The organism is Flavobacterium sp. CBA20B-1, from assembly GCF_028473145.1.
GTDB lineage: Bacteria > Bacteroidota > Bacteroidia > Flavobacteriales > Flavobacteriaceae > Flavobacterium.
In genome coordinates this window covers 1,265,682-1,496,367 of sequence record NZ_CP092370.1, presented here as the reverse complement: position 1 = coordinate 1,496,367, position 230,686 = coordinate 1,265,682, and the positions used below count along the sequence as shown (strand labels likewise).

Genomic DNA, 230,686 nt, shown 5'->3' with positions numbered 1-230,686 from the left:
GCGTCAGCGTTATTGGGGCGAGCCTTTCCCGGTTTATTACGTGAACGGATTGCCTAAAATGATCGATCCAAAATATTTGCCGATTGAATTACCTGAAGTGGAGAAATACTTACCCACCGAAGACGGACAGCCTCCATTAGGTAACGCGACGAATTGGGCTTGGGATACCGAAAATAATAAAGTTGTAGCAACAACCAAAATCAATAATGAAACGATATTTCCTTTAGAATTAAACACTATGCCGGGTTGGGCAGGTTCTTCGTGGTATTGGTTGCGCTATATGGATGCTGATAATGATAACGAAATGGCATCGAAAGAAGCGATTGATTACTGGCAAAATGTAGATTTATACATTGGCGGAAGCGAACACGCAACCGGACATTTATTGTATGCACGTTTTTGGAATAAGTTTTTAAAAGACAGAGGCTTGGTTCCAACTGAAGAACCGTTCCAAAAATTAATCAACCAAGGAATGATTTTGGGAATGAGTGCAATTGTTTACAGAGTTTCTGGCACAAATAAATACGTTACTAAAAATCTTAAAAACGATTATGAGGTTGAAGAAATACGAGTTGATGTAAATTTAGTAAATGCTTCGGATGAAATTGATATTGAAGGATTAAGGAATTGGATTCCTGAGTTCAAAGAAGCAGAGTTTATATTAGAGAACGGAAAGTACTATGTTGGGCGTGAAGTTGAAAAAATGTCTAAGCGTTGGTACAACGTAGTAAACCCAGACGATATTTGCGAAGAATACGGTGCAGATACCTTGCGTTTGTACGAAATGTTTTTAGGTCCGTTAGAACAGTCAAAACCTTGGAATACCGCAGGAATTACAGGTGTATTTGGTTTCCTTAAAAAATTATGGCGTTTGTATGCAGACGATAACGGATTGATCGTCACCAACGACGAACCAACGGCTGAAATGTACAAATCGTTACACAAAACCATTAAAAAAGTAACCGAAGACATCGAGAACTTCTCTTTCAATACATCGGTTTCTCAGTTTATGATTTGTGTAAACGAACTGCAACAGCAAAAATGCCACCATCGAGCTATTTTAGAACCTTTGGCAATCGTGATTTCACCTTATGCACCGCACATTGCGGAAGAATTATGGAATATGTTGGGGCACACCGAATCGATTTCGCAACAAGCATTTCCTAAATTCGAAGAGAAATATTTGATAGAAAGTTCAAAAGAATATCCGGTTTCGTTCAACGGAAAAATGCGTTTTAAAATAGAATTACCTTTAGATTTAACCGCAGCACAAATCGAAGAAATCATTATGAACGATGAACGCACACAAGCGCAATTACAAGGTAAAACGCCTAAAAAAGTAATTATCGTTCCTGGGAAAATTATTAACTTAGTAGGATAATTTATTATTATGAAAGGAATTCAAGATACCTCTAACAAAACTTATCGCCAATTGATGGGTAATGGGTTGCGATATGAAATTCCCAAATTTCAAAGAGATTATTCATGGGAAACAGAACAATGGGATGATTTGTGGTTTGACTTAATGTCGTTAATTGAAAATGAAGAGATTGAGCATTACATGGGGTATTTGGTTTTACAAACATCAAATAATAAAAATTTTTCTATAATTGATGGGCAACAACGTTTGACTACGATGAGTTTGTTGATTCTCTCAGTATTAAAATGCTTAGATGATTTAGTCAATCAAGATATAGATAGAGATGATAATTTAATAAGAAAGGAAACTTTACTAAATAGTTATATCGGTTATGTAAATCCCGTAACATTAATCTCTGATAATAAGATTAAACTTAATAGAAATAGTGATGATTATTATAGACAGCATTTAGTCTTGTTAAAAGACTTGCCAATAAGAAACACTAATTCTTCAGAAAAGCAGATGAGAAGTTGCTTTGAATGGTTTTATGATAAGGTAAGAAAGCAGTTTAAAAATGGTGTTGAATTGGCTAGTTTTATTGATACAATAGTTGATAAGATATCATTTACAGTAATTGAAGTTACAGATCAATTAAATGCCTTTAAGGTCTTCGAAACATTGAATGCTCGTGGTGTTCAATTATCATCTTCTGATTTATTAAAGAATCATTTGTTTTCGCTTGTGGATGAAACGAATCCTCATGTGTCTGAAATTGAGGAGTTAGAGAAATTATGGAGTAAAGTGATAGGGAAATTAAGTTCGAATAAATTTGAAGATTATTTAAGATATTATTGGAATAGTAGAAATAAAATTGTAAGAAAAAATAATTTATTTAAAACCATAAAAAAAACAATAATAAATAAAGCCCAAGCTTTTGAATTAATAAGAGAATTGGATAAAAATGCGGATGTATTTATTGCTATTCAAAACCCAAATGATGTATTGTGGGAAAATAAAAATGAATTGATAAAAGCACTTGAAGAGTTGAAATTATTTCAAGTCAGACAAACATTTTCTCTTTTCTTGATAGGTTATCAAAATTTAGCTATCGAAAATTTTATAAAACTAGTTAAATATTGCTCTGTTATTTCTTTTAGATACAATGTCATAAGTGGTTTGAATCCTAATGAGTTAGAGGATGTTTATAATAAATTGGCTTTAGAAATCAAAGAAAAGCATAATTTTAGTTTGGATTTACTAAAATCAATTTATGTTTCTGATAATGACTTTGAGCAATCATTCTCTTCCAAGTCATTCAAAAGAACTACAAGAAATCATAAAATTGTTAAATACATTTTTGGTAGTATAGAAAGGAAAATTTTTGCAAATGATATTCCTTATGATAGTGATATTTATACTATAGAGCATATACTGCCTGAGAATCCAAACAATGATTGGTATCAATTTTCTGACGAGGAGATTAATCGATCAATATTTAGGATAGGAAATTTAACATTGCTTGAAAAGAGCTTGAATAAAGATGTTGAAAATTCAAGTTTTGAATTAAAAAAACAATATCTTATTAAAAGCAACTCTAAATTGACACAAAAGCTTTGTCAAGAAAATGAGACATGGACAGAGAGTAAAATAATTTCAAGGCAAAAAGAGTTAGCTAGATATGCAAAAAGTGTATGGAGGATTCAGCAGTTAGAATAAATAGTAGTTTAAGCCTTTAGATTTAACCGCAGCACAAATCGAAGAAATCATTATGAATGATGAACGTACTATTGCACAATTAGACGGTAAAACGCCTAAGAAAGTAATTATCGTTCCTGGGAAAATCATCAATTTGGCTGGGTTTTAATTGATTGCCACAGATTCACAGATTATTTTTATACAAAACCGCTCAATAAACCGAGCGGTTTTCTTTTTGGCTTACTTTTTGTGTTGGCAGAAGAAAATCTAGCATTATGAAACATTTACTACTTTTAGCAGCCTTTTTATTTGGACAAATAACGTTTGCGCAATCACAACAAAACGATTTGGCGTTTACTGCCAAGGCAACTGTTTTACCGGTTTTTAACAACTACCGTTTAGGAGCCGAAGTCGGTTTAAGATATTATCTTACCGATGTTTTCTCTGTTGGAAACAATTATGTTTATACAAACGATAAATTTACGCACGGTTTTGGTTATGAAACCAATAATTCATTGGTGCATTATTTGGGAATTAATGTGCCAGTGCAGTATGATGTGGTTAATAAAGACAAGTTTCAAATAGGAATGGGTATCGCACCCGGGCTTTCGTTCAGCACCTTGCGCGATAAAAATCAATTGAAAATAGATGAGTATTATAATGAAGATACAGGTGTGACAACTGTTATTAAAACACCTGTTCGATTGAACCGCGATGCCTATTTTTTGCTCACTCCTCATATTGATTTTGCTGTGAAGATTGCAAATATCGAAACAAAGAGCCACACTTCGCTTTATGTTACCGGAAATGCCGGCTATCAATTTGCTTTTGGAGCGGGCGATTTTACAAAACCGAGCGATTTTAGAAATTATGTTGTATCTTTAGGTTTCACAATAAAAGGAGCATTAGATAATTTATGAAAAGTACAAAAACATTAGTTGCAATTATTCTTGGAATAGGAATTTTAATTTTGGCTTTAATGGTTGGGTTGCCGGTGTATAATGTATGGCAACAAGAAATGGCTGGAAAAGCCGAAATGGCAAAAGCAGAACAAAACAGAAAAATTTTAATCGAAGAAGCCAAAGCCCGTTTAGAAGCCGAAAAACTGAATGCACAAGCCGAAATTGAACGCGCAAAAGGAATGGCAGAAGCAATGAAGTTGGAAAACGGCACGCTGAACAGCACCTATAACCAGTATTTGTTTATTAGAACATTAGAAAAATTGGCAGATAAAGGCGATTTGCCGCAAATCATTTACATGCCTTCGGAAGGATTGGTTCCTGTGATGGATGTAAGCACCAAAAAAACACCCAAAACGGTTTTTTCTGATAATTGATGAAATCGTTAGATGTATAAAAAAAACAGCACTCAAGAGTGCTGTTTTTTTAATGCTTTAATTTTACTACAAATGCATCGGGATATTTGTAATTGATTTTTTTTAATAGGTTTTCTGCTTCAATTTTATTTTTAAAATTACCAACAACCACTTTAAATTTTGGATTGGCAAAAATAATAGTAGCGTCAATTTGCGGATATTCGGTGGTGAATTCCCTATAAACAGCTTCTGCTTCTTCTTTCAAACCATTTTTTAATTGTACAGAATAATTGGTGTACAACGAAAACTGATTGTTTTGATTCATTTTTCGCTCCAAAAGCAAATCAATGGTTTTTTGTTCGCTGTTTTCAATTATAGTAATTTGTGCAACCGATTTTTGATGAAACAGAAATGTTAAAATAAATATAATAAAAACCTTATGAGTTCTTAAATTCTTCATAATGAGTAAATTTTTGAACAAATTTAAAAAATTATCCCTAAACCATGCTTTAAGTTTTTATTTAGAATTATTATAAATTAAGTTTTGGTATTTATTAGGCTTTATTTACTGCGTCTTATGTTGTATTTTTGTCGGAGTTTATAAATAGGGTATCGTGTGTTCTGTGTGTAAAACATAGAAAAATACATACCAAAATTAGTTGATAATCATTTTTTTAACTATGAAAAAAGTGGGTAGCCATACTTCGTTTTCAAGGATTCTTTTCTTGTGTTTAACATTTGTGTTAACATTTTCTACAGGGTCTTTTGCGCAAGATGCAGCAAAAGGTAAAGAGTTATTTAATGCAAATTGTGCAGCTTGTCATAAGCTTGACGCTAATTCTACCGGACCTGCCTTAAGAGGTGTGGCAGAGCGTCGATCTTCAGATTGGTTGCATAAATGGATTAAAGACAGTTCAGGTTTAATCAAATCTGGTGATGCTGATGCTGTTAAATTATTTAACGAATGGAATAAAGTTCCAATGAACTCGTTTCCAAATTTATCTGATGAAGATATTGATAATATCCTTGCTTATACATCAGAGCCAAAACCGGAACCAACCGTTGCAAAAACGCCAGAAAGTGGTGCAGCAGCTAGCGGAGGTGGTGTTTCTGAAATGATTGTTTTAGGGGCGTTGGTTGTTGTGCTTGCAATGTTGGTAGTAATGCTTATCTTGGTAAGACGAGTGTTGAACAAGGTTGCTGACAAAAACAACTTGCTTACTGCAAACGAAACAAAATCGTTGCCAATCTGGAAAGCATTCGTTAAAAATCAGTTCTTAGTAATCACTTCTGTAATTGTGTTAATGTTGGCAGGTGCGTATTTTGCATTTGGTTATATGATGCAAATTGGAGTAGATCAAAACTATGAGCCAATTCAGCCAATTCACTTCTCGCACAAAATACATGCTGGTGAAAACGGTATCGATTGTAAATATTGTCACTCGTCGGCACGTACATCTAAAACTTCGGGAATTCCTTCAATGAACGTTTGTATGAACTGTCACAAGAATATTTCTGAATTTACAGGTAGTCCTGATTCTACTTACGTTGATTACAGCAAAGAATTCTATACCGCAGAAATCAAGAAAATATACGATGCAGTAGGATGGGATCCTGCAACGCAATCATACACAGGTAAAGAAAAACCAGTAAAATGGGTTCGTATTCATAATTTACCTGACTTTGTGTACTTTAACCACTCACAGCACGTCTCTGTTGCAGGTTTAGAATGTCAAACTTGTCACGGACCGGTTGAAACAATGGAGATCATGAAGCAACATTCGCCTTTAACAATGGGATGGTGTGTGAATTGTCACCGTGAAACAGAAGTAAACGTAAAAGACAACGAATACTACGCTAAGATTCACGAAGAATTATCTAAGAAATATGGTGTTGAGAAATTAACAGCAGCACAGTTAGGTGGTTTAGAGTGTGGTAAATGTCACTATTAATAATAATTTAAGAAGCTAATATATATACAATGGCATCAAACAAAAAATACTGGAAAAGTGTTGAGGAGCTTAACGAGAACAGTTCTATTGTTGAGACGCTAAGAAACAATGAGTTTGTTGAAGAAATTCCAACAGAGGATTTTCTTGGTGACAAAAATACATTGTCTTCTTCATCAACATCTCGTAGAGACTTTTTGAAATATGTTGGGTTTTCTACAGCTGCAGCTTCTTTAGCAGCTTGTGAAGGACCAGTGAAAAAGTCGATTCCTTATGTATTCCAACCAGAAGAAATTATTCCTGGAATTGCAGATTACTATGCAACTACAGTGGCTGATGGTTTTGATTTCGTTAACGTGTTGATTAAAACACGTGAAGGTCGTCCTATTAAGGTAGAGAACAACTTTATGGAGAACGCATTAACAGGTGCAAACGCACGTGTACATGCATCTGTATTATCTTTATATGATAGTTTACGCTTAAAGCAACCTAAAATTGAAGGTAAAGAAGCTTCATGGTCAGAGGTTGATCAAAAAATAAAAGCAAGCTTAGCAAGTGCAACAGGTCAGATTGTTTTGTTAACAAACACAATGGCTTCGCCTTCTACTGATAAACTAATCGCAGAATTTAAAGCTGCTTATCCAACAGCAAAGCATATTGTGCATGATGCAGTAGGATCTGACGCTGCTTTAGATGCATACCAACAAGCTTATGGCGAACGTGCATTGGCTGATTACAATTTTGGAAAAGCAGATGTAATAGTTTCTGTTGGCGCAGATTTCTTAGGAGATTGGCAAGGTGGCGGATACGATAGCGAATACGCTAAAGGCCGCGTTCCTAAAAACGGAAAAATGTCTAAACACATCCAGATCGAAGCAAATATGTCTTTGGCGGGTGCAAATGCAGACAAACGAATTCCGTTAACAGTTGCAGAACAAAAATTAGCTTTAGTTAAAATATACAACATTGTTACTGGTAACGCTGTTTCAGTTGCAAATACCGCTGCCGATGCAGAAGTTACAAAAGCAGCTCAACAATTAAAAGCCGCAGGTAGTGCTGGTGTATTGGTTTCAGGTTTAGATGATGTAAACGCACAATTATTAGTGTTTGCAATCAACCAAGCATTGAATTCAGCAGCATTTAACCCAGCGCAACCTAAATACATCCGCGGTGGTAACAATAAAGAAGTAGCACAGTTAGTGCAAGATATGAATGCAGGTGCGGTACACACTTTAATTATGAGTGGCGTAAACCCTGTTTATTCATTATTCAATGGTGCTGCCTTTGCTGAAGGTTTGAAAAAAGTCAAACTTTCTGCATCGTTCACATTGCGTGAAGACGAAACCGCATCACTAACTACAATAGCTGCTGCTGCACCACATTATTTAGAATCATGGGGCGATGTTCAAATGCGTAAGGGCCATTATTCCATTACACAGCCAACCATTCGTCCGCTATTTAATACCAAACAATTCCAAGAAGGTTTATTATCTTGGTTAGGAAAAACAGAATCATACTACGATTATTTAAAAGCATCAAGCGCAAGTTTAACCAACGGAAAAACGTGGAATCAAATTGTTCACGATGGTTTTTCTGCAACTGAAGTTACAGGTTCGGTAAGCGCATCTGCAGATTTTGGTGGGGCTGCATCTGCTTTAGCTGCTACTAAGAAAACTGCTGGTGTGGAATTGGTATTGTATTCTAAAACAGGAATGGGAGACGGACAGCAAGCAAACAATCCATGGTTGCAAGAGTTTCCAGATCCAATCACACGCGTGTCTTGGGATAACTATTTAACCGTTTCTAAAGCCGATGCAGAAGCTTGGGGAATAGAAAATTATAATGTTGCAAACGGAGGATTAAACGGCTCTTATGTTACTTTAAAAGTAGGTGATGCTGTTTTAGAAAACGTTCCAGCATTTATTCAACCAGGTCAGGCAAAAGGAACTGTAGGTTTAGCGTTTGGTTATGGACGTAAATCTGCTTTAAAAGAAGAAATGCAAGTAGGTGTTAACGCTTACAAACTATACAAAGATTTTAATAATACACAAATTGTTTCTGTTGAAAAGGCTACAGGCGATCATGAATTTGCTTGTGTGCAGTTACAAAGAACGTTGATGGGACGTGGTGATATTGTTAAAGACACTACCTTGGAAATCTTTAATACAAAAGATGTAAAAGAGTGGAATGTGAAACCACATGTATCATTAGACCACCAATCGGTTGAAGCATCAACTGTTGATATTTGGGAATCTTTTGACCGTTCTGTTGGACATCATTTCAATTTATCAATCGATTTGAACTCTTGTACAGGTTGTGGCGCATGTGTTATTGCATGTCATGCAGAAAACAACGTGCCAGTTGTTGGTAAATCCGAAGTAAGAAGATCACGCGATATGCACTGGTTGCGTATCGATAGATATTATTCTTCTGAAGATACATTTGCACAAGATGTTGATACAAAAAACAGTGCACATGGTTTAATGAATAGTATTGAAACATTTGGTGGATTAGAACACCCAGCAGATAATCCGCAGGTAGTTTTTCAACCAGTAATGTGTCAGCACTGTAACCATGCACCTTGTGAAACAGTTTGTCCGGTTGCTGCAACATCACACGGTCGTCAAGGACAAAACCATATGGCATACAACCGTTGTGTGGGTACGCGTTATTGTGCAAACAACTGTCCGTACAAAGTACGTCGTTTCAACTGGTTCTTATACAACCAAAACAATGCGTTCGATTATCACATGAACGATGATTTAGGACGTATGGTGTTAAACCCAGATGTAAATGTGCGTTCACGTGGGGTAATGGAAAAATGTTCAATGTGTATTCAAATGACACAAGCAACCATTTTAAAAGCAAAACGTGAAGGACGTGCTGTAGAAGCAGGAGAATTCGAAGTGGCTTGTTCGGCGGCTTGTACTTCTGGATCGATGAAATTTGGTGATTTAAACAATAAAGAGTCTGAAGTTGCCCAATTATATGAAGATGAAAGAAGATATCATTTGTTAGAGCATATCGGAACCAAACCAAATGTGTTCTACCACGTAAAAGTTAGAAACGTATAAGTTAGTATTAATTAGAAACATTATAATAAAGGATTATGTCGTCACATTACGAAGCACCCATTAGAAAACCTTTAGTTATTGGTGATAAAACTTATCACGATGTAACGGTAGATGTTGCTAGACCTGTTGAGGGGCGTGCCAATAAACAATGGTGGACTGTTTTCACAATTGCTTTAATAGCATTCCTTTGGGGAGCTGGTTGTATGGTTTATACAATTAGTACAGGTATTGGTACATGGGGATTAAATAAAACCGTAGGATGGGCTTGGGATATCACCAACTTTGTATGGTGGGTAGGTATTGGTCACGCCGGTACGTTGATCTCGGCTGTATTATTATTATTCCGTCAAAAATGGAGAATGGCGATTAACCGTTCTGCAGAAGCAATGACGATTTTCTCGGTTGTTCAAGCAGGTTTATTCCCAATTATCCACATGGGGCGTCCATGGTTAGCATACTGGGTATTGCCAATGCCCAACCAATTTGGTTCGTTATGGGTAAACTTTAACTCGCCGCTATTATGGGACGTATTTGCGATTTCTACCTATTTATCTGTATCATTGGTTTTCTGGTGGACAGGTTTATTACCAGACTTCGCTATGTTACGTGATAGAGCCGTAACACCATTTGCAAAAAGAATTTATTCTACTTTATCATTCGGATGGTCGGGTCGTGCAAAAGACTGGCAACGTTTTGAAGAAGTTTCATTAGTATTAGCAGGTTTAGCAACACCATTGGTACTTTCGGTACACACCATTGTATCTTTTGACTTTGCTACGTCGGTTATCCCAGGTTGGCACACCACCATTTTACCACCGTATTTCGTGGCGGGTGCAATCTTCTCTGGATTTGCCATGGTAAATACCTTGTTAATCATTATGCGAAAAGTGGTGAGCCTAGAAGAATATATTACCATTCAACATATCGAATTAATGAACATTATTGTAATGATTACAGGTTCGGTTGTTGGTATTGCATATATCACAGAGTTGTGGGTAGCTTGGTATTCAGGAGTTGAATATGAACAATATGCGTTCTTAAACCGTGCAACCGGTCCTTACTGGTGGTCGTATTGGTTAATGATGACGTGCAACGTAATTTCACCGCAAGTAATGTGGTTCAAGAAAATTCGTACATCAATCATGGGGTCGTTCATTATATCGATTGTAGTAAATATTGGTATGTGGTTTGAGCGTTTTGTGATCATCGTAACATCGTTACACCGTGATTACCTTCCATCTTCTTGGACAATGTTCCAACCAACATTTGTAGATGCAGGTATTTATATCGGAACCATAGGATTCTTCTTTGTATTATTCTTATTATATTCTAGAAGTTTCCCTGTAATTGCACAGGCAGAGGTTAAAACCATTTTAAAATCGTCTGGAGACAATCACAAAAGAGATAGAGAGAACGGACACCATTCACATAATCATTAATAAATTATGAGTACAAAAGTTTTACACGTATTATACAATGATGATGATGTTTTAATGGATGCAGTTAAAACAACCAGAGCTGCACATCATCATATCGAAGAGGTTTACACACCTTTTCCTGTACACGGTTTAGATAAAGCCATGGGATTAAAACCTACCCGCTTAGCTATCTGTGCATTTATCTATGGTTTATGTGGTTTATCTTTCGCAACTTACATGATGAATTACATCATGATACAAGATTGGCCGCAAGATATTGGTGGAAAACCTAGTTTTAGTTATATTCAAAATATGCCTTCATTTGTGCCTATTATGTTTGAATTAACAGTTTTCTTCGCAGCCCATTTAATGGTAATTACCTTCTTCCTTAGAAGTAGATTATGGCCATTTAAGAAAGCTGAAAACCCAGACGTAAGAACAACAGACGACCATTTCTTAATGGAAGTTGCTCTACACGGTAGCGAAGAAGAAGCTGTTGAATTCTTTAAAAATACTGGTGCAGTAGAAGTTAAAGTAATCGATAAACATTAGTAGTAAAAATGAAGAATTTATATAAAATAGTTGCGTTGGCAGCAGTTTCAACATTAGCTACATCTTGTTTTAATAAGGAAAAACCAAATTATCAGTTATTTCCTAATATGTACGAGTCTGTAGCATACGAAACGTATTCTGAATCAAACGCATTTAAAAACGGAAAAGAAGGGCAAGTACCAGCAGAAGGATCAATTCCTCGTGGATTTTCACCTGAAGAGTATGCAAATACACCCGAAGGTTTAGCTTTGGCAAAAGCCAACTTAAAATCGCCTTTAGACTCAATCAGCGAAGGCGATATGCAAAAAGCAAAACAATTATACACAATTTATTGTGCAATATGTCACGGTGATGCAGGAGACGGAAAAGGTAATTTAGTTAAAAGAGAAAAATTCCTGGGAGTACCAAGTTATGCTGAGCGTGAGTTAACAGAAGGTGGTATTTACCACGTAGTAACTTACGGATTAAACTCAATGGGATCACATAAAAATCAATTAACACAACACGAAAGATGGTTGGTTAGTGCTTATGTGTTAAAATTGAAATCGGAATTATAATTGTAAAACTTATTTGAAAGTTTAGATATGTACACATTTTCAGGCAAATTAAAAACCTTTTCTATCATTCTAATGGCTTTGGGTATTGTTGGAATCGTTTACGGATTTCTTACAACGCCAAAAACAATCGGGGAGGTTGAGAAAATTTTAAGCGAGCAACATCACGGAGGTCATGGTTCGCACGATGCACATGTAGCACCGGCACATGACACACACACAGCACATGCAACAACTGCAAGCCATGATGCGCATGAAACAACCGCAACTGCTGCAACAACCGATAGCACCACACACGCTACCGATTCTACTGCAACAGAAACGGCACACGCTGAAGTAGCACCAACACACGATGCACACGCAGCAAAAGCAGATGCACATGACGCACACGCAGAACACACAAAACATTTAGAACACGTATTGCACCAATTACAAAACAAGCCTTGGGCTGCGGTTTATGTAGGATGTATCTTCTTTATGTTAATAGCATTGGGTATTTTTACCTTTAACCAAATTCAATATGCAGCCTCTGCAGGTTGGTCACCAGTATTGTTCCGTGTAATGGAAGGTTTATCGGCTTATTTATTACCAGGTTCTGTATTGTTTTTCTTATTGCTATTGGCAAGTGCTACTCACATGAACCACCTATTTATATGGATGGATGAGGCTACAGTAGCAGCTGATCCAATCATACAAGGAAAAACAGGTTTCTTGAATATACCATTCTTTTTAATCCGCGCCGTTATTTTCTTAGCTGGTTGGAATATCTTCAGAATGTTATCACGCAGAAATTCATTAGCATTAGACGAATCAGGTGATTTAACTTATTATAAAAAGAACTTTAAATTGGCAGCCGGATACTTAGTATTCTTCATCATCACAGAATCAATCATGTCTTGGGACTGGATCATGTCAATTGATACGCACTGGTACTCTACATTGTTTGGATGGTATGTATTTGCATCGTTCTTCGTAACAGGTATCACCATCATTGCATTGTCAACATTATACCTAAAAAATAAAGGATTATTAGAATACGTAAACACATCACATATTCACGATTTGGCTAAGTTCATGTTCGGTTTATCAATCTTCTGGACATACTTATGGTTCTCTCAGTTTATGTTAATGTGGTATGCAAACATTCCAGAAGAGGTAACGTATTTCATCTTCAGAATTGAAGAATACAACTTGCCGTTCTTTGCAATGCTCGCATTAAACTTCTTATTGCCGATATTGTTGTTGATCAACACAGATTTCAAACGATTATCTTGGATTATCGTAATGGCAGGAATTTGTATCATTGTAGGTCACTATTTAGACTTCTTTAATATGATTATGCCAGGAACAGTAGGTGCATCATGGTTTATTGGTGCTGCCGAAATTGGATCTGTTTTATTCTTTGGTGGATTGTTTATCTTTGTTGGATTCTCAGCAATTGCAAAAGCACCATTATTAGTGAAGAATAATCCAATGGTAGAAGAAAGTAAACATTTTCATTATTAATATTTAAAGTAATAAACAAATGACGAGTTTATTAATATTAGTTATTGTAGCTTTATTAGGAATTGCAGTTTGGCAATTAACTAAGATTTTCGACTTAACCCAAAGCAAACAATTTGTTGGCGAAGAATACAAGTCGCAAGTTGCTACAGACAAAGACAACAATATCAACGGATATTTAATGTTTGGTTTTTTGGCATTCATTTACATCTTCACAATTTATAGCTGTGTAAAATGGGGATACATGCCATTATTAGCCAATTCTGCTTCAGAACACGGAAAAGACGTAGATCAACTAATGTGGATTTCATTAGCAGTAATCTTCTTTGTTCAAATAGTAACGCAGTTTTTATTGCACTATTTCGCATTCAAATACCGTGGAAACAAAGATAGAAAAGCAACCTTTTTTGCAGATAACGACAAATTAGAATTCATCTGGACAATTATTCCAGTAATCGTTTTAGCCGGATTGATTCTATACGGATTATATGCTTGGAACAACATCATGCACTACGATGAAGAAGAAGAAGTGTTGTATGTAGAAGTATATGCAAAACAATTCGGTTGGGATATTCGTTATTCTGGTGATGACAATGTGTTAGGAAAAGCAAACGTTCGATTTATTGAAGGTATCAACGCAGTGGGTGTTGATATGGCAGATCCAAACGCACAAGACGATATATTGGCAAAAGAATTGCACTTGCCAGTGGGTAAAAAAGTAGTTTTGAAAATGCGATCACAAGACGTGTTGCACTCTGCATACTTTCCACATTTCCGTGCACAGATGAACTGTGTTCCAGGAATGGTTACCCAATTTGCAATGACACCAACGGTTACAACAGCAGACATGAGAGATCGTGAAGAAATTGTAGATCGTGTTAATAAAATCAATGAAGCACGCAACAAACACAGCAAAAAGCTTGTTGAAAAAGGCGAGCCAGGTTTAGAGCCTTATGTGTTTGATTATATCTTGTTGTGTAACAAAATATGTGGACGTTCACACTACAACATGCAAGCAAAAGTTGTGGTAGAATCTGAAAATGATTTTAGAAAATGGTTAAGCCAACAACCTACATTAGGAAAACAAGTTGCTGAAGAAAAAGCTGCAGCAGCTGCACCAAAAGTGGAAGCACAACCAGCACCAACAACTGAGCAAGCCGAAGAACCGCAAATTGTAGTAGATACTACTGCAGTAGTTGCTCAAGTAATTAAATAATTTGTTTACCAATATAAAACTATTAGTATGTCAGCAGTAGTAGGACACGAATTAACACACGATCATTCACACGATGATCACCACCATAAAGAAACTTTCGTAACAAAGTATATCTTTAGTCAAGACCACAAAATGATTGCTAAGCAATTCTTGGTAACAGGTATTGTAATGGGAATCATTGGTATTGCCATGTCATTATTATTCCGTATTCAAATCGCTTGGCCAGAAGAATCATTCAAAGTATTCTCTTGGTTGTTAGGAGACGATTTTGCTCCGGGAGGTGTAATGCGAAACGATATTTATCTTGCATTAGTGACCATTCACGGAACCATCATGGTATTCTTTGTATTAACAGCAGGTTTATCAGGTACGTTCTCTAACTTATTAATACCCTTACAGATTGGTGCTCGCGATATGGCATCAGGTTTCATGAACATGTTGTCGTACTGGATCTTTTTCATTGCGTGTATCGTAATGATTGCTTCGTTGTTTGTAGAATCAGGACCGGCATCAGCAGGTTGGACAATCTATCCACCTTTATCAGCCGTTCCAGAAGCTATTCCAGGTTCAGGAACAGGTATGACACTTTGGTTGGTTTCAATGGCTTTGTTTATTGCACAATCATTAATGGGATCATTAAACTATGTGGTAACCGTTTTAAACTTGCGTACAAAAGGAATGACTATGACGCGTTTGCCATTAACAATCTGGGCTTTGTGGGTAACAGCTATTATTGGTATCGTATCATTCCCAGTGTTATTATCAGCAGCATTATTGTTGATTATGGATAGAAGCTTTGGTACATCATTCTTCCTGTCTGATATCTATTTAGCAGGTGAAGTATTGCACTATCAAGGTGGATCGCCCGTATTATTTGAACATTTATTCTGGTTCTTAGGACACCCTGAAGTATATATCGTAATTTTACCAGCAATGGGAATTACATCAGAAGTAATCTCTGCAAATGCTCGTAAGCCAATCTTTGGTTACCGCGCCATGATTACATCTATCCTTGCAATTGCATTTTTATCAACAATTGTTTGGGGTCACCACATGTTCGTTTCAGGTATGAATCCATTCTTAGGGTCGGTATTTACCTTTACCACCTTACTAATTGCAATTCCATCTGCAGTAAAAGCGTTTAACTATATCACTACACTTTGGAAAGGTAACCTGCAAATGAACCCTTCTATGTTGTTCTGTATTGGTTTTGTTTCAACATTCATCACCGGAGGTTTAACGGGTATTATCTTAGGAGATTCAACCTTGGATATCAACGTACACGATACCTATTTCGTAATTGCGCACTTCCACTTAGTAATGGGTATTTCAGCTCTTTACGGAATGTTTGCAGGTATTTACCATTGGTTCCCTAAAATGTACGGACGTATGATGAATAAAAACTTAGGTTATATTCATTTTTGGGTAACAGTAGTTTGTGCTTATGGAGTTTTCTTCCCAATGCACTTCATAGGTATGGCTGGTTTACCACGCCGTTACTATACCAACTCTGCGTTCCCAATGTTCGACGATATGGTAGATGTAAACATTTTAATTACCATGTTTGCATTAGTAGGTGCAGCCTTCCAATTGGTATTCTTGTTCAACTTCTTCTATAGTATTTTCTATGGTAAAAAAGCGCCAAGAAACCCATGGAGAGCTACAACTTTAGAGTGGACTACACCAGTTGAGCACATGCACGGAAACTGGCCTGGAGCAATTCCAGAAGTACACCGTTGGCCTTATGATTATTCAAAACCAGGCTATGAAGAAGACTTTGTTCCACAAACAGTGCCGTTAAGAGATGGCGAAAAAGATGGAGGACATCATTAAAATACTCCAAAAACTCTCGCAATATTGCGGGAGTTTTTTTTATTTTACATTTTAAACCCAAAATGTATTATTACGGCGCACGTTATGGAATTTATGCTGAGCCAGTCGAAGTAACCCAAGAATTAGTATATTTGTAAGTGTAGATCCGCTCGCGGAGAAGTTTAATGGACGTTCTCCTTATGAGTATTGTTTTAGTAATCCAATAAATTTGATTGATCCCACAGGGATGGAACCAACACCAGCAGAAGCGGCAAGAATGGCAGCTCACGTTTACGGAGATAAAAAAGATAATATTTTAACTGGTGGTTGGCAAGTGTCAAGTAGAAATTTTGGTTTAACATCTAATGACTTAAAGAATAATTCTACAGGATTAAAATCAGTAGTTTATGAAAGGGTTGTAAATGGAAAAGTTACCGAATACACTTATGCCACAGCAGGAACAGAACCTAATTGGGAAGATGTAGGTGCAGATGTGAAACAACCTTTAGGGTTATCTAAGCAATATGCTAAAGCTGTTGATAATGCTAAAACAATCTCTGGAAAATTAGGGTCAACTGAATTAACATATGTAGGTCATTCATTAGGTGGTGGAGAAGCGGCTTTAAATGCTATAATTACTGATAGAAAAGCAATAACATTTAATGCGGCAGGAGTAAGTGATATTACAAAAATTGTTGAAGGAAATTGGAAAACACCATTTAAGTCTGAAAGTAAAATTGACGCATATATAATGATGACCGATCCATTGAATCTACTTCAGAACAATACAAATTTACCAGATGTAAATGGTAATCGTCATAACTTAGCACCAACTGATAAGTCATCCATATATAATGGGCATAGTATGGACAATGTATTAAAGAATTTTGGAGTTAATCCAGATGAACATATGAAATAATGAAAGCAATGATTATACAAATAGTATTAGTAATTTCTGGTTTGTTGCTTTCTTGCTCAAACATAAACAGAGATAAACCCGTGGATAAAACAGAACTTACAGGTGATGATTATCGTCTTTTTCAAAATACACCAGCTTGGGAATTAGCCAAAGCGGTACAAGATGAAGATGAAAAGAAGATAAATGAGATAGTATCAAAAGACCCTAAGCTAATAAATTACCAAGATCCAAAATTTGGGAATACACTTTTGATGCTTACCATAATGAATCAACAAATTAAGCCTTTCAAAGTTTTATTAATAGATAAAGCTGATGTAAATATTCATAATAGTTATGAAGGCACATCGGCTCTAATAGAGGCGAGTTCTTCAAAACAATATGACACAAAATTTGCTGAAATATTGTTACAATATGGGGCGAATGTTAATGATGTTCAAACAGATAAAAAGGAACCTAATAAAGTAAAGACTCCCTTAATTCAGGCATCCAAAACAGGTAAATTAGATTTAGTTGAATTACTTGTTAAAAATGGAGCAAATATAAATTATCAAAATGAGTATGGACAATCAGCATTAAGTGAATCTGTAATTATAGATAGATATAAAATATCCTTTTTCTTGCTTCAAAATGGATCAGACTACAAACAGCCTATTTTTTTTAGACCTGATTATTCAATACCCTCAAATCAACAAGCCCCAAAAGAGAAAGGAAAGCCAATGTTTTTAGTAGATGTATTAAGAGAAGATTTTTTTGATTTAGATACAGACGAATACAAATACAAAATGAAAATAGTTGATTTTTTGAAAAGCAAAGGAATAGATTACCGAGCTACACCGATACCCGAGTATATCAAGAAAAAAGCTCAAGAAGAATACCCAAATAGTTGGCAAAAATATTTGGAGAAGTATTAGGGGGTAGTGTATCAAATGTGTTGATGAAAGTTGAAACCCTTGTAAAATGTAGCTTTATAGGTAGTGTATCAAATGTGTTGATAAAATTTAAAACCCTTGTAAACTGTAGCTTTTTAAGCTATTAATGAATTATTTTATAAAAATAAAGACGGACATTTGTTCGTCTTTATTAATTTAAGTGCCTTAAAACAGCTAAAAATGGTAAATAGCAACACCTCGTGTATCAAATGTGTTGACGGAATTAATGCATGTATTTATTGTTCAGCGAAATTGGTTAAAAACGGTTTTACAAAAGCTAAGAAACAACGCTATAAATGTAAGAATTGCAAAAAGTCTGTAGTTGAGAAATACTCTTATAATGCATACTTTTCTTATATAAACGATCAAATTAAGCTTTTACTTGTAGAAGGCTTAGGAATTCGCAGTATTGCAAGAGTTTTAAAAATATCGGCTGGAACATTATTAAAAAGGATCCCACGCTGCCGCACGAATCCCTTCGTGTGGCTTTTTCTTGTGACAAAGTTTTCTAAAATTGCAATTTTATTTATCTTTATAAAAAACATAAAGATGAGCAGAAATTACAAGTTCCACAATCCTGAAGGATTATATTTCATAAGTTTTGCAGTTGTAGGCTGGCTGTATTTATCCGAAATGAATACAAAGAAATTTTTCTGGAAAATGTAAGATCCTGCCAAAAGAATAAAGGTTTGGAAATTCATGCATGGTGTATTATGTCCAGTCATGTGCATTTAGTTTTCAGAAGTATAAACGGGCAAAAACCTGAACTTTTGATTGGTGATTTAAAGAGATTTACAAGCCGGGTAATTTTATTAGCCATCAAAGAAAATCCTAAAGAAAGCAGAAGAGAATTTCTATTGGATTTTTTTCTTAAAGAAGGTTTACAAAGTTCAAATGTGAAACAATATCAATTCTGGAGACATGATAACAAACCTATTGAACTTTGGAGTAACCATATGATCAATCAAAAGATCAATTATGTTCATCAAAACCCTGTAGAAGCAGGTCTTTTTTTCGTGCAGAAGACTACCGATACAGTAGTGCGGTAGATTATTCTGATGAAAAAGGTCTGCTTGATGATATTGCTGTTTTCAGAATGTTTGGTTTTTAAAGAATGACCACACGAAAGGATTCGTGCGGCAGCGGGGGGGGTATAGTTACAATGCGTTAGATGATGTAATTCTGGGAATGATGTTAGAAGTGGTAAATCATTTACAAGTTCATTATCAAATTTATCAAATTTTCAAGATGTAAGTGTAGCTGGTCAACCTTCTTCTTCATATCCTTCGAGATTCACTAATGTGCGAGAAACTAATGAAGAAATGAGGTAAGGTAAATTTAATCACCAATGAACTCATATGGTTTCAGCAGATCCTCTAGGTTTAACTGGAAGGTGGACTACAACTCCAGAGAAACCAATGATTGTTAGTAAAAATGGTAAAGTTATAAAATCAATAATTCCTAAAGGAACAAGAAAATTAGATTAAATTATGAAACGTAAATTAAGAATATTTATAATATTCATTATATCAATTTTTGGTGTTTTAATATATTTAAACAGCAACAAATTTATAAAAAATCAAGAATGGAAATATCAAAGAGGATTTAATGTAGGTGATTATCTTGTTGATTTTAGAGATGATAGTTCTTTTTTGTGTTTTGGAATAATACTAATTGTTAAAAATCATGAAGATAGTGAACTAGGATATTACTATAATAAAAAAGTTAGCTTTTAGGCAACAATAATAACAATTTATATAACCAACAGACTCTTTACAAACCCCACGCTTCCGCACGAATCCCTTCGTGTGGCTTTTTCTTGTGACAAAGTTTTCTAAAATTGCAATTTTATTTATCTTTATAAAAAACATAAAGATGAGCAGAAATTACAAGTTCCCTCCGCTACCGCACGAATCTTTCGTGTGGTTGTAGGAACTAAAGAAACCGCTTCATTACAAATGTGTTGAGGCGGTATTATTGTATAACTTTACAATCACAGTTTGCTATTAATTCCATAGATTTGGAGTAGAATAATGTAAGAAATTATTTAAAATGCAATAAAGCAGTTTAAAAATTGTATTGGATTTATTTGGTACGAGCTAGAAGGTTGCGCTTTTGACATTTGATCCCGTATATAATTCTTTTGATTAAATTATTTTTATGGATTTCTTTTTAATATTTAGTGGGCAAATTATCTTGTATATCTTTTTGTTTAACAGAAAATTATTAGTTGATAAAAAGTATCAATTTTTTTTCTTGTTTACGTGTATAGTTCTATTTGTTTTAGGGTATATTCTGCAAAATGCAAATGTCAAAGGTGGAGAAGCATTAAAAATACCTCTTTTACAATGGGGTATATATAGAATATTTTATTTTACTTTTGTGAAATTTTATAAGAGAGAACCAAAAGATACCTTTTGGAGTATGGATAAAACTTTAATGATTGACGGAGTATTCAATGCTTTATTTTGGTTTATAGCATTTATAATACCTATTGCTTTAGTATTTACAAATAAAATATAATCTGATGGCGCGGATTTAACTTCGTTCAGTCGGCTAAAGCCTCGAGTGCAATCCGTGCGCTAAATAAATAAAGAAGTTCAGTGAAGTAAAAGTGTAGTAGGTCAACAAAATACAAAGCATCAGATAGTAACGGTGCATATTTTATAACCATAACAACAGTAAAATTGTAAAGATAAAGTCACGGATTGCAAATCCGCGACATCGAGTTTTTAAAGAATGACCACACGAAAGGATTCGTGCGGCAGCGGGGGAAGTAAAAGAGTAGTAGGTCAACAAAATACAAAGCATCAGATAGTAACGGTGCATATTTTATAACCATAACAACAGTAAAATTGTAAAGATAAAGTCACGGATTGCAAATCCGCGACATCGAGTTTTTAAAGAATGACCACACGAAAGGATTCGTGCGGCAGCGGGGAATTTATAAAGCCTGGATTTGGTGGTGGAGTTACTCTTAATGCTCATAATTTATTTGGAGGTAGTACAGATATATTAAATGAATTAGGAGGAGAAGATTTGACATATAGTGCAGGTTACGTAGTTAAAGCTAATTATGGAATTACTTCTAGAACTATAGGAAATAAAACCAAACATGCTGCAAAAGGAGCTCAAACTTATGGATTAGGATTTGGTTATGGATTAGGAGTTTCAAAATCTAATACAAAATCTTATAAATTAAGTAATCTTAAAAATGATATTCCTAATGGTATGTCTAGAATCCAAAACACGGTATTACAAGCAATAACTCCCCCAAAAATGTTTTAAACAATGAAAAAAGTAATCATTATTATTAGTTCACTTTTTATATTTATATCCTGCAAAACAGATTGTGATTGGCTTGCAAATGTCTATAGGAATGAAGAATGTTTAATTATTGTAGATGAGTTATCGTCGGATACCACCACCACAATGTCAATAAAAGGTATTAGTATAGTAAATGGTAAATATACTGTTTCAAACGAAAATCAAAGATGGTGGTATACATACAGAGATCAGATAGAAAGGGGAGATACAATCATTAAAAGAAAAGGGGAACTAACTTTTAATATCCATAAAAAAGATACAATCCTTTCTTATAACTGGGAATGTGAAGGGCAAGTTTATAAATAAAATAAAAAGTAAATGACAAAAATAATATTATTAGTACTAGTTAGCGTATCATTTTTGTATTCTTGTAATAAACTCAATATACAAAGAAAAAATACGATAACGGACAAAATTGAGGCTGAAAAAGTAGTAAATCTTTATTTTGAGAATCTTAAATTTGATAAAAGAGATGATAATTTAAAATTATTTAGCAATAGTTTTTTTGATAAAATATCTAAAGAAGATTTTAAAAGGCAAAGTGGTATTGTCGATATTAAATTAGGAAAAGTTAAAGACAAAAAACTTCTAAAATGGGAAACAAATATTGTAGATGGAACTAATCCTAAATCCGAATATTTATTTATATATGAGGTTGAGAGAGAAAACTATAATTCTAAAGAAACCTTTTATCTTCTCAAAGAAGCAACAGACTCAATTAAAATAAACTCTTACCAAGTTGAATCAGAGGGTTTACTGAAAGAATAAGGATAATATTTAGAAGTGTTGATAGAATTTATAATGCCTGTGTAATAGGTATTGTAAATCAACTAAAATAAGTATAACGGGTAATAGTAACTTTACGTGCTGCAACCTATTAAAGGTAGAGACTCAATAATACAATAATATTCAATTGTTTAAATGTTTCGCTTGTTTTCATTCAAAAACATCATTTCTTTTACTATCACTTTTTTTTTATATTTATGAAAGCCAAATAATTTTACATGACTGCTTACATTTACTTCTTATCCTTTGTTTTAGTTTTTTCAAGAATATTCATTCCTATATTTCTACTCTTAAGGTTGTTTTTAATTATTAAGCTGGCCCAGCTGCGCAAAGTCTCCCGACTTTGAGCAACAATAAAAACCAACAGCCTCTTTACATACGTATTGAGGCTGTTTTTTATAACAAAAGGAAAATACATAAAAAAAAATAAAAAAAGCCGATCATACACTCGGCTTTTGTAATATTAGTTTTCTACAGGTTTCTGAATTTTAAATGATTCCATAAACGCTGTGGTATAGTTTCCAGCGATATAGTCCGGATTGTCCATTAACTGTCGGTGGAAAGGAATAGTGGTTTTAATACCTTCAATCACAAACTCGTCTAACGCACGTTTCATTTTGCTAATTGCTTCTTCACGGGTTTGCGCCGTTGTAATCAACTTTGCAATCATTGAATCGTAGTTAGGCGGAATGGTGTATCCGGAATACACATGCGTATCTAAACGAACACCATGCCCTCCTGGAGCGTGCAATGTGGTGATTTTTCCTGGTGACGGACGAAAATCGTTGAATGGATCTTCGGCATTAATACGGCATTCAATAGAGTGTAATTGTGGTAAATAATCTTTACCCGAAATTGGCACTCCTGCAGCTACTAATATCTGCTCACGGATTAAATCATAATCAATTACCTGCTCGGTGATAGGGTGCTCTACCTGAATACGTGTATTCATTTCCATAAAATAGAAATTACGGTCTTTATCCACCAAAAACTCAATAGTTCCCGCACCTTCATATTTAATGTATTCAGCTGCTTTTACAGCAGCTTCACCCATTTTTAAACGCAATTCATCTGTCATGAAAGGCGATGGAGTTTCTTCTGTTAATTTTTGGTGACGACGCTGAATGGAACAATCGCGTTCTGACAAGTGACATGCTTTTCCATACGAATCACCTACAACTTGAATTTCGATATGGCGAGGATCAACAATTAGTTTTTCCATATACATTCCATCGTTTCCAAAAGCTGCCGCTGCTTCTTGGCGTGCACTTTCCCACGCTTTTTGAAGTTCGTCTTCTTTAAAAATTTCGCGCATACCTTTACCACCACCTCCGGCAGTAGCCTTCATCATAACCGGATAGCCAATTTCTTTAGCTACTTTCTTAGCATGTTCTAAAGACTCTAACAAACCGTCTGATCCGGGAACCGTTGGTACACCCGCTGCTTTCATAGTTTCTTTTGCAGTGGCTTTGTCTCCCATTTTATCAATCATTTCGGGCGATGCACCGATGAATTTGATACCGTGTTTTTGGCATAAATCTGAAAATTTTGCATTTTCAGATAAGAAACCATAACCCGGGTGAATAGCGTCTGCATTGGTAATTTCGGCAGCTGCAATAATGTTCGACATTTTTAAGTATGATTGCGCACTTGGAGCAGGTCCAATACATACTGCTTCGTCTGCAAAACGCACGTGTAAACTGTCTGCATCGGCAGTAGAGTAAACCGCAACGGTTTTAATACCCATTTCTTTGCAAGTTCTAATCACACGCAAAGCGATTTCGCCGCGGTTTGCAATTAATATTTTTTTAAACATTTGTTTTTAGTTTTAATGAAACAATGTGTTTTTTGAAACCTTGTTTATTAAGCTGGATCAACTAAAAATAATGGTTGGTCAAACTCTACTGGAGAAGAGTCGTCAACTAAAACTTTTACGATTTTTCCTGATACTTCTGATTCAATTTCATTAAAAAGCTTCATAGCTTCAATTACACACAATACGTCACCTGTTTTAATGGAAGCTCCCACTTCTACAAACGCAGGTTTGTCTGGCGATGGTTTGCGGTAGAATGTTCCAATAATTGGTGATTTCACAGTGATGTATTTAGAATCATCTGTTGCTTCTGCAGCAGGTGCAGCAGGTGCTTCAGCAGGCGTTGGTGTTGCTACGGGTGCAGCAGCTTGGATTTGCGGCATAGAAACCGGAATGTGTTGCACATAGTTTCCGTTGTCTGCTGTATCGTTTTCAGTAGTTGTTTTAATGGTGATTTTAAAATCGTCCATTTCTAATTTTACTTCAGTAGCTCCTGATTTTGCTACAAATTTGATTAGATTTTGAATTTCCTTGATATCCATATAATTCTAAATTTGTTGTTCTTTATGTTTAATTATTATTTGTGTAAGCCCATTTAAGGTAAATAGCACCCCAAGTGAATCCGCCGCCAAATGACGCCAATATTAAGTTGTCGCCTTTTTTTAGTTCGTTTTCAAAATCGGCTAAAAGTAGGGGCAAAGTTGCCGATGTGGTGTTGCCGTATTTGTGAATGTTCACCAATACTTTGTCTTCATTTAAACCCATTCTATGTGCGGTAGCATCAATAATGCGTTTGTTTGCTTGGTGTGGCACTAACCAGTTGATATCGTCGTGGGTTAGGTTGTTGCGTTGCATGATTTGCTCGCTCACATCTGCCATGCCCGAAACGGCATATTTAAAAACGGTTTTTCCGTCTTGGTGCACAAAGTGTTGTTTGTTTTTTACGGTTTCTTCCGATGACGGTAATAAAGAACCTCCGGCTTCAATCTTTAAAAATTCACGACCAATACCGTCGCTTCTTAATATTTCATCTTGAAAACCAAGACCTTCTGTGTTGGGTTCTAATAAAACTGCACCGGCGCCATCGCCAAATATAATGCAAGTGGCACGATCGGTATAATCAATAATAGACGACATTTTATCGGCACCTATTAATAACACTTTTTTATACCTGCCCGATTCCACATAGGCTGTTGCTGTTGATAAACCATAAAGAAAACTAGAACAGGCTGCTTGCAAATCGTATGAAAAGGCATTTACTGCGCCAATTTGTGTAGCTACATACACACCGGTTGATGCTACGGGCATATCAGGTGTGGTGGTTGCCATTACAATTAAATCGATATCTTTAGGATCCAATCCGGTTTTTGCAATTAAGTTTTCTGCTGCTTTAATTGCCATAAAGGAGGTGCCTTTATCTTTGTCTTTTAAGATTCGGCGTTCTTTGATACCTGTACGCGATGTGATCCATTCGTCGTTTGTATCAACCATTGTTTCTAATACTTCATTAGACAACACGTATTCTGGTACATATTTACCAACCGCTGTTATGGCTGCTGTAATCTTTGTCATAAGGGACTAACTTAATGTTCAAAAAAGTTGAAAAAGTGGTGAAAATTACAAAAAAAATAGCAAATAGCATCATTTTTAATCAAAAAAAGCTTTTTTGGGTGTAATTTGCATTGATTTTAAACTAAAAAGCTCTCGCATTGCGAGAGCTTTTTTTGCTATTTTTAATATAAATTAAGCTACAGCTTCGGTTTTATCTACTAAAACTTGTCCTCTGTAATATAATTTTCCTTCATGCCAGTATGCTCTGTGCATTAAGTGTGCTTCACCAGTTACTGCGCAAGTTCCAATTGTTGGAGCCACTGCTTTGTAATGTGTTCTTCTTTTATCTCTTCTTGTTTTCGAGGTTTTTCTTTTAGGATGTGCCATCTTACAATATTATTTATCCGTTAATAGTTTTTTTAATTTATCCCAGCGCGGGTCTGTTTCTTTATTATTGTCCGAATTTTCATCGGGTTCGCTCTCGTTTGTTTCGTCTTCTGAAAAATCGTCTTCGTTTATCATTTCTAAATCATCACTGTCTAAAAAATCTAAATCGTCGCCTAACTCTTCTTCGTCGTTTGTTGCAATATCGGGATGTACTCTTTTGTACGGAACCGATAGTACAATCATTTCGTAAATATATTGTGCAACATTTACCTGAAATTCTCCGTGGGGCAAAATTAATAAATCTTCGTTTTCATCATTAAATTCATCGCCAAATTTCACTAAAATTTTTAAATTTCCTTCAATAGGTAAATCAAAATCTTCGTTTGTAACGTCGCAAGGTACATTTACTGTGCCTTTGTGTGAAAAATCGAGCTCTAACATGGTTTGCTTTTTTAGCATTTCTACAGTTACCTGCAGGTTAGTGCTGTTAAATTCACTGTAATTGAATAGATTGAAAAAATCATTTTCAATAGTGTATTCAAATCGATGTGTTCCTTGTTTTAATCCAGAAAACTGAATTAAAAAATCTTTTTCATTTATCATAGCCATCTATTTGAGCGTGCAAAGATATAAAAATAATTTAATTACAAACAGTTATCACTATTTTTTTGTTGTTAAATAGTTGAAACTTTTAAAGGGTTTGCTGTGCTTTGCAAATACTCGTTTTTGTTTTTGTAAATATCTAAAGCGGTGTACACTGCATTTTTAAACGATGTGCAATCGGCAATGCCTTTGCCCGCTATGTCATACGCTGTGCCGTGATCAGGCGATGTGCGAATTTTGTTTAAACCTGCCGTATAGTTTACTCCTGTCCCAAAGGTAAGGGTTTTAAAAGGAATTAATCCTTGATCGTGGTAACATGCCACTACGGCATCAAAATTTTTGTGTTGTTCCGAACCAAAAAAGGCATCGGCAGAATAGGGCCCATACACAATAATATTTTCATCAAACAATTCTTTCACGGTTTGGATAATGAAATTTTGCTCTTCCATACCAATGATGCCGTTGTCACCACTGTGTGGGTTAAGCCCAAGCAAAGCAATACGTGGTTTAATCACATTAAAATCTTGTATCAACGATTGGTTAATGGTGCGTACTTTTTGCTTGATTAAATCGGGGGTGATGTGCTGCGACACGTTTTGCAAAGGAACATGATCGGTTACTAACCCCACTTTAATGGCATCGCTCACCATGAACATTAATGCATTGCCTTCTAATTCTTGGTTTAAATAATCGGTGTGCCCCGGAAATTTAAAATCGTTCGATTGAATGTTGTATTTATTGATTGGTGCTGTTACCAAAGCATCGATTTCGTCGTTTTTTAAGGCATCGGTTGCTGCTATAAACGATTTTATGGCATATTGACCCACCGTATCGTCTAAAGTTCCAAAATCTAAATTCACCCCTTCTTTCCAAACATTCAATACATTAAATTTTCCTTTTTGGATTTGATCTAATGCGTCAATTCCATGAATATTTGTGGTGCAGTTTACTACCTTCTTTATGAAAGATAACAGTTTGGCATTTCCAAAAACAACCGGCGTACAAAATTCCATCATGCGCTGGTCTTCAAAAGTTTTTAAGATTACTTCAGGACCAACGCCGTTCATATCGCCAATAGAAATACCTAATATAATATTTTCGTCTTTTTTAAACATGCGTTGTGCTAATTATTGCTAATTTTGTAACAAATTTAGTAAAAATATTCTACTTATGTTTACTGGTATTATTGAAACTCTTGGAGTTATCAAAAAAATAACGCACGACCAAACCAATCTACACCTTTATATAGAAAGTGTTTTTACTTCACAATTGCGAATTGATCAAAGTGTGGCACACAATGGTGTGTGTTTAACGGTGGTTGAAATTGCTGGTGATGTGTATAAAGTTACTGCTATTAAAGAAACCGTTGATGTTACCACGATTGGCTTGTGGAAAGAAGGCGATTTGGTAAATTTGGAACGCGGAATGCCTATGAATGCACGCTTAGACGGTCATATTGTTCAAGGACATGTTGATGGCACCGCAGTGCTTACAAAAATAGAAGAAGTGGGTGGAAGTACCTATTTTAGTTTTGAATACAACGAACAATCAAAACATGTAACAATTGATAAAGGATCCATTACGATTGATGGAACCAGTTTAACAGTTGTGAATTCAGGAATTAATACGTTTAGCGTGGCGATTATTCCTTATACATTGGAACACACGCTTTTTAAAACCTATAAAATAGGAACCAAAGTAAATCTGGAATTTGATGTGATTGGAAAATATGTAACCAAGCTCATGCAGGTTGGTTTAAAGTAAAAAAAAAATCAGGTTTTTAGCCTGATTTTTTTCTTATTTATACGAAAACACATCGCTTAAAGCATCATTGCTTGTATAGGTGCAGTTTTGATCGATTAATTCGCCCGAACCAATATTAATCACCATACCATGTACTGCCAATGCTTGCCCATTTTTCCACGCATTTTGAACAATTGATGTTCGGCACAAATTGGTAACTTGTTCCTGCACGTTGAGTTCTACCAAACGATCAGTTTTTTGTTGCAAATCCGTGATGCTGTCTATTTCCGTTGCATTTAAACGATACACATCTTTAATATGTTGCAGCCAGTTGTCCATAATTCCGTATTGTGAACTGCTCAATGATGCAGCTACTCCACCACAACCATAGTGTCCGGCAACAATAATATGTTTTACTTTTAAAACGTTTACCGCATAATCTAATACCGAAAGCATGTTCATGTCTGAATGCACACACACGTTGGCAATGTTTCTGTGTACAAAAACTTCACCGGGTTTAGTACCTGTAATTTCGTTGGCAGGTACGCGGCTGTCTGCACAACCAATCCATAATATTTCAGGGTTTTGTCCTTTTGCTAATTGCTGAAAACGCCCTGATGTATCGTTCTTTACAAAATCTACCCACTCTTTATTTCCTTGAATGATTTTGCTAAAACTTGTATATAAATCGTTACACATAATAGTTATTTTTAAACTAAATTAAATATTTAAAAAAAAATCGGCAAATAGAATCTGCCGATTTTTGGTCTAAATTTATAAAACAATTTTGAGAAAATGCGAGTGCTATTTCTTAAAGAAAATCAACTACACCTGTTTCCACATCATAATTTGCACCTACTATTTTGATGATACCTTCTTGTTCCATTTTTCTTAATGTAGAACTTTGTTTACGGATGTTTTCAATAGTATTCAAGACATTGTGATGATTTAATCGTTCTAAAAGATCGGTGTTGTTTGAGGAACGTTCTTCGCCGTCTTTAATAATGTTTTTAATGATTGGGTCAAAATGCCCCACTAAATGATTCAGATTGTCCATGCCTAATCCCTCAATTGCAGCAGCATCTAAACCGCCTTTTAAAGCACCGCATTTAGTGTGTCCTAACACCACGACTAATTTAGAACCTGCTACTTTGCAACCAAACTCCATGGAGCCAAGAATGTCTTGGTTTACAAAGTTTCCGGCAATTCGAACGCTAAAAATATCTCCCAAGCCTTGGTCGAAAATCAATTCTGCTGATGTACGGCTGTCAATACAACTTAAAATTACAGCAAATGGCCATTGTCCGGCACGGGTGTCGTTTACTTGCGCCAGCAAATCGCGGTTTGCTTTTAAATTATTTACAAATCGCTGATTTCCTTCTTTTAAAATTTGTAATGCTTTCTCAGGAGTAATTGTTGCTTGTGTTTCTGAAGTATGTGCTTTCATAGTTCATATTTATATTAATTTTACATTGCTTTTTTGTGATTGATTACTACATGCGAGTCTTGGTCGGTTTCGTAATCGCGATAAGATGTTTTAAAACCAAGTAATTCTACTTGTATGTTTTCTTCTTTTGCGCGAACATTTGCAAAATCTTGAATCATTTCTAAAACATCGGTAGTGATATAGGATGTGTTGCGGGCATCAATAATTACTTTTGAATCGGAATGAATGTTTTTAAGGGTTTTTTTAATGGCCGCTTTGTTTAAAAACGAAACCTCTTCGGCTAATTGAATGGTGATTTCATCGGCATCATGCAGTTTTTCACGGCTTAGGTAGTACGCTCTTTTCATATTTCCTTGCAAAATATAAATAACCGAAATGGCTAAACCAATACCTACACCTTTTAATAAATCAGTGAAAACTACGGCTAAAACAGTAGCCACAAAAGGTATGAATTGATATTTACCATTGTGCCAGAAATGTTTGAAAGTTGCAGGTTTTGCCAATTTGTATCCCACTAAAATTAATACAGCAGCCAATGTTGCCAACGGTATTAAATTTAATAAAAAAGGAATGGATAGCACACAAGCTAATAACAATACGCCATGAATAATAGCCGATGCCTTAGATGTGGCACCTGCGTTGGCATTTGCAGAACTGCGCACTACAACCGATGTCATTGGTAAACCACCTATTAACGAACTCACTAAGTTGCCAATTCCTTGTGCTTTTAGCTCTAAATTGGTATCGGTGATGCGGCGTTTGGTATCTAATCGATCCGAAGCTTCAATGCACAATAAGGTTTCAATAGATGCCACAACAGCAATGGTTGCGCCAATAATCCAGACTTTTGGATTGGTAAAACCACTAAAATTGGGCAGTGTTATTAAATTCTTAAAATCTTCAACAGTTTGTGGAACCGGAAGGGGTACTAAATGTTCGGAGCTTATTGCCAAAAAACTATTTGTTGCCAAAAAGAATTGATTCAATAGAATACCTGCAATTACTGCCACCAATGCTCCGGGCAACATTTTAATGCGTTTTAATGCCGGTACACGCTCCCAAGTGAGCAAAATGCCAATAGAAACAAGGGTTACAATAACTGCTCCTGGGTGAATATCTTCAATTGATGACTTAAAGTATTGAACTAATTCCTTGAAATATTCCAAGTTTAATCCTCCGCTAAAAAGCTTTTGATTTCCCTCATAATCTGTATCAATTCCCAACGCATGCGGAATTTGTTTTAAAATAATAATGATGCCAATACCGGCAAGCATTCCTTCGATGACATTATTTGGAAAATAATTAGAGATGCTTCCTGCACGAATAAAACCCAAAACCAATTGTAAAATTCCGGCGATTAATCCTGCACAAAGAAACAGTTCAAAGGCTTTTATATCGCCTCCCAAATCCGTAATTGCTGTTAATATAATCGCAGTTAAACCCGCTGCAGGTCCGGATACGGAGATATTAGAATTACTTATTGATCCCACAACGATTCCGCCAATGATACCGGCAATAATTCCAGACAACGGCGGTGCGCCCGATGCCAATGCAATGCCCAAACAAAGAGGTAAGGCAACTAAAAAAACAACCAAACCAGGTGCAAAGTTCTGAGACAACTCTGCTTTAATACTTTTTTTCATAAAATCTATAATTAATTACATGTATAATTTTAGCATCTTGTTGCTATGCAAAATACTAAATGCGATCATTATAGTTGTGGTTCAGGGGGTGGTGAAGGAATTTTAAAAACTAATATGTTACGAAGCTGTTGGCCGTATAAAAATAAAGAGCTGTTAGGTGCTTTTTTTGAACCAAACAAAACCTTTGCATTGCAAAAAAAGTGGTATTTTATTTCTTTTTCCTCTTCTTCGTTAAGGTTGTTATTATTGTTTTTCGGTTTATTCTTAGAGTGTGTTTCTTCTTCTTCATTCACTAGCAAAGAATAAGTGTCCACATCGCTGTTTAAGGCATAAGAAATTGTGGGTGCAAATAAAAAGCACACAAACAATAATAATGTGGTAATATTGAAAAACTTAAACATATCTAGCAAATGTAGTTTAAAGTTTTCTAAATGAAAATAATTATAGGAATAAATGTTAAAAAATTTTGGTTAGAAATAAAAAAACATCCTTTCAAGGATGTTTTTTTGTTGGTCTACTAGGACTCGAACCTAGAACGACTGAACCAAAATCAGCTGTGTTACCATTACACCATAGACCAATGGTATTTTGTGTAAAGAAGTTTTATTTGTTGGCCTACTAGGACTCGAACCTAGAACGACTGAACCAAAATCAGCTGTGTTACCATTACACCATAGGCCAATAAAACTTGTGCAGTATAAAAAACCGTATTTGGTTAAATATTGCGAGTGCAAATGTAGTACAAAAAAAGAAAAGTGCAACAAAATCGTAGAAATTTTTTAAAAAAAATCTAAAAAAGCGCATCAATAAAAAAAAAACGTTTTCTTTGTAGTTCCTACTAAAAAAGTACAAAAAAAAGCTATTATGTTGACAATCAATTTTAAAAAATGGAATACTATCATCGGATGGGTTGCGTTTTTAATTGCACTTACAGTTTATACCATTACTTTAGAGCCCACTGTTAGTTTTTGGGACTCTGGCGAATACATTGCTACTTCTGCAAAATTAGAAGTGGGTCACCCGCCTGGTGCACCGCTTTTTCAAATGCTGGGGGCTTTGGCTTCAACGTTTGCCAGTTCTCCCGATAAAATTGCTGCGGCTGTAAATATGGTTTCGGCTCTTTCCAGTGCCTTTGCTGTGTTGTTCATGTTTTGGTCGGCAACCAATATTTTAATGAAAGTTGTTAAAATAGGTGCTGAAAAATTATCAAACAATACCGTAATCGCAGTTTTAGGCAGCTGTTTAATTGGTGCGTTAACCTTCACTTTTTCTGATACTTTTTGGTTCAGCGCGGTGGAAACCGAAGTGTATGCCATGGCAACTTTTATGTTGGCTTTATTACTGTGGCTGGGTTTGCGTTGGATAGATGCGATTGATCAGCCCCGTGGCAACAAATGGTTGTTGTTGATTTCATTAGTTATAGGAATGTCTTTCGGTGTGCATTTTATGGCATTATTGGCAATACCTTCCATTGGTTATTTGTATTTCTTTAAAAAATATCCAAAAGTTACCGTTAAAAATTTCATCATTGCAAATATTGTAGTAGTAGCTATTTTGCTGGTTGTTTTTGGATTTATACTTCCATATACCATGATTTTCTTCGGAAAGTCTGAAATCTTTTTTGTAAACTCAATTGGACTTCCGTTCAACGCAGGTTCTATCATAGCATTTGCAATCGTAGTTTCGTTATTTGTTATTGGATTAAAACTTACCCGCCAAAAGCAAAAGCAGTTTGCAAACACCTTGATACTAAGTGTGATGTTTATCTTTATTGGGTTTTCGTGTTGGTTAATGTTGCCCATTCGTGCAAATACACAAATTCCAATTAATGAAAACAAACCGTCGGATGCTGCCGAATTATTAGCTTATTACAATAGAGAGCAATACGGTTCGCGCTCGTTGTTTTACGATACCTATTTTACCATTAAATACGGAGCTGGCGATGCATTAGATCCCTCAAAACCTTACAAAGACGGTAAACCCAATTATGAACGCGATGAAGCATCGGGCAAATACATTATGGTTACCGATGGAAAAGGTTCAGAACCAAACTATTCCAACCGCTTTAAAGGATTTTTACCGCGTGTTTGGGAGCCCGATATGGCTGTGAACTACATGACTTATACAAAGCCGATTGACTTTAAATTGAAACCCGAGTTTGCTTCAGAACCTCAATTAATCGAAATGGCATCGCAGTTAAAAGCTCAAGTGCAATCTGGAAGAATGTCGTTGCGTGAATACGATGATATTTTGAAACAAATGGGCGAATATATCGAAGTTGAAAAGCCTAGTTTCTTTGATAATATGAGTTTTATGTTCAATTATCAGTTTGGATATATGTACACACGCTATTTAATGTGGAATTTTGCAGGACGACAAAATGATATTCAAGGTTATAATGAGCGAATGAATGGAAACTGGATTTCGGGGATTAAGTTTTTAGATGAAATTCGTTTAGGTTCGCAAGAAAATTTAACCAGCGATATGCTGAACAATAAAGGGCGAAATGTGTATTATATGTTGCCTTTTATTTTGGGCTTGGTTGGATTTATCTTTCACTACCGCAAAGATCCAAAAACGTTTTATGTGCTGTTAGCTTTGTTCTTATTTACAAGTTTTGCATTAAAAATATTCTTAAATGAACGCCCTTTTGAACCTCGCGAACGCGATTATGCGGTAGTGGGCTCATTTATGGTGTTTGCTATGTGGGTAGGTTACGGTGTGTATGCTATTTACGAATTTTTATCCATTAAAATAAATGCAAAAATTGCCTTACCGTTGGTTTTAGGTGTTACGCTTTTGGCATCGCCGGTATTAATGGCATCTGAAAATTGGGACGATCACGACCGTTCCGATAAATATACTGCATTAGCATTGGGTAGAGCTTATCTAGATTCGTTAGAACCAAATGCGATTATATTTACTATTGGCGATAACGATACTTTTCCGCTTTGGTACTTGCAAGAAGTAGAAGGTTACCGTACCGATGTACGCGTGGTTTGTACCACTTTGTTGCAAGCGGAATGGTATATTGACCAAATGAAAGTGAAAGCACATCAATCAGAACCTTTGAAAATTCGATTCAATCACAAGCAATATGCTGGTGAAAACATGTATTATGCTGCAGTTGCACCAACTGTTGATGAACGCTTTGATTTGAATACTATTTTGGAATTCATTGCATCAGACGATCCAAGAGGAAAAATGGAAACCGAGCGAGGAACATTCCTTACCCGTATTCCAACCAATAAATTCAGTTTGCCTGTTGACAAAGAAAAGGTTTTGAAAAATGGAACCATATCACAAAAATATGCTGATGAAATTGTAAATGAAATTCCTATTGACGTGAAAGCAAATGCTTTATATCGTATGCGCATTATTATGTACGATATCATTGCGAATAATAATTGGGAGCGCCCAGTTTATTTTACAGGAGGATCTATCACAGACGAAGATTTCTTGTGGATGAAAGATTATTTACAATTAAATGGTCTGGTATATAAATTGGTTCCAATGAAAGCAGAACGTACATACGATATGCATCCATTGTATATTGGTTCTATTGATACCGATAAAATGTATGAAACGGTAACCAACTGGTATTGGGGCAATTTTGGAAGCCCAGATATTTATCACGATCCGGAAACCCGCAAAAATTCAATGAATTTTAGAATCAACTTAGAGCGTTTGGCTACACAGTTGGTAAAAGAAGGTAAAAGGGAAAAAGCTAAGAAAATTGTGGATTTAGCAATGCAAAATTTCCCGATAGAATATTACTTGCCAAACGACCGAACAGCGAGCTATTTTGCTGTGGAGCCATTTGCAGATTTGTATTACGTGTTGGGCGAAAAGCAAAAAGCGGCAACACTTGCAACTAAATTGTTTACCAAAGCCGAAGAAAATTTGAATTTCTATAAAGGAATGAAATTAAACGAACAGCGCGAATTTGGAATGGACATTATTAATGCATTTGAAACCGCATACCGTATTATTGATAATTGCAAATTGCATAAAGATACCGCTACGGTTGAGGCACTCACCAAGCGCATTGCACCGTTTGAAAAACATTTCAACCGCTATTTAAATGCTTACAAACAGCAACAAGAAGCCGAAGCCGAGATGATGCAACAAGAGCAACAAATGTTAAGAGATTCTGCCACACAAACGGTAGATTCGGTAAAACAATAAATCATAAAAGACGGTAGAAATACCGTCTTTACTAATTAAAACAAGCAATGTTAGAAAATAAAGATCAAAACAAAACACCACTTGCAGAATTGGGTGAATTTGGCTTAATCAATCAGCTTACAAAGCATTTTTCCATTCAACAAGAATCAACCCTAACATCAATAGGCGATGATGCTGCCGTTTTAGATTTTAAATCGAAAAAAACAGTCGTTTCAACCGATTTATTAATAGAAGGCGTTCACTTTGATTTAAGTTATATGCCTTTGAAGCATTTAGGATATAAAGCAGTGGTTGTGAACCTATCCGATATTTGTGCGATGAACGCTGTGCCCACACAAATTACGGTTTCTATTGCAGTTTCCAACCGATTTCCGTTAGAAGCAATCGAAGAATTGTACGAGGGCATTCGTTTGGCATGCGATTTTTATAAAGTAGATTTAATTGGTGGTGATACCACATCAAGTACCACAGGTTTGTTGTTAAGTGTCACCGCTTTAGGAGCTGCAAACGAAGATGAAATCACGTATCGTTCAGGTGCCAAAGAAAACGATTTATTAGTGGTAACCGGTGATATTGGTTCGGCATATATGGGCTTGCAGGTGTTAGAACGTGAAAAACAAGTTTTTTTGGTAAATCCTCAAAATCAACCCAATTTAGAAGATTATTCTTACATTATCGAGCGACAGTTAAAACCCGAAGCCCGTACCGACATTAAAGAGCTTTTACAGAAATTAGATGTGAAGCCAACATCGATGATCGATGTTTCAGACGGTATTTCCTCTGAAATCATGCATATTTGTAAAGCATCGAATGTAGGCTGTAATTTATACGAAGACAAACTACCACTTGATCCACAGTTAATCAACGTTTGCGAAGAATTTAATTTAGACAGCACCACCATTGCCATAAACGGCGGCGAAGATTATGAATTATTGTTCACAGTGTCTATGAACGATTTTGAAAAAATTAAAGGAAATCCGCATTTATCAATCATCGGACACATGACTGCCGAAAAAGAAGGAATACATTTAATCACCCGCGAGAATTCTAAATTGGCACTAAAAGCCCGTGGTTGGAACGCATTAAACCAAGAAAAATAAAAACATGAAGATGAAAAATATTTTTACTTTTTTGTTGATACTGATATCAACTAGTTTATTAGGTCAGACTAAATATGAGTTGGGCTATTACATTGATCAATCTGGTAATAAGATTGAAGGCGAAATTTCTGAAATCAGAGCCGATAAATTTCCAACAGAATTTTTTATTAAAAAAGGAAATCAACAAACAAAAATTGAAACTAAGTTTGTAAACGAGATTAGTTATGGATCTGTTTATTATGTAAAAAAGCGATTTAAGTTTGATCCAAGTGTACGATATGAAATAGGAAATCTTGATTTTGATAAAAATTTAAACTTAGTCGAAACTGAAGATTTTTTACAACGCTTAGTAGATGGTCAATACACTTTATATAGATATATTAATAAAGGAGTTGCAAGCTATTTTTATCAGAGTGGTGATAACGAAATTACTACTTTAATATATAAAAAGTATCGTGGTAAAAATTATACTATAAATGAAAATAATGACTTTAAAGTGCAATTATTGCACAATGTAAAGAATAGCAAATACAACAAGTTAGATGATTATTTTACTTTAAGATACACTCAAGAAAATTTAGAAGACTATTTTAAAGAAGCCAATGGAATATCATTTAATAGGTTAAAGAAACAAAAGGTTCTATTTAATTTTTTTGTAGGCTATTCTATACATACTATGGATTTAAACTTTTTATCAAATATTGATCAAAAGGTTCATAATGGCTTCACAGTTATGCCAGAGTTAGAGTATATGTTTAACAGGTTTGCTGTAAACCCAACTAGTTTTTATGTCAACGCAAAATTACACACTTTCAAAAGTGAATTTGTTGAAGAATATGTAAGAGAGAACTGGTATCATACCGTTGATTATAAATCTTTATATGTTTCAATAGGTGCTAAGCAATATTTTATGTCGTCTGAAAATATTCAATTTTATGGTAAGTTTGGTGTTGGAATTAATAATCCCATTAAACATAAAATCAACTCCCCTGAAGAAGCTAGAAGGTTAAGGTTAATTGTTTTGGATAGATTTGCCGGTGGTGTTAATACAGGTTTGGGCGTAAAATTGTTCAATTCCATTTTGGTTGAGGTTGATTATGATTTTGTGTTTAATACTTTATATATAAATAAAAACACGGTATTGAACTTTAAAGTGGGCTACTCTTTCTAAAAAAAAACGCAAAGTTTACAAGTTGTAAACTTTGCGTTTTTTCTTCATTACCATCCTAAAAACTCCAATTTATAACAGAATAGTTTAGGTTTATGAAAGGGGTTATTTTATTTCCGGTTTTTCGCCAATAATACGCATTTCTTGCTGAGGGAACGGAATATTGATACCTGCTTTGTCTAGAGCAACTTTTATTTCTTGTTGCAAACTGTTGCGTGCAGCCCAATAATCGTCTTTGCTTGCCCATGCACGAATGGTTAAGTTTACGGAACTATCTGCTAATTCGCTCACAAACACATCGGGTGCGGGTTCTTTAATAACGCGTGGATCATTATTTAAAATATCTAAAATCACTCTTTGTGCGGTTTGGATATTGTCTTCGTAACTAATACCCACAAGATATTCAAAACGGCGATTGGTTATTTTACTAAAGTTGCGAATCACCGAGTTTGCTAACGCCCCGTTCGGGCTAAAAACTTTAATCCCTTGTGCTGTGGTTAAGGTAGTGTACAATAAATCTATTTTATCTACTGTGCCGTCTGTTCCAGCTGAATTTTCTATATAATCACCTACTTCAAATGGTCGGAATAATAAAATCAACACGCCGCCTGCAAAGTTTGATAACGATCCTTGCAACGCTAAACCTACTGCCAAAACCAAACCAGATAGTGCTCCTAAAATAGCAGTTGTTTGGAAACCTAAGTTAGCGGCAACCGATAAAAACAATAAAGCATATAAAATAAATTTGATGATCGATAGTAAAAAACCTCTTAATGAAACATCCACATTGCGCTTTTCAAATCTGTTTTTTACAATTTTTAAAACGGTTCTAATTATGAATAGACCTACAATAAGAAAAAGTATTGCTTTTACAACTTCGGGAATTGCATCTATAAGCATTGCAATAAATTTTTCCATATAAACCGAAGCATCGTTTACAACAGACGTTATTCCATCTTTCATAGTTTCAGGTTTTAAATCGTTTACTAATTGTTTTTCTTCTGCTGCCAAAGACAAAGAATCTTTAGTGGCTTGAATAATGGTGTCTTTTTTCATTTCATTTTTTTTATTTACAAAAATAAAAAAAGAGATGCGGAAAACATCTCTTTCTTTCGATTTAACTTTTATTTAGATAGCCAATTTCTTAGCAATGGCTTTTGGTAATGCGCTTTTATGCACCATGATATCGGTGGCTTTGTATTTCATAAACTCTTTGGTCATATACAAATAGCCTTTATAGTCGTTTGATAACCCCCAAGAGTTTTTAACAATATAATACTCTTTCCCGTTTTGATCTTTTGCAATACCTACAATGTGCATACCGTGATCATCAGTGGTTTCATAATTGTCAAATGCTTTTTGGCGGTCTGCATCGGTTACTTTTTTCTCTGGCTTTGGTCCGTTGAACATATCTGCTTTTTGTTCTGCAGTCATTTGAGCATAATCAATTTCAGGAATATAGGCTACACCATTTTTCCAACTGAATCCTTTTTCAGAAACATCACCACCCCAAGCAACTGTATATCCGTTTTTCAAAGCATGGTCAACAATTTCTACCAATTCATCTTGTTTCACGTTCCAAACTTGGTCAAACGCCCAATTGTCTGGTACTAATAAAGTGAATTTTGTGTACCAAGGATATTCCTGAAAAGAAGAAATTTCTACATAATCATCTGGGTTGATTCCTACTACTTGATCGGCAAAGGTTTTTGGCGTATATTTCTTTCCTTCATACATAAACTCTTTCGGAGCTTCCCCTAAATAGCTGTCAATAACTGCTGTGTACGCTTTTAACCAGTTTTCTGACAATTTATCGTTTTTAACAACCGATGCCAAAACCGATTCAGTCATTTTGCTCATTTCAGAGAAATTGTTGCGTGTTTGTCCTTCTTGCAATCCAGTGTATGCCGAACGAGGAACAGTTCCGTATTTTTTGTACATATTCATTACATCGTGAAAAGCACCGCCTTCGCCCAAGGTAACTGCACCGTGCATTTTTACATACATTTTGCCTTTTTCGATATATGCATTACGAGCTGTGAAGATTTGAGCCAATTCTACGGGTTTTTTACCCATACGAATCATTTCCGATTCTATGAACGAATTTCCTGAATAGCTCCAGCAAGTACCAGACGAACCTTGATCTTTAACCGAAGTGTTTTCTAAATTAATTACATCGGTAAACGTAAAATGAGCTTTACTGTTGGCACTTTGGTTTGCCTTTACCTTATTCATTAAATCGTCTTGTGCCGATACATTTGAAGTTGCAGCTAAAGCAATTAATACCGCCGCAAAAAATGGTTTTAATTTTAAACGAAACATATTGTTATTTTGAATATTTTAATAGTAAGTACGAATTTATGGAATTTGTTACAGATATTGATTGATAATTTTGATTTATAGTAACCAACTTTGTCAAAGTTCCAAACTTTGACAAAGTCTTTTTGTCTTACGATTAATAATTAATAAGTCTTATTAATGTAGAAAAACATTATGAATTTAACGAAAGTAATTATGAATTTTGTAGTTTTTTTAGAGAAAAGATTGCTATTGATAGGTTTTGATTAAATTATAATAGTTTTAGAAAAGTATATGATTAAACGATAAATAATTTTATTATTTTTTAAATTGTAGTACAAGTTTTACAATAACTGAGTAGATTGTTTTACAAGATATTTTGTTTTATAGTTTTAGGTTTACGTTGTAATACTTTTAAAATCTTAAATTAAATAAAAATAAAAAAAATTATTGTATTATGCGCTGTTGCATTTATGTTTTCATGTTCAAATGAAAATGAAGTTAGTTCACAAGAGAATATTGAGAAGTCAACTCCTGCTAGACCAGCCCCAATTATTGAAAATGAAATTGACGAGGTTTTTTCAGAATATTTCAATTCTCAAGAATATTTTGTTGCTCAAGAAGCAATAGTATTATTTAATTCTAAGGTTAGTAATTCTTATGCCATTAAGAATAGCAAAAGCAAGGTTGAATTATTTGATTGGATTAATAATAATATTTCATTAACGCAGTTCGCAAATATTCAGGAAGCTAATGATTTGTGGAACAACAAAGAAAGGTTGCAAAATTTAAAGTTTGAAAGATTTTCTAGCTTTTTGCAAACTATAAAAGTTTCAGATGTGGAATTATTGTTGGTAGCTTTTGATAAATGGGAACCATTATTTAAACAAACTCTTGATGAACCCTGTTCAGATAAAGCTGATGATTGTAGAGATGCAGCTAGAGCTACTTTAATAGCAAGCGTAAAAGGATTGTCAGATGATGCTGATCAAGATGAAAAAAATGCTATTGAAGATAAGTATGTTCAAGATCAAATGAATTGTAAAAAGGAATATGATGCATGTATTAACCGAAAATAAAATAATAATGAAAAAAATTTTTAGTATTTTAGCTATATCAATAGCGTTAATATCATGTTCAAATGAAGATGGTATAATCCAAGGTGAGGAGGTTATAAGTGTTTCTAATATGACAGCTAGACCATCTGTTTACACAGAAGTATATGCTGATTCTATATTTGCTGAATATGTAAATTCATCAGTATTTTTAGTTTTAAAGACTGAAAGAAAAAGTTTCTTTTCAAAAATTAAAAGAATTGAAGATTTGGAATATTTAGAGACAATTGAGAATGATGATCAATTTCTTTCATGGATTACAAGTAATATTGCTTACACAGATTTTTCAAGTATAGCAGAAGCGATTAATCAGAGAGTTTATATAGGTGAATTAAAACGAACAGAAGTTCAAAATTCTCCCTTAATTTATGATTTTATAGTGAACGCACCTAAAGATTTAGTTTTGATTAAATTAGAAAAATGGTTAGGGGATAATCATACTCCAACCTCTATGGTTAGCTGTGAAGATCAGTTGAATTCATGTGAATCAAGTGTTTGGGGGCAATATATAAAAGATGTAAACAATGCTTATGGTATGATAGGAAATGATTTACATTATGATTTAAATATGGCAGATGAACGTTTTGAAAGGGGGATTTTGAGATGTGCAAATTACTATATAGATTGTGTAGATAGAAATGGATAATAAACACTTAATTATTATGAGAAAATTTTTTTTAATAATATTTATTGGCTTTTTAAGTACCAATATTTATGCCCAAGACATTAATGAAAAGATTGCAAATGATTCTACTTACATAAAGTTTAGGGAAGATGCAATAAAGTTTTATGGCTCTAAAGAATATAAAGAAGAATTAGAATTGTCTAAAACATTTCGTGAGAAAATGGGTGAAACTATAGGAGAAACCTATACAAGAGATTTTGAAGAATGGATTGAACAAAATTTATCAAGAACAAACTTTTCAACTAAGGAAGCAGCTATTAGCTTGTATAATCAACGCAAAGAAATTGGAGCAAGGAACTATGCCGAAAAATATAGAATTGCAGGCGAATTTAATCGGTTGGCTAACGAATATGGCTATGAAGAATTTTTAGAATTACATAACAAAGATTTAAACGAAACTTTGTTCCCTATGCGTTCTACTAAAAAATAGTAATAAAAAAATCCTTCAGGTTTAAACCTGAAGGATTGTTATAGTAACCAACTTTGTCAAAGTTTCAAACTTTGACAAAGTTTTTATTTAACTTACAACCTACAACCTACAACCTACAAAGTTTCTTTTAACCATTTAAAAAACTCCGTTTGCCAAACTAGTGCATTTTGCGGTTTCAGTACCCAATGGTTTTCATCGGGTAAATAAACAAATCGGCTTTTAATACCTTGCAACTGTGCTGCTGCAAACGCTTCCTGCCCTTGTCCAATCGGCACGCGGTAATCTTTACCACCGTGGAAAATCAAGATAGGCGTGTTCCATTTTGCTACATTGTTTTTTGGGTTAAATTGCGAATATGTTTTTTGAGCTACTGCATTGTCTTTTTCCCAATATGCACCACCCGCATCCCAATTTGTAAAGAACACTTCTTCGGTTGTGCCATACATTGACTCTAGATTGAACACACCGCAATGCGCAATAAATGTTTTAAAACGGTTTTCGTGTATGCCTGCTAAATAATAAACCGAATAGCCGCCGTAACTTGCGCCAACCGCTCCTAGACGGTTGCTATCAACATATTTTTCTTTAGAAAGAGCATCGATTGCAGAAAGGTAATCGTCCATGGCTTGTCCGCCCCAATCTTTTGAAATGGCTTCGTTCCATTCCACACCAAAACCGGGTAAACCGCGACGGTTGGGTGCCACAATCACATATCCTTCTGCTGCCATTAACTGAAAATTCCAACGGAACGAATAAAAAGGCGATACCATAGACTGTGGTCCACCTTGGCAATATAATAAAGTCGGATATTTTTTGTTCGGATCAAAATTTGGTGGAAGAATCACCCAAACCAACATTTTTTTACCGTCGGTTGTTGTTACATAGCGTTTATCAATCTTGCTTTTTGCAATTTTACTGTACGTTGCATCGTTCACATGCGTTATTTGATTCCAAGTTGCTTTCTTTAAATCAAATGAATACAATTCGGCTGCCGAGTTAAAATCGGTGCGGGTTACCACTATTTTATCATTCGCAAAACCTACAATGCTTGCAACATCAAACACCCCATTGGTTAATTGTTTTACAGTAACTGCAATTCTGGTTAATCCTGGAAAGTTTACTTCAAACAACTGATTTGTTCCATCAACTGGTGCAATAAAATAGACTTTTTTACCATCGTTGCTCCAAACATAACTGTTCACAGTGCCATCCCAACCGCTGGTTAAGTTGATATCAATGCCTTTATGGCGTACAATAATATCGTTTTTATCGGCTTCATAACCATCGTTTTTCATTTGCAGCCAGGTTAAATCGCCATTAGGAGAAAAAGTGGGGTGCGTATCGTAACCTAAATTCTTTTCGGTTAAATTAACGGTCTGTTTGGTGTCTAAATAATACTCGTACAAATCGGTATTGGTGCTTGTAGCATAGGCGGTTCCGGCTTTCTTTTTGGATACATAGATCACCGATTTTCCGCTTGGATGCCAAATGTAATCTTCTTCGCCACCAAAAGGCGCTTGCGGACTGTAATAAGGTTCATCTTGCAACAAATCGATTTTTTCGTTGGTTTCCAAGTTTGTAACAATAACGTGGTTGAAAGATCCATCGTTGTTTTTGTCCCAATGGCGGTAATCCAAACCGTCGTACACATACACATTCGCTTCTTTTAATTCCGGATAGCGGTCTTTTCCTAAAACCTTGTTTACCTTTACTTCTTCGGTAGATAATTGAAATTTACCATCGGGTGAAAGATTTCTGTCTTTTATCAAACCATCCGCACTTTCAAGCAGTTTTGCATTTTTTCCATCGATTGAAATTTGATAGATTTTATATTCCATTGTGTTTTTATCCACATTGGGAATTCCCACCTTATAAATTAAAAAATCGCCTTTTTCTGTGATGCCAATTGGGTTTACTCTGCCTAATTGCCATAATAATTCTTTAGTGAGAACTTGTTCTTGTGCATTCATATTCAAAGCAATAACCGATAATGTTGCTACTAAAATTCGTTTCATGTAAACATTTGTTTTTAATTGTCGCTAAATTTACGAAATTCTAAATGATAAAAATTCCTTAAAGTTTTGTTTTTATGTGAATGCTATCCCTAAAAACTAAAAAATATTGAGTAATTTCACGCTCGAAAAAATACTACGTAATTCATTCATAATGGAAGATTTTAACTGGGGCGATTTAATCAATCCTGAATTCTACATAAATTTAGAAATAGCGGGCCACAAAATTGGCTTGTACGTTGTTTTGTTTATTGTTTTTGCAGAAACGGGCTTGCTTGCAGGTTTCTTTTTGCCGGGAGATAGTTTGCTTTTTTTATCGGGAATTTACAGCAAAGCTTTGTTAAGCGAAGTAGTGGTTATTGAGAGTGATTTTTTAAATGTTTTAGGAGTGGCTTCGTTAGTTGCTTTGGCAGGAATCATTGGTAATTTGTTTGGCTATTGGTTTGGCTCTAAAAGTGGCAATTATTTGTATCAGAAAGAAGATGGATTTTTGTTTAAAAAGAAGTATTTGTTAGAATCGAAAGCTTTTTTTGAAAAACACGGAGGTCGTGCCATTATTTTTGCCCGATTTTTACCCGTTGTTCGCACCTTTACACCTATTATTGCGGGTGTGGCAAATATGGAATTTAAAAAGTTCTTGTTCTACAATATCATTAGTTCGATTGCATGGGCATTTTCACTGATTTTTGCCGGACATTACTTGTATCGCTTCCTATTAGACAGCTATGGGTTTGATCTAACACATTATATAGAATACATCATTCTTATTATCATTATAATAACGACTGTTCCGTTTGTTGTAAAACTGATCAACAATAAAAAAGCAAAAAATAAAAAATAGGGAGTATATTTACATCCCTTTTTTTGTGTATTATGATTAAGAAAATTTTAAGATTCATAGGCAAAGTACTTTTATATTTTTTCGGTATTAGTATAGGTTTAGTGGTGCTTTTTAAATTTGTTCCTGTGCCATTTACACCGTTGATGTTTATCCGCACTTTTGAGCAAATGGGCGGCGATAAAGATTTGGTTTGGAAGCACGATTGGATTGCGATCGATGAAATGGGAATTCCTATACAAAAAGCCGTAATTGCGAGCGAAGACGGTAAGTTTACCACCCACAATGGCTTTGATGTAAAAGCGATTGAAAAAGCATATAAAAATAATCAAAAAGGAAAAAAAATTAAGGGTGGAAGCACCATAAGCCAGCAAACCGCCAAAAATGTTTTTCTTTGGCCGGGAAGAAGTTACTTGCGAAAAGGTTTAGAAGCCTATTTTACGGTTTTAATCGAAATTGTTTGGGGAAAAGAACGCATTATGGAAGTGTATTTGAACTCTATTGAAATGGGCAATGGCATTTACGGAATCGAAGCAGCTTCGCAACATTGGTTTAATAAATCGGCAAAAAATCTTACCAAAGCCGAAGCCGCCGCTATTGCAGCAATTCTTCCCAACCCAAGAGTTTACAAAGCAAAAAACAGTTCGCGATATATCGAGCGTAGAAAAAACGCCATTAAAAGGCAGATGAATTTCTATAATAACCCTAATTACAATGGCGACTAAAAGTGCTTAGAAAGCGGTTGATATTTTGATGTATTTATTTTTTTGTAACTTTACATAAATTCAAAATATCAAAAAATATGAAAAAGAGCATTTTATTAACAGCTGTTGTAGCCGGATTGGTAGCATTTGCATCATGTAAAAAAGAAACCACCACTACAACCGAAACCACAATTGATTCGTTAAATACCGAAACTACTGTGACTACGGAAGATACAACAATGGTGGTAGATCCAGAGGTTCAAGCAGAGCTTGACGAAGCAAAAATGAAGTATGAAAAAGCCGAAGCAGACGTACAAGCTGCTATTGAAAAAGGCGACAAAAAAGCCGAGGCTGCTGCAATAAAAGTGCGCGACGAAGCTAAAAATTCTTGGCAAAACCTAAAAGAAGGAGTAAACCAAGCTGCAAACGACATGAAAGACGGTATAAACAATGCCGCTAACAAAGTTGAAGAAGGTGCCGACAAAGTAGGCCAAAAAGCAAAAGAAGTAGGTAAAGATGTAGAAGAAGGTTACAACAAAACCTTAGAAAAAATGAAAACAAACTAAATCATTGGTTTAGATATAAAATCCTGTATCGTAAAAAGATACAGGATTTTTTTGTTTTTTTTACTTTAATTTCCTTTAAACTCGGCTTTGCGTTTTTCTAAAAAAGCAGTAGTTCCTTCTTTAAAATCGGCTGTTCCAAAACAGTAACCAAAACGATCAATTTCGGTGTTAAATCCATTTACGCCATCTTTAAAGTTTGCATTCACTGCCTTAATTGCTTGTGCGATTGCCGTTGGTGAGTTTTTAGCAATTTTAAAGGCTAATTCTTGGGCTTTATCCATTAATTCAGGTTGTGCCACCATGTGGTTTATCAATCCAAAAGACAATGCTGTGGGCGCATCAATCATTTGTGCAGTCATAATCAATTCGTTGGCTCTGCCTTTACCAATAAGCTGTGGTAAGCGTTGGGTGCCACCATATCCTGGAATCACACCTAGTGTCACTTCGGGTAAGCCCATTTTAGCATTGTCTGATGCAATACGAATATGTGCAGCCATTGCCAGCTCTAATCCGCCTCCTAAAGCAAATCCGTTCACGGCAGCAATCACAGGAGTTTCAAGATTTTCCACTAAATTGAACAATAATTCTTGCCCTTTTCGTGCCAATTCTGATCCTTCGGATGTGTTAAAACTTGCAAATTCAGAAATATCTGCTCCTGCAACAAATGCTTTTTCACCCGAACCGGTAATAATGATTGCGCGCACCTCTTTATCGCTTTCAAATTCTTTAAATGCTTGGTGCAGTTCTTCGATAGTTGCTTTGTTTAAAGCGTTTAATTTTGTGGGACGATTTATGGTAATGGTCGCCACAGCGTTGTTTTTCTCTGTTAAAATGTTTTCAAATAGCATTATGGTATCATTTTTAATTAGTAATGGGTAATTGCACATAAAACGTGGTGCCTTTATCAATCATGGTTTCAAAGTGAATAGTACCACCGTAAGCTTCGATCATGTTTTTAATCATTGCTAAGCCAAGCCCCATGCCGCTTGTTTTGGTGGTGAATTTTGGTTCAAAAATTTTATCTTTTATATCGTTTGCAATTCCGGTTCCGTTGTCAGAAATGCTTATTAAAACCGCATCGTTTTTGCGCGCAACTTTCACCAAAATGCGAGGAAACGGTTCGTATGATGGAATGGCTTGAATGGCATTTTTAACTAAGTTATTAATAATGCGAATAATTTGCGATTGATCAAAAACCGCTATGATTTCATCTTCGGTAGATTGAAATTTAATAAAATCTTCGTTAAAAATATCCAAAGCCAATTGCACCACTTTCACCACATTTATTTGGGTGTTTTGCTGGGCCGGCATCGATGCAAAATTAGAAAATGCGGATGCTACTGCACTCATTGTATCAATTTGCTGAACCATGGTATCGCAAAAATCTTTTATTTTTTCGTTTACTTTTTCGTCATCGGGATTAAATTTTCGTTGAAAACTTTGCACCGATAATTTCATAGGTGTCAATGGATTTTTAATTTCGTGAGCTACTTGTTTTGCCATTTCTCTCCACGCCATTTCGCGTTGACTTTGTGCCAATTTTTCAGCCGATTCTTCCAATTTGTCCACCATTTCATTGTAGGAATTGATTAAGGTTTCAATTTCGTAGGAAGTGTTTTGTACTTTAATCTTTTCATTTTTTCGATTGATGTTGGTTTTTTGGATGCGTTCGCTGATTAATTGAATGGATTTGGTGATGTAATTCGATAGAATGTAGGCAAGAAATATCGCCAAAATAATAACAAAAATATAAATTTGACCAAACAGAATTAAAAAGCTGTTTAGTTGTTTTTCATAATACGAAGTTTCTTCGGCAACCGGCATGCTGATAATTCCCAAAGGTTTAAAACGACGGTCTTTTATATAATTATATGCAGAACGATAGGTGATTCCATCAATAATTCGCAAATCGGTAAAGCGTTTGGTGCTGGTGGTTTCAATAATTTTTAAAACAGTCGGCGAAATTTTTTCATTATTCACTTTATCAACCACAAAATTTCCTTTCGATGTCATTAAAAGCTTTCCTTTTAAATCATAAATATTAATTTGTATGTTATGAATGGTAGAAAGTTCAAATATTTTATCCTTAAAAATTAAAGGTAAATTTTCGGTACAAACGGGTAGAGGAGTGGTTTGTAGAATAAAGTTCACATGTTCGTTTACGGCGTCTTCTTTTCGCAGCAATCGATCTTGATGATAGTTACGCGCTTCTTTTTTAAATTGATAAATAGTAACCATTGCAATCAAAACAGACGAGATGATGGTAAGAAAAATCATGGCTATGAAAATTCTTACCTGCAACGACGTTCTTTTTATACTGAATGGATGCGCCATGAAACAAACTAGCTTTTAGTGCGTATTTTTTTATAAAATTTAATTCCCAGCATAAGCAGTAATGATAAACCAATAATGCCCACTACACCAAAAATCCAATTAATTGCACTTTTTAAAATTACTAAAAAAACTACTGAAAAAAGGATTATAGTGGCACCTTCGTTCCAAATTCTGAAAAACGAACTTGTTTTGGTTAGGTTTTTATTTTTGATTTGAGTTACAAATTGTTGACATTTAAAATGATACAACCAAAGCAACAAAACAAAAAGTAGCTTTACATGCATCCAAGGCATTTTCAACAACGATGCATTTTCGATAAGCATCCACACGCCAAAAATAGTTGCTAAAATAGCAGATGGAAACGTGATGATGTACCACAATCTGTGAGTCATTATTTGGTATTGATTGGAAAGAATTTCCTTTTCAACTGTTGGTTTCAATTGTGCTTCTGCATAATATACAAACAGGCGCACAATGTAAAAAAGTCCGGCAAACCAGCAAACTACAAAAATAATGTGTAAAGCCTTTAAATACAGATACATAGAATAAAATTTGTTTTAAGTTCAGGTTTCAGGTTATTACCGCTTTTTAAACTTGAAACCTAAAACCATTTATTTATTAAAATCTTTAATCCAATTGGCTACTACACCACACCATTCGTCTTCATCGTTCAAACAAGGAACGGCAAAAAATTCTTCACCTCCATGCGCCTTAAAATCTTCGTTAGCGCGCATGGCAATTTCTTCTAAAGTTTCTAAACAGTCTGCCACGAAAGCAGGCGTTACAACCGCTAATTTTTTAATTCCTTTTGCAGGCATTTTGTTAATTTCCACATCGGTATAGGGTGTTAACCATTTGTCACCAGCCAATCTGGATTGAAAAGTTTCACTGTATTTGCCCTCAGGAATTCCCAGCAATTTAACCACTTGTTTGGTGGTTTCAAAACATTGGTGACGGTAGCAAAATTCGTGTGCAGGCGATGGAGTATTGCAACAAGAACCATCAATTTTGCAATGCGATTTGGTTACATCAGTTTTGCGGATATGGCGTTTTGGAATTCCGTGGTACGAAAACAATAAGTGGTCGTAATCATATCCTTCCAAATGTTTTTTAATGGAATTTGCCAAAGCTTGAATAAAATCGGGTTTGTTGTAAAAAGCGGGAACTTTGGTCAATTTCATTTCCGGGAATTTGGTAGCAACCAATTCATCAGCCAAAGCCCAAATAGTGGTGGTTGATGCCATGGCGTATTGCGGATACAGAGCTAAAAGCATCACATCGGTCACTCCTTGTTCTTTTAGTTCTTGCAAGCCTTTTTCAATAGTCATGGTGCCGTATCGCATGGCTAAAGCAACGGGAATGTCCACTTGTTTTTTCACCTTTTCATGCATTCTTTTAGAAAAAACAATCAAAGGCGAACCTTCATCGGTCCAGATTTGTGCATAAGCATGCGCCGAATTTTCAGGACGCTTTCTTAAAATAAAACCTCTAACGATTAAAGCCCGCAACAGATACGGAACATCGATTACATATTTATCCATTAAAAATTCGTCTAAATATGGCTTTACATCTTTTGGTGTTGGACTTTCAGGCGAACCTAAATTTACTAATAAAACTCCTTTCATTTCTTTGTTTTTATCATTTAGCTTTGTTAGATTTTAGAACTTAGGCAAAGCTTTTTTACATTTTTTAATTTATTAATTTGCGGTTAACGACATTAAATATTTTTTAGGCGTTGTGCCAAATTTTTTCTTAAAAGCGGCAATAAAATGGCTGGCAGTGCTGTAGCCTATGCGAATGCCCACTTCGTTTACATTATAGGTGCCACTATCTAATAATTTTCGGGCATATTCCATTTTATAATCAAACAAAAAACCATATACGGTATCGCCATAAACTTGCTTAAAGCCTTGTTTTAATTTTTTAATATTCAATCCAATTTCATCGGCAAGCTTTTGCAGAGTGGGTGGTTCGGCCATATTTTTAATGAGAATATCTTTTGCTTGTTTAATCTTCATGATTTCCTCTTCATCGGTTTTAAACGGGCAGCTTTCATCTTCTTCCCCTTCGGGCTTGTTGAAAAGCAAACTTAAAAGTTCGTAAACCTTAGCCTTATAGTACAGTTTTTTTACCGATGAATGTAGGTTAAAATTCATTATTTGATACAAAACCACTGCCATAGAAGGTGTAATACCATTTTGGGCATAATGTTTTCTATTGATGGTATCCTTATTTAAAAAAGGAATAAATTCTGCTTCAGTTGAAAAAAGACTGTGGAATTTTTTAATCGATATTATAATTGAAATAATCCACGAATGAGGCTGAAGTTCCAAGTAAATCGGTAAATTTTTTTGGGGATTATACAGTGTTAAACTATTTTCTTCGTTCACCGGCATGGCATAAGAACCATTGTTAAAAATAAACTTGCTGCTGCCTTTCAACATAAAATGAAATTGCAACACTTCATTGCCCACATCTTTCGTAACTATCTGTAAATTATCGCTTTCGTTCTTTAAACGGATGCAGATAAAGTCATCTTCTAAAATAACATCTTCTTGAGTACTCATAGCGTTATTTTTATTTTTATTAGACAAACACAACTCGAGATTATTTTATTTAGAATAGTTCTAAATATAGATTCAAAATAATCGTTTTAACACAGCAAATGTAAGCCTTTTTAAGAAAAGTACCGCAATGTTAGTGTAAAAATAACTCAAAGGTTATAATTAGTCCTTTTAGCGTTATTTTAATTCAAACGAAGCCTGTAAATTTGTAGCACTTTATTACAAAAGTAAAGAATGAAAAACAACAACGATATAAAACCGTCGCATTTTTATGTGGTTGGGTTAAGCTATAAAAAAGCCGATGCAGAAATGCGAGGCAAATTCAGCTTAAGCGAACAAGCAAAATTAGATTTGTTGGCAGATGCCCACTTACAGGGAATTTCGTCGGTTATGGCTATTTCTACTTGTAATAGAACCGAATTGTATGGTTTTGCAGAACATCCTTTTCAATTGATTTCATTATTGTGTGCACACAGCAGTGGAACTATTGACGATTTTCAGCGTGTTGCGTATGTGCACAAAAACAACGAAGCCGTTTCGCATCTTTTCAAAGTGGGTACTGGTATGGATAGCCAAATATTAGGCGATTTTGAAATTATAAGCCAAGTTAAAACCGGTTTTATTGCTGCACGAGAAAAAGGATTAACCAACAACTATTTTGAACGATTGGTAAATTCGGTAATTCAGGCAAGCAAACGCATTAAAAACGAAACCGAAATAAGCACAGGTGCCACTTCGGTATCTTTTGCTTCGGTTCACTATATTTTGAAGAACGTTTCCAACATAAAAGACAAAAATATTTTATTGTTTGGAACGGGAAAAATTGGTAGAAACACCTGCGAAAACCTTGTAAAGCATACCAAAAACAGTCATATTACGTTGATTAATCGCACCAAAGACAAAGCACAGAAAATTGCAGGCAAGTTTAACTTAATCGTAAAAGATTATGCTGATTTGCAAGCCGAAATTCAAAATACCGACGTGTTGATTGTTGCCACTGGTGCTCAAAACCCTACCATCGACAAAGAACTGCTTAATCTAAAAAAACCGTTGTTGATTTTAGATTTATCCATTCCAAAAAATGTGAATGAAAATGTTTTGGAAACAAACGGCGTGGAACTGATTCATCTAGACACTTTATCGCAAATGACCGATGACACCTTGGAAAAACGCAAGCAATATGTGCCACAAGCCATGGCAATCATTGAAGAAGTGAAACACGAATTCATCACTTGGACACAAGCCCGAAAGTTTGCTCCGACCATTCACGCCTTGAAAGCCAAATTGGAAGAGATGAAGCAAAACGAATTAAAATACCACAAAAAGAAAATAAATAATTTTGATGAAGAACAGGCAGAATTGATTACAAGCCGCCTTATTCAAAAAATCACCACACATTTTGCCAATCATTTAAAAGATGATGAAACCGAAGTGGACGAAAGCATCGAATGGATTGGAAAAGTGTTTCAATTAGAATCTTTACAAAATGACTAAAACCATTCGAATTGGAACCCGCGACAGCGAATTGGCACTGTGGCAAGCCAATACCGTACAAAAAAAGCTAAACGATTTAGGCTATAAAACAGAAATTATCGCTGTAAAAGCCGATGGCGATATTATTTTGGATAAACCATTGTACGAGCTAGGAATTACCGGAATTTTCACCAAAACCCTCGACGTTGCCATGATTGCTGGTAAGGTTGATATTGCGGTGCATTCTATGAAAGATGTGCCTACTGCTTTGCCGCAAGGCATTGTGCAAGCCGCTGTTCTAGAACGTGCAAACATTTTAGATATTTTGGTTCATAAAGGTTCGCTAGACTTTTTAAACGAAAACGGAACTATTGCCACTGGAAGTTTGCGCAGAAAAGCACAATGGTTAAACAAATATCCCCAACACCAAGTGGAAGATTTGCGCGGAAATGTGAATACGCGCATGCAAAAACTGCATGACAACGATTGGAACGGAGCTATTTTTGCGGCGGCTGGTTTGGAACGAATCAATCTAAAACCTTCTGAGTTTATCGATTTGGATTGGATGATTCCCGCACCCGCACAAGGCGCTATGTTGGTCGTGGCTATGGCAAACGATAATTTTGTGCTAGATGCTTTGGCTCAATTGAACGATATCGAAACCGAAATTTGTACACACATCGAACGGCAGTTTTTGCGCACGTTAGAAGGTGGCTGTACTGCCCCAATTGGCGCTTTGGCAAGATACAACGAAGTTGACGATACGATTCATTTCAAAGGGATTTTATTGTCGATAGACGGAAAACAAAAATTCGAAATTGAAAAGAATGTTCCGATTAACGAATGGAAAAAACTAGGATTTTTTGCAGCTAAAGAAATTTTAGAAAAGGGCGGAGAGCAGTTGATGAAACAACTTCGAGAACAATTGAAAAAGTAAAATGAAAACCAAAATCTGTGTTTTATCAACCAAAAAACTTCAAAGCAATCAAAAACAATTTTTGCTAAATGCTGGTTTTTCGGTTATCGAAGCAGATTTTATCACAATTTCATTTGTTCCGTTTCTGTTAAAAACCATTCCGACTTTATTGTTGTTCACTTCGCAAAATGCCGTAAAAAGTGTGTTGCAGTATGAACATATCGAAAATTTGAAAGAAATTCCGGCAATTTGTGTAGGATCAAAAACCAAAGAATTGTTACAAAAAAACGGTTTTGAAGTATTGGAAACTCAAGAGTATGCAGCAGATTTAGCACCCATCATTCAACAAAAATATTCAGTAGAACAAATAGCCTTTTTCGCAGGAAATCTAAGACGAGATGTTTTACCAAATGCCCTGCAACAAAGCAATATTCACTTTGAAGAATATTTGGTGTATCAAAACACTGCAAACTCTATAGAAATCAAAGCACAGACCGATGCATTGCTATTTTTTAGTCCGTCTGGTATTCACAGTTATTTGCAACAAAACACCATTGAAAATCAAACTTGTTTCTGCATTGGCACTACAACTGCGGCGGCTTTGAACGGAATTACGAACAACATTGTAGTTGCCAAAAAGCAAACGGTAGAAAATGTGATTATTCAATGCATTAATTACTATAACGATAAGCAAAATAAGATAAACAATTTGGCTTAAAGCATACAGTTTTAAGCCTAAAGCTAAAAAAAAATGATAAAAAACGATTTATTTTTACGAGCATTAAAAGGAGAAACCGTAGAGCGTCCGCCAGTGTGGATGATGCGTCAGGCGGGGCGTTACCTTCCAGAATTTTTGGAAATTAAAGACAAATACGATTTCTTTACACGTTGTCAAACACCAGAATTAGCAAGTGAGATTACCGTACAACCTATACGTCGTTACGGTATGGATGCGGCTATTTTATTTAGTGATATTTTAGTGATTCCTCAAGCGATGAATATTGAGGTACAAATGAAACCTAATTTTGGTCCGTATTTACCAAATCCTATCCGTACACAAAAAGATGTAGACAACGTAATTGTACCCGATGTTACCGAAGCTTTAGTCTATGTGTACCAAGCGATAAAAGCAACCAAAGAAAAGCTTAATGACGAGATTCCGTTAATTGGTTTTGCTGGTTCGCCATGGACAATCTTGTGTTACTGTGTACAAGGACAAGGCAGTAAAAACTTTGATAAAGCCAAAAAATTCTGTTTTACAAATCCTGTTGCAGCGCATCAATTGCTTCAAAAAATTACAGATACAACCATTGCTTATTTAAAAGAAAAAGTAAAAGCTGGTTGCAATGCGGTACAAGTGTTCGATTCTTGGGGCGGAATGTTATCGCCTGAAGATTATCAAGAATTTTCATGGAAATATATTCAACAAATTATTGATGCTTTAAAAGACGATGCGCCTGTTATTGCTTTTGGAAAAGGTTGCTGGTTTGCGTTAGATGTGATGGCAAAATCTGGTGCTTCGGCGCTTGGTGTAGATTGGACGTGCTCGCCTAAAAACGCACGCTACTTAACTGGCGGAAACATTACGTTGCAAGGAAATTTTGATCCCACACGTTTGTATTCTTCACCAGAAAAAATCAAAATCATGGTAACCGATATGATTAACCAATTCGGGAAAGATAAATACATCGTTAATCTGGGGCACGGTATTTTACCAGACATTCCTTTAGAAAATGCCAAAGCTTTTATTGATGCGGTGAAGGAGTATAAAAAATAGTTATAAGTTAAAAGTTGTAAGTTTTTAGTTATGTATGAAATAAAAAATAAACGGTTTAGCAAAAATCATATCTTTTAACGGAAAATAACGCCAACTTTAAACTAAAACTCAAACCTAAAAACCACAAAAATGCTCACCAGTAAAAAAGACGAAACCGAACAAAGAATTATCTCTGTTTTACAAAAGCTATCAGGGATCACATTTGTACCTGAAAATTGGAACGAAGCTGTGTTTTGGACTACTTTAGGAGAGACTGGGTTGTCTAAAAACGATGTGTTGGAAAAAGAAGAAAATTTATTTTTTCAACAATTGATCGATTTGCAATTTCCTTGGGAGCAGATGGAAAAATTGGCAGATATTTTAGTGAGTTTAGACACAAAACAACCCAATCAATTATTAAAAGAACGCGCCAAACATTTGTATCAATTCATACAAAACGAAAGTAAAATGTTCTCGTTTGAAATTATGAATAAGATGGGAAAATTATAATTAGACCTTGCAAGACTAAACACCACAAACCATGAAAGAAAAATTCTTAGCCTACATCAAAAATCTTCAAAACCAAATCACTTCAAAATTAGAAGAGATAGATGGTAAAGCAAAATTCCGTGAAGACATCTGGGAACGACCCGAAGGCGGCGGCGGACAAACCCGCGTGATTGAAAATGGCAATGTTTTTGAAAAAGGCGGTGTAAATATTTCGGCGGTTCACGGTAAATTACCTGAAAGTATGCAGAAAATGTTCAACGTGGGCGAAGCCGATTTTTTTGCCTGCGGATTGAGTTTGGTCATTCATCCCAAAAGCCCGATGGTGCCAACGGTTCATGCCAATTGGCGTTATTTTGAAATGTATGACGATGGCGGAAATGTAATTAATAGTTGGTTTGGTGGCGGACAAGATCTTACACCTTATTATCTGTTTGAAGAAGATGCAAAACATTTTCATCAAACGTGTAAAACCGCTTGCGACAAGCACAATCCTGAATTTTATCCAAAGTATAAAAAACAATGCGATGATTATTTTTGGAATGCTCACCGCATTGAAGCACGTGGTATTGGAGGTTTGTTTTTCGATTATTTGAAAGAAAACGACCAAATGTCTATGAACGATTGGTATAATTTTGTAACCGAAGTTGGCAATAGTTTTTTAGCATGTTATGTGCCAATTGTCGAAAAAAGAAAAGATTTACCTTATACAGATGCTCAACGAACATGGCAAGAAATTCGTCGTGGGCGTTATGTAGAATTCAATTTGGTTCACGATAAAGGAACACTTTTCGGACTAAAAACCAACGGACGCATCGAAAGTATTTTGATGAGTTTACCACCGCACGTTCAGTGGATTTATGATTATCATCCGGAAGCAGGAAGTGAAGAAGAAAAGTTAATCAAAACTTTAGAAAACCCTAAAGAATGGATAAATTAATTTGGTTTTGCGTCATTACGTTCTTTCCATTACGTGTTGTTGCTCAAAATGACACGCTGAATACTTACGCCGTATCGTATGACGAAAAAGTGGTGGCGAGTATCACTTACCAAAACAGTTCTAATAGTTTTTTAATAAATTATCAAGATATTGAAGGTAATTATCAAGCCAATTTTACACCCAACACGCAGCAAAAACTTGTGGTCGGATTAAGTTATAAATTGATAGACCTTTCTATCGGATTTACACCAAATTTTTTAAAAACAGATGCGTCAAAATTAGAATCAAACAACTTTAATTTAGGCTTTCGCTTCAATTACAAAAAATGGTATCAATCTCTAACTTTCATCAATCAAAAAGGTTTTTTTGTAGATTACAACAACTACGAAAGGTTTTATATGCCACGTTTTCGCTCTACAAAATTGGGCGGAACCACATCGTATGTCTTCAATGATAAATTTTCGTACAAAACCATTTTTAACCAAAACCAATGGCAACAAAAAAGTGCGGGCAGTTTTGTGCCTAATTTTTCTGTATATTATACCAACCTAACATCAAAAGACACAAACGAACATTTACATATCGATATATACACGTTTTCATTAGCACCATCGTATTATTACAATTGGGTTATTCACGAAAAGTTTTTGATTTCGGGCGGATTACTTGTTGGAGCTGGCATAAATATTGCCGAAAAAAAAGCTAGAGCCTTATATGAAATATCAACAAATATAAGACTAGGCTACAATACCAATGATTTTTTTGCCTATTTAGGCATTAATAGCACTAATTTTTTTGAAAAAGAAAGTCAAGGCGAAATATTTGATTCGTTTGCCGAGTTAAAATTAGCAGCTGGCTATCGATTTGATCCACCAAAAAAAGTGAAAAAAACTTATGATGATATAATCCAAAAATTTGGGTTTTAATTTAAAAACAACAAAATTATGTTTCCATTACACAGAGGTCGTCGTTTAAGAGTAAACGAATCTATGAGAAGTTTGGTTCGCGAAACCACTTTAAGTCCGAGCGATTTTATGTTTCCGATGTTTATTGCCGAAGGCGAAAACGTAAAAGTAGAAATCCCTTCAATGCCCGGAATTTTTCGTCGTTCGATAGATTTAACGGTGGAAGAAGTGAAAGAATTATTTGCTTTAGGAATTCGTGCTATAAACATTTATGTAAAGGTTGATGAATCGTTAAAAGACAACACCGGAAAAGAAGCTTGGAACGACAATGGACTGATGCAACGTGCCATTCGCGAAATCAAAATCGCCTGTCCTGAAATGATTGTAATGCCCGATGTGGCGCTCGACCCCTATTCAATTTACGGTCATGATGGAATCATAAAAAACGGTGATATCGCCAATGACGAAACCAACGAAGCACTCGTAAAAATGGCGGTTTCACATGCCAAAGCCGGAGCCGATTTTGTAGCACCAAGCGATATGATGGACGGTCGTGTGTTGCGTTTGCGTCAAGGATTAGATGCGGCAGGTTTTCAAAATGTGGGCATTATGAGTTATTCGGCTAAATATGCTTCGGCTTTTTACGGACCATTTCGTGATGCATTGGATTCTGCGCCAAAAGAAACTGGAGAAGTTATACCAAAAGACAAAAAAACCTACCAAATGGATTACGCCAATCGTATCGAAGCTGTGAAAGAAGCCGTTTGGGACGCCGAAGAAGGCGCCGATATGGTGATGGTAAAACCCGGAATTGCTTACCTCGACATCGTTCGTGAGGTAAAAAATGCCGTAAATATTCCCGTTACCGTTTTTCACGTTTCGGGCGAATATGCCATGATAAAAGCTGCTGCCGAAAAAGGTTGGCTCGATCACGACAAAATCATGATGGAACAACTCATGTGCATTAAACGCGCCGGAGCGAGTTTGATTTCGACTTATTTTGCCAAGGAAGCCGCGATTTTGTTGAACAACTTAAAATAACATCTATTAATTACCTTTAATTATGAAAAATACTTTAGTTTTTGGATTGTTGGCCGCTTGTATGACAACATCCTGCGGTAAAAAAGAAGAAAAAAAAGAAGCATTGTATCCTGAAAATGTTGCAGAAAAATTAAGTCCCGAAGATCAGTTGGTTGCAGACGGAAAAGAGTTGTTTGAAAGTAACAAAGCAGCTTGTTTTTCGTGTCATAAAGTGGATAAAAAAGTGATTGGGCCTAGCGTTAAAGAAATTGCTAAGGTTTACAAAGAACAAAATGGCGACATGATAGCATTTTTGCGTAAAAAAGCCGACCCAATTGTTGACCCGTCGCAATACAACGTGATGGAAACCAATTTTGCTATTCTTAAAACTATGAGCGACGAAGAGCTGCAAGCTTTAGAAGCATATATGATGAGTACGTTAGAGTAACAAAAAAGGCATCCATTTAGATGCCTTTTTTATTTAATGACTTGTCTTTCTACCAAACATTTTTTTATAAGCTGTAACTAGTAAAACTACAATTAAACCGGCAACAATACCGTATAAGAATTGTTTTGGCATCTCGGGTACATTTGGCAGCAGATGATGCAGATACGCTATGTTATGATCAAAAATACCGCCAGAAACCAATAGTAAAGCCAATGTTCCAACAACCGCTAAACCTTTAATTACCCAAGGAAGGGCTTTAATTAAAAAGTTGCCTAAAGTAGCCAGAAAACCTGTTTCACTTTTTGATTTTTTTATCAGTTTGTAGCCGGCATCGTCCATACGCACTATTAGAGCTACAATTCCATAAACCCCAACTGTTGCGATGATGGCAACGATGGAAACTGTTACAATTTCAACAAGAAGCGGGTTGAACTCAGATTTTAGCGATTCATAGCCCGATTTTGCAGCTGCTAAGGCAATAATCACAATTTCTAATGATAGAATAAAGTCGGTAGTAATAGCCGATTTAATTTTTGCTTTTTCTAGCGCCTCGCCGTCTTCGGTAACTTCAGTAGCTTCCTCGATTACTTCCACTCCTTTTTTCTTTCTGTGAAACAAAAATTCCACAATTTTTTCTACGCCTTCAAAGGCCAAATAAAATCCACCGATGATTAATATAACAGTGATTGCGGGTGAATACAGCCATTCTAAAAGGAAAACAAAAGGAACTATAATCAGTTTGTTTACGAAAGATCCTTTCATAATTTTCATGAGTACCGGAATTTCTCTCGAAGATAGAAAACCGGTTGCTTTTTCTGCATTCACTGCTAAATCATCTCCTAAAATGCCTGCTGTTTTTTGTGTTGCAATTTTACTCGTTACTGCCACATCGTCCATTAACGCAGCGATATCGTCTAAAATTGCAAAAAAGCCTGATGCCATATCTATTTAATTTTTTTTAAATGTAAAAATATAAATTTATCTTTATAATTTATTTTTAATTCGTTATCAAAATATCTCTAAAAAAAACATGACAATGAAAAGCAAATTATCAGCAGAAGAACAATCTATTTTATTAGATACCTTAAAAAAAAGATTCGCAAAGAACAGGCATCGACATAAAAATATCGATTGGAATGATGTGGAAACAAAATTGCAAAAAAATCCTTCAAATATCGATGTGTTGTTGAGAATGGAAGAAACCGGTGGCGAACCTGATGTGGTGGTTTTTGATGAGAAATCAAATGAAATTGTTTTTTGTGATTGTTCAAAGGAAAGCCCAAAAGGGCGTCGCAGTTTTTGTTATGACCGCCCCGCTTTGGATGCCCGTAAAGAACACAAACCAGCAAACAGTGTTATTGATGCCGCGCACGAAATTGGAATTAAATTGTTGAATGAAGAAGAATACCGAGCTTTACAGGCTTTAGAAACTTTTGATACAAAAACATCGACCTGGATTGAAACGCCTCAAAAAATCCGAGATTTAGGTGGTGTTTTATTTGGCGATTTTCGATACGATACCGTGTTTTTTTATCACAATGGGGCTTCCTCTTATTATGCGGCACGCGGTTTTCGTGGCTTGTTAAAAATTTAGTGCAATGAAAAATATTCTTTTTGGTTTCATGCTGATGTTTGGCTTTAGTTCTTCCATATCGGCTCAAAATAAAGTGTCCGATTTTAGAAATACTTACGGAAAAGAAATTTATTATCATTACAGCGGCGATTTTAATTACACGCTAGCGTTTTTAGATGAGCTGTATGTAATTGCAGAATATTACATTGCAAATTCTAAAAATGAATTGCTTAAAAACATCATCGACAGTAAAGACAGATTGGAATATTCGGTTGAACAACAACAGCGCAATGGTAAGGAATATACCGTTTTAGGAATTGGAACTGTAACCGAGGGCAGAGTTACCAAAGCGCAATGGCTTTTTTACGATGCTGAAAATAAAATTTTATACGAATACGATTTACCTAACGATGAATTGGTGGTTTTTGAGGGCTTATAATTGTTGGTTCTGCCACAAATCAATAAACCAATTGATAAAAGTTAAGCTAAAAACGTCTTGATTTTCTTTTTGATGCTGCATAAAAATTATGTTATCCCTGAAAGATTGTCTGTGAATAATATCAGGATTCAATAAATATTTCTCTATAAGCTTAACAAAATCAAGAATTCGCTGTTCATTTACTTGCGTTAAATATTTTTTGTATCTGTTTTTAAAACTCTGCAACCGAGTAAGCGCATACTCAAAATTAGCAAATTGTGCGTGTAATAGAATTTCGATTAAATTTTTGCGGATTGTCCAAACAACACCCATTTTCTTCTCATACCAAATGTCGGAATGCTGCAATTTTGCAAAACTTTTTAGTGCCTGTCGATCCTTCTTTTTTACCAAATAAAAACATTCGCAAAGCTGCAAATCTATCACATCGTCAGCAGCAAATTTTTTGGGTAAATTGCTTAATTCTGTAGTTGTTTTTTGAAGTGCTTCGTCTGTATTTCCTGAAAAATGCAGGTTTAAACTGTGCAAAATAATCCATTTATGCTGAAATATATTGAAATATTGACCGTTTTGCTGTTGCATTTGTATATGCATTTGGTTTAAATATTTTTCAGAATCGGTAAAAAGTTGGTTTCTAAAACAAAAATTCGCCAAATAATACAATATGTGGATATGGTAATAAAGTTGGTTGCCACTTGCCGATTTTTGATGAATAATAGTTGCAGCTTTGGATGCGTAGGTTTCAATTAAGGAAAAATTCTGTTGAATATGCGCGTATTCATTTGCCAAATGCAAAATTTGATAAATAGATTTATAATTGAAAAAATCGGTCGGTTGTAGTTGATACTTGGCGGCAATTTCTGTAATAAAATCGTTAAGATTGATTATTTTTCCATGTGCTTGCGTGTTTTGAAATGCTTGCCTTAAAACGGCGTATGCCATATTCAATCGAGTTTCTTTATTTATAATATCCTGATTTTTAATGATTTTGTCATTAAGTAACTCTAGATTTTCTTTGTCATTCAAAAAAGCATACTGCAATTTGATTTGTAGAATTTCGTGCAACAAACTGTATTGTTCTAGTTTTTCAGCCACCATTTCTGCTTTTTTTAAACATTTAAAGGCGGCTTTGTGCAAATTGTGCTCTAGTAAAAACTTACTTACAACCAGTAAACGTAAAGCTTCGTGGGCTTCGGAATTGTTTTTCTCAAAGGTTTTTTTAGATAGAAAAAGAAGCAAACTTTCATATAAACGTTTTCTTAAAGAATGGTATGCATCTTTATTTTTATCGGAACCATACAACTTTTTTAATTTATTTATATCGACCGTTTTTAAGATGGAAAACAATTCAATATTCTTGGTATCATTCCGTTTATTGCGAAGCTTTAAATAGTGTTTAAAATCCTTTGATTCTTCTTCGTTTAAAATAGAAATTAGTTCTGATAGCGCATCCATTTTTGTTCTTTTTGAATTTAAAATAAAGATACTTTTAAAAAGGAATATATCAACGGTTTTTGTGAAAATTTAGTTTTTTGTATTTCGGATTATGTTGCAGATTTGCTGTATCAAAATCACTAAAATTGAAAAAATATGGAAACAGTTAAAACAAACACTGAAACGCATAAAAAAAACGAAATCAACAGAAATCCTTTAAAACCAACACCTGCATTTATCGGTGCTTCGTGGATGGTGCTTTTTATTGGAACCATTTCCTATTGTGTTGGATTGTGGAACGCCACAATGCAATTAAACGAAAAGGGCTATTATTTTACCATTTTACTTTTTGGCTTGTTCGCAGTAATATCGGTACAAAAAACAGTGCGCGATAAAGCAGAGGGGTTGGAAGTGACGGAACTTTACTACGGATTGGCGTGGTTTGCAACCATAGCATCAATCACATTGCTCGTAATTGGTTTGTGGAATGCAGATTTATTGCTGAGCGAAAAAGGCTTTTACGGCGTATCGTTTATATTGGCGGTTTATGGTGCAATTGCTGTACAGAAAAACACCCGCGACGCTAAATTAATTGATAATCTTTACAAATAATTTATTTAAAACTCGCTTCTCAAGCGGGTTTTGTTTTTTTATAAGCGATTATTCAAGAGATTTTAGTATCTTTATTTTACAAAATTACTACATGAAAACTGCTGACCTTTATAGTTTATTCGAAACAAATAATTTGTTTACTAAAGAGTTGCATTTAAATCGAAACGAATATTTGTCGACCAGCGGAACAATCGATACCGATATTTATTTTATTAAAGAAGGAAGCTTGAAAGTTTATGTGATAAATAACGGCGAAGAGCAAATTATACGGTTTGGATATCAAAACAACATCATTGTTTCGCTGGATTCTTTTTTATCTGGAAAACCTTCGGATTTTTATATTCAGGCAATTAAAAAATCGATTGTAAAAGTAATTTCTAAAGCAGATATTATGGCGTTTTTAAATTCTGATCCCATTTATTTAAAGTTGTGGATCGCAATTTTAGAAGATTTGGTTCTACAACAAATAGAACGCGAAAAAGATTTGTTAATTACATTGCCAAAAGAGCGATACGAACGCATTTTAAAACGCAGTCCGCAGCTTTTTCAGGAAATTCCCAACAAGCATATTGCAAACTATTTGCGCATGACACCCGAAACATTATCGCGCTTAAAAAAATCTTGATTTCGATCAATTTTTAATGATCCGTAAAGTTTGATATTTGCTTAAAATTAGAACAATGAAAACTTCTACCGAAAACCTACTACACGAATTGATCAATCTTATGCACGAACATTTAGCGTTTGCTGAAAATTTACTTTTAGTAACCGATGCAGAATTAAACAAAAGATTAACCAACGAAAGCTGGAGCGTTTTAGAATGTTTGGAACATTTGAATTTGTACGGAAATTTTTATCTGCCCGAAATTAAAAATCGGATTGAAACATCAACAACAAAAGCTACAGCCGAATTTAAAAGTGGTTGGTTGGGTAATTATTTTGCGCAAAGTATGCTACCAAAAGACAAGCTGAACAAAATGAAAGCGTTTAAATCTATGAATCCTATTCACAGTAGTTTATCAAAAAATACGGTTACTGTTTTTATAGATCAGCAAAAACAGTTGTTAGATTTGTTAAATGCCAGTAGAACCGTGAATCTTAATAAAGTTAAAACAAGCATCAGTATAACGACACTTATAAAACTGAAGTTGGGCGATACATTTCGGTTTGTTATTTATCACAATAAAAGGCATGTAGTGCAAGCGAAAAAAGTGCTTGCGAACTAAAATTCTCAATTTCTGTATGTTGTATTTGCGTCACTTCGAGTGGTTTTCCGTAGAGAAACGAAGGGAAATTGTATCGAGAAGTTGAAAGAAATTGTTCTCGATACATTTTTTGTTTCATTTCATTACACAAAAAACACTCGAACTGACGAAACTCAATTTAGAATTGCACCACTGGATCTTTTAAATCATGGTACAACAAAATGTGCCAGTTTTCGGCTTTGGCTTTTTCTTTCCAAATTTTACGGAGTTTCATTGCTTTTTCGCCGTTGTAATCTGTTTTGTAGGCAATAGCTCGCTTTAAATAAGCAGTAGTTGGCAAATCGTCTGCGCCATAGAAAAAAGTAGTGGTTTTGTCGGTTATCCAAAAAACTTGATGAAAAACATCGTGTGCATTGGTCACTAAAAAACCAATTTCGGGAGTGAGCCAACCCTCAGCAGTATCTATCCAAAAAATAGCAGACATTTTTTGTAGTTGTTGCAACATTTCATGATCATAGGAAGGGTTTGTTTTTTGTTCTAAGGCGTGTTCAAAAGCTTGTTTGTTTAAGTAAATGGTTGCTTTTGGAAAATTTGCAACCCATTCATTTTCCGTATTAAAATATCCCAAACCGCCCACATGGTCTTTGTGAAAATGAGAAATCAAAATTTTAGTGATATTGTCTGGATGCACACCATGCGTTGCTAATTGTTTTAAAATGGCGGGTTGTTTATCTTCTAAAAAATCCAACCCGACATCTAACAATATACAGTCGTTTAAGGTGGTAATTAAAAAAGGTTGAACAGCCAGTTTTATTCCCTTTGATACATCGTTCGGGTCTAAGAGTTTGAATTTTTTATTCTTGGCAATTTTAAAATTCCCTTGTTTAATTACTGTAAGTTCCATTTATTTTTTATTGTTTTGAAAGATCTACGTGAATAATTCGTAAATACTGTCGGGTGTAAAGCTTTTCTCAGGTGCATAAATCACCCAATCGGTTAAATGTTTTAAGGGAAGCGTTAATACATCGTTTTGATTGTATTTTTCAATTTGGTACGGCTGGTTGAGCAAAGTTACCTGCAGCGTATCATCTTCATCAATAGCAGTAACATCAAACCACAAATGCTCGTTGCCATCGCCTTCATCAATAGGTAATCCCAGTTTCATTAAAAACCGCCAATTTTCCTGACCAAATTGTTGCTGAAAGGCTTTTTTAAAATAATGATATTGTTCATAAGCCAAAGCAGACATGCGTTCGGTTTCTTCGTTTTTGATGAAATAAATCGGATTTTCTCTTAAATCTTCTGTTAAAACGTCAGGTGGGTAAATCTCATTGTTTTCGTGCAAATAAACCACTCCCGATGGTCCATAATTGCCTTCCTCCGGAGTACGTTCTTGCAAACCGCCTGGTATTGCTGCCGGATAATTGGTCACAACGTCTTCCCAACGCATCCAAACAAAATTCAAATCATATCCAATAAATCCCATATTAAATGGTTCGTTTTCAGGTGCGGGTTCGTAAATAAACTTAGAAACCATAGCGTCTAACAAACCGTTGAGCTCGTTTACTCCGTTTTTAATAGCGATCATTTCCAGTTCCACCGTACCGCAGCGATGCAAGCCATGCGTGTGCAGCCAATATGTTTTTTCGCCATCAATTTCATCATACACACCGTGAATGGTGTAAATATAATGGGGCGAAGGCGGTGTGATTAGTTTCGAGGCAACTTTTGCCCATTGTCCTGAAAGCAAACGAGCAGGCATGAAATCGACCAAAACAGTAGGGTTTGGAACCAAAGCAGTGAGCACTTTTAGTTGCAGATGAAAACTTTCTAAAATATTGGTGGAAAAATACATAGAAGATTCTAAATAAAACGATTCGTTTTTTGCTAGTTGCACATCGTTTTCATCGATATAATTAATGCGGGCGTAATTGTCTAAATCTAAAACATTGCTTTCAACCACAAACAAATTAATGTCGTACGGCAGTTGTTTGTAAACAATGTTTAGTGTAAATTGCTTTTTTAAGGCAGGATTATCACTCTCCACCGTTTCTTCTTCAAACGAAACCACCTCAAAATCTTTCGTATTTTTTAGTTGATTGTGAAGGTATTCAAAGCTAAGTGTGGTTTGGTTATTTCTTCCGAAAATGCCCATTTCTGAAGGTAATCGCAACCCTTCCGTTGCAATTTGATCATATAAACTCATAAATTTTTTTTTAAATTCTTTACTAAAGATAATGATTTAGAAGTATGTAAAAGATTTATGAAGCTATTTTTTATAGTTTTTTATTTTTTTAGTGGGAAGTAATTCGGTTTTACCGCATTTTTGCTATGCATTTCTAGTTACCAGATCATCATACGCTTTTCGCAACATTTCGATGGTGTGCTTGATTTCTTCGGTATTCAAATGACCAAATCCCAAGCGAATGCCGCAAATGTTTTTGGTTTGATACAGCAGATGTTTTGGTAAGGTAACATTGTATTTTGAAATTTGTTCTGATAATTTTACCAGCGAAATAGGCTTTTTGAATTGAACAAACAAAGCCAGTCCGCCATTGGGTTTGTTAAAGTTAATTAAATCGCCAAATGTGTTTTTTAAGGCATTGCACATCGCATCGCGCCGCGTTTTGTAAAGCAAGATTTTCTTTTTTACCTGTCGATGCATTTCGCCCTCATAAATTACTTCTGCCAAAATCTGTTCTTTGATTAAATCTCCCTGCGGATCAATCATTCGGTAATAATTTTTAACTTCGGTAGTTAAATTTTCAGGCGCCACGATAAAACCGGTTTCAAAAGCCGGAAACAACGCCTGACCAACTTTTCCCAAATAAATAATCAATCCGTTGGTATCGGCACTTGCCATTGGCGGTGTTGCAAGCGCATCATACTGAAAATCATAATCATAATCATCTTCAATAATGGCAAATTTATATTCGTTTGCCAATGCCAGCAATTGTGTACGTCTTTCAGATGTAAGGCTGACTGTGGTTGGGTAATGTCTTTGAGGGGTGCAATAAAGCAATCGTATGCTGTTTTTGGTAAAATTTTGTCGGATATATTCCACATCAATTCCAGATGCATCAACAGGTATGGTTTTTATTGTAGCTTTTGCTTGACTAAAGACCATATTCGCAGTAAAATTGCTTAAATTTCCTACCAAAACCAAGTCGTTTGGTTGCAATAAAAGTTGTGCTATTAAATGCAAACTCATTTCGGTATTGCGCGTTACCAACACATTTTTTGGTGTAATTTGTAAATTTCGAGTAAGGTTTAAATAGTTACTCAATTGCGCATCTAAAAAAGAAGTTTTATCAAATAAAAACCGATTCCACTTGGTATGAAGGGTAGTTCGCCTCAACACTGTGTTGTACCAGCGATTGTATAAACCATCGGTATGCAGGCGAATATCTGTTTGTCCGTCGTTAAATGTGTAAGTGGTATTTGCTTTTTCATACGGAGAAATTACATGCGGACTTTTCGTAAAGCTAAATCCTGTTGCTGATGGATATTGTTTGCTTTGCACAAATGCTTTCAGCTGATTTGTGGGATGTGAATGCTTTTTTTCTAAAACAAAAGTACCCTTATTAGCAATAATTTCAACCCAACCTTGCGAAGCCAATTCGTCATAAACTGCAACCGCTGTATTACGGTGAATTTTTAGTAACCTACTTAAACTTCTGGTTCCGGGTAATAAAGTTCCAACCGAAAAATAACCACGCTGCACTGCATTAATAATGTGTTGGGCAATTTGTATATAAACCGCAACCGATGCTTTTCTATCTATTGATACTGCTTTTTGTATTATTTCTTCTACCGGACTATTCATTGTGTTTCTACCGGACTATTTCAGTCGGCTGGCAAGTTACGAATTTTGCACCACTTTTTATTAAATCTATACAAATGAAAAATAAATACCTATTGTTGGCACTTTGTAGTTTTCCATTTATTGGTAAAGCCCAAGTTGCAAATGATACTATTGACGAATTAGATGAACTGATTATTTACGAAAACCGCATGCAGATACCTTTTCAACAATCAACCCGAAATATTCAGGTTATAACAAAAGAAGATATCAAAAAACTGCCGGTTTCATCGATAAATGAAGTGTTAAGTTATGTAAGTGGAGTGGATATTCGTCAGCGCGGTCCGTTTGGTTCACAAGCAGATATCAGTATCGACGGTGGATCGTTCGAACAAACAATGGTACTTTGGAACGGCGTTAAAATGGGCGATGCACAAACGGCACACCACTCTATGAATTTGCCTATTCCTTTGGATGCGATTGAACGCATTGAAGTATTAAAAGGACCAGCGGCCAGAATTTACGGTATCAATGCCTTAACCGGAGCGGTGAATATCGTTACAAAAACCCAAACCAATGATTTTGTGCAACTGCATGCTTATGGTGGTAGTTCGTTTAAAAGCAAAGAAGAAGGAGATGGCAACGGAATTTATGCAGGTGGTGGTTTGCAGGCAACAGCTGGTATCAATACCGGAAAAGTACATCATTTACTAAGTATTGCCAAGGAAGAAACCAACGGACAACGTTACAATACGGCTGCTAAAAATCTAAAAACCATGTATCAGGGAAATGTTGCCTTGAACGATAATAATTCGGTAAACTGGATGAGTGGTTATTTGGATAACGAATTTGGAGCCAACGGATATTACGCTGCACCGCATGATAAGGAATCGTATGAAGTGGTGCAGACTTTACTATTGAGTGTGGGTAGTAATCATAGAATTACCGATAATTTAACCATTAAACCGCGCATTAGCAACCGCTACAACGAAGACGATTACCGTTTTTACCGAAACGATTTAAGCAAAGCCCGTTCCTTGCACTATTCCAATGCGTTTATGTTTGAATTGAACGGAGTTTATACCACAAATATTGGAGATTTTGGAGCAGGTTATGAGTTGCGATTAGAAGACATAAATAGTTCCAACATTGGCGAGCACGATCGTAAAAATCATGGTTGGTTTGCCGAGTATAAAAATACTTTTTTCGAAAAATTATTAGTGAATGTAGGTGCTTACTGGAATTATAATACCGATTACGGTTTTCAGTGGTATCCGGGTGCCGATGTAGCTTATTTGTTGAATAACGATTGGAAAGTTCAGGCTAGTATTGGCAGTAGTCAGCGTATTCCGTCGTTTACAGATTTGTATGTGAATCAAAGACCGGGAAATATTGGAAATCCTGATTTAAAACCCGAAGCAGCTTGGCAATATGAAGTTGGGGTGAACTATACCAAAGCCAATAGACGTTTTGTTGCGAGTGTTTTTGAGCGAAATATTTCTGATTTTATCGATTGGACTCGGATATCAACCGATGTTCCTTACCAACCACAAAATTTAGGAAATCAAATCATGCGTGGATTGAATGTGCGATACAATCACGATATTCAGATTGCAACCAATCAAAAATTAGGTTACTCCGTAAGTTATCAATATTTAAGTCCGAAGAAAGAAGATTCTGCGAGTGAAATCATTTCAAAATATACCATTGAAAGTTTAAAATATCAAGCAATAGCAGGAATCAATTATACGATAGATGAGGTAAGCATTCAGTTTCAAAACCGATATATAAAACGTGAATTAAACAATGGTTATATTGTTTCAGATTTACGATTGATGTATGAATTTCCTTCATTTCAGGTATATACGCAAGCAACCAATTTATTCAATAGTTTGTATAAAGAAGTGGCAGCAGTGCCCATGCCAAGCCGCTGGATCCAATTGGGTGTGAATTACCGATTTAATTTAAAAAAGAAGACTTCCGAATAGGAAGTCTTTTTAGTTTATTGAACAATGATTTTTTCTGCTTTGTTGCCTTTATCGGTTTGTATCACAAAAAGATACACGCCTTTATTAAGGTTTGATACATTGATAGAGTCAAAATTTCCTTTTACAGAACGCACCAATTTGCCGGAACTATCTAAAATTTGAACAGCTTGCAGATGGACACCATCGGTTGTTTTTTGTTCAACTGCCACATAATCGGTTGCTGGATTTGGGTATATTTTGAAATTTTCATTTACAAATTTTTCTAAGCTTAATGTACACAAATCGCTGAAATAGAAATTAGTATAGTCATGTACACCATCCCATGTAATGGACCAATTATTATATGGTGGCAAATTGTTTGTTGCATCTAAAGGGTTATCAACTTCGATACATAGGTTCGGATCTGCACCTCCATACAAAATAATGGACACGGAGCTAGCTTGGTTGTTTCGCAAACTAATTCGTTCTAAATAGCTTAATTCTCGTACGTTGAGGTAGTTAAAATTAGGGCTGTTGCTAAAATCTAATTCTCGAATTTCTCTTGGTGGAACATCTAGGCTTGAGCATTCAAGTATCAATTCTTCTAAAGAACTTAAAGGTGTTGCATCAAAAGAAGTTAGGTCACAGTTATCTAAATATATATTTTTTAGATTTGATAAATTCGCAAAACTTATGTTTGTGGCCCCGTATTGAACTTTAAGTATCTCTAAATTAGCAAAATCATTAAATCCATCTAAATCAATCCATGAAATATTATTGGGGCTTTTGTTTATAAAATCTAATTCGGTAACTGTTAGTGCGTCACTAGTTAAAATCTGTCCATTTATCAATCCATCGCTATCATATCCCCAATGTACCAAATAATTTTCAAAATTTTGATCGGGTATCAATGTAACTTGCGCCTTTATTGCAAAAGGCACAAGTATTAGTAAGGTTAAAATAAACTTTTTCATTATGTTAATTTTTAAGGTTTATATGTCAAATATAATAAAAAAATTAACAAAAGTTTATGTATGTGCTAACAAAAAGACTTCCGTTTTTTGGAAGTCTTTTTGTTATATACTTGTAATGTTTTTTAAATTCTCTATTGTTGCAATAGGGTCTTGGGCATTAAACACAAAACTGCCGGCAACTAAAACATCGGCGCCTGCTTTTACTAAATCTGCAGCGTTTTTGTCGGTTACACCACCATCGATTTCTATTAAAGTTCTGGCATTGTTTTTAACAATAAGCTCTTTAAGTTGCTGCACTTTTTTATACGTATTTTCAATAAACGATTGCCCGCCAAAACCTGGGTTCACGCTCATGATACAAACTAAATCTATATCGTTGATCACGTCTTCTAATAAAGCCACATTGGTGTGTGGGTTAATAGCTACCCCCGCTTTCATGCCCGCTGCTTTAATCGCTTGCAACGAACGATGAAGGTGCGTGCAGGCTTCATAATGAACCGTTAGCACATCGGCACCTAAATTTTTAAAAGTTTCAATGTATCGGTCTGGATCTACAATCATTAAATGTACATCGATTGTTTTTTTAGCATATTTGTTGATAGCAGCCAAAACCGGCATACCAAAGGAAATGTTTGGAACAAAAACGCCGTCCATAATATCAATATGAAACCAGTCGGCCGCGCTGTTGTTAATCATTTCAACATCGCGTTGTAAGTTTGCAAAATCGGCAGCCAAAACCGAAGGAGCAATTAGTGTATTTCTCATTGTGTGTGTTGTTTGTGCAAAGATACAAAGTTATTTTTACCCGAAAATTGAAGTGTTTTATAAAAAAAGTAAAATTCTACTGATAAACAGTAAATATCAAAATCAGCATAAATAAAAGAAGTGCTAAACTAACAAAATGTAATTTAGGAGTTCTTTGTTTTAAACGAAAAATTAGTGCAATTATTAAAAAAGGCAACGTGTATAAACTAATCATTAGCAAAAAAGAAGTTAGATCAAAAATAGCTCCTGTAAATGCGTAGCCGTAAACGTTTATGTTAAACGCAATTAGCCAATAAATAGTTGTAAATAAGCTTATTATGAAAACAATCAGCGAAAGTTTCATTTTAAAAGCCGGTTTTTTCATAATTGCTTCTATGGATCTTACTTTTTATGAAGTTCTAATTTTTCTGCGAAATACGCACAGAAATCGCGCATGGTATCGCTCATTTTTTTGTCGTCGGTTGCACGTTCAAACGTATCTGCCATTGCCACTAAAGTTTGATGAAAAAACACTTTCATTTCATCAACAGGCATTTCTTTTGTCCATAAATCAATACGCAGTGTTTCCTGCACTTTACTATCCCAGATTGATAAAAGCATTGCCTTTGCTTGTTCGTTTGCTATGCCGCCATCGTTCGCAGTCCAACGGATGTCTTCGGGAACTTTATTTTCATCAACCGTGATGTTTATTTTAATTTCAGAGGTGTTGTTTGCCATTATTTTTTAGGTTTATATTTAGATTCGTCGAAAATGGTTTTAGCATCTTTCAATGCCAATTCTTGCAAAGTTACATTATTATTTTTCATATACGAACGCACAATTTGCCAGCCAATATATACACCCACACTACCTGGCGATTCTTGGTCTAGTTCTAAATAAAACTTAGAAAATGGTGCTCGCTGAATAAACCGTGCAATGAGTTTCACATCGTTGTCATATAAATATTTACTTTCTACAAAATATTTCCACACTTGGGCTTCGTTTGCTTGTATCCACTGCATTTGTTCTGGGGTGTAATTCATTTTTAAAGCATCGTTCACTTCTGGCAACAATTGTTCTTTAAAATACATAATTTTTCCCCAATAAATCATTTGACTGATAAAGGTGCGTTCTTGTGGTGCAGCTATTTTTTGAGCGGCAAAATGTTCTGCTAAATCCACCACAATTCGGTTCGGTTCAAAATCGCCTAAGGTATAGCTGTCAAAATCTACATAGAATTTATGGTCTTTTCCCAAATAAGTATCCAAAGAAATTACAGCAATAGAATCGGCGTAAATAGCACGACTCATTATATCAACTTCCGACAATACCGTGACCACTTTTCCAGGGTTTTCGTTGGGAAAATAATATTTAATATGTTTGAAAAGTAGGGAAAGTTCTTTTTGTAATTCAGAAACGTCTTTAAATTTGTCTTGGGTTTCTTTATACAATTCACCGAACAAACTGTCGTTTTTCTTTTTAAACCAAACCGAATCAGGCGTACTAGCAGTTAGTAGATAGGGATATTTTTGTTTTAAACGGTCAAAACTTTCTGGTGTTGTTTGCATGAATTCTTGGTCGAAACGTTCTATTTTTGCTTCCACAGGAATAGCGAGAATTTCATCTCGAACGGTATTTTCTTTTTCACATGCAACAAAAAATAACGAACAAAACAATAAATAAAATGTATTTTTCATCGTAAAACGTATGAGATTTTATAATTTTAATGCACAAAGATACTTAAACGAAAATTGCAATGGAATATAAAAAATTAAATTCTGAAAAAATAGTAAATCATATTGTTCAATGGCTAAAAAACTATGCTGAAACAGCCAAAGTGAAAGGCTTTGTGGTGGGAATTTCGGGCGGAATTGATTCTGCTTTGGTTTCCACTTTATGTGCTAAAACCGGCTTGCCTACGTTGTGTGTTGAAATGCCGATACATCAGGCTGCAAGTCAGGTATCGCGCGGGAAAGAGCATATTGCTTTTTTAAAAGATTTATATCCAAATGTACGTGATACCGTTGCTGATTTAACACCTACTTTCGATTTAATGAGCGATAATTTGCCAAAAACCGAAAACCAAACGTTACAAAATTTAACTTTAGCCAATACGCGTGCCCGTTTACGCATGACTACTTTGTATTATTTCGCAGGAATCAACGGGTTTTTGGTAGCCGGAACAGGAAATAAAGTAGAGGATTTTGGTGTTGGATTTTTTACAAAATACGGTGATGGCGGGGTTGATTTAAGTCCGATTGCCGATTTAATGAAATCGGAAGTGCGAACTTTGGCAGCTTATTTAGGAATTACGCAAAATATCATCAAAGCAAAACCTACCGATGGTTTGTTTGGCGATGATCGTTCAGACGAAGATCAGTTAGGCGCGAATTATGATGAGCTAGAAGCGGCAATGCATGCCGATGCTGCTGGGAAAACCGAAGCTGATTTAACAGGACGTGAATTAGAAGTTTTTAAGATTTACAAGCGTTTACATACAATCAATCAACATAAAATGAACCCGATTCCGGTTTGTGAAATTACTGATGAGGTAAAGTTTTAGGAGGATTTTTTTTAGCTCTATTAAATAAAACTCTACCAAAGTTTTAAACTTTGGCAGAGTTGTTTAGATGTAATTTAATTAAGATAACCAATATGAAATACAATTATATTTTACTTTTAGCTTTAATATTTCTTGGATGTAAAAAATCAATTTCGGAAGCAGACAAAAAACTCGCAGTTGAACTGAATAACAAAGCAATTGATTACAGAATGAATAATGATCTTGAAAAGGCAAAAGAACATCTTGCAAAAGCTTTGGAAATTGATCCGACAGATTTTTCAGTAAGACATCAGTTAATTGGTATTTATACTGAACAGGATAGTTTAAATAAAGCCTTTGAAATATTAGATAAAATTCCATCAGAACAAAAAAACACCATGAATTTTTATCAAACAAAAGGTAACCTTTACGATTATAGCAAGCAAACGAATAAAGCAATTGAAAATTATAAGAAAGCACTTGCATTAACAAAATTACCTGCAAATATCAATAACGAATTGGAATTGAATGATCTTGTAAATTACGCAATGTTAGAAACTTTGTCTGGGAAAAAGGAACAAGCAGTAAACCGACTTAATAAAGCTTTGAAATTAGATTGGTTAACTGAAAACAATAGAGAACACCTTGAATTTTTTAGAAATGAATTTGAATTTTATCAAGGTAGCGGAGCTGGTGAATTCGAATCAGAAGATGAAGTTTATATAAAAACAACAAATACTGATAGTTTAATATCAATATTAAAAAAGTATCATGTAAACGTTTCAGGGAGTATTAGTATTTCTGGAAGCAGTTTAAAAATGATACAACAGAACTATTTGTTTCTAAAAAATATATAGAAGCAATTGATAAATTAGGAATAAAAGTATACTCAGTTAAAACAGAAATAATAGAAGTTTCAGATTTTAACTAAACCTCGACATTACTCTTCCTAGTTGGGTAGAAAAAGTGTGTTTTAAATTGTTATAATCAACAATATCGGCTAATAAATCACGTGCTTTTTCAGGGTTTTCGTGAATTTGTTTTTTTAAATCTTCAATTATATCAAAAATCAAATACGAACGAAGCGTTAAAATAGTTTCGTTTACATATTGCTGCACACCCAAATCTTTCCCTTTCACGATAATGTTCTGTTTTTCCCAACTGTGCAGGTTATAACGTTCTTCATCCATAATAATCGATGTAATTTCATCTGTTAATTCGGGTTTTACTTGCTGTAAATAACTTTCTAAATTCCAGCTTTCATTGGTGTGGTAAAACGAAAGAATGTCTTTAAAAATGGCTTTGAATTTTTCATTGCTCATTTCCACTTCATCTTCTTGCAAGCTTAAAAAGACTTTATCAAACACTTTGCGTTTCACACGTTTTTCCCGGGTAACTACTTTTTCGTTTTCAATAGTAAGTTCATACTCGTTAAACAATTCTTCATAATTACCGTAAATCAGCAAAATTTCAATGATTTTACGCTCTAAAAGATAGATAATATTGACTTGTTCTTTCGGTTGATCCGCTTCAGGGCGAACCACTTCCATTTTTTTATCCTGAACAAATTTTTTGTTGGCTTCTTGCAGTTCTTTTTTACCGATTTGCGCCAACGTGCTGAACAAAACATCTTCTGAAATATCCATGATCGATGCACATTCTTGCACATAAACTTCGCGCTGGATATGATCAGGTACTTTAGAAATAGAAACCACGATATCGCGAATAACATCGGCCTTTTTAATTGGATCATTGCCAGCATCTTTCATCAACAAATTCGCTTTAAACCGAATAAAATCGGTAGCGTAGTCTTTTAAATAATGCTGCAATTCATCAATCGGCGTTTTTCGGGCAAAACTGTCGGGATCATCGCCATCTGGAAACGTACAAACGCGAACGTTCATTCCAGCTTCCAAAATAAGATCAATCCCTCGTAAAGATGCACGCATTCCGGCAGCATCGCCATCAAACAAAACCGTAATATTTTTGGTTAATCGGTTAATCAATCGGATTTGATCGGGCGTTAAAGCGGTTCCAGACGAAGCCACCACGTTTTTTATGCCTGCCTGATGCATTTGAATAACATCCGTATATCCTTCCACCAGATAACAGTTGTCTTTGGAAGCAATTTCTTGTTTTGCATGGAAAATACCGTACAAAACTTTGCTTTTATGATAGATGTCGCTTTCGGGTGAGTTGAGGTATTTCGCTGCCTTTTTATCGTTGGTTAAAATTCGTCCGCCAAAACCCAACACACGGCCACTCATACTTTGAATAGGAAACATGACTCTTTCCTTAAAACGATCAAAGGTTTTGTCGTCTTTTACAATCGTTAATCCGGATTTTTCAAGGAATTCTAATTGATAGCCTTTCGCCAAAGCTTCTTTCGTAAAAGCATCCCATTGATCGGGTGAGTATCCCAATTGAAAGGTTTTAATAGTTTCTTCGGTAAAACCACGCTCTTTAAAATACGAATGACCAATTGCCAAGCCTTCATCGGTTTTTAGCAACACATCGTGAAAATATTTCTTGGCGAATTCGGAAACCACAAACAAACTTTCGCGTTCGTTTAAGGCTTGTTTTTCTAAATCGGTTTGTTCGGTTTCTTCAATTTCGATTTGATACTTATTGGCAAGGTAACGCAAGGCTTCGGGATACGAAAAATGTTCGTGTTCCATAATAAAGCTAATGGCATTGCCACCTTTGCCCGAAGAGAAATCTTTCCAGATTTGCTTGGCAGGCGAAACCATAAACGACGGCGTTTTTTCATTTACAAACGGACTTAAACCTTTGTAATTACTGCCCGATTTTTTCAGCTGCACAAAGTCGCCAATGACTTCTTCCACACGGGCAGCCTCGAAAATTGCGTCTATAGTTTCTTTTTTAATCATACTGCAAATATAAAGATTTGAGTAAAGATGAAAGAGAAAAGGATAAATATGTTTTTGAATAGTAAAGTTTATATTTATTGTTAAATTCGTTATTCGTTAGAAAAAGAAGAATGTTTTTTTACTAAATTTAAAAACAATTACCTCCAAAACTAATCATTGACAGATTCATTAAATACTTATTCGTTATATATTAAACTACAGTAATATATATTATCTGGAGAAAGCAAACTACAAACTCGTATGTAATTTAATGTAGAGAAATGGAACGCGTCCACATATTGGAGGTAATTGAATTTAAAGAAAATATTACTTACTAATAAAATATACTAATAGAAACGCCTCGAAAATATCGAGGCGTTTACTTTTATTTCGTACTACAACTGCTTTCGCATTCTTGTGTTACAATTGGTAGGTTGGTTTCTTTAATTTTGCCGAAACCGCCAATTACATCAATCATATTATGAAAACCGCGTGCTTTTAAAATAGAAGCTGCAATCATAGAGCGGTAACCGCCTGCACAATGCAGATAGGTTGTTTTTTGCGATGGAAAATCGGCAACATGGTCGTTAATAAAATCTAACGGAAGGTTTGGTACGTTGGCAATATGTGCCGAACTGTATTCGCCTGGTTTGCGCACATCAATAACCGATTCTTCGCCGTTATTCATCAAAGTTTCCAACTCATTAGCGGTGATTCTGCCAATAGAAGCGGTTTCAAAACCGGCGTCAATCCAAGTTTGCATGCCGCCTGCTAAATATCCCAAAGTGTTATCATAACCCACACGAGCCAAACGCGTAATGGTTTCCTGCTCGCGACCTTCTGGAGTTACCAAAACAATTGGTTGGTTGATATCGGTAATCAAAGATCCCACCCAAGGAGCAAATCCGCCATCAATCCCAATAAAAATAGCGCCAGGAATATGTGCTTTTCCAAAACTATCGGCATCGCGCACATCTAAAATCAATGCATCGCTTGCAGCTTGTTTAAATTCCACAGCTGAAAAAGCTTTGTTTTTTTCAATAATGGTATCAATAGCTTCATAACCGTTTTTGTTCAGTCGCACATTTTCAGGGAAATAAGTGGGAGGAGGCAATAAACCATCGGTCACTTCTGCCACAAATTCCGCTTCGGTCATATCGGCGCGCAAGGCATAATTGGTGCGTTTTTGTTCGCCTAAAGTTCCTACTGTTTCTTTGCTTAAGTTTTTTCCACAAGCCGATCCAGCTCCGTGTGCCGGATATACAATCACCTCATCTGCCAACGGCATAATTTTGGTTCGCAAGCTGTGGAACAAAGTTGCTGCCAATTGTTCTTGCGTCATACTTGCTGCTTTCTGCGCCAAGTCGGGTCGGCCTACGTCGCCTAAAAATAAGGTGTCGCCACTAAAAATTGCATGGTCTTTACCGTTTTCGTCGCGCAACAAATAAGTGGTACTTTCCATGGTGTGCCCGGGAGTGTGCAAGGCAATAAGACTTAGTTTACCAATTTTAAAAACTTCACCATCGGTTGCTATATGCGCTTTGAAGGTTGGTTCTGCGGTTGGTCCGTACACAATTGGTGCGCCCGTTTTTTGAGAAAGGGTTACATGCCCGCTTACAAAATCGGCATGAAAATGCGTTTCGAAAATATATTTTATGGTAGCATTGTTTGCTTGTGCTTTATCAATATATTGTTGCACTTCTCGTAGAGGATCAATAATTGCTACTTCGCCCTCACTTTCAATATAATATGCCCCTTGAGCTAAGCATCCGGTATAAATTTGTTCTATCTTCATAATTTAAACGATAAACATTCGTAATTGCAAAAGTACTAAATTTCTTTGTTGCTGAATATGATAAGCATCATCTGTGCTAAAACAACTCTTTTATCAATATATAAACAGACATGGTTAATATAAACCAGCCAAAAATCATGCGTAAATTTCCGTCGATAATTCTTTTTGACAAGCGATTTCCTATAAATAATCCCAATATCGAAATAGCTGAAAATGATAATACCAAAATCCAATCAATAGCATGTTGCATTAAATCGCCCGTAAAACCTATTAAACATTGAATAGCAATAATGGTCAGGGAAGTGCCTATGGCTTGTTTCATGGGTAAATTGGCAAAAAACACCAATACGGGAATGATTAAAAAGCCGCCGCCTGCACCCACTAAACCCGATACGGTTCCAATGAGTAAACCTTGCGTGATTAAAGGTATTGCCGATGTTACGATTTTTGGTGTGGCTAAGTTTTTTTGTCGTGGTTTTTTAATCATTTTAGACGAAGCAGCAAACATGACAACCGAAAACACAATCATGATTAATTTCGATTTTGATAAGCTCACATTGTTGCTCAACGTAATTACATCGGGCAATAAAGGTACCAATTGGGAACGGGTGAAAAATACTGCCAACAACGAGGGAATGCCAAAAAGCAATACAATTTTAAAATTTACATTTTTTTCAATGGTGTTTTTAACACTTCCCACTGCCGAGGTGCTTCCTACAATAAAAAGCGAATAGGCTGTAGCAAGCAATGGATCAATCCCTACTACATACACTAAAATAGGCACAGTTAAGATAGAGCCGCCACTGCCCACCAAACCTAGGGTTACGCCAATAAACAACGCCAATATTAAACCAATATAAAAATGTATGTCGTGCATAAATTGTTTAAGAATTTGCAAATTACGATAATATCATTGCTTAACAAAGCGAAATTTTCAATCATTTTTACAAAAATATCTTGTTACCTTTGATTCTATTTTAATGGATTATGAAAATTGAAACAACCGTTTTAGCGAATGTTTTACAAGTGGTGGATACAGTTGCAACTGATGAAATCTCGGTTTTAGATATTTCGGTAGATTCGCGTTCGTTGCGAAACACTGCTCACACGCTTTTCTTTGCCCTGAAAGGAAACAATCACAATGCCCACGATTATTTAAACGACTTGTACCAAAACGGAGTGCGGTATTTTGTGGTTTCGCAAAATATTTCGTTGCCTGCCGATGCCGTTATCTTTAAAGTAAAAAACACCTTACGGGCTTTGCAAAACTTTGTGGCTTTTTACAGAAAAAACTATCATTTCCCCGTGATAGGCATTACTGGAAGCAACGGAAAAACCATCGTAAAAGAATGGTTAAACCAGTTGCTGTTGCCTTTTTACAATATCATTAAAAGTCCTAAAAGCTACAATTCGCAAGTAGGAGTGCCGCTTTCGGTGATTGCGATTAATGACGAGCACAATTTAGGTATTTTTGAAGCAGGCATTTCACAACCCAACGAAATGGAATTTCTCGAAGCTGTAATTCAGCCTACAATTGGTATTTTAACCAATATTGGTCCGGCACACAATGAAGGCTTTTCATCGAAAGAAGAAAAATTACAAGAAAAAGTAAAGCTTTTTAAAAATGCCGATGTTTTAATTAGTGAACAAACCCATTTAATTGCTGCCAACAAACCACAAAACCCAAAATGGTTTACATGGAGCTTTATCAAAGAAGCCGATGTTTTTTTTGAAAGGAATGATACCGTGCTTAAGGTTCAATTTGAAAAGGAGACATTTCAGGTGAATTTGCCGTTTACCGATTTAGCTTCGGTTGAAAATATTGCCACTTGTATAACCGTTTTGTTGTTTTTAAAGGTTGATAAAACGTATATCATTCAAGCAATTCCAAAGTTGCAAACCGTGCAAATGCGTCTTCAGGTTAAAAAAGGAATAAACGATTGTTTGTTGATAGATGATAGTTACAGCAGCGATTATCAATCACTAAAAATTGCACTCGATTTTTTGGAACAACAAAAAATGTATCAGCAAAAAACAGTGATTTTGTCGGATATTTTTCAAAGCGGATTTACCCCCGAAGTGTTGTATCAAAAAGTAGGGCAGTTGCTTACCCAAAATCATGTGACACGCGTAATTGGCATTGGAAACCAGATTGGATCACACCTGAAAAATATTTCTCAATTCCAAAGTTATCCCAATACCGAAACGTTTTTGAATGATTTCAATTTAAAAGCATTTAGGAATGAAACTGTGTTGATTAAAGGCGCTCGAAGTTTCCAGTTCGAAAAAATTGTTTCAGAATTAGAAGAGAAAACCCATGAAACGGTTCTCGAAATCAATTTAGATGCCATTAGTCACAATCTTAATTTTTATAAATCAAAACTGCAACCAACCACCAAAATAATGGTTATGGTTAAAGCTTTTGGATACGGAAACGGCAGCTATGAAATCGCAAAACTGCTGGCACATCATCAAGTTTCGTATTTGGGTGTAGCCTTTGCCGATGAAGGCGTAGAGTTGCGAAAAGCCGGTATTAAATTGCCAATTATTGTGATGAATCCCGAAAATTCGGCTTTTTCTACTATGATTGCTTATAATTTGGAACCCGAAATTTATAATTTGCACGAATTGAAAGCTTTTCTTCAAATTGCAGAAAATTTCAATCTGTTTCAATATCCGGTGCATTTAAAATTAAACACCGGCATGAATCGTTTGGGATTCACTCAGAAAGATTTTTCAGCATTAATAGAATTACTTCAAAACACCAATCTAGTACAGGTTGCCAGCATATTTTCGCACTTGGCAACCAGCGATATGCCAGAAGAAAAACAGTTCACTTTGCAGCAAATCGAACGTTTTCAAATAGAATCGGCTTATCTTAAAGAAGAATTACAAATTCATCCGATTTTACACATTTTAAACACATCGGGCATTTATCATTTTGGTGCTTACCAAATGGATATGGTGCGTTTGGGTATTGGCTTGTATGGTGTGGGAAACGATGCGGAAGAAGACGCACAGCTGCAAAATGTAGCTACATTAAAAACCGTTATTTTGCAGATAAATGAAGTGGATGTAAATGAAACGGTTGGGTATGGCCGACGCTTCATTGCAAACAGAAAAAGCAAAATAGCGACCATTCCAATAGGATATGCCGATGGAATCAGAAGAAGCTATGGAAACGGAAACGGTTTTGTACTGATAAATCACCAAAAAGCACCTATTGCAGGCACTATTTGTATGGATATGTTAATGGTTGATGTTACCGATATAAATGCAAACCAAGGCGATGAGGTGGTTGTTTTTGGAAATGATTTACGAATTACTGAATTAGCAAAAATTTGGAATACAATTCCTTACGAAGTAATGACCTCTATTTCGCATCGAGTAAAGCGAATTTTTTATAAAGAGTAATTGGTTTTTAACTTAAAATTGTAATTTCGTATTAAATAAATTAAAAAAATAGTTTGTTATGGGATTTTTAAAAGAATTTAAAGAATTTGCTGTGAAAGGCAATGTAATGGATTTGGCAGTTGGGGTAATCATTGGCGGTGCATTTAGTAAAATTGTTGATAGTGTTGTAAAAGACCTGGTAATGCCACTAATTTCAGCGGTAATTGGTTCTCCAGACTTCACAAATATGTACACGGTTCTAAAAGATCCAACAGGTAGTATTAATGAAGGGATGGCATTGGCAGATGCTAGAGCCGTTGAGAATGCTGTGGTTTTTGCTTATGGTAATTTTATTACAGTAGCAATTAATTTTATGTTGCTTGCTTTTGCAGTTTTTTTATTGGTTAAAGGAATTAATCGTTTAAAAAGAAAAGAAGAAGCAGCTGCGCCAGAAGCTCCAAAAGGGCCAACACAAGAAGAATTGCTTTCAGATATTCGCGATTTATTAAGAAAACAGCAGTAGTAAGGGAGAAGAATACTAAGTTTAAAAAGCCTCAAAAAAAAATATTTTTTTGAGGCTTTTTTATTATGAGAATCTAAAAATTCATGTATTTAACAAGTGTTCAGAATCTATTAATGCTGATGATCGTGACCTATAAAAACTTCAACAAACTGTTGATTTTGATTTCCGTTCACGTCAATCACTGTGATGCCTACATGATAGTGTTCTTCAGCAACATCTGTTGGTATCGAAACATTGTGGTCCACGCTGTGGCTTGTAGCATTTCCAGATACTTCTTGCACGCTGGTGTACTCAAAGTCGGTCGCTAAAAGTTGCTTTGCTTTATGTTCATGACCGTCTTCTGCCGAGTGAATTTCGATTTTATAACTTGCCAAGCCCACGTTGTCTGCCAAATTGGCTTTAATGTTTAAAACCGAACCCGGTTCTACTTCCTGATGGTCTGTGGGTGCTAAAATTTCAACTGTTGGCTTTGTTGTATCTACCATTGCATCATCGTCTGAACATGATGAAATTGCTATTAAACTTACTAATGCAAAACTTAAACTTACTAATTTTTTCATGATTGATTTCTTTTTAAATTAAATAGGTATTGTTATAAAAATTTGAATGTTTCTGCCAAACTCTGGAATATCCAAAGCGCGGTAAAAACTGTTGTGATGATAGTAAACCGTGTTAAAAACATTGTTTACCTGCAAACGAATTTGTGGTTTAAAACCTTTAAAATTTAGTGCTGAACTAAATTGAGCGTTTGCAATGGTATAACCCGGCGTTACTTCTTCGTTTTGGGCAATTCTGTTTTGCTGCAACGCTGTTTTTGTTCCTATTTGAAACGCATTTTGTTGCAACAAACTACCGTCTTTTAAACGGTATTGTACATTAAATTGTCCATTAATTGGGGTTGAAAACGGCAAAGGATAATCAACACCCGAATCACTAATTTGCTTATTGTATAAATATGCCGCCTGTGCCTGGAAACCAAATTTGTTCCACTGGTAATGCGCATCAACTTCTAAACCGGTAAGCATCGCTTTTGATTGGTCGTATTTGTATAATTGACCGCCGTGTGGCAAAATTGAAAACGCGCCCGTTGGTTTTAAGAAGATATAATTAGTGAAATAATATAAATAAGCACTTGCGTTTATTTTAAAGTTATTTTTATGGAAATGCTGACTTAAATCAAAAGCCCAGCCTTTTTCTACATCTAAATTCGGATTTCCTTGTTCGTGACGAAAAGCGCCATGGTGAATTCCGTTCGAACTTAATTCCATTGCCGTTGGAAATCGAAAATTTGATGCAATAGTAAACGTAGCGTCCCAATCTTCGGAAATTTGGTGCGATACGCCAAAAGCTACATTTCCTCTTGAAAAATCTTTAGATAATGGTACAGCGCGTTGCGCATTTTGTAATGCCTGATCTTCTGGTGTGCCGCGTTGCGACAAATAATCAAACAACACTTCATCAAAAAAACCGACAACTTTTACATGGGCAACATCATATCGTGCGCCTAATTCCAATCTCCAATCGGTTGCTAAATCCAAATTGTGTTTGCCAAAAAAGCCTATATTCCATCGGTCATATTCTGGCATTAAATAGCTGTAACCTGCAATATCATTGGTTTGATACTGAGTTTGAACCCCTAAAATAGTGGTATGATCTAACAACCAGTCTTTTTTGTACGATAATTCGGCATTTAGCGTATTCAATTTAAAATCTAACTCTAAATTAGGGTCGATTTCAGGCGGAACTTGATCGGAATAATGCGAATGAAACAAGCTGTATTCCTGACGGTGATTGCGTTGAAAACCAAACTTAAAATCCCAGATACTATGTGTGTTCATCCATTTGGCATGATAGGTTACTTTGGTATGATTTACCTGCTGATAAGGCATGCCGATGTTTCGATTGTTTCCATCGGGTTTGGCATCATTCACAGACGGAATTCCGTGTGCACCTGCAAAAAAGCCCGATTTATTTTGAAACTGACTGATGCTTAAAATACTTTGAAAATCATCCTTCAAATAACCCCATTGCCCATAAACCGATAGTTCGTTTCCAGCAGTATTGGTCATGTTTCCATTGGTCAACGGAATTTTGGTTCCCAAATACCTGATTTCATCAACCGGAACTTCAAAATCGGCAAATGTGGTGTATGATGTTTTTAATTTGTAAAAATGTTGCCCTTTTTTGTATGACATATTCAGTGCATTTGCCCACGATTTGTTTACACTTTGAGCCGTTGTAAGATATTGTGCCTTAAAACCATCGGTTGGAATTATTTCGTTGTTAACTTCTATCACACCCGCAATCGCGTCCGACCCGTGCGTGATAGTGCCCACACCTTTAATAACCTCAACACTTTCTGTGGTTAAAGCGCCAATTTCCAAACCGTGATCGGCGCCCCATTGCTGTCCTTCCTGTTTAATACCGTTTTCGGTAACAGCCAAACGGGTGAATCCCAAACCGCGCATCATAGGTTTTGCGGTTTGCGAACCAACGGTAACGGCATCTAACCCAACAACGTTTGACAAGGTTTTTGCCAAACTGTTGCTGTAATTATCCTGAAGATATTTCTGTGTAACTTTTTGCTGATTGTAAGCTTTTTGCTGTGCGGTATGAATTACAACAGTTTCCAAAGTTTCTTCTTCGTTTAAAACAATGGTGATTTGTTTGGATTGATGCAACTGAATTTTCTCCTGATAAACACCATACCCATCTGCCGAAACCTTTAAGGTATAAGTTCCGCTATTAAGATTGGTGAATTGAAAATATCCAGAAACATCAGTATCCACACAACTACTACTTAAATCAACATGACTGTTTGGTATGCTTTTGCCATCAACATTTTTCACAACACCCGATAATTGATATTGTGCAAAAGCGCCATAGCCCAACATACACAAAACAATCGTTAATAATAAACGCATTTTGTGAGCTTTTTAATTTTTGTAAATGATTGAATTGGTTATTCGTAAGTTTAAACGAAGTTGAAAACTATATGTAAAAAATCCATTTCATTACTCGAAGTGATGAATGGGAATATATACTGATTAAATAACCAAAATTGCATACTAAACAAAAACCGGCGGACCGCGAAGTGATACAAAATCAAACGAAGCAACAACAGAAGTTGTTTGATACAATGCGTTTAATTTTGGATATGTTTTGGTGGGATAAAATACGATTACATCTGGTTTAACAGTTGTAAACGGACTAAAAGTAAAGTGACAGATTTGACAATCATCGGAATGATGGTTTGCCAGTTGATCATGTTTATCATGGTGCGTATCTGTACTTAAAAAATCGGAAACCAAATGCGAATACGTATGCACCGATTGAAACATTAGCGTTACAAGAACGCAAATGCTAAAAAACAATGATATGATTTGCTTGTTTGATTTCATAGAACTGCAAATATAAAAAAACTCCTGACGAATTAAGAGTTTTTTGTATAGGATTAACATTTTGATAAGAGTGATTTCATATGCTATGCGTGGAAATCAGTCTAAAATTTAATTGAATTTTATAAAAAAAGAGAATGGTTGTTTTATCTTCTGTTCGAAATGTAGTTCATTAATTCTTGGCGGTTGCTGTTAAAATCAAAACTATCGTAAACGGTATAAAAATTTTGTTTGTCGGCGCAATAATCAAACAATAGTTTGCCGGCTTTTAAGCGGTTGGTATCAAACGAAAAAGTATCTAATAAAACAGCTATTTGCTGCGATGTAAACCAAGTTACACCTACTTGTTGCTGTATATAAGCCAATTTATTGTCATCGAAACTAGCCGATTTTTTTAAATACTGCACAAAACTTTCAAACGAACGGTTGTCCATAACTCCGCGCGATGTATTCGGGTAATTGTTGAAACCAGAGATATTGTTGTACGGGTTGTTCCAAACATCATCCCATTCGTTAAAACCATACATCTGTCCTTGCACTCGGTACGAATCTAACAAATACAAACCATGGTTGCTAAAATAGTCTAAAACCATACGGGTGTTGTTTCGAATGTTTAAGGAAGTGCGGTAAACTAAATAGCGGTCTTGATAAATAGAAAGCATCATTCTGCCCGAACGTAAATCAAAAAAACGGTATTTGCCCGAAGAAGAACTCATTACCTGATCATCGATCTCAACAGTGTAATAACCAAATTCAGGAATTCGTAGGAACACTTCGGCATAACCATTGTTTTGATTCCAAGTGTATCGCGGATTGTTGTTTCGAATCAATGCTCGATTATTTGTTTGGTTCGATGAAATGCTTCGTGCGGCGTTGCTATTTCGTTGGGTTCTCATTTCAGAACTAGAAGCTTCGTTTTTTAAAAGTTCGCCTTTTTTTCCGGCTTCTTGTGCAAAAGTAAGGCTGCTTAGGGCAAGTAAACAAAGAGTAATTATTTTTTTCATGATCGATAAAGTTTTTGTTCAAAAAGGTGCTTTCATGAATCGTGCCAATCTTTTGCGAATAGGCTAAATGCAAAACAACCTCTTCGGAATGAAGAGGTTGTTTGCTTATTATTTGTTCACTTTTGCTAAATATTGATCTATTGCCATGGTCATGGAAGGTGCTTCGGGGGTTGGCGCCATGATATCTACGCGCAAGCCTGCATCTTCAGCTTCTTTTTTAGTAGTGCTTCCAAAAACAGCAATTCGGGTGTTGTCTTGCACAAAATCGGGAAAGTTTTTAAACAAGGAATTGATTCCCGTTGGACTAAAAAAGCATAAAACATCGTATTTTACATCTTTTAAATCGGAAAGATCGCTCATTGCGGTTCTAAAAAATATTCCTTGTGTCCAGTTTACGCCTAAATCGTTCAGCGTTTGTGGCACATCATCGTTTAATTTATCTGATGCGGGTAATAAAAATTTATCGTCTTTAAATTTCTTTATAAGAGGCGATAAATCTCCAAAATCTTTCTGTCCCACATAAATCTTTCGTTTGCGATATACTACATATTTCTGCAAATAATATGCAATGGCTTCCGATTGGCAAAAATATTTAGTGGTTTCAGGAACTTTAAAACGCATTTCTTCTGCCACTCTAAAATAGTGATCTACCGAGTTTTTGCTCGTAAGAATTATAGAGCCAAAATTGGTCAAATCTATCTTTTGAACACGCACTTCTTTGGCGTTTACACCCTCAACGTGAATGAAAGGTCTAAAGTCAATTTTTACTTTGTATTTCTGTTGTAAATCGAAATACGGGGAGTTTTCTACTTTAGGTTCTGGCTGTGACACCAAAATTGATTTCACTTTCATATATTTTTCTGCTTTATGTTTTAGAAATAACAAACCAATGGTACATGATTATATACGGTGCTATTTCAAAGGTGCAAAGATACAAAATAAAATAAAACAAAAACTGACTAAATACTTTTTGATAATTTTTTAAGAGAAGAAGAAACAAAATGGCATTAAAAAGCACGAAAACCCCTGATACAATCCATATGAAATAATCAAATGAAAATCGGTTGTAAAACAGAATGGCTACGACAGGAAGCAGCAATAATCCTAAATAGGAACGATAACTTACCTTGACCAAATTGTATTGTTCTGCAAATTCTTCCATATTAAAACAAACCGCAATGATTTTTTCAATAAAATATTTTACTAGCACAAAAAACAAAAGAATGCTTAGAATACGCAAATAGGTAGGAAAATAACTAAGCTCAGATAAACCAGTAAGGCTTATAATGTAATGCACAAAAAGACTTAGCGATACCATTTGCACAAAAAACATACTTATGGTGAAGCCGCTTTTCATGTTGTTGGAATCGCGATACGTGGAAAGATATTTGTTCGAAAACGCCAGTTTTGCAAAATCGCTGAACCGGTTTGGAAACGTAATTCGGGTAATAACAATAGCGGCAAAGGCAGCCACAACCAGCACCGTTACCCAGTCTATCGACGAAATGTTCCTTTGTAAAAAATCTATTTCCATAACCGGCGTAAAAATACTAATTTTATATCGAATAAAACCTTCTAATTTTATTAAGAAAACTACATTTAAAAAAAAGTACATTTGCCAATAATTATTTTATGAAGCAAAACATAGTTGTAATACCCACTTTTAACGAAATTGAAAATATCGAGGATATTTTGCGCGCCGTTATGTATTTAGATACACCCATTGACGTTTTGGTGGTTGATGACAACTCACCCGATGGCACATCAGAAAAAGTATTACAAATTGCTGAAGAATTTCCCAATAGAATTTATTTAAAAAAACGCCTTAAAAAAAACGGTTTGGGCACGGCTTATGTGGCTGGTTTTAAATGGGCATTAAAACATCAATACGAATACATTTTTGAAATGGATGCCGATTTTTCGCACAACCCAGCCGATTTGATCAAACTTTTAACGGTTTGCCAAAACAATGCAGATGTTGCCATTGGCTCGCGCTACGTTAAAGGCGTCAATGTGGTAAACTGGCCCTTGAGCCGCGTGTTGCTTTCCTATTTTGCATCGGTTTATGTGCGTTTTATTACCCAAATGAATATTATGGATACCACAGCTGGTTTTATTTGCTATCATCGTTCAGTTTTAGAACAAATCAACCTTGATAAAATAAAATTTGTGGGATATGCTTTTCAAATAGAAATGAAATATCGGGCATTTTCCCGTAACTTTAAGCTGGTAGAAGTGCCTATTATTTTTACCGACCGCACCAAAGGGAAGTCAAAAATGTCTGGAAACATTATAAAAGAAGCCGTTTTGGGTGTGTTGCAATTACGATTTAAAAAACTATTTAAAACTTTATAAATGAGTACGCTGTTAATTAAAAATGGAACAATAGTAAACGAAGGAACTGTTTTCAAAGCCGATATATTAATCGAAAATGAAATGATTTCTAAAATTGATACCCAAATTACCACTGATGCCGATCAAGTGATTGATGCTACTGGTTTGCATATTTTCCCGGGTGTTATAGACGATCAGGTGCATTTTCGCGAACCCGGTTTAACACACAAAGGAAACATTGCGACTGAATCGAAAGCAGCGATTGCTGGTGGTGTCACTTCATTTATCGAACAACCAAACACGGTTCCAAACGCTGTGACTCAAGAAATTTTAGAACAAAAATATCAAATTGCTGCCGAAACTTCCTATGCCAATTATTCGTTTATGATGGGCGGAACCAACGATAATTTAGCAGAAATCTTAAAGACAAATCCGCGAAACGTGGCCGGAATTAAACTTTTTTTAGGATCATCTACCGGTAATATGTTGGTTGATAACGAAGAAGTGCTTGAAAAAATCTTTTCATCAACCAAAATGCTTATCGCAGTGCATTGCGAAGACGAGCAAACCATTCGCGAAAACCTTGCAAAAGCAAAACAGCAATTTGGAGAAGACATTCCCGTAAGCCAACATCCGGTGATTCGCAGCGCCGAAGCTTGTTATAAATCATCATCAAAGGCAATTGAATTGGCTAAGAAAACAGGCGCACGTTTGCATATTTTTCACATCAGCACCGGTATAGAAACCGATTTGTTTAGAAACGACATTCCTTTGGAAGAAAAAATGATTACTGCCGAAGTTTGTGTGCATCATTTATTATTTTCAGATGAAGATTACCAAACCAAAGGCAATTTCATTAAATGGAATCCGGCAGTGAAATCGGCAGCAGACCGTGAAAAAATCTGGGAGGCTTTGTTAGACGATCGTATCGATGTGATTGCAACGGATCACGCGCCTCACACTTTAGAAGAAAAATCACAGAAGTATGCACAAGCACCATCGGGTGGACCTTTGGTTCAGCATTCATTGATAACCATGATAGAATTTGCCAAAGCAGGTAAAATTTCATTGGAAAAAGTGGCTCAAAAAATGATGCATAATCCGGCAATTTTGTTTAAAATTGAGAAAAGAGGTTTTGTAAAAGAAGGCTTTTTTGCCGATTTGGCTTTGGTGGATCTTAACGCAGACCAATGGATGGTTACCAAAGAAAATGTTGTAGCAAAATGCGGTTGGTCGCCTTTAGAAGGAAAAACGTTTACCACAAAAGTTGTATCCACTATTCTAAACGGTAATGTGGTAATGGAAAATGGTATCATTAGCGAAAAACGCTTTGGTAAACGATTGTTATTCAACAGATAATTATGAAAAATCTAATTTCAATATTTTTATTAATCCTTTTGGTTAGCTGTTCAAACACCGAACAAGCGGTTATTCCACAAGATAAAATGGTCGATGTGATTTATGACCTCACCGTTTCATCAAGTGCCCGAAACACAGCAAACCGAAGAGATACTTTGCAATATGTGGTATCGTATGAACAAATATTAAAAAAACACGGCATTGATAGTTTGCAATTTGTAAAGGCACAAAAAGCCTATCAACAAAACCCCGAACTTTACACGGCAATTTACGATTCGGTGATTCATCGGCTTCAAAAACAATTAGAAGAAGTGCGAAAAACAAAGCCTGCAGAAGAAGAACAAATAGCGCCGGTGGTGAATTTCAAAGAAATTCCATTTTCAAGAAGAAAAAATCAATAATTAGAAAGCTGCATTTTTTGTAGCTTTCTTTAGTTTTGAAAAATGTATATTTGCAAAAAAATAATTTAAAATGAAAAATTTAGTAGAAGAACTACGTTGGCGAGGACTGGTTCACGACATGATGCCTGGAACAGAAGAACAATTAACAAAAGAATCTACTACCGCATATATAGGTTTCGACCCAACATCAGATTCCTTACACATTGGAAGCTTAGTGCCCATTATTTTGCTGAAACATTTACGAGATTTCGGTCATAAACCAATTGCTTTAGTGGGCGGTGCAACCGGAATGATTGGTGATCCATCAGGCAAATCAGATGAAAGAAACTTATTAGATGAGGCTACGCTTACAAAAAATGTAAACGGCATTAAAGCTTTATTATCACGTTTTTTAGATTTTGATGCAAAAGATGAAAATGCCCCGGTTTTGGTGAATAATTATGATTGGATGAAAGACTTTTCGTTCATTGCATTTGCACGCGATGTAGGGAAGCGAATTACCGTAAACTATATGATGGCAAAAGATTCGGTAAAAAAACGTTTTGAAAGCGATGGTGCCGGAATGAGTTTTACCGAATTTACCTACCAATTAATCCAAGGATACGATTTTTACCATTTAAACAAAGAATACAACTGTTTGTTGCAAATGGGCGGAAGCGATCAGTGGGGAAATATAACCACCGGAACCGAATTGGTGCGCCGCATGAATGTTGACAATGAAGAGCGTTCTAAGGCGTATGCAATGACTTGCCCTTTAATTACAAAAGCAGACGGTTCTAAATTTGGAAAAAGCGAAGGCGGAAATGTATGGTTGACAGCAGATAAAACTTCTGTTTATAAATTCTATCAATTTTGGTTGAATACATCGGATGAAGATGCGGAAAAATACATTAAGATTTTTACATTTTTATCGAAAGAAGAAATCGAAAAAATAGTTGCAGAACATAACGAAACACCTCATTTACGTCCATTGCAAAAACGTTTGGCGAAAGAAGTAACCGTTTTTGTGCACTCTGAAGAAGCATTTGAAAACGCTGTGAAAGCATCAAATATTTTGTTTGGAAACGCATCGGCTAACGATTTAAAAGCCTTAGATGCCCCAACTTTTTTAGAAGTTTTCGATGGTGTTCCACAAGCAGAGCTATCAATGGAAGATTTAAAAGCAGGGATTGATATCGTTGAAGTTTTAAACGCAAAATCGGGCTTTATGAAGTCAAACGGAGAAGCAAGACGCGCTTTAGCAGAAAACGCAATCTCGGTGAACCGTGAAAAAGTGCAAGAAGGTTTTAATTTATCAACAAACGATTTAATCAACAATCAGTTTATTTTGTTGCAAAAAGGAAAGAAAAATTACTTTGTTTTGAATGTGAAATAAATTATATAAAAAAAAGCTGCTTTTATTAGCAGCTTTTTTTTGTACCTAGAACTATCCCTATAAATGCGCAGTTACAAACTTTTCTTCGTTTTCTGTAACAACTTTGGTTAAACCGTAAGAAGCTAAAGCTTTCATAGCTTTATCCCATTTTTTGCCGCTCAAAGCAGCTTGTTCTTTTAAAGAGCTTAGTGCCAATTTATTTTCGTTTTTCTCTAAAATAGCAAGAATAATTTTTTCTTCATCGGTTAATTCATAAGCCGGTGCTGCTTTTTCTGGGCGCATTTGTGGGAAAAACAACACTTCTTGTATCGAAGGATTATTAGTTAAAAACATAATCAATCGATCCATGCCTATGCCCAAACCACCCGTTGGTGGCATTCCGAATTCTAAAGCACGCAAGAAATCTTCGTCGATGAATTGTCCGGCTTCGTCGTCGCCTTTTTCAGACAATTTCAATTGCTCTTCAAAACGCTCACGCTGATCAATTGGATCGTTCAATTCGGAATACGAATTGGCGATTTCTTTACCGCAAACCATCAATTCAAAACGCTCTGTTAACTCTGGATTTTCACGATGTTCTTTTGTTAAAGGCGACATTTCCTTTGGATAATCGGTAATAAATGTAGGTTGAATATAATTTCCTTCACATTTCTCACCAAAAATTTCATCAATCAATTTTCCTTTACCCATTGTATCATCAACTGCAATTCCCATGTTTTTAGCAGCTTCGCGAATTTCGTCTTCGGTTTTTCCATCAATATCAAAACCAGTAAAATCAATAATCGCTTGGCGCATAGTTACGCGTTTGTACGGTGCTTTAAAATCTATTTCGTGTGCTCCGAAAGTCGCTTTGCTGGTTCCGTTCACAGCAATGGCACAATGTTCCAATAATTGCTCGGTAAAATCCATCATCCAGTTGTAATCTTTATAGGCAACGTAGATTTCCATTGCTGTAAATTCCGGATTATGGGTTCTGTCCATTCCTTCGTTTCGGAAATTTTTAGAAAACTCGTAAACGCCTTCAAATCCACCAACAATTAAACGTTTTAAATACAATTCGTTGGCAATACGCATGTACAAAGGAATGTCTAAAGCATTGTGATGTGTTACAAACGGACGCGCCGCTGCACCACCAGGAATCGACTGTAAAACCGGGGTGTCAACTTCTAAATAGCCACGATCGTTGAAAAACGAGCGCATAGCATTGTATAATTTGGTGCGTTTTATAAAAATCTCTTTATTTTGTGGGTTTACAATTAAATCTACATAACGCATGCGGTAACGCAACTCTGGATCAGTAAAGGCATCAAACACATTACCTTCGTCATCGGTTTTTGGCAATGGCAACGGGCGCAAGGTTTTAGAAAGAATTGAAAATTTTTCAACGCGAATACATTTTGCACCTACTTGTGTGGTAAATAATTCGCCTTCAATCCCAATAAAATCACCTAAATCGGTCAATTTTTTAAAAACGGTGTTGTATAATGTTTTGTCTTCGCCGGTACAAATCACATCACGGTTTAAATACAACTGTATTCTGCCTTCTTGATCTTGAATTTCTGCAAAACTGGCTTTACCTTGATCGCGTACACTCATTAATCTGCCGGCAGTTACAACCTTCTTGCCTTCTTCAAAAGTGTCCTTTATCTGTTTCGATGTATGATTTACCGGAAACAAATTAGCGGGATAAGGATTGATGCCAAGTGCTCGTAACTTGCTCAATTTTTCTCTTCTGATGATTTCTTGTTCTGAAAGTTGCATAAAAATTAAAATTTCTTTATTTAATCTGCAAAATTAATTATTTTTTGTTTTTTGATACCAATTTCTTTGAATCTTTTTTAAGATAAAGGTTGATTATATTTGATTAAATTTGACTAAAATTTTCAACGAAATGAATAAACAAGTTCAAATACAAGATTTAGGTTTAAAAGATTATAAGGATACTTGGGACTACCAAGAGGATTTATTTCAAAATATCCTGAATCTAAAGTCGCAAAACCGTAAAAATGAACATGCTATACAACCTACACCGAATTACCTTTTATTTGTGGAACATCCGCATGTATATACCTTAGGAAAAAGTGGAGATTTAGCGCATTTGTTGTTAAATGAAGAACAATTGGCACAGAAAAATGCCACTTTTTATAAAATAAACAGGGGAGGAGATATCACATATCACGGTCCTGGGCAAATTGTGGGGTATCCTATTTTAGATTTAGATAATTTTTTTACCGATATTCACAAATATTTACGTTTTTTGGAAGATGTAATCATTAAAACCATTGCCGATTACGGGTTGAAAGGCGAACGCAGTGAAGGAGAAACAGGAGTGTGGTTAGATGTTGGTACTCCTTTTGCCCGCAAAATTTGTGCAATGGGTGTGCGTGCTTCGCGTTGGGTAACTATGCATGGTTTTGCTTTAAATGTAAATACCAATTTGGGATATTTTGATCATATCATACCGTGTGGCATCCGTGGAAAAGCAGTAGCTTCTTTAAACGTAGAATTGGGAGTGGAAAAAGTAGATGAAGAAGCCGTAAAACAAAAAATTGTGTATTATTTTAAAGAACTTTTTGAAGCCGAGTTTGTATAATATAATAAGGAGTGAAATTTCACTCCTCATTTATTCAAATCCAAAACCAATTGTTCCGGTAATAAGCGAAATGTTTTGCGGTGGTATTTGCAAGGGCCGTATTCCAAAATAGCTTCTCGATGTTTTTTAGTAGGATAACCCATATTTTTATCCCAACCATACATAGGGAATTCTTCGTGCAGTTGTAACATATATTCATCGCGATATGTTTTAGCTAAAATAGACGCAGCCGCAATACTTAAATATTTACTATCACCTTTAATAATAGTAGCGTGCGGAATTTCTTTATATGGTTTAAAGCGATTGCCATCAACAATAATAAAGTCGGGTTCAAAATGTAATTGCCCAACGGCTAAGTGCATCGCTTTGATTGATGCATTTAAAATATTAATTTCATCAATAACATCCTCGTAAACATGCGCAATACGAAAGCAGTCACTGTGTTTTTCAATAAAATGTCTTAATTGATTTCTAGAATTTATTGATAATTTCTTAGAGTCATTAATTAATTCACTCTCTAATTCCGGATTGATAAGTATTGCAGCAGCAGTAACCGGACCAGCCAAACAGCCTCTGCCAGTTTCATCAGTTCCAACTTCGTATTTTAAGCCGCTAAACGTTTTTAATAACATAACAGAATGTTAAATATTACAATAATTTGATAAAAATGAAAAGATTACAACAAAATTACATAAATTTGAAATGTTAAACGTATTATGATTAATATTAAAATATAATGAAAAATAAAATTACAAAGTTGTTTTTGGCTTTATTAGCATTTTCGTTAGGTAACGCAAATGTGCAAGCACAAGAGGAGCAAAGAATGCCTGATTATGTTCTAAAAGCTACAAATATTGAGTACTTAAAAAAGTTTGCTCAGGAAAAAGCAATGGAATATGAGGTGAATTATCAAAAGGCAGTAGAGATAGCAAGGAGTGAAGGGAAACCTATTTCTGGTGAAAAAGACGGCAATGCTTTTGCTCTATTTGGCTACGATGAAGAAACAGGAGGGCTAATCTATAATACTACATATAATGTAGAAGGGTCTGAAAATATGTATTTTAATAATTCAGCTGTCGCTAGTTCTTTACAAACAGCTAATGCTAAGCCGCTACATGCTGCTGGTATTGAAGGTGCAGGAATGATTACTGGAGTTTGGGACGGTGGTGCTGGCTTACCAAATCACGTAGCTTTCACAGGGGGGCGTTATCAAATAAAAAATAACGCCAATAATGGATCTAGTGCAGAGGGAAGATCTCATGCTGCTCACGTAGCAGGTACTGTTGCTGCAGGAGAATTTGGAGATAATACAGCAAAAGGATTTGCTTACGAGGCGATAATACATGCATATAACGGCATAAATGTTAATGATATCCCTGCTATGACTAGTGCTGCAACTACATTGGTTAATCCTATCTATGTGTCTAATCACTCTTACGGTCTTAATTTTTCACAATCAGGTGCATCAGCATCAATTTTTGGTCAATATAATTCACGAGCTAGAGATTATGATGAATTAGCCAATAATGCACCTTATTATACGATAGTATTCGCCGCAGGAAATGATAGAGATGCTAATTTTAATCCATCTCAACCAAATGGTAAAGATTTATTAAGTCAAGCAGGGGTTTCTAAAAATATAGTTGTAGTTGCTGCTACTCAAGGTACAGAAGATTTTTCAGGAATTACGGGGGCAACGTCTGTTGTTAGTGTAGCAGGCGTAGGGCCATTTATGTCTAGTTTTAGTAACTACGGTCCAACAGATGATTTTAGAATTAAACCTGATATTTCGGCAAAAGGTGTAAATGTGAAGTCTACTGATAATTCTGGGCTGGCGGATACCTCTATTAAAAGCGGTACATCAATGGCTGCTCCAGCAGTAACGGGTGTGTTTACTTTGTGGCAAGGTTATCATAACGAAGTTAGAACAAAGTATATGAAATCGGCATCTGTTCGCGCGTTGATGGCGCATACTGCCAGAGAAACAGGACCGTCAGTAGGACCTGATTTTATGTTTGGTTGGGGGCTGATTGATGCGGCAAAAGGCGTAGAGATTATAGATGAAGCAAAAGCTGGTACCGCTATATTTGAAGAGTTTGAGATTGCGCAAGGAACAACTTTTGAGTATGAGTTTTCTTATGATGGAGTAGAACCATTGGTTGCTACAATTGCATGGAATGATCCTGCAGGTACGGTAACGCCAAGTTCAACATCTAATTTAAACATAAAAAAACTAGTGAATGATTTGGATTTGCGATTAATCAATATGGATACAAATCAAACCTATTATCCTTGGTCATTAGTTCAAAACATGGGGATTTCGCATACGTCATCTAATATAGCAACTCGTCTTGTGGATAATGCTAGAGATAATATTGAAAAAATTGAACCACAAAATGCAGCAGCAGGTAATTACAAATTAATTGTTTCGCATAAAGGTACACTACAAGGAGGTATGCAAGAGTACTCATTAATTATTTCTGGAGCTGGAGGAATTATGCCTGCAACTGATGGTACAGTTTCTTTAGAAAATGAAGTATTGAACAACCTGACGCTTTATCCAAACCCTGTTAATACACAATTAAATATTGAAGGTGATTTGCAAACGCTTAAAAATGCTAATATTGCTATATTTGATGTAAGTGGTAAAAAAGTGAAAGAATTTAATATGGAATTTACTACAAATAATGTAAATCTAGATGTATCTGAATTAAACACTGGAATTTATATGATTAAGATTTCAAAAGAGAATATCCAACAAAGCTATAAGTTCATTAAAAAATAATTATTAGCTATTGTTTTAAATAGAAGAGAGAATTGTTACAACAATTCTCTCTTTTTTATGTGTTAAAAATTTGTTATTATATAAAAAAGGATTAGTTTTGTACTTAAACTAATTCAAATTAAATTAATATGAGATCAAAGTTTACTTGGATTTTAACTCTGTTCTTTGCTTTAATGATGCAAGTAGGTTTTGCACAAAAGCAAGTGACTGGAGTTGTAAGGACAGAATACGGTGACCCAATTCCCGGGGCTACTGTAATGATAGTTGGTACTAAATTAGGTACTGATACAAATTTAGAAGGGGAATATACATTATCACTTAAAAAGGGCGATAGAATTCAAGTAAATTACGAAGGATATAAGCCCGCAACCGTTACCGTTTCAGATTCAAACATCTTAAACGTAACTTTAATTGAAGCCGATTTTACAGATTTAGGCCCTGGTTTAGTTGTTGATATTTACAGAACAACATCTAAAGAAGAAAACGCTAATGCAGTATCCTCTGTAACTTCTAAGACAATTGAAGGTCGTCCTAATGCTTCGATTATTCAAACATTACAAGGTCAGGTGCCTGGTTTGAACATTATGACAGGTTCTGGTCAACCCGGTGCTACGAGTCAGGTTACATTACGTGGTCCTGGATCAATTAATGGTTCAACAGAACCTTTGTATGTAATCGATGGTATTCCAATGTCATCAAATCGTTTCCGTTCATTGAACCCTAACGAAATTGATCGTGTGGATATTTTGAAGGATGCTGGTGCAACAGCTATCTACGGTAACCGTGGAGCAAATGGTGTAATTGTTATTACCACTAAAAGAGGTTCTTTTGAATCTGATTTAAGTATCCGATATATCGGAACTACTGGGGTTTCATCTATTCAAAGAAACCAGTATAACTTGATGAATACTGCAGAGTATGATGATTTCGTTCGTACTGCAAGAGGTTATTATCCAGGTATTGGTTCTAATTTAACAGCTGCTCAGCGAGCTATCGATACTAAATGGACGGATGTATTCTTTAACGATGCTATTCAACAAACGCATACTGTTACTTTTAGTGCTGGTGCTAAAAACCTTTCAACGTTTACATCAGTAGGTTACTCTGAATTTGGAGGTATTTTGAAAAATACTGATTTAAAGCGTTTCAACTTAAGAACGAATTTAGATGGTAAAAATAATTCAGGAAGATTAACTTATGGTACTACTTTTAATGCAAATTATTCAAAATCAAACATGGAAAATTCTGCAGGTAGTAATGGTGTAAACCAAAATTACTTTTTAGGTGCATTTCAATCTTTACCATATTTGAATCCAAACAACTACTCAAATGGCTTTAATTTGTATGATGACTATAGAAATGGACGTGTCGGTATATCTGACGGTATGCCTTTATTCTTGTTAGATAAATTAAATACTACTGGTTTTGGTCAAAATGAGTTAAAATTATTAGTTAATGGTAATATTTCTTATAAATTAAGCGATCACTTTAAATTATCTAATCAATCAGGTGTAGATTACCAAAATATCAATCAAAACAGTTGGACGAGATATGATGCTTTTAATGAGTATTTATTTGGTGTCCCACAGAATAGAGAGTTTTTTGGACGTGTTGGTGATATCAAAGAAGAGCGTATGATTTTTACAACAAATACAAATTTACGTTATGAAAATACCTTTAATGAGGTACATAAAGTAACAGCTGCGGCATTTGTAGAATATGTAAAAGCACACTTTAGATCAAGTAGTATCAGTAAACAAGGTTTTGATCCGATCTTTTGGTCAGATGGTGGTTATACCGGTTGGGTAGGTAGTGCAGTTAATTATCAATTATATGCTCCGACAGCTGGTTTATCTAGACAAGATGCAGGTTTGTTCTCATATTTTGGAACAGCTAGTTACGACTATGACAGACGTTATGGTTTAGATGCTACAATTCGTCGTGATGCTTCTTTCCGTTTTACAGATGATAACCGTTGGGGAACATTCTGGTCAGTGGCAGGACGTTGGAATATTAGCAATGAAGCTTTTATGAAAGATTCTGCTATCAATACTCTAAAATTAAGAGGTTCATATGGTACATCTGGTAACCAAGATATCTTGAATACTGGTTTATTTGGTGCTGCTCATTTATATGACACACGTTATGCTTCAGGTGTTGGTTATAATGAAGAGTTGGGCTTAGCTTTAACTGGTTTACCTAATAGAAACTTACAATGGGAAGTTATTACGCAAGCAAATATTGGTGTAGATTTTGGTGTATGGAATAATCGTTTAAGAGGTAGTGTAGATGTGTATAGAAAACAAACAGATGATTTGTATCTTGATACACCAATTTCTGCGATTAACGGATCTTCTACAATCAATGCAAACTTTGGTTCTATGAAAAATGATGGTGTTGAAGTAAACATTGCAGGGGATTTGATTCGTAAAGATGAAACAAATACTAAGTTAACTTTGAGATTAGTTGGTGCTTATAACAAAAACGAAGTGTTAGAAATTCCAACTGAAGATGGTACTTATTGGGACGGAAGTCTAGTAGGTTACCGTGAAGGACACATGTTTAATGAATTTTATATGGCAGAATATCTAGGAATTAATCCTGATAACGGTAACATGATGTTCCGTAGTAGAGATGGTGGTGTTACAGAAGAGCCAAATGATGGAGATTTCCAATGGTTAAATAAATCTGCAATGCCAATTTATCAAGGTGGTTTTGGATTAGACTTTACACATAAGGGCTGGTTCTTAACAGCTGACTTTACTTATGCACTAGATGCATGGAGATACGATAATGAGTATTATTTCTTTACAGCACCTACTTTGATTAAACAAAATAATTTAACGAATGATTTACGTGATTATTGGACACCTGATAACAGAGATGCAAGTTTCCCTGCATTAACAGGATCGAATTTCTCTTACGGTTCAGGTTCATCATTCTATTTACAAGATGCATCTTACCTAAGATTAAGATTCGTAACGTTAGGTTACAACTTTAATCCTAAAGATCTTGGTTTTATGAAGTTGAGTGGTTTAAGAGTTTTTGCACAAGCTGAGAACTTATACACTTGGACTAAATGGAGAGGATGGGATGCTGAAAGTTCAAGATCTGTTGATTATGGACAATATCCAACACCAAGAACAGTTTCTTTCGGTGTAGAAGTTCAATTTTAATAATAAATGATTATGAGAAAAATATTTTTAACTGCATTGTTAGCATCTGCTTTTTTAGCAGGTTGTTCCGATGCTTACGATATAGAGCAGGCTGGAGTTGTTACTGAAGAAAGCGATGTTTTTAGAGATGCAAATGATATTGGTAAGGGTTTAAGATATGTATACGCACAATTTCCTGGCGAGTCTGAAATAAATTTTGATTCTTATTTTACAGATGAATTAGGTGTGGGTGTTGGAAATGCCGGACAAGGTATTAACGACGGTAGCTATACATTTTTATTACAAGCCGGAAATGACGATGTCCAAGCGATTTGGGGAAGTTATTACGGAGTAGTTAACCGTGTAAACAGAATACTTAGTCGTATCGATGAAATGCTGTTACTCCCTGATGCTGAAACTGCTGAGCTTAAACAGCATAAGGCACACGCATTAGTTCTTAGAGCGTACTGTCATTATAAGTTATTTGCATTTTTTACTCCTGACTATACCAATCCTAATGGTTTGTCTGTAATAAAGTTTGACTTTTTACAAACAGATGATTATACACGTTTTGAGAAACGATCTACTGTAGCAGAAATCGTTGCTTTTATTGAAAAAGATATTGCAGATGCTAAAGCACTTGTTGTAAATACTGATGGTACTCCGGGAAATATTTCTCCTGGTGGAAACATGTCAGGTAGTGGTTATGTAACTAATGAAATGGTTGAATCTATTTTGATAAAAATGTATTCGATGTTGCAAACTGCTGACTCTTATAATAAATTAGAAATATCTTTCAACAAGGTAGCCGCTAACAAATCTATAGCAGATGTAATTACTTATATCGGTATGTTTGGTGAGAGTGCATCAGGTGCTGATTTTAATGAAGGAATTTTTAAATTAAATAGGGTTTCAACTCAAGGAACAGTGCAATCTGGTGTAGCATCTGCATGGTATCCTGCTGAAGTTGGAGAGGCTCCATATATGGAAATGGGACGTTCATTATATAATGAATTAGATAAATTAGAGCCAGCAAAACAAGGAACACCATATAGTTCTGATAGATTAGAAGCACGTTATTTAGTTAACGTATTTAATACTTCCCAAGTGGCAACTAATTATGCTTCTTTATCACAAGATCAATATCGAGCAAACGATTTGCTATATATTGGCAAATATTCTGGAATTCCGAATAGACCTTTAATGAATAGTCTTTGGATGTTCCGTTTTACTGATATGTTGTTGTCTCTAGCGGAAAAGCGTGCTTTTGAAGGACAGCTTACAGGTACAGTTGCTCTTAATGATTTCAGTAATGTGGAGTCAATTATCTACAACATTCGTGTAAATAGAAATTTAAGTATGGATAGTACACCTTTGTCTATGCCAACAAATTTTTCAACACAACAAGCGGCTTTCGCTCGTATTTTAGAAGAGCGTAGAGTAGAGTTTGCTTTTGAAGGACATCGCTACTTAGACATGAAGCGTTTGGGTGTTCGTGCAGGTTCTCCTGGATTTGTACGTGATCCACAAGATTGTGCTTCTACAAATGCTTGTAACTTACCTGCAACTAGCACGAAGTTAACAATGCCAATTCCTAGATCGGAAATGGTTTCAAACCCTAATATGGTTCAAAACCCTGGTTATTAATCGGTAGTTTTTGATAGTAAATATAAAAGAGATGCTTTTGCATCTCTTTTTTTGTTATGATAGTTGCTAAAAAAATGTACTTTTGTGTAAAATTTGCATTATGCGTTTTCTTTTGGTTTTTATCATCTTTTTTTCGGTACACTGCAATGCACAAGTGCGAAAATTCGATAAAAAAATAAAATCGGGTACTACTTTAAGTACCAATAAAATAGATAATACTTCTGTGAGTAGGTTTTCTTCCATGAATTTACCTGCAAATGATTCTATAAAGATTAAAAAAATCATTACTAAAACTGGTGATACGGTGGCGCCTATCGATCAGTACAAAATTTTCAATGAAATAAATGGTACTTCTAATTTTGATACCATCCTCAACATTAAAAAGCAATATCAATTCAACTACTTGCGCAAAGATCTTTTTGGATTGTTACAGTTTAATAACGACGGTCAAACTTTTCAAGAATTAAACCCCAACCTTTTATCGGTTAATAATATCATCAATATGGGGTTTAACGCTAGACGGTTTTCATACCTTAACAAAGAAGATATTAGCTATTATAGGGTGCCAACACCTGCCTCTGAATTAATGTACCGCAGTGTTACTGGAAAAGGGCAAAACTTAGATGCATTAATCACTATGAATGTTTCAGAACAGTTGAATTTTTTTTTAGGATACCGAGGTTTGCGCTCACAAGGTAGATATGTAAACCAACTTACATCAAACGGTAATTTTAGAATCGGATCGAGCTATTTTACTAAAAACAAACGTTATCAATTTAAAAATCATATCACTTTTCAGGATATTTCTAATGAAGAAAATGGCGGTTTGGTTTTTGTTAATGATTTTGAATCTTCTAATGAGCCTTTTAACAACCGAGAAACGCTTCGGGTGCAAATTGCTGATGGAAAATCACTTTTTAAAGGTTTACGAGGATATTTCGACCACAGTTTTCAAATTAATAAGTCAGAAAATAACAAAGCGTTATTGCGTCACCAGCTTACTTATGAATATTTTTCAAATACCTACCAACAAGTTAATACCAATCCTTTTAATAGCAACACTCCTTATTTTGGCTCTTCTTTTGCATCAAGCATCTATGATAAAGTACGTCACACTCGGTTTGAAAACACCTTTGATTTAGCTTTTGATTCAAAAAAAATAGGTCTGTTTGCTATAAGCGCAGGTGTTTATCATTTTAATCATAGGTATCAATCAATCGTTTTTGATGAGTTTAACAATAAAATTCCCAATCAATTAATTGATGATATTATCACGGTTGGCGGCTCGTATTTGTTGAATAAAGAAAAAATAGTAGCCGATGCTTCTTTTAAACAATCAGTAGTGGGAAGATCTTTAACCGATTTTAAAATCAATGCAGCTTTTAATTTGAACGAAAACTACGGATTACAAGCATATTATCGTTTAGAAAGCAGCATTCCCGATTATACTTATCAGTTTTTTCAAAGTGGATACATTGGTTTGAACTGGTTGAATGATTTTTCGAATGAAAAAATCAGTACATTAAACGCCAAAATTCATTCGCCTTGGATTGATATCGAAGGAACTTATCAGCTCACTACCGATAAATTATATTTTAGTAATGATGCGCTGACTTTAAACCAAAACGGAAGGTTTCAACAATTATTAGTTTCACCCAAGCAATACGGTAAAACGATTAATTACTTTATGATTAAAGGGCAAAAGGAGTTTGCATTTGGCAAATGGGCATTAGACAACACCGTTATGTTTCAGCAAGTAATTCAAGAAGATGCCATTTTGAATGTTCCGCAAATAGTTACCCGAAACACCGTATATTTTCAAGATTTTGCGTTTAAAAAAGCATTGTTTTTTCAAACAGGTATCACTTTTAACTATTTCACAAAATATTATGCCAATGAATACCATCCGGTTTTAGGTGATTTTATAGTGCAGAACCAAGTAAAAGTGGGTAATTTTCCCATGTTTGATTTTTTCTTAAATGCCAAAATAAAAACCGCACAGATTTATATCAACATCGATCATTTCAATTCGATGCTAACTGGTTACAACTATTACAATACACCTACATATCCTTACCGCGATTTAACTTTTAGATTGGGCATGAAATGGAATTTCTTTAATTAAAAAGTTGAGCAATACCACTTTTTTCGTTTCTAAGCATTGTTGTATCTTTGCACAAATAATTGATGATGAATTACGCAAAAAATATATTAGAAACCATTGGAAACACGCCTTTGGTACAGTTAAACCACATTGTGAAAGATTTGCCGTGCAAGGTTTTTGCAAAAGTAGAATATTTCAATCCCGGGCATTCATGTAAAGACCGTATGGCTTTGCAAATGGTGGAAGATGCAGAAGCAGATGGGCGTTTAAAACCGGGAGGAACCATTATTGAAGGTACTTCTGGAAACACAGGAATGGGCTTGGCTTTGGCAGCTATTGTAAAGGGATACAAACTAATTTGTGTGATTACCGATAAACAATCAAAAGAAAAGATGGATATTTTGCGTGCTGTTGGTGCAAAGGTTGTGGTTTGTCCTACCGATGTGGAACCAACCGATCCGCGCTCTTATTATTCCGTTTCTAAACGCTTGTCAGAAGAAACACCAAACTCTTGGTATGTAAACCAATACGATAATCCATCGAACACAAAAGCAAATTACATGCAAACAGGTCCTGAAATTTGGAATCAAACCAATGGAAAAATCACTCATTTTATTGTAGGTGTTGGTACAGGAGGAACTATTTCGGGAGTTGGAAAGTATTTGAAAGAGCAAAATCCGAATGTAAAAGTTTGGGGTGTGGATACCTATGGTTCGGTTTTTAAAAAATACCACGAAACCGGAATTTTCGACGAAAATGAGGTGTATTCGTATGTTACAGAAGGTATAGGCGAGGATATTTTGCCTAAAAACGTGAATTTTTCAGTAATTGACCATTTTACAAAAGTAACCGATAAGGATGCTGCTGTATATTGCAGAAAACTAGCTTTAGAGGAAGGAATTTTTGTAGGAATGTCGTCAGGTTCGGCAATTAAAGGTTTGCTGCAGATGAAGGATCAGTTAAAACCCGATGATGTGGTGGTGGTTTTGTTTCACGATTCAGGTTCTAGATATATTGCTAAGATTTTTAATGATGATTGGATGCAGGAACGCGGTTATCTTGATGAACAGTTGAAAACGGCAGAAGACTTAGTTAACAAAAACCACAAACCATTTGTGGTGGTACGTACAGAAGAATTAGTCAGCCATGCAGTTGACAGAATGCGAACCCATAAAATAGCCCAAATTCCGGTGATGGATGCATCAGGTTTTGTAGGCTCGTTAAACGATTCTGATTTGTTGCAAGCGTATGTTGAAAACCCTGAAATTGCAGAAAAACCCATTAAAGAAATTATGGGCAAGCCTTACAAAGTTGTTTCAAAAGACACAACAATTCAAGAGGTATCAAAATTAATCAACCAAGACCATCAAGCAGTTTTGGTAACTCTTGAAAACGGAAAGCACCATATCATCACCAAATACGATATCATTAATTCCATTCAATAATAAAACCTTCAAAGGAACTGTATCAGGCAGTTCCTTTTTTAATTTTTTATGTGTTGATAATTAGGAGTTTCCAAATTAATCTACTATATTTATAAAAAGCTTTTTATTATGAAAGAAGACTTTTTACATTATGTGTGGAGATTCAAAAAGCTACATATTACGTCACTAAAAACGGTACAAAACAACAATATTGTCATTAAGAATTTCGGATTGTATTTAGGAACAGAAGGCCCCGATTTTTTTAATGCACAAGTCTATATTGATGGGCAATTATGGGCAGGGAATATAGAAATGCACGTAAATGCCTCGGATTGGTATGTGCATCATCATGAAATCGATCCGGCGTATCAAAATGTGATTCTTCATGTGGTTTGGAACAACGATATTTCTGTGGTAAACAAAGCGGGCAAAGAACTGCCTACTTTGGTTTTGAAAGATTATGTGAATGAGGATGTTTTCAAAGCATACCATCAATTCAATGCCAATCCGCAGTATATTTTTTGCGAAGATTATATGCATCATTTCAATAGCTTTGATTGGATTATTTGGAAAGAAAAGTTGATGGTGGATCGTTTAGAGCAATTCTCTAACCGTATTGTTGCAGAATTAAAGCAAACAAATAACAATTGGGAAGAAGCTTTTTACCGCTTGTTGCTTCGGAACTTTGGATTGAATGTAAACAATGAAAATTTTTACGAGATTGCCAAAAATTTACCATTAAAAATCATTCGGAAAGAACAAACACATCCCATTCATTTAGAAGCTTTGTTTTTGGGTACGGCCAATTTATTGTCGGTTGATACGGAAGATTTTTACTTGCAAACGCTGCAAAAAACATATCATTTTTTAAAGCAGAAATATCATTTAAAACAAACCGCAACACCGCCTACTTTTTTTAAGTTGCGACCCGATAATTTTCCAACGATACGGCTGGTTCAGTTTGTTGCATTTTTATTTAATCAACCTTTTTTGTTTAATTTAATTCGCAACCCAGAAACCATTTGCACCAACAATCATCTCTTAGGTGCAAGTGTGTCTGATTATTGGAAATCACATTACGTGTTTGGAAAAGAACATGCTGTGCACAACAAAACCATTTCGGAATCGTTTTATAATTTATTGTTGGTAAATACCATTTTGCCTTTTCAATATGTATATCATCAACAATTAGGAACCGATGTTTTGGAAGAAGTTTTGCAACATTATCAGTCAATAGCAGCCGAAAAAAACAGCACAATTGATTTATTTAAAAAATTAAAAGTATCAGTAGAATCTTCTTTAGACAGCCAAGCATTATTGCATTTAAAGAAAAATTACTGCGATGCACGGCGCTGCTTAAGTTGTGAAGTGGGCATTAAGTTAATGAATCGATAAATGAAATTTCAATTACCTTATTTAAATAATAAACAGCGTATAACAATTTTTGTTTTTGCACTCCTTATCGTGTTGTTGCAGGTTGTTTTATCTATTTTACCCAATTCTTTTTCAGGGAAAGATACGGTGAAATATGAAATCGATGAAACCACTCAGAAAAACATTGATAGCTTAAAAGCTATTGCCTTAAAGAAATACGAGCAGCAACCCTTTAACCCAAATTATATCAATGATTATAAAGGATTTAAACTGGGAATGACCACCGCAGAGATTGATAAATTAGTGGCTTTTCGGGCACAAGGTAAATATGTAAATTCGGCCGCAGAATTTCAGCAAGTTACAGGTGTTTCAAATGAATTACTTGGCAAAATGGCACCTTATTTTAAGTTTCCGGAATGGACGCAAAAAAAGCAAACCGCTGTTCAGAATCCGCAAAAAGAAGTGTTTAAGAAAATTGATCTCAACAAAGCAAGTAGCCAAGAGTTAGTTGCGTTAAAAGGGATTGGCGATTATTATGCAAATGTTTTAATTGCCGAACGGGAGAAATTAAACGGTTTTGTGCATATCAATCAAATCGATTTTATAAAAGGTTTACGACCCGAAACGGTAAAATTATTAAAACAGCAAGTTTTTGTATCACGGGTTAAAAACATCAACAAAATAAATGTGAATACCGCAAGTAAAGAGCAATTGGCTACCATTCCTTACATATCCACTTATGTGTCTCGAGAAATAGTGGTATTGCGCAGCAAACAAAACGAACCGTTAAAAATGGAAGATTTAAGAAAAATTAATAACTTCCCGCTTGACAAATTAGAGATAATTGGGCTATATTTGGCTTTTTAGAAAAATAAGCAAAATATAATAAAAAAAGGAATAAAATGAACTTTGAGTATAACGAAACACAAGCAATGATTGCACAATCGATTAGAGATTTTGCAGAAAAAGAAATCCGACCAAATATAATGAAATGGGACGAAGAGCAAATTTTCCCTGTTGAATTATTCAAAAAGTTAGGAGAAATGGGGTTTATGGGGGTTTTGGTTCCTGAAGAATTAGGCGGATCTGGCTTGGGTTATCACGAGTACATTACCGTTGTAGAAGAAATTTCTAAAGTAGATTCTTCAATAGGTTTGTCGGTAGCTGCTCACAACTCATTGTGTACCAATCATATTTTAACATTCGCAAACGACGAGCAAAAGAAAAAATGGATTCCAAAGCTAGCAACAGGCGAGTGGATCGGCGCTTGGGGATTAACCGAACATAACACCGGTTCTGACGCCGGCGGTATGGCAACAACAGCTGTGAAAGACGGAAACGACTGGATTATTAACGGAGCTAAAAACTTTATCACGCATGCCATTTCTGGTGATGTAGCCGTTGTAATTGTTCGTACGGGCGAAAAAGGCGATTCTCGCGGAATGACTGCTTTTGTGATTGAAAAAGGCACACCAGGGTTCACTTCAGGTAAAAAAGAAAACAAATTGGGAATGCGTGCTTCTGAAACAGCAGAGTTGATTTTTGATAATTGCCGTGTTTCTGATGCGAACCGTTTAGGTGAAGTAGGTGAAGGATTTATTCAAGCAATGAAAATTTTAGATGGTGGTCGTATCTCAATTGGTGCATTGTCTTTAGGTATTGCAAAAGGAGCTTACGAAGCAGCATTAAAATATTCAAAAGAGCGCGTGCAGTTTGGAAAACCTATTTCACAATTTCAAGCAGTAGGTTTTAAATTGGCTGATATGGCAACCGAAATCGAAGCATCGGAATTGTTGCTACACAAAGCAGCATACCTTAAAAACAACCATAAACCAGTTACAACAGCAGGTGCAATGGCAAAAATGTATGCGTCTGAAGTTTGTGTGAAAGTTGCAACCGAGGCAATCCAAATTCACGGCGGATATGGCTACACCAAAGATTTCCCTGTAGAAAAATTCTTCCGCGATTCTAAATTATGTACAATAGGCGAAGGAACAACCGAAATTCAAAAATTGGTTATTTCAAGAAATCTTTTAAAAGAGTAATTTCTTTTAGAGAATAGATAACATAAAATAGAGAATAGAATAAAGAGGAAAGACTGTAGTGGTTTTTCCTTTTTTTGTTTAGGATACTTTGTGTATATTTATCAAATTAAAATTAGAAATGTCTACACTCCAACAATATTTTTTTATTTTTTCAGGATTAGTATCATTGATGGTGTTAGGTAATTACTTGATTCATATTTATTATAAGAAGAAGCAAAAAGTTGTTGAAAGGGAAATTCAAAATTTAAAACATGAAAAAATACTTGGTGTTGAATTAACTCAAGAGTGGAATTTGGGATTTAGATATAATAAAGCAGATTTAATTTTATTGGAAAATCAGCTAATTATATATGTTTATAACTACAACTTTAAAGGGTATATTAAACAAGCGCAACCCATAATTTTACTATATAAAAAGCCTTGTAATTTAATCTATTCAAAAGGATTTTCTTATGTACAACCTATTTTGGAAGTTGTTAAAAAGAATAAAAGTGTTATTTTAAAAACGAAAATGAATTCCTTATTCCAAAATAAAATTGTTAGTTTCAAATTATATTTATCAGACACAGATATATCAAAAGTTAGAAATTATATGAATTCACAAAACGAAGATGTCAAAAAGTAAAGGATTAATAGTTTCTTTTGTAAGTTTTGTTGCAGGTTTTATTTTAAACGGTTTGGCTTGGATTCTTTTACCTGGACCTGAATTAAATACAATTTCATTGATTTTGGGATTGATATTGATGTTATTTGATTTTATAATGTTCGTTATAAGCTTTTTTTGTAAATAATTCCAAATTCATAATTCCAAATTCAAAAATTATCCCTACATTTGCACCCATAACGAAAGGAGGTGTATAAATTATGTTGATCATTCCAATTAAAGATGGAGAAAATATTGATAGAGCGTTAAAACGTTACAAAAGAAAATTTGACAAAACAGGAACGTTACGTCAGTTAAGATCTCGTAAAAACTTTACGAAACCTTCTGTATCAAAACGTGCGCAAAATCAAAAAGCTCAATACATTCAACGTTTAAAAGATTCAGTTGAAATTTAATCGTCGAAACAATTTTTTTAAATCGCTAATTAAAGGTAACTTTGGTTAGCGATTTTTTTATGGAAAAGTATTTAAAACCTTATTTCGACTATCTTTTAAAAGAAAAACATTTTTCAATGCATACCGTAAATGCATATGTGAAAGATGTGGAAGCCTTTTTTAACTTCACAAAAAACACCGTTAACACTGTAAACGAACTAAAATACCAACACATTCGGTTATGGATTGCGCATTTATCCGAAAAAAAAATGAGCAATAATTCCATCAACCGCAAGATAGCTTCCTTAAAAAGCTACTTTAAATTTTTGTATATCACCAAAACAATCGAAGCGTATCCGCTGCAGGCGCACAAATCGTTGCGTATCAAAAAAGTGTTGCAAGTGCCTTTTTCCGAAAACGAAATGCAGCAAATAGACCGCTCAGCTTTTCCTGATGATTATTTCGGATTGCAAAACTATATCATCATCACCCTGTTTTATACCTTGGGAATTCGGAAAACCGAGTTAATCAATCTGCAGCTGCACGATGTGGATCTTCAAAAGCGTGAAATAAAAGTTTTAGGGAAAAGATCCAAAGAACGCATAGTTCCTATATTATCTTCAGTGGTTGGGCTTTTAACCGAGTTTTTACAAAAAAGAAACGAGCAATTTGGTAGCGATTTTGATAAAAATATATTTCTGTTAAAAAATAAACAAAATTTGAATCAAACATTTGTTTATCGTTTAATAAATAATTATTTTAGAGGTGTTACATCAAAAGGAAAAAAAAGCCCCCATGTGTTGCGCCATACATTTGCTACACACATGCTAAACGCAGGAGCCAATTTGAATACGATAAAAGAATTGCTGGGACATGCCAGTTTGTCGTCCACTCAAATTTACACGCATACCAGTTTAGCATCGTTAAAAAAAATGTATAACCAAACACATCCCCGCTCAAAAACCGATGATGACGATTTATAAACCCTTTAAAATATAGAATTATGAAAGTGAATATTCAGGCAGTTAACTTCAATGTTGACAGAAAATTAGTTGACTTTATAAACATTCGTTTAGAAAAATTACAACAATACTATGATAAAATTGTTGGAATTGATGTATCTTTGCATACTGAAAATACAAGTGATAAAGAAAACAAGTCTGTAGATATCATTGTAAAAATACCAGGCGATGATTTAGTGGTTAAAAAAACAGCAAAATCATTTGAAGAAGCAACAGATTCAGGCGCTGCGGCTTTAGAACGTTTATTGATAAAACGAAAAGAAAAAGTAAAAACATATTAAAAGAATAAAAAAAATTAAAAAAGCTTTTATTTTTTTAAATAAGTATATATATTTGCAGTCCGTTAGAAATAGCGGACTTTTTTAAATGCCTTTGTAGCTCAGCTGGCTAGAGCAGCTGATTTGTAATCAGCAGGTCGTGGGTTCGAGTCCCTCCAAAGGCTCATCAACAAACAAAGTTATAAAAATAAAACAGGTTAGGGGAGATACTCAAGCGGCCAACGAGGACGGACTGTAAATCCGTTGGGAAACCTTCGCAGGTTCGAATCCTGCTCTCCCCACAACAAAGTTCTTTTTTTGCCGGCGTAGCTCAGGGGTAGAGTGCTTCCTTGGTAAGGAAGAGGTCACGGGTTCAAATCCCGTCGTTGGCTCAAATGTGAATTAAAGTTAACACTAATTATATAACTAAGATTAAATTAATTAAATCATGGCAAAAGAAAGTTTTGATCGTTCGAAACCCCATTTAAACATCGGTACTATCGGACACGTTGATCACGGTAAAACAACATTGACAGCTGCTATTACAAAAGTATTATCAGATGCAGGTTTATCAGAAGCAAAATCATTTGATCAAATTGATAATGCTCCAGAAGAAAAAGAAAGAGGTATTACTATTAATACATCTCACGTAGAATATGCAACAGCTAACCGTCACTATGCGCACGTTGACTGTCCAGGTCACGCGGATTACGTTAAGAACATGGTTACTGGTGCTGCACAAATGGATGGTGCTATCCTTGTAGTTGCTGCTACAGATGGTCCTATGCCACAAACTCGCGAGCACATCTTATTAGGTCGCCAGGTAGGTATTCCTCGTATGGTTGTATTCATGAACAAAGTGGATATGGTTGATGACGCTGAGTTATTAGAATTAGTAGAAATGGAAATCCGTGATTTATTATCTTTCTATCAATATGATGGTGATAATGGTCCAGTTATCCAAGGTTCTGCTTTAGGAGCGTTAAACGGTGAGCAAAAATGGGTTGATACAGTAATGAGCTTAATGGCTGCTGTTGATGAGTGGATCGAAGAGCCAGTGCGTGATACTGAAAAACCATTCTTAATGCCAGTTGAAGACGTATTTACAATTACAGGTCGTGGAACTGTTGCAACAGGTCGTATAGAAACCGGTATTGCTAACACAGGTGATGCTGTTGAAATCATTGGTATGGGTGCAGATAAATTAACTTCTACAATTACAGGGGTTGAAATGTTCCGTAAAATCTTAGACCGTGGTGAAGCAGGTGATAACGTAGGTTTATTATTACGTGGTATCGATAAAGCTGATATCCGTCGTGGTATGGTTATCGTTAAGCCAGGTTCAGTTAAGCCACACGCTAAATTCAAAGCAGAGGTTTATATCTTGAAAAAAGAAGAAGGTGGACGTCACACTCCATTCCACAATAACTACCGTCCACAGTTTTACGTTCGTACAACTGACGTAACAGGAACAATCATGTTACCAGAAGGAACGGATATGGTTATGCCTGGAGATAACTTAACAATCACTGTTGATTTATTACAACCAATCGCATTATCAGTAGGTTTACGTTTCGCTATCCGCGAAGGTGGTCGTACAGTAGGTGCTGGTCAGGTAACTGAAATTTTAGACTAATTACAGTTTTAGAATATTTTTTAAGTTGGCAGACTATTCTGCCAACTTTTTAACAAACGGGTGTAGTTCAAGGGTAGAATAGCGGTCTCCAAAACCGTTGATGGGGGTTCGAATCCCTCCACCCGTGCAAAAACAAATCACAATGGCAAAAGTAGTTAATTATATATCTGATGCGTTTACCGAATTAAAAGCAAATGTTACATGGACACCATGGGCAGAGGTGCAACGCTACACAATTATTGTTGCTATCTTTACAGTAGTACTTTCATTAGCTACATGGGGCGTAGATACATTGTTTTCTGAAGCTTTAGCTGGTTTCTTTAACCTTTTAAATTCGTAAATTTAAAAGAGCATGACAGAAAGTAGTATAAAAAAATGGTATGTAGTAAGAGCCGTAAGCGGACAAGAAAATAAAGTAAAAGGTTACATAGAAAGTGAAATTGTACGTTTGGGAATGGAAGATTACTTGTCTCAAGTGTTGGTTCCAACCGAAAAAGTAGTTTCACAACGCGATGGAAAGAAAATAACAAAAGAGCGTATTTATTTTCCAGGCTATGTAATGATTGAAGCAAACCTTACAGGTGAATTACCCCATATAATAAAATCTATTTCCGGCGTAATTGGTTTCTTAGGAGAAACTCGTGGAGGAGATCCTGTGCCTTTAAGACAAAGCGAAGTAAACCGCATGCTAGGAAAAGTAGATGAATTAGCTGTTTCTGTAGATAGCGGATTAATTCCTTATGAAATAGGAGAAACAGTAAAAGTTGTCGATGGTCCTTTTAATGGTTTCAACGGAACCATAGAAAAAGTGAACGAAGACAAACGCAAGCTTGAAGTAATGGTGAAAATTTTCGGAAGAAAAACACCTTTAGAATTAAGCTTCACACAAGTAGAAAAAATATAATTGTTACATACACATCAATCGCTTCCAATTGAAAGATGTGCTAAATTTTTTTAAAAATGGCAAAAGAAATTAGTAAAGTAGTTAAACTACAAGTTAAGGGAGGTGCTGCGAATCCTTCGCCACCGGTTGGACCTGCTTTGGGGGCTGCTGGAGTTAACATCATGGAATTCTGTAAGCAATTCAATGCAAGAACACAGGATAAACCAGGAAAAGTATTACCAGTACAAATTACAGTTTACAAAGACAAATCTTTTGACTTTGTTGTTAAAACGCCACCTGCTGCTGTTCAATTATTAGAAGCTGCTAAATTAAAATCAGGTTCTGGGCAACCAAACCGTAAAAAAGTAGCATCTATAACATGGGATCAAGTAAAAGCAATCGCTGAAGACAAAATGGCCGATTTGAATGCATTCACAATCGAGAAAGCAATGTCTATGGTTGCTGGAACTGCACGTTCTATGGGAATCACGGTAACAGGAAACGCTCCTTTTTAATCTTAAAGAAAAGAAGAAATGGCAAAATTAACAAAAAAGCAAAAAGAGGCTGCAGCAAAAATTGAGAAGAACAAATTATACTCTTTAAAAGATGCATCTGCATTAATTAAAGAAGTTGCTTCTGCAAAATTTGATGAGTCTGTTGATATTGCAGTACGTTTAGGAGTAGATCCTCGTAAAGCAAATCAAATGGTACGTGGGGTTGTAACATTACCACACGGTACAGGTAAAGATGTAAGAGTGCTAGCATTAGTTACTCCAGACAAAGAAGCAGAAGCTAAAGCAGCTGGTGCAGATCACGTTGGTTTAGACGACTATCTACAAAAAATTAAAGATGGTTGGACAGATATCGATGTAATCATCACAATGCCTGCAGTAATGGGTAAATTAGGACCGTTGGGTCGTGTTTTAGGACCACGCGGATTAATGCCTAACCCAAAAACAGGTACAGTAACAATGGATGTTGCTAAAGCTGTACAAGAAGTTAAAGCTGGTAAAATCGATTTCAAAGTTGATAAAACAGGTATCGTTCATGCAGGTATCGGTAAAGTATCTTTCGGTGCTGACCAAATCACAGAGAACGCTGCTGAAATCATTCAAACATTAATTAAATTAAAACCAACTGCAGCAAAAGGTACTTATATCAAGTCTATTCATATATCAAGTACAATGAGTCCTGCGATTGCTTTAGATCCAAAAGCAGTTTAATTGGTAGTTAAAATTATTTAGTATGACTAGAGAAGACAAATCAATTGCGATTCAAGATTTAACTGCACAGTTAGCTGACACTAAAGTTATTTATGTTGCAGATATTTCTGGATTAAATGCATCTACTACTTCAGATCTACGTAGAGCTTGTTTCAAAGCAGGTATCAAATTAGAAGTAGTAAAGAACACATTGCTTGCTAAAGCAATGGAAACATCAGAAAACGAGTATGGTGATCTACCTTCTATTTTAAAAGGAAATAGCGCTATAATGATTGGCGAAGCTGCAAACGGCCCAGCAAAAATCATTAAAGAATTCCGCAAAAAGGGAGATAAACCCATCTTAAAAGGAGCTTATATTAATGAAGAAGTTTATATTGGCGACAACCAATTAGAATCATTAGTAGCTATTAAGTCTAGAGAAGAGATGATTGGAGAAATCATTGGATTGTTACAATCGCCTGCTCAAAGAGTTATTTCTGCTCTTACAAATCAAAACAAAGACGAAGAATAGGCGCAAGCTACCATCGTTTTTAATGTTCAAAAGAGAACGCACACAAATAAATTATATTATTACAAATTCAAATTAAAAAGATAGAAAAATGGCAGATTTGAAACAATTCGCAGAACAATTGGTTAACTTAACAGTTAAAGAAGTTAACGAATTAGCAACTATATTAAAAGATGAGTATGGTATTGAACCAGCTGCTGCAGCAGTAGTTGTTGCTGGTGGTGGTGATGCTGGTGCTGGTGCTGAAGAGCAAACAGAATTCACAGTAGTATTGAAAGAGGCTGGTGCTTCTAAATTAGCTGTAGTTAAAGCTGTTAAAGAATTAACAGGTTTAGGATTAAAAGAAGCTAAAGATTTAGTAGACGGTACTCCTGCAAACGTTAAAGAAGGTGTTTCTAAAGACGAAGCAGAAGGATTGAAAAAAGCATTAGAAGAAGCTGGTGCTGTTGTTGAGTTAAAATAATCTCACACATATAAAATTTTACGGTTTAGGCCTTGGAAATTGTTCCAATGGCCTAAACCATTTTGCATATAAAAAATAATCAATAACGAAGAAAAAAGCAAATAGCTTTCCTGATTTGTTTTTAAGATGTGTTGGTTAATTACCCTAGGAAGTAGATAAATAAATGTGTTTTACACACAAAAGAATTACTTTTTTAAACCAAAATTTTGTTCATTAATGATTACAAATCATACTGAAAGGTTAAATTTTGCCTCTACGAAAAATATTCCTTCTTATCCAGATTTCTTGGATATTCAGGTAAAATCGTTTAAAGATTTTTTTCAATTAGAAACCAAATCTGATGAAAGAGGTAACGAAGGTTTATACAAAACCTTTATGGAAAATTTCCCAATTACGGATACCCGTAACCAATTCGTTTTGGAATTTTTAGACTATTTCGTAGATCCACCACGTTATTCCATTGAAGAATGTATTGACAGAGGTTTAACGTACAGCGTGCCTTTAAAAGCGCGTTTAAAATTGTATTGTACCGATCCCGAACACGAAGATTTTGAAACAATCGTTCAAGATGTATATTTGGGAACTATTCCGTACATGACACCAAGCGGAACTTTCGTTATTAATGGTGCAGAGCGTGTGGTTGTTTCACAATTACACCGTTCGCCGGGGGTTTTCTTCGGACAATCGTTCCACGCAAACGGTACCAAATTGTATTCTGCTCGTATCATTCCATTCAAAGGTTCTTGGATTGAATTTGCTACAGACATCAACAGTGTAATGTATGCATATATCGACCGTAAGAAAAAATTACCTGTTACAACATTATTCCGCGCAATTGGTTTTGAAAGAGATAAAGATATCTTAGAGATTTTTGACCTTGCAGAAGAAGTTAAAGTATCAAAAACAGGACTAAAAAAATACATTGGCCGCCGCTTAGCTGCTCGTGTGTTAAATGTATGGCACGAAGATTTCGTTGATGAAGATACAGGTGAGGTTGTAACGATTCCGCGTACCGAAATTATTTTAGACCGTGACATTGTTTTAGATAAAGACAATGTTGAAGAAATTATAGAGGCAGATGTTAAAACAATTCTTTTACACAAAGAAGATAGTAATCTTGCCGATTATACCATTATTCACAATACGCTTCAAAAAGACCCAACCAACTCTGAAAAAGAAGCTGTTGAATATATATACCGTCAATTAAGAAACGCATTACCTCCGGATGAAGAAACCGCAAGAGGTATTATAGATAAATTATTCTTCTCTGACCAACGTTACAATTTAGGTGATGTGGGTCGTTATAGAATGAATAAAAAATTAGGTTTAGACACACCTATAGACAAGCAAGTTTTAACAAAAGAGGATATCATCACTATTGTTAAATATCTAATTGAATTGATCAACTCAAAAGCAGAGATCGATGATATTGACCACTTGTCTAACCGTCGTGTGCGTACAGTAGGTGAGCAGTTATCAGCACAGTTTGGTGTTGGTTTGGCTCGTATGGCACGTACCATTCGCGAGCGTATGAATGTTCGTGATAACGAAGTGTTTACCCCAATCGATTTGATCAATGCAAAAACATTGTCATCGGTGATTAATTCATTCTTCGGAACCAATCAGTTGTCTCAGTTTATGGATCAAACCAATCCATTAGCAGAGATTACGCACAAACGTCGTTTATCAGCCTTAGGACCAGGTGGTCTTTCTCGTGAAAGAGCAGGTTTCGAGGTTCGTGACGTTCACTATACGCACTATGGTCGTTTATGTCCGATTGAAACACCAGAGGGTCCAAACATTGGTTTGATATCTTCATTGGCTGTTTATGCGAAAGTAAACAATATGGGCTTTATCGAAACACCATACCGCAGAGTAGAAAACGGTGTGTTGCAAGTAAATGAAGATCCAATTTATTTATCGGCAGAAGAAGAAGAAGAAAAATTAATTGCACAAGCAACTGTCAATGTTGCCAAAGATGGAACCATTGAAGACGAAAGAGTAGTTGCAAAACAAGATGCCGATTTCCCAGTAGTTGAGCCAAAAGAGTTAAACTATGCCGACGTTGCACCGAACCAAATTGCATCTATCTCTGCATCTTTAATTCCGTTCTTAGAGCACGATGATGCGAACCGTGCATTGATGGGATCAAACATGATGCGTCAGGCAGTACCTTTATTGCGTCCGGAATCGCCAATTGTTGGTACCGGATTAGAAAAACAAGTTGCTACCGATTCGCGTGTGTTGATTAATGCAGAAGGTGAAGGAGAAGTTGTATATGTTGATGCTCAAAAAATCACCATTAAATATGATCGTACCGATGAAGAACGTTTGGTGAGTTTTGATACAGACGAAAAAACATACAACCTGATCAAGTTCCGCAAAACCAACCAAAGTACATCTATCAACTTAAAACCAATTGTTCGTACAGGCGACCGTGTTACCAAAGGACAAGTTTTATGTGAAGGATATGCTACCCAAAACGGGGAATTGGCTTTAGGACGTAACTTACAAGTAGCGTTCATGCCTTGGAAAGGATACAACTTCGAGGATGCAATTGTGATTTCTGAGCGTGTGGTACGCGACGATATTTTTACATCAATCCATATCGATGATTACACGTTAGAAGTTCGTGATACCAAGTTAGGTTCAGAAGAATTAACGAACGATATTCCAAACGTTTCTGAAGAAGCTACTAAAGATTTGGATGAAAACGGAATGATCCGTATTGGTGCAGAAGTAAAACCTGGCGATATCTTAATTGGTAAAATCACACCAAAAGGAGAGTCAGATCCAACACCAGAAGAAAAATTATTACGCGCAATCTTTGGCGATAAAGCAGGTGATGTGAAAGATGCATCATTAAAAGCTTCTCCATCATTACGCGGAGTGGTTTTAGATAAAAAATTATTTGCCCGTGCGGTAAAAGATAAACGCAAACGTTCTAAAGACAAAGAAGATATTGCTTTGTTAGATACACAGTTTGAAGTGAAATTCAACGAGTTGAAAGAGCGTTTAGTAGATAAATTGTTCCAATTAGTAAATGGAAAAACATCGCAAGGTGTAATGAACGATTTAGGGGAAGAAGTATTGCCAAAAGGTAAAAAATTCACCTTAAAAATGTTACACGCTGTTGAAGATTTTACTCATTTAACAAAAGGACAATGGACAACAGACGACCAAACCAATGCAATGATCACCGATTTAATTCACAACTATAAAATTAAATTGAATGATATTCAAGGAGTATTGCGTCGTGAAAAATTCATGATTACTGTAGGTGACGAGTTACCATCGGGTATCTTAAAGCTGGCTAAAGTATATATCGCTAAAAAACGTAAATTACGTGTTGGTGATAAAATGGCAGGTCGTCACGGTAACAAAGGTATCGTTGCAAAAATTGTTCGCGATGAAGACATGCCATTCTTAGAAGACGGAACACCTGTAGATATTGTGTTGAATCCACTAGGGGTACCATCTCGTATGAACATTGGTCAGATTTACGAAACCGTTCTTGGATGGGCAGGTAAGAAATTAGGTAGAAAATATGCCACACCAATCTTCGACGGAGCTTCATTAGAAGAAATTAACGCGTTGACAGATGAAGCCGGTGTTCCACGTTTCGGACACACCTATTTATACGATGGTGGAACAGGTGAACGTTTTGATCAAAAAGCAACAGTGGGTGTAATTTACATGTTGAAATTAGGCCACATGGTTGATGATAAAATGCACGCACGTTCTATTGGGCCGTATTCATTAATTACGCAACAGCCATTAGGAGGTAAGGCGTTATTTGGTGGTCAGCGTTTTGGAGAGATGGAGGTTTGGGCTCTTGAAGCTTATGGTGCATCTTCAACATTACGCGAGATCTTGACTGTTAAATCGGATGATGTTATCGGTAGAGCTAAAACATACGAAGCAATCGTGAAAGGTGAACCAATGCCAGAACCAGGATTACCAGAATCATTCAATGTATTAATGCATGAATTGAAAGGTCTTGGTTTAGATATCAGATTAGAAGAATAATTTTTTGCTTCAGGTTTCAGAAAGCAACTTGCAAAACTGAAACCTGAAGCTTAAAATAGATTATTAATAAGTTTTTAAGATTTATACCCGTAAACCGTTCCGATTTTTTATAAAAGATATTTTATAATTAGCACTTCACGATAAGCATCTGAAGTTTAGAGAAGTAATCCGAGGTAGTGTTTAAATAGAATGGTTAGAAAGTTCAAAGTTCACAAAGATTTGTAGCTTGATACCTAAAACGTTCTACTTAAATAAAAATCAATTTTTAATTGCAAATAAATCAATAGTAAAAACTATGATGAATAATAGAAACAACAGTAAAGATAAAAATACTGTAAAAAGGTTTAACAAAATCTCGATCGGATTAGCATCGCCAGAGTCAATTCTTGCAGAATCAAGAGGAGAGGTTTTAAAACCAGAAACCATTAACTATCGTACGCACAAACCAGAGCGCGATGGTTTGTTCTGTGAGCGTATCTTCGGACCTGTGAAAGATTACGAATGTGCTTGTGGAAAATATAAAAGAATCCGTTACAAAGGTATCGTTTGCGACCGTTGTGGGGTTGAAGTAACAGAAAAGAAAGTGCGTCGCGACAGAGTAGGGCATATCAACTTGGTGGTGCCTATCGCTCATATTTGGTATTTCCGTTCGTTGCCAAACAAAATTGGTTACATTTTAGGTTTGCCATCTAAAAAGTTAGACGAAATTATCTATTATGAAAAATATGTTGTGATCCAAACAGGTGTTGCAAAACGCCCAGATGGTGAAGAACTAAAGCGTTTAGATTTCCTTACAGAGAATGAGTATTTAGATATTTTGGATACCCTTCCAATGGAAAATCAATATTTAGATGATCAAGATCCAAATAAATTCATCGCCAAAATGGGTGCAGAATGTATCATGGATTTATTACAGCGTACCGATTTAGACACCTTGTCTTATGAATTGCGTCATGCTGCAAACAATGAAACATCTAAACAACGTAAAACAGAAGCTTTAAAACGTTTACAAGTTGTTGAAGCTTTCCGCGAATCAAACGAAAACCGCGAAAACCGTCCAGAATGGATGATTTTGAAAGTAGTTCCGGTGATTCCGCCAGAATTGCGTCCGTTAGTGCCGTTAGATGGAGGTCGTTTCGCAACATCAGATTTGAACGATTTATACCGACGTGTAATTATCCGTAACAATCGTTTAAAACGATTAATGGAAATCAAAGCGCCTGAAGTAATCTTGCGTAACGAAAAGCGTATGTTACAAGAAGCGGTAGATTCATTGTTCGATAACACACGTAAAGCAACAGCAGTAAAAACAGAATCGCAACGTCCGTTAAAATCATTATCTGATTCGTTAAAAGGAAAACAAGGTCGTTTCCGTCAAAACTTATTAGGTAAACGTGTTGATTACTCGGCGCGTTCGGTAATTGTTGTTGGTCCTGAATTAAAATTATATGAGTGTGGTCTTCCAAAAGATATGGCTGCAGAACTATACAAACCATTCGTAATTCGTAAATTAATTGAGCGTGGGATTGTAAAAACGGTAAAGTCTGCGAAAAAGATCATCGATAAAAAAGAGCCAGTAGTTTGGGATATTTTAGAAAACGTAATCAAAGGACACCCGGTATTGTTAAACCGTGCTCCTACGCTTCACCGTTTAGGTATTCAGGCATTCCAGCCTAAATTAATCGAAGGAAAAGCAATTCGTTTGCACCCGCTAGTATGTACGGCATTCAACGCCGATTTCGATGGGGATCAAATGGCGGTGCATTTACCATTAGGACCAGAGGCTATTTTAGAAGCTCAGTTGTTAATGTTGGCATCGCACAACATCTTAAACCCGGCGAATGGTGCACCTATCACAGTACCTTCTCAGGATATGGTTTTGGGTCTTTATTACATGACCAAAATCCGTAGATCTACTCCAGAGCATATTGTGAAAGGAGAAGGTTTAACATTCTATTCAGTAGAAGAAGTGCATATTGCAATTAACGAAGGACGTTTAGATTTGAACGCACCTGTTAAAGTACGTGTAAAAGATTTTAATGCAGAAGGAGAATTGGTTTACCAAATTATCGAAACATCGGCAGGTCGTATCTTGTTTAACGAGGTAGTTCCAGAAGCTGCGGGTTATATCAATGAGGTATTAACCAAAAAATCTTTAAGAGATATTATCGGAAAGATTTTAGCAGTAACAGATGTTCCAACAACTGCAAAATTCTTAGACGATATGAAAGATATGGGTTACGGATACGCATTTAGAGGTGGTTTATCATTCTCTTTAGGTGATATCAAAATCCCAGATCAAAAACAAGGAATGATTGATGACGCCAACAATCAAGTAGAAGGAATCACCATGAACTATAACATGGGTCTTATTACCAATAACGAGCGTTACAATCAGGTGATTGATGTTTGGACATCTACCAACGCCATGTTAACTGAATTGGCAATGAAAAACATACGCGAAGATCAACAAGGATTCAACTCAGTATATATGATGCTTGATTCTGGAGCCCGTGGATCAAAAGAGCAAATTCGTCAGTTAACCGGTATGCGTGGATTGATGGCAAAACCTAAAAAATCGACAGCTTCTGGTGGAGACATCATCGAAAACCCGATTCTTTCGAACTTTAAAGAAGGTTTATCAATCTTAGAATACTTCATTTCAACCCACGGTGCGCGTAAAGGTTTGGCCGATACCGCATTGAAAACAGCCGATGCAGGATACTTAACACGTCGTTTACACGATGTAGCTCAAGATGTAATCGTTAATTCAGAAGATTGCGGCACATTGAGAGGTATCGAATTTGAAGCATTAAAGAAAAACGAAGAGATAGTAGAATCATTAGGCGAGCGCGTTTTAGGACGTATCACTATCGATGATGTTATCAACCCATTAACCAACGAAGTAATTGTTCCGGCAGGTGAAATGATTAATGAAGCACACGTTGCAAAAATCAATGCATCTCCATTAGAGCGATTAGAAGTTCGTTCGGCATTAACCTGTGAGGCAGATCACGGAATTTGTGTGAAATGTTACGGACGTAACTTGGCATCAAACCGTATGGCACAATTGGGTGAGGCAGTTGGTGTAATTGCAGCACAGTCAATTGGTGAGCCAGGAACACAGTTAACGCTTCGTACATTCCACGTGGGTGGTACGGCTGGTAACATTTCCGAGGTTTCTACCATTACAACAAAATTCAAAGGTCGTTTAGAAATAGAAGATTTAAAAGTTGTAAAAGGAGAAGATGCCGATGGAAAAGAAATCGACATTGTAATTTCTCGTTCAACAGAATTAAAATTAGTAGATTTAAACACAGGTATCGTTTTAAATACACATTACATTCCTTACGGGTCAACTATTTATGTGAAAGACAAACAAGTGGTGGAAGAAGGAACCGTAATTTGTAAGTGGGACCCGTATAACGGAGTTATTATTTCTGAATTTACAGGTAAAGTTGCCTATGAAGACATTGAACAAAACCAAACATTTATGGTGGAGATCGATGAGCAAACAGGTTTCCAAGAAAAAGTAATTACAGAATCAAGAAACAAAAAATTAGTTCCTACTTTATTGATTTATAATAAAGAAGGGGAATTGATCCGTTCGTACAACTTACCGGTTGGGGCACACTTAATGGTAAACGATGGAGAGAAAATTAAAGCAGGTAAAGTTTTAGTTAAAATCCCTCGTAAGTCATCAAAAACAGGTGATATCACCGGAGGTTTACCTCGTATTACCGAGTTGTTAGAAGCACGTAATCCATCAAACCCGGCAGTAGTTGCCGAGATAGACGGTGTGGTTTCTTTCGGGAAAATTAAACGTGGTAACCGCGAAATCATTGTGACACCAAAAACTGGTGAAGATGATCAACGCAAATATTTAGTGAAATTATCAAACCAAATTTTGGTTCAAGAAAACGATTTCGTTAAAGCAGGAACCTCTTTATCAGACGGTGCCATTACGCCAGATGATATTTTAAGAATACAAGGGCCATCTGCAGTACAGCAATATTTGGTAAACGAAATTCAAGAAGTATATCGTTTACAAGGGGTAAAAATTTCAGACAAACACTTTGAAGTTGTAATCCGCCAAATGATGCGTAAAGTTCAAATCCAAGATTCAGGTGATACCCTATTCTTAGAAGAGCAATTAATTCACAAAGACGATTTCATCCGTGAAAACGATCGTTTATTCGGAATGAAAGTTGTAGAAGATGCCGGAGATTCATCCACTTTAAAAGAAGGACAGATTATTTCTGTGCGCGAATTAAGAGATGAAAATTCCATCTTGCGTCGTGAAGACAAAAACTTAGTAGTAGCCCGCGATGTAATTCCTGCAACCGCAACTCCGGTATTACAAGGTATCACAAGAGCGTCGTTACAAACCAAGTCATTCATTTCAGCAGCATCGTTCCAAGAAACAACAAAAGTATTGAACGAAGCAGCAGTAGCAGGAAAAATTGATAATTTATCAGGCTTAAAAGAAAATGTAATTGTTGGTCACAGAATTCCTGCAGGAACTGGTATGCGTAAATACGATGCCATTGTTGTAGGTTCAAAAGAGTCAAAACAAGAAATAGACTTGAATTTTTAATATATAGATAAAAAAAGTTTATTTCGGTTGATGATTATACTACAAACCCGCTTTAATTAAGGCGGGTTTTGTTATTTATATAATTTTTTACAAATAATTATTTTAATCTAATTGTGTTAAAAGTTAAAAAAAATACAATTAAGTATTAAAGAATTAAAAAAAAATAATTAAGTTTATCGTTCAAATGACTAATTGTAAATATAGTATAAATTATGAAAAAAATTACACAATTATCCAGGTTTAAAGTGCGGTGGTTAACCACTAAGACCTTGATATTAATGTTACTCGGTATGTTTTTGCCAAGTTTGCAGGTTCATTCTCAAACTTATACATACACAGGTGCGGCTCAAACGGTATCTCTTCCAGCTGGTAATTATGAAATTGAAATGTGGGGAGCTGACGGAGGAGGAACTACTGGAGCAAATTCAAATGCAAGCGTTCCCAAGTTAGGAGGTAAAGGGGGATATGCGAAAGCTACTTTAACACTAACTGCTACAACCACATTGAATATCTATGTAGGTGGAAAAGGAGCTACTGAAGGACTAAATGTTCCCGGTGGATTTAATGGAGGCGGTGCTTCTGGCGGTGGAACAGGTGTTTCAGGCGTTTGCGGAAGTGGTGGTGGTGCCTCAGATATTAGAGTTGGAGGAACAGCCCTAACAAACAGAATAATGGTTGCCGGTGGTGGTGGAGCTGCTGGTTACCAAGAATGTAATGGCTCTGCCAACGCTATTTCAGGTGGTCATGGTGGAGGATTATCAGGAGGAACTCCTATTGCTGGTTCGTATGCTGCTAGGATAGGTCAAGGAGCTACACAAACCGCTGGTGGTGCTGGTGGTTCAGACGCTACCTATTCAGTAGGTGGTGCTGGTGCTTTTGGTATAGGAGGTTCTGGCGGTACTGCCACAAGTGGCGGTAATGGAGCAGGCGGCGGCGGCGGCTGGTATGGTGGCGGTGCTGGTTCGCATGGTTTTTATTGTGCTGGCGGCGGCGGCGGAGGTTCTTCTTATTTAGGAGGTGTAACTGGCGGTGTTACATTTATGTTTGGAGATGCTGGTTTTATGCCTAACCCTGATACTACAGGAAATGGTACTGTTATGATCACTTCATTAGCACCTTGTACTGGTACTCCTAATGCAGGTACAGCAACAGCTTCGCCGAGACCATGTCCAACCCAACCATTTACACTAACAGCTTCAGGAGCTACAAAAGGTGGAAATATTACATATAAATGGCAAAGATCTGATGCTGGTCTTAATAACTTTACAGATATTTCAGGCGCAACATCTTTTATTTATACTGTAACAAACCAAACAGTAAGTAGTGATTACCGCTTTGTTGTTACTTGTACAAATAGCAATGGTGTTAGTACTTCTAATATAGTTACAGTTTCGCAAACAGCTACTACTGCTTTCTACGAAAGTTTTGACGCTGTAGCAACAGGTAGCTCTTCTAACCCAACTGTACCAGAATGTTGGACTTATCTTAACAAAGCATCGTCGGGTTATGGTTATACCACAACTACTGCTGCAAGATCTGGAAAAGGTTTTTATACATATAGACCTAATACAACGGGCGAGATGTTGTTGATTTCACCTCAAACAAACAATCTAGGAAACGGAACGAAACAAGTACGTTTCTGGGCGCGTGTATCATCGACAACTTACGAAACTACACAAAAATTAGGTGTTTACACGATGAGTGACCCTACATCTACAGGAGTTTTATCATTAGTGGAAAACAACATTCCTTTAACAACCACTTGGCAAGAATTTATCGTTCCATTACCTGTAACTACAGACGATTATTTTGCTTTTTCGTTTGATAACCAAAATGGAACCGCATATGTATATCTTGACGATGTGTATTATGAAGATTTATCACCTTGTATTTTCCCTGTCAATTTAGCAGCGAATAACATTACAATCACAGGTGCAACTTTTACTTGGAATCCATCTTTGGCTCCGGGAGTTACCGGTTATGAATGGGAAGTACGTACATCTGGTACACCAGGAACAGCAGGTGCTGTTGCTAGCGGCAGTACTACAGCTCCTTCAACCACAGCCACTACAAATGCCTTATCAGGCGCAACTACCTATTACGTATATGTAAGAGCAGTTTGCGGTGCAAATAAAGGAGTATGGACCACTTTCCCTGTTAAATTCACCACATTGTGTCCAGTTTATACAGCTAATTTCTATGAAAATTTTGATGGTGTTGATACAGGTGGTAGCACAAATCCTACCATTCCAAATTGTTGGACATACCTAAATAAGGCTTCTTCGGGTTACGGTTATACCACAACATCAGCCGGTAGAACAGGTAAAGGTTTTTACACTTACCGCCCTAGCACAAGTAATGAAATGCTATTAATTTCTCCTGAAACGAACAATTTAGGCAATGGTACAAAACAAGTTCGCTTTTGGGCTAGAGTATCCTCTACTTCTTATCAAAGTACCCAGAAACTTGGATTATACACAATGAATAATCCTACTGCTACGGGAACCTTAACTTTGTTAGAGAATAACTTCCCGTTAACAACTACTTGGCAAGAGTTTATTATACCGCTTCCCGCCGGTACCGATGATTATTTTGCTTTTTCATTTGACAGTCAAAACGGTACTGCGTATGTATATGTAGATGATGTGTATTATGAAGATTTGTCTCCATGTATATTTCCTACAAACATCCAAGTGGCAAATATTGCCCAAACATCTGCTACTATTTCATGGAATGCATCATTGGCAGCAGGAGTGACTGGATATGAATATGAAATTCGCACATCAGGTGCTGCTGGTTCAGGCGCTACCGGTTTGGTTCAAACAGGCATCGTAAATGCTCCAGCAACTTCTGTTAATATTTCTGGTTTAAATCATTCTACAAGTTATACGGTATATATACGCAGTAAATGTGGAACTACAGATGGACTTTGGACTTTATTCCCTGTTAAATTCAATACTTTGTGTGGCGTGATTATGGGTTCATTCTTTGAAGGTTTTGAAAATGCGGATATAGGTGGCTCTTCAAATAACACGGTACCGAACTGTTGGACCTATTTAAGAACGGGGTCTAATAGTACCTATCCTTATGGTTATACTGGTACAACGGGTCCAAAAACTGGATCAAAACATTTCTATACCTATCAAGGTTCATCTTATGATGGTGAAGTTACCCTAGTTTCACCAGAAACCGATAATTTAGGTAACGGAACCAAACGCTTACGCTTCTCAGCTCGCTTATACTTTACAGGTAACTACGGTGAAAAATTGAGCATCTATAGTATGAATGGAAACACAGCAAGTGCTACAAAAACATTGATTAAAACCGTTAATGTTTCATCAACAGCTTATCAAGAGTATATTGTTTATTTACCAATTAGTACTACCGATGATTATTTTGCATTTTCTTTTGATAATGAAAGTATGAGTAAATATATCTTTATAGATGATATCTATTACGAAGATGCACCAAGCTGTAGACCAATTGAAGAAAGTACAATTGCAATCTCGAATGTAAGCAAAAACTCATTTGATGTTTCTTGGCAGGATATATACAACCTGAGCCAAATGGCTTATGAAGTGGAAGTACGCACAAGTGGCAATCCAGGAACACCAGGAGCAATTTATAGCACAGTAACAGCTATTGGTGTAACCAATATTACTGTACCTGGATTAGCCCCATCAACAGATTATACAGTTTATGTACGTGCGGTATGTTCGGCAACAGATCAAAGTGATTGGGCAAAAGGACCATCGGTAACTACTTTGTGTAACTACTCGGATTTTGTAACATACACGCCATCGTTGGCATTGTGTGGACCACAAAAAGCGGTGTTAGACGCCACTTTAGTAGATACTACTTTTGAAGCAGCATGGTTTGACAGCGCAACAGATGTAGAACCATTATTTGTGGGATCTAACTTTGTTTCGGAAGACGATGTTACGCAAAACAGAAGTTTCTGGCTACGTAGTCAAAAAATTGTAAGTGGGTCATCCGTACCAGTTGGCAATGGAACCATTGCTGATGGCGCAACATGGAATTTCCTATATAATATCTTTGAAGGGATAAAAACCCAATATATTTATACAGCTGAAGAGTTAATTGCTCAAGGATTGGCAGCGGGACCAATTACGGCACTTAAGTTTGATGTTGCAGCAGTTGGAGCTTACAATCCGCGTTTAAATTTTAGAATTGCAATTACAAATTCATCTCAAACTACAGCTAATTCTAATTTTATACCATATACTTCGTTAACCGAGGTTTATAACAATCCGTCGCAGCCGCTTAATACCGGGGTAATGACCTTTACTTTAAGTACCCCATTTATTTGGGATGGTGCAAGTAGTATAGTGGTGCAGGTTGCAAATGATAATGGTGCTTGGACAAGTCCTAGTGGTAGTGTTAAAGGACACACTACATCTAGCGCTAAAACCACTTATTATTATACAGATGGCGCAGGTATTTCGGGTATTTTAGCACAACCAACAGGAACTGCTACAAATGTACGTGCAAACATTGTATTTGTAGGTAATGCAGGTTGTATATCACCAGCGATAGAAATTCCGGTAACGGTTTCCTTAAAACCGGCATTTGAACTTTCCACAGCGAGCATCACCTCATGTGAAGGTGGTGTATCAGATCCTGTAACCATTACCACCAACTTGGGTAACTACGATACATTTGTATGGACACCAAGTGCAGGAGTAAGCGGTGACGCAGTAAATGGTTGGACTTTCGCTACCAACGTAGAACAAGAATATGTATTATCTGCTACACAATCAAACGGTATTTGTGAACACATTAAAACAGTTCGCGTATATGCAGGTAAAAAACCGGAAGCATTAACCACATTGGCTAGTTCTTACGACATTTGTAAAAACGAAATTCAAGAGTTAGAAGCTTTAGAAAGCATACCTGCTATGGCATCAATAGGTAGTAAATTAACTACCACAGCTGCAACAAGCGAAATATCTGCATTTGTACAAAGTGCAATGTACTCTAAACAACAATATATTTATACAGCTGCAGAATTGATTGCACAAGGTGTAAATACATCAGGATACATTAACAGCTTGTCATTTGAAACTATTAATTCAGGAGCAAGTTTAAGCAACCCAATGTACACGGTGAAAATGATGTTGACACCAAACGCTACGTTTGGTACAACAAACTTTGCTACGGGTAATTTATCAACCGTATATTCGGAAGTGAATCACACACACACCTTCCAAGGTATGCAAACCATACAGTTTGACAGTCCTTTCTATTGGGATGGACAATCAAACATATTGGTAGAAATCACCCAAGAAGGTATGGGTTCAGGCAATAATGCCCAAACCTATTTTACTTCAGTACCAGGTTCTAACGTAGGTATGTATGCAACAAGTGCTACTGATCCAAACCCTACTGCAGGAACACGTACAACCGATCGTTTAGATGTTCAATTTGGTTTAGAACAATCAAGCGTAACGTGGTCGCCAATAAACAATTTATATGTGGATGCGGCAGCAACTGTTCCCTACACAGCAGGTACAAATGCTTTAACGGTTTACACCACATCGGGTGTAGCCATGAATCAAGTGTATAATGCATTGTTAACAGCACCATCGGGTTGTGAAACCACAAAAGCAGTTACCATCAACGTAGCAGACGTGGTAACACCAGTGGTACAAAGCCAAACTTTTTGTCAGGCAACACCGGTAAGTAATGTAGTTGTAACAGGTGGTACAAATGCAACTTTTGAATTTTATAGTTCAGCAACAGCAACAACACCTATCACCAACATTACCCAAACAGGTACGTACTATGTAGAAGCAACCCAAGGTAATTGTAAATCGGTACGTGTGCCATTTACAGCAACGGTAACACCATTGGCACTGCCAACTGCGCAATTCACACAAGTAGTTTGTGGCGGAGGAACAGTATCAGCCTTAATGGCTTCAGGTGTAAGCGGATCTCAAATCAGATGGTATAGTTCAGCAACATCTACTACTCCATTGGCATCTACCACTCCGTTGGTTGATAACACCACTTATTATGCTTCGCAAACGTTAGGAGCATGTGAGTCAGGTAGAATAGCTGTATTGGTTGATATTAACGCAGCACCAGCATCATTAACACCACAAACCATTTCAATATGTGGTACGTTAAATTACGGTAACGTTAATTTAAATCAGATACCGGGTGCGGAATTAGTATGGTATCCATCAGCTACTTCTACAACACCAATACCAAACAATGGACAAATAGTAAACGGAACTTATTATGTTTCTCAGAAAGTAAACGGATGTGAATCATTACGTGTTCAGGTTATTGCAACTGCCCAAGGTAGTGTTCCGGCACCAACTGCAACAATCCAGAATATTTGTGGAGCAGGTACAGTGGCGCAATTAAATGCACAAATTTTACCAAACGCAACAGCAGAGTGGTATAGTAATGCAACAGCGGTAACACCATTGGCAGCCAACACGCCATTAACAAATGGAACTTACTATGTTTCTCAAAGAGTAGGCAACTGCGTATCGGTAAAAGTGCCAGTAGCAGTTCGTTTAATAAGCACAGCTGCTCCGGCAGTAGCTCCAATAACATTATGTGCGGGCTCTACAGTAGGAAGTATCACCTTACCAACACCATCAGGAGTATCATACAGATGGTATGTAAACAGTACTTCAACAGTAGTTTTACCATCAACAGATGTTTTACAATCGGGGTATTACTTTGTGACACGCGTTGAAAACGGATGTGAGTCAGCACGTACACAAGTTCAAATCACCATCAATAGCAGACCAAACAGCCCAACAGGTGCATCGCCTCAAACATTTAACGATACAGACAATGCACAAATAAGCAGTTTGATCATGACCCAACCAAATGTGGTTTGGTATGCAACCTACGATGATGCTATGAAAGGATTGAATCCATTGAACCAAAATATGCCATTGGTTGATCAAACAACTTATTACGCAGTAATTATCGGTTCGAACGGATGTCCAAGTTTACCAACCCCTATAGAAGTTCGTATTTTATTAGGAGTAAACGATTTTGATTTAAGTAAATTAAATTACTATCCAAACCCAGTAAACGATCAATTAACCATCACTTACAGTGAAGTAATCACCAATGTGGAAGTATTTGATTTGAATGGACGATTGGTAATGAAAAATAGTTTTGATAAAGAAACGGTTCAATTAGATTTTAGTAGATTAAGTTCAGGAACTTATATGTTGAATGTTAAAACTAAGGAAAACAGCCAATTTATTAAAATTGTAAAAAAATAGTTTTAAATTAGCCAAAGGGCAATTTCTGCCCTTGGCTAAATTTATCATTAAAATAGAATAATATGATGAGAAAGTATTTAATAATTCTAACATTGTTGTTGCCTTTCATGAATTGGGCCCAACCAATTTCTCCAAATCCTTATGTAAAAGATTGGGAAAATACTACCCAACTTGGTTGGACACAAGTTGTGGGCGCTTTCAATGTGACACCAGAAGCACCTTGTCAAGGGTTAAATTCGATAAGAGCAAAAGTACAAGGTGTCGGTACTTTGAGTAAAGCTGTTTTAAGATCCCCTAGTTTGGGAATAACTTCAGGAGCACTTATAACATTTTCGTACGACTATAAATGGTTGGCTGATAATGGAAATATAAGCGGTAATCCCATTGGGGCTACACTAAATAGTATAAACCTAGAATGGCAGTGGGCAAGTAATCAAGGTGGTCCTTGGTACACCTTTGATGTTGTTGATAGTAATAATCATACTGTCTCGGCTTTTTGTACGACAAGGACAGTCACTTTTTCTGGATATTCTGGTAAAGATTTATATTTAAGAGTAAGTATAACAAATAAATCAGCAAATGGAAACAATTACTTGTATATTGATAATATAAATGCAACCGAAGATTTAGTTCCGCCAACTTGCTATATGCCTTTAAATGTTCGGGTTATAGATAAAACAGATTCAAGTTTTGAGGTGCGTTGGGAAAACCCAACAGGACAAAGTGCTACATCTATTGATTGGGAGGTTCGAATTTCAGGTTTACCTGGTTCTGGACCTAATGGTTTAGTAGGAAGTGGTTCAGAGCCTGGTACATCAACTTCGGTTAATATTGATGTACCTGCTGCAAATCTATTACCTGAAACAGTTTATAAAATCTATTTGAAAACAAGTTGTAGCGCAACAAATGCAAGTTCTTGGATCGGAATAGATGATATTACTTTCTGTAATTCATTCGATATGGATACACAGCAAGTTAATGTATGTGGAATTCAAGAAGTAGATTTGGATTATAATGTACCAGGAACTAAATTTTGGTTTGATGAGGATGATAATCTTGTAGAGCAAGGTGTAAATACATTTACAACTCCTGAAATAACTGAATCTAGAAAGTATGTTGTTTTTTCAGGTACACAAACAACAGCTACTGATCAACAAGAGCTATTGATTGGAAATGGAGTTGCAACAAGTACTACTGTAACGCCTCTTACAGGATCCAAAGCAAATAAAGCGCAATATATTTACCTAGCTAGTGAGTTGAAAGCTGCAGGCTTTAATAAAGGCGTAATTAAAAATTTTGGTTTTAGAACAGGTTTAACAGCTGGTACTTTATTACGCAATAATCTGGCTATTCATATGGGGCATACAAAATTAGAAGAATTTCCATCTAATGATTTTATACCTAATAATGAATTAAAAATTGTGAAGTATGAAGCCAATGAAACACTTGTAGCTGACCAGATAAATTGGTTTAAGCTTGATGAGCCGTTTATTTGGGATGGATATTCTAATATTGTAGTCCAATTCACATATAGTGATATAGCCGGACCCGCTCCTAGCGCAACACCAGTTGTTTGTTCACCTCTAAACGAGCAAAGAAGTTTGTATAGCGGAAATGCTACATTATCTTTAGCGCAAATGTATGCCGAAGTATCTGGTACTAGAAACACAATTCGCATGAATGGCTATTTTAAAATTATAGATGGTTGTTTTGGAGCGATGAGAACTTATGAACTGAATTTCTCTGATGCACCAACTCTAAATCTTTCAGCAGATATTGTTAATAATTGTGCTGGTAGCCCTTTAACAAAATTGTATATTTTGACTGGTGTTAGTGATTATGATACCTATGAATGGACTACAGTTGATCCAAACGATCCAAACGATCCAGCAAATGATCCGAATGATCCAAATAACCCCGCAAACGCAATTCTTGGTGATGAGAATGTAGGTTGGACTTTCAATACAACTATGAATATGACCTATGTGTTAAGAGCTTCTAATACAGGTGGGGATAGATGTGTAATCGAAAAGACTATTTCTGTAGAGAACAATCCTTCTCCTCAAATGTTGCAATTACTGAATAGTTACAGTTTATGTTTTGACGATATTCAAGAATTAAAAGTAGATAATTTAGTTAATGAAACTCCTGTAAGACATTTGTTTAATGGAAACATTAACGGGGTGACTATTAGCAATACCGTATCAGGAGACGCTATTTCTAACGAAACAGCACTTTTTTCTGAAGGTACAGGTAGTTTGAAAATTACACATGCAGCACAAACAAATGCAATTGTTAACTTAGCTTCATCAGTGAATATGAATAACCTTAAATCTATCACGGTTGAGTTTGATCATATTGCTGCTTTACAAGCTGGTACAATAAATGTTCAAGATTATGCGTATTTAGAATATACAACTGATAATGGAGCAACTTGGAAACCGTTTTTACCGGAGCATTATACTGGTTCTGCTAGTACAACTCTTCCAAAACCTGTTGGTAACACTAGTTTGCAAGCTATGTTCTTTACCAAAACATCTTACGCTGATTGGGTAAGTTTCCAACAAGCAACAATCCCTACTAATTCGGCATGGAAATCTGAGAAGTTTACTGTTCCTGCAGCTGATTTTACAGGAGCGGGAACATTCCAAGTTCGCTTTAGAATGGGAGCAGACGGTAATACGCAATTTGCAGGATGGTATATTGATAATGTAAGAATTACACCTATTAGTAACTACCAAGTAACATGGACACCAATTGCTAATTTATATTATGATCAAAACGCAACAGTTCCTTATGATGGTTTAATTAATACTGGAACACTTTATTTGAAAGGTACATCTAATAGTTTAAATGTGCCATATAAGGTGGAAATTGAAAATCAGTATGGATGTACTGTTGAGAAAAACTTTACAGTTAGTATTGGTTTGAAAGAAGCTCCAGTAGTAAATAATATTACAAGTTGTGGTCCTGTTAATGTTGCTAATACAAATTTTGGTAAAAATCCAAACGGCGTATTGACATATTACAGTAGTCAAACATCTAGTACACCTATTACACAGATTACAAATTCAGGTATCTATTATGTAGAACAAGAAATTTCTGGTTGTAAATCAGCAAGAGTACCGTTTACTGTGGTTATTAATCCACCAGCAACTGTACCTGTAGCGCCTGCAAATCAAGCGTTCTGCGGATCAGCTACTGTTAGTAATTTAACATTCAACTCAATTAGTGGCTTAAATATCCAATGGTATACTACTCAAGTAGGAGGAACTCCATTAGCAAGTACAACACCAATTAATAATGGTATTTACTACGGTGAGTTTACAAATGGTTCTTGTACATCATCAGCTCGTGTAGCTGTAAATGTAACAGTGGGAGTTACTCCTTCGGCTATTTCTTTAAGTAATGTATATATATGCGGTACTTCAACAATATCTAGCATTGCTGTTACATCTTCACCAGGAGCAACGGTAAATTGGTACCAAAATGTAAATGATGTTACACCGTTGGCAAACTCAACAGTATTGACAACTGGTACGTATTACATCGCACAAAAAATAGGAAACTGTGAGTCTTCTAGATCTGCGGTAGTGGTGTCAACCGTGCAAAACCTGACCATGCCAACAGCAAATACAACACAAACATTTTGTGGAAACGCTACTGTTGGAAGTTTAATGGCTTCACCAACAACAGTGGGAGCAAATGTATACTGGTATGGCTTTAGTACATCAGATACACCATTATCTAATACCACACCATTGGTAACAGGTACTTACTACGTGGGTCAATCAGTTGGTGACTGTGACTCTCCTAAACGTGCTGTAAGTGTTAAGATTTTAAGTGTTAATGCACCGGTTATCAACCCAATTACTATTTGTGGGGATGCTACTGTTTCATCTTTACCTTTAAGTTCTGGTACTGGAATCAGTTATAAAGTATTTGATAATGCATTTGCAACTACAGAAATGGGGCAAAATGATGTAATCACAACAGGTACTTATTACATTTCTAAAATCGATAATGGTTGTGAATCAGCTAAAGCAACAGTATATATAACTGTAAATGCTCGACCTAATGCTCCAACTGGTAACATCAATCAAACATTCCCTAATTATGCGGAAGTAAAAGATTTAAAAGCAAATGAGCCGAATGTGGTTTGGTTTGATTCGTATAATGATGCAATCAATTTTACAAATCCTTTACCAACTTATCAACCATTAGTAGATAACAAAACGTATTACGGAGTGCTTGTTGGTCCAGCTAACTGTCCAAGTTTACCACTTCCTGTAACCGTGAAGATTAGTTTAGGATTAAACGATCTAGACTTAGCTTCATTGAGATACTATCCAAACCCTGTAGATTCAGAGTTGAATATATCTTACAAAGAGGCAATTCAGTCAGTAGAGGTTTACGATTTGTTAGGTAAACAAATCAAAACACAAAAATTTGATGCAAACGATGTGAAGATAGATGTATCTAATCTTTCAGCCGGAACCTATATGATAAAAGTTCATACAAACACCGGTTCACAATTTATTAAAATCATCAAAAAATAAATTTTCTAAACGAGGAGCAATTGCTCCTCGTTTTTTTTAAACCCCAAAATAGGACATTGTTCTGTTTTGGGGTTTAATAATTTTTAGACTTTAACTAAAAATAACTCAATTTATTTTCAGATATACGTTTGTTGTCTTATTTTTGCTTATTGCCAAATTAACAAAATCAGCAATTGGTAATTAATTATCTAACGTTATGAAAGAAATTACTAAAGAAGTATATTTAAAGTGGTATGAAGACATGCAGTTTTGGCGCAAGTTCGAAGATAAATTAGCAGCTTTATACATTCAGCAAAAAGTACGCGGTTTTTTGCACCTATACAATGGACAGGAAGCAGTTTTGGCTGGTGCCTTACACGCAATGGATTTATCAAAAGATAAAATGATAACTGCATACCGCAACCACGTGCAACCAATTGGTATGGGAGTTGATCCTCGCAGAGTAATGGCCGAACTATTAGGAAAAGCAACCGGAACCTCTCAAGGTTTAGGTGGTTCTATGCACATTTTTTCAAAAGAGCATGGTTTTTACGGTGGTCACGGAATTGTAGGGGCACAGATTCCCGTTGGGGCAGGTATGGCGTTTGCCGAAAAATATCTAGAAACCGGCGGTGTATCATTAACTTATTTTGGAGATGGTGCCGCACGTCAAGGATCATTGCACGAAGCATTTAATATGGCAATGCTGTGGAAACTTCCAGTAGTTTTTATTTGTGAGAATAATGGTTATGCAATGGGAACATCGGTTGAGCGTACTGCAAACCATACCGATGTTTGGAAATTAGGTTTAGGATACGAAATGCCTTCTTATGCAGTGGACGGTATGAACCCTGTAAAAGTAGCCGAAGCAATGTTCGATGCTATGGAAAGAGCACGTAGAGGCGAAGGACCAACTTTCTTAGAAATGAAAACGTATCGCTACCGCGGACACTCAATGAGTGACGCGCAACATTACCGCACAAAAGAAGAAGTAGAAGAATACAAAAAAATAGATCCAATTACTCAAGTTTTAAACGTTATTAAAGAGAATAATTGGGCAACCGACGAAGAAATCGAAACAATAGACAATCGCGTACGTGATTTAGTTTCAGAATGTGAAAAATTTGCAGAAGAATCTCCATATCCTGAAACAAACGTAATGTATGATGTAGTTTACGATCAAGAAAATTATCCGTTCATTCCTCATAAATTATAAAAAATGGCTGAAATTATTACAATGCCTCGTTTAAGCGATACCATGACAGAAGGTACCGTGGCATCTTGGTTAAAAAAAGTGGGAGATAAAATTTCTGAAGGTGATATTTTAGCAGAGATTGAAACCGATAAAGCTACAATGGAATTTGAGTCGTTTCACCAAGGAACCCTTTTGTATATTGGTGTTCAAGAAGGCGAAACTGCTGCTGTTGATAGTGTGTTGGCAATTATCGGGAAAGAAGGTGAAGATTACAAATCTTTATTAGAAGGATCTACTTCTGAGGGGAAAAAAAATGAACCATCTGATACTAAAGAAGAAAAGTCAGGAGAATCTGATTCAAAAGCTGATACATCTGATAAAGAGGAAGTAAAAGAAGAGGAAACTGCTTCAGAAGTTCCAGACAATGTGAGCGTTGTAACTATGCCTCGTTTAAGTGATACAATGACAGAAGGTACCGTTGCATCATGGTTGAAAAAAGTAGGTGATGAAGTAAAAGAAGGAGATATTTTGGCTGAAATCGAAACAGATAAAGCCACAATGGAATTTGAATCTTTTTATGCAGGAACTTTGTTGCACATTGGTATTCAAGAAGGCGAATCGGCACCTGTTGACAGTGTGTTAGCCATTATTGGTCCTGCAGGAACCGATGTTTCTGGTATTTTGTCTGGAGGATCAAAACCAAAAGCAAAATCCGAATCTAAAAAAGAAGAATCATCAGAAGATAAATCAGGAAGTAAAAAAGAATCAAATTCAGCTGAAATAAAAGAAGAATCGGCTAAAACAGAAACTTCATCGGCAACAAATGATTCAAACCGTATTTTTGCTTCGCCCTTGGCTAAAAAAATTGCTCAAGATAAAGGCATTAATCTTTCAGAAGTGAAGGGTTCTGGAGAAAACGGACGCATCGTTAAAAGCGATGTAGAAAACTTTACTCCATCTGCTAAAACTGCATCAACAGAAACAAAATCAGAAGAAAAAGTTTCGTCAACTTCAGCTCCAAAAGCAGTTCCAACAGGTGAAGTTTTTGCAGAAGAAGTTAAAAACTCTCAAATGCGTAAGACCATCGCACGTCGTTTGGCTGAATCTAAATTTACGGCACCGCATTACTATTTAACAATTGAAGTAAATATGGACAATGCAATGGAATCACGTACCCTGATTAATTCATTGCCAGATACCAAAGTTTCGTTCAACGATATGGTTGTGAAGGCTTGTGCAATGGCGCTGAAAAAGCATCCAAAAGTAAATTCACAGTGGACAGAAGCGGCAACAATCGTTAACCACCATGTGAATATTGGCGTTGCAGTTGCTGTGGAAGATGGATTGGTAGTGCCGGTTGTAAACCATACCGATTTGTTGAGCTTAACCCAAATTGGTAGTTCAATTAAAGATTTGGCAGGCAAAGCACGTAGCAAAAAATTGCAACCTAAAGAAATGGAAGGGTCAACTTTTACCGTTTCTAATTTAGGAATGTTTGGTATCGAAGAATTTACATCGATTATCAATCAACCAAATTCTGCAATTTTATCGGTAGGTGCAATTATTGAAAAACCTGTTGTGAAGAACGGTCAAATTGTAGTGGGTAATACTATGAAAGTTACTTTGGCATGCGACCACAGAACGGTTGATGGTGCTACAGGAGCAGAATTTTTACAAACATTGAAACATTTTATTGAAAATCCGGTTACCATGCTGGCTTAATCCATAGAATAGTATTTATATAAACCCGTTTTGATTTTTCAGAACGGGTTTTTTTGTATATTTGTTATAGTAAAAGTTATATTTATGGACACAATTGTTTTAAAAAATAGAATACATTCTTTTGTAGAAAAAGCAGATGAACGAATTTTGTCTATTGTAAACAGTGTTTTTGAAAACTATTACAATAAAGAAATTGTTGCTTATCATCCAGATGGAAAGCCAATGACAAGAGAAGAATATAAAGAAGCCCTTTTAAATGCTGAAAAACAGATTTCCGAAGGAGATTTTATTGATGTTGAAGAAATGGAATAAACAAGGACAGTAAAAGTTAAGCGAATTGTTTGGGTTAGGCAAGCAAAAGAAGCTCTTTCTGAAATTTTAGATTATAGATATTCTAGTATACCTTCAGCTTATGAAATAGTTAGAAAAGAAATTATAAGTGCCTCTAAAAATATGGTGTTTTCTGAAAAATATCAGCAAGATGAAATTTTTTCTGAATATCGAAGAATTATCATAAGAGATTATAAAATTTTGTACAAAGAAAAGGTAGGAGTCGTTTATATTCTTAATATAGTTTGCACGAAAGCTGGATAACAAATACAAAAAAACTTAAAAAACATTCTTCATAGAATAGTATTTATATAAACCCGTTTTGATTTTTCAGAACGGGTTTTTTTGTATTTTTGTTTAAAACATACAAAAATGAGAAAAATTCTTTTGTTTACAGCTTTGTCTTTATCGTTAGTTGCCTGTAAATCGAATCAAAATGCCCAAGTTTCAGCCTATCAAGTGAAAGAAGCAGATGTGGCTGCCACTTTAAAATATTTAACTTCTGATGAATTAGAAGGAAGAGATTCAAACTCTGAAGGAATTTTAAAAGCAGCAAATTATTTAGAAGAAATCCTTAAAAAATCCAATGTTAAACCGTATTTTTCTACTTATAAAGATACACTTTCCAACTATGACAATTCGTTTAATGTGGTAGGATACATCGAAGGAAACGATCCAAAACTGAAAAATGAGTTTGTGATTTTGGGAGCACATTATGATCATATTGGCATTACAGAAAAAGGTTTTGAAGGTGATTATATCAACAACGGTGCTAATGACAATGCTTCGGGAACTACTGTTTTATCGGAAGTGGCAAAATATCTGGCTGCATCAAAAAACTGTAAACGCAGTGTGTTGATTGTGTTCTTTTCTGCCGAAGAAAAAGGTTTGTTGGGATCGAAACATTTGGCTAAAAAGTTAAAAAAACAAAACATGAATATTTACAGCATGTTGAATTTTGAAATGGTAGGTGTTCCAATGAGTTATGATTTTAAATTGTTTTTAACAGGATATACCAAATCAAACATGGCGGCAAAGTTAAATGAATACGCAAGCAGCATGATTGTGGGAATGTCAGACGGGGCAGAGCAATACAATTTGTTTGCAGCATCAGACAATTATCCGTTCTATGAAGAATTTAAAATTCCTGCGCATACCGTTTCTGCATTTGATTTTTCAAACTTCAATTACTACCACCATCCAAAAGATGAATTTCAAGCGATGGATACCGCATTTATGACCGCCATTGCGCAAGATATGCTTCCGGTGGTATCAAAAATGATCAACGCAGAAACCAAAGAAATAAAAATGAATTAGGCTGATAAGTCATAAAGTTAAATGTCAAAAGTCGTAAAGTCAAAACTTTATAATGAAAATATATAGTAGTTGTCATTCCAAACGAAGTGAGGAATCTAAACAAATAAACGATTAAACACATTAACAATCGAACAAAAAAATGAAAACTATCATAATAACAGGAACAAGTCGTGGAATAGGAGCAGAGTTAGTGAAACAATTCGCTGCCGAAGGGCATACGGTTATTTCCCTTTCACGAAACAGTAATCCGGAACTTGAAAACCTGCCGAATGTACACTACCAATCGGTCGATTTAAGTAACGATGCTTCTGTAGCTACATTTGCAATAGCATTGAAAAATCAGTTTAAAAACATCGATATTTTAATTCACAATGCAGGTGCCATTATCAACAAACCATTCGCTGAAATTTCTTCTGCCGATTTTGAATATGTTTACAAAGTAAATGTTTTTGGTGTTGCAGCGTTAAACCGTGCCGTTTTACCTTTAATGAACAAAGGCAGCCATGTAGTTACCATTAGCAGCATGGGCGGTGTGCAAGGCAGCTCTAAATTTCCTGGTTTGGCGGCATATAGTTCCAGCAAAGGAGCAGTAATTACCTTAAGCGAATTATTGGCAGAGGAATACAAAGAGCAAGGTGTTGCGTTTAATGTTTTAGCGTTGGGCGCCGTACAAACCGAGATGCTTCAAGAGGCATTCCCGGGATATCAGGCAAATGTTTATCCGAATGAAATGGCGCTTTACATTAAAGATTTTGCCTTAAACGGAAATCGCTTTTTTAATGGAAAAGTTTTAGAAGTTTCATCAACTACCCCATAATTGAAAGAAGTCTTAACGAAATATATCCCCGAAAATGCCGTTGATGCGGTATATGAATTAATAAAAACCTATCGTGTGCATTTTAAAATTGTAAATGAGCGCGTTACCCGTCATGGAGATTATAGAAAAAATCCCGATGGATCGCACCAAATTACGGTAAATGCAACGCTGAATAAGTATCGTTTTTTAATAACAACCATACACGAAATTGCCCATTTAGTTGCATTTCAAAAATACGGACGATTCATTAAACCACACGGTTTAGAATGGAAACACACTTTTCGTTTGCTAATGATGCCTTTTATCAATCCATTGGTTTTTCCTGTTGAAGTATTGCCTTTTTTGGTAAATCATTTTAAAAATCCATCGGCAAGTAGCGACACAGATGCGCTTTTGTCTATGCAATTGAAAAAGTACGATGCGCCTACGAACAAAGTTTTTGTAGATGAATTGCCTTTGGGAAGTGTGTTTCAAATTGAAAACGGACGTGTGTTTAAAAAAGGAAAATTGCGTGTAAAACTGTTTGAATGTACCGATTTAGAAAATAACAAAGTATATTTGTTTAAACCGAATATGCAGGTTGAACTTTTGAATAGCTAATCAATGAATAAAAATTATTACGCCGTATTAATGGCAGGTGGCGTGGGATCGCGTTTTTGGCCTGTAAGTACCCCCGAATTTCCTAAACAGTTCCACGATATGTTGGGAACAGGCGAAACCTTGGTGCAGAAAACATTTACCCGTTTAAGCCGTTTAATACCAAAAGAAAATATTTTAATATTAACCAACGATAAATATTGCGACATTTTAAAAGAACAATTGCCCATGATTACCAACGAGCAAATTGTTTTAGAACCCGAAATGCGCAATACCGCACCGTGTATTTTATATGCTTCGCTAAAAATTAAAAAGAAAAACCCCAATGCTTTGATGATTGTGGCTCCGTCTGACCATTGGATTGAAGACGAAGTGCAGTTTGCAGCCAATTTGCAGCGTGCGTTTGATGCGTGCGAAGCCGATCAGGTGTTAATGACTTTAGGAATTATTCCAACGTTTCCAAATACCGGTTATGGTTATATTGAATACAATAAATTAGATACCCGCCAAGTAAAAAAAGTGGTGCAATTTCGTGAGAAGCCCGATTATCAAACGGCTAAAACGTTTATACAACGCAGGAATTTTCTGTGGAATTCGGGAATTTTCGTTTGGAATGTGCAAGCTATTTTAACTGCTTTTGAGAAATTTCAACCCGAAATGGTGCAGTTGTTTCAATCGGGGTTTGAACAGTTCAACAACTCCAACGAGCAAGAATTCATTATAGAAAATTACCACAAGGCGGCAAACATTTCTATCGATTATGCCGTGATGGAAAAAGCAGATAATGTTTTTGTATTACCTGCCACTTTTGATTGGAACGATTTAGGCACATGGGGTTCTTTATACGACAAGTTGCCAAAGGATACCTGTGATAACGCAGTGGTAAACGGAAATTTGTTTGTGGAAAACGCTACCAATAATATCGTACGGACCAATTCAAACAAATTGGTGGTAATAGGTGGTTTAGACGATTTTATTATTGTAGATAAAGATGATGTTTTGCTGATTTATCCTAAAAAGAAAGAACAAGAAATAAAACAAATAGTAGCAAAAATAAACGAAAACAAAGCGGACACTTAGTCCGTTTTTTTATTTGTTAAAAATGTGAATTGTGGTTGCTGATACTTAACGATATACCTTCTATTATAGAAAAAAGATGATTTATTTATGTAAAATTTAGAAATTATTTACATCAAAATACTATATTTGTGTTACTAACATTTTAAAAAACTACACAAATATGCAAGAAATTATTACATCTATACAAAATTGGATGGCTTTGCGGTCGCAACCAGACCAATTAGTAGAATTGTTTAATCATTCATCAGGGTTTGAACTAGACATGAGCCTATTTCCCCAACACCAGCCCTTGCACGCATATGCAGCGGTGAAAGACAATGGAGCATTTGGTTTTTATGTGATTTCTCAAGTAAACGATGTAAATTCACCAGATGAAGTGTTAAGCGCCAATTGTTTTTGGTGTGGTTGTGAGGGGTTGAAGAGTCAGGAAATAACCGAAGCAGTTGCTTTAGCACGTATTGATTTATGGCAAACCGATTACCCGGAATGGATTCCTGAGGTTGTGACTACACCTTTTGGTATTTATGAAACATTTTTTATACCTACAGAAGATTTACAGCCACAAACATATAGTGTGTCTTTTGCTTTAAAAGCCGACGCAGTCAATCCGAGTGGGAAAGTAGCCGACCTTATTTTAAACAACGGCGCAGGTGTATATTATGATACTATCCATGGAGAACCTCCCTACAGAAATCGTTCCAACTATTATATTTTAGATTTATTGTAAATTATTTTAAATGATTAAATTATGAAAATTGTAAAACTTACTTTTCTAACAACGCTATTAGTGCTAACAGCATGCAATATGGATCAAACAGTCGATCAAAATCGTGATGAAAGCATCAATAATGCTATACAAAAAACAAATGCAGAATATAGTTTAGAAGATGTATTGAACGGTATGCGTGCATGGCAAAATATACGTGGTAATGAAACAGAATTATTGAATGTTTTTAACAATCATAACGGTTTAGAAATCGATTTAGCATTTTTTCCTCAAAATAGTTCTTTACATGCGTATGCATGCATTTTAGATGGTCAATTAAAGTTTGCTATAATTTCAGAAGTGTATGATAATGAAAGTTACCACAATAACTTAATAGACTATATAAAAATAGTAGATTTAAATTATCATGATGTTTCTGAACTTGGAAATCAGAATTATCAAGAGCACAATTTTCCATTACCAACACAATATATACAGGCAACTGAAGCTGTGAATCGAATTCAAGATTGGAATACCCACTACACAGCTTGGATAACGACAAGCTTACCAATGTATCAATCGTTCAATATACCAACCTATAGCTTATCACCACAACCCTATACAGTATATATGGGGTTAAAAAATTCCGATGATAACCCGAGTGTGAAAGTAGCCGACCTTATTTTAAACAACGGCGCAGGTGTATATTATGATACGGTTAGGAGAGAACCACCTTACAGAGATCGTTCCAACTATTATATTTTAGATTTATTGTAAATTATTGATGCTATGAAAATTTTTAAACTTGCCTTATTAACTTTTAGTGTTGCTTTTTTTGGATGCACATCAGATAACGGAAATGAAGGTTCTGCCAAACCTGAATTAACGACACAGCAACGATCAAGCAATGGTTATACTTTGGAAGAAGTGATAAATGGGATGCGAGTATGGGATACCTTACGAAATAATACCGACCAGCTCTTAACTTTGTTTAATAATGCAAATAGTTTAAATGTAAATATGCAATTGTTTCCAGAGGGTAATGCCTTACATGCGTATGCCTGTGTTTTAGAGGGACAATTAAAATTTGCAGTAATTTCCGAAGTGTATGACAATGTTTCGTATGCCGATAGTTTAAGCAAGTACATTCATGTGTTTGATGTGGTATATTCCGATGTTTCAAATATAAATCAAGAAACCTATCCTGTTTATACCCATTCATTGCCTTCACAGTATATCCAGGCAACCGATGCATTAAACAGAATTACAACTTGGAACACAAATTATCCATCATGGATTGGTACCAGTTTGCCTATGTATCAATTGTTTTATATACCCACCCATAGTTTAGCACCCCAAAACTATACGGTTTATTTAGGTTTGAAAGATAGTGAGAGCCAACCTGATATTAAAGTAGCCGATTTGGTATTAAAAAGCAGTGATTCATTTTATGATACGGTTAGATTACAACCGCCCTATCTTAATAGGTCTAAGAATTATTTGTTAGACTTAATGTAAATTAAAGATGAAAGGCTATTTTATTATTTTTGATATTCTTGCATATTTGAATTCTTTTTTTCTTCTAATATACTTTTTTTTAGGGATAAAGTTTTTAATGAATAGTAAGAATAAACTTCTAAGATTAATAGCAATTTATTTAATTCTCAGCTTTGGTTTTGATATAGTTTCAGGTGTTATACAATTTCTATACGAAATAGATGTTTTACCTAATTCTTTGTTTATAACTATAAAAATTACTTACCGATTAATAGAATTACTCATCATTGGCTATCTCATTAACAAATATTGGTTACAAAGCACTGTTGTTTGGTATTTAATAGCCGGCAGCAGTGTTTATTTACTCTATGATTTATGCACCTACAAGGCAAATGGTATTTTAAATTACGAAGCCAATGCCCAAACAGTAGCCAACTTGTTACTAATGATTTTAATTGCAGTAAACTTATTAAAGCAGCTGCGGTCAAATCAAACATTTACAGTTACCAATCAAATGCTTAGCATGGTGTTTCTGGCTTATTTTTCCATACACCTTATTTACACGGTCATTCAAAATTTTATCATCAACCAGTCGTTCAGTGATAAAAGTTTTGTGTTGTTCTATTCCAGCTATGTGGTATTGCACATTGCTTACTATTTCGCGTTAGCGTTTATACTATTTAAAAACCTTAAAAAACACAAGTAAAATTTACGAAATATTTTAATGGGCACTTTTTATGGAAAAATGGCAGAATTCAGACACGCTGCTTATTTGGGTAGTTATCATTATTGGGGTAATGATACTGCTGGTAGGAACACTAATTGGGGTTTTTTACATATCATATAAGAGAGTACTTCGGTCAAAAGACGAAGAACTAAAAGCAAAAATGGAATACCAGCGTTCACTTTTAAAAGTAAGTTTAGAAGCACAAGAAAACGAACGTATGCGTATCGCCGCCGATTTACACGACAACATCATCAGCAAGCTTACCATCATTCGCTTAAAGGCTGTTATGGGGTCTCGTTTGCAAGAATTAGATCAATTGCTGGGAACAGCCATTGATGAATCACGGCGTATATCCCACGAGTTATTACCCCCATTGTATGAAGAAAAATCGTTAGACGATATCCTTCTCACAGTATTTAAAAGTTGGAGAAATGTGTACAACATCAAGCACACCATCGATGTGCGCACGGAGAAATTGATAGATAAATCCATCAAACTGCAAACCGTGCGTATTTTGCAAGAACTGCTTAACAACATTCACAAGCATGCCAAAGCTACACATATCCATTTAATGCTTCGCATTACAGACTATTGCGTGGTAATGCTTGTAAAAGACAACGGTATGGGCTTTGATATCAATTGTATCAGAAAAGGCATCGGCTTAAAAAATATAGATTCAAGAGCGGAAAACCTACACGCCCAATACAAATACAAAAGCGTTAAAGAAAAAGGAACACGATTTATTTTATTTGTCACCCATGGAGAAGATAAAACTAGCATTATTAGATGATGATTACTTAATTGTAACCTTACTGAAAAGTTTTTTTGAACAACATCCACGTTTGCAGGTAGTGTTTGATACAACCGATGGCTACGAATTGTTTACTTTTTTAGAAAAATCTCCTGCAGCGATTGATGTATTGCTGCTCGATTTAAAAATGAAAACTATTGATGGTTTAGAAGTTTTAAAACATGTGAAAACGCATTGCCCCGATATAAAAGTTGTAGTGGTATCATCACATTATCAAGATCATTCCATTGGTTTTATGACCAAAGAAGGAGTGGCGGGATTTTTACCAAAAGGAATATCCCCGTTTGAATTAACAGAAATTATTCAGCATGTACACAAAAATGGTTTTTATTTAAACAAAGACCAAATGGAAATTCTGCGCGAACAAATTTCACCCAAAGTTTCAAAACCTTGCCTTGAATCAGAGGATGCACTTACAGAGCGCGAAATTGAAATCGTGAAACTGCTTTGCCATCAAAAAACGGCCAAAGAAATTGGCGAACTGCTTTTTATTACCCAACGCACGGTGGAAGGTCATAAGACCAATATTTTTTCTAAAATAGGTGTGCGTAATGTAGCCGGTTTAATTATATATGCTTTGCAAAAACAAATTGTAACCCTTGAAGAATTGGCACTTCACTAAATATACACTAATAGGTAATATTACCTATTTTTTGATTTCAGGTAATTTCTACCTTGATTTTTTTAGTTTATTTTAACATTTTTGATAAAAGAAATTTAATTTTTTTAAGAACAAGCTTCGGCATAATAACTCAAAAAAGTATGTAATGTTGAAGGTTTGTAAACAACTAAAAATCAACTAAAAACGGAAAGTTATGAGTGGAAAATTACATGTTTATACAATTATTAACAATCCTATTTTTTTAGAAGGAATAGAAAATTTAATAAAAACTAAAATTGCTACTAATGCAATTATCAATCATCAAGACAGTTTACCTTTATCAAATTATACCGAATTAAAAAAGAATGATAAAACCACCGAGTTGCTTATTTATGATGTAACTAAGTTTTCAAATAAAGATTTTAATCAAATACTGCAATTAATGTCTTTAAATGCCCATTTTAAGGTGCTTATCATCACATCAAATATCAACATAAGCGATGTGAAGTTACTATTTGAAATTGGTGTGATGGGAATTATAAATAATAATGTTCAGCCCGATCAATTTGTAGAAAATCTTACCAAAGTAATCAACGGTAAAAAAGTACTTTCTCGCGAATATTGGGATTTAATTGTAGATTATTTCTTTCATTCGGTAGAGAATTTGAGTTTAATTAATGAAAAAAAAACAAGTGACAACAACAACGATGTTTTGCTATTGGCAGAATTAACTTCGCGAGAGAAAGAAATTTTAGGATACATTTGCGACGGCAAAAGCACCCGCGAAATATCTGAAGATTTATTTTTGAGTTTGCACACAGTGGAAACCCATCGACGAAAAATACTGCATAAAATGGGTGTGAAAAACACCGCCTCTATGGTAAAAATGGCCATAAAGTGTAATTTATATGCTTTATAGAAAAACAAAAACCGCTTTGTAGCGGTTTTTTTTTATGGAAAAAATGGGGAATGGTAATCTCCATTTTTCCTTATTCATAATCAGCCATTTCTGCATTTGCGATGATCAATGTGCGCACATCATTATCATTCAAATCAATTTTATAAATGTTGCGTTGCGAAATCATATCGTTAGAGGTATTCGTGAAAATAATTTCCGAACTATTTGGTGAAAATATTGGGTCAATATCAACAGACCCCATTGGTTTAAAGCTCACGGCTGAAATATCGGTGTGGGTGTTGTTGGTAATGTTGTAAATATACATGCGCGTGTCAAGCTGTTTGTATTGCCAATCTTCGTTTCCAGAAACATCGTGTGTATAAAGCAATTGATTGCCGGTTACATCAAAATCAAGTCCGCCCATGGCACCAGATACGTTTTCTAAAACCGTATGCACCACATTTCCATTGCTGTCTAAGATTATTATTTTTGCCTGATAGCCATTTATATCGTTGGTAGTAATAGCTATTTTTGAACCATCGTTGCTCCATGCACACTTTGTAATAAAATGTCCGTTGGGTGTTTGATATATTTGGGTTTGCCCAGTGCCATTACTGTTCACTTGATACAGTTTGTCAAAACTTGGAAAGATAAATTGGCTGCCATCGGCTTTCCATGCAAAAGATAATTGATCGCTTCTAAAACCGTTTAAAGGGGTTTGACTTATTTTCAGCTCGTTTTGCCCGTCTAAATCTGCTGTAAATAAATGGGTTTGTCCGTTATAGGTTTGCAGATAAGCTAATTTGTTTGCCACATTGTTTTTTCTGGGTTTCCAAGTAGCATTGTTCCAAGCGGTAATCGATATTTCTTCTTGCAAATCGGTAGCAAATATAGAGAAACTGCCTAAATTTTTTCGCACAAAATGATAGCGGTATTCTGGGTTTTTTCGCACGGTAAATTGATAAGCCTCGCTGAAAACATCGCTGTTAATACTGTCTGAAGCCACCACTTGCCAGGTATAAGTTGTTCCAAAATCTAATTGGGTCATAGTGATTTTTTTGGTACTTATATTCGGAATTTCAACACGGTTGTTGGTTCGGTTGTTGGTAAAAATCAATTTATAAGTCAACGTATCCAAATCAGGATCCGAACATTCCCATTCCAATTCCACATTATTGGTTAAATTGGTAGCCAAATTTTTAGGCGATACAAGCACGGGAACAGTAGGAGGATTGTTCAGTGATTCATCGGTCACCATTTCAAAAACAAGGTGCACTTTTTGTTCAAATTCACTAATTGTAATCGATTGATATTCGGTAACATATCCTTTTAATTCTGCACGAACCGAGAAAGTTCCCATTGGCAAAGTTCCTTCAATAGCAAAGTTTCCGTCTTCATCCGTAAACACCGTTGTAGAAGCGGGTGTTGTGGATATTTTTACATTCTTTAAAGGTTCATTAGAGGCTTCTAAACGAACACTTCCCGTTAATGTTGCTTGTGCATTTCCATCGATGGTATCTTCGCTACAACTTGCAAAGACGAGTGAAAAAGCGATAATTATGTAGTAGTAGATAGATTTCATATTTTAAATGCTAATAGTTATTTTCCAAGATAAACCTGCACGCCCATTCCAAATTGTAAAAAATGATCGTTTCTTTTGCCCGAAATTACTTCGTCCCAATCATCAGTAAAGCCCACATGGTATTTTCCAAAGCCGCGAATACCAACCGATGGCGAAACCATATATTCCAAACCTGCGCCAAATTGGGATTTTAATTGTAATTTCCCTTTCTTGGATGTGATATTTTCAAAAGAACCCAAACCGGCAGAAAAGTAAGGTGTAAAATTGTTGAAAGGCAACATTAAATATTCCAAATCAAGTTCCAGAGAAGTGAATTGCGCCTTGAAATAGCGGTCTGAATTTAAGGTTTGATAGCCATAAGCTGCGTTTAAACTAAAATGATCCGAAAAAAGATATTTAAAATTCCCGCTAGCACCAAACTGGGAAGTAGATGGTGCATAATCACCCCGCAAAGAGTTTGCCGTAACCGATGCGCCTATCGAAAATTTTGCACGGCGGTTGGTGTCCCAATCTCCTTTTCCTGGTATTCTTTTAGTGCTTTCTGCCACTTCTTTGGTATATTCTGCCAACAAAGCATCTGCTTTCGATTTGTCTTGGTTGGTGGTGTTCCAAACATTGTTTTTAATTCCTTCTAAAATCAATAAATAAACGGCTTTGTTTATGGCTTCGCTCACAGCCATTTGCACGGGTTCGTTGTTGGTAACGCCCACTTCTGCTTCCATTAAACGCTCGGTATCCACATATCGAAACATGCTGGCATTAACCGATTGCGAAAGAATGGTTTTAGAAGTATAAATGGTTTTTAGAATTTTACCCGAATTGGTTGAAACCGCACGCAAATAAACCGTGATACGGTCTTGGCGGTACTCGGTAGATCCGCCTATACCAAAATACCGCGCACCTGCACCACCTGTTAAAATGTTGGTGTCATACGAAATCACACCGCCTTCTAGCAAAATGCCTGCAAAGAGTAGTGGGGCCAATGTTTCTTTGGCTTGCCCGTTGGTATATTCCTGGCGGGTGGTTCTAATAATTTGGCGTTCGTTTAAAAGGTTGCCAATGTTTTCGCGTTCAATTGGGGCAAACCATTTGCTGTCTTCTAACGATTTTATGAGGATAGTGGTTAAACCCTGCGGAACAGCTGTGCTCCAGTTGGCTCCGGTGGCCGATGCTTTATACTGCCCGGTTTGATCTCTAAACTTGTAAACCCCCACCACAATTGGTTCTTGTGGTTTGGGTAGTTTTTTAAAATCTTTTTCGGTTGCTGTAACCTCACCAATTACCGATTGGTATTCCACACCGGCGGGCGGCGAGAAAAATACCCCACAAGCCTGAAAAAGACCACCAAGGCAAAGCAGCAACAGTATATTTTTTGTAGATAATTTCATAACTGTAAAGGCAAATTTTTATAAAATAATTTCGGTAACTTCTCCGGTTTGGTTGTCAATAATTCTAATCACGGTGCCTGTACGGGTTTCATCAATAGAAATAATTAAATCACCAATTTCAAATGTGCCCTCTTCTAAACTTCCTAAATCTTCATTTTCTTCAAATAATCCGCGCGATAATTGCGATAAAATTTGCCGTTTTACAGTTTCTGAAAAGCTATCTAATAAACTTGTTTTGTTTGAATTTTTATTGTCATCGAATTGGTTTTGGGCGTTGGCAGAAGCCAGCAAGCCATTGTAATTAAGCGGATTTCCGCCAAAGTTGGGGTTTACGGGTGTGTAAACCAATTGCTGTGCGTTGCTAACAGCACAAACAATTAAAAGCAATATGGTTGGTACTAATTTTTTCATTTTTACTATATTTTAATAAGTGAATTCGTTTTTTAACTTACCCCGATTGTTAGAATAAGCTACCAATCTTTTAAAAGTTGCAGCAACTTGTTCTTTTAGGTATTCTTCATCGGGATTGGTGAAAAATTCAATGATGAGGTCTTGATCCACTTTTACTTGCACAATACTAGATAAACCGCGGTAAGGCAATTCGGAAATATTGATGATGAAATCAAATTTTGTGGGATATTGCGTATAAGCGGCATAGAAAAAATCGTAGTAATCTCTGCCAATTTTGGTTTTAGAGTCATCTACCACAATTCCTTGCACACCAATCAGTGCGGTTTCTTTTATTGGGATTAGTTCTTTGGTGATAAACTGCACCGAATCTTTTGTAATTAAACGGTTTTCCACTTCATCTCTGATAAAAAGAATAGCCGTTATTTTTTGTTTTGATGTTTGATTAATAGTTGTTGATGATAAGCTTTCAATTTGGTTGGGCTTTAAGGTAAACTTTCCTTTTTGTTGATTTACAGATAAATTTTTGTTGGCATCGGTTTTTTTTATCAAAAGCAAATAATCCAATTCATAATGATAACTGCCATTGTTTTGAACCGTTGGTCTAAATGTTAAAGTGTTTTCTGATTGCACCACATCTATTTTAGCCACAATTAAGCTGTCTCTGAATTCTTGTGCATAAGAAGCAGTAACAAAGCAGTAGATAAAAACTAAAATAGGGTAGATTTTTTTCATTGGTAATTTCTTATAATGATACTTCTGTCGTTTCCTGAAACTTTCACCGACATGTTTTCCATAATGCTGTTGTTACCATAAATTTCCATGTAATTGTTGGTACCTTGCATTTGAATGTTCATGTTAGAAGGTTGTAGTTTTGATGTCTCGGTATAAAAAAGCAATTGTTGGTCGCCTGTTTGGTTTACCTGCATTTGCTGGGTTTCTAGTTGCGCAATATTGTTGTTGCCAATTTGGGTGATTTGTGTACCCACGGTTTGATTCATACTGTTTAGCAGCATGCTTTCAGTAAACATTTGCCGGTTTTGTATTTCTTTTATATCAGAAGAAATAGAGGATTGTTGGGTTTGCTGTGCACTTAATGTGATACATCCAAAAAGCGAAAAATATACAGCCAGTCTATTTTTCATACGGATTGGTGTTAAGATTAATAGATTTTTAAAAGAAAACTGCCCAATAATAAATTTTAAGTGAACTTGAAATTGATTATGAGCAGTTTTTTACAATTAAACAATATAAATTGTGATCAAATAGTTTAGTTGCTTTGTGTTATAGAAAGTGTGTTTCCAGAACCCATTTGTGTACCTTGGTGGAAGTGATCCATACCTGATTGCGAAATCGTAGCTGAATGAGCAGAACCCATTTGCAAGCTAGAAGACATATTGCCATCGCCTGATTGCATTAAATCAACCATGTTTCCATTACCAATTTGCATTGCAGAACCTTCGTTGTTGTTTCCAATTTGGTCAAATTCTGCATTGTTATTACTTCCAGTTTGTAAAGCCATCGCATCATTAGAATCGCCTTCTTGCATGATATCTGCCCAGTTGCTGTTTCCTGCTTGTGTAATTCCAGCAATGTTCATATTTCCATCTTGGTATGCAACTGCTTCGTTTGAAGAGCCCATAGACATGATGTCTGCTTCGTTTTCATCACCAAATTGATCCACATCTGCCATGTTGTTGCTTCCAAACATTTGTGTAATGGTTGCGCTGTTGTCGTCTCCATTTCTGTTTACATCAGCAGAGTTGTTGTTTCCAAAAAACTGTGTAATTTCTGTACTGTTGTCACTACCAATGGTGTATTCTTTTGCAGAATTGTCGTTACCTACCTGACTTACAGAAACTTCATTGTCTCTACCTCTTTGATAAGTATCTGCCCAGTTATCGTTACCCACTTGTGCAACTTCTGCGTCATTACTCACACCGTTTTGGCGCACGCGGATAAAGTTGTCATCACCATCTTGTGAAGTTTCAGAAGAGTTGTATCCAGTGTTTACTTGTAAAACAGTTAAAGCATTACGGTCACCGTCTTGTTCAGCAGTTGAAGTGTTGAAGTCGGATACACGAGTGCCGGTAGATTGCGTGATACTAGCAGTGTTTGCATCACCATCTTGTGCCAAAGTAGATGCGTTTCCTTCGCCCCACTGAGTTAAAGTAGCACTGTTGTCATCGCCATCTTGATCGATCCAAGAAGTGTTGCTAGTACCTGTTGAAGAAACCATTGCTGTGTTGTCGTCACCATCTTGTACCAATTCACTTTCGTTAGTTGTACCATCTTGCATTACACTTGCAAAGTTGTAGTCACCAGATTGATTTGCTTCGCTTTGGTTTCCGTTACCTGTTTGTGAAGTTGTAGCTTCGTTTCCTTCGCCTGACTGTGAAACAATAGAACCGTTTCCGTTTCCGTTTTGGGTTAATTCATTAAAGTTTGCACTACCTGTTTGAGTAGTAGTACCTGTATTTCCGCTTCCTGTTTGTGAAGAGTAATCTACATTTGTTTGCGCTGATGCTGCCGCTGTTACAAAGAAAGCTACTGCAGCACTTAGTACTAATTTTTTCATATGATAAATAATTAAATGTTTGTATTTCAAAGTTATGGTCTTTGTAAAAGCCAATCAATCGCTGGTTTCCGCCATATTTTTAAAATACTCAAAAACCATTAGAAGAAGTTATCTTGGCACAAACATGCAGATACTAATTTATTGTTGTAGAACAAATTCTACATAAATTGATAGAAACGTTCTACGAGCGTTTATTGCGCAGCGGCGTAAATTTGTCATGTAAATAAAATCATAGAACGGCAGTTTGGGCAAATGCTGTTGTTCAAAAAAAGATATTTTACAAAAAAAATGTTAGGGAATTGAAAAAGAAGAATAATTATTGTTTGTAGTTATCGCGAGAAATCATTTAGGTTTCTCGCTTTTTCTTTTAACGAGATTTCAAATACATCATATTTCCAAATGAAAAAAATTATTTTAGCACTAACCTTATTGTGTTTTAGTTTAGGATTTTCTCAAATAACAAACACTGTTGTTAAGAAAGAACATTTTGAAGCATCGGGCTTTCCGTTTTTGGGTACGCATGTTTTGCAGGTCGAAAAAATTGCTACACCAAAAGAAAAAAACTATTATGTGTTTTCTAAAAACGAAAGAGGGAGTTTGCAAGACGAGTTGTACATACAGCAGTTTAAAAAGGTGAATAACGAATGGAAAGTTGTAGCCGAAGATATAGTTGCCGAGGCGGGAATTATCACATCGGTTTGGAATGCCCGCAAAGCTTTTTTCGATGCCGATAAAGACGGGCAAGCAGATGTGTTGTTTGTTTATTCTAAACATCCAAAAGAAAATATGGATGAACAGTTGAGTGTAGTTTTGCTGTTGATCTACAAAAATAAGTTCTACCGAATGGAAAGTTCGGCACAAAACAATTACGAACCTATGTTTGATACCTCCGATTTTAATCCGGAAGATTTACCAGCAACTGTTTTCAAAGAATTTAAAGATTATTGGAACAATTTAGATAAAAATTAATTGCAAAAAGTAATTATAATAAGGTGCTATCTATTATCAATTAAATTGTTGAATGGTGCATCATGAGTTGGTGAAAAACTGCTTTTAAATAATTTTTATGCGCTTGGCTAAAAGGTAAAGTAGCATCGTTTATGAGCTCTTTTAACGAAAGTTGGTTTACTTTTTCTTTGTCTGTAGGTTCAATAACAGCATCGGGATAATTTTCGTGCAATAATTTGTCTAATTGCTGTAAAGCTTTGGTATGAATTCGATTGTTGTTATTAAATTCAAAAAGCAGTGTGCTGTATAGATAGTCATAATCTATAAATTCTTGTTGAATATTTTGCAGATTTAAAGGAACCAAAATTTCATCATCATCAAATGTTTGCCGGGTAGCCACATTCACATTCTTGATATTAGAAAGTTTGGATTGGTGCTTGTTGTGCAATTCTTTTAAAGCCGCATAAAACTGTTGTTTGGTAAATTCTTTGTTCTTTAATTTTTGTTTGTATTGCCGAACCAATTCGCCAAATCCCAATTGAATCAGGTCTTTTTCTATTGCGCTTTTAAAAAACGAAAACATATTTTATCAATTTAAATCCAACAAAAAATCAACAAAAAATACCGATTATTTTTTACCCGTATGAAAACGACGAATTTCTTTTAATAATTCAGATGAATAAACAAAATCAACGATGTCTTCATTATCGGTTTTCATGATTTCGGTACTGTTTCCTTCCCAAACTAATTTTCCATCTTTCAAAAAACAAATATGTTCCCCAATTTGCAGAACCGAGTTCATATCGTGGGTATTAATAACGGTTGTAATATTGTATTCGTGGGTAATTTCCTGAATTAATTCATCAATAACAATCGATGTTTTTGGGTCTAAACCTGAGTTTGGTTCATCGCAAAACAGATATTTAGGATTGTTTACAATGGCACGAGCAATGGCAACACGTTTCTGCATACCACCCGAAATTTCAGAAGGCATTTTGGTGTTGGCATCAATCAGTTTCACGCGATCAATTACTTCCTGCACACGGTCGCGAATTTCTGCATTGGTTTTGTTGGTAAACATTTTTAGCGGAAAACCAATATTTTCTTCCACAGTCATGGAATCAAACAAAGCACTGCCTTGAAAAACCATTCCCATCTCGGTTCTCAATGTGCGTTTTTCGTTCGGATCCAATTTAGAAAAATCTCTGCCATCAAAAAAAATAGTTCCGCTATCTGGCAAATGCACACCCAATAATGTTTTTAGCATCACCGTTTTTCCCGACCCTGATTGTCCAATAATCAAATTGGTTTTTCCGGGTTCGTAGGTAGTGGTAATTCCTTTTAAAACCTCTTTTTCGTCGAACGATTTTTTTAAGTTTTTTACTTCAATCATTAGGTTAATAACATTTGGGTTAACACATAGTTACAAATAATAATGGCAATTGATGTCCATACGAATGCTTTGGTTGAGGCTTTACCAACTTCCAAAGCGCCGCCTTCCATGTAGTATCCGTAAAAAGAAGGAACTGTTGCCAATATAAAACCAAATACGGCCGTTTTAATAAAGGCATATACAATGTGAAAAGGTATAAAATCGTCTTGCAAACCTTTTATAAATTCTTCTGGAGCTAAATATCCGCCTAAAGAACCTGCCACATACCCGCCCAAAATACCAATAAACATACTTAAAGCAATCACAAAAGGGTAGGTGATAGAAGCAACTAATTTAGGGAAAACCAAGTAGTTTAAAGGATTAATTCCCATTACTTCCAAGGCATCTATTTGTTCGGTAACACGCATGGTTCCGATACTCGATGTGATATAAGAACCCATACGTCCGGCCATGATAATGGAGATAAACGTGGGCGAAAACTCTAAAATAATAGATTGTCTTGCTGTAAATCCTATTAAATATTTAGGGATAATTGGGTTGTTTAAGTTTAATGCAGTTTGTATGGTAACAACTGCGCCAATAAAGAATGACAAAAAAGCTACAATACCCAATGAGCCTATGATGAGCTCATCGATCTCTTTAAAGATCAAGTTTTTCATAAGACGCCATTTGGTTGGTCGCCGAAAGATTTCGCCCAACATAATGAAGTACTTACCAATGTTGCTTAACATTTTAATCATAACACATTTTTAATCTGCTAAATTACTAAAATAAAATGGTATTTTGCGGAGCTAAAACTAAAAGATATATTTTAAAAAACGTATTTTTGAACGTGCTTTAATAAGAGCTTATGAAAAAAATCGCTATAATTGTTCCTGTTTACAATGAAGAGCTGAATATACCTGCTTTTTTAAACGAGTTTTTAAAGTTTAGAAAGTCATTGCTTGCCCGTAATTACTCCGCAAATGTTTTGTTTGTGAACGATGGCAGTACCGATGGAACAGAAGAAATTTTAACAGAATTAATCAAAACCACGCCCCATTGCGAAGCTTTGTTTTTTTCTCGTAATTTTGGAAAAGAAGCTGCACTTTTCGCAGGATTGGAACATGCAAAAGGGGACTTGGTAGTGCCGATGGATGTTGATTTACAAGATCCGTTTTATTTGATTTTAGATATGCTTTCCGCTTATGAAAAAGGCGCCGATGTGGTGTTGGCACAGCGTAGTAACCGCGATACAGACAGCTTTTTTAAACGTTTTTCTGCTCAATGGTTTTACAAGTTGAACAATAAAATGTCGGCATTAAAACTACAGGAAAATGTAGGTGATTTTAGATTAATGACCCAACAAGTGGTGCAAGAAATTGTTCAATTGCAAGAAAATCAATTGTTTATGAAAGGTTTGATGAGTTGGGTAGGTTTTAAAACCACCACAATTCATTACGCACGCCCAGCAAGATTAAAAGGAACCACCAAATTCAACTACAGAAAGCTATGGAATTTGGCTTTAGATGGCATCACATCTTTTTCTACATTGCCTTTAAAGGTGTGGACCTATTTCGGCACTTTTATCGCTTTGATATCCTTTTTATATGGATTAAAAATCATTATAGAAAAATTGTTTTTTGGAATTGCGGCGTCGGGTTATGCATCGCTAATGGTGGCTGTTCTGTTTTTTGGAGGTGTGCAATTAATCGGTATTGGTGTGTTGGGAGAATATTTAGGAAGAACTTATTTGGAAACCAAACGCCGCCCACGATACATTCTTAAAAATCAATTAAAAAACAACAATAAATGACGCCTGAAAATAGTTTTCTCATAAAAAAGTTTGATGATTTTCTAAAAACCATTAAAAAGAACAAAACTTTTATTTTTTTAGTAGCGGCTGTTTCTATACTTTATATTTTGCCGATACTTTTAACCAACACCTTATACGTAGATGACCTCAACCGTATGGTTGAAGGTTACGATTGGGAACACGACGGCAGGTTTAGCAGTTCGTTCATTATGCACTTACTGTCTTTTCAGCGAACAGTGGTTTTTAGTTTATTTCCGTTTTCAAATATTGCAAGTGTATTGATTATATCGCTTTCGGGCTTTATCTTTTGCTATGCAATAGGTGTTCGCAACAAAATACAATTGTTCATTGGAAGTTTACTTTTAACAACTTGTCCGTTTATATTAGAAATTTTAGTTTATCGGTTTGATTGTATTCCCATCAGTTTATCGTTTTTGTGCATCACTGTTCCCTTTCTTTTTTACCAAAACAAAAAAATCTTCTTCTTGATATCGCTAGTTGGTATTCTTCTGAGTTTAGGTTTTTACCAAACAACAGCACTTTCGTACTGCATCATTCTGTGTTTTTTCCTTATTAAAGATATATGGAACAACCTTTTTAAAACCGCACTTATAAGTGGCTTCATAGCCTTTTTTGCTTTTATTTTAGGCTTTGCAGGATACCAGCTTGTGGTGAATTTACTCGATATGCAAATGCTGCAAGACGGCAGAGGAGCATTTGTTTTTAAAGATGAAAATTTGCGAATGGTGTTTGAAAACCACCTTGCCGGATTAAAAGACCTGATAGCATCTTTAATTGATTCGTCGTATAAATACACTCTTTATTTTTTATTTTTTTTTACGGCGGTTGCAGCGATTATGTATGTAGCAACGAACATAAAAGCCCACTGGAATAAATATTTGCCATTTAAACTATTGGCTGTGTTGTTTTTAGCCATTTGTATAATTGCATTTGTTGCCGGTATAAACATGGTGGTCTATGAACCGCGATGGGTGCCCAGAGGTATGATTGGCTGGGGATTTGCTATGTATGCTTTTTATTTTGTGTTGATTATCAATAAAGAAACTTTTTGGAAGAACGTTCGTTTAGTGGTTGCTTTTCTGCCCATTATGTATTATTCCTTTGTTATTTCCTCACAATTAGGTATTTATTTAAAAAACCAAGACGAATTTTCAGATTTTATTATCAATTTGGTGTCGCCTCAATTAATCGCCTACGAACGTGTAAAAGTAACCGAACATCAACGTATAAAACTGGTTATAAAAGGAACCATTAAAAGAGCCCATCGCAACCATAGTGTAAACAACACCACCTTGCCGTTTGTAAATAAACTGGCACCTGCGTACGAAAACAAAGATTGGGGCTGGGGAATTATTCGGGTAAACAAGTTTAATAACATCGCAAGCGAATATATTGGAGGAGAGAGACGCGAGGAAATTCTAATAAATATAAACGATTATCCCATTATAGACCGAAATATTTACTACACCTTGCGTTTGAAACACGATGTAGCCATTTTAGATTTTGACAATGAAGATTCAGAGATAAATAATTAGGTTTGTGTTAAAAAAAAGTTAATTATTTTTAAAATTTATTTTTAAAATGTTTAATTTAAAGCTATTAGAAAGACTATTTAATAAAGAATCGTTTATGATTATGAAAAAAATAATTGTGCTATTGATGCTTGCAGTAAGCACTATGAGTGTGGCACAAGAAAAAAGCGAAAACGCCATCTATCAAACCGAAGAATATCAACAAATAAAAAAGTATTACCTAAATATGGTTTTGTCGGGTAAATTAGAAGACGCGGAACAAGTTCGTAAACAATTTTTAGATAAACTTGGAAGGGATAATTTTAAGCAAATGAGTACTTCTGGTTTATCAATGGATAAATGGTTGGAAAAAAATATAAAGAAAACAAATTTTAAATCCATTGAAGAAGCAAATACGCTGTTGGCAAAAATGAATGCCTTTGAGCAAGAATCAATCGAAAGCAGAAAAGAGATATTACCTCTTATTAAAAAAATTACTGATAAGGTTGGACATGTTGCTTATACAAAGCAGTTGCAAGAAGATTTAAAAGCAGAAATAAAATTATAAATCAAGAAAAGGAAAACCATCATGTTTTCCTTTTTTTTTATTTGATTATCCAAACACCTTTTCTTTCATCTTTTTCCAGCGATATTTTCTAATGAATTCAGCTTGTTCTTTTGTAACCAACAAAGGAGTTTTATTGCTTTTGGCTTTAAAAAATCCTTTTAAATAATCTATAAAAAGCAATGGTTTTTGTTTGCGCAAAGCCAGTTTTAAGCCCGCAATCGCCGTAATCCAAAAACCGTAACCCAATCTGTAAAAAGCTTCGCCTTGTTTGTATCGTGCCGATTGATCGTAAATGGCACCAGTTGGTTTCAGGTGTTTCACTTTTAAATCTGCTAAAGTAATTATTTGCCAATTGTAAAAACGACACAGCAATTCATCAACCGTATCCCAACCCATAGCAGGTTTTAAACCACCAATTTCTAAAAAGCACTCTTTGCGGTAGGCTTTAAAAGCACCACGAATATGGTCTTTATCGGTTAAACTTTCTAAAACCCATTCGTTGTTTTTTTCGATATAGGCAAAACCACCCACCATTCCAATTCGGGGATCTCGACGAAATGTTTCGATAATTCGTTCAAAATAATTATGCGGAAGAATCAAATCGGCATCTAATTTCACAATAATATCAAAGGAATCGTCCAATGTTTCAAAACCTTTCTGAAATGCACGAACTACTTTGCTTCCCGGTAAATGTTTGTTTTCAGAGGCATTAAAGACTGATGAAATATTTGCGTATTTTTTTTCAAAATCGGCAATGATTTCAGAAGTATTATCGGTAGAATGATCGTTTACCACCACCATTTTATCGGGCACAACAGTCTGCTGCACTAGCGATTGCAAGGTTTGGGCAATAAAAGCTTCTTCATTATATGTTGGGATAACACAATAAACCTTCATGTTAAATTTTTTCTGCTAAAATCATGTAATAACGCGGTGTAAACTTTCGCAACAACGGACGAATACCTATCTTTTTCACCGCATGTGCCCATTTTTTTCGAGCCGTAATTTTATAGCCACATTTTTCAATCAGCCAATCCAGTTGCCAATCTTCAAACTCGTGGTAATGGCGGTCGCGCGGATCTGTTTTACTGCGATAAGCCGGTGAAAACCACAAACGCAACGGAACCGTAATAACAATTTTCTGCGCCTTGCAGCTTTTTAAAACCGTGTAGGGATTCAACAGATGTTCAAAAATTTCAAAAGCCGTTAGCACGTCATAATCTGTTTGTTGCAATGCTTCTTGGTTGTCATCCAAATCTTCTCCGGTTGTGTTTTGCACCTTAAAACCTTCTTTCTTCATCAACACAGACAGCGGATTTTCCACACCCAAATCTAAAATTTTGGCATCTTTTGAAACATGTTGCTTCAAAAAATCCATGGTGATTTGAAAACGTTCTTTGGGATAGGTTTTTTCGTACATAATTGAAAATTTAGATTCGTAAAAGTAATTAAAATCAATTTAAAGATTAACGATTATATTTGTAAAAAAACTACAATGAACAATCGCTTCTCCAGCAAACAAGCTTTATGGTTCACACTGATCAATTATTTCGGTGTGCTCATTGGCACGGTTTCCACATTGTTTATATATCCAAACGATAAGGAATTGCTGGGAATTATTGGTTTTATTGATGGTTTTGCACAAGTTTTATATCCTGTTATGGTTTTGGGTGCATCGACTGCCTTGCTGAATTTTCAACCCAAATTAAACGAATACTTGCAACGAAAATTGTTTTCATACAGCATGATTTCTATAATCGGAATGATTTTTTTCTGTGCCCTATCCGTGTTATTGATTTATTGGTTCAATTGGCTGGAAAACAAGCAGTATTTTATTTACGGATTTGCAATTGCCATTTGTTTAGCGTTTGTAGATCTCTTTAAAAGGCAAGCTACCAATTTACAAAAGCTTTCTGTACCAACTTTTTATGAAAAAATCATCCCTAAAATCAGTTTGCCGTTTGCTTTTGCCTTGATTTTATATTTCGGTTTTACAGCAACAAAAGGGTTGATTTTTTACACCGCTTCTTTTGCTGTCATGCTGTTTGCAATAGGATTTTATCTCTTCAAATATTTTAAACCCGTAGGTACATTCAACTATAAAGATCTTTTTCAAGAAATCCCCAAAAAGCAATATTACCAATATAGTTTGTACGCCTTTTCGGCAAGTTTAGGATCGTTTTTTGCTTTTCGAATAGATTCTTTAATGATTCCCGAGTTTTTGTCGAACGCAGCCAATGGCGATTTTAAATTAGGCGTAAATTTAGCAAATACACTCATGATTCCTGCAACCGGCGTTTTTGCATTGTACAGTCCGTTTATTTCCGAAGCATTAAAGAAAAACGATTTATCGGTTTTAAAAATCAAATATGCCGATGTTTCCAAAAACCTGTTTTTTATAGGTATTTTACTGTACGGCTGTGTGCTTTTGGGCATGAACGATTTTTTTGAGCTGCTGCCAACGGCCAATCAATTAATCCCTGTTTTGCCCGTGTTGTACATTTTGGGTGGCAATGTGGTGCTGAACATGGCAACCGGATTTAACACCGAAATCATTGCCTATTCAAAATATTACCGCTTTAATTTAATAGCGATTTTAATTTTAGCAGTTTTAAACGTAGGCTTAAACTATTACGTTTTAACACAGACCAATTACGGAATCATCGGTGTGGCGTGGGCATCGTTTTTTTCAATGACCGTTTTTAATCTGCTAAAAATGGCGTTTATTTACAAACACTTTAAAATGCTGCCCATAAACGCCAATTACATAAAAACCATAGCAAGTAGTTTGGTTTTACTACTGATAGCATATTTTTTACCTTTCCATTTCTTAGGAAAGTTCGCCTTTGTAGCCCGTTGCGGCTTTTTTGCTCTTGTCTTTATGCTGTTGATTTACCAAACCGGTTGGGTGCAAGAATTTAATACCAATGTGGATAAAATAAAGAAAATGTTTTTAAAAATTAAATAACCACACTACACTTTAGGTTAGTTATTCCAAATCTTTTAAAATGAAAAAAGGCGAGTTGCCCCGCCTTGAATGTTTTGTTTATTATTTTTTACTGATGAGTGGTATTCACGAAACTTTTGGGCATAAAAAAAGCCCCGAAGATAGTCGAGGCGCTAAATGTTTTCACAACGGAATAATCCTTATTGTGAATTCCTTTCAATAAGCAAATATAATAATAAAAAAATATCTCCGCAATGTGGAAACCCGTAAAATGAATAATTTTTTTCTTAATATATTTATGGAATTAATAAAATACACAAAAAGATTATGATGAAAAAGGTACTTGGATTAGATTTGGGAACGAACTCGATAGGGTGGGCGTTGATAGAAATTGACGAAAACAATGTTCCAATTCGGATTATTGCAATGGGATCACGGATTATTCCTTTAACAACCAGTGATAAAGAAGAATTTCAAAGAGGTTTGTCAATCACAAAAAATCAAAGCAGAACTGTTAGTAGAACTCAAAGAAAGGGTTATGATAGGAAGCAACTGAAAAAAAGTGATTTAAAAAAACTTCTTATCAAATATAATATTTTTCCCTCCGAAGAATTGCTGAAACTTCCTATGATGGATTTATGGAAGTTAAGAAATGATGCTGCAAATCCAAATGAAAATATTTCTGCTGAACAATTGGGGCGTATTTTTTATATGCTTAACCAAAAACGCGGATACAAGTCTGCAAGAAGTGAAGCCAATGCAGACAAAAAAGATACAGATTATGTTCAGGCTGTAAAAGGAAGATATGCTCAATTGAAAGATAAAAATCAAACCATAGGGCAATTTTTTTATGATGGGTTGAATAACGCCAATCTTAATAATTCATATTTCAGAATAAAAGAAGAAGTCTATCCAAGAGAAGCCTATATAGAAGAATTTGATACGATTATTAATGCTCAAAAAGGAAAACACGATTTTCTTACAGATGAGATTATTCATCAATTAAGAAATGAAATTATTTATTATCAAAGAAAGCTTAAATCTCAAAAAGGATTGGTGAGTGTCTGCGAATTTGAAGGCTTTGAGAAAACTGTTTTTGATAAAGAGAAAAACAAAAATAAAACTGTTTTTGTTGGTCCAAAAGTAGCTCCGAAAACTTCGCCATTATTTCAACTTTGCCGAATTTGGGAAGTAGTGAATACCATTACTTTGAAAATAAAAAATCCAGAAGGAAGTAAATATAAATGGGGTGAAAAGATACCTACCATAGAAGAAAAGGAACTCATAGCAGAGTATTTATTTAAAAATGAAAATTTAAGTTTTACAAAACTTCTTGAAATTTTAGATCTCAAAAAAGATGATGTTTACGTAAATAAACAAATTTTAAAAGGTATTAAAGGAAATGAAACTTATGCGAGTATTCATAAAATTTTAGGAGATAATGATCTTTTAAATTTTGATGTTTCCATTATTCCAACAGAAAAAACTTCAATTTTAGTTGACAAACAGACTGGTGAGATTTTGGAAGAAAGAGCAGGTTTGGAATTAGATGGGAGTTTAGAAAAAGAACCATTATATCAATTGTGGCATACCATTTATTCTTTGAAGGATTTAGATGAATGTAAAAATGCTTTAATTAAACGATTTGGTTTTGAGGAAGAAATTGCAGAGAAACTTTCCAAAATTGATTTTAACAAACAAGCTTTTGGAAATAAATCCAACAAAGCAATGCGGAAAATTCTTCCTTTTCTAATGGAAGGTTACGATTATTCTCAATCTTGTAGTTTGGCGGGTTACAATCACTCAAATTCTTTGACAAAAGATGAAAGGGAGCAACAAGTTACTTTAGATAAATTAGAGCTTCTTCCCAAAAATAGCTTGAGACAGCCGATTGTCGAAAAGATTATAAATCAAATGATTAACGTAGTTAATGCCATTATAGAACAATATGGAAAGCCCTCTGAAATTAGAGTGGAATTGGCGCGAGAGCTGAAACAAAGCAAAGACGAACGAAATGACGCAGATTTACAAAACTCGAAAAACAAAAAACTTAATGAAGAAATAGGGAAAAGATTGACAGAGTTGGGATTGCCTGCTACGAAGCGGTATATTCAGAAATATAAATTTATTTTCCCGTCACTAAGTAAAAATCTGAAAGAGGCTAAAGTCAACAATCAATGTATCTATTGTGGTGAAAATTTTAATCTTACTGAAGCTTTGAGTGGTGATGCTTTTGATGTAGATCACATCGTACCAAAAGCATTGTTATTTGACGATTCGCAGACCAATAAAGTTTTGGTTCATAGAAAATGTAATTCCACAAAAACCAATCAAACTGCTTATGATTATATTGCTACAAAAGGCGATGAAGCAGTAAGAATATACGCTGAAAGAGTGGATGATTGGTTTAATAGAGGAATTATATCTTACAGCAAAATGCAGAGGTTGAAAGTTTCGCATAAAGAATACTTAGAAAGAAAAAAGCAAGGCAAAGAAACCGAAACCGATAAAAAACTTTGGGAAAATTTCATCGACAGACAATTGAGAGACACCCAATATATCTCCAGAAAAGCACGTGAAATTTTGCAGAAAGTATGCAATAACGTAACAACTACCGAAGGTGGAGTTACAGCAAAGCTTCGTAATCTTTGGGGTTGGGACGATGTTTTGATGAATCTACAAATACCTAAATACAAAGAGTTAGGACAAACGGTGACTAAAGAATGGACAAGCGAACACGGAAAAAGGAAACACCAAAAAGAAGAAATTGAAAATTGGACAAAAAGAGATGACCATCGCCATCACGCAATTGATGCTTTGGTAGTTGCTTGTACAAAACAAGGGTTCATTCAGCGAATTAATACTCTTAATTCTGGTGATACTAAAGATTTAATGCAAAAGGAAATTAAAGAAGCAAAACAACTTTTAGGTGAAAATTATAATGAAAAAGAATTAGAACAAGATAATGAACTTGTGAAAAATCATAAAGAAAGATTATCACAGTTAGATGATTATTTGCGGCTTCAAAAACCAATTAAATTCGATACAAAATATGTGGAAAAAGAAGCAGATAAAATTTTAATTTCTTTTAAAGCAGGTAAAAAAGTAGCTACAATTACAAAATTTAAAGCTACGGGCAAAAATAAAATTACAGGCGTTATTGTTCCGAGAGGAGCTTTGCACGAACAATCGGTTTATGGCAAAATTAAAGTGATTGAAAAAGATAAACCTTTAAAATATTTATTCGAAAATTCAGATAAAATTGTACATCCAAAAATCAAAAATCTTGTTGAAACAATACTTTCTGAAAACGAAAATAGTTCAAAAATGGCTTTATCTAGTCTAAAGAAAACCCCAATCTATTTGAATGAAGAAAAGTCAGACATTCTTGAAAAAGCATCTTGTTACAACTATGCAACAGTTTTGAAGTATAAATTACAAAATTTAAAAGCCAATCAAGCTGATGATATTGTTGATGATAAAGTGAAGTTTTTAGTAAAAGAAAGATTAGCTCAATTTAATAATAAAGAAAAAGAAGCATTTAAAGATACGCTTTGGTTTAATGAAGAAAAACAAATTCCAATCATAACCGTTCGTTTATTTGCTCGTCCTGATGCTAATAATTTACAAGCCATAAAAAAAGATGAAAATGGCAAAGAAATCGGGTTTGTAGTGATGGGGAATAATCATCACATTGCCATCTACGAAGACAAAGACCAAAAACTTATCCAACACAGTTGTACCTTTTGGCACGCAGTAGAGAGGAAAAAGTACAAAATTCCTGCGGTTATCAAAAATACATCAGAAGTTTGGAATGATTTATTAAACAAAGAACTTCCAGAATCATTTTTAAACAAACTACCTGCTGATCATCTCAATTTAAAGTTTAGTATGCAACAGAATGAAATGTTTATTTTGGGATTATCGCAAGAAGAATTTGACGAAGCAATCAAAAATAATGATAAACCATTACTGAGTAAACATTTGTATTTAGTTTGGAGTATTTCTGAAAATAATTATTGGTTCAGACATCATTTAGAAACCAAAAATTCTGACTTAAAGAAAACGGAAGGAGTAAAAGAAAGTAAAAGACTCTATAATATTAGAAGTTTGAGGTCTTTATTTTCTTTAAATCCAATAAAAGTTAGATTAAACCATTTAGGAGAAATCACAAAAATCGGCGAATATTAATTATGCTCAAACGAACCATTTACATAGGCAATCCGGCGTATTTAAAACTAAAAGACAACCAGTTGCAAATTGTTGACCCCGAAAGCAAAGAGCTAAAAGGGTCGGTACCAATAGAAGATATGGGTTTTTTAGTGTTAGATCATCCGCAAATCACCCTGTCGCACCCTGTGATACTTTTACTGCAACAACACAATGTAGCCATCATTAGTTGCGATGAAAGTCATTTGCCATTGGGTTTAATGCTTCCTATAAGCGGACACGTAGAACATTCGGAGCGATTAAAACATCAAATCAATTGTTCGGAACCTTTACGCAAACAGTTATGGAAACAAACCGTTGAAGCAAAAATTTTTCAGCAAAAAGAAGTGTTGCGTAAACGGAACATAGCACATGAATCGTTACTAAAATATATGAACGAAGTAAAGTCGGGCGACAGCACCAATATGGAAGGCATTGCCGCACAATACTACTGGAAGCAATTGTTTGATGATTTTACCAGAGAACGAAAAGGCGACGCTCCCAACAATTTTTTAAATTTTGGATATGCGGTTTTGCGCAGTATGGTGGCTCGGGCATTGGTTTCTAGTGGCTTGCATCCAACCATTGGTATTTTTCACAGAAATAAATACAATGCCTATTGTTTGGCAGATGATGTGATGGAACCTTATCGACCGTATGTAGATGCGTTGGTAGTTGATTGGATGCAGCAACCGCAGGCTACGCATGTGTTAGACAAAGAAGCAAAAGCATACTTGTTGCAATTAGCAACAAAAGATGTAATTATAAATGGATTGCAACGCCCCTTAATGACTGCCTTAAGCATCACTACCAGTTCGCTTTGTAAATGTTTTATGGGAGAAAGCCGTGTGATTCACTATCCAATGATGTAAATGAGTTTTAGTAGATACAATGCATACCGAATTATGTGGGTTTTAGTTTTTTTTGATTTGCCAACGGAAACAAAAAAGCAACGCAGTGTTGCAACAAAATTTCGAAAATCGTTGCTTGACGACGGATTCAATATGTTTCAGTTTTCGATTTATTTGCGGCATTGTCCCAGTAAAGAAAATGCAGAAGTTCACATAAAACGCGTGAAAAAAAGTTTACCGGCAGAAGGAAAAGTGGGAATTTTATGCATTACCGACAAGCAATTTGGGCAAATGGAACTCTTTTTTTCAAAAAAAGAAACCGATTTACCTGCAATGCCCCAGCAATTGGAATTGTTCTAACAGAAATAAAAAAATGCTTGATTCAGAAATGAAATCAAGCATTTTTTATGATTTTTTTGTTGTAGTTTACCCTCTTGAAACCCTTGATTTTAAAGGGTTTTAAATGAGGTTGTAATTCTGTTCTGTAAATCTACAAAAAATTTGAAAGGAATTCACAACGCTATTTTCTGCCCAGCAAAATCCGTCTTTGTTGTAATTCTGTTCTGTAAATCTACAAAAAATTTGAAAGGAATTCACAACAATATATAAACATTTTAATATTTTATATCAGTTGTAATTCTGTTCTGTAAATCTACAAAAAATTTGAAAGGAATTCACAACTAAATGCGCCAGGGTTTATAAATGCTTGTGGTTGTAATTCTGTTCTGTAAATCTACAAAAAATTTGAAAGGAATTCACAACAGAAAAGTTAAACGAATTATTTGCAATAAAGTTGTAATTCTGTTCTGTAAATCTACAAAAAATTTGAAAGGAATTCACAACATCCAGGAACTTTAATTTCCATACCAATAAGTTGTAATTCTGTTCTGTAAATCTACAAAAAATTTGAAAGGAATTCACAACATGCAGCAGCAACACTTTTAAAATGCTTCAGTTGTAATTCTGTTCTGTAAATCTACAAAAAATTTGAAAGGAATTCACAACTTACGAAGTTTATTGTAAATCATTGCATCAGTTGTAATTCTGTTCTGTAAATCTACAAAAAATTTGAAAGGAATTCACAACCCGCATCCATGCGTGCTTTTGCTTCATTTAGTTGTAATTCTGTTCTGTAAATCTACAAAAAATTTGAAAGGAATTCACAACGCGTGATTGATAAATCTTTAAATAATATTAGTTGTAATTCTGTTCTGTAAATCTACAAAAAATTTGAAAGGAATTCACAACGCGTTTTTGTAGCGAAAGAAGCTACTCAGGGTTGTAATTCTGTTCTGTAAATCTACAAAAAATTTGAAAGGAATTCACAACGAGGTAGTTTAACGTTACTCATTTTCATACGTTGTAATTCTGTTCTGTAAATCTACAAAAAATTGAAAGGAATTCATAACTAAAGGATTGCGATAGCCTTGGTGTTTTAGGTCCTTTGCCCGGTATTATTGGCAGCATCATGGCAATGCATACCTTACAAATTATATGCGATTTAGAAGTGATGTATAATCAATTATTACTGATAGATACCAAAAATTGGACATTTAATAAATTAAAATTCTAATGTTTTAAAATTATCTGTATCAATGGTTTCTTACGCAGCAATGGTACACTTTAATTCAAATTTTACGTTAAAATTAGATTAAATCTATTATTTGATAAGGCGGGTAGTAAAAATTTTTATTATCTTGAGAGGAATGAGAAAATTAGATGATAAACTAAGGGAAATCCGAAGAGATTTTCATCAGAATTACGCAGAACTCTCTACCCAGGAATTCAGAACCTGCAAACGAATCCAGGAAATCCTAAAAGCCTACAGTAGTGCAAAGGTATTCTCTGCGGGAAAAACCGGTGTAGTGGCAGTTTTTACAGGTAAAGAAGATGGAAAAACCATTATGCTGCGTGCAGATACAGACGCTTTACCTATTGAAGAGATTAATGATTTTGAACACCGATCGGTAAACCCTCAAGTGTCTCACAAATGCGGGCACGACGGGCATACCACCATTATGATTGGGGTAGCGGAAATGCTTCATAAAAACCCTATCGACAAAGGAAAAATTATTTTGCTGTGGCAGCCTGCCGAAGAAAACGGACTCGGTGCGAAAGCGGTCTTAGACGATGAAAAATTTCAGGAGCTAAAACCCGATATGGTGTTTGCACTGCACAATTTACCGGGATTTCCACTACATAAAATCATACATAAAAAGCACGCCTTTACAGCAAATGTAAAAAGTTTAATTTTTGATTTTAAAGGAAAAACAGCTCATGCTGCCGAGCCAGAACACGGCTTTAACCCAGCTTTTGCAATGGCGTTGATTTTGGAAAAATGCAAAAAACTGACGCACAACAAACCGGAAGATGACCATTTTTTCCTCATCACCCCTGTGTATGCCAATTTAGGAACCAAAGACTATGGAATTTCTGCCGGAAAAGGCAGTCTGCATTTAACGATTCGCGCCTGGTCGCCTGCACTTTTCAACCAATTAACCAATGACCTAATACAGGAAACTAAAAAAATATGTACAAACGAAAATCTGCACGTAGACATTTCCTGGACGCAAGAATTTTTATCTAACCAAAATGATGAAAATGCAGTAGAAATCATTAAAAAATCGGCAGAAGATTTACAATTAGAGCAGCAACAAATCAACCAACCTTTTAAGTGGGGCGAAGATTTTGGACTTTTTACCCAATTGATTCCGGGTGCTATGTTCGGAATTGGATCTGGCGAAAATTGCCCGGCACTACACAATCCCGATTATGATTTTCCCGATGAAATTACGGTAACCGCCGCAACGATGTTTTACAAAATTTTAGAAAATGCTTTATAAACCGGAAACCACCTCTTGGATAGAAATTTCCAGATCAGCCTTACAACACAATATAGATTTTATACAAAAAAAACTTCCTAACAATACCCTTCTTTCTGCCGTAGTAAAAGGCAATGCCTATGGTCATACAATCCAACATTATTGTCCGCTGGCGTATGAATGCGGCGTCAGGCATTTTAGCGTTTACAGTGCCAATGAAGCGTATCAGGTTTTACAATCTGTAAACGGAGATTTTGATGTGATGATTATGAGCAGTCTGGCTAAAGAAGACCTGTCGTGGGCAATTAAAAATAATGTTGAATTTTATGTGGCTAATTTTTCTTCACTTGATGAAATAATTGCCATCACACAACAATTACATTTGCGCGCAAAAATACATATCGAATTTGAAACAGGGATGAACCGTACCGGATTTGAGCTAAAAGATTTTGAGGAAATCATTGCTAAAATAAATCAAAATTACCTCATTGAAATAAAAGGGGTTTGCACCCATTTGGCCGGTGCGGAAAGCATTGCTAATTACAAACGGATCAAAGACCAGATTCAGAAATTTCTGAAAATAAAAAAGAAATTTGAAGGCCTGGAAAATCATTCACCACAATTTCATATTGCCAATTCGGCAGCAGTTTTGCGTTATCCCAAATACGTTTTCGATATGGTTCGAATTGGTATTTTGCAATATGGCTATTTTCCTAACAATGAAACCTACGTACATTATTACCTGAAAAATCTTACAGAAACCAACCCGCTTACCCGTATTATTTCGTGGAAAAGCCGAATTGTAGAGGTTAAAACGGTAAAGGCAGGTGAATTTATCGGGTATGGGATGTCTTATTATACCAATATTACGACTAAAATTGCCATTGTTCCGGTTGGATACGCTTACGGTTACAGCAGAAAACTAAGCAATCAGGGTAAAGTGTTGGTGAAAGGGTACCGCGTGGATGTGGTAGGAACGGTTAATATGAATATGCTGACCTTAAACATCACCAATGTGCCCGATGTTGAAATCGGTGACGAAGTGGTACTTATAGGAAGCCAGGGCGACCAGCATATTTCCGTAGCATCGTTCAGCGAAGACAGCAGCCTGCTGAACTATGAATTGTTAACGAGGTTGCCTTTAGATATTGCCAGAAAAGTGGTAGAGTAAAGAGTTTTCCTGTCGCTACCGTAAAAATTTTTCTGAATGACCGGTAAGTTTTAATGAAAAAGTGATGTGAAGATATCGCTTTGAAAAACCCCATCATTTACCCGCTTTAATTTCAATGATTGTGGGTGGTACCGTGTCTATTGCTTTAATTATCATAAATGCAGAATTGCCCTACGGATTGGATGCCAATGTTTTCGGACTTAGTGCTGCGATCTTTGCCTATGCAATTTCTTATTTTTATGTAGAACTAAAAAATTTACCTGAAGTTAAATAGAAAGCTCCTAAAAATCATCACGGTAACGGATCAACGCAATCGTATTCCTCAAAAAGCGTTAACGCTGCCTCTATAATTTAGATTCAAAAAAAAGCAGTTTCTTCCCATACGCTTGGAAGAAACTGCCTCTTTTTTTAACCTCTTTGTTTTAACTTCAAATTAGCCATAAAAAACGCTTCCAATTTATCAAACGGAATCACATCCATTTTATCGTACAAGTCAGTGTGTACTTTTCCTGGGATAATGAAATATCATCGTGATTTTTCAAAATCTACACGCAATTCTTCCGCCCGTTTTGTACCTGATTAGTCTTCCAAAGCCAGCAAATTCAATCGATAGGTATAGTTTCGCTTAGTCACATATTCATTTTTTTATTTATTTGGTCGTGCCCCGCCGCGGCGGGTCGGGCTATCCGCTATATCTTTTGCTCCGCTCCGCTGCACAAAAGGATGCCGCTCCTATCCCTCACGCAAACAGGTCGCACCTACGAGGCTATTCACAGGTCGCCCCGCTGGGGCTATTGACGGTTCGCACCGCTGGGGCTGATAAAACCCGTAATTGCATCTTAATAATTGCACTAAATCAATGTAGATATTTCTTCAAAAGCAAGTCTTGATTTTGGCGTTTTGGCAGGATCGTTAAAATCACTTTCTGTCCGATAGCCCAAAGATACTGCAGTAACGGCTGTCAAGCCTTTTTCTGTTAAACCAAATTCTTTATCTAAAATTTTTACATCAATGCCTTCCATCGGGCAGGCATCAATTCCCAATACTGCGTCTCCTAAAAGAAATTGTCCGATGTTGAGATAAACTTGCTTCTATAACCTACCAAAAACAGTCTTTTTTTCAACTACCAAAGTTTTGCTGTTGGAAGTTCATAAAACGCAGTATCTTTTGAATCCTGCCACGGAGCCTGGTGAAAATGCCAGGATTTTTTTTCCTTATCCATACTTTTTGCAAGGTCTAAAGTTCCCCACTGATAACCGGTTTTGTAGGTTTTTCCGTTGTGCAGAATGGTGCCGAAAATATAGGGCGTCGAAAAGCCTGAAACACCGTTGGTATATTGTATCGCTTTCTCCAGTTTAAATTGGGTTCCGGCAGGGAATTTTACAATTTCTTCCAGATCGGGTGCCGGTAGGTTTTTCCTTTCGTCCACCGATTGCCATTGTGGATGCAGACTGTCCAACAGCGTATACTTGTAGTCATCATTATCGTCATACATTCTGTCGATAAACAAAACGGTTTCCTTTTGGAGCGTCACGTTTTTGCCCACCCAATTTTTATAAGGTTCGTGGTTGTTGAGGCTGCTAGATTTTGTTTTGATGCTGGCAAAAAGCATAAAAGCAAATAAAATTACCCCAAGACCTATTACAAGTGCTGCGATTTTCACGATGCTTTTTGTTGTCATTCTACTTTTTATCTGTGATATAAATCTCGGTTAAACCGTCCGTAGTTTTAAAGCGGATATTGTAGCCAGTCTGTTCGGTAAGTTGCACTGCCGGCAGGGTTTCGGTTTCGAAATTATATTGATTGATTTGTTTCATTTTTTTTCTGAATACTTGTTTTCTTGTTTATATTGTATTGATTTTTAATTGATTGAATTTTCCAAACGAAAAGGAAAAACTGCAGATTTATTTGGAGCTAAAAGAGAAGCATTTTTCAAATCACTGGAAAAATATGAGGGTTACAAATTTACGCTGTTATCGCATTAAATTTTGCTAGAATTTCTTCATATTTATCTAAGCTTAATCCACCCAAATTTATTTCGTACGGAAGCTCTTTATCTTCATGATTTACAGATAAAAACATAACTTTGTCGTTTCCTTTCCAAGCAGCAAAAAATACTTCATATTCGTACATAAAAGGATTGGTTTCTATGGTTTCCCAATACAATGTTTCTAAATGTTCATGCTTGTCTAGTTTTTTGTAGTCTATGTGTGGTTGCAAACTAGCATCGGGCTGTTGGTTTAACAATTCAGAAATTTCGTTTTTATAGCGTTCAAATAATTGATTTACAAATGTTTCTTGTTCTTCATAAGATAAATTTCCGCCATCACCGTTAAAGTCGTAAAACGTTGTAGAGCAGGCTAGTGGGAGCCTCGGGTAAATAAAATCGTCTATGTCAGATGCTATGTCTTCTGCTTCTTCTTTTGGTGCAGATGCAAGATATATAGCTTGGTTTTCCCAATGGGTTTCATAACGCGAAAGATAATCTGCTACTTCTTCGGGTTTATATTCTCCAGTAATGCCTTTTAACCGAATTGATTGGCGTATGGCTTCTTGGTCACTTTCTCTAATATACGTTTGATTAATTTCTTCTAATTTATCCTGTAGGTCATCTAATAAATCGTCTGAATCTCTTTGTTTTAATTTTAAAGGTTGAAGATGATTTTTGGCAATTTCTTGAGCAATATCTTTAACTTTTGAGTAAATATTAGCTGTTTCTTGGTCTTTTTCGGGCAATAAAAATTCGGCAATGGCATCTACAAGTAGCTCAATCTCTTGTCGATTCATATTGGTTTCAGAAAAATATTTTTGAATAATCTCATCCACAATTTCACGCTGATTTTGTAAATCTTTATTAGATTTGTTGTTCGCAATATCATTTAGATATTCAGGTTCGTAATGGGTGAACACATCCCAAAAACTAGCTTGTGGATTTTCTGATAAGATAAATTCTTTAAAAAATTGTGTTGGACTTTTTTCTTCTACCCAAAAATTGTTTTTCATTTTTTTAAAATTGTATTTAATTAATTTTCAGCGAATTAAAATTATTTAATACGTTTTACTTCACTCATATCAAATCCTAATTGTTCTAGTATCGATATTCCGTCTTTAATAATTAAGCCTTTGATTTCGCCATTCCAGCCAATATTTATGGCATATTTTATCAATTTTCAAACAAAAAAAGGTCGGTTTAAATTTACGTTGTTTTCGTGATGAGATGTCAGCGAATTTCCGGTAGTATATTCGTTTTTGCTTGTAAAATGAATTTCTAGCGGTGTGTTTTTATAACCCTCTTTAAATACCCTAAGTTTTGATTCCCAGTAATATAGGCTGTTATTTTCTTGAATAACTTTTTCATTCAAAATATATTTATACTTTGAGTCTTGAAAGGTAATATTTCTTAATTTATTTTTAATCGTTATTTTTTTTTTTGGATTCTAAGTTGTTAAATCAGTGTTCCAGCTTACATTATTCCAAACACTGCTTGGATTGTTGAGCAACTTTTCTATTAATTTTTCAAACTGATTTTGTTGTGTAATTTCAGAACCCGCCCACAATTTTCTGGCTTGTAAAAATGCAGTAGCCATTTCTTTCCAACCGTTGTAACTTTGCTGAATTTCAGGTGCATAGGTTGCTAGCAATTGCCAAAATTCTTGCTCGTTAATCCATTTTAAATCAAAGGCTAAACGTACCAACATAAAAATTCTTGCATAATCCCAAATCATGTAGGCTTCGCCAAATTCTTCTACAGATTCTTTTTTTTCCAACTCTTTAACTTCTGCCATCAAATCTTCTAGGTTATGGATATGCCATTGATTTTTAAGCTTTTCTTTGCTCACGCCTCTGGTGAGTGAAGTGGCAAGTTTGTCTTGTAATGTATTAAATTCATACGATTCTTCGTACGTTCTATAAATGGCCGTAATGCTGAGCATCCACAATTGTTTATCGCTAAATTTAAATTCATTTTCGATTTCGGTGGTGGATTCTAACGGGCGTTCTAACAAAAATTCATTGATTTTTTTTAATGTAAGCGCCAATTGTTCGTTGCCTTTTTTGTTGTCAAAATCAATCATTTCTAATGATTCTCCATTAAAATTGGTGGTGATGAAATACTTTCCGTTTTCTGCAATTTTAAGCTTAAAAGGAAGCGCTTCCTCAAAATCTACATGATTTTTTGGTAAGCTACTGTTTTGTTTATTAGGTCGATACTCACATTTTTTCCGGCTTTGAAACCTGGTTGTATAAATTCAAATATATCTTTCTTTTTGTTGTGATTATAGTCTAAACTTCCTAAACCTAATTCTTTTAATAATGCGATGAATTCTTTCGCTTTTTCTGATTTTTTGGTGAAAAACATAGGATTTAATTTTTTGCTTTTTGTGTTAATGTTGGTTTCTTAATTCGGCTACTTTTTTTTCAATTTGCACTGTATCATTGCTGTTTATTCCGTCTTCTACAAAGAATTTTGTGATTCCGCCATCCTTTAAATGAACAGTCACTGTGTTATTTTCGGCTTCGTACACCCATTTTTTTGTGAGTAATTGATAAGTCCATAATAAATTGTTTTTCAGGTTACTATCAGTTTCAATGGCGGTTCTTTCTAATAAATGATTTGTAAGATTTTCTTTGTTTAACCGAAGCATTACATCTGCAACTTTTTCTCTTACTTTTTTACTTTTATCATTTAACGCATTTTTTAATAATTGATTGACCAAATCTTCTGGATTATTGTACAAACAATTGGTAATGATATTCAACCTAACTTTTGAAGAAGCGTGATTTGAAAGTTCTTCGATAAGGTTAGCAAAGATTTTATCACTTTTGGCAAAGTTAAAAACGTATTCTCCCAACGCCCAACAAAAGGTGTGGTTGAGCGCCAATCCTTTTTTAATTTTTTCTACATCAGCTGCATCATACTTTTTGTTGTACACATTATAAATAGCATCTACAGCATCAGAAATCACAGTGCGTAAGCTTTCTTGATTTTTATTCAGCCAAGAAAAATATTCTTTTTTTAATTCACTTTTATCTTTCGGTAGATTCATCATATCAATTCAAACACAAAAATTAGATTGAAAATCATTCCCGAGACTTTCAATTCCGAAAAAAATGTGTTTGGTTGCGCGCTTTTTATTTATCCAGATACTGGGTAATCATGGTGCCGGTATTATCTAACACCATATTGTTTTTTAGGAAATCTTCTTTTTTAATCTCGTAAGAACCTGTATAGGTGTTGTTTGGGATTAAACTTTCATCAATAGGTTTAAAACTATTAATTTTTTCGCCATCTATTTCCGAGGTGTTTTTTTCTAAAATTACCGTTTCATTATCGATGCTTTTGATGCGGTAAATATGGTTAGATATAAGCAACAAATCTCCTTGCCCCAGGGTTTTCAACAGCGCAGTTTTTTCCGCATCAGTTTTTGCCATAAAGGAGTTTTTGTATGAGTTAGTAGAATTTCTATCTGCTAAAATTAGATAAATACATCCCGCAATGGCAGTAATAAGTATAGTAGATAAAAGGTAATAACCCAATTTTGGCGTTTTATGTTGTGCCAATAGTTCTTTAGCTTCTCTATGTGTTTCTTGGTTCCAGTGTTTTTTAGCCACTATTTTTCCGGTAGCATTGCACCTTACCACGGCTTTTTTTTGGGCCACACGAACGGCAATAAACGAAACTACATCTATCCTGGTGATGTATAACGTGCTTCCGGCATCGCCACATTTATCAAATTGTTGTTGAATTGGTTTTTCTAAAACATCGTATCGTTCAATCAGTATCATGCTAATTTTTTAAGTTGAATTAATGAATGGCTAAATTATAAAAAGTAGTTTAGTATTTTTTTGCAAGCGGGTTGGCTGAAGTTTTTGCTGTTGATGCACACGATATATTAATTCAGCATCTCATAAAGATAGTTGATTAAGTTCCGATAAAATATTGGCTCTTGCTTGGTTTTCGTACTGTTCTCGGAAGTAATGCGTTTGGTAGATGGCTTCTTTTTCCAGCATGGTTTTCAGCACTTTTTTTCTTCCTTTTCGATATAGAAAATCAGGATAAATTTGATATTCTTTCCTTATATTTTGAGCATATTCCTGATATCTATTTTTGTTTTTTCCTAAAATTGCCAAGTCGATATCCAATAAAATATTGGTGTCTGCATCGTCAGCGTGTTGATGTTCTTTTGTCGCTTCAATTTGGGCTTTGCATGGGTTGATATGGCGGAACGAAGTCTTGGAAATTCTTTTTTCAAAAAGCAATGCACTTTGATGTTCGTTATCGGTTTTGGTAGCGTTGTAGATGATGTCGTGATAAAAAATGGAAAACAACAAACCGTCCCAATTTTTTACCAAATCGGCTACTTCTTCTAGTTCTGTAACCATATTTTCAATATGCGCAAGGGTGTGATAAAAGCGGGATTTTGAAGAATAATTTCTTTCCATTTCCGTCCAGCAATCTAGGTTATAATTTAGGTCATCAGAATATTTTTCAATTAAACCCAAAAACTTTTCTTTTACCATAATTATTTTGTTATTGGCGTGGATTATTAGTGAATAGCCCAACGTTTCATCCTTTTCCTTTTTCGTTCCATTGTTAGAATAAAGATATGAAATTCAAATTTTTTTAAAGTTTGAATTTTTTAACACTTCATTATTTACATAGTTTGATTTTAGTTAATTTTTTAGATTTCAAGTAATCTGAACTTTTTTAAAATAGTGTTTCCCCAGAAAAAATCAGACATATTAAAAATTCTCTTGTGTGATTAAATTTCTGCTTTGGTTTTCTATTTACCATAACTTTATGCAAATTTTTTGTAAAAATAAATGTTCATTTTCTAATTTATATAGCACTCTAAATTATTGATTTTTTTTAATTTAATGGTACTTATTATATAACTGTTGTGTTTCAATTTATATCCGTATCTAAATGCCGCATTTTTATGCCTTTTTTCAGTATGTTTTTTTGTCATCTGTAATAAATGCGAAAATCCACAAAATACTATTCAGCATCATTTTCATTTTCGATGTTTTTTGTTTGATACCATTGAATTTTTAGAGCAAGCTGTGCGGTTGTACCTCTACCCAGATACTAGGCACCATGTAAGTACTGTAAATTGAGTGCTTAAAGATATTTGCGAGAAATGTTTGGGTTACTAATAATGCAGTACTTGTAAAGCAACTAAAAAACAATTGTGTACCCTAACATTTTTTAGGTATTTTTACAGTGAATTTATATTAAATCTAATTAAAAATATGAAAAAAATACTATTGTCTGGGATAATGGCTTTAGGAGCCTTTTTTGCATCAAATGCGCAATGTAGCACCGTTGCTAGTATTAACGAAAATTTTGATTCTTGGAAAAAAATAGATAAATGCTGGAGTGCAGAATCAGGTAAATCAATGCTTTATAGCAGCGAAGGTAAAATCACTTTTTATTCTATGATGAGTTCTGGTGAAAGAATGATTTTATCTACACCAAAAATGAAAGCTGGAACTTATAAATTAACGCTTGATATTTCTAAAAACTCAGGCGATGCTTCATTAGAATTGTTCTCTATCGGTTCTGTGTCTGATGAGAAATTGTATGTATCCATTTCAAAACCATCGGCAATTTCAGGAACTAAAAAAGCATACACGATCAACCTGAAAAATGATGCACATTTAGGTTTTAAAGTTCTTTTAAACGGAATTCATCAAGCGGTTTACATTGATAATTTGGTATTGAAAGCAGCAAAATAATTCAACAGTTCAATAACGCTTCAAAATATAATCCACTAATCAAATAGGTTGGTGGATCTTTTTTTATCAAATTTTCACTAAAAAGTGGTTTTTATGATTACAATCATAAGAATCGATGGTTAAGCGGAGGTAATTTTGCTTAAAATAAAATTTACAGCAATGCTTTCAGATAAACAAAAAGAAATTATATTTAGCACCGTTCCGTTGTTACGTACGGGCGGAGTTGCTTTAACTACACACTTTTACAGCCGAATGTTTACGCATCATCCCGAATTAAAAAATCTGTTTAATATGGGAAACCAGCAGTCGGGCAAGCAACAGACAGCTTTGGCAATGGCGGTTTTGGCGTATGCAGAAAATATATCGAATCCGGCGGTTTTAATGCCTGCCGTTGATTTAATCGGACATAAACATGTAAGTTTAAATATTCAGCCGGAACAATATGATATTGTTGGTACGCATTTATTGGCATCAATCAAAGAAGTTTTACAAGATTTGGCTACAGATGAGGTTCTGGATGCTTGGGAAGCGGCTTACGGGCAACTAGCCGAACTGATGATTGGTCATGAAGCGAAAATGTATGAAAGCAAGAAGCAGACAAACGAACAGTGGGTTGGTTGGAAAAATTTTGTTGTTAAACGTAAAGAAAAAGAATCAACAGAAATCACGTCGTTCTATTTGGTTGCAGAAGACGGAAGTGCGATTCCAAATTTCATTCCGGGTCAGTACATAAGCGTTCAGGTTTTTCTTCCAAACATCAATCTAAACCAAATAAGACAGTACAGTATTTCATGTGCGCCGAATAAGGAATATTTGCGAATTTCGGTAAAACGTGAGCGTAACAAAAAGCTGGATATTAACGGAATGATCAGTAATTTTCTGCACGATGAGATTCACGAAGGGAACGTTGTGTCAATCAGTGCACCGGCAGGAAACTTTACGTTGCAGAATCTATTCCCTAAAAAAGTATTCATCAGCGGCGGAATCGGTCAAACACCATTGATTTCTATGTTGGAACATTTAAACGGAACTGCCGAAAATGATAAAGAATTAATCTGGATTCATGCTTGCAGAAATGCCGAAGTTAGAGCATTTGCAGACCAAATCGAATCGATCGCTAAAGAAGATCAAAAGGTAAAACAGCATCAGTTTTACGAAGTGGTGAATGAAACCTTGGCAGGAAAAGAGGTTTACGAAGGCATGCTCGATTTTTCTAAAATTGAAAAATGGCAGTTTGATCCAGAAGCCGAGTATTATATTTGCGGACCAAAACCTTTTATCGAAAAAGCAGTTAAAGAACTAACCGACAATAAAATCAGTGAAAATCATATTTTCTTTGAGGAATTCGGTTCCAAATCAATCTAATAAATTTTATAATTTAAAATCAGAAGCTGTCCGAAAAGTCGGACAGCTTTTTTTTGTTGTATTTTTTCTCCAAAATAATTATCTTAGAGTTGCACAAAAAACCAACAATGGCTAAGGTAGTTTTTAAAAATCAAACAGGCAATAGTCCTGAACTTTTTCCGATTAATATTTTTGATAAAATCCCTAATAATCACCCTGTTCGATTAATCGAAGAGGTCGTTAACTCGTTGGATATTAGCAATATAATTAAGTTGTACAAAGGAGGTGGTACCTCTGCATATCATCCAAGAATGATGATTAAAGTGTTGTTTTACAGCTATTTGTCAAACGTTTATTCTTGCCGGAAAATAGCTAAAGCACTCACCGAAAACATCTATTTCATGTACATTTCGGGCAACTCTACGCCTGATTTCCGAACCATTAACGACTTTCGAGGGAAAATATTAAAAAATCATATTCAACAACTATTTGCCGAAGTAGTGAAAATGCTGGTTGAAATGGGCTATGTAAGTCTTGATATTCAGTACATTGATGGAACAAAAATCGAAGCCAAATCGAATCGTTATACTTTTGTTTGGAGAGGTTCGATTGAAAAATACAAGGAAAAATTAGAAGTTAAAATCAACACGATTCTTTCAGATATCGAAAGTGCTATTCAGTCTGATAATCAAGAAATTAACAAAGAAGAATTACCTAAAAGCATCAATTCGGAAGAACTTCGGGAGAAGCTATCGATCTTGAATAAAAAGCTGAAAGAACCCACTAAAAAACAGGCAAAAGAGCTACAAAAACTTCAGGATGAGCATCTTCCAAAATTAGAAAAATACGAAAAAGACCTAGAAACTTTAGGCGATAGGAATTCTTACAGCAAAACCGACCCTGACGCTACTTTTATGCGGATGAAGGAAGATCACATGAAAAACGGACAGCTTAAACCGGCTTATAATACGCAGATTTCAACTGAAAATCAGTTTATTACCCACGTTTCCATCCATCAAAAACCGGGGGATACCACGACTTTGGAATCGCATCTTGATGGTTTTGAAAATCTCTATGGAAAACAAAGCAAAGATGTGGTTGCCGATGCAGGTTATGGAAGCGAAGAAAATTACGAAATGCTTGAAAATAAAAGCATTAAAGCCTACGTGAAGTACAATTATTTTCACAAAGAAGCGAAACGGACGATGAAAAATAATCCGTTTTTGGTTCAGAATTTATTCTACAACAAAGAACAAGATTTTTACGTTTGTCCGATGGGTCAACGAATGGAAAATGTTGGCAAAGGAAAACGAATTTCGAGCAACGGACACGAATCGCAAGTGTCTTATTATCAGGCAAAAAACTGTAATAATTGTCCGCTTCGAGAGCAATGCTTCAATGCAAAAGGTAATCGCAGAATAGAAGTCAATCACCGGTTGAATGAGCTTAAAGAAAAGGCTCGAAATTTATTAACGAGCGAGAAAGGGCTGGAACATCGCAGTAAACGCCCTATAGAAGTAGAGGCTGTTTTTGGGCAACTCAAGCACAATAATGATTTTAATAGATTTACATTCAAAGGCTTAGAGAAAGTAGAATTAGAATTTCTACTGATGGCTCTTGGACATAATTTTAGAAAAATGGTGGCTGTAGCAGTTGCGGGAAGAAAAACGGTATTCAAACGCCGTATTTTTGGTTCTAAACTTGTCATTTTTGTCGAATTTAGATGCTATCAGCGGTCTTTATTTCAAAAAAAGCAAGAAATTAACTTTAGTGATGATGTTGAAAAGTTAGTAGTATAACAAAGAGGCTATCCTTTTTGGACAGCCTCTTTTTGCGTATATGAACAATAGTATCGTTACAAAGAAAAACATCGTGTGGGTAAAGTGGAGCCGCATTGTGTATTGTGCTGCATTAGTGGGAATTATCGTTGGGTTAATAACCTTAATGTTTAAAAATCTAGTCGAAGAATACGAACATTTGCTTTTTAACAAAGCACAGCATTTTAAACTTTTTTTCTTCGTTTTTCCGTTGATCGGTTTGCTGATTATTTATTTTTTAAGAACCTACGTTTTCAGCAACAAAAAGAACAAAGGAATTTCCGAAGTGTTGGAAGCCGTGCGCGAAGCCAAAAAACTACCGCCCTATAAAGTGCCATCGCATTTTTTCAATGGATTTTTAACGGTTATCTTTGGCGGAAGCACCGGTATCGAAGTATCAACCGTTGTGGCAACAGCCGCTTTGGGCGATATGGCATCGAGAAAAGATCCCATCTTTAAAAAATACCGCAAAGAATTTATAGGCTCGACAATTGCATGCGGTGTTACACTTTTGTTTTGCAGTCCGTTGGCAGGTTTGTTTTTTTCGTATGAAACCATTGGCAAGCAAAAAACAAAAGTTTTTTGGACAACTCATTTGGTAAGCGTTGGTTTTGCTACTTTAATTATACTTTTAATGAACGTTACACCGGTTTTTAATTTAGGAAATAACGAAACAATTTTTCATTATCAGGCAATTCCGTTTTTTATTGCGTTAAGCGTTTTAGCGGGCTGTTACGGCGTTTACATGACCAAGATCGTAACATTTGTAAAGAAAAGAAACTTTATCGATTTTAATCCGTATTTGCAATTAGTTGCGGGAGGCTTGTTGTTGGGTAGCGCCTTGTTCATTTTTCCGCAATTATACGGCGATGGTTATCATGCAATCGAATCAATCATTCATCATAATACCATTGTTGCGTTGAGTTTTTGGATGTTGGTGGGCGCGTTATTGTTGAAACCTTTTGCAACCGGGTTTACCTTGAAATTGGGTGGCGATGGCGGTGTTTTTGCCCCAAGTATTTTTGCAGGTGCCATTATGGGAGCATTGATTGGATTCATTGTTCAAAAATACTTTTTTGCCGATGCCCAACTGATAAATTTTGTGGTTTTGGGTGTAGCTTTAACCGTAGCTGCAACATTGCACGCGCCATTTACGGCATTGTTTTTAACCTTCGGTATTTTTAATTCGTATGCGTTGTGGCTGCCTATGGCAATTTTAATTTTCGTTAGTTTTTTTATTTCAAAAAAGATATTTCCCTACACGGTTTATACCTTGGCATTGAAAAAGTAAAATATGGCAAGAACTCATTATCTTTGTTTTTCATTTAAAATACTATGATTCGTGTTGATTTAATATTGAGCTGTGGCGGAACGTTGCGCGATGTTTCTAAAAACGAACTGATTTTTAAGGCAGGACATCTTCCGTCGTACTATTATCAGGTGGTTGAAGGGAAGGTGAAAATGAACAATTATAGCGACGACGGTAAAGAGTTTATTCAGGAAATTTTTACGGCAGGACGCAGTTTTGGTGAACCGCCTTTGTTTATTAACGAACCTTATCCGGCAAACGCCATTGCAATTTCAAAAGGCATTGTTGTGCAGATAAAGAAATCGTTGTTTGATGAAATGCTGTACAAATATCCCGAAGTTTCTGTTGAAATTAACCGAAGTCTTGCACGTCGTCTGTATTATAAATCCATTATGGCACCTGAATTGTCATCACAAAGTCCGGAAAAACGTTTACTGAAACTATTGCATTATCTTAAACAGCAAAACCCCATAAAATCTGAACTTTTTCAGGTGGAATTATCGCGACAACAATTAGCCGATTTAACAGGTTTGCGAGTAGAAACCGTTATCAGAACCATAAAACACTTGGAAAAACAAGAGTATCTTAAAATTATTGAAGGAAAGATTTATTTGGAGTAAATTTTTAGATTTTGAGTGTCGTTTTTTAGTAATTCTTTTCAGTAGTTACTTTCATTAAACCGGTCACTGAGCGTTCTAAGTGCAGCATCGCATATTAAAACATTTTTTCATCGTCAAGATCATCCGGTCAGTGAGCCTGTCGAACGGTCGTGCATCTGTGGTAAATAGATTGCATAGATTTGTATTGTTTTTTAAAATAAAATAGGAAATTTAAAGTTATTATGCTTTATTTGATCTACAAACGCAATAAACCAACAAATTATAATGAAATCGTATTCTATTTTTGAAATTAACGATATTTTAAAGGGAACCATAATTGGATCCACCACAGAAAATATCACCTATACCGAAGAACTTAGCCGTGCCAAACAATCTCATATTTCTTTTATTGGCAACAAAAAATACGAAAAATTATGGGAACAATCTGCTGCAAGTGTGGCTGTGGTAAATAAAGATATTTCTATTGAACCGGGTGAAAACCGTGCGTTCATTCAAGTACCCGATGCCGATTTGGCTATGAGTCAGGTTTTGGAATTATTTGCTTCGCCTATGCCCGAGTTTACTGTTGATATTCATCCTACCGCGGTAATCGACGATTCTGCAAAAATTGGTAACGGAGTAAAAATAGGAGCAGGTTGCTATGTTGGTCCGCGTACCGAAATTGGCGATGGCACTATTCTGTACCCAAACGTAACCATTTTAGACGATTGTATTATTGGCAAACAAACCACCATTTGGTCGGGAGTGGCTATTCGTGAACGCAGTAAAATTGGTCATCAGTGTATCATACATCCAAATGCGACCATTGGTGCCGATGGTTTTGGATTTCGCCCGTGTGCCGAACGTGGTTTGGTAAAAATCCCCCAGATCGGCGATGTTGTCATTGGCAATCAGGTAGAAATTGGAGCCAATGCCTGTGTAGATCGCGGTAAATTCAGTTCTACCATTATTGGTGATGGTTGTAAAATAGACAATTTGGTGCAAATAGGACATAACAGCGAATTGGGTATGTTCTGTATCATGGCGGGTAACAGCGGTTTGGCAGGATCGGTTAAACTAGGCAACGGCGTAATTATTGGCGGCAGCGCCTCTATTAAAGACCACACCACCATTGGCGACCGTGCTGTTATTGGTGCAGGTTCTGGTGTAACAGGCGATGTAGCAGCCGGCAAAACCATGTTGGGCTATCCGGCGTTAGAAGCTCGTGATACCTTAAAACAATGGGCTATTATGAAACGTTTGTTAAACGAGAGTAAGAAGTAAAACACAACCCGCAAGGTTTTTAAAACTTTGTAGTTCCCTGAGGCACTCGAAGGGAACAGATGATGGACATCCGAAGGGAAAGTAATTAGAATATCGAAGGAAAGAGGTGTGGCTTCGAGAGCCTCAGCCACCAGCAATAGTAGTTCCCTGAGGCACTCGAAGGGAACAGAATAGAGTATTCGAAAGGAACAGAATAGAGTATTCGAATGGAACAGAATATTGTCACTCGAAGGGAACAATTATAAGTACTCGAAGGGAACAGAATATTGTCACTCGAAGGGAACATAAATCAGCACTAGAATGAAAGAAACGTGGCTTCGAGAACCTCAGCCACCTGTAATTTTTTAAATAAGCAAAAAGTATCATGAAAGGGTACATGTACATATTACTTTGTTCAAACGGAAGTTACTACACAGGTAGTACCAACAACTTAGAATTAAGGTTAAAACAGCACCAAAATGGAGAGGGAGCAAATCATACCAAAAAATATTTACCAGTAACATTAGTTTATTACGAAGAATATCAAAGAGTAGAAGACGCATTTTACAGAGAAAAACAAGTACAAGGATGGAATAGAAAAAAGAAAGAAGCGTTAATAAACGGAGACCATACTTTACTGCCAGAATTAGCAATTGCCTACCGTGATTTAAAAAGTCAGTAGATATATCGATTGTATTGGTTTTCAATCCTTTTCCCTTCGAGAGCCTCAGGGTACGTGTGGTGGCTGAGGCTCTCGAATGGTGGCTGAGGCTCTCGAATGGTGGCTGAGGCTCTCGAATGGTGGCTGAGGCTCTCGAATGGTGGCTGAGGCTCTCGAATGGTGGCTGAGGCTCTCGAATGGTGGCTGAGGCTCTCGAAGCCACAATTGAAACTCGAAGCCATCCGTACAAAACAAAAAAAACGCCCAACTTTTCAGTCGGGCGTTTTCGTTTTATCATAAAAAAGCAATTACGCTTCCATATAAGCTTCAATAGGTGCACACGAGCAAACAAGGTTTCTGTCGCCGTAAGCATCATCCACTCTACGAACACTTGGCCAGAATTTGTTTTCTGCTACATATTCCAACGGATAAGCTGCTTTTTCACGAGAATAAGGGAATTCCCACGTTTCGGCAGTTAACATAGCTAAAGTATGCGGTGCATTTTTCAATACGTTGTTGGTGTCTTCAGCGGTTACTGCTTCAATTTCTTTACGGATTGATAGCATTGCATCACAAAAACGATCTAACTCTGCTAAATCTTCAGATTCTGTTGGTTCGATCATCAACGTTCCAGCCACAGGGAACGAAACCGTTGGTGCGTGAAAACCGTAATCCATTAAACGTTTAGCAATATCGGTTACTTCAATACCTTTTGCTTTAAACATGCGGCAATCAATAATCATTTCGTGCGCTGCACGTCCGCGTTCTCCAGAATACAATACTTCGTAACCTTCGCTTAAACGTGCTTTCATATAGTTCGCGTTTAAGATAGCTGTCATGGTAGATTCTTTCAGCCCATCAGCACCCAACATACAAATGTATCCATAAGAAATTAAACAAACTAAAGCCGAACCAAACGGAGCCGCCGAAATTGCCGTAATAGCATTATCACCACCTACTTTAATAACCGGGTTGGTTGGTAAAAACGGTACTAAATGTTTCGCCACACAGATTGGACCAACACCCGGACCACCACCTCCGTGAGGAATTGCAAAGGTTTTGTGTAAGTTTAAGTGACAAACATCGGCACCAATACGTGCAGGATTTGTCAAACCTACTTGTGCGTTCATGTTGGCACCATCCATATAAACTTGCCCGCCGTTTTCGTGGATCAAACTTGTAATTTCTATAATCGATGATTCATAAACACCGTGAGTAGAAGGGTAGGTAATCATTACACAAGATAAATTGTCTTTGTGCAATTCTGCTTTTGCTCTTAAATCTTCCACATCAATATTTCCTTCTGCGGTGGTTTTGGTAACAACCACTTTCATACCAGCCATTGCAGCCGATGCAGGGTTTGTTCCGTGAGCCGATGCAGGAATTAATGCGATGTTTCTGTGACCTTCGCCACGAGATTCATGATACGCGCGAATAACCATTAAACCAGCGTATTCGCCTTGTGCACCAGAGTTTGGTTGTAACGTAGTACCAGCAAAACCGGTAATTACGTTTAACTGCTGCTCTAATTTGTGCAACATGGTTAAATAACCTTTGGTTTGATCTGCCGGAGCAAATGGGTGGATATTGTTCCAGCTAGGATTACTTAAAGGCAACATTTCTGCTGCTGCATTCAACTTCATGGTACAAGAACCCAAAGAAATCATAGAATGGTTTAATGCCAAGTCTTTACGTTCTAACTTTTTAATATAACGCATCAATTGAGATTCTGAATGATACGTGTTGAAAACATCATGCTCTAAAAAGGTTGATGTTCTTTCTAATTTCACAGGAACCAAAGCTTCTTGAGAAAGTTCGGTAACTGCATCAAATGATTTTCCGGCTACTTCGGCAAAAATACCAATTACCGTATTGATATCATTGATTGAAATCGTTTCGTTTACAGAAATTGAAACCGTATTAGCATCAGCATAATAGAAATTGAATTCTTTAGCTTCGGCAACAGCTTTTACTTTAGCAGCATCGGCTTTTACCAGAATAGTATCAAAATACGCATCGTTTAATTGCTCAAAACCTAACTTAGTTAATTCGGTTTCAATAGTAACTGCTTTTGCGTGTGCTTCGTTTGCAATGCGGCGTAAACCTTTTGGTCCGTGATAAACCGCGTACATACCCGCCATAACTGCCAATAAAACCTGTGCAGTACAAATGTTTGATGTTGCTTTTTCGCGTTTAATGTGCTGCTCACGTGTTTGTAATGCCATACGCAATGCACGGTTTCCGTTGGTATCTTGAGAAACACCAATGATTCTACCCGGCATAGAACGTTTATATTCTTCTTTAGTAGCAAAGAAACCAGCGTGTGGTCCACCAAAACCTAACGGAATACCAAAACGCTGTGTGGTACCAACAACTGCATCGGCACCCATTTCGCCCGGAGATTTTAAACGCGCTAATGATAAAATATCAGCAGCAACCGCTACTTTAATATCTTTTGAATGTGCTTGGTTGATGAACTCTTCATAATCATGAACCTGACCGTATTTACCAGGATATTGTAAAATTGCAGCGAAGAAATCTTCTGTAAACTCAAATGTTTCGTGGTTTCCAACAACAACTTCAATACCAATTGGGGTAGAACGTGTTTGCAAAACCGATAACGTTTGAGGTAAAATTTCTTCTGAAACAAATAATTTGTTTGCGTTGTTTTTCTTTTGATCTCTTGTACGAACATCAAACAACAATGCCATAGCTTCGGCAACCGCAGTAGATTCGTCTAATAAAGAAGCATTGGCAATTTCCATTCCCGTTAACTCAATTACGGTGGTTTGAAAGTTCAATAAAGCCTCTAAACGTCCTTGTGCAATTTCTGCCTGATAAGGAGTGTAAGCAGTGTACCAGCCTGGGTTTTCGAATATATTTCGTTGAATTACCGCCGGAACAATTGATTCGTTATAACCCAAACCAATCATCGATTTGAATACTTTATTTTCAGCTCCTAAAGCGGTTGCGTGTGCCAAATAATCATATTCGGTCATGGCAGGATCTAAAACCAGGTCTTTTTCTAAGCGAATTTTGTCTGGAAATGTTTCGTATAACAATTGATCCATATCTTTCACACCCACCGTGCTAAACATGTGTTGTAAGTCGGTTGCTCTGGGGCCAATGTGTCTCAAAGCAAAAGCATTTGTCTTCATCTGCTAGTAATAAAATTAGAGTTGTGTTTAAAGAAAGCAAAAATACAACTAATATTTGATTAATTTTACGGGAGATAAAAAATAAAGTTTGTGAACAGCAACAAGTTATGCAGCAACAGAGTACTATATATTTCACGCGTTTTTTTGACTGGTATTTGCAGGCTAGTTTGCATGTGGCGCTGGCAACCACTGCTTTGGTGCAAATGACTTTTTATTTTTGCTACCTTTCTTTTAATGCTGCTGTAACTGCATTGGTTTTTTTTGGTACTGTTTTTAGTTATAATTTTATTAAATATGCACCAATAATTGTCAAAAGAAAACGGTTGACACCTTTTTTAAAAAGTGTGCTTGCAATAAGCACAATAAGTATGCTGATTGCAGCTATTAGCTTTTTCTATTTGAATTTTAACGCCCAAATGCTCACTGTTTTCTTTGCTTTTTTATGTGTGCTATATGTAATTCCGGTGGCAAAGTCGAAAACTAATTTGCGAAATTTAGCGGGTATCAAAATTTATATCGTGTCGTTGTGTTGGGCGGGTGTAACAACGTTGCTGCCCATTGTAAACGCTGACCAAATTATAGAAAACGATGTGTTTTTTAAGTTTTCGCAGCGCTTTATTCTTACACTAATATTGATATTGATTTTTGAAATTAACGATTTAAAGTACGATGATATCCGACTAAAAACCGTTCCGCAAACAATAGGTGTTTTAAAAACCAAATATTTGATTGGTTTGCTACTGATTCCGTTTTATTTTCTAGAATTTTTAAAAGTGAATTACTACGGAAACCAATGGTTTATTAACCTGATATTGGTTTTGGTAATTGCATTGTTTACCTATTATGCAAACCCAAACCGATCAAAATATTACACCCTTTTTTGGGTAGAAAGTGTGCCGATATTGTGGTTTTTGCTGGTTGTTTTATTCAATTATATATAAGAAAAAATGAAGAAAATGTTGTTTTTAATACTATTGATGCCCTTTTTTGCAACGGCACAAAAATCGTTTGATTTGATTGGTTTTTCTGACGATTTTTCCGGGAAAATTATTGTTGAGGGCAATCAAGAAAATTCTGATCTTGAAACAAACTGTACGCTGAATATCTATCAAAAGAAAAATGGAAAGTTGATTTTTTCTAAACCTGCTTTTTATTCAGAATACGATATGGAAGAATCTAAGGTAAAATCAAATATAAAAGAAATTCCTTATGGCGAACAAAGCATTTTAATTTTTGAAGATTTTAATTTCGACGGAAAAGAAGATATTGCCTTGCGAAACGGGAATTACAGTTGCTATGGCGGACCAGCGTATGAGATTTATCTGGCTGATAAAAACGCTTTTGTTTACAATGAAAGTTTTACCGAATTAGGATCAAATTACTGCGGAATGTTTACAGTTGACAATGAAAAGAAACAGTTGCAAACCATGACAAAAAGCGGTTGCTGCTGGCATCAGTTTTCTACATACATTGTAGAAGATAACAAGGCGGTTCCTATCGAAATCATCGAAGAATCATATTCGGGTTTTTTGGTAGATTATTCTGTTCAAAAACGCATAAATGGTAAGATGGTTACCAGTACCCATCAAGAATTTGCTTATGATAACAAACCTGAATTTACCATGATTTTTGAAAACGGCAAGAAAATGCACTTAATGGGTATTTATGGCGACGAACATTTGACATATATTTTTACCAATGCAGAAGATGTGGTGGAACTTTTTATTGACGAAGGTTTTACGTACAACAAAGCCCATAAAACGGTATCGTTTCAGAATAAAAACACTATCTATATCGTTTCAGAAAATGAAATTGTGGTGAAAGATAATGGTAAAACCTATCACTTGAACAAAATAAAACAAACCGTCGGATCTTTCAATAATTTAAAGTGGAACAGTTTGACTAATGTGCAGATAAAATAGTTATTTCTTCTTTAAAAAAATGAAAAACCGCCTCAACCGTTGAGGCAGTTTTGTTTTACTTTAAGTCTTCAGCTGCTTTTATAACCGCTTCTTTTAAACCTAATTTGTAATCCATCATTTTTTGTAACAACGTTGCATTTTGACTTGCCAAAATTTGCACGGCCAACAAACCTGCATTTTTTGCTCCGTTCAATGCCACAGTTGCCACAGGAACACCGCCTGGCATTTGCAAAATTGATAAAACCGAATCCCAACCGTCAATAGAATTACTCGATTTTACTGGAACGCCAATCACTGGCAACGGACTCATACTGGCTACCATCCCTGGTAAATGTGCTGCACCGCCTGCACCTGCAATAATTACATTGATACCGTTATTGTGTGCGTTGTTAGAAAAATCGACCAATTTTTCTGGTGTTCTGTGTGCCGATACAATATCCACATGCGTTTCTACGCCAAATTCTTTTAATATGTCTATTGCTTGCTGCATTACTGGCATATCCGAAATGCTGCCCATTACTACTGCTACTTTCATTTTTTGTTTAGTTTATTATTTTCTATTATTTTGCAAGGTATGTGCAACCTTGTAGGTGTTACTTTTTTTCAAATCTGATAGCTACCAGGTTTTGGAAACCTTGCAGCAAATAAAATTTATACTTTAGCCATTATTACTGCTATGTTTATTTTTTGTTTAGTTGTTTTGATTTTATAAGTACAACAATAATAAAATAAATTAAAAAGTTGTATATAATATTTTGAATGTTTGTGTGGTGGTGAATATCTGAACAATTTAAGTTTTGTACAAGAAATTGCTTATAAAATATGAAAGGGAACCCTATCTCAAAATTTGGAAAAGAATTAGTAATCTTATTTTGAAAAAATGAAAACGTTAACGATAAAAATGAGGCAACACAAAAAGAAATTACAGTATAAATTATAATGTAAAATTTTTTAAGTAAAATCAAATTCAGTATCTTTTTCATTTCTTCTTGTATCCCAAACAGATAAAATTATTAGTTCGGTTGTGGTAAATTCGTAAAAAATTAAATAATCACGTATAATGGTTATCCTTATGGAACTATCTCTCGAAGCTCTTCCTATTTCAGGATGTGTACAGAGAAGTTTTATAGTTTAGAAAATAATTTATTAAGCTTTTTTGAATAGGTTTTTGACTTGGTTTTGTGGTATCAATAATTCATTATTTTATTCTTTCAAAATGAGCCGATTTTGTCCAAACTACTCTTCTTTTAGCCATTGGTCAATTTCATTTTCAGCTTCTTCATTAGTAATGTAATCGCCATTTCTATATTCCTTCCTTGCTTCTGCAACGCGATTTTTTTGATCTGTAGATAATTCATACAGACTTTCTTCTAGTTCAAAAGCTAAAATTTTTTTAATCTCCTTAATTACACGAACTTCTTTTAATTCTGTAATTCTGCTGATTATCTCTAGCTTTAGTTGTAAGTCTGAAGTACTCATTTTAAATTAAATTTTCATTAAAGTTAATAAAAAATCAGACATTATTGCATTTCTATTATTTTCCAATCTTTATTAGGTTCTTTTTCTAAATAAACGCTCACGTTAACATCTTTTTGATTTCCTAAAACTTTAATTTCAAGTTGTGCTTGTCCATAACCGTTTACAGATTTTATATTCCCCGTAGGAATCATTCCATAGCCTTTTATTCCTCCTGTTTCAGATATTATTTGTTCGTTTTTTTCAATTTCTGCAACAGAAACTTTATATGCTGCTGAGTTTTTCATGGTATTGCCAACGATAAAAAATAGAAGAACACAGAATGATATTGCTGCGCCCACAATAATTAAAATTCGTGGTAATTTTGTAGGCTTATTAGGATTTTTTACAACTATTGTATTTGCAATTTTATCGCCTAATCTTTTCTTTTCGTTGTTGGTTGCAAGTACAATGAATTCAACAGGCCAAATAATAAGCAGTAAATTTCTTAATAATAATTTGCTGTACGATGGAACTATATCAGGATTTCTTTCATCACGAATCATAATTCCCATAGCCCATTTTCCTATGCTATTACCTTTTATGGAATCTTTAGAAAGATATAAAAACATACCCGGAATCAAAATAGAAAATAAAGTAATTATGAATTTACTTGGATTATCTTCTTCCATAAAATTCGAACCTAAAGCTATAAATGCTAACGAAACTATTAAAGAAGTCATTATAAAATGATCAATAAAAAATGCGGCGATTCGTCTTTTACGGCTAGCTATCAAATAAAGTGGTTCTTGTTCCATTTTGTTTCGTTGTTTATTCTTTATGATTATCCTGCAAGGTCTTAAAGACCTTGTAGGTATCATTTTTTTTCAAATCTCATAGCTACAAGGTTTTGGAAACCTTGCAGCAAATTAAAAAGATGATGATTTGTCTTAATACTTAATACAACCATCTTAATACTACTTCGAAATCACTCGAATGATTTCTTTTACTTGTTGGGCAACTTTACGTGCTTCGGTCATGTTTTCGTTTACAATGGTCACGTGTCCCATTTTGCGGAACGGACGTGTTTCACGTTTTCCGTAAATATGCGGTGTAACACCATCAATCGCCATGATTTTTTCGATGTTTTCATAAACAACGTCACCCGAAAAACCTTCTTCGCCTACCAAATTCACCATGATTCCAGCTACTTTGCTATCGGTATTTCCCAAAGGTAAATCTAAAATTGCGCGAATGTGTTGTTCAAATTGCGAAGTATAACTCGCTTCGATTGAATAATGACCCGAATTGTGCGGACGCGGAGCTACTTCGTTTACTAAAATTTCATCATCGGCCGTTTGAAACATTTCTACTGCCAACAAGCCTACATGATTGAAGCTTTCTGAAACTTTCAAAGCAATTTCACGGGCTTTGTTTGCAACAGTTTCATCGATACGTGCCGGACAAATCACATATTCTACCTGATTGGCTTCTGGGTGAAACTCCATTTCTACCACCGGATAGGTTTTTATTTCGCCCGATGCCGAACGTGCCACAATCACCGCCAATTCGTTTTTAAACGGAATCATGGTTTCGGCAATGCATTCGGTTTCTGGTAAATGTTCCAAATCAATGGCTTGGCGCACCACTTTTACACCATTTCCATCGTAACCACCTTCGGTTGCTTTCCATACAAAAGGAAGTTGTATTACGCCGTTTTCCACATCTATTCTTAAAGCGGGTAGTGTTTTATAGCGTTTGTAAGGCGCAGTTGGAATATTGTTTTGAGTATAAAAATCTTTCTGATTGCCTTTGTTTTTAATCAATCGCAAGGTTTTTGGCGACGGATACACTTTTTTGCCTTGATTTTCTAAGGTTTCTAAAGCTTCTAGATTTACATTTTCAATTTCGATGGTTAAAACATCCACCTGATTTCCTAAATGCATCACGGTATCGTAATCGGTAAGCGAACCTTGAAAAAATTTTGTAGCTCCAAATTGGCAAGGTGCTTCTGTGCTTGGATCGACAACATAGGTTTGAATATCAAATTTTCGGGTTTCTGTAAGCATCATTTTTCCTAACTGTCCACCACCTAAAATTCCTAATTTAAAATCAGACGAAAAATAATTCATTGTTGTTTTATTGTTTAATTGTTGAGTTGTTTATTCGTAATCTACAAAGATACTGTTTCCATATTCAAATAAAAGAAGAAAAATTTTAAATAGAAAAGCACCTCGATGAGATGCTTTTTGTTTTATTCTAATTCGCTGTCATTAACAGGATTTTCTTCCATAAATTCTGGTTTAACGACTAATTGTATTGATTCCACCGAATTGCGGTACATTTTTAAAACAGTTCCGGTGTAGTATTCAAAATCAATATGGTCGCCTTCTTGAATGTCTTCTTCCGAAGTGTTGTTTCGGGTTTCCGAGATTAATCCGGCCAATGTGTCGTAATGCTCGCTTTCTTCAAATAAATAAGGAAGAAAACGATTGATGTCTGAAATATTTTCGTGCGAATTCACAATAAAAATACCGTCGGCGATGTTGTTTACAATCGGCTCTTCATTGTCGTATTCGTCTTGAATTTCACCCACCAATTCTTCTAAGATATCTTCTAAAGTTACCAAGCCTGAAAATTCGCCCACCTCGTTTGTTACAATAGCAACCTGCGAATGTTCTAACTGAAATTTCTTTAAAAGGTTTTTAATCAAAGTAGTTTCCGAAACGAAAATGGGTTCCCTTAAGATAGTGGCTATTGTGAAGTTTTCACCATTTTTTGTAAACTCTCTAAACAAATCTTTTGTATAAAGTAAACCTAAAATGTTTTCTTTCGTTTCATCGTAAACCGGATAGCGCGAGTATCCTTCGGAAATACAAAAATCAACAGCTTCTTTAATAGGTGTGTGCACATCTAAACTAGAAACGTTTTTCTTTAAGGTATATACATTTATAACGCGGCGGTCGTCAAAATCGAACACATTTTGAATCAAATCGCGTTCGGTTTGTTCAATAGCACCGCCTTCCTGACTTTCAGAGATGATCATTTTTAGTTCTTCTTCGGTGTGAATATCGCCCCCGTGAACCGGTGTGATACCAATGGCTCTAAGAATTACGTTTGCCAAACCATTCATGGTCCAGATTACGGGTTTAAAAACTGTATAGAAAATACGCAATGGCCAAGAAACAGCAAAAGTTGTTTGTGTGGGATACTGAATAGCCAATGATTTAGGAGCTAATTCTCCGAAAACTATATGCAAAATGGTGATAATGGCAAAAGCAATCGGGAACGAAATATTGTGTGCCAGCGCTGCATATTCCGGCCCAGAAAAACCAAGAACATGAAACAATTTTAAAATAAGCGGCGTAAGCGAACTTTCACCAACCCAACCCAACCCAAGCGATGCTAAGGTGATTCCTAATTGGGTGGCAGCTAAGTATGAATCTAAATGAGTAAGTATTTTTTTTGCTGCATTTGCAGAAGAAGATTTAATGCCTTTGTAAACTTCGATTTGTGAAGCGCGAACTTTAACAATTGCAAACTCTGCTGCAACGAAAAATCCGTTTAAAAAAACTAAAAATAAAGTTAAAATAAGCTTCCAGACCGATACTTCATCAGATAAACTGTCAGCCATAACCATTGATAAGGTACTCAGGGGTATTGCATCCATATTAAATAAAAAAAACTCTAGTTAAATTTTTTATTGAGCTTTTAATGTACATACAAAAATATAAAAAAAAGAGTAGGAAAAAGTATTTTTTATTTTTGGTTTGTTTTTTCTTTCCTTTTCTTTGTGTGTGCGGTTTAGAAAATAGGTTTGCTAAGATTTTTTGATAGTAAAGTTGCGTTACTTACTGTAAAATTCATGCTTTTTTCTTTAGAATGGTACATTGCTTGTTGCAAAATAGTGGCACGTAAAGGATTTTTGCCTTAAAAAAATTTTTAAATCAATAGCAGCAAAAACGTTAATTACGCGTTTTTTTCTTCTGCAACAGCTTTAGTATTTTTCTGCCTCTGCTTAAAAAAGAGGGTTCTTGCAACAGCAAATTTTGTTCAATAAGTGCGATTAACTGTTCTTTAACCCAATCTTCTTCATCCACCAAAAAATAAAGAATATGAATGGCATTTACCCTTGTTGCCACGGCTGATGGCAGAATAATCCAATCGAACATGGTGTGGATAATTTGCTTTTTTTGTGCGGTATTATAAAGGTTTTTATTGTTTTTTAATTGATGAAAAATGGTCCGCGAAATACAGCGTTTGTTCGATTCATGCGTTTCGGCTAAAGCCCGTTGCAAGTACAAATCCAAAGCTTGATCCAAATAATCAATATGGCGTTCCACCAACATATCCAATGCATGATACAATACAATTTTTTGCTTAGCATCCACACTGTAAATCACGTTCAAAAAAGCAGCAGCAGCAATTTGCTCGTTTAAAATATAATTCATTACTAACGTTCTACTGTTGGTGCTTAGATTGTGTTGATTAGTTGAAAAATAAGTAATTACATCCATATAAAATTATTAAAAAAAGAAATTTAGTTAAAAATAAAAATATATTTGGCAAATTTGCGAATAAACTTTAATTAAAGTAGTCATATTCGTATATTTGCATCGTTAAAATTAAATATGGAACTTCAAATATTAGATAAAACGTTTGTGCCTTTTATTTCTGCTGCTGAAATTGATAAGGAAATTCAGCGTATTGCTAAAGATTTGCACAACAATTTTCAAAACGAAGTTCCGGTTTTTTTAGTAGTGTTAAACGGTGCATTTATGTTTGCAGCCGATTTATTGAAGCATTACACAACCCCCGCACAAGTTTCGTTTGTTAAAGTGGCTTCTTATCAAGGAACAGAAACCACAGGCAAAGTAAATCAATTACTAGGGCTTGATGTGGATCTTACCAACAAACACGTGGTAATTGTAGAAGACATAGTAGATACAGGCACTACTATTACCGCAATTCAACAAGTAATAAACACACAAAAAGTAAAAAGTATGCAGGTTGCTGCGTTGTTTTTTAAGCCCGAAGCCTACACACAAACGGTGGAAATTAACCATGTGGGTTTTCGCATTCCCAATAAATTTATTGTGGGATATGGGTTGGATTACAACAAACAAGGCAGAAATTTACCAGAAGTTTATCAAATAAAATAATAGTAAAGAAAATGATTGCAATAGTTTTATTCGGAAAGCCAGGTGCCGGAAAAGGTACACAGGCAGAATTTTTAAAAGATAAATACAACCTTACGCACATATCAACGGGCGATGTTTTTAGATATAACATTAAAAACGAAACCGAATTAGGAAAAAAAGCAAAAGAATTCATGGATCACGGCGAATTGGTTCCCGATGAAATTACTATTGATATGCTAAAGAACGAAGTGAAAAAAAATATGGACAAAGCTGGGTTTTTGTTTGATGGTTTTCCAAGAACCATTGCACAAGCCGAAGCGTTGGATGCTTTTCTACAATCGATTCATTTAGAAGTAACAGCAACTATTGCTTTAGAAGCTGATGATGATGTTTTGGTGCAACGCATTTTAGAACGCGGCAAAACATCGGGCAGACCAGACGATCAAGACGAAGCAAAGATTCGTACACGTTATGAAGAATACAACGAAAAAACAGCTCCATTGATCGATTATTATAAAAAGCAAAACAAATACCACGCTGTAAACGGTATTGGATCTATCCAAGAAATTACCGAAAGATTAAGCGCCGTAATTGATCAATTTTAATAATAAACAAAATAGTTCTAAATAATCTTATCCTTTTTTGTAATTTAGGGTAAGATTATTTGCATTTAATAACACACAATAAGCTTGTTAAAAGGCGAGAGGATGAGGAAATAAATGCCTTGCGAAAAAAAGCAGACAGTTGTAAGCAACAGTTTGCGCTAGATTAAGAATAAAAAATAGAGATTTCTCTATTAAAAGATTAACTGATTATTTAAGTTCTATCAAATATTTTATTTATTGAATTTAACGAGTCGTCACTTCGAGTAACGCAACGTAGTGAAGTGTATCGAGAAGTTCTCGACAAGCTTCGGTTCTCGACTTCGCTCGAACTGACGAAGTTTTTCATTAATAAAAATGATAAAAACTATTGATAATCATCAAAGATTAAAACAATGACAGAAGGAAATTTTGTAGATTACGTAAAGATATATGTAGCATCGGGTAAAGGTGGTAAAGGTTCATCGCATTTGCACCGCGAAAAGTTTATTGAAAAAGGCGGACCCGATGGAGGAGATGGCGGTCGTGGAGGTCATGTAATCATTCGCGGCAATGAAAGTTTATGGACGCTGCATCATTTGCGTTTTCAACGACATATAAAAGCCGGTCACGGTGGCGATGGCGGAAGCTCTCGAAGCACAGGTGCAGATGGCGAAGACCGTTACATCGATGTTCCGTTGGGAACAGTTGTAAAGGATAAAGAAACCGGAGCGTTTTTGTTTGAAATCACTGAAAACGGCGAAGAAAAAATCTTGGCAAAAGGTGGTAAAGGCGGTTTGGGTAACTGGCACTTTCGCTCATCAACCAATCAAACGCCGCGCTATGCACAACCAGGAATTCCCGGTGAAGAGCTCGATATTATTCTCGAATTAAAAGTGTTGGCAGATGTTGGTTTGGTTGGCTTTCCAAACGCAGGAAAATCTACTTTATTGTCGGTTTTAACGTCGGCAAAACCAAAAATTGGCGACTATCCGTTTACAACGCTAAAACCAAATTTAGGAATTGTGGAATACCGCGATTTTAAATCGTTTGTAATTGCCGATATTCCAGGAATTATCGAAGGTGCTGCCGAAGGTAAAGGATTGGGGCATTATTTTTTGCGACATATTGAGCGAAACTCTACGTTATTGTTTTTAATTCCTGCAGATGCGGACGATATCAAGAAAGAATACGATATTTTATTGGATGAATTAAGAAGATACAACCCCGAAATGCTGGATAAAGACCGTTTAATTGCCATTTCTAAATGCGATATGTTAGACGATGAATTAAAGGCAGAACTAAAAATACAGCTTGATAAAGAATTTGACGGACTTCCGTATATATTTATATCATCGGTTGCCCAACAAGGTTTAACGGAACTGAAGGATAAACTGTGGCAAATGCTGAATTAAAAGTATCTCACTAATAAAAATTACAAAGAAAGTTATACATAATATTATTTATTATATAAAGATAGCCGTCACTTCGAGTTGGTTTTTCGTAATGAAATGGAAGAAAATCGTATCGAGAAGTTTTAATTAGAAAGTTCTCGACAGGCTCGAACTGACGAAATTTAGATACATTCTATTTGGTATAACTTTTCGAGTATCATTGATTTAAAAAAGGAGCTGATCTGTAAAGATAAGCTCCTTTTTTTGTTTACTTATTTTCGTTTAATACATATTCTTGGATGATATATCGTGTGATAGGACGTAGCGTTTTTCCTGTTTCGGGTTGCAAGCCAGGTTGGTTGTAAAACTCTAAAGTTCCATTAGGGTTTTTAATATACCAAATTTTTGGATTTCCCTTTTTGTCGAAAAATGAAGTCTTTGTATCCACTTTCAATTTCCTGAAATCCTTAATCAATTGATCTTCTTTTGGAACCGCTGTTGCCGCAAAACTGTTTATTTTTTCCTTACAATCAACTGCTACATATTTTTCCTCTTTCCACACCATACAATCTTTCGCTGTAAAGCTTTTGATATTCATAAATACTGAAATTAAAATCAGAATACTCAAAATTCCGACAATTCCGATTTTTTTGAATGGGAATTTCCTTTGGTTTTTGATCGGATCTTCATCAGGAACTACTGTGTCAATCAATCAATAATAGTATAGAAGTAAAAGATCAAAGCGGTGGCGGTAATACGGGAAACAATGGAACGGTATTAATACCTATAAAACCACCAAAACCACCGGTAATTATTAAATAAGTTGTTGGTGAACTAAATAAAAGTGATAATTTAGGGTATTCGTATTTCTTTACTAAAAATAATGAAGTTTCAATACCCTATTTTATTGCTTTTTGCATTGTTCTGTTTTTCTTGCCAAAAGAAAGAAATGGTTTTTGATGAGAAAAAAACTGCTGTAAAAACAATTGATTCCCTTTATAATTTATCGTTTTCAGACAATCGTTCTTTAAATGATCAAATTCAGCTAACAAATAATGCAATGTATCTTGCAGAAAAAGAAGCTATCGATTCGTTGTATTTAAAAGGTATCTGCAACAAAGCCTATCATTTTATGGCGACTTTTCCAGATAGTTCGGATTATTACATCAATCAACTTATTGCAACCTCAAAAAAGAAAAACAATAAAAAATACTTGGCGTATTCCTATACTTTAAAAGGAAATTCGCTTTACAATAATGCGCAATACGATAGTGCGTATTATTATTTTAAAAATGCCAATGTGGTTTATTTTGATTTTAATGACAGTTTATCGCTGGCATACAACCAATTAATGATGGCGCGTATTCACTATTTTTATAACGATTATAATACAAGCGAAGAGTTGGCTGTTCAATCTATTGAAAATTTGCAAAATAAAGACACACTTTATGTTATAGAATCTTACAACTTATTAGGAAATATTTATCTAACCTCAGAAAGATATGATCAAGCAACGACTTATTATCAAAAAGCACTAAATCTTACAGAAAAACCATCAATACCAGAAGCCTATTTAAGAAATAATATAGCATCTTTAGCAATTGCTTCTGGAGCCTATCAAAAAGCAGCAATTCAGTTAAAAGAACTATTACATTTGAATGTATCAAACAGTGATATTACTTTACAATCGACCGTTTTGTTGAATTTAGGATATGCTTTATTTAAACAAAATAGTAAAGAAGGTCTTTCAGAAATGATGGCATCTTTAAAGATAAGAGAGCAAGCGAATATGGAACTTTCTTTGATTGAAAATTATCTTAAAATTGCGGAATATTACGAATTAAAAAACCAATCTGTTGCCACAAATTATCTAAAAAAAGCATTAGTATTAGCAACCAAACACAAAAGCATCGACAATAAAATTTTGGTTTTAAAAAGGCTGATTTCTTTAACTAAAAACAATGCCGAAACATATTCCAAAGAATATATTCGCGTAAATGATAGCATCACATCGGTTCGCAATCAAGCAAAAAACCAATTTGCCAAAATGCGTTTTGATTATTCAAAAGAATTAGAACAAAATCAGGTATTAAAGTCGAGAGCAATTGAAAATCAATTGGTGATACAAAAGCAAAAAAACAATCAATTGATATTATGCGGCATTATTGTTTTTGTAATAATCGTTTTCTATTTTATTTATTATTACATAAGAAACAAACATCTAAAAGAAAAGATTACCGAAAATTACAAAACCGAACAACGCATTGCTGCACGTATTCATGATGAATTGGCAAACGATGTATATCACACGCTCTCGTTTGCAGAACACACCAATTTGTCCGATGAAAACAACAAAACCAAACTATTAGATCATTTAGAAGATGTGTATAACCGCACCCGAAATATATCGAAAGAAAACAGCGTAATTCCCACCGGGAAAGAATATGTGGCTTACTTGAAAAATTTGTTTTTAGAATTTCAAGATCCACAGGTGAAAATTATTACAGCAGGAACCGATGATTTTCCTTTTGATGACTTAAATGCCATAAAAAAAGTGGTTTTATACAGAATTATTCAAGAATTATTGGTGAATATGAAAAAGCACAGTCAGGCTCATTTAGTGGTTTTAAAATTCTATAAATCAAGTAAATATGCTGAAATTCAGTATGCAGATGACGGCGTTGGGTTTGATAAAAATGAAAAAAAATTAAAAAATGGACTCCAAAATGTGGAAACCCGCATAAAAACCATAAATGGAAGTATTAGTTTTGACCCAGAAATAAAAAAGGGAGTAAAAGTTCTATTGCGATTTCCTTTATAAGAATAAAAAAATGTTTAAAAAAGTTTTAATAGCAGAAGATATCGACAGCATCAGTTTGGGTGTGGTAACCGCTTTGGAACAATATTCTGAAATGGAAATTCATCATGCAAAATATTGCGACGATGCGCTGTTAAAAATAAAAAAAGCATTGCAAGACAACCAACCATTCCATTTATTGATTTCCGATTTGTCATTTAAAACCGATCATCAAAAAACCGAACTAAAATCGGGCGAAGAATTGGTGCAGGCTGTAAAAGAACTACAGCCCGAAATTCAAATCATCGTTTATTCGATAGAAGACCGCATGGCAAAAATTAAAAGCATGTTCGATAATAATTTAATAAATGCCTATGTTTCTAAAGGGCGAAACAGTACCGAAGAACTTAAAAAAGCCATAGCATATCTTTACAAAAAAGGCAGTAAATACATGCCAGAAGCGCTTTTAAACAAGTTGCGCGAAACATCGGTTTTCGAAATTGAAGCCCAAGACATAGAACTTTTACAGCTTTTGGCAAAAGGCTATTCGCGCGATGAAATTTCAAAAGTTTTTTTCACTAAAAATTATTCATCGGCAAGTACCAGCAGTGTTGAAAAACGCATCAATCGGCTAAAAATTCATTTTAATTCCCGAAACATCACGCATTTGGTAAGCCAAACCAAAGATATTGGACTTATTTAGATAGAAATTATAAAAAAATTAGATTGAAACACTTTGTTGTTGTTTTCTTAGAATTGTTTGTTTTTCTAAGAAACATTTAAAAATCCGGCTTTTTAACCGCAGCCGGATTTTTTTTTAACTTTTTTTTAGCAGAATGTGGAAACCCTCAAGGAAACTAATTTAATTTGAAATATATTTGAAATTTAACTATAAAACAGAATAAATTATGAGTAACAATTCAAAACAATGGAGTTCCGCAAATCCTGGTTACATCATTTTCTTGATTGACCAATCGGGTTCTATGGGAGAAGATTATACAGGAGGAAAAAATAAGGCAGAGTTTACTGCCACAGTAATTAATAGAACAATTACTGAGATAGTAAACACCAATATGGATGGTGACAAAATTAAAGATAGAGTATTCATTTCTTTAATTGGATATGGAGGTAATGGAGGTAATTCAGTAGATGATATTCGTTCTGATTATTTAAGTTCTTTTGGAGATAATCCACTTAGAATTGAAAAAGGGAAACAGAAACAATTAGATGGCAATGGTGGCTTCATAGAAATTGATGTAGATGTTCCTATTTTCATTGAACCAATAGCAAATGGATTAACCCCTATGGGAGAAGCATTAAATTTTGCAAAACAATTAATTGAAGGTTGGATAAGTAAAAAACCTGAGAATCTCGCACCTGTCGTTATCAATATTTCAGATGGTTTACCTTATGAAGGAAATAATGGTGATGAACCTAGTAAAACAATTAGAATTGCTAAAGATTTAATGAATATTTCAACATCGGATGGTAATCCTCTAATATTCAATGTTCACATAGGTAATGGAGGAAAAGAATGCGGTTTTGAAGAAAATGAAAGCCAATTGTCAGACGAAGAAGCCAAACTTTTGTTTAAAATTTCTAGCAAAGTTCCAGAAAGCTATAAGGAAGCAGCAAGAAAGCACGATTTTAAAATAGCAAATGATTCACGTGGATTTGTATCCAATGCAGAGCCATTAACACTAATTAAGTTTATCAATTTTGGTTCATCTGGAGGAACAGACAGAATTATTTAAGAAATGAAAATCAATATAAAAGGGTTTATAACAAGTAAGAAATCAGAATTATATTCTGATTGTGCGGATAATTATGCTGTAAACATTGAGCATAATAAATTTTCTATTTCTGATGGTGTTTCAAAGTCTTTCTTCCCCAAAGTTTGGTCGGAGATATTGGTAAATAAATATGTCAATCAAAAAGATTGGAAAGACAACAATGAATTTATTGTTGAAAGTCAAAAAGAATGGCAGTCCCAAATTGATGAAATTGTTGCTCAACCAGAAGTAAAATACTATACACGTAACGCATACATCAAAAAAACACCTGCATTGGCAACATTTGTCGGGCTGCAATTTATAGAATCCGAACAAAAGTGGATTGCACAAGCATTAGGAGATAGTTTTTTATTTTTCATTCCAAAAGGTTCAACAGAGATTGAAATTAAATTATCCACTAAACCTGAACCTATTGTATTTGACAATTTCCCTGATTATTTATCAAGCATTGGAAATTCTCATAAAGGAGAAAAAAAGCCAATTAAAGGAGAAAAAATAAAGGAAGGAACTTTTTATTTAATGACCGATGCCCTTGCTGAATGGTTTTTATCAAACACAAAACACGCCAAACAGACACTTGACAATATCAAAACTCAAGAACAATATCTTGAAACAATTGAAAATGAAAGAAATGCTAATCGTTTGAATGACGATGATTCTGCAGTTTTGATACTTGAACTTTTTGACGATGGTAAAAAAGAATTTTCTTATACTGAACCTAATATTATTCCTTTATCAGAGCTTATTAAGAAGGAAGTAGAGGATATTGAGGAAGCTAAAAAAAAAGAAGTTTCTTCTCAAGATTCTTTAAACGTAAATGAAGAAGAAAACAAGGAAGAACAATTAACAGAAGAAGAAAGTTCTGAAAAAGAGGCAATTGAACAAGTTGAACTATCAATTGAGAACGAGAATAACGAAAAAGAAAGTTCGGAGGAAAAACCGCTTGATGAAAATGTAAAAGAAAACACAGCAGAGGATAATTCGCCTGTCGAAAATGATAATCTTTCAGAACAAAAACAGGAAGAAGAAAAATCATCTGAACCAATTCAGAATATAGTTTCCGACAATCCAAAAGCTAAATCAATTTTTGATAAATTCTAACGTATGGCAAATATTTATCCTTCAAGAACTGATATTGTTACAGCAATGCGAAATCCGCAAGTTAGCTTTAAAGCAAGCGAATTGGTTGGTGGCTCAATTATTCAAAAAGGTTCTCGTGTTATTCAATATTCAGGTGGTTATACAACTGTTTTTCCGTTTCATATGAGTAATTCCCAAAAAGTAGCTGTACGCTGTTGGATTGCTGACATTGGAGATGCCAAGAGAAGAAGTCAGGAAATATCAACTTATTTAGGGAATCTGAACAATTCCTATTTCTGTGATTTTAAATATTTGGAAGAAGCACTTCTTATCAATGGAAAAATCTATCCTATAGTTTTAATGGATTGGGTTGAAGGAAAAACTTTGAAAGATTTTATCAACGATAATATACATTCAAATCCTACTTCAATCTCTAAAGTACGAGAGAATTTTAAAGAAATGGTTGCCTATTTTCATCAGCAATATATTGCTCACGGAGATTTGCAACACGGAAATATTTTGGTTAATCCTGATTGCAGTTTAACAATTATTGATTACGATTCAATGTACATTAAACCACTTGAAGGAATGACTGATTCAATTAAGGGTTTGCCAGGTTATCAACATCCGTCACGTTCTTCAAACAGGTTTGTAAATCCTCGGTTGGACTACTTTTCAGAATTAGTAATTTATTTATCGTTGCTTATTTTTGAGAATCAACCAAGTTTATGGGAGAAATATTATGAAACCGAAGACTTGCTCTTTTCAAAAGAGGATTTTGCTAATGTAAACCACTCATTTTTAATCAATAGTTTGTCACAATCCAATAATCAAACGATTGTGGATTTGACCAATAAAATGAAAGAACAGTTAGCAAAAAGTGATATTCAACAATTAGAACCATTAGAAAATTTACTAATTGACAGAATGGAAGTTATCAAAGACAATATTTTTGACAAATTCGACAAACAACCCAATCCGCCAAGTAAAAAAGAAGTAAAACTTCCTGATGTAAACAACATAACGAATAAGTTTTAACAAATGACAGAGGTTTACTTTGAAGATATACACAATCAAATCATCAATCAAATTTCGGCTTCAAATAAAAGTCTGAAAATTTGTGTTGCGTGGTTTACTGATGTTGAAATCTACCAAAGCATTATTCAAGCTCAAAACAGAGGTGTTCAGGTTTATATCATTGTAGCAAATCACGAGCTCAACAAAAATTCACGAGTTGATTTTAAAGAATTGTTGCAAAATAACGGATATGTAGGATATATCGGAAATATCAATGATGGTGCTAAAGACAAACTTATGCACAATAAATTTTGTATTGTTGATGATTCCACAATTATTACAGGTTCATATAATTGGACATTCAAAGCAAGATTAAATGATGAAAATATCATCGTTATTAAAAATCAACCTACTGTTATTGCTCAATTCAATGACAAGTTTGAAAGCATAAAACCTCAATATGGTTTTGCAATTAAAGGAAATGAAGTACAGCTTTTGCCTATTGAAAAAATAATGGCAAAATGGGACAAACCAAAAGAAACAAAGCCACAAACAAGAATAAACAACGTAAAATCAATTTTCGATAAATTTTAAGAATGTCGGTAAGCAAACAAGATATAATCACAGCCATTAAAAATTCGGATATTTTTTTAAAAGTACCTGAATTACAAGGAGCAAAACCAAGACTAAACAAGAATGGTAGTCCTTTTGCTTTTGTTGGTGGCTTCAATATGGTGTTTCAATTGGAACATCAAAACAAGAAATGGGCATTTAGAGTTTGGCACGTTCCTATGGGAGAAAATACAAACCGTTACCGAAAAATATCAAAATATCTTTCAGAAAAAGAACTACCCTATTTTGCTGATTTCATCTATGATGAAAAAGGAATTTTGGTTAATGGAACTCTACTTGACACTATACGAATGGAATGGCTCGAAGGGAAATTGCTAAAAGAATATATTGAAGAAAATTTAAACAATAAAAGCAAATTAACGAAACTTGCTAATGACTTTCTGGAAATGTGCAAAACTCTACGAGAAAGTAAGATTTCTCACGGGGATTTGCAAGAAGGAAATATTTTGATTGACCGAAATGGAAACATCAAACTTGTAGATTATGACTCTATTTGTATTTCTGAAATTGAGGGACAAAAAGAATTAGTTATAGGATTAAAAGGTTATCAACATCCCTCACGTTTTAAAGCGGGAAAAGCGTCTTTAAAAGCGGATTATTTTTCGGAATTAGTAATCTACCTTTCAATACTTACTCTTTCTGAAAACTCGAATTTATGGAACAAATATCAAGTAAAAGATACACAGTATTTATTGTTTACTGAAGCCGACTTTGAAGATTTTGAAAACTCTGAAATCTATAAGGATTTACAAAATCTGTCTAATTCTATCAAAAGTCTGACGAGAATTTTGACCAGCTATTTATCGGAAAAGAATTATCTAAATCTTACGTCTTTTGAGCATTATTTAACAGCACCAAAAATAATCAGTTTTCGTACGAATGAAAAGGAAATCCTAAAAGGGAAATCCATTGAATTATCGTGGAATATTGAAAATTATGATAAAATTTCAATAAACAATGGTGTCGGAAATGTAACAGCAAAACATTCTATTTCTGTTTCGCCAACCAATACAGCTACATACAAGTTACTTGCAGAAAATGCCTTTGATAAAACAGAAAATGAACTGACCATAACTGTTCTTCCGCTTCCAAAAATCAAAGAATTTCATTCCAAACAACAAAAAATTGAATTAGGAAATGAAACGCAAATAGTTTGGAATATTGAAAATGCGGAAAAAGTTGAATTGCATTGGTTGGGAAATATGGAAGTTATTCCTCTCAAAGGAGAAAAAAACATATCGCCTACGGAACACACCAATTACAAATTAATTGTTACAGCATTAGACGGAGTTACAATAGAAGAAAAAGAAATTACGGTTCAGGTTTTCAAAAGAGTTGAAATCAAATCGTTTGTTTCAGATTTGGATTTTGTAGTTGAAAGTTTGCCAATAATATTAAGTTGGGATATTGATAACGCTTCGAGTATTACATTGTCCTCAAATATGCAGGCTGATATTGATGTAACAGGAAAAAGCGAAATTGAGATTTTACCTAAAAGGACAACTGTTTTTTATCTGAAAGCTAATAATGAACTGTTTTCCGTAACCAGTTCACAAATAAAAATTGAGGTACAAAATATTCCAACATTCAATCCGAGTATTATCCCAAGACTACCATCTGGAAAAGATTTGATACCAAGTTTTCAGTTGGATTTTAAAGAATTATCGGAAACAATTCTCAATGAATCTCAAATCAGTTTTCAAACTGCGATGCAACCGACAAAAAGATTCAATATTCTAAACTCATTACAAAAAATACTGAAATAGATGAGTACGAAAATTCAACAAAAACTTTGGAAACTGGCAAATTATGATTGTTTTCTAATGGAATACTGTCCTGTCTTGCACAATAAAATTGCAGGAATAGGATTATTTTTCTTGTTCCAAATGCTGATTGTTTTTGCTTCGGTTCTTACGAGTTACAAAATATTTATTTGGAGCTATTTAATTTTAGGTTATCTCGTAGCTACATTAGCAACTTTCATTTTTTATAAATGGATGAAGTTTTTGAACGAAGTTCATCATACCAACCCAAAAACAGGAATATTCGTAACGCAATTTTTTATCAATTTAATTTTTGCTTTGATACTTGCTATTCCTTTTTGTTTATTTCTTTTTGAACATCAAATCCTGTTTCAACTTTATTTGAAAACGGGAAAAATAACACTTGGGAGCTTTGAACAATTATGGTTAATGCCTTTGGGTTTATATAAAAGTTGGTTTGTAGAAACAGAAGGAAATGTAGTTTTATTTATTTGCATAGCCATATTGATAATGATAGCATTTGTTTTCATTACACCCTATTTTTTAATTTTTAAAAACAGAAAATCTAATTACACTTTAGTTAAACAGAATTATGAGCAAAACTTCTACTAAAAAATATAAATATTCAAAAATCCAGTATTTCTTTTGGTTATTGTCAGGAGCAGAAATCAGTATTTTAAAAGATTGTCCGACAGATTATAACAGACAAGCAGGAATAGGTTTTACAATTTTTATGACCACTTTATTAGCTTTCTTTTCAGGAAGCTATGCAGGTTATTATTTTGGAGAAAGTTATTTATCCGCTATCGTATTCGGTATTATTTGGGCTTCGTTAATTTTCAGTATCGACCGAAGTATGGTTGTTACATTAAAGAAAGACCCAACGAAAGAAAAACAGAATTTTTGGCCTGCCTTTTTATCAAGAGCAGTTTTGGCTGTTTTGATTGCTTTTATTATCTCAATTCCTTTGGAATTGTTGATTTTTAAGGAAAATATCGACTTGCATATGGACAAATATAAACTTGACCAAGTTTATTCTGTTCAACAAGCATCTAAAAGAAATGAAGCAATATCAGATAAACAACGTATTTTAAGTAATGACAGTCTTGTATTAGGAAAAGTTGAAACACAGTTATCACAAGGTGAACCAAAAGGCGACCCAGAATATGACAGACTCAAATCTGAAATTGAAACTAAACAAAATGATTTTGACGCTCTTAGCAGAAGATTAAACACAGCCCGAACAGAAGCAAATAATGCTTACAATAATGTTCCAACATATTATGATTATAGTAGCGAAAGTTATGTAAAAAATAGAAATTCTCAACAATGGAGAACTTACGAGAACAAACTCGCACAAAGAAAACAAGCACAAGATAACCTTAACAAATTCGACAAAAAGGGATTAGATGACTTAAAAAAGCAAAGACAAAAATACATTGAAGATTGGATTGCTAATCTCAAAGGAGAACAAAGAAGACTAAATGACAACATTGTACAAACAAGCACTTCCATAAACAAAGGACTTGCTACGGCTGACACTGCAAAAAATGAATTTCAAGATAAAATCAAAGATAAAAAAGGATTTGTCTTACGTTTTATGGTTTTAGAAAATTTGGCAACACCAAATAATCCTGAAATTCCAGAAGGAACTACAATTTTTATGTTGTTATGGTTAATCAGAATACTCTTTTTTACGATTGAGATTTTACCAACCATTGCTAAAATAGCAACACCAATTGGTGCTTATGACAGAGCTATTTACAGAAAAGAAAAGGACTTAGAACTCGAATTAGAGGAAAGAACATCTGAATATCTAAAACAACAAAAAACAATTCGAGATATTGAGTATGAAGCCGAACAAGATCAAACTAAAGAACGCACACAAATTGAAAACAGTTTACATAAAGAATTACTAACCGAAATTGCAAATGTTCAAAATAAAATAGCAAGACAAAAAATTGAAGAGTTTAGGAAAAAGCACAATAAAATTGATTAAAACTATGTAGTTATGGCTTGGCGTTTTAGAAAATCAAAGAATATTGGACCATTCAGAGCAACCGTATCCAAAAAGGGAGTCGGAACAAGTTTTGGGTTTTTAGGCATTCGTTTTGGAGTTAGTTCTAATGGAAAAAAGTATATTAGTTTTGGGATAAAGAACACTGGTTTATATTACATAAAATATTTTTAACTAACCCCACATTATGAAAAACCTAATCCCCTTATTTTTTACGCTCATTATTTTTTCTTGTCAACAAAAACAAGAAGAAGTTTTAATTGCCCAAAATTGCCATACCGAAGCCGAAGCTACATGCACAGGCAGTGCGTCATGCAAGGCGTGTAAAAACTGTAAATACTGCAAACACTGTTCTAAAGGCGGTAATAGTTGTGGTGTTTGCAAATAATGTCCATTTTTGCATTTTAAAACAAACCCCATGAAACACGTTTATTTACTTTTTTTACTTGTAAGTTTAACCTTTTGCGGTTCCAATAAAAACGATTTTTTGGAAACTTCAGCACCCCATCAAGAATGGTATTTGGTTACAAAAGTGGTCGATGGCGATACCTTTTGGGTGGATAACGGCACATCGAAAGGAATAAAAATTCGGTTAACAGGAATAGATGCGCCCGAATCGCAAAAACGTTGGAAAAGAGAAGAAGGCTATTACGGAAAAGAGTCAAAAGCGTATTTAACCCAATTGATAAAAGGCAAAAAAGTACGCTTAGAAACAGATATTGATTCTTTAGACCGATACGGTAGAACGTTGTCTTATGTGTATTTAGAAGACGAAACTTTTTTGAATGCTTTGTTGCTTAAAAAAGGTTACGCTGTGATAATGACCGTGCCACCCAATGTACGATACAGTGAATTATTTCATAAGTTTCAAGTAGAAGCGCGTGAAAATAATCGCGGATTATGGAAGCAATAATCAAAATGAAATATATACAATTATGATTGTCAGCTGTTGATAAGGATGTTTTTTAACCTATAATGTGTCATTCCGAGAAACGAGGAATCTCTTTAATAATCCTGAGATTCTTCACTACACTTCGTTACGTTCAGAATGACAAATTAATAGTTGTGCCTAACAACGGATATTCAATAATCAAAAAAAAAAATCCTCTTGTAGAAAAGAGGATTTTTCAGTTTATAAATTAGGTATTCTTAAAACCTGACCCGGATATATTTTATCAGGATGACTTAACATGGGTTTATTTGCTTCAAAAATAGTATTGTACTTGTTGGCATCGCCATAAAATTCTTTTGAAATTTTAGATAAGGTGTCGCCGCTCACAACAGTGTAAAAATTAGCTTCCATTGCTGGTAACATTACAATCATTAAGTTATCAACTTTATCAACACCTTCTACGTTTCCAATTGCCAAAACAATTTTTTCGGCATCTTCTTGTGATGCTACTTCGCCTTCAACCTTAACATCGTCATCGGTAACCGATAATTTTAGTCTGTTGTAAGGCAAACCAAGTTCTTTAACATAATCTAACAAAGCTTGTGCTTGCAATGTCTTTTTTTCTTCAGCAGGAGCTTCTGCTTCTTTTTTGCCAAAAATTTTAGCGCCCTTTTCTTTAATAAATGAAAATAATCCCATATCTGTTTTTAATTTTTAAATTTATATAAATGTAGTAAAAATTTGAAACATTAAAAAAAAGAACGCTATTTATTGGTCTAAACTCTTTAAAACAACATAAACATATTACTGCACCATATTTAAAATTGTATAATTATCGTACTTTACAATTTACTAATAACCCACAACTCAAAACAATTTAGTATCTTCGCATTTAGATCATAAATCAGCAAAATAATGAAAAAATTAAGCTTATTTCTTTCTTTGTTTATGCTTGCCATGCCTTTGGGTATGTTTGCAAACGAAGGAATGTGGTTTTTAATGTTCATTGAACGATTAAACTACCGCGATATGCAAAAAATGGGGCTGCAATTAACGCCCGAAGAAATTTATAGTATCAACAACCATTCATTAAAAGATGCCATTGTGCAGTTTGATGGCGGTTGTACAGCAGAAATTATTTCAGATCAAGGTTTGGTTTTAACCAATCACCACTGTGGTTACGATAAAATTGCAGAGCTTTCTACACCACAAGACGATATTTTAACCAACGGATTCTGGGCAAAAACTAAAGCAGAAGAACGCAAACCTAAGGATATTTCGGTGCGCTTCTTTGTGCGAATGGACGATGTTTCTAAACGCATTTTGGGCGTGGTAAACAAAAACATGACCGAAGCCGAGCGTGAAAAAGCAATCAACCAAGAAATTGCAAAAATTGAAAAAGAAAACAACGAAGGCGGTAAATACACCGTATCGGTTCGTTCATTTTTTCAAGGAAATGAATATTACTATTTTGTGTATCAAGATTATACCGATGTGCGTTTAGTGGGAACACCACCTGCATCTATTGGGAAATTTGGGGGCGACACCGATAACTGGGAATGGCCACGCCACACCGGTGATTTTTCAATGTTTCGTGTATATGGTGATGCCAACGGAAATCCAGCAGAATATTCAAAAAACAATGTGCCTTTAAAACCAAAACATTTCTTACCGATTAATATTCAAGGTTTAAAAGAAGGCGATTTTTCTATGATTTTGGGTTACCCAGGAAGAACCAATCGTTGGATGCCGGCAGAAGGTATTCAGCAAAATGTAGAATTTTCATATCCGGCTTGGGTAGAAGGATCTCGTTTAGGTTTAGACGTGATGAAAAAATACATGGACAAAAGCGATGAAGTTCGTTTGGCGTATGCAAGTAAATATGCAGGTGTTGCCAATTATTGGAAAAACCGTCAGGGAATGATTGATGCGTTAACCGCTCAGAAAACCGCCGACACCAAACGCAAAAACGAAGCAAAATTCAACAAATGGGCCAACAAGAAAAAGAATAAAGAACAGTACGGAAACGTAATTGCCGATATCAATGCCTACTATGCAGCAACAAACGAAAAAGCACGTCATGATAATTATTTAATGACGGTTTTGCGCACGTCTAATTTAGCTACAATTCCTTATAGTTTTGGAAACGCATTGATTCAATATGCCAATGAAAACGAAGCAAAACGCGCAGAAATGCGTCCAAGATTAGAGGAAGCAATTAACGATGTTTACAAAGAATTTCACGCTCCGTTAGAAGCAGAAATGTTGGCTCGTCAGTTAAATCTGTATGCAACAAAATCTAAAGGTTATGCTGTGGCACCGTATGTGAAATCGTTAGGAGAAAAAAATAATTACGATTACACAAAACTTGTTAATAAAGCATTTGAAGGAAGCGTGTTTTCATCAAAAGATTTATTGTTGAAGTATTTAAACAATCCTGATAAATCAATGATCGAAAATGATGATTTGTACAAAATATCATCAGATTTATTAACGAAATACCGCGAACAACCGGCAAATTTAGCACCGTTAAAAGAAAAATACGATGTGGCCTTCCGCAAGTTGGTTGCAGGTTTACGCGAAGCAAATCCAAAAGTAAAATACTATCCAGATGCAAACTCAACATTGCGTTTAACTTATGGAAAAGTAATCGATTTGCCACGCCGTGCAGACCGTCCGAACGATGCTACGGATAATTGGTACACTACATTAAAAGGTACTATTGCAAAACACAAAGCAGGCGACGAAGAGTTTGAAAACCCACAACGCTTAATTGATTTGTACAACGCAAAAGATTACGGACAATATGCCGATGAAAACGGCGAACTAATTGTAAACTTTTTAACCGATCACGATATTACAGGTGGTAACTCAGGTTCACCGGTTTTAAACGGAAAAGGCGAGTTGATTGGTTTGGCTTTCGATGGTAACATTGAAGCGATGGCAGGCGATGTGATTTTTGATCCTAAATTACAGCGCACCATAAACGTTGATGCACGTTATATTTTGTTTATCATTGATAAATACGCGGGCGCAACCAACTTAATCAACGAATTAAAGATTATTAAATAGTCTTTTAAATTTTGAAATAATAAAAATCCAAGAGCATTATGTTCTTGGATTTTTTTAATTTTAGGGATAAAAACCCCATTGAGAAAACTCTGTCATTTTTTTATTCAAATAAAAGAGCGTTACTACCAACTTGTTTTATTCGGTTATTTTTTATAACCCAAATCTCCGGAGTATCTCTACAAATTACTACTTGTTTTAACGAATCAATTTTATACAAGTTTTTATCTTTAAAAGTTCTTTCGTTACAAAATAAAAATATAGAATCATCTTTTACTTTCCATATACCTTTTTCATTTAAAACACATGTTTCAGAAAAATAGCTTTTATCTTTATTAAGAATTAGTTTTGCGTCAATAGGAAAATTTCCATTGTAAAAAAACATATTAAATTGCGTGTTTTTTGATGAATAAACAATGGGATATTCTTTAGTATCTATACTTGAATTACAGGCATTTATTAGAATAACACTTAAGATAAAAATGATATTTGAACGGTAAGTTTTAATAATCATTGCTTTACAATTTTTTATCTAAAATAATATTTTTACATTAAATTTCATTACTTTTAATTGAAATTAAAAGCTGTTCATTATGAAAAACATCCAATTGAAACGACTAATTCTTCTTCTTTTAATAGTAATTGGTCAAAATGTATGGGCACAAAAAAAGGTGAAACGCACCGAATACGGCAATTTCGGCAAAGCGGGTACTTATACCGAATATGTTTCTAAAGATGCTGCTACCATTAAAGTAGGGGATAGCTTGCAAATTAACAATCCAAGCAATTTTGAACGTTATATGTACATTACGCAAAACGATGCCTATCTGCGTGCCGATAATATGAACAAAAAATTAATGATAAAAGCCATAAATGTTTCGGGCGACGACAAAAAAGGCTACACCGTGTTTTTTACCTGTAAAGGTTTGGGCGCAACACCGGTTTTTGTTCGATACGAAGATGCCGTGCAAACAAACGAAATTAAATTGTTAACCGAAGGTAATACAAATTTGCAAGAATAGTTTTTTCTTTGCACTATGAAAAAAATAGGATTGTTGGTGGTTCTTATGGCTTTAGTAATTGCATGTACGGCTAAAACCGAACCCGTAAGTACTGCTTTTTATTTTTGGCGAACCACTTTTGCACTGTCGCCTGCTGAACAAAATTCTTTAACCGATTTGCAGGTTAAAAAACTCTACATTCGCTATTTTGATATTGGTTTACAAAACAAAGAACCCATTCCCGTTGCACCTATTGTTTTTAATGAATCACCAAAAAAATATCAAGTGGTGCCGGTTGTTTATATCAAAAATGAAGTGTTTTTGCAAACAACGCAAACCGACAGCTTGGCTGAAAAGGTGTATCATTATATCCAACAAATCAATCAATCGGCAGATGTATCGGTAAATGAAATTCAGTTTGATTGCGATTGGAGTCTTCAATCCAAACAAAACTATTTTCAGTTTCTTGAAGCATTTAAAAAATGGCATCCCAACGTAACGGCTACCATTCGCTTGCATCAAATAAAATATCCCGAAAAAACCGGAATTCCACCTGTAAAAAACGGTGTGTTAATGTATTACAATATGGGCGTTATTGGTTCGGATAACGAAAATTCCATCTATTCTCAAAAAATAGCACAAAAATATGTAGCATCTTTACAAAATTATAAACTACCTTTAAACATTGCATTGCCCGTTTTTAGTTGGGGCGTTCATGTGCGAAATAATCAAATAACCAATTTGATCGGTGGTTTGCGAGTGAACGATTTAACGGGAGATGAATTCAAAAAAATCAGTGAAAATCGATTTAAAGTATTGAAAGATGTTGTTTTTAAAGGCAGGTATTTGGCAAAAGACGATGAAATTAAAATAGAAGCTGTAAGTGCCAATCAGTTAAAAGAAATGATGCACGATATTAAACAAAATAGCAAACACAAACCCAACGAAATTATATTTTACGATTTAAATGAAAATAATTTAAAAGCTTATGAAAACAAAGATTTTAAAACTGTTAGCAGCTGGTAGTTTAACGGCTGTTTTAAGTTACGGCGCATATATATACGCTTGTGCAGGAGGTGAGTGGGGTGCGGGTTACACTTCGCTTTTTTCGCCCGAAATCACAGTGAACAACAAAGAATATGAACCGTTTTTTTACGATGATTATTTTATATTTTACTATGGCTACAATGTGCAATCGACCACCGATTTGTTTAAAGCAGAAAACGTTGCAGATTGGACAAACTACTTAAAAAAATACTCGCCCGAAACGGTGGAATATTTCTTGTATGATGAAAGTTTAGATGCTCCTTTGCGCACCATTAGCCAGTCTAAGAATGCAGAAGTCGAGTTTAAAAAGCAAAATTTTAAATTCACTTTGGATACTTCCGACGAGAAAACACAAAAATTCGTGTTATTTATCATGTTGGCGCGCGGTATTGAAACCTATTCCAACCAAACCTATAATTATTGGGATTACGACAACCGAAAACAACTCAATGCCGATAGTGATTTTACCACAAAAGTGGAAAATCTGTACAAAAAAGATGTGACTCAGAAAGACGAATTCTTTAAAAACCGTATGTGGTTTCAGGTGGTTCGGTCTAAATTTTATTCAGCAGACCGCGGTTCAGTAATTCCTTTTTTTAATGAATCCCAAAACGAGCAGCCGAAAAACAACTTGTATTATCAAGCCATGAATTATGTGGGCGGAGCGTATAAAAATTTAAAGAATTACGAAAAAGCAAATGCCACGTTTGCACAAGTTTTTCATCAATGCAAACCTTTAATGGCATCGGCTTTGTTTGATTATAAGCCTTTAGATGAAACTGCTTTTAAAGCATCATTAAGCCAAGCTTCAGACCAAAATACCAAAGAAACCTTATACGCTTTGCAAGGCTATTATACCAATGAATTTAGTGCCATGCAGGATTTGTATAAGCTGAACCCGAACTCGCCACATATTGATTTTCTGTTGTCGCGCTGGGTGAATATCAACGAGCAAAATATCAACACCTACACGGCATACGAAAAATTGGATATCGATGCTGGGAAAATTAAAAAAGAGTTGAAAGACAAAGTAAGTGCGGCTGAGGTTAAGTGGATCAACGACGTAGCAAGCGATGCGAAAGTGCACAATCCGTATATTTGGAAAACCACCGCGGCTTATTTTAATTCATTGATTGGCGATTATTCTAAAGCCGATAAGTTATTGAAAGAAGCGCATACTTTATCACAAAATGCTAATCAAAAAAATCAGGTACGCAGTTTACGCTTGTTCAACAACCTTTTAAGTACCGATGAAATGAATCAAAAAGCCGAAGGGAAATTGATAGAAGATGTAAATTGGTTGTTTTATGAAGATAAATTTCCAGTGAAAGACTATGTAACCGAAGGAAGAATTGATTATTTAAATTCGTTTACAAAAAAATACATTAGTTCGCTTTACAAAAAACAGGGCAATGGATTAATGTCGGAATTAACCTATTCAATTAAAGGTTTTTATAAAGATCAAAAGCAAAGCATCGCCATGGAAAAATTGTTGTTGAGCAGTGAGCGTTCGGCTTGGCAAGATCTTTTTGTAGGCGTTTATCCGTATAAATTGGCAGATATTTATGAAAGCCGCGGTATATATTTGTTCTATCAAGATAAAATAGATGAAGCAATTGCCGAGTTTGAAAAGATCACGCCTTTTGAAAGCAAAACATATAATTGGCAAAAAGACAAATATGAAACCGAAATGGTGGATTATAAAAAAGCACAGTTACCAGGAAATCCGTTCAACGGAAAAATTAAAGATTGTAACGATTGCGATCATGCAGCCAAACAATCGGTGAAATATTCACAACTCGATTTTCTGTACAAGGTTAAAGAAATGAAAGAAAAAATTGCTGCTGGAGAAGATGTGTATAACAATGCGCTGTTGGTTGGTAATGCTTTTTACAATACATCGTACTTTGGTAACGCCCGATTTTTTTACTACAACAACATCATTGACGAATACGGAAACAGTATCAGCAACGAACACAGCAAAATGTTGTACAGTATGGAAAACGTTAGAAAATATTACAACATAGCCCAAAAAGCAGCTACCGATAACGAACAAAAAGCAAAAATGGCATATATGTTGGCAAAAACCCAACGCAATGATTTTTACTACAACAAATATTTCTCTACAAGAAGTTATTGGGGTTATCCCGATGGACCGGTAATTCAGAAGTGGCAAGGCTTTGTAGATCTAAAAACAAATTACAGCGACACTAAATACTATCAAGATGTAATTGCAGAATGTGGTTATTTCCGTAAATATTTAGGGTTACAATAATTTAGATAAAAGAAAATAGAGGAAAGAAGAAAGAGTAAAGACAATGTTTTTTACTCTTTTTTTATGATTTTTTTTAGAATTATTAAATTAAAAATTTATTTTTGCTATTACGGAGGAATCGAAAATCCGACGCGAAAAGAGTAGAAAAAATTTAAAAAAAAATTTATGATTGATTGGTACAAAAAAGTAGTTTTTGAAAATTACGCAAATTTTAACGGAAGAGCGCGTCGCGCTGAATACTGGAATTTCTTTCTAGTAAACGTAATTATTAGTATTGTTATTGGCTTTATTTTAGGGTTGATCAATTTACCTTTACTTGGTAATTTGTATTCGTTAGCCGTATTAGTTCCAGGTATAGCAGTAGCAATACGCAGAATGCATGATATTGGTAAAAGCGGTTGGTATATTCTAATTCCTATTTACAACATTGTGTTGTTAGCAACAGAAGGAGACAGAGGGTCAAACGAATACGGACCAGATCCTAAAGAAGCATAATAAAAGCAATTTATAAATTAAAAGAGTAAAAGCATCATGTTTTTACTCTTTTTTTGTTTCAGTTTGTCATTCCAACGAAGGAGGAATCTCAAGAAGATTTAATTTTCGTAGAGCAATAAAAATCTTATCTCTTTATTCTTTCTTCTTGATTCTATTTCCAATTCCCCTAAAAAAATGTAGTTTTGTTATTAAAATAAAAAACAATGCGCGTACATTTTATAGCAATAGGCGGCAGCGCCATGCACAATTTGGCTTTGGCTTTACACGATAAAGGAGATGTAGTTACAGGCAGCGATGATGCTATTTTTGAACCATCGAAATCGCGTTTGCAGGCAAAAGGATTGCTTCCTGCAGCAGAAGGATGGTTTGCAGAAAAAATCACCAATGAAATTGATGCCGTAATTTTGGGAATGCACGCAAAGGCAGATAATCCGGAATTGTTGAAAGCGCAAGAATTAGGATTGAAAATTTACTCGTATCCAGAATTTATTTTTGAACATTCAAAAAACAAAACCCGCGTGGTTATTGGTGGATCGCACGGAAAAACAACCATCACTTCTATGATTCTGCATGTAATGAACTATCATAATGTAGCAGTCGATTTTTTGGTTGGCGCACAGTTAGAGGGTTTCACTAACATGGTGCATTTAACCCAAGAAAATGATTTTATGGTGATTGAAGGCGATGAATATCTGTCATCTCCCACCGATTTGCGCCCGAAATTTCATTTATATCAACCCAATATTGCTTTAATAAGCGGTATTGCGTGGGATCATATCAATGTGTTTCCAACGTTTGAAAACTATGTAGAGCAGTTTAAAATATTTATCGATAAAATCACCAACGGCGGAATTCTTGTTTATAACGAAGACGATGCGGTTGTAAAACAAATTGCTGAAGAAGCCGAAAAACCAATCCGCAAAATGCCGTATTCGTTACCTGAATATTCAATCGATAACGGAATTACGTATTTAGAAACTTTAGACGGAGCAATGCCTATTGAGGTTTTTGGTGCACATAATTTAAGTAATTTGGCAGGTGCAAAATGGATTTGTCAAAACATGGGGATCGATGAAGCCGAGTTTTACGAAGCCATTGCATCGTTCAAAGGCGCAAGTAAAAGATTAGAAAAAATTGCTGCAACAGAAACAGCGGTTGCTTATAAAGATTTTGCCCATTCGCCAAGTAAGGTTTCGGCAACTACGCAGGCGGTTAAAAAACAGTATCCGAATAAAAAATTGATTGCTTGTTTGGAATTGCACACATATAGTAGTTTAAATGCCGAGTTTTTAACCGAATATCAAGGCGCGTTAGATGCTGCCGATGTTGCGGTGGTATTTTATTCGCCCGATGCGGTTGCTATTAAAAAGTTGGAAGAAGTGACAAAAGAACAAATTGAACAAGCTTTTCAATGTGAAAATTTAATAGTTTACACCAATCCCCAAGCGTTTAAATCGTTTTTATTGGTACAAGATTTCACCGATTCGGTTTTATTATTGATGAGTTCCGGCAATTACGGCGGACTGAATTTTGATGAGGTTCAAAGTATTATAGAATAATTTAAAGCATCTTTAAATGATAGTTTATCCTGCAAAGTTTTTAAAACCTTTGTAGGATTTTTTGTTTGAAAAATTAAGAGTATAATTACAATTTAGTACATTCGTAAAAAACGATTTTATGAGAGCGTATACTGAAGAAGGTTTAAGTATTGTTGAGGTTCTGCCCGAACCACCAAATAAATTCTATAATTTTATAGATAAAGGATGGTTTGTGATTCTTCCTTTAATAGTAATAGCACTGTTTTTACACAAATATCTCCCTGACTTTATTGCAGTTTTCCTTGCGATTCTTCTTGTAGTATATATATTAATCTACTTTTTTTATATACAACTAGGTAATTTGTATAGAAGTGAAAATATTGCCTATAATATTATTGGAAAAATACATTTTCATAATGATTTTTTAGAAATCATGAACAAACGAATTGAATTTTCTGATTTTAGATTAATAGAAATTATTTGTTACGATTTTGAAGATAGAAGAAGACCAAGTAATACTTTATATGATCCTTTATATTCTTTAGGAATCAACAATTTTTTGACTGTTTATTTTAAAGATGGAGCAGTTAATAAATATCAATTTAAACTATTGAACGAAATTCACATGTTTTCTTTTAGAAAAGAATTAATTCACTATTATAAATTGGGATTAATTCGTGAATTGAATCTTCATGATATTCTAGGTAATCATAGTTTTGAAAGCAAAAGTGATTTTAGAAAACATAATCCAAAATACAACAATTACCCCTCATAAACAAAATGCCCCACAATGGTGTATTTAAACAAACAATCTTCCAATACCTGTCCGCCGCCCACGTTGTGAACAATCAATCGTCGTTTGCCGTCTTTAGAAAGTTGGTTGGTCACAATGCCAATATGCGGCAACTTGTCGTTAATCATCCACGTGATAATAGCTCCGGTTTTGTAATCGTCTGGGTTTTGTGTTACGGGCAATTTCTTTCCTTTTCTCGTAAAAAAAGTTTCTAAATTAGGCACTCTTCGGTGGTCAATGTTGGTGTCGGTTTTAGTAGCTCCCCAATTTTTCGGATAGCTGCTAAAATGTCCACGCATATCTTCATGCACTTCTTTTTGCAAATCGATGCCAAGTTTTCTGTACGATCGGATCACCACATCGGTACAAACTCCGGTTTTTGCAGGCACATCGCCATTTGGGTAATCAATAGCTACATAATCGGGCGTGTATCGAACCGAAGCGTCAATGATAGAAAGGGCTTTTTCAGACAGTTTTTTTCTGAAATCAGAAACATCATCGGTAATGGTATCTTTCTGTGTGGTGGTTTCATCAGAAGAAATTAATGCAGCATTAAAACCTTCCTGACTTTTCAAAGTGCACGAACTAAATCCAACTAAAATCAAAAAAAATAAAAATACTTTCATATATTTATAAGCGTTAATTATTTGGGCATGAGTAACGAAGATAAACATTTCTCTATAAAAAATTGGAGTGAAGACGATCAACCACGCGAAAAATTGTTGTATAAAGGAAAAAATGCATTGAGCGATGCCGAATTAATTGCTATTTTGATAGGGTCGGGCAGTCGCAATGAAAGCGCTGTGGATTTGTGCAAACGTATTTTGCAGCAAAACAACAATCAATTGCATCAACTTCAAAAGCAAAGCATTCAACATTTAATGCAGTTTAAAGGCATTGGCGAGGCAAAAGCCATCACCATTGTAGCGGCATTGGAACTGGCAAAACGATTGCAACTTTCAGAAACAAAACAGCTTACCAAAATTGGCAGTGCCGGCGATGTGTGTAAACTCATGCAACCCATTATTGGCGATCTGCCACACGAGGAGTTTTGGGTTTTATTGCTCAATAACAGCAACAAAGTGATTTATAAACTGCAACTAAGCAAAGGCGGACTCACTCAAACTGTAGTTGATATTCGTTTGATTTTCAAAACCGCTTTAGAGTATTTAGCTACATCAATCATTATTGTGCACAATCATCCATCGGGACAATTAACACCCAGTACAGCAGATAAAGACATTACTCAAAAAATCAAAATGGCGGGAAAAAGTTTAGACATTCAGCTTTTAGATCATTTAATCATCACCCAAACCGGATATTTTAGTTTTGCCGATGATGATTTGTTGTAATTGCTGTAATTAACACGTAGTGCATTATAGAATTCCCGCAGATGCACAGATTTCCATATTACTTTAAGCAAATAATAAAGATGATCCACCTTTGTTGAATGTGTTGCATTCGATGTCTGTGGTAAAAAAAAGCTTTGAATATCAGTGTGTTATGTTTTTTTGATAATGCACTATGAGTTGTAATTATTAATGTTTTATATTTGAATTTTAGTAATTTATAAATAAAACTGTATAAGATCATCAGTCATATAATAATTTAAAATTAAAGGATAATAATTGTTGTTAAATATTTTTAAAAGAGTTTTAATATGAGAAAAATAATAACCTTAAGTTTAGCATCGATATTTTTTATATCATGTGAAAAAACAGATGAAGTTTCTATGGACAATCAACCATCTACAAATAACCTTTTAAAAGAGTTAATAGGTGAAGACAGTTATTCAGAGTTTGATAGTTCTATTGATTTTACCAGTACAGTTAATTTAACACCGTATGAACCAGTAATTGATGATGGCTATTTAAATATAATTGGTTCGTTTTCAGATGAAGATCAAGTAGGAGGGATATTAATAAATGATAGAATATTATTAAGTAAAAATGAAGAGTATCAAAAAACTTACAGCAGTGAACAAGCCAGTCAATTAGCTATTGATAAAAATGAGCTATTTGGTAATAACATTAACTTAAAATCTGTTGAAACTAGTGAAGCGAGTCCTTATTTTAATTTAGATATTGAAGCTGAATTAATAAGTAGATTCACCCGTTTTGAAGTGGAGGGTTTAGAAGTTTCAGCTTCCAATGCGGGTATTGTTGGCGCACCACGTACTGTAATTCGCTCTTATTCAGATTTAAAACTTACATGGGATTCTTCTGGAAATCCTAATACTGATATGATTTTAATAATTTATGAAGCAAACTCTGTAGGTGCCGGAAATAGACCCAAACAATTGTTAAAAAGGTTTAAAAACAAAGACAAAACCATTACAGTTAATGCGTCCGAATTAAATAGCAAGTTTACAAATGATACAGACTTAACTTTTACACTTGTGAAAGGAAGACAAGTTGCAAGAACAATGTCTAGATTAGGTAAAATTTTATCGGTAAATAGTCTCGAATTCATAAATTATAGTGGTGTTAAGTTCATGAAGTAATTTAAAATGATGAATATAATAAAGTCCCAAATTTGTTTTAGGACTTTTTATTTTAACTACAGTAACACACCACGAGTTATGTTTGTGCTTCTTCTTTTAGTTGACCAATATAAAAAGACGGAGAAATGCCTGTGCATTTAATAAAAGCGTTTGAAAAACTTCTGCTGCTTGGAAAACCCAATAATTCAGCAATGTGGCTGATTTTATAATGAATCCATTGCGGATTGCTCTCAAATTGTGCCAGCAAATAATCAATACGCAATTGGTTCACATAATCGTTAAAAGTTTTTTCTTTACTTGCATTGATATAACTTGAAAGATAGCTTCGGTTGGTTTCAAACAAAACGGCCAATTGATTCAAATTTATATTTGGATCCAAAAAACCTTGATTTTCTTCAAAAACTTCTAAATACTGCGTGATACTTTCCCACACCTTATTGCTTGCTCCGGTAACAGTTGAGCGTTCGTTTTTCTTAGAATTGCTATTTATTTCTTTTTCAACGGGTTGTGAAATTTCAGGCGTTGCAGTCAATGCCTCTATAGAAGCAGGGACTTCTGTTACCCTAACTTCTTCTTGAGTGTTCACATCCACTACTGTAGAAGGTTCTGGGACATTAGTTGGAACATCTGCAACAACAGGTGCTGGTTTTGCAATTTCTGTAAGTTGCGTTTTTTCTTCCGCTTTTGCGTTTTTGCGTTGGGCAACCAATTCGTTGTATCTTTTTGAATATTCTTTCTTTTTCAGGTAGTTCCATAGCAGTGCCACAGCAAATCCTATTAAAAGAAGCGATCCGCCCACAATAGCTGCTGTAAATAATCGGCTTTTAGTTTGCAACGAATATTCCAAACGCGCTTTTTCGCTTTCTAAATATTTAATATCAAGCTGCTTGTGCAAAGCGGTGCTTAAAAAACGGTATTCGTTTTGCAAAAACACGGTCACTTTTAGCAATTGATTGGTGTAATACAACTGTTTTTCTTCATTCTTTTGCTGTTTGTAATAATCCATCAAATAGGTATAGGCCTCTTTCGTTTCCAGATTTGCATAGTTTTTTTCCTGAAAAAAGGCATCCACCTTATTAAAATAAGCAATTGCATCTTCTTTTTTGCCCAATTTCCAGTAGTTTACACCTATATAATAATACGCAATACTTTCGTTGGCATAATCTTCATTTGTTATAATTTCGGGCAAAGCACTTTTAAACGTGGCAATACTTTTTTGGTAGTCGTTTAAAAAGTGCAGGTTTAAAGCATATACGTAATTGATATAAGCTTTCTCAAAATTTTGTTCATCGGGTGTAATTTTAGGGAGTTGCGAAAAACCTTTATCAACTAGTTCATTGCTATACGAATAATTTTTTAAATAGGTATGTGTGAGCGCTTCATACCGAATCGAATTCATGAAGCCCAACTGATATTTGTAGCTGCTAGAACCTTCAAAAAATTTACGGGCTTTTTCAAAATAAGCCAAAGCATCTTCATATTGCTGCAGATAAAAATAGGTTTGCCCAATGGCATATAACGATTTGTGGTATTCGTATGCGTGCTTTTTTTGATCAATTAACTGCAATGCTTTTAATTCGTATGCTAAAGATTGTTGGTAATTTTTCTCGATATAAAAAACGGTGGAACGTATTTGATAGGTATCAATAAGATGAAGAGGTTCATTAATTTTTAAAGCTTGTTGGGTTAAACTATCGGTAAAAAGATGCATCACTTTCGGATCATCAGTAGTAAAAACAAAGTGTTTGTATGCATTAAATAAATGCTCGCTATTTTGCGAAGCCTTCACTTTTTTTATGTAAGCATGTAACCAATTGTAATAAGTAACCGAATCTTTTTTAGTAAGCACATTTAGTTTTTCGCGCATCTCATTTAAAGAGTGACGGGCGATATTTTTTTTGGTATCAGATTGGGCAGTGGCGCAAAATGACACTGTAAATAGATAAAAAAGCAGGTATAAAAAGCGCATTTTTCAGGTATATTGGATTGGTTTATCCAAATGTACAACTTTTTTTCTGAAACATAAAACCTTGTTAATCAATGGTTTTTACGATTTTGCAACTGCATTTTGATCAAAGTGCACAACAACTTTTTGCACATACGAAACCATGGGTGTACATTTGATTACTTCCTACCACGTACAAAATCAACCCCACTATAAATCATTTTTAAAAACTACATATTATGAATAAAATTACCCATCTTTTTTATTTTGTTTTTTTAATCTGCATCGCAGCATGTTCGTTTACTGACGAAGAACAATTTGTAGATTCATCACAAGTACCAAACAATAATCATACAGCAAAACCTGCACGAACCGATTGGGCATTTATTGCCGGACAATTGGTGCAAAGCTATACCAATAATTATAGTAGCACGAGTAACAGTACCCTAGCTGAAAAAATAGTACGGTTAGATTCGGCTTCTATGCAAGTGCTACTTTATAACGATTTAAAACCATTAAACTTTTCTGCACCAACCACTACCGAAGCACAAGTATTTTTAACAAACTATGAAACAGCGTACAATAATTTAGAAAAAAAAAGATTATTTTAAACACCTATGTATTTTTTTAACCACGCGTGGTTTTAGTTAGTTGCATGCGTGGTTTTATTTTTAGTATTTTTATAACCTCCCAACACTCCCCCTTTGAAGGGGGATTAAGGGGGATGTAAAAAAACCGATGCTTCGACAAGCTCAGCAACCAAATCATCAATTTAACAAATAAACCATACAACCAAATAAAATAAAACACACCGTTTGTCACTCCGTAGGAGTCTAAAGGATACTTAAAGCATGACAAACAAAGAAAACTTTAACACCAAACAAAACCAAATAAAATATACAGTTTGTCATCCCGAGGCAACGAGGGATCTCAAAAAACTATATACAAGTGGAATGATGAATGAAAAACACAAATAGCCTAAATACAGCGGTATGCACTTTTAATCGAACGTTGAAACACTGCATGAAGCGTAAACGCATCGGCGAGCGCAGCGATGGTTTCGATGTGTTAGCTTCACAAGTGAATTTCAACCGATTAAAAATGCACCGCAATAAAACACTTTGCTTCTTTGGTGTTTCAAAGAAGAGAATAGCGTAAATTTATCAAATCACCAATTCAACAACATACATAACTATGAAAAATAAATTACACACCATGCTTCGACAAGCTCAGCAACCACAAGCTCAGCAACCAA

The 230,686-nt window shown here is 35.2% G+C and carries 209 protein-coding genes, 6 tRNA genes and 1 pseudogene (2 of these 216 only partly in view); 141 read left to right on the top strand and 75 right to left on the bottom strand.

Annotated elements, in window-relative coordinates:
* The 4 genes from leuS to MG290_RS07410 all read left to right on the top strand — a co-directional run.
* Positions 1 to 1,381, top strand: the final stretch of a protein-coding gene (leuS, locus tag MG290_RS07425; protein WP_264560720.1) for a leucine--tRNA ligase. Its footprint begins 1,493 nt before the window's first position; only the last 1,381 of its 2,874 coding nucleotides appear in the window; its start codon lies off the left edge, out of view; it ends in the stop codon at positions 1,379 to 1,381.
* A gap of 9 nt (positions 1,382 to 1,390) precedes the next feature.
* Positions 1,391 to 3,076, top strand: coding sequence for a DUF262 domain-containing protein (locus MG290_RS07420; protein ID WP_264560719.1), 1,686 nt, complete (start codon positions 1,391 to 1,393; stop codon positions 3,074 to 3,076).
* 254 nt (positions 3,077 to 3,330) lie between these two features.
* Entirely contained in the window at positions 3,331 to 3,975 is a 645-nt protein-coding gene (locus tag MG290_RS07415; RefSeq protein ID WP_264560718.1) for a hypothetical protein, read from the top strand.
* Entirely contained in the window at positions 3,972 to 4,391 is a 420-nt protein-coding gene (locus MG290_RS07410; RefSeq protein ID WP_264560717.1) for a hypothetical protein, read from the top strand. Before MG290_RS07415 ends, MG290_RS07410 begins: the two co-directional genes overlap by 4 nt.
* A 49-nt stretch (positions 4,392 to 4,440) precedes the next feature.
* Here MG290_RS07410 and MG290_RS07405 read toward each other — a convergent pair whose 3' ends face one another.
* A complete protein-coding gene (locus MG290_RS07405; RefSeq protein ID WP_264560716.1) occupies positions 4,441 to 4,830 on the bottom strand; it encodes an SPOR domain-containing protein in 390 nt (129 codons plus the stop codon).
* Positions 4,831 to 5,050: 220 nt separating this feature from the next.
* On the opposite strand from MG290_RS07405, the gene MG290_RS07400 reads away from it, so the two are divergent.
* From MG290_RS07400 to MG290_RS07325, 17 genes are all read left to right on the top strand, one after another.
* On the top strand, positions 5,051 to 6,322 hold the full coding sequence (locus MG290_RS07400) for a c-type cytochrome (RefSeq protein WP_264560715.1): 1,272 nt from the start codon (positions 5,051 to 5,053) through the stop codon (positions 6,320 to 6,322).
* Between the two features lie 29 nt (positions 6,323 to 6,351).
* Positions 6,352 to 9,393, top strand: a complete 3,042-nt coding sequence (locus MG290_RS07395) for a TAT-variant-translocated molybdopterin oxidoreductase (protein WP_264560714.1) — start codon at positions 6,352 to 6,354, stop codon at positions 9,391 to 9,393.
* A gap of 35 nt (positions 9,394 to 9,428) precedes the next feature.
* The gene (nrfD, locus tag MG290_RS07390) at positions 9,429 to 10,832 is read left to right on the top strand and encodes an NrfD/PsrC family molybdoenzyme membrane anchor subunit (RefSeq protein ID WP_257499721.1); all 1,404 of its coding nucleotides are present in this window, start codon (positions 9,429 to 9,431) and stop codon (positions 10,830 to 10,832) included.
* 6 nt (positions 10,833 to 10,838) lie between these two features.
* Complete coding sequence (locus tag MG290_RS07385; protein WP_257499720.1) at positions 10,839 to 11,363, top strand: DUF3341 domain-containing protein; 525 nt, start codon at positions 10,839 to 10,841, stop codon at positions 11,361 to 11,363.
* Between the two features lie 8 nt (positions 11,364 to 11,371).
* Positions 11,372 to 11,920, top strand: a complete 549-nt coding sequence (locus MG290_RS07380) for a c-type cytochrome (RefSeq protein ID WP_264560713.1) — start codon at positions 11,372 to 11,374, stop codon at positions 11,918 to 11,920.
* A gap of 27 nt (positions 11,921 to 11,947) precedes the next feature.
* Positions 11,948 to 13,423 carry a quinol:cytochrome C oxidoreductase gene (locus tag MG290_RS07375; RefSeq protein ID WP_264560712.1) on the top strand — a complete coding sequence of 492 codons (1,476 nt, stop codon included), beginning with the start codon at positions 11,948 to 11,950 and terminating at the stop codon, positions 13,421 to 13,423.
* 19 nt (positions 13,424 to 13,442) lie between these two features.
* Positions 13,443 to 14,636 (top strand): cytochrome c oxidase subunit II, encoded by a 1,194-nt coding sequence (locus MG290_RS07370; protein ID WP_264560711.1) that lies wholly within the window; start codon positions 13,443 to 13,445, stop codon positions 14,634 to 14,636.
* Between the two features lie 27 nt (positions 14,637 to 14,663).
* A complete protein-coding gene (locus MG290_RS07365) occupies positions 14,664 to 16,469 on the top strand; it encodes a cytochrome c oxidase subunit I (RefSeq protein ID WP_264560710.1) in 1,806 nt (601 codons plus the stop codon).
* A gap of 208 nt (positions 16,470 to 16,677) precedes the next feature.
* Positions 16,678 to 17,367: a hypothetical protein gene (locus MG290_RS07360; RefSeq protein WP_264560709.1), complete on the top strand. Its 690-nt coding sequence runs from the start codon at positions 16,678 to 16,680 to the stop codon at positions 17,365 to 17,367.
* Positions 17,367 to 18,278: an ankyrin repeat domain-containing protein gene (locus MG290_RS07355; RefSeq protein WP_264560708.1), complete on the top strand. Its 912-nt coding sequence runs from the start codon at positions 17,367 to 17,369 to the stop codon at positions 18,276 to 18,278. The genes MG290_RS07360 and MG290_RS07355 overlap by 1 nt, the downstream gene beginning before the upstream one ends.
* A 198-nt stretch (positions 18,279 to 18,476) precedes the next feature.
* On the top strand, positions 18,477 to 18,962 hold the full coding sequence (locus MG290_RS14810) for a transposase-like zinc-binding domain-containing protein (RefSeq protein WP_319800338.1): 486 nt from the start codon (positions 18,477 to 18,479) through the stop codon (positions 18,960 to 18,962).
* Positions 18,881 to 19,345 carry a transposase gene (locus MG290_RS07350; protein ID WP_319800359.1) on the top strand — a complete coding sequence of 155 codons (465 nt, stop codon included), beginning with the start codon at positions 18,881 to 18,883 and terminating at the stop codon, positions 19,343 to 19,345. The genes MG290_RS14810 and MG290_RS07350 overlap by 82 nt, the downstream gene beginning before the upstream one ends.
* A 441-nt stretch (positions 19,346 to 19,786) precedes the next feature.
* Positions 19,787 to 20,032, top strand: coding sequence for a hypothetical protein (locus MG290_RS07345; protein ID WP_264563162.1), 246 nt, complete (start codon positions 19,787 to 19,789; stop codon positions 20,030 to 20,032).
* A 424-nt stretch (positions 20,033 to 20,456) separates the two neighbouring features.
* Positions 20,457 to 20,819, top strand: a complete 363-nt coding sequence (locus MG290_RS07340; RefSeq protein WP_264563161.1) for a hypothetical protein — start codon at positions 20,457 to 20,459, stop codon at positions 20,817 to 20,819.
* A 384-nt stretch (positions 20,820 to 21,203) separates the two neighbouring features.
* Positions 21,204 to 21,584, top strand: coding sequence for a hypothetical protein (locus MG290_RS07335; RefSeq protein ID WP_264563160.1), 381 nt, complete (start codon positions 21,204 to 21,206; stop codon positions 21,582 to 21,584).
* 3 nt (positions 21,585 to 21,587) lie between these two features.
* Positions 21,588 to 21,929, top strand: a complete 342-nt coding sequence (locus MG290_RS07330) for a hypothetical protein (RefSeq protein WP_264563159.1) — start codon at positions 21,588 to 21,590, stop codon at positions 21,927 to 21,929.
* 12 nt (positions 21,930 to 21,941) lie between these two features.
* Positions 21,942 to 22,391 carry a hypothetical protein gene (locus MG290_RS07325; RefSeq protein ID WP_264563158.1) on the top strand — a complete coding sequence of 150 codons (450 nt, stop codon included), beginning with the start codon at positions 21,942 to 21,944 and terminating at the stop codon, positions 22,389 to 22,391.
* Positions 22,392 to 22,872: 481 nt separating this feature from the next.
* Here the strand turns inward: MG290_RS07325 and accC are convergent, their stop codons facing one another.
* The 6 genes from accC to pdxA all read right to left on the bottom strand — a co-directional run bounded on the left by accC (position 22,873) and on the right by pdxA (position 27,878).
* Positions 22,873 to 24,225, bottom strand: coding sequence for an acetyl-CoA carboxylase biotin carboxylase subunit (gene accC / locus MG290_RS07320; RefSeq protein WP_257500642.1), 1,353 nt, complete (start codon positions 24,223 to 24,225; stop codon positions 22,873 to 22,875).
* A gap of 47 nt (positions 24,226 to 24,272) precedes the next feature.
* On the bottom strand, positions 24,273 to 24,764 hold the full coding sequence (gene accB, locus MG290_RS07315; RefSeq protein ID WP_264563157.1) for an acetyl-CoA carboxylase biotin carboxyl carrier protein: 492 nt from the start codon (positions 24,762 to 24,764) through the stop codon (positions 24,273 to 24,275).
* Positions 24,765 to 24,792: 28 nt separating this feature from the next.
* Complete coding sequence (locus MG290_RS07310) at positions 24,793 to 25,794, bottom strand: beta-ketoacyl-ACP synthase III (RefSeq protein WP_264563156.1); 1,002 nt, start codon at positions 25,792 to 25,794, stop codon at positions 24,793 to 24,795.
* 171 nt (positions 25,795 to 25,965) lie between these two features.
* Positions 25,966 to 26,160, bottom strand: coding sequence for a 50S ribosomal protein L32 (gene rpmF, locus MG290_RS07305; RefSeq protein ID WP_091522482.1), 195 nt, complete (start codon positions 26,158 to 26,160; stop codon positions 25,966 to 25,968).
* 9 nt (positions 26,161 to 26,169) lie between these two features.
* Positions 26,170 to 26,763 (bottom strand): YceD family protein, encoded by a 594-nt coding sequence (locus MG290_RS07300; RefSeq protein WP_264563155.1) that lies wholly within the window; start codon positions 26,761 to 26,763, stop codon positions 26,170 to 26,172.
* Between the two features lie 71 nt (positions 26,764 to 26,834).
* Positions 26,835 to 27,878, bottom strand: a complete 1,044-nt coding sequence (pdxA, locus tag MG290_RS07295) for a 4-hydroxythreonine-4-phosphate dehydrogenase PdxA (RefSeq protein WP_264563154.1) — start codon at positions 27,876 to 27,878, stop codon at positions 26,835 to 26,837.
* Positions 27,879 to 27,933: 55 nt separating this feature from the next.
* Between pdxA and MG290_RS07290 the strand changes: the two genes are divergently transcribed.
* Complete coding sequence (locus MG290_RS07290) at positions 27,934 to 28,527, top strand: riboflavin synthase (protein WP_264563153.1); 594 nt, start codon at positions 27,934 to 27,936, stop codon at positions 28,525 to 28,527.
* A 33-nt stretch (positions 28,528 to 28,560) separates the two neighbouring features.
* On the opposite strand, the gene MG290_RS07285 is transcribed toward MG290_RS07290, so the two are convergent.
* From MG290_RS07285 to MG290_RS07260, 6 genes are all read right to left on the bottom strand, one after another.
* Positions 28,561 to 29,205, bottom strand: coding sequence for a carbonic anhydrase (locus MG290_RS07285; RefSeq protein ID WP_264563152.1), 645 nt, complete (start codon positions 29,203 to 29,205; stop codon positions 28,561 to 28,563).
* 112 nt (positions 29,206 to 29,317) lie between these two features.
* Positions 29,318 to 29,953 (bottom strand): carbonic anhydrase family protein, encoded by a 636-nt coding sequence (locus tag MG290_RS07280; RefSeq protein ID WP_264563151.1) that lies wholly within the window; start codon positions 29,951 to 29,953, stop codon positions 29,318 to 29,320.
* Between the two features lie 20 nt (positions 29,954 to 29,973).
* Positions 29,974 to 31,596: a SulP family inorganic anion transporter gene (locus MG290_RS07275; protein WP_264563150.1), complete on the bottom strand. Its 1,623-nt coding sequence runs from the start codon at positions 31,594 to 31,596 to the stop codon at positions 29,974 to 29,976.
* Positions 31,597 to 31,664: 68 nt separating this feature from the next.
* Positions 31,665 to 31,889 (bottom strand): hypothetical protein, encoded by a 225-nt coding sequence (locus MG290_RS07270; protein ID WP_264563149.1) that lies wholly within the window; start codon positions 31,887 to 31,889, stop codon positions 31,665 to 31,667.
* Between the two features lie 216 nt (positions 31,890 to 32,105).
* A tRNA-Gln gene (locus tag MG290_RS07265) sits at positions 32,106 to 32,176 on the bottom strand.
* Between the two features lie 30 nt (positions 32,177 to 32,206).
* A tRNA-Gln gene (locus tag MG290_RS07260) sits at positions 32,207 to 32,277 on the bottom strand.
* A gap of 183 nt (positions 32,278 to 32,460) precedes the next feature.
* Here MG290_RS07260 and MG290_RS07255 point away from each other — a divergent pair.
* The 3 genes from MG290_RS07255 to MG290_RS07245 are packed head-to-tail and all read left to right on the top strand — an operon-like array spanning position 32,461 to position 38,055.
* Positions 32,461 to 35,784: a DUF2723 domain-containing protein gene (locus tag MG290_RS07255; RefSeq protein ID WP_264563148.1), complete on the top strand. Its 3,324-nt coding sequence runs from the start codon at positions 32,461 to 32,463 to the stop codon at positions 35,782 to 35,784.
* A gap of 47 nt (positions 35,785 to 35,831) precedes the next feature.
* A complete protein-coding gene (gene thiL, locus MG290_RS07250; RefSeq protein WP_264563147.1) occupies positions 35,832 to 36,884 on the top strand; it encodes a thiamine-phosphate kinase in 1,053 nt (350 codons plus the stop codon).
* Between the two features lie 10 nt (positions 36,885 to 36,894).
* Entirely contained in the window at positions 36,895 to 38,055 is a 1,161-nt protein-coding gene (locus MG290_RS07245; protein WP_264563146.1) for a hypothetical protein, read from the top strand.
* A gap of 102 nt (positions 38,056 to 38,157) precedes the next feature.
* On the opposite strand, the gene MG290_RS07240 is transcribed toward MG290_RS07245, so the two are convergent.
* Positions 38,158 to 39,108: a mechanosensitive ion channel family protein gene (locus tag MG290_RS07240; protein ID WP_264563145.1), complete on the bottom strand. Its 951-nt coding sequence runs from the start codon at positions 39,106 to 39,108 to the stop codon at positions 38,158 to 38,160.
* A 72-nt stretch (positions 39,109 to 39,180) separates the two neighbouring features.
* Positions 39,181 to 40,374 (bottom strand): aminopeptidase C, encoded by a 1,194-nt coding sequence (locus MG290_RS07235; protein ID WP_264563144.1) that lies wholly within the window; start codon positions 40,372 to 40,374, stop codon positions 39,181 to 39,183.
* A gap of 449 nt (positions 40,375 to 40,823) precedes the next feature.
* Here MG290_RS07235 and MG290_RS07230 point away from each other — a divergent pair, with 449 nt between their 5' ends.
* Genes MG290_RS07230 through MG290_RS07220 form a run of 3 tightly spaced genes read left to right on the top strand, consistent with a single transcriptional unit; the run spans position 40,824 to position 42,580 of the window.
* Positions 40,824 to 41,429, top strand: coding sequence for a hypothetical protein (locus tag MG290_RS07230; RefSeq protein ID WP_264563143.1), 606 nt, complete (start codon positions 40,824 to 40,826; stop codon positions 41,427 to 41,429).
* Between the two features lie 7 nt (positions 41,430 to 41,436).
* Positions 41,437 to 42,111 carry a hypothetical protein gene (locus MG290_RS07225; RefSeq protein WP_264563142.1) on the top strand — a complete coding sequence of 225 codons (675 nt, stop codon included), beginning with the start codon at positions 41,437 to 41,439 and terminating at the stop codon, positions 42,109 to 42,111.
* A gap of 16 nt (positions 42,112 to 42,127) precedes the next feature.
* Positions 42,128 to 42,580, top strand: coding sequence for a hypothetical protein (locus tag MG290_RS07220; RefSeq protein WP_264563141.1), 453 nt, complete (start codon positions 42,128 to 42,130; stop codon positions 42,578 to 42,580).
* Positions 42,581 to 42,693: 113 nt separating this feature from the next.
* On the opposite strand, the gene MG290_RS07215 is transcribed toward MG290_RS07220, so the two are convergent.
* The gene (locus MG290_RS07215; protein ID WP_264563140.1) at positions 42,694 to 44,595 is read right to left on the bottom strand and encodes a S9 family peptidase; all 1,902 of its coding nucleotides are present in this window, start codon (positions 44,593 to 44,595) and stop codon (positions 42,694 to 42,696) included.
* 151 nt (positions 44,596 to 44,746) lie between these two features.
* Here MG290_RS07215 and MG290_RS07210 point away from each other — a divergent pair, with 151 nt between their 5' ends.
* The 3 genes from MG290_RS07210 to MG290_RS07200 all read left to right on the top strand — a co-directional run bounded on the left by MG290_RS07210 (position 44,747) and on the right by MG290_RS07200 (position 46,700).
* On the top strand, positions 44,747 to 45,433 hold the full coding sequence (locus MG290_RS07210; RefSeq protein WP_264563139.1) for a DedA family protein: 687 nt from the start codon (positions 44,747 to 44,749) through the stop codon (positions 45,431 to 45,433).
* Between the two features lie 32 nt (positions 45,434 to 45,465).
* A complete protein-coding gene (gene mtgA / locus MG290_RS07205) occupies positions 45,466 to 46,155 on the top strand; it encodes a monofunctional biosynthetic peptidoglycan transglycosylase (RefSeq protein ID WP_264563138.1) in 690 nt (229 codons plus the stop codon).
* A 77-nt stretch (positions 46,156 to 46,232) separates the two neighbouring features.
* Complete coding sequence (locus tag MG290_RS07200; RefSeq protein WP_264563137.1) at positions 46,233 to 46,700, top strand: hypothetical protein; 468 nt, start codon at positions 46,233 to 46,235, stop codon at positions 46,698 to 46,700.
* A gap of 65 nt (positions 46,701 to 46,765) precedes the next feature.
* Here the strand turns inward: MG290_RS07200 and MG290_RS07195 are convergent, their stop codons facing one another.
* From MG290_RS07195 to MG290_RS07175, 5 genes are all read right to left on the bottom strand, one after another.
* Entirely contained in the window at positions 46,766 to 47,548 is a 783-nt protein-coding gene (locus MG290_RS07195) for an enoyl-CoA hydratase/isomerase family protein (RefSeq protein ID WP_264563136.1), read from the bottom strand.
* A 13-nt stretch (positions 47,549 to 47,561) separates the two neighbouring features.
* Positions 47,562 to 49,034 (bottom strand): sensor histidine kinase, encoded by a 1,473-nt coding sequence (locus MG290_RS07190; protein WP_264563135.1) that lies wholly within the window; start codon positions 49,032 to 49,034, stop codon positions 47,562 to 47,564.
* An 8-nt stretch (positions 49,035 to 49,042) separates the two neighbouring features.
* A complete protein-coding gene (locus tag MG290_RS07185) occupies positions 49,043 to 49,576 on the bottom strand; it encodes a CopD family protein (protein ID WP_257500673.1) in 534 nt (177 codons plus the stop codon).
* A gap of 69 nt (positions 49,577 to 49,645) precedes the next feature.
* Positions 49,646 to 50,659, bottom strand: a complete 1,014-nt coding sequence (gene hemH, locus MG290_RS07180; protein ID WP_264563134.1) for a ferrochelatase — start codon at positions 50,657 to 50,659, stop codon at positions 49,646 to 49,648.
* A 72-nt stretch (positions 50,660 to 50,731) separates the two neighbouring features.
* The gene (locus MG290_RS07175) at positions 50,732 to 51,601 is read right to left on the bottom strand and encodes a helix-turn-helix domain-containing protein (RefSeq protein WP_257500675.1); all 870 of its coding nucleotides are present in this window, start codon (positions 51,599 to 51,601) and stop codon (positions 50,732 to 50,734) included.
* A gap of 231 nt (positions 51,602 to 51,832) precedes the next feature.
* On the opposite strand from MG290_RS07175, the gene hemA reads away from it, so the two are divergent.
* The 9 genes from hemA to MG290_RS07130 all read left to right on the top strand — a co-directional run bounded on the left by hemA (position 51,833) and on the right by MG290_RS07130 (position 59,563).
* Positions 51,833 to 53,092, top strand: coding sequence for a glutamyl-tRNA reductase (gene hemA, locus MG290_RS07170; protein ID WP_257500676.1), 1,260 nt, complete (start codon positions 51,833 to 51,835; stop codon positions 53,090 to 53,092).
* Complete coding sequence (gene hemC, locus MG290_RS07165; RefSeq protein ID WP_264563133.1) at positions 53,085 to 54,008, top strand: hydroxymethylbilane synthase; 924 nt, start codon at positions 53,085 to 53,087, stop codon at positions 54,006 to 54,008. The genes hemA and hemC overlap by 8 nt, the downstream gene beginning before the upstream one ends.
* Position 54,009: 1 nt before the next feature.
* Positions 54,010 to 54,705: a uroporphyrinogen-III synthase gene (locus tag MG290_RS07160; RefSeq protein ID WP_264563132.1), complete on the top strand. Its 696-nt coding sequence runs from the start codon at positions 54,010 to 54,012 to the stop codon at positions 54,703 to 54,705.
* A gap of 33 nt (positions 54,706 to 54,738) precedes the next feature.
* Complete coding sequence (hemE, locus tag MG290_RS07155; protein WP_264563131.1) at positions 54,739 to 55,764, top strand: uroporphyrinogen decarboxylase; 1,026 nt, start codon at positions 54,739 to 54,741, stop codon at positions 55,762 to 55,764.
* Between the two features lie 129 nt (positions 55,765 to 55,893).
* Positions 55,894 to 56,253, top strand: a complete 360-nt coding sequence (locus MG290_RS07150; RefSeq protein ID WP_264563130.1) for a hypothetical protein — start codon at positions 55,894 to 55,896, stop codon at positions 56,251 to 56,253.
* A gap of 31 nt (positions 56,254 to 56,284) precedes the next feature.
* On the top strand, positions 56,285 to 57,190 hold the full coding sequence (gene hemF, locus MG290_RS07145; RefSeq protein ID WP_264563129.1) for an oxygen-dependent coproporphyrinogen oxidase: 906 nt from the start codon (positions 56,285 to 56,287) through the stop codon (positions 57,188 to 57,190).
* Positions 57,178 to 58,116 (top strand): DUF4421 domain-containing protein, encoded by a 939-nt coding sequence (locus tag MG290_RS07140; RefSeq protein WP_264563128.1) that lies wholly within the window; start codon positions 57,178 to 57,180, stop codon positions 58,114 to 58,116. The genes hemF and MG290_RS07140 overlap by 13 nt, the downstream gene beginning before the upstream one ends.
* Positions 58,117 to 58,134: 18 nt before the next feature.
* Entirely contained in the window at positions 58,135 to 59,136 is a 1,002-nt protein-coding gene (gene hemB / locus MG290_RS07135; protein WP_264563127.1) for a porphobilinogen synthase, read from the top strand.
* Between the two features lie 22 nt (positions 59,137 to 59,158).
* The gene (locus MG290_RS07130; protein ID WP_264563126.1) at positions 59,159 to 59,563 is read left to right on the top strand and encodes a c-type cytochrome; all 405 of its coding nucleotides are present in this window, start codon (positions 59,159 to 59,161) and stop codon (positions 59,561 to 59,563) included.
* 33 nt (positions 59,564 to 59,596) lie between these two features.
* Here the strand turns inward: MG290_RS07130 and MG290_RS07125 are convergent, their stop codons facing one another.
* The gene (locus MG290_RS07125; RefSeq protein WP_264563125.1) at positions 59,597 to 60,505 is read right to left on the bottom strand and encodes a DUF808 domain-containing protein; all 909 of its coding nucleotides are present in this window, start codon (positions 60,503 to 60,505) and stop codon (positions 59,597 to 59,599) included.
* A gap of 88 nt (positions 60,506 to 60,593) precedes the next feature.
* Here MG290_RS07125 and MG290_RS07120 point away from each other — a divergent pair, with 88 nt between their 5' ends.
* Together MG290_RS07120 and MG290_RS07115 are read left to right on the top strand one after the other, a co-directional pair.
* Complete coding sequence (locus MG290_RS07120) at positions 60,594 to 61,157, top strand: DUF4256 domain-containing protein (RefSeq protein ID WP_264563124.1); 564 nt, start codon at positions 60,594 to 60,596, stop codon at positions 61,155 to 61,157.
* 4 nt (positions 61,158 to 61,161) lie between these two features.
* Entirely contained in the window at positions 61,162 to 61,575 is a 414-nt protein-coding gene (locus tag MG290_RS07115) for a hypothetical protein (protein ID WP_264563123.1), read from the top strand.
* Here the strand turns inward: MG290_RS07115 and MG290_RS07110 are convergent.
* A complete protein-coding gene (locus MG290_RS07110) occupies positions 61,570 to 63,027 on the bottom strand; it encodes a hypothetical protein (protein WP_264563122.1) in 1,458 nt (485 codons plus the stop codon). The genes MG290_RS07115 and MG290_RS07110 overlap by 6 nt on opposite strands.
* Positions 63,028 to 63,162: 135 nt before the next feature.
* Between MG290_RS07110 and yiaA the strand changes: the two genes are divergently transcribed.
* The 3 genes from yiaA to MG290_RS07095 all read left to right on the top strand — a co-directional run bounded on the left by yiaA (position 63,163) and on the right by MG290_RS07095 (position 64,844).
* A complete protein-coding gene (gene yiaA, locus MG290_RS07105) occupies positions 63,163 to 63,618 on the top strand; it encodes an inner membrane protein YiaA (protein ID WP_264563121.1) in 456 nt (151 codons plus the stop codon).
* 91 nt (positions 63,619 to 63,709) lie between these two features.
* Positions 63,710 to 64,243, top strand: coding sequence for a Crp/Fnr family transcriptional regulator (locus tag MG290_RS07100; protein WP_264563120.1), 534 nt, complete (start codon positions 63,710 to 63,712; stop codon positions 64,241 to 64,243).
* A 55-nt stretch (positions 64,244 to 64,298) separates the two neighbouring features.
* Complete coding sequence (locus tag MG290_RS07095) at positions 64,299 to 64,844, top strand: DinB family protein (protein WP_264563119.1); 546 nt, start codon at positions 64,299 to 64,301, stop codon at positions 64,842 to 64,844.
* A 157-nt stretch (positions 64,845 to 65,001) separates the two neighbouring features.
* Here MG290_RS07095 and MG290_RS07090 read toward each other — a convergent pair whose 3' ends face one another.
* The 3 genes from MG290_RS07090 to MG290_RS07080 form a co-directional block, all read right to left on the bottom strand.
* A complete protein-coding gene (locus MG290_RS07090; RefSeq protein ID WP_264563118.1) occupies positions 65,002 to 65,727 on the bottom strand; it encodes an MBL fold metallo-hydrolase in 726 nt (241 codons plus the stop codon).
* 24 nt (positions 65,728 to 65,751) lie between these two features.
* On the bottom strand, positions 65,752 to 67,029 hold the full coding sequence (locus MG290_RS07085; RefSeq protein WP_264563117.1) for a DUF4026 domain-containing protein: 1,278 nt from the start codon (positions 67,027 to 67,029) through the stop codon (positions 65,752 to 65,754).
* A gap of 123 nt (positions 67,030 to 67,152) precedes the next feature.
* Entirely contained in the window at positions 67,153 to 68,649 is a 1,497-nt protein-coding gene (locus tag MG290_RS07080) for an aminotransferase-like domain-containing protein (RefSeq protein ID WP_264563116.1), read from the bottom strand.
* Between the two features lie 74 nt (positions 68,650 to 68,723).
* Between MG290_RS07080 and MG290_RS07075 the strand changes: the two genes are divergently transcribed.
* A complete protein-coding gene (locus MG290_RS07075) occupies positions 68,724 to 70,613 on the top strand; it encodes a TonB-dependent receptor plug domain-containing protein (protein ID WP_264563115.1) in 1,890 nt (629 codons plus the stop codon).
* 14 nt (positions 70,614 to 70,627) lie between these two features.
* Here MG290_RS07075 and MG290_RS07070 read toward each other — a convergent pair whose 3' ends face one another.
* From MG290_RS07070 to gldB, 4 genes are all read right to left on the bottom strand, one after another.
* Positions 70,628 to 71,566 carry a T9SS type A sorting domain-containing protein gene (locus MG290_RS07070; RefSeq protein WP_264563114.1) on the bottom strand — a complete coding sequence of 313 codons (939 nt, stop codon included), beginning with the start codon at positions 71,564 to 71,566 and terminating at the stop codon, positions 70,628 to 70,630.
* Positions 71,567 to 71,668: 102 nt separating this feature from the next.
* Positions 71,669 to 72,331 (bottom strand): ribulose-phosphate 3-epimerase, encoded by a 663-nt coding sequence (gene rpe / locus MG290_RS07065; protein WP_264563113.1) that lies wholly within the window; start codon positions 72,329 to 72,331, stop codon positions 71,669 to 71,671.
* A 381-nt stretch (positions 72,332 to 72,712) separates the two neighbouring features.
* Complete coding sequence (gldC, locus tag MG290_RS07060; RefSeq protein ID WP_264563112.1) at positions 72,713 to 73,048, bottom strand: gliding motility protein GldC; 336 nt, start codon at positions 73,046 to 73,048, stop codon at positions 72,713 to 72,715.
* A complete protein-coding gene (gldB, locus tag MG290_RS07055) occupies positions 73,048 to 74,007 on the bottom strand; it encodes a gliding motility lipoprotein GldB (protein ID WP_264563111.1) in 960 nt (319 codons plus the stop codon). The genes gldC and gldB overlap by 1 nt, the downstream gene beginning before the upstream one ends.
* Positions 74,008 to 74,066: 59 nt before the next feature.
* On the opposite strand from gldB, the gene nadE reads away from it, so the two are divergent.
* The gene (nadE, locus tag MG290_RS07050; protein WP_264563110.1) at positions 74,067 to 74,873 is read left to right on the top strand and encodes an NAD(+) synthase; all 807 of its coding nucleotides are present in this window, start codon (positions 74,067 to 74,069) and stop codon (positions 74,871 to 74,873) included.
* A gap of 92 nt (positions 74,874 to 74,965) precedes the next feature.
* Entirely contained in the window at positions 74,966 to 75,709 is a 744-nt protein-coding gene (locus tag MG290_RS07045) for a tetratricopeptide repeat protein (protein ID WP_264563109.1), read from the top strand.
* A 66-nt stretch (positions 75,710 to 75,775) separates the two neighbouring features.
* Here the strand turns inward: MG290_RS07045 and dnaG are convergent, their stop codons facing one another.
* The 3 genes from dnaG to MG290_RS07030 form a co-directional block, all read right to left on the bottom strand.
* Positions 75,776 to 77,743, bottom strand: coding sequence for a DNA primase (dnaG, locus tag MG290_RS07040; protein WP_264563108.1), 1,968 nt, complete (start codon positions 77,741 to 77,743; stop codon positions 75,776 to 75,778).
* Between the two features lie 364 nt (positions 77,744 to 78,107).
* Positions 78,108 to 79,517 carry an MBL fold metallo-hydrolase gene (locus tag MG290_RS07035; protein ID WP_264563107.1) on the bottom strand — a complete coding sequence of 470 codons (1,410 nt, stop codon included), beginning with the start codon at positions 79,515 to 79,517 and terminating at the stop codon, positions 78,108 to 78,110.
* A 76-nt stretch (positions 79,518 to 79,593) separates the two neighbouring features.
* Entirely contained in the window at positions 79,594 to 80,394 is an 801-nt protein-coding gene (locus MG290_RS07030; RefSeq protein ID WP_264563106.1) for a sulfite exporter TauE/SafE family protein, read from the bottom strand.
* Positions 80,395 to 80,504: 110 nt separating this feature from the next.
* Here MG290_RS07030 and MG290_RS07025 point away from each other — a divergent pair, with 110 nt between their 5' ends.
* Together MG290_RS07025 and mscL are read left to right on the top strand one after the other, a co-directional pair.
* Positions 80,505 to 82,931, top strand: a complete 2,427-nt coding sequence (locus tag MG290_RS07025) for a bifunctional UDP-N-acetylmuramoyl-tripeptide:D-alanyl-D-alanine ligase/alanine racemase (protein WP_264563105.1) — start codon at positions 80,505 to 80,507, stop codon at positions 82,929 to 82,931.
* A 58-nt stretch (positions 82,932 to 82,989) separates the two neighbouring features.
* A complete protein-coding gene (mscL, locus tag MG290_RS07020; RefSeq protein ID WP_264563104.1) occupies positions 82,990 to 83,433 on the top strand; it encodes a large conductance mechanosensitive channel protein MscL in 444 nt (147 codons plus the stop codon).
* 110 nt (positions 83,434 to 83,543) lie between these two features.
* On the opposite strand, the gene MG290_RS07015 is transcribed toward mscL, so the two are convergent.
* From MG290_RS07015 to MG290_RS06990, 6 genes are all read right to left on the bottom strand, one after another.
* On the bottom strand, positions 83,544 to 83,993 hold the full coding sequence (locus MG290_RS07015; RefSeq protein WP_264563103.1) for a DUF4625 domain-containing protein: 450 nt from the start codon (positions 83,991 to 83,993) through the stop codon (positions 83,544 to 83,546).
* Between the two features lie 18 nt (positions 83,994 to 84,011).
* The gene (locus MG290_RS07010; protein ID WP_264563102.1) at positions 84,012 to 86,357 is read right to left on the bottom strand and encodes a TonB-dependent receptor; all 2,346 of its coding nucleotides are present in this window, start codon (positions 86,355 to 86,357) and stop codon (positions 84,012 to 84,014) included.
* A 144-nt stretch (positions 86,358 to 86,501) separates the two neighbouring features.
* Positions 86,502 to 86,834: a hypothetical protein gene (locus tag MG290_RS07005; RefSeq protein ID WP_264563101.1), complete on the bottom strand. Its 333-nt coding sequence runs from the start codon at positions 86,832 to 86,834 to the stop codon at positions 86,502 to 86,504.
* Between the two features lie 143 nt (positions 86,835 to 86,977).
* Positions 86,978 to 87,835 (bottom strand): DUF4476 domain-containing protein, encoded by an 858-nt coding sequence (locus MG290_RS07000; protein WP_264563100.1) that lies wholly within the window; start codon positions 87,833 to 87,835, stop codon positions 86,978 to 86,980.
* A 108-nt stretch (positions 87,836 to 87,943) separates the two neighbouring features.
* Positions 87,944 to 88,687 (bottom strand): uroporphyrinogen-III synthase, encoded by a 744-nt coding sequence (locus tag MG290_RS06995; RefSeq protein WP_264563099.1) that lies wholly within the window; start codon positions 88,685 to 88,687, stop codon positions 87,944 to 87,946.
* 13 nt (positions 88,688 to 88,700) lie between these two features.
* Positions 88,701 to 89,450, bottom strand: coding sequence for a DUF4271 domain-containing protein (locus MG290_RS06990; RefSeq protein WP_264563098.1), 750 nt, complete (start codon positions 89,448 to 89,450; stop codon positions 88,701 to 88,703).
* Positions 89,451 to 89,467: 17 nt separating this feature from the next.
* On the opposite strand from MG290_RS06990, the gene MG290_RS06985 reads away from it, so the two are divergent.
* The 4 genes from MG290_RS06985 to tyrS all read left to right on the top strand — a co-directional run bounded on the left by MG290_RS06985 (position 89,468) and on the right by tyrS (position 93,304).
* Positions 89,468 to 90,190, top strand: coding sequence for a polyprenol monophosphomannose synthase (locus tag MG290_RS06985; RefSeq protein WP_264563097.1), 723 nt, complete (start codon positions 89,468 to 89,470; stop codon positions 90,188 to 90,190).
* Positions 90,191 to 91,528, top strand: a complete 1,338-nt coding sequence (locus MG290_RS06980; RefSeq protein WP_264563096.1) for a dihydroorotase — start codon at positions 90,191 to 90,193, stop codon at positions 91,526 to 91,528.
* A 2-nt stretch (positions 91,529 to 91,530) separates the two neighbouring features.
* Positions 91,531 to 91,929: a DUF4296 domain-containing protein gene (locus MG290_RS06975; RefSeq protein WP_264563095.1), complete on the top strand. Its 399-nt coding sequence runs from the start codon at positions 91,531 to 91,533 to the stop codon at positions 91,927 to 91,929.
* A gap of 70 nt (positions 91,930 to 91,999) precedes the next feature.
* Positions 92,000 to 93,304 (top strand): tyrosine--tRNA ligase, encoded by a 1,305-nt coding sequence (gene tyrS, locus MG290_RS06970; RefSeq protein WP_264563094.1) that lies wholly within the window; start codon positions 92,000 to 92,002, stop codon positions 93,302 to 93,304.
* A gap of 57 nt (positions 93,305 to 93,361) precedes the next feature.
* Here tyrS and lysS read toward each other — a convergent pair whose 3' ends face one another.
* Entirely contained in the window at positions 93,362 to 95,065 is a 1,704-nt protein-coding gene (lysS, locus tag MG290_RS06965) for a lysine--tRNA ligase (RefSeq protein ID WP_264563093.1), read from the bottom strand.
* Between the two features lie 130 nt (positions 95,066 to 95,195).
* Between lysS and lipB the strand changes: the two genes are divergently transcribed.
* Positions 95,196 to 95,897, top strand: a complete 702-nt coding sequence (lipB, locus tag MG290_RS06960; RefSeq protein ID WP_264563092.1) for a lipoyl(octanoyl) transferase LipB — start codon at positions 95,196 to 95,198, stop codon at positions 95,895 to 95,897.
* A gap of 26 nt (positions 95,898 to 95,923) precedes the next feature.
* Here the strand turns inward: lipB and MG290_RS06955 are convergent, their stop codons facing one another.
* The gene (locus tag MG290_RS06955; RefSeq protein WP_264563091.1) at positions 95,924 to 96,529 is read right to left on the bottom strand and encodes a ribonuclease HII; all 606 of its coding nucleotides are present in this window, start codon (positions 96,527 to 96,529) and stop codon (positions 95,924 to 95,926) included.
* 104 nt (positions 96,530 to 96,633) lie between these two features.
* Here MG290_RS06955 and MG290_RS06950 point away from each other — a divergent pair, with 104 nt between their 5' ends.
* From MG290_RS06950 to MG290_RS06750, 41 genes are all read left to right on the top strand, one after another.
* Positions 96,634 to 98,682: a S8 family serine peptidase gene (locus MG290_RS06950; protein WP_264563090.1), complete on the top strand. Its 2,049-nt coding sequence runs from the start codon at positions 96,634 to 96,636 to the stop codon at positions 98,680 to 98,682.
* 128 nt (positions 98,683 to 98,810) lie between these two features.
* Positions 98,811 to 101,858 carry a SusC/RagA family TonB-linked outer membrane protein gene (locus MG290_RS06945; RefSeq protein WP_264563089.1) on the top strand — a complete coding sequence of 1,016 codons (3,048 nt, stop codon included), beginning with the start codon at positions 98,811 to 98,813 and terminating at the stop codon, positions 101,856 to 101,858.
* 12 nt (positions 101,859 to 101,870) lie between these two features.
* Positions 101,871 to 103,484, top strand: coding sequence for a RagB/SusD family nutrient uptake outer membrane protein (locus MG290_RS06940; protein ID WP_264563088.1), 1,614 nt, complete (start codon positions 101,871 to 101,873; stop codon positions 103,482 to 103,484).
* Between the two features lie 100 nt (positions 103,485 to 103,584).
* Complete coding sequence (locus MG290_RS06935) at positions 103,585 to 105,609, top strand: putative porin (protein WP_264563087.1); 2,025 nt, start codon at positions 103,585 to 103,587, stop codon at positions 105,607 to 105,609.
* 65 nt (positions 105,610 to 105,674) lie between these two features.
* On the top strand, positions 105,675 to 107,033 hold the full coding sequence (locus tag MG290_RS06930; protein WP_264563086.1) for a pyridoxal-phosphate dependent enzyme: 1,359 nt from the start codon (positions 105,675 to 105,677) through the stop codon (positions 107,031 to 107,033).
* A 108-nt stretch (positions 107,034 to 107,141) separates the two neighbouring features.
* Positions 107,142 to 108,407: a DUF2851 family protein gene (locus tag MG290_RS06925; protein ID WP_264563085.1), complete on the top strand. Its 1,266-nt coding sequence runs from the start codon at positions 107,142 to 107,144 to the stop codon at positions 108,405 to 108,407.
* Complete coding sequence (locus MG290_RS06920; RefSeq protein ID WP_264563084.1) at positions 108,408 to 109,253, top strand: ComEA family DNA-binding protein; 846 nt, start codon at positions 108,408 to 108,410, stop codon at positions 109,251 to 109,253.
* Between the two features lie 35 nt (positions 109,254 to 109,288).
* Entirely contained in the window at positions 109,289 to 110,431 is a 1,143-nt protein-coding gene (locus MG290_RS06915; RefSeq protein WP_264563083.1) for an acyl-CoA dehydrogenase family protein, read from the top strand.
* A 118-nt stretch (positions 110,432 to 110,549) separates the two neighbouring features.
* Positions 110,550 to 111,056, top strand: a complete 507-nt coding sequence (locus MG290_RS06910) for a hypothetical protein (protein ID WP_264563082.1) — start codon at positions 110,550 to 110,552, stop codon at positions 111,054 to 111,056.
* Between the two features lie 239 nt (positions 111,057 to 111,295).
* On the top strand, positions 111,296 to 111,490 hold the full coding sequence (rpsU, locus tag MG290_RS06905) for a 30S ribosomal protein S21 (RefSeq protein WP_257498063.1): 195 nt from the start codon (positions 111,296 to 111,298) through the stop codon (positions 111,488 to 111,490).
* Positions 111,491 to 111,549: 59 nt separating this feature from the next.
* On the top strand, positions 111,550 to 112,452 hold the full coding sequence (locus MG290_RS06900) for a tyrosine-type recombinase/integrase (RefSeq protein ID WP_264563081.1): 903 nt from the start codon (positions 111,550 to 111,552) through the stop codon (positions 112,450 to 112,452).
* A 20-nt stretch (positions 112,453 to 112,472) separates the two neighbouring features.
* A complete protein-coding gene (gene hpf / locus MG290_RS06895; RefSeq protein ID WP_264563080.1) occupies positions 112,473 to 112,772 on the top strand; it encodes a ribosome hibernation-promoting factor, HPF/YfiA family in 300 nt (99 codons plus the stop codon).
* Positions 112,773 to 112,859: 87 nt separating this feature from the next.
* A tRNA-Thr gene (locus tag MG290_RS06890) sits at positions 112,860 to 112,933 on the top strand.
* A gap of 36 nt (positions 112,934 to 112,969) precedes the next feature.
* Positions 112,970 to 113,050: transfer RNA gene (locus MG290_RS06885), tRNA-Tyr, on the top strand.
* An 18-nt stretch (positions 113,051 to 113,068) separates the two neighbouring features.
* A tRNA-Thr gene (locus MG290_RS06880) sits at positions 113,069 to 113,140 on the top strand.
* Between the two features lie 56 nt (positions 113,141 to 113,196).
* Positions 113,197 to 114,384 (top strand): elongation factor Tu, encoded by a 1,188-nt coding sequence (gene tuf, locus MG290_RS06875; protein WP_264563079.1) that lies wholly within the window; start codon positions 113,197 to 113,199, stop codon positions 114,382 to 114,384.
* Positions 114,385 to 114,440: 56 nt separating this feature from the next.
* Positions 114,441 to 114,511 (top strand) — tRNA-Trp (locus MG290_RS06870).
* Positions 114,512 to 114,526: 15 nt separating this feature from the next.
* Positions 114,527 to 114,724, top strand: coding sequence for a preprotein translocase subunit SecE (gene secE / locus MG290_RS06865; protein WP_257498068.1), 198 nt, complete (start codon positions 114,527 to 114,529; stop codon positions 114,722 to 114,724).
* 12 nt (positions 114,725 to 114,736) lie between these two features.
* Positions 114,737 to 115,288, top strand: coding sequence for a transcription termination/antitermination protein NusG (nusG, locus tag MG290_RS06860; protein WP_257498069.1), 552 nt, complete (start codon positions 114,737 to 114,739; stop codon positions 115,286 to 115,288).
* A gap of 56 nt (positions 115,289 to 115,344) precedes the next feature.
* Positions 115,345 to 115,782 (top strand): 50S ribosomal protein L11, encoded by a 438-nt coding sequence (gene rplK / locus MG290_RS06855; RefSeq protein ID WP_264563078.1) that lies wholly within the window; start codon positions 115,345 to 115,347, stop codon positions 115,780 to 115,782.
* Between the two features lie 18 nt (positions 115,783 to 115,800).
* Complete coding sequence (gene rplA, locus MG290_RS06850) at positions 115,801 to 116,490, top strand: 50S ribosomal protein L1 (RefSeq protein WP_257498070.1); 690 nt, start codon at positions 115,801 to 115,803, stop codon at positions 116,488 to 116,490.
* Positions 116,491 to 116,512: 22 nt separating this feature from the next.
* On the top strand, positions 116,513 to 117,001 hold the full coding sequence (gene rplJ / locus MG290_RS06845) for a 50S ribosomal protein L10 (RefSeq protein ID WP_264563077.1): 489 nt from the start codon (positions 116,513 to 116,515) through the stop codon (positions 116,999 to 117,001).
* An 88-nt stretch (positions 117,002 to 117,089) separates the two neighbouring features.
* On the top strand, positions 117,090 to 117,461 hold the full coding sequence (rplL, locus tag MG290_RS06840) for a 50S ribosomal protein L7/L12 (protein WP_257498072.1): 372 nt from the start codon (positions 117,090 to 117,092) through the stop codon (positions 117,459 to 117,461).
* A 216-nt stretch (positions 117,462 to 117,677) separates the two neighbouring features.
* Positions 117,678 to 121,490: a DNA-directed RNA polymerase subunit beta gene (gene rpoB, locus MG290_RS06835; RefSeq protein WP_264563076.1), complete on the top strand. Its 3,813-nt coding sequence runs from the start codon at positions 117,678 to 117,680 to the stop codon at positions 121,488 to 121,490.
* Positions 121,491 to 121,785: 295 nt separating this feature from the next.
* Positions 121,786 to 126,087, top strand: a complete 4,302-nt coding sequence (gene rpoC / locus MG290_RS06830; protein ID WP_264563075.1) for a DNA-directed RNA polymerase subunit beta' — start codon at positions 121,786 to 121,788, stop codon at positions 126,085 to 126,087.
* Between the two features lie 212 nt (positions 126,088 to 126,299).
* Positions 126,300 to 133,364 carry a glycine-rich protein gene (locus MG290_RS06825; protein ID WP_264563074.1) on the top strand — a complete coding sequence of 2,355 codons (7,065 nt, stop codon included), beginning with the start codon at positions 126,300 to 126,302 and terminating at the stop codon, positions 133,362 to 133,364.
* A 593-nt stretch (positions 133,365 to 133,957) separates the two neighbouring features.
* The gene (locus tag MG290_RS06820) at positions 133,958 to 137,923 is read left to right on the top strand and encodes an Ig-like domain-containing protein (protein WP_264563073.1); all 3,966 of its coding nucleotides are present in this window, start codon (positions 133,958 to 133,960) and stop codon (positions 137,921 to 137,923) included.
* Positions 137,924 to 138,119: 196 nt separating this feature from the next.
* Entirely contained in the window at positions 138,120 to 139,118 is a 999-nt protein-coding gene (gene pdhA, locus MG290_RS06815) for a pyruvate dehydrogenase (acetyl-transferring) E1 component subunit alpha (protein ID WP_264563072.1), read from the top strand.
* Positions 139,119 to 139,121: 3 nt separating this feature from the next.
* Positions 139,122 to 140,819, top strand: coding sequence for a pyruvate dehydrogenase complex dihydrolipoamide acetyltransferase (locus MG290_RS06810; protein ID WP_264563071.1), 1,698 nt, complete (start codon positions 139,122 to 139,124; stop codon positions 140,817 to 140,819).
* 84 nt (positions 140,820 to 140,903) lie between these two features.
* Entirely contained in the window at positions 140,904 to 141,131 is a 228-nt protein-coding gene (locus tag MG290_RS06805; RefSeq protein ID WP_264563070.1) for a hypothetical protein, read from the top strand.
* Between the two features lie 390 nt (positions 141,132 to 141,521).
* The gene (locus tag MG290_RS06800; RefSeq protein ID WP_264563069.1) at positions 141,522 to 142,466 is read left to right on the top strand and encodes a M28 family peptidase; all 945 of its coding nucleotides are present in this window, start codon (positions 141,522 to 141,524) and stop codon (positions 142,464 to 142,466) included.
* Between the two features lie 139 nt (positions 142,467 to 142,605).
* Positions 142,606 to 143,283, top strand: coding sequence for an SDR family NAD(P)-dependent oxidoreductase (locus MG290_RS06795; protein ID WP_264563068.1), 678 nt, complete (start codon positions 142,606 to 142,608; stop codon positions 143,281 to 143,283).
* Entirely contained in the window at positions 143,284 to 143,883 is a 600-nt protein-coding gene (locus MG290_RS06790; protein ID WP_264563067.1) for a SprT-like domain-containing protein, read from the top strand.
* A 3-nt stretch (positions 143,884 to 143,886) separates the two neighbouring features.
* On the top strand, positions 143,887 to 144,960 hold the full coding sequence (locus MG290_RS06785; protein WP_264563066.1) for a mannose-1-phosphate guanylyltransferase: 1,074 nt from the start codon (positions 143,887 to 143,889) through the stop codon (positions 144,958 to 144,960).
* Between the two features lie 160 nt (positions 144,961 to 145,120).
* Positions 145,121 to 145,687, top strand: coding sequence for a hypothetical protein (locus MG290_RS06780; RefSeq protein ID WP_264563065.1), 567 nt, complete (start codon positions 145,121 to 145,123; stop codon positions 145,685 to 145,687).
* 21 nt (positions 145,688 to 145,708) lie between these two features.
* A complete protein-coding gene (locus MG290_RS06775) occupies positions 145,709 to 146,443 on the top strand; it encodes a hypothetical protein (protein WP_264563064.1) in 735 nt (244 codons plus the stop codon).
* 12 nt (positions 146,444 to 146,455) lie between these two features.
* Positions 146,456 to 147,184 carry a hypothetical protein gene (locus tag MG290_RS06770; RefSeq protein WP_264563063.1) on the top strand — a complete coding sequence of 243 codons (729 nt, stop codon included), beginning with the start codon at positions 146,456 to 146,458 and terminating at the stop codon, positions 147,182 to 147,184.
* A 97-nt stretch (positions 147,185 to 147,281) separates the two neighbouring features.
* Entirely contained in the window at positions 147,282 to 147,869 is a 588-nt protein-coding gene (locus MG290_RS06765) for a hypothetical protein (protein ID WP_264563062.1), read from the top strand.
* A 31-nt stretch (positions 147,870 to 147,900) separates the two neighbouring features.
* Positions 147,901 to 148,680: a sensor histidine kinase gene (locus MG290_RS06760; protein WP_264563061.1), complete on the top strand. Its 780-nt coding sequence runs from the start codon at positions 147,901 to 147,903 to the stop codon at positions 148,678 to 148,680.
* Positions 148,649 to 149,323: a response regulator gene (locus tag MG290_RS06755; RefSeq protein WP_264563060.1), complete on the top strand. Its 675-nt coding sequence runs from the start codon at positions 148,649 to 148,651 to the stop codon at positions 149,321 to 149,323. The genes MG290_RS06760 and MG290_RS06755 overlap by 32 nt, the downstream gene beginning before the upstream one ends.
* Before the next feature lie 193 nt (positions 149,324 to 149,516).
* Positions 149,517 to 150,221: a response regulator transcription factor gene (locus tag MG290_RS06750; RefSeq protein ID WP_264563059.1), complete on the top strand. Its 705-nt coding sequence runs from the start codon at positions 149,517 to 149,519 to the stop codon at positions 150,219 to 150,221.
* Between the two features lie 70 nt (positions 150,222 to 150,291).
* Here MG290_RS06750 and MG290_RS06745 read toward each other — a convergent pair whose 3' ends face one another.
* From MG290_RS06745 to MG290_RS06720, 6 genes are all read right to left on the bottom strand, one after another.
* Positions 150,292 to 151,782, bottom strand: coding sequence for a carboxypeptidase regulatory-like domain-containing protein (locus tag MG290_RS06745; RefSeq protein WP_264563058.1), 1,491 nt, complete (start codon positions 151,780 to 151,782; stop codon positions 150,292 to 150,294).
* Positions 151,783 to 151,799: 17 nt separating this feature from the next.
* Complete coding sequence (locus tag MG290_RS06740) at positions 151,800 to 153,170, bottom strand: CsgG/HfaB family protein (protein WP_264563057.1); 1,371 nt, start codon at positions 153,168 to 153,170, stop codon at positions 151,800 to 151,802.
* Between the two features lie 18 nt (positions 153,171 to 153,188).
* Positions 153,189 to 153,581 carry a curli assembly protein CsgF gene (locus MG290_RS06735; RefSeq protein WP_257498099.1) on the bottom strand — a complete coding sequence of 131 codons (393 nt, stop codon included), beginning with the start codon at positions 153,579 to 153,581 and terminating at the stop codon, positions 153,189 to 153,191.
* Between the two features lie 12 nt (positions 153,582 to 153,593).
* Positions 153,594 to 154,313 carry a curli production assembly/transport protein CsgE gene (locus tag MG290_RS06730; RefSeq protein ID WP_264563056.1) on the bottom strand — a complete coding sequence of 240 codons (720 nt, stop codon included), beginning with the start codon at positions 154,311 to 154,313 and terminating at the stop codon, positions 153,594 to 153,596.
* Positions 154,310 to 154,723, bottom strand: a complete 414-nt coding sequence (locus MG290_RS06725) for a hypothetical protein (RefSeq protein WP_264563055.1) — start codon at positions 154,721 to 154,723, stop codon at positions 154,310 to 154,312. Before MG290_RS06725 ends, MG290_RS06730 begins: the two co-directional genes overlap by 4 nt.
* 125 nt (positions 154,724 to 154,848) lie before the next feature.
* Positions 154,849 to 156,156, bottom strand: a complete 1,308-nt coding sequence (locus tag MG290_RS06720; RefSeq protein ID WP_264563054.1) for a hypothetical protein — start codon at positions 156,154 to 156,156, stop codon at positions 154,849 to 154,851.
* Positions 156,157 to 156,555: 399 nt separating this feature from the next.
* On the opposite strand from MG290_RS06720, the gene MG290_RS06715 reads away from it, so the two are divergent.
* Positions 156,556 to 157,125 carry a hypothetical protein gene (locus tag MG290_RS06715; RefSeq protein WP_264563053.1) on the top strand — a complete coding sequence of 190 codons (570 nt, stop codon included), beginning with the start codon at positions 156,556 to 156,558 and terminating at the stop codon, positions 157,123 to 157,125.
* Positions 157,126 to 157,165: 40 nt separating this feature from the next.
* On the opposite strand, the gene MG290_RS06710 is transcribed toward MG290_RS06715, so the two are convergent.
* The 3 genes from MG290_RS06710 to MG290_RS06700 are packed head-to-tail and all read right to left on the bottom strand — an operon-like array spanning position 157,166 to position 159,237.
* Positions 157,166 to 157,687 (bottom strand): hypothetical protein, encoded by a 522-nt coding sequence (locus tag MG290_RS06710; protein WP_264563052.1) that lies wholly within the window; start codon positions 157,685 to 157,687, stop codon positions 157,166 to 157,168.
* Between the two features lie 45 nt (positions 157,688 to 157,732).
* Positions 157,733 to 158,497, bottom strand: coding sequence for an ABC transporter ATP-binding protein (locus MG290_RS06705; protein ID WP_264563051.1), 765 nt, complete (start codon positions 158,495 to 158,497; stop codon positions 157,733 to 157,735).
* Positions 158,497 to 159,237, bottom strand: coding sequence for an MlaE family ABC transporter permease (locus tag MG290_RS06700; protein ID WP_264563050.1), 741 nt, complete (start codon positions 159,235 to 159,237; stop codon positions 158,497 to 158,499). The genes MG290_RS06705 and MG290_RS06700 overlap by 1 nt, the downstream gene beginning before the upstream one ends.
* Positions 159,238 to 159,347: 110 nt before the next feature.
* Here MG290_RS06700 and MG290_RS06695 point away from each other — a divergent pair, with 110 nt between their 5' ends.
* The 3 genes from MG290_RS06695 to MG290_RS06685 all read left to right on the top strand — a co-directional run bounded on the left by MG290_RS06695 (position 159,348) and on the right by MG290_RS06685 (position 162,392).
* The gene (locus MG290_RS06695) at positions 159,348 to 160,292 is read left to right on the top strand and encodes a glycosyltransferase family 2 protein (protein WP_264563049.1); all 945 of its coding nucleotides are present in this window, start codon (positions 159,348 to 159,350) and stop codon (positions 160,290 to 160,292) included.
* On the top strand, positions 160,289 to 161,848 hold the full coding sequence (locus MG290_RS06690) for a glucosyltransferase domain-containing protein (RefSeq protein WP_264563048.1): 1,560 nt from the start codon (positions 160,289 to 160,291) through the stop codon (positions 161,846 to 161,848). Before MG290_RS06695 ends, MG290_RS06690 begins: the two co-directional genes overlap by 4 nt.
* Positions 161,849 to 161,948: 100 nt before the next feature.
* The gene (locus MG290_RS06685) at positions 161,949 to 162,392 is read left to right on the top strand and encodes a hypothetical protein (protein WP_264563047.1); all 444 of its coding nucleotides are present in this window, start codon (positions 161,949 to 161,951) and stop codon (positions 162,390 to 162,392) included.
* A 45-nt stretch (positions 162,393 to 162,437) separates the two neighbouring features.
* On the opposite strand, the gene MG290_RS06680 is transcribed toward MG290_RS06685, so the two are convergent.
* Positions 162,438 to 163,289: a glycosyltransferase family 2 protein gene (locus MG290_RS06680; RefSeq protein ID WP_264563046.1), complete on the bottom strand. Its 852-nt coding sequence runs from the start codon at positions 163,287 to 163,289 to the stop codon at positions 162,438 to 162,440.
* A gap of 1 nt (position 163,290) precedes the next feature.
* A complete protein-coding gene (locus MG290_RS06675; RefSeq protein WP_264563045.1) occupies positions 163,291 to 163,812 on the bottom strand; it encodes a class I SAM-dependent methyltransferase in 522 nt (173 codons plus the stop codon).
* 75 nt (positions 163,813 to 163,887) lie between these two features.
* Between MG290_RS06675 and MG290_RS06670 the strand changes: the two genes are divergently transcribed.
* From MG290_RS06670 to alr, 6 genes are all read left to right on the top strand, one after another.
* Positions 163,888 to 165,360: a lipopolysaccharide biosynthesis protein gene (locus MG290_RS06670; RefSeq protein ID WP_264563044.1), complete on the top strand. Its 1,473-nt coding sequence runs from the start codon at positions 163,888 to 163,890 to the stop codon at positions 165,358 to 165,360.
* Positions 165,361 to 165,669: 309 nt separating this feature from the next.
* Positions 165,670 to 169,530: a type II CRISPR RNA-guided endonuclease Cas9 gene (gene cas9, locus MG290_RS06665; protein ID WP_264563043.1), complete on the top strand. Its 3,861-nt coding sequence runs from the start codon at positions 165,670 to 165,672 to the stop codon at positions 169,528 to 169,530.
* A gap of 2 nt (positions 169,531 to 169,532) precedes the next feature.
* A complete protein-coding gene (gene cas1 / locus MG290_RS06660) occupies positions 169,533 to 170,420 on the top strand; it encodes a type II CRISPR-associated endonuclease Cas1 (RefSeq protein WP_264563042.1) in 888 nt (295 codons plus the stop codon).
* Positions 170,421 to 170,759, top strand: a complete 339-nt coding sequence (gene cas2 / locus MG290_RS06655; RefSeq protein ID WP_257498118.1) for a CRISPR-associated endonuclease Cas2 — start codon at positions 170,421 to 170,423, stop codon at positions 170,757 to 170,759.
* 1,346 nt (positions 170,760 to 172,105) lie between these two features.
* Positions 172,106 to 173,242: an amidohydrolase gene (locus MG290_RS06650; RefSeq protein WP_264563041.1), complete on the top strand. Its 1,137-nt coding sequence runs from the start codon at positions 172,106 to 172,108 to the stop codon at positions 173,240 to 173,242.
* Positions 173,232 to 174,392 carry an alanine racemase gene (gene alr / locus MG290_RS06645; RefSeq protein ID WP_264563040.1) on the top strand — a complete coding sequence of 387 codons (1,161 nt, stop codon included), beginning with the start codon at positions 173,232 to 173,234 and terminating at the stop codon, positions 174,390 to 174,392. The genes MG290_RS06650 and alr overlap by 11 nt, the downstream gene beginning before the upstream one ends.
* Before the next feature lie 851 nt (positions 174,393 to 175,243).
* On the opposite strand, the gene MG290_RS06640 is transcribed toward alr, so the two are convergent.
* The 10 genes from MG290_RS06640 to MG290_RS06595 all read right to left on the bottom strand — a co-directional run bounded on the left by MG290_RS06640 (position 175,244) and on the right by MG290_RS06595 (position 180,773).
* Entirely contained in the window at positions 175,244 to 175,435 is a 192-nt protein-coding gene (locus tag MG290_RS06640; RefSeq protein WP_264563039.1) for a hypothetical protein, read from the bottom strand.
* 80 nt (positions 175,436 to 175,515) lie between these two features.
* Entirely contained in the window at positions 175,516 to 176,073 is a 558-nt protein-coding gene (locus MG290_RS06635) for a hypothetical protein (RefSeq protein WP_264563038.1), read from the bottom strand.
* 1 nt (position 176,074) lies between these two features.
* Positions 176,075 to 176,209 carry a hypothetical protein gene (locus tag MG290_RS06630; protein ID WP_264563037.1) on the bottom strand — a complete coding sequence of 45 codons (135 nt, stop codon included), beginning with the start codon at positions 176,207 to 176,209 and terminating at the stop codon, positions 176,075 to 176,077.
* Between the two features lie 148 nt (positions 176,210 to 176,357).
* A complete protein-coding gene (locus tag MG290_RS06625) occupies positions 176,358 to 177,395 on the bottom strand; it encodes a hypothetical protein (RefSeq protein WP_264563036.1) in 1,038 nt (345 codons plus the stop codon).
* 41 nt (positions 177,396 to 177,436) lie between these two features.
* Positions 177,437 to 177,559, bottom strand: a complete 123-nt coding sequence (locus MG290_RS06620; protein ID WP_264563035.1) for a hypothetical protein — start codon at positions 177,557 to 177,559, stop codon at positions 177,437 to 177,439.
* Positions 177,560 to 177,829: 270 nt separating this feature from the next.
* Positions 177,830 to 178,465, bottom strand: coding sequence for a DUF1266 domain-containing protein (locus MG290_RS06615; RefSeq protein WP_264563034.1), 636 nt, complete (start codon positions 178,463 to 178,465; stop codon positions 177,830 to 177,832).
* A gap of 89 nt (positions 178,466 to 178,554) precedes the next feature.
* On the bottom strand, positions 178,555 to 178,749 hold the full coding sequence (locus MG290_RS06610) for a hypothetical protein (RefSeq protein ID WP_264563033.1): 195 nt from the start codon (positions 178,747 to 178,749) through the stop codon (positions 178,555 to 178,557).
* Between the two features lie 25 nt (positions 178,750 to 178,774).
* Positions 178,775 to 179,440, bottom strand: coding sequence for a HEAT repeat domain-containing protein (locus MG290_RS06605; protein WP_264563032.1), 666 nt, complete (start codon positions 179,438 to 179,440; stop codon positions 178,775 to 178,777).
* An 82-nt stretch (positions 179,441 to 179,522) separates the two neighbouring features.
* Positions 179,523 to 180,176, bottom strand: coding sequence for a hypothetical protein (locus MG290_RS06600; RefSeq protein ID WP_264563031.1), 654 nt, complete (start codon positions 180,174 to 180,176; stop codon positions 179,523 to 179,525).
* Between the two features lie 120 nt (positions 180,177 to 180,296).
* Positions 180,297 to 180,773 (bottom strand): HD domain-containing protein, encoded by a 477-nt coding sequence (locus MG290_RS06595; RefSeq protein ID WP_264563030.1) that lies wholly within the window; start codon positions 180,771 to 180,773, stop codon positions 180,297 to 180,299.
* An 870-nt stretch (positions 180,774 to 181,643) separates the two neighbouring features.
* Between MG290_RS06595 and MG290_RS06590 the strand changes: the two genes are divergently transcribed.
* The 7 genes and pseudogenes from MG290_RS06590 (at position 181,644) to MG290_RS06560 (ending at position 189,143) form a co-directional block, all read left to right on the top strand.
* Positions 181,644 to 182,129: a hypothetical protein gene (locus MG290_RS06590; protein ID WP_264563029.1), complete on the top strand. Its 486-nt coding sequence runs from the start codon at positions 181,644 to 181,646 to the stop codon at positions 182,127 to 182,129.
* 159 nt (positions 182,130 to 182,288) lie between these two features.
* Positions 182,289 to 183,494 carry an NO-inducible flavohemoprotein gene (gene hmpA, locus MG290_RS06585; RefSeq protein ID WP_264563028.1) on the top strand — a complete coding sequence of 402 codons (1,206 nt, stop codon included), beginning with the start codon at positions 182,289 to 182,291 and terminating at the stop codon, positions 183,492 to 183,494.
* Positions 183,495 to 183,601: 107 nt separating this feature from the next.
* Positions 183,602 to 185,113 (top strand): annotated as a pseudogene (locus tag MG290_RS06580) (IS1182 family transposase); the annotation flags it as partial.
* 199 nt (positions 185,114 to 185,312) lie between these two features.
* Positions 185,313 to 186,581, top strand: coding sequence for a chloride channel protein (locus tag MG290_RS06575; RefSeq protein WP_264563027.1), 1,269 nt, complete (start codon positions 185,313 to 185,315; stop codon positions 186,579 to 186,581).
* Between the two features lie 44 nt (positions 186,582 to 186,625).
* Positions 186,626 to 187,219, top strand: a complete 594-nt coding sequence (locus MG290_RS06570) for a Crp/Fnr family transcriptional regulator (protein ID WP_264563026.1) — start codon at positions 186,626 to 186,628, stop codon at positions 187,217 to 187,219.
* A gap of 264 nt (positions 187,220 to 187,483) precedes the next feature.
* Entirely contained in the window at positions 187,484 to 188,482 is a 999-nt protein-coding gene (gene lpxD / locus MG290_RS06565; protein WP_264563025.1) for a UDP-3-O-(3-hydroxymyristoyl)glucosamine N-acyltransferase, read from the top strand.
* A 364-nt stretch (positions 188,483 to 188,846) separates the two neighbouring features.
* Positions 188,847 to 189,143 carry a GIY-YIG nuclease family protein gene (locus MG290_RS06560; protein WP_264563024.1) on the top strand — a complete coding sequence of 99 codons (297 nt, stop codon included), beginning with the start codon at positions 188,847 to 188,849 and terminating at the stop codon, positions 189,141 to 189,143.
* A 287-nt stretch (positions 189,144 to 189,430) separates the two neighbouring features.
* Here the strand turns inward: MG290_RS06560 and gcvP are convergent, their stop codons facing one another.
* On the bottom strand, positions 189,431 to 192,280 hold the full coding sequence (gene gcvP / locus MG290_RS06555; RefSeq protein ID WP_264563023.1) for an aminomethyl-transferring glycine dehydrogenase: 2,850 nt from the start codon (positions 192,278 to 192,280) through the stop codon (positions 189,431 to 189,433).
* 107 nt (positions 192,281 to 192,387) lie between these two features.
* Between gcvP and MG290_RS06550 the strand changes: the two genes are divergently transcribed.
* On the top strand, positions 192,388 to 193,221 hold the full coding sequence (locus MG290_RS06550; protein WP_264563022.1) for a hypothetical protein: 834 nt from the start codon (positions 192,388 to 192,390) through the stop codon (positions 193,219 to 193,221).
* Between the two features lie 6 nt (positions 193,222 to 193,227).
* A complete protein-coding gene (locus tag MG290_RS06545; RefSeq protein ID WP_264563021.1) occupies positions 193,228 to 194,202 on the top strand; it encodes an XAC2610-related protein in 975 nt (324 codons plus the stop codon).
* Between the two features lie 55 nt (positions 194,203 to 194,257).
* Here the strand turns inward: MG290_RS06545 and purE are convergent, their stop codons facing one another.
* The 7 genes from purE to MG290_RS06515 all read right to left on the bottom strand — a co-directional run bounded on the left by purE (position 194,258) and on the right by MG290_RS06515 (position 200,174).
* Positions 194,258 to 194,737: a 5-(carboxyamino)imidazole ribonucleotide mutase gene (gene purE, locus MG290_RS06540; RefSeq protein WP_264563020.1), complete on the bottom strand. Its 480-nt coding sequence runs from the start codon at positions 194,735 to 194,737 to the stop codon at positions 194,258 to 194,260.
* 416 nt (positions 194,738 to 195,153) lie between these two features.
* On the bottom strand, positions 195,154 to 195,270 hold the full coding sequence (locus MG290_RS14865; protein ID WP_413614623.1) for a hypothetical protein: 117 nt from the start codon (positions 195,268 to 195,270) through the stop codon (positions 195,154 to 195,156).
* Between the two features lie 168 nt (positions 195,271 to 195,438).
* A complete protein-coding gene (locus MG290_RS06535) occupies positions 195,439 to 195,681 on the bottom strand; it encodes a hypothetical protein (RefSeq protein WP_264563019.1) in 243 nt (80 codons plus the stop codon).
* A 41-nt stretch (positions 195,682 to 195,722) separates the two neighbouring features.
* Positions 195,723 to 196,475: an RDD family protein gene (locus MG290_RS06530; protein ID WP_264563018.1), complete on the bottom strand. Its 753-nt coding sequence runs from the start codon at positions 196,473 to 196,475 to the stop codon at positions 195,723 to 195,725.
* A gap of 159 nt (positions 196,476 to 196,634) precedes the next feature.
* Positions 196,635 to 197,789, bottom strand: coding sequence for a 5-(carboxyamino)imidazole ribonucleotide synthase (locus MG290_RS06525; RefSeq protein ID WP_264563017.1), 1,155 nt, complete (start codon positions 197,787 to 197,789; stop codon positions 196,635 to 196,637).
* 122 nt (positions 197,790 to 197,911) lie between these two features.
* The gene (locus tag MG290_RS06520) at positions 197,912 to 199,327 is read right to left on the bottom strand and encodes a hemolysin family protein (protein WP_264563016.1); all 1,416 of its coding nucleotides are present in this window, start codon (positions 199,325 to 199,327) and stop codon (positions 197,912 to 197,914) included.
* A gap of 295 nt (positions 199,328 to 199,622) precedes the next feature.
* Entirely contained in the window at positions 199,623 to 200,174 is a 552-nt protein-coding gene (locus tag MG290_RS06515) for a hypothetical protein (protein ID WP_264563015.1), read from the bottom strand.
* A 114-nt stretch (positions 200,175 to 200,288) separates the two neighbouring features.
* Between MG290_RS06515 and hpt the strand changes: the two genes are divergently transcribed.
* The 3 genes from hpt to obgE all read left to right on the top strand — a co-directional run bounded on the left by hpt (position 200,289) and on the right by obgE (position 202,794).
* Positions 200,289 to 200,819 carry a hypoxanthine phosphoribosyltransferase gene (gene hpt / locus MG290_RS06510; RefSeq protein WP_264563014.1) on the top strand — a complete coding sequence of 177 codons (531 nt, stop codon included), beginning with the start codon at positions 200,289 to 200,291 and terminating at the stop codon, positions 200,817 to 200,819.
* Positions 200,820 to 200,830: 11 nt separating this feature from the next.
* Complete coding sequence (locus MG290_RS06505; RefSeq protein WP_264563013.1) at positions 200,831 to 201,403, top strand: adenylate kinase; 573 nt, start codon at positions 200,831 to 200,833, stop codon at positions 201,401 to 201,403.
* A gap of 392 nt (positions 201,404 to 201,795) precedes the next feature.
* Positions 201,796 to 202,794 carry a GTPase ObgE gene (gene obgE / locus MG290_RS06500; protein ID WP_264563012.1) on the top strand — a complete coding sequence of 333 codons (999 nt, stop codon included), beginning with the start codon at positions 201,796 to 201,798 and terminating at the stop codon, positions 202,792 to 202,794.
* A gap of 247 nt (positions 202,795 to 203,041) precedes the next feature.
* On the opposite strand, the gene MG290_RS06495 is transcribed toward obgE, so the two are convergent.
* Positions 203,042 to 203,485, bottom strand: a complete 444-nt coding sequence (locus MG290_RS06495) for a hypothetical protein (protein WP_272586377.1) — start codon at positions 203,483 to 203,485, stop codon at positions 203,042 to 203,044.
* A gap of 171 nt (positions 203,486 to 203,656) precedes the next feature.
* Between MG290_RS06495 and MG290_RS06490 the strand changes: the two genes are divergently transcribed.
* From MG290_RS06490 to MG290_RS06440, 11 genes are all read left to right on the top strand, one after another.
* On the top strand, positions 203,657 to 205,594 hold the full coding sequence (locus tag MG290_RS06490; protein WP_264563010.1) for a tetratricopeptide repeat protein: 1,938 nt from the start codon (positions 203,657 to 203,659) through the stop codon (positions 205,592 to 205,594).
* 10 nt (positions 205,595 to 205,604) lie between these two features.
* Positions 205,605 to 206,273: a response regulator gene (locus MG290_RS06485; protein WP_264563009.1), complete on the top strand. Its 669-nt coding sequence runs from the start codon at positions 205,605 to 205,607 to the stop codon at positions 206,271 to 206,273.
* Positions 206,274 to 206,478: 205 nt separating this feature from the next.
* Entirely contained in the window at positions 206,479 to 207,324 is an 846-nt protein-coding gene (locus MG290_RS06480; protein ID WP_264563008.1) for a vWA domain-containing protein, read from the top strand.
* Positions 207,325 to 207,327: 3 nt separating this feature from the next.
* Positions 207,328 to 208,464, top strand: coding sequence for a hypothetical protein (locus MG290_RS06475; protein ID WP_264563007.1), 1,137 nt, complete (start codon positions 207,328 to 207,330; stop codon positions 208,462 to 208,464).
* A 3-nt stretch (positions 208,465 to 208,467) separates the two neighbouring features.
* A complete protein-coding gene (locus MG290_RS06470; protein ID WP_264563006.1) occupies positions 208,468 to 209,481 on the top strand; it encodes a protein kinase domain-containing protein in 1,014 nt (337 codons plus the stop codon).
* 3 nt (positions 209,482 to 209,484) lie between these two features.
* Positions 209,485 to 210,054: a phospholipase D-like domain-containing protein gene (locus MG290_RS06465; protein ID WP_264563005.1), complete on the top strand. Its 570-nt coding sequence runs from the start codon at positions 209,485 to 209,487 to the stop codon at positions 210,052 to 210,054.
* A gap of 2 nt (positions 210,055 to 210,056) precedes the next feature.
* Positions 210,057 to 211,859, top strand: coding sequence for a protein kinase domain-containing protein (locus tag MG290_RS06460; protein WP_264563004.1), 1,803 nt, complete (start codon positions 210,057 to 210,059; stop codon positions 211,857 to 211,859).
* Positions 211,860 to 212,468: a hypothetical protein gene (locus MG290_RS06455; protein WP_264563003.1), complete on the top strand. Its 609-nt coding sequence runs from the start codon at positions 211,860 to 211,862 to the stop codon at positions 212,466 to 212,468.
* The gene (locus MG290_RS06450; RefSeq protein WP_264563002.1) at positions 212,449 to 213,855 is read left to right on the top strand and encodes a DUF4407 domain-containing protein; all 1,407 of its coding nucleotides are present in this window, start codon (positions 212,449 to 212,451) and stop codon (positions 213,853 to 213,855) included. The genes MG290_RS06455 and MG290_RS06450 overlap by 20 nt, the downstream gene beginning before the upstream one ends.
* A 12-nt stretch (positions 213,856 to 213,867) precedes the next feature.
* A complete protein-coding gene (locus MG290_RS06445; RefSeq protein ID WP_264563001.1) occupies positions 213,868 to 214,047 on the top strand; it encodes a DUF4236 domain-containing protein in 180 nt (59 codons plus the stop codon).
* A gap of 244 nt (positions 214,048 to 214,291) precedes the next feature.
* Complete coding sequence (locus MG290_RS06440; protein ID WP_264563000.1) at positions 214,292 to 214,786, top strand: thermonuclease family protein; 495 nt, start codon at positions 214,292 to 214,294, stop codon at positions 214,784 to 214,786.
* Between the two features lie 219 nt (positions 214,787 to 215,005).
* Here the strand turns inward: MG290_RS06440 and lysM are convergent, their stop codons facing one another.
* Entirely contained in the window at positions 215,006 to 215,464 is a 459-nt protein-coding gene (gene lysM, locus MG290_RS06435) for a peptidoglycan-binding protein LysM (protein ID WP_264562999.1), read from the bottom strand.
* Between the two features lie 216 nt (positions 215,465 to 215,680).
* Between lysM and MG290_RS06430 the strand changes: the two genes are divergently transcribed.
* Positions 215,681 to 217,837, top strand: coding sequence for a S46 family peptidase (locus tag MG290_RS06430; RefSeq protein ID WP_264562998.1), 2,157 nt, complete (start codon positions 215,681 to 215,683; stop codon positions 217,835 to 217,837).
* A 100-nt stretch (positions 217,838 to 217,937) separates the two neighbouring features.
* On the opposite strand, the gene MG290_RS06425 is transcribed toward MG290_RS06430, so the two are convergent.
* Complete coding sequence (locus tag MG290_RS06425) at positions 217,938 to 218,348, bottom strand: hypothetical protein (protein ID WP_264562997.1); 411 nt, start codon at positions 218,346 to 218,348, stop codon at positions 217,938 to 217,940.
* Positions 218,349 to 218,427: 79 nt separating this feature from the next.
* Between MG290_RS06425 and MG290_RS06420 the strand changes: the two genes are divergently transcribed.
* The 6 genes from MG290_RS06420 to MG290_RS06395 all read left to right on the top strand — a co-directional run bounded on the left by MG290_RS06420 (position 218,428) and on the right by MG290_RS06395 (position 224,965).
* Positions 218,428 to 218,856: a hypothetical protein gene (locus tag MG290_RS06420; protein WP_264562996.1), complete on the top strand. Its 429-nt coding sequence runs from the start codon at positions 218,428 to 218,430 to the stop codon at positions 218,854 to 218,856.
* A gap of 15 nt (positions 218,857 to 218,871) precedes the next feature.
* On the top strand, positions 218,872 to 219,861 hold the full coding sequence (locus MG290_RS06415) for a hypothetical protein (RefSeq protein ID WP_264562995.1): 990 nt from the start codon (positions 218,872 to 218,874) through the stop codon (positions 219,859 to 219,861).
* Positions 219,824 to 222,157, top strand: a complete 2,334-nt coding sequence (locus tag MG290_RS06410; protein WP_264562994.1) for a DUF677 domain-containing protein — start codon at positions 219,824 to 219,826, stop codon at positions 222,155 to 222,157. The genes MG290_RS06415 and MG290_RS06410 overlap by 38 nt, the downstream gene beginning before the upstream one ends.
* 165 nt (positions 222,158 to 222,322) lie before the next feature.
* On the top strand, positions 222,323 to 222,652 hold the full coding sequence (locus tag MG290_RS06405; RefSeq protein WP_264562993.1) for a DUF805 domain-containing protein: 330 nt from the start codon (positions 222,323 to 222,325) through the stop codon (positions 222,650 to 222,652).
* A 203-nt stretch (positions 222,653 to 222,855) separates the two neighbouring features.
* Complete coding sequence (locus MG290_RS06400; RefSeq protein ID WP_264562992.1) at positions 222,856 to 224,211, top strand: UDP-N-acetylmuramate--L-alanine ligase; 1,356 nt, start codon at positions 222,856 to 222,858, stop codon at positions 224,209 to 224,211.
* Between the two features lie 118 nt (positions 224,212 to 224,329).
* Positions 224,330 to 224,965, top strand: a complete 636-nt coding sequence (locus MG290_RS06395) for a hypothetical protein (protein WP_264562991.1) — start codon at positions 224,330 to 224,332, stop codon at positions 224,963 to 224,965.
* On the opposite strand, the gene MG290_RS06390 is transcribed toward MG290_RS06395, so the two are convergent.
* On the bottom strand, positions 224,953 to 225,609 hold the full coding sequence (locus MG290_RS06390; protein WP_264562990.1) for a DUF1287 domain-containing protein: 657 nt from the start codon (positions 225,607 to 225,609) through the stop codon (positions 224,953 to 224,955). The genes MG290_RS06395 and MG290_RS06390 overlap by 13 nt on opposite strands.
* A 27-nt stretch (positions 225,610 to 225,636) precedes the next feature.
* On the opposite strand from MG290_RS06390, the gene radC reads away from it, so the two are divergent.
* A complete protein-coding gene (gene radC, locus MG290_RS06385; RefSeq protein ID WP_264562989.1) occupies positions 225,637 to 226,335 on the top strand; it encodes a RadC family protein in 699 nt (232 codons plus the stop codon).
* A gap of 308 nt (positions 226,336 to 226,643) precedes the next feature.
* The gene (locus tag MG290_RS06380) at positions 226,644 to 227,486 is read left to right on the top strand and encodes a hypothetical protein (RefSeq protein WP_264562988.1); all 843 of its coding nucleotides are present in this window, start codon (positions 226,644 to 226,646) and stop codon (positions 227,484 to 227,486) included.
* A 76-nt stretch (positions 227,487 to 227,562) separates the two neighbouring features.
* Here the strand turns inward: MG290_RS06380 and MG290_RS06375 are convergent, their stop codons facing one another.
* Positions 227,563 to 229,455: a tetratricopeptide repeat protein gene (locus MG290_RS06375; protein WP_272586373.1), complete on the bottom strand. Its 1,893-nt coding sequence runs from the start codon at positions 229,453 to 229,455 to the stop codon at positions 227,563 to 227,565.
* 215 nt (positions 229,456 to 229,670) lie between these two features.
* Between MG290_RS06375 and MG290_RS06370 the strand changes: the two genes are divergently transcribed.
* The 3 genes from MG290_RS06370 to MG290_RS06360 form a co-directional block, all read left to right on the top strand.
* Complete coding sequence (locus MG290_RS06370) at positions 229,671 to 230,042, top strand: hypothetical protein (protein WP_264562985.1); 372 nt, start codon at positions 229,671 to 229,673, stop codon at positions 230,040 to 230,042.
* Between the two features lie 412 nt (positions 230,043 to 230,454).
* Entirely contained in the window at positions 230,455 to 230,589 is a 135-nt protein-coding gene (locus MG290_RS06365; RefSeq protein WP_264562984.1) for a hypothetical protein, read from the top strand.
* Between the two features lie 36 nt (positions 230,590 to 230,625).
* Positions 230,626 to 230,686: the 5' end (the start) of a T9SS type A sorting domain-containing protein gene (locus MG290_RS06360; protein ID WP_264562983.1), read on the top strand. It continues 1,964 nt past the right edge of the window; the window shows 61 of its 2,025 coding nt (coding positions 1-61); it begins with the start codon at positions 230,626 to 230,628; its stop codon lies off the right edge, out of view.

Bases quoted from the DNA above. Each gene is read 5' to 3' on its own strand.
- MG290_RS07420 (WP_264560719.1), top strand. From the start codon at position 1,391: ATGAAAGGAATTCAAGATACCTCTAACAAAACTTATCGCCAATTGATG.
- MG290_RS07415 (WP_264560718.1), top strand. From the start codon at position 3,331: ATGAAACATTTACTACTTTTAGCAGCCTTTTTATTTGGACAAATAACG.
- MG290_RS07410 (WP_264560717.1), top strand. From the start codon at position 3,972: ATGAAAAGTACAAAAACATTAGTTGCAATTATTCTTGGAATAGGAATT.
- MG290_RS07405 (WP_264560716.1), bottom strand. From the start codon at position 4,830: ATGAAGAATTTAAGAACTCATAAGGTTTTTATTATATTTATTTTAACA.
- MG290_RS07400 (WP_264560715.1), top strand. From the start codon at position 5,051: ATGAAAAAAGTGGGTAGCCATACTTCGTTTTCAAGGATTCTTTTCTTG.
- MG290_RS07395 (WP_264560714.1), top strand. From the start codon at position 6,352: ATGGCATCAAACAAAAAATACTGGAAAAGTGTTGAGGAGCTTAACGAG.
- nrfD (WP_257499721.1), top strand. From the start codon at position 9,429: ATGTCGTCACATTACGAAGCACCCATTAGAAAACCTTTAGTTATTGGT.
- MG290_RS07385 (WP_257499720.1), top strand. From the start codon at position 10,839: ATGAGTACAAAAGTTTTACACGTATTATACAATGATGATGATGTTTTA.
- MG290_RS07380 (WP_264560713.1), top strand. From the start codon at position 11,372: ATGAAGAATTTATATAAAATAGTTGCGTTGGCAGCAGTTTCAACATTA.
- MG290_RS07375 (WP_264560712.1), top strand. From the start codon at position 11,948: ATGTACACATTTTCAGGCAAATTAAAAACCTTTTCTATCATTCTAATG.
- MG290_RS07370 (WP_264560711.1), top strand. From the start codon at position 13,443: ATGACGAGTTTATTAATATTAGTTATTGTAGCTTTATTAGGAATTGCA.
- MG290_RS07365 (WP_264560710.1), top strand. From the start codon at position 14,664: ATGTCAGCAGTAGTAGGACACGAATTAACACACGATCATTCACACGAT.
- MG290_RS07355 (WP_264560708.1), top strand. From the start codon at position 17,367: ATGAAAGCAATGATTATACAAATAGTATTAGTAATTTCTGGTTTGTTG.
- MG290_RS14810 (WP_319800338.1), top strand. From the start codon at position 18,477: ATGGTAAATAGCAACACCTCGTGTATCAAATGTGTTGACGGAATTAAT.
- MG290_RS07345 (WP_264563162.1), top strand. From the start codon at position 19,787: ATGAAACGTAAATTAAGAATATTTATAATATTCATTATATCAATTTTT.
- MG290_RS07340 (WP_264563161.1), top strand. From the start codon at position 20,457: ATGGATTTCTTTTTAATATTTAGTGGGCAAATTATCTTGTATATCTTT.
- MG290_RS07335 (WP_264563160.1), top strand. From the start codon at position 21,204: ATGACCACACGAAAGGATTCGTGCGGCAGCGGGGAATTTATAAAGCCT.
- MG290_RS07330 (WP_264563159.1), top strand. From the start codon at position 21,588: ATGAAAAAAGTAATCATTATTATTAGTTCACTTTTTATATTTATATCC.
- MG290_RS07325 (WP_264563158.1), top strand. From the start codon at position 21,942: ATGACAAAAATAATATTATTAGTACTAGTTAGCGTATCATTTTTGTAT.
- accC (WP_257500642.1), bottom strand. From the start codon at position 24,225: ATGTTTAAAAAAATATTAATTGCAAACCGCGGCGAAATCGCTTTGCGT.
- accB (WP_264563157.1), bottom strand. From the start codon at position 24,764: ATGGATATCAAGGAAATTCAAAATCTAATCAAATTTGTAGCAAAATCA.
- MG290_RS07310 (WP_264563156.1), bottom strand. From the start codon at position 25,794: ATGACAAAGATTACAGCAGCCATAACAGCGGTTGGTAAATATGTACCA.
- rpmF (WP_091522482.1), bottom strand. From the start codon at position 26,160: ATGGCACATCCTAAAAGAAAAACCTCGAAAACAAGAAGAGATAAAAGA.
- MG290_RS07300 (WP_264563155.1), bottom strand. From the start codon at position 26,763: ATGATAAATGAAAAAGATTTTTTAATTCAGTTTTCTGGATTAAAACAA.
- pdxA (WP_264563154.1), bottom strand. From the start codon at position 27,878: ATGTTTAAAAAAGACGAAAATATTATATTAGGTATTTCTATTGGCGAT.
- MG290_RS07290 (WP_264563153.1), top strand. From the start codon at position 27,934: ATGTTTACTGGTATTATTGAAACTCTTGGAGTTATCAAAAAAATAACG.
- MG290_RS07285 (WP_264563152.1), bottom strand. From the start codon at position 29,205: ATGTGTAACGATTTATATACAAGTTTTAGCAAAATCATTCAAGGAAAT.
- MG290_RS07280 (WP_264563151.1), bottom strand. From the start codon at position 29,953: ATGAAAGCACATACTTCAGAAACACAAGCAACAATTACTCCTGAGAAA.
- MG290_RS07275 (WP_264563150.1), bottom strand. From the start codon at position 31,596: ATGAAAAAAAGTATTAAAGCAGAGTTGTCTCAGAACTTTGCACCTGGT.
- MG290_RS07255 (WP_264563148.1), top strand. From the start codon at position 32,461: ATGTTGACAATCAATTTTAAAAAATGGAATACTATCATCGGATGGGTT.
- thiL (WP_264563147.1), top strand. From the start codon at position 35,832: ATGTTAGAAAATAAAGATCAAAACAAAACACCACTTGCAGAATTGGGT.
- MG290_RS07245 (WP_264563146.1), top strand. From the start codon at position 36,895: ATGAAAAATATTTTTACTTTTTTGTTGATACTGATATCAACTAGTTTA.
- MG290_RS07240 (WP_264563145.1), bottom strand. From the start codon at position 39,108: ATGAAAAAAGACACCATTATTCAAGCCACTAAAGATTCTTTGTCTTTG.
- MG290_RS07235 (WP_264563144.1), bottom strand. From the start codon at position 40,374: ATGTTTCGTTTAAAATTAAAACCATTTTTTGCGGCGGTATTAATTGCT.
- MG290_RS07230 (WP_264563143.1), top strand. From the start codon at position 40,824: ATGTTTTCATGTTCAAATGAAAATGAAGTTAGTTCACAAGAGAATATT.
- MG290_RS07225 (WP_264563142.1), top strand. From the start codon at position 41,437: ATGAAAAAAATTTTTAGTATTTTAGCTATATCAATAGCGTTAATATCA.
- MG290_RS07220 (WP_264563141.1), top strand. From the start codon at position 42,128: ATGAGAAAATTTTTTTTAATAATATTTATTGGCTTTTTAAGTACCAAT.
- MG290_RS07215 (WP_264563140.1), bottom strand. From the start codon at position 44,595: ATGAAACGAATTTTAGTAGCAACATTATCGGTTATTGCTTTGAATATG.
- MG290_RS07210 (WP_264563139.1), top strand. From the start codon at position 44,747: ATGGAAGATTTTAACTGGGGCGATTTAATCAATCCTGAATTCTACATA.
- mtgA (WP_264563138.1), top strand. From the start codon at position 45,466: ATGATTAAGAAAATTTTAAGATTCATAGGCAAAGTACTTTTATATTTT.
- MG290_RS07200 (WP_264563137.1), top strand. From the start codon at position 46,233: ATGAAAAAGAGCATTTTATTAACAGCTGTTGTAGCCGGATTGGTAGCA.
- MG290_RS07195 (WP_264563136.1), bottom strand. From the start codon at position 47,548: ATGCTATTTGAAAACATTTTAACAGAGAAAAACAACGCTGTGGCGACC.
- MG290_RS07190 (WP_264563135.1), bottom strand. From the start codon at position 49,034: ATGGCGCATCCATTCAGTATAAAAAGAACGTCGTTGCAGGTAAGAATT.
- MG290_RS07185 (WP_257500673.1), bottom strand. From the start codon at position 49,576: ATGTATCTGTATTTAAAGGCTTTACACATTATTTTTGTAGTTTGCTGG.
- hemH (WP_264563134.1), bottom strand. From the start codon at position 50,659: ATGAAAGGAGTTTTATTAGTAAATTTAGGTTCGCCTGAAAGTCCAACA.
- MG290_RS07175 (WP_257500675.1), bottom strand. From the start codon at position 51,601: ATGAGTACTCAAGAAGATGTTATTTTAGAAGATGACTTTATCTGCATC.
- hemA (WP_257500676.1), top strand. From the start codon at position 51,833: ATGAAAAACAACAACGATATAAAACCGTCGCATTTTTATGTGGTTGGG.
- hemC (WP_264563133.1), top strand. From the start codon at position 53,085: ATGACTAAAACCATTCGAATTGGAACCCGCGACAGCGAATTGGCACTG.
- MG290_RS07160 (WP_264563132.1), top strand. From the start codon at position 54,010: ATGAAAACCAAAATCTGTGTTTTATCAACCAAAAAACTTCAAAGCAAT.
- hemE (WP_264563131.1), top strand. From the start codon at position 54,739: ATGATAAAAAACGATTTATTTTTACGAGCATTAAAAGGAGAAACCGTA.
- MG290_RS07150 (WP_264563130.1), top strand. From the start codon at position 55,894: ATGCTCACCAGTAAAAAAGACGAAACCGAACAAAGAATTATCTCTGTT.
- hemF (WP_264563129.1), top strand. From the start codon at position 56,285: ATGAAAGAAAAATTCTTAGCCTACATCAAAAATCTTCAAAACCAAATC.
- MG290_RS07140 (WP_264563128.1), top strand. From the start codon at position 57,178: ATGGATAAATTAATTTGGTTTTGCGTCATTACGTTCTTTCCATTACGT.
- hemB (WP_264563127.1), top strand. From the start codon at position 58,135: ATGTTTCCATTACACAGAGGTCGTCGTTTAAGAGTAAACGAATCTATG.
- MG290_RS07130 (WP_264563126.1), top strand. From the start codon at position 59,159: ATGAAAAATACTTTAGTTTTTGGATTGTTGGCCGCTTGTATGACAACA.
- MG290_RS07125 (WP_264563125.1), bottom strand. From the start codon at position 60,505: ATGGCATCAGGCTTTTTTGCAATTTTAGACGATATCGCTGCGTTAATG.
- MG290_RS07120 (WP_264563124.1), top strand. From the start codon at position 60,594: ATGACAATGAAAAGCAAATTATCAGCAGAAGAACAATCTATTTTATTA.
- MG290_RS07115 (WP_264563123.1), top strand. From the start codon at position 61,162: ATGAAAAATATTCTTTTTGGTTTCATGCTGATGTTTGGCTTTAGTTCT.
- MG290_RS07110 (WP_264563122.1), bottom strand. From the start codon at position 63,027: ATGGATGCGCTATCAGAACTAATTTCTATTTTAAACGAAGAAGAATCA.
- yiaA (WP_264563121.1), top strand. From the start codon at position 63,163: ATGGAAACAGTTAAAACAAACACTGAAACGCATAAAAAAAACGAAATC.
- MG290_RS07100 (WP_264563120.1), top strand. From the start codon at position 63,710: ATGAAAACTGCTGACCTTTATAGTTTATTCGAAACAAATAATTTGTTT.
- MG290_RS07095 (WP_264563119.1), top strand. From the start codon at position 64,299: ATGAAAACTTCTACCGAAAACCTACTACACGAATTGATCAATCTTATG.
- MG290_RS07090 (WP_264563118.1), bottom strand. From the start codon at position 65,727: ATGGAACTTACAGTAATTAAACAAGGGAATTTTAAAATTGCCAAGAAT.
- MG290_RS07085 (WP_264563117.1), bottom strand. From the start codon at position 67,029: ATGAGTTTATATGATCAAATTGCAACGGAAGGGTTGCGATTACCTTCA.
- MG290_RS07080 (WP_264563116.1), bottom strand. From the start codon at position 68,649: ATGAATAGTCCGGTAGAAGAAATAATACAAAAAGCAGTATCAATAGAT.
- MG290_RS07075 (WP_264563115.1), top strand. From the start codon at position 68,724: ATGAAAAATAAATACCTATTGTTGGCACTTTGTAGTTTTCCATTTATT.
- MG290_RS07070 (WP_264563114.1), bottom strand. From the start codon at position 71,566: ATGAAAAAGTTTATTTTAACCTTACTAATACTTGTGCCTTTTGCAATA.
- rpe (WP_264563113.1), bottom strand. From the start codon at position 72,331: ATGAGAAATACACTAATTGCTCCTTCGGTTTTGGCTGCCGATTTTGCA.
- gldC (WP_264563112.1), bottom strand. From the start codon at position 73,048: ATGGCAAACAACACCTCTGAAATTAAAATAAACATCACGGTTGATGAA.
- gldB (WP_264563111.1), bottom strand. From the start codon at position 74,007: ATGAAAAATACATTTTATTTATTGTTTTGTTCGTTATTTTTTGTTGCA.
- nadE (WP_264563110.1), top strand. From the start codon at position 74,067: ATGGAATATAAAAAATTAAATTCTGAAAAAATAGTAAATCATATTGTT.
- MG290_RS07045 (WP_264563109.1), top strand. From the start codon at position 74,966: ATGAAATACAATTATATTTTACTTTTAGCTTTAATATTTCTTGGATGT.
- dnaG (WP_264563108.1), bottom strand. From the start codon at position 77,743: ATGATTAAAAAAGAAACTATAGACGCAATTTTCGAGGCTGCCCGTGTG.
- MG290_RS07035 (WP_264563107.1), bottom strand. From the start codon at position 79,517: ATGAAGATAGAACAAATTTATACCGGATGCTTAGCTCAAGGGGCATAT.
- MG290_RS07030 (WP_264563106.1), bottom strand. From the start codon at position 80,394: ATGCACGACATACATTTTTATATTGGTTTAATATTGGCGTTGTTTATT.
- MG290_RS07025 (WP_264563105.1), top strand. From the start codon at position 80,505: ATGAAAATTGAAACAACCGTTTTAGCGAATGTTTTACAAGTGGTGGAT.
- mscL (WP_264563104.1), top strand. From the start codon at position 82,990: ATGGGATTTTTAAAAGAATTTAAAGAATTTGCTGTGAAAGGCAATGTA.
- MG290_RS07015 (WP_264563103.1), bottom strand. From the start codon at position 83,993: ATGAAAAAATTAGTAAGTTTAAGTTTTGCATTAGTAAGTTTAATAGCA.
- MG290_RS07010 (WP_264563102.1), bottom strand. From the start codon at position 86,357: ATGCGTTTATTATTAACGATTGTTTTGTGTATGTTGGGCTATGGCGCT.
- MG290_RS07005 (WP_264563101.1), bottom strand. From the start codon at position 86,834: ATGAAATCAAACAAGCAAATCATATCATTGTTTTTTAGCATTTGCGTT.
- MG290_RS07000 (WP_264563100.1), bottom strand. From the start codon at position 87,835: ATGAAAAAAATAATTACTCTTTGTTTACTTGCCCTAAGCAGCCTTACT.
- MG290_RS06995 (WP_264563099.1), bottom strand. From the start codon at position 88,687: ATGAAAGTGAAATCAATTTTGGTGTCACAGCCAGAACCTAAAGTAGAA.
- MG290_RS06990 (WP_264563098.1), bottom strand. From the start codon at position 89,450: ATGTACTTTTTTTTAAATGTAGTTTTCTTAATAAAATTAGAAGGTTTT.
- MG290_RS06985 (WP_264563097.1), top strand. From the start codon at position 89,468: ATGAAGCAAAACATAGTTGTAATACCCACTTTTAACGAAATTGAAAAT.
- MG290_RS06980 (WP_264563096.1), top strand. From the start codon at position 90,191: ATGAGTACGCTGTTAATTAAAAATGGAACAATAGTAAACGAAGGAACT.
- MG290_RS06975 (WP_264563095.1), top strand. From the start codon at position 91,531: ATGAAAAATCTAATTTCAATATTTTTATTAATCCTTTTGGTTAGCTGT.
- tyrS (WP_264563094.1), top strand. From the start codon at position 92,000: ATGAAAAATTTAGTAGAAGAACTACGTTGGCGAGGACTGGTTCACGAC.
- lysS (WP_264563093.1), bottom strand. From the start codon at position 95,065: ATGCAACTTTCAGAACAAGAAATCATCAGAAGAGAAAAATTGAGCAAG.
- lipB (WP_264563092.1), top strand. From the start codon at position 95,196: ATGAATAAACAAGTTCAAATACAAGATTTAGGTTTAAAAGATTATAAG.
- MG290_RS06955 (WP_264563091.1), bottom strand. From the start codon at position 96,529: ATGTTATTAAAAACGTTTAGCGGCTTAAAATACGAAGTTGGAACTGAT.
- MG290_RS06950 (WP_264563090.1), top strand. From the start codon at position 96,634: ATGAAAAATAAAATTACAAAGTTGTTTTTGGCTTTATTAGCATTTTCG.
- MG290_RS06945 (WP_264563089.1), top strand. From the start codon at position 98,811: ATGAGATCAAAGTTTACTTGGATTTTAACTCTGTTCTTTGCTTTAATG.
- MG290_RS06940 (WP_264563088.1), top strand. From the start codon at position 101,871: ATGAGAAAAATATTTTTAACTGCATTGTTAGCATCTGCTTTTTTAGCA.
- MG290_RS06935 (WP_264563087.1), top strand. From the start codon at position 103,585: ATGCGTTTTCTTTTGGTTTTTATCATCTTTTTTTCGGTACACTGCAAT.
- MG290_RS06930 (WP_264563086.1), top strand. From the start codon at position 105,675: ATGAATTACGCAAAAAATATATTAGAAACCATTGGAAACACGCCTTTG.
- MG290_RS06925 (WP_264563085.1), top strand. From the start codon at position 107,142: ATGAAAGAAGACTTTTTACATTATGTGTGGAGATTCAAAAAGCTACAT.
- MG290_RS06920 (WP_264563084.1), top strand. From the start codon at position 108,408: ATGAAATTTCAATTACCTTATTTAAATAATAAACAGCGTATAACAATT.
- MG290_RS06915 (WP_264563083.1), top strand. From the start codon at position 109,289: ATGAACTTTGAGTATAACGAAACACAAGCAATGATTGCACAATCGATT.
- MG290_RS06910 (WP_264563082.1), top strand. From the start codon at position 110,550: ATGTCTACACTCCAACAATATTTTTTTATTTTTTCAGGATTAGTATCA.
- rpsU (WP_257498063.1), top strand. From the start codon at position 111,296: ATGTTGATCATTCCAATTAAAGATGGAGAAAATATTGATAGAGCGTTA.
- MG290_RS06900 (WP_264563081.1), top strand. From the start codon at position 111,550: ATGGAAAAGTATTTAAAACCTTATTTCGACTATCTTTTAAAAGAAAAA.
- hpf (WP_264563080.1), top strand. From the start codon at position 112,473: ATGAAAGTGAATATTCAGGCAGTTAACTTCAATGTTGACAGAAAATTA.
- tuf (WP_264563079.1), top strand. From the start codon at position 113,197: ATGGCAAAAGAAAGTTTTGATCGTTCGAAACCCCATTTAAACATCGGT.
- secE (WP_257498068.1), top strand. From the start codon at position 114,527: ATGGCAAAAGTAGTTAATTATATATCTGATGCGTTTACCGAATTAAAA.
- nusG (WP_257498069.1), top strand. From the start codon at position 114,737: ATGACAGAAAGTAGTATAAAAAAATGGTATGTAGTAAGAGCCGTAAGC.
- rplK (WP_264563078.1), top strand. From the start codon at position 115,345: ATGGCAAAAGAAATTAGTAAAGTAGTTAAACTACAAGTTAAGGGAGGT.
- rplA (WP_257498070.1), top strand. From the start codon at position 115,801: ATGGCAAAATTAACAAAAAAGCAAAAAGAGGCTGCAGCAAAAATTGAG.
- rplJ (WP_264563077.1), top strand. From the start codon at position 116,513: ATGACTAGAGAAGACAAATCAATTGCGATTCAAGATTTAACTGCACAG.
- rplL (WP_257498072.1), top strand. From the start codon at position 117,090: ATGGCAGATTTGAAACAATTCGCAGAACAATTGGTTAACTTAACAGTT.
- rpoB (WP_264563076.1), top strand. From the start codon at position 117,678: ATGATTACAAATCATACTGAAAGGTTAAATTTTGCCTCTACGAAAAAT.
- rpoC (WP_264563075.1), top strand. From the start codon at position 121,786: ATGATGAATAATAGAAACAACAGTAAAGATAAAAATACTGTAAAAAGG.
- MG290_RS06825 (WP_264563074.1), top strand. From the start codon at position 126,300: ATGAAAAAAATTACACAATTATCCAGGTTTAAAGTGCGGTGGTTAACC.
- pdhA (WP_264563072.1), top strand. From the start codon at position 138,120: ATGAAAGAAATTACTAAAGAAGTATATTTAAAGTGGTATGAAGACATG.
- MG290_RS06810 (WP_264563071.1), top strand. From the start codon at position 139,122: ATGGCTGAAATTATTACAATGCCTCGTTTAAGCGATACCATGACAGAA.
- MG290_RS06805 (WP_264563070.1), top strand. From the start codon at position 140,904: ATGGACACAATTGTTTTAAAAAATAGAATACATTCTTTTGTAGAAAAA.
- MG290_RS06800 (WP_264563069.1), top strand. From the start codon at position 141,522: ATGAGAAAAATTCTTTTGTTTACAGCTTTGTCTTTATCGTTAGTTGCC.
- MG290_RS06795 (WP_264563068.1), top strand. From the start codon at position 142,606: ATGAAAACTATCATAATAACAGGAACAAGTCGTGGAATAGGAGCAGAG.
- MG290_RS06785 (WP_264563066.1), top strand. From the start codon at position 143,887: ATGAATAAAAATTATTACGCCGTATTAATGGCAGGTGGCGTGGGATCG.
- MG290_RS06780 (WP_264563065.1), top strand. From the start codon at position 145,121: ATGCAAGAAATTATTACATCTATACAAAATTGGATGGCTTTGCGGTCG.
- MG290_RS06775 (WP_264563064.1), top strand. From the start codon at position 145,709: ATGAAAATTGTAAAACTTACTTTTCTAACAACGCTATTAGTGCTAACA.
- MG290_RS06770 (WP_264563063.1), top strand. From the start codon at position 146,456: ATGAAAATTTTTAAACTTGCCTTATTAACTTTTAGTGTTGCTTTTTTT.
- MG290_RS06765 (WP_264563062.1), top strand. From the start codon at position 147,282: ATGAATAGTAAGAATAAACTTCTAAGATTAATAGCAATTTATTTAATT.
- MG290_RS06760 (WP_264563061.1), top strand. From the start codon at position 147,901: ATGGAAAAATGGCAGAATTCAGACACGCTGCTTATTTGGGTAGTTATC.
- MG290_RS06755 (WP_264563060.1), top strand. From the start codon at position 148,649: ATGGAGAAGATAAAACTAGCATTATTAGATGATGATTACTTAATTGTA.
- MG290_RS06750 (WP_264563059.1), top strand. From the start codon at position 149,517: ATGAGTGGAAAATTACATGTTTATACAATTATTAACAATCCTATTTTT.
- MG290_RS06745 (WP_264563058.1), bottom strand. From the start codon at position 151,782: ATGAAATCTATCTACTACTACATAATTATCGCTTTTTCACTCGTCTTT.
- MG290_RS06740 (WP_264563057.1), bottom strand. From the start codon at position 153,170: ATGAAATTATCTACAAAAAATATACTGTTGCTGCTTTGCCTTGGTGGT.
- MG290_RS06735 (WP_257498099.1), bottom strand. From the start codon at position 153,581: ATGAAAAAATTAGTACCAACCATATTGCTTTTAATTGTTTGTGCTGTT.
- MG290_RS06730 (WP_264563056.1), bottom strand. From the start codon at position 154,313: ATGAAAAAAATCTACCCTATTTTAGTTTTTATCTACTGCTTTGTTACT.
- MG290_RS06725 (WP_264563055.1), bottom strand. From the start codon at position 154,723: ATGAAAAATAGACTGGCTGTATATTTTTCGCTTTTTGGATGTATCACA.
- MG290_RS06720 (WP_264563054.1), bottom strand. From the start codon at position 156,156: ATGAAAAAATTAGTACTAAGTGCTGCAGTAGCTTTCTTTGTAACAGCG.
- MG290_RS06715 (WP_264563053.1), top strand. From the start codon at position 156,556: ATGAAAAAAATTATTTTAGCACTAACCTTATTGTGTTTTAGTTTAGGA.
- MG290_RS06710 (WP_264563052.1), bottom strand. From the start codon at position 157,687: ATGTTTTCGTTTTTTAAAAGCGCAATAGAAAAAGACCTGATTCAATTG.
- MG290_RS06705 (WP_264563051.1), bottom strand. From the start codon at position 158,497: ATGATTGAAGTAAAAAACTTAAAAAAATCGTTCGACGAAAAAGAGGTT.
- MG290_RS06700 (WP_264563050.1), bottom strand. From the start codon at position 159,237: ATGATTAAAATGTTAAGCAACATTGGTAAGTACTTCATTATGTTGGGC.
- MG290_RS06695 (WP_264563049.1), top strand. From the start codon at position 159,348: ATGAAAAAAATCGCTATAATTGTTCCTGTTTACAATGAAGAGCTGAAT.
- MG290_RS06690 (WP_264563048.1), top strand. From the start codon at position 160,289: ATGACGCCTGAAAATAGTTTTCTCATAAAAAAGTTTGATGATTTTCTA.
- MG290_RS06685 (WP_264563047.1), top strand. From the start codon at position 161,949: ATGAAAAAAATAATTGTGCTATTGATGCTTGCAGTAAGCACTATGAGT.
- MG290_RS06680 (WP_264563046.1), bottom strand. From the start codon at position 163,289: ATGAAGGTTTATTGTGTTATCCCAACATATAATGAAGAAGCTTTTATT.
- MG290_RS06675 (WP_264563045.1), bottom strand. From the start codon at position 163,812: ATGTACGAAAAAACCTATCCCAAAGAACGTTTTCAAATCACCATGGAT.
- MG290_RS06670 (WP_264563044.1), top strand. From the start codon at position 163,888: ATGAACAATCGCTTCTCCAGCAAACAAGCTTTATGGTTCACACTGATC.
- cas9 (WP_264563043.1), top strand. From the start codon at position 165,670: ATGAAAAAGGTACTTGGATTAGATTTGGGAACGAACTCGATAGGGTGG.
- cas1 (WP_264563042.1), top strand. From the start codon at position 169,533: ATGCTCAAACGAACCATTTACATAGGCAATCCGGCGTATTTAAAACTA.
- cas2 (WP_257498118.1), top strand. From the start codon at position 170,421: ATGAGTTTTAGTAGATACAATGCATACCGAATTATGTGGGTTTTAGTT.
- MG290_RS06650 (WP_264563041.1), top strand. From the start codon at position 172,106: ATGAGAAAATTAGATGATAAACTAAGGGAAATCCGAAGAGATTTTCAT.
- alr (WP_264563040.1), top strand. From the start codon at position 173,232: ATGCTTTATAAACCGGAAACCACCTCTTGGATAGAAATTTCCAGATCA.
- MG290_RS06635 (WP_264563038.1), bottom strand. From the start codon at position 176,073: ATGACAACAAAAAGCATCGTGAAAATCGCAGCACTTGTAATAGGTCTT.
- MG290_RS06630 (WP_264563037.1), bottom strand. From the start codon at position 176,209: ATGAAACAAATCAATCAATATAATTTCGAAACCGAAACCCTGCCGGCA.
- MG290_RS06625 (WP_264563036.1), bottom strand. From the start codon at position 177,395: ATGAAAAACAATTTTTGGGTAGAAGAAAAAAGTCCAACACAATTTTTT.
- MG290_RS06615 (WP_264563034.1), bottom strand. From the start codon at position 178,465: ATGATTGATTTTGACAACAAAAAAGGCAACGAACAATTGGCGCTTACA.
- MG290_RS06610 (WP_264563033.1), bottom strand. From the start codon at position 178,749: ATGTTTTTCACCAAAAAATCAGAAAAAGCGAAAGAATTCATCGCATTA.
- MG290_RS06605 (WP_264563032.1), bottom strand. From the start codon at position 179,440: ATGATGAATCTACCGAAAGATAAAAGTGAATTAAAAAAAGAATATTTT.
- MG290_RS06600 (WP_264563031.1), bottom strand. From the start codon at position 180,176: ATGATACTGATTGAACGATACGATGTTTTAGAAAAACCAATTCAACAA.
- MG290_RS06595 (WP_264563030.1), bottom strand. From the start codon at position 180,773: ATGGTTACAGAACTAGAAGAAGTAGCCGATTTGGTAAAAAATTGGGAC.
- MG290_RS06590 (WP_264563029.1), top strand. From the start codon at position 181,644: ATGAAAAAAATACTATTGTCTGGGATAATGGCTTTAGGAGCCTTTTTT.
- hmpA (WP_264563028.1), top strand. From the start codon at position 182,289: ATGCTTTCAGATAAACAAAAAGAAATTATATTTAGCACCGTTCCGTTG.
- MG290_RS06575 (WP_264563027.1), top strand. From the start codon at position 185,313: ATGAACAATAGTATCGTTACAAAGAAAAACATCGTGTGGGTAAAGTGG.
- MG290_RS06570 (WP_264563026.1), top strand. From the start codon at position 186,626: ATGATTCGTGTTGATTTAATATTGAGCTGTGGCGGAACGTTGCGCGAT.
- lpxD (WP_264563025.1), top strand. From the start codon at position 187,484: ATGAAATCGTATTCTATTTTTGAAATTAACGATATTTTAAAGGGAACC.
- MG290_RS06560 (WP_264563024.1), top strand. From the start codon at position 188,847: ATGAAAGGGTACATGTACATATTACTTTGTTCAAACGGAAGTTACTAC.
- gcvP (WP_264563023.1), bottom strand. From the start codon at position 192,280: ATGAAGACAAATGCTTTTGCTTTGAGACACATTGGCCCCAGAGCAACC.
- MG290_RS06550 (WP_264563022.1), top strand. From the start codon at position 192,388: ATGCAGCAACAGAGTACTATATATTTCACGCGTTTTTTTGACTGGTAT.
- MG290_RS06545 (WP_264563021.1), top strand. From the start codon at position 193,228: ATGAAGAAAATGTTGTTTTTAATACTATTGATGCCCTTTTTTGCAACG.
- purE (WP_264563020.1), bottom strand. From the start codon at position 194,737: ATGAAAGTAGCAGTAGTAATGGGCAGCATTTCGGATATGCCAGTAATG.
- MG290_RS06535 (WP_264563019.1), bottom strand. From the start codon at position 195,681: ATGAGTACTTCAGACTTACAACTAAAGCTAGAGATAATCAGCAGAATT.
- MG290_RS06530 (WP_264563018.1), bottom strand. From the start codon at position 196,475: ATGGAACAAGAACCACTTTATTTGATAGCTAGCCGTAAAAGACGAATC.
- MG290_RS06525 (WP_264563017.1), bottom strand. From the start codon at position 197,789: ATGAATTATTTTTCGTCTGATTTTAAATTAGGAATTTTAGGTGGTGGA.
- MG290_RS06520 (WP_264563016.1), bottom strand. From the start codon at position 199,327: ATGGATGCAATACCCCTGAGTACCTTATCAATGGTTATGGCTGACAGT.
- MG290_RS06515 (WP_264563015.1), bottom strand. From the start codon at position 200,174: ATGGATGTAATTACTTATTTTTCAACTAATCAACACAATCTAAGCACC.
- hpt (WP_264563014.1), top strand. From the start codon at position 200,289: ATGGAACTTCAAATATTAGATAAAACGTTTGTGCCTTTTATTTCTGCT.
- MG290_RS06505 (WP_264563013.1), top strand. From the start codon at position 200,831: ATGATTGCAATAGTTTTATTCGGAAAGCCAGGTGCCGGAAAAGGTACA.
- obgE (WP_264563012.1), top strand. From the start codon at position 201,796: ATGACAGAAGGAAATTTTGTAGATTACGTAAAGATATATGTAGCATCG.
- MG290_RS06490 (WP_264563010.1), top strand. From the start codon at position 203,657: ATGAAGTTTCAATACCCTATTTTATTGCTTTTTGCATTGTTCTGTTTT.
- MG290_RS06485 (WP_264563009.1), top strand. From the start codon at position 205,605: ATGTTTAAAAAAGTTTTAATAGCAGAAGATATCGACAGCATCAGTTTG.
- MG290_RS06480 (WP_264563008.1), top strand. From the start codon at position 206,479: ATGAGTAACAATTCAAAACAATGGAGTTCCGCAAATCCTGGTTACATC.
- MG290_RS06475 (WP_264563007.1), top strand. From the start codon at position 207,328: ATGAAAATCAATATAAAAGGGTTTATAACAAGTAAGAAATCAGAATTA.
- MG290_RS06470 (WP_264563006.1), top strand. From the start codon at position 208,468: ATGGCAAATATTTATCCTTCAAGAACTGATATTGTTACAGCAATGCGA.
- MG290_RS06465 (WP_264563005.1), top strand. From the start codon at position 209,485: ATGACAGAGGTTTACTTTGAAGATATACACAATCAAATCATCAATCAA.
- MG290_RS06460 (WP_264563004.1), top strand. From the start codon at position 210,057: ATGTCGGTAAGCAAACAAGATATAATCACAGCCATTAAAAATTCGGAT.
- MG290_RS06455 (WP_264563003.1), top strand. From the start codon at position 211,860: ATGAGTACGAAAATTCAACAAAAACTTTGGAAACTGGCAAATTATGAT.
- MG290_RS06450 (WP_264563002.1), top strand. From the start codon at position 212,449: ATGAGCAAAACTTCTACTAAAAAATATAAATATTCAAAAATCCAGTAT.
- MG290_RS06445 (WP_264563001.1), top strand. From the start codon at position 213,868: ATGGCTTGGCGTTTTAGAAAATCAAAGAATATTGGACCATTCAGAGCA.
- MG290_RS06440 (WP_264563000.1), top strand. From the start codon at position 214,292: ATGAAACACGTTTATTTACTTTTTTTACTTGTAAGTTTAACCTTTTGC.
- lysM (WP_264562999.1), bottom strand. From the start codon at position 215,464: ATGGGATTATTTTCATTTATTAAAGAAAAGGGCGCTAAAATTTTTGGC.
- MG290_RS06430 (WP_264562998.1), top strand. From the start codon at position 215,681: ATGAAAAAATTAAGCTTATTTCTTTCTTTGTTTATGCTTGCCATGCCT.
- MG290_RS06425 (WP_264562997.1), bottom strand. From the start codon at position 218,348: ATGATTATTAAAACTTACCGTTCAAATATCATTTTTATCTTAAGTGTT.
- MG290_RS06420 (WP_264562996.1), top strand. From the start codon at position 218,428: ATGAAAAACATCCAATTGAAACGACTAATTCTTCTTCTTTTAATAGTA.
- MG290_RS06415 (WP_264562995.1), top strand. From the start codon at position 218,872: ATGAAAAAAATAGGATTGTTGGTGGTTCTTATGGCTTTAGTAATTGCA.
- MG290_RS06410 (WP_264562994.1), top strand. From the start codon at position 219,824: ATGAAAACAAAGATTTTAAAACTGTTAGCAGCTGGTAGTTTAACGGCT.
- MG290_RS06405 (WP_264562993.1), top strand. From the start codon at position 222,323: ATGATTGATTGGTACAAAAAAGTAGTTTTTGAAAATTACGCAAATTTT.
- MG290_RS06400 (WP_264562992.1), top strand. From the start codon at position 222,856: ATGCGCGTACATTTTATAGCAATAGGCGGCAGCGCCATGCACAATTTG.
- MG290_RS06395 (WP_264562991.1), top strand. From the start codon at position 224,330: ATGAGAGCGTATACTGAAGAAGGTTTAAGTATTGTTGAGGTTCTGCCC.
- MG290_RS06390 (WP_264562990.1), bottom strand. From the start codon at position 225,609: ATGAAAGTATTTTTATTTTTTTTGATTTTAGTTGGATTTAGTTCGTGC.
- radC (WP_264562989.1), top strand. From the start codon at position 225,637: ATGAGTAACGAAGATAAACATTTCTCTATAAAAAATTGGAGTGAAGAC.
- MG290_RS06380 (WP_264562988.1), top strand. From the start codon at position 226,644: ATGAGAAAAATAATAACCTTAAGTTTAGCATCGATATTTTTTATATCA.
- MG290_RS06375 (WP_272586373.1), bottom strand. From the start codon at position 229,455: ATGCGCTTTTTATACCTGCTTTTTTATCTATTTACAGTGTCATTTTGC.
- MG290_RS06370 (WP_264562985.1), top strand. From the start codon at position 229,671: ATGAATAAAATTACCCATCTTTTTTATTTTGTTTTTTTAATCTGCATC.
- MG290_RS06365 (WP_264562984.1), top strand. From the start codon at position 230,455: ATGAAGCGTAAACGCATCGGCGAGCGCAGCGATGGTTTCGATGTGTTA.